The organism is Kitasatospora mediocidica KCTC 9733 (genome assembly GCF_000744225.1).
GTDB lineage: Bacteria > Actinomycetota > Actinomycetes > Streptomycetales > Streptomycetaceae > Kitasatospora > Kitasatospora mediocidica.
The window spans coordinates 1,916,688-2,146,842 of sequence record NZ_JQLN01000005.1 but is presented as its reverse complement, the minus strand read 5'-3'; the positions used below and the strand labels follow the sequence as shown (position 1 = coordinate 2,146,842).

General features: G+C 71.4%; 216 protein-coding genes, 1 tRNA gene, 1 rRNA gene and 4 pseudogenes (1 of these 222 running past the window's edge). 131 read left to right on the top strand and 91 right to left on the bottom strand.

The genetic code is table 11. The features are described 5' to 3' along the window. Positions 1-141 precede the first annotated feature (141 nt). The 4 genes from BS80_RS39620 to BS80_RS23550 form a co-directional block, all read right to left on the bottom strand. Entirely contained in the window at positions 142-1,185 is a 1,044-nt protein-coding gene (locus BS80_RS39620; protein ID WP_083975104.1) for a DNA cytosine methyltransferase, read from the bottom strand. A gap of 8 nt (positions 1,186-1,193) precedes the next feature. Next, the gene (locus BS80_RS23560; RefSeq protein WP_269676122.1) at positions 1,194-1,946 is read right to left on the bottom strand and encodes a DnaB-like helicase C-terminal domain-containing protein; all 753 of its coding nucleotides are present in this window, start codon (positions 1,944-1,946) and stop codon (positions 1,194-1,196) included. 127 nt (positions 1,947-2,073) lie between these two features. Next, on the bottom strand, positions 2,074-2,505 hold the full coding sequence (locus BS80_RS44270) for a hypothetical protein (RefSeq protein WP_456298580.1): 432 nt from the start codon (positions 2,503-2,505) through the stop codon (positions 2,074-2,076). 86 nt (positions 2,506-2,591) lie between these two features. After that, complete coding sequence (locus BS80_RS23550) at positions 2,592-3,413, bottom strand: RecB family exonuclease (RefSeq protein ID WP_198045591.1); 822 nt, start codon at positions 3,411-3,413, stop codon at positions 2,592-2,594. A gap of 1,370 nt (positions 3,414-4,783) precedes the next feature. Here BS80_RS23550 and BS80_RS23545 point away from each other — a divergent pair. From BS80_RS23545 to BS80_RS23535, 3 genes are all read left to right on the top strand, one after another. After that, positions 4,784-5,539 carry an MFS transporter gene (locus BS80_RS23545; protein ID WP_051966965.1) on the top strand — a complete coding sequence of 252 codons (756 nt, stop codon included), beginning with the start codon at positions 4,784-4,786 and terminating at the stop codon, positions 5,537-5,539. Between the two features lie 245 nt (positions 5,540-5,784). Continuing rightward, on the top strand, positions 5,785-6,066 hold the full coding sequence (tatA, locus tag BS80_RS23540) for a Sec-independent protein translocase subunit TatA (RefSeq protein ID WP_035800344.1): 282 nt from the start codon (positions 5,785-5,787) through the stop codon (positions 6,064-6,066). A gap of 219 nt (positions 6,067-6,285) precedes the next feature. Then, on the top strand, positions 6,286-7,647 hold the full coding sequence (locus BS80_RS23535; RefSeq protein WP_051966964.1) for a hypothetical protein: 1,362 nt from the start codon (positions 6,286-6,288) through the stop codon (positions 7,645-7,647). On the opposite strand, the gene BS80_RS23530 is transcribed toward BS80_RS23535, so the two are convergent. Further along, positions 7,611-8,306 carry a response regulator transcription factor gene (locus tag BS80_RS23530; protein ID WP_035802618.1) on the bottom strand — a complete coding sequence of 232 codons (696 nt, stop codon included), beginning with the start codon at positions 8,304-8,306 and terminating at the stop codon, positions 7,611-7,613. The two genes, BS80_RS23535 and BS80_RS23530, sit on opposite strands and share 37 nt — an antisense overlap. A gap of 59 nt (positions 8,307-8,365) precedes the next feature. Then, positions 8,366-9,721 (bottom strand): sensor histidine kinase, encoded by a 1,356-nt coding sequence (locus BS80_RS23525; RefSeq protein ID WP_198045590.1) that lies wholly within the window; start codon positions 9,719-9,721, stop codon positions 8,366-8,368. Between the two features lie 340 nt (positions 9,722-10,061). Here BS80_RS23525 and BS80_RS23520 point away from each other — a divergent pair, with 340 nt between their 5' ends. After that, a complete protein-coding gene (locus BS80_RS23520) occupies positions 10,062-10,721 on the top strand; it encodes a zinc ribbon domain-containing protein (RefSeq protein WP_035800342.1) in 660 nt (219 codons plus the stop codon). A gap of 45 nt (positions 10,722-10,766) precedes the next feature. Here BS80_RS23520 and BS80_RS23515 read toward each other — a convergent pair whose 3' ends face one another. Then, positions 10,767-11,768: an MmcQ/YjbR family DNA-binding protein gene (locus BS80_RS23515; protein ID WP_035800340.1), complete on the bottom strand. Its 1,002-nt coding sequence runs from the start codon at positions 11,766-11,768 to the stop codon at positions 10,767-10,769. 145 nt (positions 11,769-11,913) lie between these two features. On the opposite strand from BS80_RS23515, the gene BS80_RS23510 reads away from it, so the two are divergent. Further along, entirely contained in the window at positions 11,914-12,570 is a 657-nt protein-coding gene (locus BS80_RS23510; protein WP_051966962.1) for a MerR family transcriptional regulator, read from the top strand. A 7-nt stretch (positions 12,571-12,577) separates the two neighbouring features. Here the strand turns inward: BS80_RS23510 and BS80_RS38010 are convergent, their stop codons facing one another. Continuing rightward, positions 12,578-14,239: a protein kinase domain-containing protein gene (locus BS80_RS38010; RefSeq protein WP_051966961.1), complete on the bottom strand. Its 1,662-nt coding sequence runs from the start codon at positions 14,237-14,239 to the stop codon at positions 12,578-12,580. 278 nt (positions 14,240-14,517) lie between these two features. On the opposite strand from BS80_RS38010, the gene BS80_RS23500 reads away from it, so the two are divergent. The 3 genes from BS80_RS23500 (at position 14,518) to BS80_RS23490 (ending at position 16,738) form a co-directional block, all read left to right on the top strand. Then, positions 14,518-15,345: an ABC transporter ATP-binding protein gene (locus tag BS80_RS23500; protein WP_035800338.1), complete on the top strand. Its 828-nt coding sequence runs from the start codon at positions 14,518-14,520 to the stop codon at positions 15,343-15,345. A gap of 138 nt (positions 15,346-15,483) precedes the next feature. After that, on the top strand, positions 15,484-16,122 hold the full coding sequence (locus tag BS80_RS23495) for a histidine phosphatase family protein (RefSeq protein WP_051966960.1): 639 nt from the start codon (positions 15,484-15,486) through the stop codon (positions 16,120-16,122). A gap of 79 nt (positions 16,123-16,201) precedes the next feature. After that, positions 16,202-16,738: a GNAT family N-acetyltransferase gene (locus BS80_RS23490; protein ID WP_035800336.1), complete on the top strand. Its 537-nt coding sequence runs from the start codon at positions 16,202-16,204 to the stop codon at positions 16,736-16,738. Between the two features lie 187 nt (positions 16,739-16,925). On the opposite strand, the gene BS80_RS23485 is transcribed toward BS80_RS23490, so the two are convergent. From BS80_RS23485 to BS80_RS23475, 3 genes are all read right to left on the bottom strand, one after another. Then, entirely contained in the window at positions 16,926-17,936 is a 1,011-nt protein-coding gene (locus BS80_RS23485; RefSeq protein WP_035800332.1) for a CU044_5270 family protein, read from the bottom strand. Further along, positions 17,933-18,556, bottom strand: coding sequence for an RNA polymerase sigma factor (locus BS80_RS23480; RefSeq protein ID WP_035800329.1), 624 nt, complete (start codon positions 18,554-18,556; stop codon positions 17,933-17,935). The genes BS80_RS23485 and BS80_RS23480 overlap by 4 nt, the downstream gene beginning before the upstream one ends. 202 nt (positions 18,557-18,758) lie before the next feature. Further along, positions 18,759-19,211: an ATP-binding protein gene (locus BS80_RS23475; protein WP_232246586.1), complete on the bottom strand. Its 453-nt coding sequence runs from the start codon at positions 19,209-19,211 to the stop codon at positions 18,759-18,761. A gap of 155 nt (positions 19,212-19,366) precedes the next feature. Between BS80_RS23475 and BS80_RS23470 the strand changes: the two genes are divergently transcribed. From BS80_RS23470 to BS80_RS23450, 5 genes are all read left to right on the top strand, one after another. Next, positions 19,367-20,182, top strand: coding sequence for a helix-turn-helix domain-containing protein (locus tag BS80_RS23470; RefSeq protein ID WP_051966959.1), 816 nt, complete (start codon positions 19,367-19,369; stop codon positions 20,180-20,182). Beyond that, positions 20,179-20,430, top strand: a complete 252-nt coding sequence (locus BS80_RS23465) for a DUF397 domain-containing protein (protein ID WP_035800326.1) — start codon at positions 20,179-20,181, stop codon at positions 20,428-20,430. Before BS80_RS23470 ends, BS80_RS23465 begins: the two co-directional genes overlap by 4 nt. 137 nt (positions 20,431-20,567) lie before the next feature. Continuing rightward, positions 20,568-21,083: a hypothetical protein gene (locus BS80_RS23460; protein WP_157536529.1), complete on the top strand. Its 516-nt coding sequence runs from the start codon at positions 20,568-20,570 to the stop codon at positions 21,081-21,083. Positions 21,084-21,331: 248 nt separating this feature from the next. After that, positions 21,332-22,285 carry a hypothetical protein gene (locus BS80_RS23455; RefSeq protein WP_051966958.1) on the top strand — a complete coding sequence of 318 codons (954 nt, stop codon included), beginning with the start codon at positions 21,332-21,334 and terminating at the stop codon, positions 22,283-22,285. A gap of 158 nt (positions 22,286-22,443) precedes the next feature. Beyond that, positions 22,444-23,403, top strand: coding sequence for an esterase/lipase family protein (locus BS80_RS23450; protein ID WP_083975096.1), 960 nt, complete (start codon positions 22,444-22,446; stop codon positions 23,401-23,403). A gap of 47 nt (positions 23,404-23,450) precedes the next feature. On the opposite strand, the gene BS80_RS23445 is transcribed toward BS80_RS23450, so the two are convergent. From BS80_RS23445 to BS80_RS23435, 3 genes are all read right to left on the bottom strand, one after another. Beyond that, positions 23,451-25,166: a proline--tRNA ligase gene (locus tag BS80_RS23445; protein WP_035800321.1), complete on the bottom strand. Its 1,716-nt coding sequence runs from the start codon at positions 25,164-25,166 to the stop codon at positions 23,451-23,453. A 134-nt stretch (positions 25,167-25,300) separates the two neighbouring features. Beyond that, complete coding sequence (locus BS80_RS23440; RefSeq protein WP_051966957.1) at positions 25,301-25,696, bottom strand: DUF427 domain-containing protein; 396 nt, start codon at positions 25,694-25,696, stop codon at positions 25,301-25,303. Positions 25,697-25,753: 57 nt separating this feature from the next. Next, complete coding sequence (locus tag BS80_RS23435) at positions 25,754-27,226, bottom strand: MFS transporter (protein ID WP_051966956.1); 1,473 nt, start codon at positions 27,224-27,226, stop codon at positions 25,754-25,756. A gap of 103 nt (positions 27,227-27,329) precedes the next feature. On the opposite strand from BS80_RS23435, the gene BS80_RS23430 reads away from it, so the two are divergent. After that, on the top strand, positions 27,330-27,884 hold the full coding sequence (locus BS80_RS23430) for a winged helix-turn-helix transcriptional regulator (RefSeq protein WP_035800319.1): 555 nt from the start codon (positions 27,330-27,332) through the stop codon (positions 27,882-27,884). 11 nt (positions 27,885-27,895) lie between these two features. On the opposite strand, the gene BS80_RS23425 is transcribed toward BS80_RS23430, so the two are convergent. After that, positions 27,896-28,870: a quinone oxidoreductase family protein gene (locus BS80_RS23425; RefSeq protein ID WP_035800317.1), complete on the bottom strand. Its 975-nt coding sequence runs from the start codon at positions 28,868-28,870 to the stop codon at positions 27,896-27,898. 124 nt (positions 28,871-28,994) lie between these two features. Next, positions 28,995-30,386: an MFS transporter gene (locus tag BS80_RS23420; protein ID WP_051966955.1), complete on the bottom strand. Its 1,392-nt coding sequence runs from the start codon at positions 30,384-30,386 to the stop codon at positions 28,995-28,997. A 711-nt stretch (positions 30,387-31,097) separates the two neighbouring features. Between BS80_RS23420 and BS80_RS23415 the strand changes: the two genes are divergently transcribed. The 9 genes from BS80_RS23415 (at position 31,098) to BS80_RS23375 (ending at position 42,087) form a co-directional block, all read left to right on the top strand. Beyond that, complete coding sequence (locus tag BS80_RS23415) at positions 31,098-32,360, top strand: helix-turn-helix domain-containing protein (protein ID WP_035800314.1); 1,263 nt, start codon at positions 31,098-31,100, stop codon at positions 32,358-32,360. Between the two features lie 745 nt (positions 32,361-33,105). Beyond that, positions 33,106-34,251 carry a fatty acid desaturase gene (locus BS80_RS23410; protein WP_035800306.1) on the top strand — a complete coding sequence of 382 codons (1,146 nt, stop codon included), beginning with the start codon at positions 33,106-33,108 and terminating at the stop codon, positions 34,249-34,251. An 85-nt stretch (positions 34,252-34,336) separates the two neighbouring features. Beyond that, complete coding sequence (locus tag BS80_RS23405; protein ID WP_198045589.1) at positions 34,337-34,837, top strand: cobalamin-dependent protein; 501 nt, start codon at positions 34,337-34,339, stop codon at positions 34,835-34,837. After that, the gene (locus tag BS80_RS23400) at positions 34,834-36,240 is read left to right on the top strand and encodes a methylaspartate mutase (RefSeq protein WP_051966954.1); all 1,407 of its coding nucleotides are present in this window, start codon (positions 34,834-34,836) and stop codon (positions 36,238-36,240) included. Before BS80_RS23405 ends, BS80_RS23400 begins: the two co-directional genes overlap by 4 nt. Before the next feature lie 59 nt (positions 36,241-36,299). Continuing rightward, the gene (locus tag BS80_RS23395; protein ID WP_198045588.1) at positions 36,300-38,240 is read left to right on the top strand and encodes an FAD/NAD(P)-binding protein; all 1,941 of its coding nucleotides are present in this window, start codon (positions 36,300-36,302) and stop codon (positions 38,238-38,240) included. 50 nt (positions 38,241-38,290) lie between these two features. Continuing rightward, positions 38,291-39,310 carry a methyltransferase gene (locus tag BS80_RS23390; RefSeq protein WP_035800304.1) on the top strand — a complete coding sequence of 340 codons (1,020 nt, stop codon included), beginning with the start codon at positions 38,291-38,293 and terminating at the stop codon, positions 39,308-39,310. 37 nt (positions 39,311-39,347) lie between these two features. Next, positions 39,348-40,541: a methionine adenosyltransferase gene (metK, locus tag BS80_RS23385; RefSeq protein WP_035800302.1), complete on the top strand. Its 1,194-nt coding sequence runs from the start codon at positions 39,348-39,350 to the stop codon at positions 40,539-40,541. A 53-nt stretch (positions 40,542-40,594) separates the two neighbouring features. After that, complete coding sequence (locus BS80_RS23380; protein WP_035800300.1) at positions 40,595-41,578, top strand: carbohydrate kinase family protein; 984 nt, start codon at positions 40,595-40,597, stop codon at positions 41,576-41,578. Positions 41,579-41,832: 254 nt separating this feature from the next. Next, positions 41,833-42,087 carry a hypothetical protein gene (locus BS80_RS23375; RefSeq protein ID WP_035800299.1) on the top strand — a complete coding sequence of 85 codons (255 nt, stop codon included), beginning with the start codon at positions 41,833-41,835 and terminating at the stop codon, positions 42,085-42,087. Here the strand turns inward: BS80_RS23375 and BS80_RS38005 are convergent. Next, the gene (locus BS80_RS38005) at positions 42,048-42,524 is read right to left on the bottom strand and encodes a hypothetical protein (protein ID WP_051966953.1); all 477 of its coding nucleotides are present in this window, start codon (positions 42,522-42,524) and stop codon (positions 42,048-42,050) included. The genes BS80_RS23375 and BS80_RS38005 overlap by 40 nt on opposite strands. Before the next feature lie 152 nt (positions 42,525-42,676). After that, positions 42,677-43,705 carry a helix-turn-helix domain-containing protein gene (locus BS80_RS23360; protein ID WP_051966952.1) on the bottom strand — a complete coding sequence of 343 codons (1,029 nt, stop codon included), beginning with the start codon at positions 43,703-43,705 and terminating at the stop codon, positions 42,677-42,679. 262 nt (positions 43,706-43,967) lie between these two features. Between BS80_RS23360 and BS80_RS41020 the strand changes: the two genes are divergently transcribed. From BS80_RS41020 to BS80_RS23325, 10 genes are all read left to right on the top strand, one after another. After that, a complete protein-coding gene (locus BS80_RS41020) occupies positions 43,968-44,114 on the top strand; it encodes a hypothetical protein (RefSeq protein ID WP_157536527.1) in 147 nt (48 codons plus the stop codon). 53 nt (positions 44,115-44,167) lie between these two features. Next, positions 44,168-44,314: a hypothetical protein gene (locus BS80_RS41015; protein WP_157536527.1), complete on the top strand. Its 147-nt coding sequence runs from the start codon at positions 44,168-44,170 to the stop codon at positions 44,312-44,314. Between the two features lie 111 nt (positions 44,315-44,425). Further along, a complete protein-coding gene (locus BS80_RS23355) occupies positions 44,426-45,160 on the top strand; it encodes a hypothetical protein (RefSeq protein WP_157536526.1) in 735 nt (244 codons plus the stop codon). A gap of 43 nt (positions 45,161-45,203) precedes the next feature. After that, positions 45,204-45,953, top strand: coding sequence for a hypothetical protein (locus tag BS80_RS23350; RefSeq protein WP_035800293.1), 750 nt, complete (start codon positions 45,204-45,206; stop codon positions 45,951-45,953). After that, positions 45,950-47,224, top strand: coding sequence for an MFS transporter (locus BS80_RS38000; RefSeq protein ID WP_051966950.1), 1,275 nt, complete (start codon positions 45,950-45,952; stop codon positions 47,222-47,224). Before BS80_RS23350 ends, BS80_RS38000 begins: the two co-directional genes overlap by 4 nt. Then, on the top strand, positions 47,221-48,348 hold the full coding sequence (locus BS80_RS23340) for an insulinase family protein (RefSeq protein WP_157536524.1): 1,128 nt from the start codon (positions 47,221-47,223) through the stop codon (positions 48,346-48,348). Before BS80_RS38000 ends, BS80_RS23340 begins: the two co-directional genes overlap by 4 nt. Next, a complete protein-coding gene (locus BS80_RS23335) occupies positions 48,345-49,451 on the top strand; it encodes a peptidase M16 family protein (protein ID WP_035800291.1) in 1,107 nt (368 codons plus the stop codon). The genes BS80_RS23340 and BS80_RS23335 overlap by 4 nt, the downstream gene beginning before the upstream one ends. Before the next feature lie 109 nt (positions 49,452-49,560). After that, complete coding sequence (locus tag BS80_RS41010; protein ID WP_157536522.1) at positions 49,561-49,719, top strand: hypothetical protein; 159 nt, start codon at positions 49,561-49,563, stop codon at positions 49,717-49,719. A 44-nt stretch (positions 49,720-49,763) separates the two neighbouring features. Then, positions 49,764-50,954, top strand: a complete 1,191-nt coding sequence (locus BS80_RS23330; protein WP_035800290.1) for a JmjC domain-containing protein — start codon at positions 49,764-49,766, stop codon at positions 50,952-50,954. Positions 50,955-51,107: 153 nt separating this feature from the next. Next, positions 51,108-51,326, top strand: a complete 219-nt coding sequence (locus BS80_RS23325) for a response regulator transcription factor (RefSeq protein WP_035800288.1) — start codon at positions 51,108-51,110, stop codon at positions 51,324-51,326. Positions 51,327-51,353: 27 nt separating this feature from the next. Here the strand turns inward: BS80_RS23325 and BS80_RS23320 are convergent, their stop codons facing one another. The 4 genes from BS80_RS23320 to BS80_RS23305 all read right to left on the bottom strand — a co-directional run bounded on the left by BS80_RS23320 (position 51,354) and on the right by BS80_RS23305 (position 58,071). Beyond that, the gene (locus BS80_RS23320) at positions 51,354-52,061 is read right to left on the bottom strand and encodes a heavy metal-binding domain-containing protein (RefSeq protein ID WP_198045587.1); all 708 of its coding nucleotides are present in this window, start codon (positions 52,059-52,061) and stop codon (positions 51,354-51,356) included. A gap of 229 nt (positions 52,062-52,290) precedes the next feature. Further along, positions 52,291-54,012, bottom strand: a complete 1,722-nt coding sequence (locus tag BS80_RS37995; protein ID WP_232246585.1) for an RICIN domain-containing protein — start codon at positions 54,010-54,012, stop codon at positions 52,291-52,293. A 793-nt stretch (positions 54,013-54,805) separates the two neighbouring features. Then, positions 54,806-56,440, bottom strand: coding sequence for a UvrD-helicase domain-containing protein (locus tag BS80_RS23310; protein WP_035800284.1), 1,635 nt, complete (start codon positions 56,438-56,440; stop codon positions 54,806-54,808). Beyond that, complete coding sequence (locus BS80_RS23305) at positions 56,437-58,071, bottom strand: ATP-dependent nuclease (protein WP_035800282.1); 1,635 nt, start codon at positions 58,069-58,071, stop codon at positions 56,437-56,439. The genes BS80_RS23310 and BS80_RS23305 overlap by 4 nt, the downstream gene beginning before the upstream one ends. A gap of 177 nt (positions 58,072-58,248) precedes the next feature. Here BS80_RS23305 and BS80_RS23300 point away from each other — a divergent pair, with 177 nt between their 5' ends. After that, a complete protein-coding gene (locus BS80_RS23300; RefSeq protein WP_035800280.1) occupies positions 58,249-59,184 on the top strand; it encodes a DUF5655 domain-containing protein in 936 nt (311 codons plus the stop codon). 90 nt (positions 59,185-59,274) lie between these two features. On the opposite strand, the gene BS80_RS23295 is transcribed toward BS80_RS23300, so the two are convergent. Next, positions 59,275-60,024, bottom strand: coding sequence for a DNA-methyltransferase (locus BS80_RS23295; protein WP_035800279.1), 750 nt, complete (start codon positions 60,022-60,024; stop codon positions 59,275-59,277). A 565-nt stretch (positions 60,025-60,589) separates the two neighbouring features. Between BS80_RS23295 and BS80_RS23290 the strand changes: the two genes are divergently transcribed. The 35 genes and pseudogenes from BS80_RS23290 to BS80_RS39600 all read left to right on the top strand — a co-directional run bounded on the left by BS80_RS23290 (position 60,590) and on the right by BS80_RS39600 (position 90,491). Continuing rightward, positions 60,590-61,756: a C40 family peptidase gene (locus BS80_RS23290; RefSeq protein WP_035800276.1), complete on the top strand. Its 1,167-nt coding sequence runs from the start codon at positions 60,590-60,592 to the stop codon at positions 61,754-61,756. A gap of 72 nt (positions 61,757-61,828) precedes the next feature. Beyond that, positions 61,829-62,140 carry a DUF6112 family protein gene (locus tag BS80_RS23285; protein WP_035800273.1) on the top strand — a complete coding sequence of 104 codons (312 nt, stop codon included), beginning with the start codon at positions 61,829-61,831 and terminating at the stop codon, positions 62,138-62,140. Positions 62,141-62,142: 2 nt separating this feature from the next. Continuing rightward, a complete protein-coding gene (locus BS80_RS23280; protein ID WP_051966948.1) occupies positions 62,143-62,844 on the top strand; it encodes a hypothetical protein in 702 nt (233 codons plus the stop codon). A gap of 22 nt (positions 62,845-62,866) precedes the next feature. Beyond that, positions 62,867-64,345 carry an SCO6881 family protein gene (locus tag BS80_RS23275; RefSeq protein ID WP_035800267.1) on the top strand — a complete coding sequence of 493 codons (1,479 nt, stop codon included), beginning with the start codon at positions 62,867-62,869 and terminating at the stop codon, positions 64,343-64,345. Between the two features lie 147 nt (positions 64,346-64,492). After that, positions 64,493-65,962, top strand: coding sequence for a PrgI family protein (locus BS80_RS23270; RefSeq protein WP_035800265.1), 1,470 nt, complete (start codon positions 64,493-64,495; stop codon positions 65,960-65,962). 33 nt (positions 65,963-65,995) lie between these two features. Next, the gene (locus tag BS80_RS23265) at positions 65,996-66,445 is read left to right on the top strand and encodes a DUF6238 family protein (protein ID WP_035800262.1); all 450 of its coding nucleotides are present in this window, start codon (positions 65,996-65,998) and stop codon (positions 66,443-66,445) included. 17 nt (positions 66,446-66,462) lie between these two features. After that, complete coding sequence (locus BS80_RS23260; protein WP_035800259.1) at positions 66,463-67,968, top strand: ATP-binding protein; 1,506 nt, start codon at positions 66,463-66,465, stop codon at positions 67,966-67,968. A gap of 36 nt (positions 67,969-68,004) precedes the next feature. After that, complete coding sequence (locus tag BS80_RS23255) at positions 68,005-68,421, top strand: hypothetical protein (RefSeq protein WP_035800257.1); 417 nt, start codon at positions 68,005-68,007, stop codon at positions 68,419-68,421. Between the two features lie 79 nt (positions 68,422-68,500). Beyond that, positions 68,501-69,073: a hypothetical protein gene (locus tag BS80_RS41005; RefSeq protein WP_157536520.1), complete on the top strand. Its 573-nt coding sequence runs from the start codon at positions 68,501-68,503 to the stop codon at positions 69,071-69,073. 120 nt (positions 69,074-69,193) lie between these two features. Continuing rightward, on the top strand, positions 69,194-70,315 hold the full coding sequence (locus tag BS80_RS37990; protein ID WP_157536518.1) for a hypothetical protein: 1,122 nt from the start codon (positions 69,194-69,196) through the stop codon (positions 70,313-70,315). Between the two features lie 94 nt (positions 70,316-70,409). Then, a complete protein-coding gene (locus tag BS80_RS23235; protein WP_035800253.1) occupies positions 70,410-71,168 on the top strand; it encodes a hypothetical protein in 759 nt (252 codons plus the stop codon). A gap of 36 nt (positions 71,169-71,204) precedes the next feature. Beyond that, the gene (locus BS80_RS23230) at positions 71,205-71,702 is read left to right on the top strand and encodes a hypothetical protein (RefSeq protein ID WP_035800251.1); all 498 of its coding nucleotides are present in this window, start codon (positions 71,205-71,207) and stop codon (positions 71,700-71,702) included. 184 nt (positions 71,703-71,886) lie between these two features. After that, complete coding sequence (locus BS80_RS43010) at positions 71,887-73,128, top strand: hypothetical protein (RefSeq protein WP_232246583.1); 1,242 nt, start codon at positions 71,887-71,889, stop codon at positions 73,126-73,128. A 33-nt stretch (positions 73,129-73,161) separates the two neighbouring features. Beyond that, positions 73,162-73,809 (top strand): hypothetical protein, encoded by a 648-nt coding sequence (locus BS80_RS23220; RefSeq protein ID WP_051966946.1) that lies wholly within the window; start codon positions 73,162-73,164, stop codon positions 73,807-73,809. A gap of 42 nt (positions 73,810-73,851) precedes the next feature. Beyond that, positions 73,852-74,496: a hypothetical protein gene (locus BS80_RS23215; RefSeq protein ID WP_035800249.1), complete on the top strand. Its 645-nt coding sequence runs from the start codon at positions 73,852-73,854 to the stop codon at positions 74,494-74,496. Between the two features lie 95 nt (positions 74,497-74,591). After that, positions 74,592-76,383 (top strand): annotated as a pseudogene (locus BS80_RS23205) (type IV secretory system conjugative DNA transfer family protein). An 89-nt stretch (positions 76,384-76,472) separates the two neighbouring features. Continuing rightward, positions 76,473-76,871, top strand: a complete 399-nt coding sequence (locus tag BS80_RS41000; RefSeq protein ID WP_198045585.1) for a hypothetical protein — start codon at positions 76,473-76,475, stop codon at positions 76,869-76,871. Positions 76,872-77,008: 137 nt separating this feature from the next. Further along, a complete protein-coding gene (locus tag BS80_RS23200; protein WP_035802562.1) occupies positions 77,009-77,875 on the top strand; it encodes an adenine nucleotide alpha hydrolase family protein in 867 nt (288 codons plus the stop codon). A 28-nt stretch (positions 77,876-77,903) separates the two neighbouring features. Next, positions 77,904-78,137 (top strand): hypothetical protein, encoded by a 234-nt coding sequence (locus BS80_RS39610; RefSeq protein ID WP_035800240.1) that lies wholly within the window; start codon positions 77,904-77,906, stop codon positions 78,135-78,137. Further along, positions 78,137-79,333: a DnaB-like helicase N-terminal domain-containing protein gene (locus BS80_RS23190; protein ID WP_051966945.1), complete on the top strand. Its 1,197-nt coding sequence runs from the start codon at positions 78,137-78,139 to the stop codon at positions 79,331-79,333. Before BS80_RS39610 ends, BS80_RS23190 begins: the two co-directional genes overlap by 1 nt. After that, a complete protein-coding gene (locus BS80_RS23185; protein ID WP_157536515.1) occupies positions 79,330-79,944 on the top strand; it encodes a hypothetical protein in 615 nt (204 codons plus the stop codon). The genes BS80_RS23190 and BS80_RS23185 overlap by 4 nt, the downstream gene beginning before the upstream one ends. Then, a pseudogene (locus BS80_RS43005) lies at positions 79,941-80,132 on the top strand (DNA cytosine methyltransferase); the annotation flags it as partial. The gene BS80_RS23185 and the pseudogene BS80_RS43005, both read left to right, overlap by 4 nt. Beyond that, the gene (locus tag BS80_RS39605) at positions 80,125-81,138 is read left to right on the top strand and encodes a DNA cytosine methyltransferase (protein WP_232246582.1); all 1,014 of its coding nucleotides are present in this window, start codon (positions 80,125-80,127) and stop codon (positions 81,136-81,138) included. The pseudogene BS80_RS43005 and the gene BS80_RS39605, both read left to right, overlap by 8 nt. A 158-nt stretch (positions 81,139-81,296) precedes the next feature. After that, positions 81,297-82,508, top strand: a complete 1,212-nt coding sequence (locus BS80_RS23170; RefSeq protein WP_051966944.1) for an MFS transporter — start codon at positions 81,297-81,299, stop codon at positions 82,506-82,508. Positions 82,509-82,536: 28 nt separating this feature from the next. Continuing rightward, positions 82,537-83,241, top strand: a complete 705-nt coding sequence (locus BS80_RS23165) for an HAD family hydrolase (RefSeq protein ID WP_063772037.1) — start codon at positions 82,537-82,539, stop codon at positions 83,239-83,241. A 143-nt stretch (positions 83,242-83,384) separates the two neighbouring features. Further along, positions 83,385-83,975, top strand: a complete 591-nt coding sequence (locus tag BS80_RS23160; protein ID WP_035800234.1) for a DUF4913 domain-containing protein — start codon at positions 83,385-83,387, stop codon at positions 83,973-83,975. Further along, on the top strand, positions 83,972-84,712 hold the full coding sequence (locus BS80_RS23155; RefSeq protein WP_051966943.1) for a hypothetical protein: 741 nt from the start codon (positions 83,972-83,974) through the stop codon (positions 84,710-84,712). Before BS80_RS23160 ends, BS80_RS23155 begins: the two co-directional genes overlap by 4 nt. Continuing rightward, complete coding sequence (locus BS80_RS23150) at positions 84,709-85,227, top strand: hypothetical protein (protein ID WP_063772036.1); 519 nt, start codon at positions 84,709-84,711, stop codon at positions 85,225-85,227. Before BS80_RS23155 ends, BS80_RS23150 begins: the two co-directional genes overlap by 4 nt. Then, complete coding sequence (locus BS80_RS23145) at positions 85,227-85,886, top strand: hypothetical protein (RefSeq protein WP_035800233.1); 660 nt, start codon at positions 85,227-85,229, stop codon at positions 85,884-85,886. The genes BS80_RS23150 and BS80_RS23145 overlap by 1 nt, the downstream gene beginning before the upstream one ends. Then, positions 85,883-86,281: a hypothetical protein gene (locus tag BS80_RS23140; protein ID WP_051966942.1), complete on the top strand. Its 399-nt coding sequence runs from the start codon at positions 85,883-85,885 to the stop codon at positions 86,279-86,281. Before BS80_RS23145 ends, BS80_RS23140 begins: the two co-directional genes overlap by 4 nt. Positions 86,282-86,295: 14 nt before the next feature. Beyond that, positions 86,296-87,111 carry a winged helix-turn-helix transcriptional regulator gene (locus BS80_RS23135; RefSeq protein ID WP_035800232.1) on the top strand — a complete coding sequence of 272 codons (816 nt, stop codon included), beginning with the start codon at positions 86,296-86,298 and terminating at the stop codon, positions 87,109-87,111. Between the two features lie 114 nt (positions 87,112-87,225). Then, positions 87,226-88,017, top strand: coding sequence for a DUF317 domain-containing protein (locus BS80_RS23130; protein ID WP_035800231.1), 792 nt, complete (start codon positions 87,226-87,228; stop codon positions 88,015-88,017). Positions 88,018-88,034: 17 nt separating this feature from the next. Beyond that, positions 88,035-88,883 (top strand): DUF317 domain-containing protein, encoded by an 849-nt coding sequence (locus BS80_RS23125; RefSeq protein ID WP_051966941.1) that lies wholly within the window; start codon positions 88,035-88,037, stop codon positions 88,881-88,883. 19 nt (positions 88,884-88,902) lie between these two features. Continuing rightward, positions 88,903-89,751, top strand: a complete 849-nt coding sequence (locus BS80_RS23120; RefSeq protein ID WP_035800229.1) for a DUF317 domain-containing protein — start codon at positions 88,903-88,905, stop codon at positions 89,749-89,751. After that, complete coding sequence (locus BS80_RS39600) at positions 89,748-90,491, top strand: helix-turn-helix domain-containing protein (RefSeq protein WP_157536512.1); 744 nt, start codon at positions 89,748-89,750, stop codon at positions 90,489-90,491. The genes BS80_RS23120 and BS80_RS39600 overlap by 4 nt, the downstream gene beginning before the upstream one ends. Positions 90,492-90,500: 9 nt before the next feature. Here BS80_RS39600 and BS80_RS23110 read toward each other — a convergent pair whose 3' ends face one another. After that, the gene (locus BS80_RS23110) at positions 90,501-90,764 is read right to left on the bottom strand and encodes a hypothetical protein (RefSeq protein ID WP_232246581.1); all 264 of its coding nucleotides are present in this window, start codon (positions 90,762-90,764) and stop codon (positions 90,501-90,503) included. A 196-nt stretch (positions 90,765-90,960) separates the two neighbouring features. Here BS80_RS23110 and BS80_RS23105 point away from each other — a divergent pair, with 196 nt between their 5' ends. From BS80_RS23105 to BS80_RS23060, 10 genes are all read left to right on the top strand, one after another. Beyond that, the gene (locus BS80_RS23105) at positions 90,961-91,308 is read left to right on the top strand and encodes a DUF317 domain-containing protein (protein WP_035800225.1); all 348 of its coding nucleotides are present in this window, start codon (positions 90,961-90,963) and stop codon (positions 91,306-91,308) included. A gap of 44 nt (positions 91,309-91,352) precedes the next feature. Beyond that, a complete protein-coding gene (locus tag BS80_RS23100) occupies positions 91,353-91,820 on the top strand; it encodes a hypothetical protein (protein ID WP_035800223.1) in 468 nt (155 codons plus the stop codon). 138 nt (positions 91,821-91,958) lie between these two features. Next, positions 91,959-92,321 carry a helix-turn-helix domain-containing protein gene (locus BS80_RS23095; RefSeq protein ID WP_035800221.1) on the top strand — a complete coding sequence of 121 codons (363 nt, stop codon included), beginning with the start codon at positions 91,959-91,961 and terminating at the stop codon, positions 92,319-92,321. A gap of 97 nt (positions 92,322-92,418) precedes the next feature. Continuing rightward, the gene (locus BS80_RS23090) at positions 92,419-92,802 is read left to right on the top strand and encodes a hypothetical protein (RefSeq protein WP_051966940.1); all 384 of its coding nucleotides are present in this window, start codon (positions 92,419-92,421) and stop codon (positions 92,800-92,802) included. Further along, the gene (locus BS80_RS23085; protein WP_035800219.1) at positions 92,802-93,077 is read left to right on the top strand and encodes a hypothetical protein; all 276 of its coding nucleotides are present in this window, start codon (positions 92,802-92,804) and stop codon (positions 93,075-93,077) included. The genes BS80_RS23090 and BS80_RS23085 overlap by 1 nt, the downstream gene beginning before the upstream one ends. Positions 93,078-93,136: 59 nt before the next feature. Next, positions 93,137-93,349, top strand: a complete 213-nt coding sequence (locus BS80_RS23080; RefSeq protein ID WP_035800215.1) for a hypothetical protein — start codon at positions 93,137-93,139, stop codon at positions 93,347-93,349. Positions 93,350-93,443: 94 nt separating this feature from the next. Beyond that, positions 93,444-93,773 (top strand): hypothetical protein, encoded by a 330-nt coding sequence (locus tag BS80_RS23075; protein ID WP_035800213.1) that lies wholly within the window; start codon positions 93,444-93,446, stop codon positions 93,771-93,773. 101 nt (positions 93,774-93,874) lie between these two features. Then, positions 93,875-94,105 carry a MarR family transcriptional regulator gene (locus BS80_RS23070; protein WP_035800210.1) on the top strand — a complete coding sequence of 77 codons (231 nt, stop codon included), beginning with the start codon at positions 93,875-93,877 and terminating at the stop codon, positions 94,103-94,105. Between the two features lie 26 nt (positions 94,106-94,131). Further along, positions 94,132-94,362 carry a hypothetical protein gene (locus tag BS80_RS23065; protein ID WP_035800208.1) on the top strand — a complete coding sequence of 77 codons (231 nt, stop codon included), beginning with the start codon at positions 94,132-94,134 and terminating at the stop codon, positions 94,360-94,362. A 39-nt stretch (positions 94,363-94,401) separates the two neighbouring features. Further along, positions 94,402-94,758, top strand: a complete 357-nt coding sequence (locus BS80_RS23060; protein ID WP_035800207.1) for a hypothetical protein — start codon at positions 94,402-94,404, stop codon at positions 94,756-94,758. Between the two features lie 59 nt (positions 94,759-94,817). On the opposite strand, the gene BS80_RS23055 is transcribed toward BS80_RS23060, so the two are convergent. From BS80_RS23055 to BS80_RS23015, 9 genes are all read right to left on the bottom strand, one after another. Next, positions 94,818-95,216 carry a hypothetical protein gene (locus BS80_RS23055; protein ID WP_035800205.1) on the bottom strand — a complete coding sequence of 133 codons (399 nt, stop codon included), beginning with the start codon at positions 95,214-95,216 and terminating at the stop codon, positions 94,818-94,820. Between the two features lie 114 nt (positions 95,217-95,330). After that, complete coding sequence (locus tag BS80_RS23050; protein WP_035800203.1) at positions 95,331-97,079, bottom strand: relaxase/mobilization nuclease domain-containing protein; 1,749 nt, start codon at positions 97,077-97,079, stop codon at positions 95,331-95,333. After that, complete coding sequence (locus BS80_RS23045; RefSeq protein ID WP_063772035.1) at positions 97,076-97,501, bottom strand: MobC family plasmid mobilization relaxosome protein; 426 nt, start codon at positions 97,499-97,501, stop codon at positions 97,076-97,078. Before BS80_RS23045 ends, BS80_RS23050 begins: the two co-directional genes overlap by 4 nt. Before the next feature lie 179 nt (positions 97,502-97,680). Then, on the bottom strand, positions 97,681-97,905 hold the full coding sequence (locus tag BS80_RS23040; RefSeq protein WP_035800201.1) for a hypothetical protein: 225 nt from the start codon (positions 97,903-97,905) through the stop codon (positions 97,681-97,683). A gap of 93 nt (positions 97,906-97,998) precedes the next feature. After that, the gene (locus BS80_RS23035) at positions 97,999-99,309 is read right to left on the bottom strand and encodes a DUF2637 domain-containing protein (RefSeq protein WP_035800199.1); all 1,311 of its coding nucleotides are present in this window, start codon (positions 99,307-99,309) and stop codon (positions 97,999-98,001) included. Then, a complete protein-coding gene (locus tag BS80_RS23030) occupies positions 99,306-99,866 on the bottom strand; it encodes a WhiB family transcriptional regulator (RefSeq protein ID WP_035800198.1) in 561 nt (186 codons plus the stop codon). Before BS80_RS23030 ends, BS80_RS23035 begins: the two co-directional genes overlap by 4 nt. A 110-nt stretch (positions 99,867-99,976) precedes the next feature. After that, positions 99,977-100,684 (bottom strand): ATP-binding protein, encoded by a 708-nt coding sequence (locus BS80_RS23025; protein WP_035800196.1) that lies wholly within the window; start codon positions 100,682-100,684, stop codon positions 99,977-99,979. Then, complete coding sequence (locus BS80_RS23020; RefSeq protein WP_035800195.1) at positions 100,684-101,733, bottom strand: RodZ family helix-turn-helix domain-containing protein; 1,050 nt, start codon at positions 101,731-101,733, stop codon at positions 100,684-100,686. Before BS80_RS23020 ends, BS80_RS23025 begins: the two co-directional genes overlap by 1 nt. A 1-nt stretch (position 101,734) precedes the next feature. Then, on the bottom strand, positions 101,735-102,064 hold the full coding sequence (locus tag BS80_RS23015) for a hypothetical protein (protein ID WP_035800192.1): 330 nt from the start codon (positions 102,062-102,064) through the stop codon (positions 101,735-101,737). Positions 102,065-102,605: 541 nt separating this feature from the next. Between BS80_RS23015 and BS80_RS23010 the strand changes: the two genes are divergently transcribed. After that, positions 102,606-103,481 carry a helix-turn-helix domain-containing protein gene (locus tag BS80_RS23010; RefSeq protein ID WP_035800190.1) on the top strand — a complete coding sequence of 292 codons (876 nt, stop codon included), beginning with the start codon at positions 102,606-102,608 and terminating at the stop codon, positions 103,479-103,481. 260 nt (positions 103,482-103,741) lie between these two features. Here BS80_RS23010 and BS80_RS23005 read toward each other — a convergent pair whose 3' ends face one another. From BS80_RS23005 to BS80_RS39595, 3 genes are all read right to left on the bottom strand, one after another. Further along, positions 103,742-104,365 (bottom strand): HAD-IA family hydrolase, encoded by a 624-nt coding sequence (locus tag BS80_RS23005; RefSeq protein WP_035800189.1) that lies wholly within the window; start codon positions 104,363-104,365, stop codon positions 103,742-103,744. 271 nt (positions 104,366-104,636) lie between these two features. Further along, positions 104,637-105,878: an MAB_1171c family putative transporter gene (locus tag BS80_RS23000; protein ID WP_035800188.1), complete on the bottom strand. Its 1,242-nt coding sequence runs from the start codon at positions 105,876-105,878 to the stop codon at positions 104,637-104,639. A 142-nt stretch (positions 105,879-106,020) separates the two neighbouring features. Next, positions 106,021-106,464 carry a hypothetical protein gene (locus tag BS80_RS39595; protein ID WP_232246579.1) on the bottom strand — a complete coding sequence of 148 codons (444 nt, stop codon included), beginning with the start codon at positions 106,462-106,464 and terminating at the stop codon, positions 106,021-106,023. Between the two features lie 588 nt (positions 106,465-107,052). On the opposite strand from BS80_RS39595, the gene BS80_RS22995 reads away from it, so the two are divergent. Further along, complete coding sequence (locus BS80_RS22995) at positions 107,053-107,889, top strand: RNA methyltransferase (protein ID WP_035800186.1); 837 nt, start codon at positions 107,053-107,055, stop codon at positions 107,887-107,889. Between the two features lie 7 nt (positions 107,890-107,896). Here BS80_RS22995 and BS80_RS22990 read toward each other — a convergent pair whose 3' ends face one another. Genes BS80_RS22990 through BS80_RS22950 form a run of 9 tightly spaced genes read right to left on the bottom strand, consistent with a single transcriptional unit; the run spans position 107,897 to position 116,458 of the window. Beyond that, positions 107,897-108,895, bottom strand: coding sequence for a glycosyltransferase family protein (locus BS80_RS22990; protein WP_035800185.1), 999 nt, complete (start codon positions 108,893-108,895; stop codon positions 107,897-107,899). Beyond that, on the bottom strand, positions 108,892-109,746 hold the full coding sequence (locus BS80_RS22985; RefSeq protein WP_051966939.1) for a glycosyltransferase family 2 protein: 855 nt from the start codon (positions 109,744-109,746) through the stop codon (positions 108,892-108,894). The genes BS80_RS22990 and BS80_RS22985 overlap by 4 nt, the downstream gene beginning before the upstream one ends. Further along, positions 109,743-110,540, bottom strand: coding sequence for an HAD family hydrolase (locus tag BS80_RS22980; RefSeq protein WP_157536510.1), 798 nt, complete (start codon positions 110,538-110,540; stop codon positions 109,743-109,745). Before BS80_RS22980 ends, BS80_RS22985 begins: the two co-directional genes overlap by 4 nt. Beyond that, positions 110,537-111,559, bottom strand: a complete 1,023-nt coding sequence (locus tag BS80_RS22975) for an NAD-dependent epimerase/dehydratase family protein (protein WP_035800182.1) — start codon at positions 111,557-111,559, stop codon at positions 110,537-110,539. The genes BS80_RS22980 and BS80_RS22975 overlap by 4 nt, the downstream gene beginning before the upstream one ends. 26 nt (positions 111,560-111,585) lie before the next feature. Continuing rightward, the gene (locus tag BS80_RS22970; RefSeq protein ID WP_035800179.1) at positions 111,586-112,788 is read right to left on the bottom strand and encodes a polysaccharide pyruvyl transferase family protein; all 1,203 of its coding nucleotides are present in this window, start codon (positions 112,786-112,788) and stop codon (positions 111,586-111,588) included. Between the two features lie 16 nt (positions 112,789-112,804). Further along, positions 112,805-113,839: a glycosyltransferase family protein gene (locus BS80_RS22965; RefSeq protein WP_198045584.1), complete on the bottom strand. Its 1,035-nt coding sequence runs from the start codon at positions 113,837-113,839 to the stop codon at positions 112,805-112,807. Next, positions 113,836-114,849 carry a glycosyltransferase gene (locus BS80_RS22960; RefSeq protein WP_035800177.1) on the bottom strand — a complete coding sequence of 338 codons (1,014 nt, stop codon included), beginning with the start codon at positions 114,847-114,849 and terminating at the stop codon, positions 113,836-113,838. Before BS80_RS22960 ends, BS80_RS22965 begins: the two co-directional genes overlap by 4 nt. Then, entirely contained in the window at positions 114,846-115,505 is a 660-nt protein-coding gene (locus BS80_RS22955; RefSeq protein WP_051966938.1) for a phytanoyl-CoA dioxygenase family protein, read from the bottom strand. The genes BS80_RS22960 and BS80_RS22955 overlap by 4 nt, the downstream gene beginning before the upstream one ends. Continuing rightward, complete coding sequence (locus BS80_RS22950) at positions 115,502-116,458, bottom strand: NAD-dependent epimerase/dehydratase family protein (RefSeq protein ID WP_035800175.1); 957 nt, start codon at positions 116,456-116,458, stop codon at positions 115,502-115,504. The genes BS80_RS22955 and BS80_RS22950 overlap by 4 nt, the downstream gene beginning before the upstream one ends. Before the next feature lie 395 nt (positions 116,459-116,853). Here BS80_RS22950 and BS80_RS22945 point away from each other — a divergent pair, with 395 nt between their 5' ends. Further along, entirely contained in the window at positions 116,854-118,206 is a 1,353-nt protein-coding gene (locus tag BS80_RS22945; protein WP_051966937.1) for a hypothetical protein, read from the top strand. Further along, complete coding sequence (locus tag BS80_RS22940) at positions 118,203-118,916, top strand: SDR family NAD(P)-dependent oxidoreductase (protein ID WP_035800171.1); 714 nt, start codon at positions 118,203-118,205, stop codon at positions 118,914-118,916. Before BS80_RS22945 ends, BS80_RS22940 begins: the two co-directional genes overlap by 4 nt. A 46-nt stretch (positions 118,917-118,962) precedes the next feature. On the opposite strand, the gene BS80_RS22935 is transcribed toward BS80_RS22940, so the two are convergent. The 7 genes from BS80_RS22935 to BS80_RS43600 form a co-directional block, all read right to left on the bottom strand. Next, positions 118,963-119,412, bottom strand: coding sequence for a hypothetical protein (locus BS80_RS22935; protein ID WP_157536506.1), 450 nt, complete (start codon positions 119,410-119,412; stop codon positions 118,963-118,965). A gap of 57 nt (positions 119,413-119,469) precedes the next feature. Then, entirely contained in the window at positions 119,470-119,814 is a 345-nt protein-coding gene (locus tag BS80_RS22930) for an HIT domain-containing protein (RefSeq protein WP_232246578.1), read from the bottom strand. 136 nt (positions 119,815-119,950) lie between these two features. Then, positions 119,951-120,568 carry an aminoglycoside phosphotransferase family protein gene (locus BS80_RS22925; protein WP_232246577.1) on the bottom strand — a complete coding sequence of 206 codons (618 nt, stop codon included), beginning with the start codon at positions 120,566-120,568 and terminating at the stop codon, positions 119,951-119,953. 214 nt (positions 120,569-120,782) lie between these two features. Continuing rightward, complete coding sequence (locus tag BS80_RS22920; RefSeq protein WP_035800163.1) at positions 120,783-121,634, bottom strand: phosphotransferase family protein; 852 nt, start codon at positions 121,632-121,634, stop codon at positions 120,783-120,785. Beyond that, positions 121,618-122,514, bottom strand: a complete 897-nt coding sequence (locus BS80_RS22915) for an aldo/keto reductase (RefSeq protein WP_035800160.1) — start codon at positions 122,512-122,514, stop codon at positions 121,618-121,620. Before BS80_RS22915 ends, BS80_RS22920 begins: the two co-directional genes overlap by 17 nt. After that, positions 122,511-123,698, bottom strand: a complete 1,188-nt coding sequence (locus tag BS80_RS22910; RefSeq protein WP_035800157.1) for a cupin domain-containing protein — start codon at positions 123,696-123,698, stop codon at positions 122,511-122,513. The genes BS80_RS22915 and BS80_RS22910 overlap by 4 nt, the downstream gene beginning before the upstream one ends. A gap of 9 nt (positions 123,699-123,707) precedes the next feature. Further along, positions 123,708-123,839, bottom strand: coding sequence for a hypothetical protein (locus BS80_RS43600; protein ID WP_269676112.1), 132 nt, complete (start codon positions 123,837-123,839; stop codon positions 123,708-123,710). 143 nt (positions 123,840-123,982) lie between these two features. Between BS80_RS43600 and BS80_RS44135 the strand changes: the two are divergent. The 3 genes and pseudogenes from BS80_RS44135 to BS80_RS22900 all read left to right on the top strand — a co-directional run. Then, positions 123,983-124,186 (top strand): annotated as a pseudogene (locus BS80_RS44135) (helix-turn-helix transcriptional regulator); the annotation flags it as partial. A 162-nt stretch (positions 124,187-124,348) separates the two neighbouring features. Beyond that, positions 124,349-125,404: a DNA-binding protein gene (locus BS80_RS39590; RefSeq protein ID WP_232246576.1), complete on the top strand. Its 1,056-nt coding sequence runs from the start codon at positions 124,349-124,351 to the stop codon at positions 125,402-125,404. A 39-nt stretch (positions 125,405-125,443) separates the two neighbouring features. Continuing rightward, the gene (locus BS80_RS22900; RefSeq protein ID WP_035800156.1) at positions 125,444-126,127 is read left to right on the top strand and encodes a RibD family protein; all 684 of its coding nucleotides are present in this window, start codon (positions 125,444-125,446) and stop codon (positions 126,125-126,127) included. A 92-nt stretch (positions 126,128-126,219) separates the two neighbouring features. On the opposite strand, the gene BS80_RS22895 is transcribed toward BS80_RS22900, so the two are convergent. Continuing rightward, on the bottom strand, positions 126,220-126,945 hold the full coding sequence (locus BS80_RS22895; RefSeq protein ID WP_232246575.1) for a 5-formyltetrahydrofolate cyclo-ligase: 726 nt from the start codon (positions 126,943-126,945) through the stop codon (positions 126,220-126,222). Between the two features lie 20 nt (positions 126,946-126,965). Further along, positions 126,966-128,102: a helix-turn-helix domain-containing protein gene (locus tag BS80_RS22890; protein WP_035800153.1), complete on the bottom strand. Its 1,137-nt coding sequence runs from the start codon at positions 128,100-128,102 to the stop codon at positions 126,966-126,968. Positions 128,103-128,672: 570 nt separating this feature from the next. On the opposite strand from BS80_RS22890, the gene BS80_RS22885 reads away from it, so the two are divergent. From BS80_RS22885 to BS80_RS37975, 19 genes are all read left to right on the top strand, one after another. After that, entirely contained in the window at positions 128,673-129,470 is a 798-nt protein-coding gene (locus BS80_RS22885) for a hypothetical protein (RefSeq protein ID WP_051966936.1), read from the top strand. A gap of 70 nt (positions 129,471-129,540) precedes the next feature. Beyond that, positions 129,541-131,034 (top strand): amino acid permease, encoded by a 1,494-nt coding sequence (locus BS80_RS22880; protein WP_035800151.1) that lies wholly within the window; start codon positions 129,541-129,543, stop codon positions 131,032-131,034. 8 nt (positions 131,035-131,042) lie between these two features. Continuing rightward, positions 131,043-132,443 (top strand): glutamine synthetase family protein, encoded by a 1,401-nt coding sequence (locus tag BS80_RS22875; protein ID WP_051966935.1) that lies wholly within the window; start codon positions 131,043-131,045, stop codon positions 132,441-132,443. Positions 132,444-132,530: 87 nt separating this feature from the next. After that, positions 132,531-134,060, top strand: a complete 1,530-nt coding sequence (locus BS80_RS22870) for a Mur ligase domain-containing protein (RefSeq protein WP_035800149.1) — start codon at positions 132,531-132,533, stop codon at positions 134,058-134,060. Between the two features lie 29 nt (positions 134,061-134,089). Then, positions 134,090-134,608 (top strand): LuxR C-terminal-related transcriptional regulator, encoded by a 519-nt coding sequence (locus BS80_RS22865; protein WP_157536502.1) that lies wholly within the window; start codon positions 134,090-134,092, stop codon positions 134,606-134,608. Next, entirely contained in the window at positions 134,605-134,847 is a 243-nt protein-coding gene (locus tag BS80_RS22860) for a hypothetical protein (RefSeq protein ID WP_035800145.1), read from the top strand. The genes BS80_RS22865 and BS80_RS22860 overlap by 4 nt, the downstream gene beginning before the upstream one ends. Positions 134,848-134,917: 70 nt before the next feature. Further along, positions 134,918-135,466 carry a TIR domain-containing protein gene (locus BS80_RS22855; RefSeq protein ID WP_035800143.1) on the top strand — a complete coding sequence of 183 codons (549 nt, stop codon included), beginning with the start codon at positions 134,918-134,920 and terminating at the stop codon, positions 135,464-135,466. A 32-nt stretch (positions 135,467-135,498) separates the two neighbouring features. After that, positions 135,499-137,394: a glycoside hydrolase family 15 protein gene (locus BS80_RS22850; protein ID WP_063772034.1), complete on the top strand. Its 1,896-nt coding sequence runs from the start codon at positions 135,499-135,501 to the stop codon at positions 137,392-137,394. A 14-nt stretch (positions 137,395-137,408) separates the two neighbouring features. After that, positions 137,409-139,520: an NB-ARC domain-containing protein gene (locus BS80_RS22845; protein WP_198045582.1), complete on the top strand. Its 2,112-nt coding sequence runs from the start codon at positions 137,409-137,411 to the stop codon at positions 139,518-139,520. Positions 139,521-139,647: 127 nt separating this feature from the next. Next, positions 139,648-139,971, top strand: a complete 324-nt coding sequence (locus tag BS80_RS22840) for a MazG-like family protein (protein ID WP_035800138.1) — start codon at positions 139,648-139,650, stop codon at positions 139,969-139,971. Next, a complete protein-coding gene (locus tag BS80_RS37980; RefSeq protein WP_051966934.1) occupies positions 139,968-141,341 on the top strand; it encodes an NUDIX hydrolase in 1,374 nt (457 codons plus the stop codon). The genes BS80_RS22840 and BS80_RS37980 overlap by 4 nt, the downstream gene beginning before the upstream one ends. Further along, a complete protein-coding gene (locus tag BS80_RS22830) occupies positions 141,338-141,838 on the top strand; it encodes an NUDIX hydrolase (protein WP_051966933.1) in 501 nt (166 codons plus the stop codon). The genes BS80_RS37980 and BS80_RS22830 overlap by 4 nt, the downstream gene beginning before the upstream one ends. Continuing rightward, on the top strand, positions 141,835-142,722 hold the full coding sequence (locus tag BS80_RS22825) for an aminoglycoside phosphotransferase family protein (protein ID WP_051966932.1): 888 nt from the start codon (positions 141,835-141,837) through the stop codon (positions 142,720-142,722). Before BS80_RS22830 ends, BS80_RS22825 begins: the two co-directional genes overlap by 4 nt. Positions 142,723-142,755: 33 nt before the next feature. Continuing rightward, entirely contained in the window at positions 142,756-143,241 is a 486-nt protein-coding gene (locus tag BS80_RS22820; RefSeq protein ID WP_035800137.1) for an NUDIX domain-containing protein, read from the top strand. A 1-nt stretch (position 143,242) separates the two neighbouring features. Continuing rightward, on the top strand, positions 143,243-143,479 hold the full coding sequence (locus tag BS80_RS22815) for a hypothetical protein (protein WP_035800135.1): 237 nt from the start codon (positions 143,243-143,245) through the stop codon (positions 143,477-143,479). 41 nt (positions 143,480-143,520) lie between these two features. Further along, entirely contained in the window at positions 143,521-145,530 is a 2,010-nt protein-coding gene (locus tag BS80_RS22810; RefSeq protein ID WP_035800133.1) for an ABC transporter ATP-binding protein, read from the top strand. A gap of 88 nt (positions 145,531-145,618) precedes the next feature. Continuing rightward, positions 145,619-146,569, top strand: coding sequence for an endonuclease/exonuclease/phosphatase family protein (locus BS80_RS22805; protein ID WP_051966931.1), 951 nt, complete (start codon positions 145,619-145,621; stop codon positions 146,567-146,569). Positions 146,570-146,751: 182 nt separating this feature from the next. Further along, positions 146,752-147,222 (top strand): hypothetical protein, encoded by a 471-nt coding sequence (locus BS80_RS22800; protein WP_035800130.1) that lies wholly within the window; start codon positions 146,752-146,754, stop codon positions 147,220-147,222. Between the two features lie 510 nt (positions 147,223-147,732). Next, a complete protein-coding gene (locus BS80_RS37975; RefSeq protein WP_157536498.1) occupies positions 147,733-148,077 on the top strand; it encodes a hypothetical protein in 345 nt (114 codons plus the stop codon). 49 nt (positions 148,078-148,126) lie between these two features. On the opposite strand, the gene BS80_RS22790 is transcribed toward BS80_RS37975, so the two are convergent. Continuing rightward, positions 148,127-148,402, bottom strand: coding sequence for a hypothetical protein (locus BS80_RS22790; protein ID WP_035800128.1), 276 nt, complete (start codon positions 148,400-148,402; stop codon positions 148,127-148,129). A 92-nt stretch (positions 148,403-148,494) separates the two neighbouring features. Here BS80_RS22790 and BS80_RS22785 point away from each other — a divergent pair, with 92 nt between their 5' ends. From BS80_RS22785 to BS80_RS22770, 4 genes are all read left to right on the top strand, one after another. Continuing rightward, positions 148,495-149,154: a helix-turn-helix domain-containing protein gene (locus BS80_RS22785; protein WP_035800125.1), complete on the top strand. Its 660-nt coding sequence runs from the start codon at positions 148,495-148,497 to the stop codon at positions 149,152-149,154. Then, positions 149,151-150,758: a site-specific integrase gene (locus BS80_RS22780; RefSeq protein WP_035800122.1), complete on the top strand. Its 1,608-nt coding sequence runs from the start codon at positions 149,151-149,153 to the stop codon at positions 150,756-150,758. Before BS80_RS22785 ends, BS80_RS22780 begins: the two co-directional genes overlap by 4 nt. A 268-nt stretch (positions 150,759-151,026) precedes the next feature. Continuing rightward, the gene (locus BS80_RS22775) at positions 151,027-152,766 is read left to right on the top strand and encodes an Eco57I restriction-modification methylase domain-containing protein (protein ID WP_198045581.1); all 1,740 of its coding nucleotides are present in this window, start codon (positions 151,027-151,029) and stop codon (positions 152,764-152,766) included. Further along, complete coding sequence (locus BS80_RS22770; protein ID WP_332262189.1) at positions 152,700-153,875, top strand: BsuBI/PstI family type II restriction endonuclease; 1,176 nt, start codon at positions 152,700-152,702, stop codon at positions 153,873-153,875. The genes BS80_RS22775 and BS80_RS22770 overlap by 67 nt, the downstream gene beginning before the upstream one ends. A gap of 60 nt (positions 153,876-153,935) precedes the next feature. Here the strand turns inward: BS80_RS22770 and rrf are convergent. Beyond that, positions 153,936-154,052, bottom strand: a 5S ribosomal RNA gene (rrf, locus tag BS80_RS22765). A 169-nt stretch (positions 154,053-154,221) separates the two neighbouring features. Between rrf and BS80_RS22760 the strand changes: the two genes are divergently transcribed. After that, a complete protein-coding gene (locus BS80_RS22760; protein WP_157536492.1) occupies positions 154,222-154,479 on the top strand; it encodes a hypothetical protein in 258 nt (85 codons plus the stop codon). Positions 154,480-154,635: 156 nt separating this feature from the next. Continuing rightward, complete coding sequence (locus BS80_RS37970) at positions 154,636-155,262, top strand: hypothetical protein (RefSeq protein ID WP_051966928.1); 627 nt, start codon at positions 154,636-154,638, stop codon at positions 155,260-155,262. Positions 155,263-155,269: 7 nt separating this feature from the next. Here the strand turns inward: BS80_RS37970 and BS80_RS22750 are convergent, their stop codons facing one another. The 4 genes from BS80_RS22750 to BS80_RS22735 form a co-directional block, all read right to left on the bottom strand. Then, entirely contained in the window at positions 155,270-156,559 is a 1,290-nt protein-coding gene (locus BS80_RS22750) for a DUF6236 family protein (protein WP_157536490.1), read from the bottom strand. A gap of 215 nt (positions 156,560-156,774) precedes the next feature. Next, a tRNA-Thr gene (locus tag BS80_RS22745) sits at positions 156,775-156,848 on the bottom strand. 128 nt (positions 156,849-156,976) lie between these two features. Beyond that, positions 156,977-157,627: a leucine efflux protein LeuE gene (leuE, locus tag BS80_RS22740; protein WP_035800116.1), complete on the bottom strand. Its 651-nt coding sequence runs from the start codon at positions 157,625-157,627 to the stop codon at positions 156,977-156,979. A gap of 69 nt (positions 157,628-157,696) precedes the next feature. Then, positions 157,697-158,266, bottom strand: coding sequence for a GNAT family N-acetyltransferase (locus BS80_RS22735; protein WP_035800112.1), 570 nt, complete (start codon positions 158,264-158,266; stop codon positions 157,697-157,699). 103 nt (positions 158,267-158,369) lie between these two features. On the opposite strand from BS80_RS22735, the gene BS80_RS22730 reads away from it, so the two are divergent. Next, positions 158,370-159,002: a TetR/AcrR family transcriptional regulator gene (locus BS80_RS22730; protein WP_035800110.1), complete on the top strand. Its 633-nt coding sequence runs from the start codon at positions 158,370-158,372 to the stop codon at positions 159,000-159,002. On the opposite strand, the gene BS80_RS22725 is transcribed toward BS80_RS22730, so the two are convergent. The 6 genes from BS80_RS22725 to BS80_RS22700 form a co-directional block, all read right to left on the bottom strand. Then, complete coding sequence (locus BS80_RS22725) at positions 158,944-160,581, bottom strand: alpha/beta hydrolase (protein ID WP_035800107.1); 1,638 nt, start codon at positions 160,579-160,581, stop codon at positions 158,944-158,946. The genes BS80_RS22730 and BS80_RS22725 overlap by 59 nt on opposite strands. A 136-nt stretch (positions 160,582-160,717) precedes the next feature. Beyond that, positions 160,718-161,914 (bottom strand): hypothetical protein, encoded by a 1,197-nt coding sequence (locus BS80_RS37965; RefSeq protein WP_051966927.1) that lies wholly within the window; start codon positions 161,912-161,914, stop codon positions 160,718-160,720. Positions 161,915-162,104: 190 nt separating this feature from the next. Next, entirely contained in the window at positions 162,105-163,331 is a 1,227-nt protein-coding gene (locus BS80_RS22715; RefSeq protein ID WP_035800103.1) for a DNA polymerase III subunit delta', read from the bottom strand. Between the two features lie 98 nt (positions 163,332-163,429). Further along, positions 163,430-166,786 carry a dTMP kinase gene (tmk, locus tag BS80_RS22710; RefSeq protein WP_035800101.1) on the bottom strand — a complete coding sequence of 1,119 codons (3,357 nt, stop codon included), beginning with the start codon at positions 166,784-166,786 and terminating at the stop codon, positions 163,430-163,432. A 203-nt stretch (positions 166,787-166,989) separates the two neighbouring features. Beyond that, on the bottom strand, positions 166,990-169,878 hold the full coding sequence (gene topA, locus BS80_RS22705) for a type I DNA topoisomerase (RefSeq protein WP_035800099.1): 2,889 nt from the start codon (positions 169,876-169,878) through the stop codon (positions 166,990-166,992). A gap of 388 nt (positions 169,879-170,266) precedes the next feature. After that, positions 170,267-170,740 carry a DUF3592 domain-containing protein gene (locus tag BS80_RS22700; protein WP_035800095.1) on the bottom strand — a complete coding sequence of 158 codons (474 nt, stop codon included), beginning with the start codon at positions 170,738-170,740 and terminating at the stop codon, positions 170,267-170,269. Between the two features lie 268 nt (positions 170,741-171,008). Between BS80_RS22700 and BS80_RS22695 the strand changes: the two genes are divergently transcribed. Beyond that, positions 171,009-171,569 (top strand): hypothetical protein, encoded by a 561-nt coding sequence (locus BS80_RS22695; RefSeq protein WP_035800094.1) that lies wholly within the window; start codon positions 171,009-171,011, stop codon positions 171,567-171,569. Positions 171,570-171,602: 33 nt separating this feature from the next. Here the strand turns inward: BS80_RS22695 and BS80_RS22690 are convergent, their stop codons facing one another. The 6 genes from BS80_RS22690 to bldG form a co-directional block, all read right to left on the bottom strand. Continuing rightward, positions 171,603-173,138: a DUF7059 domain-containing protein gene (locus BS80_RS22690; protein WP_035800093.1), complete on the bottom strand. Its 1,536-nt coding sequence runs from the start codon at positions 173,136-173,138 to the stop codon at positions 171,603-171,605. Between the two features lie 124 nt (positions 173,139-173,262). Next, positions 173,263-174,069 carry a hypothetical protein gene (locus BS80_RS37960; RefSeq protein ID WP_051966926.1) on the bottom strand — a complete coding sequence of 269 codons (807 nt, stop codon included), beginning with the start codon at positions 174,067-174,069 and terminating at the stop codon, positions 173,263-173,265. A gap of 96 nt (positions 174,070-174,165) precedes the next feature. After that, the gene (locus BS80_RS22675; protein WP_035800082.1) at positions 174,166-174,534 is read right to left on the bottom strand and encodes a cyclophilin-like fold protein; all 369 of its coding nucleotides are present in this window, start codon (positions 174,532-174,534) and stop codon (positions 174,166-174,168) included. 153 nt (positions 174,535-174,687) lie between these two features. Next, positions 174,688-177,063: a sodium-translocating pyrophosphatase gene (locus BS80_RS22670; protein WP_051966925.1), complete on the bottom strand. Its 2,376-nt coding sequence runs from the start codon at positions 177,061-177,063 to the stop codon at positions 174,688-174,690. Between the two features lie 344 nt (positions 177,064-177,407). Next, complete coding sequence (locus BS80_RS22665; RefSeq protein WP_035800080.1) at positions 177,408-177,818, bottom strand: ATP-binding protein; 411 nt, start codon at positions 177,816-177,818, stop codon at positions 177,408-177,410. 397 nt (positions 177,819-178,215) lie between these two features. Then, entirely contained in the window at positions 178,216-178,557 is a 342-nt protein-coding gene (gene bldG / locus BS80_RS22660) for an anti-sigma factor antagonist BldG (protein WP_035800078.1), read from the bottom strand. 240 nt (positions 178,558-178,797) lie between these two features. Here bldG and BS80_RS22655 point away from each other — a divergent pair, with 240 nt between their 5' ends. Beyond that, positions 178,798-181,200 carry a DEAD/DEAH box helicase gene (locus BS80_RS22655; RefSeq protein WP_083975075.1) on the top strand — a complete coding sequence of 801 codons (2,403 nt, stop codon included), beginning with the start codon at positions 178,798-178,800 and terminating at the stop codon, positions 181,198-181,200. Between the two features lie 135 nt (positions 181,201-181,335). Here the strand turns inward: BS80_RS22655 and BS80_RS40995 are convergent. The 7 genes and pseudogenes from BS80_RS40995 to ssd form a co-directional block, all read right to left on the bottom strand. Then, positions 181,336-181,734 (bottom strand): annotated as a pseudogene (locus tag BS80_RS40995) (Rv3654c family TadE-like protein); the annotation flags it as partial. Then, positions 181,731-182,069: a TadE family type IV pilus minor pilin gene (locus BS80_RS41995; RefSeq protein WP_035800076.1), complete on the bottom strand. Its 339-nt coding sequence runs from the start codon at positions 182,067-182,069 to the stop codon at positions 181,731-181,733. The pseudogene BS80_RS40995 and the gene BS80_RS41995, both read right to left, overlap by 4 nt. 193 nt (positions 182,070-182,262) lie before the next feature. Beyond that, on the bottom strand, positions 182,263-182,433 hold the full coding sequence (locus tag BS80_RS43000; RefSeq protein WP_035802473.1) for a DUF4244 domain-containing protein: 171 nt from the start codon (positions 182,431-182,433) through the stop codon (positions 182,263-182,265). 212 nt (positions 182,434-182,645) lie between these two features. Beyond that, on the bottom strand, positions 182,646-183,569 hold the full coding sequence (locus tag BS80_RS39575) for a type II secretion system F family protein (RefSeq protein ID WP_157536486.1): 924 nt from the start codon (positions 183,567-183,569) through the stop codon (positions 182,646-182,648). Then, complete coding sequence (locus tag BS80_RS22635; protein WP_063772033.1) at positions 183,566-184,375, bottom strand: type II secretion system F family protein; 810 nt, start codon at positions 184,373-184,375, stop codon at positions 183,566-183,568. Before BS80_RS22635 ends, BS80_RS39575 begins: the two co-directional genes overlap by 4 nt. 230 nt (positions 184,376-184,605) lie before the next feature. Then, positions 184,606-185,943: a TadA family conjugal transfer-associated ATPase gene (locus BS80_RS22630; protein WP_232246574.1), complete on the bottom strand. Its 1,338-nt coding sequence runs from the start codon at positions 185,941-185,943 to the stop codon at positions 184,606-184,608. Then, positions 185,940-187,061, bottom strand: a complete 1,122-nt coding sequence (gene ssd / locus BS80_RS22625; RefSeq protein ID WP_035800073.1) for a septum site-determining protein Ssd — start codon at positions 187,059-187,061, stop codon at positions 185,940-185,942. Before ssd ends, BS80_RS22630 begins: the two co-directional genes overlap by 4 nt. A gap of 846 nt (positions 187,062-187,907) precedes the next feature. Here ssd and BS80_RS22620 point away from each other — a divergent pair. Further along, positions 187,908-188,726: an HAD family hydrolase gene (locus tag BS80_RS22620; RefSeq protein ID WP_035802465.1), complete on the top strand. Its 819-nt coding sequence runs from the start codon at positions 187,908-187,910 to the stop codon at positions 188,724-188,726. Positions 188,727-189,150: 424 nt separating this feature from the next. On the opposite strand, the gene BS80_RS22615 is transcribed toward BS80_RS22620, so the two are convergent. Beyond that, positions 189,151-190,074 (bottom strand): Fic family protein, encoded by a 924-nt coding sequence (locus BS80_RS22615; protein ID WP_035800070.1) that lies wholly within the window; start codon positions 190,072-190,074, stop codon positions 189,151-189,153. Positions 190,075-190,272: 198 nt separating this feature from the next. On the opposite strand from BS80_RS22615, the gene BS80_RS22610 reads away from it, so the two are divergent. Both BS80_RS22610 and BS80_RS22605 read left to right on the top strand, forming a co-directional pair. Further along, a complete protein-coding gene (locus BS80_RS22610; protein WP_035800068.1) occupies positions 190,273-191,277 on the top strand; it encodes an ATP-binding protein in 1,005 nt (334 codons plus the stop codon). A 500-nt stretch (positions 191,278-191,777) separates the two neighbouring features. Further along, positions 191,778-194,096: a SulP family inorganic anion transporter gene (locus tag BS80_RS22605; protein WP_035800067.1), complete on the top strand. Its 2,319-nt coding sequence runs from the start codon at positions 191,778-191,780 to the stop codon at positions 194,094-194,096. Positions 194,097-194,323: 227 nt separating this feature from the next. On the opposite strand, the gene BS80_RS22600 is transcribed toward BS80_RS22605, so the two are convergent. Both BS80_RS22600 and BS80_RS22595 read right to left on the bottom strand, forming a co-directional pair. Next, positions 194,324-195,262 (bottom strand): chitinase, encoded by a 939-nt coding sequence (locus BS80_RS22600; protein ID WP_051966922.1) that lies wholly within the window; start codon positions 195,260-195,262, stop codon positions 194,324-194,326. Between the two features lie 283 nt (positions 195,263-195,545). Next, a complete protein-coding gene (locus tag BS80_RS22595; RefSeq protein WP_157536484.1) occupies positions 195,546-196,007 on the bottom strand; it encodes a hypothetical protein in 462 nt (153 codons plus the stop codon). 621 nt (positions 196,008-196,628) lie between these two features. Between BS80_RS22595 and acs the strand changes: the two genes are divergently transcribed. Beyond that, entirely contained in the window at positions 196,629-198,584 is a 1,956-nt protein-coding gene (gene acs / locus BS80_RS22590) for an acetate--CoA ligase (RefSeq protein ID WP_035800061.1), read from the top strand. Positions 198,585-198,727: 143 nt separating this feature from the next. On the opposite strand, the gene BS80_RS22585 is transcribed toward acs, so the two are convergent. Continuing rightward, positions 198,728-200,050 (bottom strand): serine hydrolase domain-containing protein, encoded by a 1,323-nt coding sequence (locus BS80_RS22585; RefSeq protein WP_051966921.1) that lies wholly within the window; start codon positions 200,048-200,050, stop codon positions 198,728-198,730. A gap of 629 nt (positions 200,051-200,679) precedes the next feature. Here BS80_RS22585 and nhaA point away from each other — a divergent pair. The 3 genes from nhaA (at position 200,680) to BS80_RS22570 (ending at position 203,790) form a co-directional block, all read left to right on the top strand. Beyond that, complete coding sequence (gene nhaA, locus BS80_RS22580; protein WP_083975067.1) at positions 200,680-202,068, top strand: Na+/H+ antiporter NhaA; 1,389 nt, start codon at positions 200,680-200,682, stop codon at positions 202,066-202,068. 95 nt (positions 202,069-202,163) lie between these two features. Continuing rightward, the gene (locus BS80_RS22575) at positions 202,164-202,634 is read left to right on the top strand and encodes a phage holin family protein (protein ID WP_051966920.1); all 471 of its coding nucleotides are present in this window, start codon (positions 202,164-202,166) and stop codon (positions 202,632-202,634) included. A gap of 115 nt (positions 202,635-202,749) precedes the next feature. After that, entirely contained in the window at positions 202,750-203,790 is a 1,041-nt protein-coding gene (locus BS80_RS22570) for an alpha/beta fold hydrolase (RefSeq protein ID WP_083975065.1), read from the top strand. A gap of 386 nt (positions 203,791-204,176) precedes the next feature. On the opposite strand, the gene BS80_RS22565 is transcribed toward BS80_RS22570, so the two are convergent. The 5 genes from BS80_RS22565 to BS80_RS22545 form a co-directional block, all read right to left on the bottom strand. Further along, entirely contained in the window at positions 204,177-204,878 is a 702-nt protein-coding gene (locus BS80_RS22565; RefSeq protein ID WP_035800058.1) for a metal-dependent hydrolase, read from the bottom strand. 146 nt (positions 204,879-205,024) lie between these two features. Next, a complete protein-coding gene (locus BS80_RS22560) occupies positions 205,025-206,209 on the bottom strand; it encodes a MarP family serine protease (protein WP_035800055.1) in 1,185 nt (394 codons plus the stop codon). Positions 206,210-206,382: 173 nt separating this feature from the next. Continuing rightward, positions 206,383-207,057, bottom strand: coding sequence for an NUDIX hydrolase (locus BS80_RS22555; RefSeq protein ID WP_035800054.1), 675 nt, complete (start codon positions 207,055-207,057; stop codon positions 206,383-206,385). Between the two features lie 35 nt (positions 207,058-207,092). Continuing rightward, the gene (nth, locus tag BS80_RS22550; protein ID WP_035800050.1) at positions 207,093-207,959 is read right to left on the bottom strand and encodes an endonuclease III; all 867 of its coding nucleotides are present in this window, start codon (positions 207,957-207,959) and stop codon (positions 207,093-207,095) included. 9 nt (positions 207,960-207,968) lie between these two features. Next, a complete protein-coding gene (locus tag BS80_RS22545; protein WP_035800047.1) occupies positions 207,969-208,166 on the bottom strand; it encodes a DUF2399 domain-containing protein in 198 nt (65 codons plus the stop codon). A 143-nt stretch (positions 208,167-208,309) separates the two neighbouring features. Here BS80_RS22545 and BS80_RS22540 point away from each other — a divergent pair, with 143 nt between their 5' ends. From BS80_RS22540 to BS80_RS22525, 4 genes are all read left to right on the top strand, one after another. Continuing rightward, the gene (locus tag BS80_RS22540; protein ID WP_035800044.1) at positions 208,310-208,543 is read left to right on the top strand and encodes a type II toxin-antitoxin system VapB family antitoxin; all 234 of its coding nucleotides are present in this window, start codon (positions 208,310-208,312) and stop codon (positions 208,541-208,543) included. Further along, positions 208,540-208,947, top strand: coding sequence for a PIN domain nuclease (locus BS80_RS22535; RefSeq protein WP_035800042.1), 408 nt, complete (start codon positions 208,540-208,542; stop codon positions 208,945-208,947). The genes BS80_RS22540 and BS80_RS22535 overlap by 4 nt, the downstream gene beginning before the upstream one ends. 103 nt (positions 208,948-209,050) lie before the next feature. Then, complete coding sequence (locus tag BS80_RS22530) at positions 209,051-211,798, top strand: helix-turn-helix transcriptional regulator (RefSeq protein WP_035800039.1); 2,748 nt, start codon at positions 209,051-209,053, stop codon at positions 211,796-211,798. 287 nt (positions 211,799-212,085) lie between these two features. Then, on the top strand, positions 212,086-214,041 hold the full coding sequence (locus BS80_RS22525; RefSeq protein WP_083975355.1) for a putative Ig domain-containing protein: 1,956 nt from the start codon (positions 212,086-212,088) through the stop codon (positions 214,039-214,041). A 141-nt stretch (positions 214,042-214,182) separates the two neighbouring features. On the opposite strand, the gene sbnB is transcribed toward BS80_RS22525, so the two are convergent. Both sbnB and BS80_RS22515 read right to left on the bottom strand, forming a co-directional pair. Continuing rightward, the gene (sbnB, locus tag BS80_RS22520; RefSeq protein WP_035800036.1) at positions 214,183-215,190 is read right to left on the bottom strand and encodes a 2,3-diaminopropionate biosynthesis protein SbnB; all 1,008 of its coding nucleotides are present in this window, start codon (positions 215,188-215,190) and stop codon (positions 214,183-214,185) included. 85 nt (positions 215,191-215,275) lie between these two features. After that, positions 215,276-217,504 carry an MMPL family transporter gene (locus BS80_RS22515; protein WP_051966919.1) on the bottom strand — a complete coding sequence of 743 codons (2,229 nt, stop codon included), beginning with the start codon at positions 217,502-217,504 and terminating at the stop codon, positions 215,276-215,278. 330 nt (positions 217,505-217,834) lie between these two features. On the opposite strand from BS80_RS22515, the gene BS80_RS22510 reads away from it, so the two are divergent. After that, positions 217,835-218,848, top strand: coding sequence for an ATP-binding cassette domain-containing protein (locus BS80_RS22510; RefSeq protein ID WP_051966918.1), 1,014 nt, complete (start codon positions 217,835-217,837; stop codon positions 218,846-218,848). Next, positions 218,845-219,675, top strand: coding sequence for an ABC transporter permease (locus tag BS80_RS22505; RefSeq protein WP_051966917.1), 831 nt, complete (start codon positions 218,845-218,847; stop codon positions 219,673-219,675). Before BS80_RS22510 ends, BS80_RS22505 begins: the two co-directional genes overlap by 4 nt. Positions 219,676-219,780: 105 nt before the next feature. On the opposite strand, the gene BS80_RS22500 is transcribed toward BS80_RS22505, so the two are convergent. Further along, entirely contained in the window at positions 219,781-220,731 is a 951-nt protein-coding gene (locus tag BS80_RS22500; RefSeq protein WP_083975062.1) for a helix-turn-helix domain-containing protein, read from the bottom strand. A 238-nt stretch (positions 220,732-220,969) separates the two neighbouring features. Here BS80_RS22500 and BS80_RS22495 point away from each other — a divergent pair, with 238 nt between their 5' ends. The 4 genes from BS80_RS22495 to BS80_RS22480 form a co-directional block, all read left to right on the top strand. Beyond that, positions 220,970-221,263, top strand: a complete 294-nt coding sequence (locus tag BS80_RS22495) for a hypothetical protein (protein ID WP_157536482.1) — start codon at positions 220,970-220,972, stop codon at positions 221,261-221,263. A 211-nt stretch (positions 221,264-221,474) separates the two neighbouring features. Beyond that, a complete protein-coding gene (locus tag BS80_RS22490) occupies positions 221,475-221,657 on the top strand; it encodes a hypothetical protein (protein WP_035800032.1) in 183 nt (60 codons plus the stop codon). 34 nt (positions 221,658-221,691) lie between these two features. Then, complete coding sequence (gene sbnA / locus BS80_RS22485; protein ID WP_035800030.1) at positions 221,692-222,687, top strand: 2,3-diaminopropionate biosynthesis protein SbnA; 996 nt, start codon at positions 221,692-221,694, stop codon at positions 222,685-222,687. Beyond that, a protein-coding gene (locus tag BS80_RS22480; RefSeq protein WP_035800025.1) for a non-ribosomal peptide synthetase crosses the window boundary here: on the top strand, positions 222,687-230,155 show its 5' portion. 418 nt of this gene lie beyond the right edge of the window; the window shows 7,469 of its 7,887 coding nt (coding positions 1-7,469); the start codon lies at positions 222,687-222,689; its stop codon lies off the right edge, out of view. The genes sbnA and BS80_RS22480 overlap by 1 nt, the downstream gene beginning before the upstream one ends.

Below are 230,155 nucleotides of genomic sequence, written 5' to 3'. Positions count from 1 at the left end.
TCGTGAAGTGCTTTCCACGCTTCCGGAGAGAGTGAGCCTTCGCGCGCCTGCCGGCGCGGTTCTCCGGAAACTTCGTCTTCGTTGGCTCCATGAGCTTTGCCATGACGTCGGTCATCCACGTCTGATAGTCCATGCTGCTCCCTAGTTGAGATCGAGAAGGATTCGAAGCGCGGCCTCAGCCTGCTGAGGCACTACACCATTGCCAATGGCCTTGAGCTGACGAGATCGATTCAGGCCCTCAACGCCTGTCACGTGTCCTACTGGAAGCCCCATCATCCATTCGGCAAAGGTCGCCCTGAGCCGCTTGCCGCCCTTTGGGCCGACTTCAGTAGGTGCCGGGGCTACGCCGTTCACGCGCTCCCATCGGCGGATGGCCGGCAAGTAGTCTCCCCACCATTCGGGAGGCGAGTAACGGCCGTTCTCAGGTTCTCTCCGCCCGTCCGTTTGGGGCTCGTCCCAGCTCCGCCCGTTCCGTCCGACGCTGTCGGAGTAGGGAAGAAGGTAGGACGCTTCGTCGTCAAGGGTCGGTCCGTGCCCCCCCTCTTTCGCTTGTCCGGCGGCTGTGCCGCGCCGTTCGTTCCAAGATTCGCGGTAGGCGTCTTGAGTAGATGCACGACCGCACTCGGCAGTGCCGAGTAGTTTCCTGCCCGATCCCTCATGTTCGGCCCGCCATTCGGCCCGTCGGAGGCCCGAGGAGTCGGAAGGGTAGGCAATGCAGAACCAACGGCTTCGCTGGTGAGGTGCTCCGACTTCGGAAGCTCGAAGAGTGATCCATCTTGCGTCATACCCGATTTCGGAAAGATCTCCAGCGACTCTAGAGAGTCCTCTTCGCGTGATGACCGATACGTTTTCCAAGAAAACGAGCTTTGGTCGAAGCGTGCCAACAGCCTTGGCAACGTCATTCCAGATGCGCGAGCGGTCACCTGTAATCCCCTCTCGCCTGCCGGCGTTGCTGATGTTTTGACAGGGAAAGCCTGCCGCTAGAATGTCGATGCTCTCCAGAGCGGACCAGTCGGCCGATGTGATATCGCCGTAGTTCGGAACATCTGGATTGTGCGCCTTGAGAATCAGAGATGCGTGCGGGTCGTTTTCGAAGACCCATGCGAGACGTGAGTTCGGGAAGACAGCTGAAACCGCCATCTCAAGTCCGCCGTAACCGGCGCAAAGGCCGCCGATTGTCAGCAAGACACCTCCTATCCCCTGATCAGCATTCGGTCAGGGATGAATTCGAGTCGGATGGTGTTCTTTGCGGAAGGGTCAGACTGACCTCCGCGGTTCTTCACGGCATTCAGGCCCAGGATCTGCCTGCCGGCATCAATGTCGAACTGGTCGGACGCGTTGTGCAGCGTCAGGACCCTTTCGGGGACTCGTCCAATCTGGCCTCGGAGACCGGATAGGGGAACTGGCACGTTTCCGTCGTTGAATGGTCCTTGAACGTGATGCAGGGCGATGACTGCTGCGCTGGTTTCACGGGCGAGATCGTGAAGGAAATTGGACGCCTCTTCGAGGGCGGCTGTGTCAGTGGCTCCGCCACCCATGTCCAGATTCGAGATGTTGTCCATCACGACCAGACGAGGCCACATGCCGTAGGTCATCGCATAGGCCTTGAGTTCGTCTTCGATATCGTCCGGAGTCGGGGACGACTTGAAGTCGTACCGAATGAAGGCTGATTCCGAGAGTTTCGCGTCGATGGTCTCAGTCTTGCCGTGAAGGACGGCATTTCCAATGTCCTCGGTTCGCCAGCCGGTCAGCATTGCTGCCGCTCTGGTGTACATCTCGAATCGATCAGAGTCGGCCGAAAAGTAGTAGGTCGGGACTCTGGCTCTCGTTGCGATTGTCTGACTGACGGCAGATTTGCCAATCCCTGGCGCTGCGGAGATCAGAGTGAATTGTCCTTGACGGATATGGACTCCGGCCTCTTCGAGACCTCGAAAGACTGTTGGGATCGGCTCTCCCGCGTCACCGCGGCCGGCTCTTGCTTGGACGAGGGTTTCTATCTCTTCTCCCCTCTTGGGTAAGCCTGCCCCCGAAGGGGCAGGCTGTCAAGCGTTAAGCTTCAGGTCAAAAAAGAGACTACTTGACCCATTCCGGCTTGCACTGACCAGGCCCCTGGGGGGCCGAGCATGCCCACATCTTGTAGGGCTTGCCCTGAGCACTAACACCGCTCTTGTAAACGCGCTGACCGTGAGGGCAGGAAGGTGCCTGTCCCTGACCGCCCGTCTGAGGCGGCATAGAGTACTGCTGCTGATCGGGCGCGGGAGCGCTCCACTGAGGCGCCTGAGGAGCACCATATCCAGCAGTCGGATTCTGGGGCTGGTAGGCCGTCGGAACCGGCTGAGCCGGAGGGGCAGAGGGCGCCTGAGGCGCTTCGCTCGGAAGTCCAGCGCCAGCGAGGAAGCCGGCTCGGAAGTCGGTCAGCGCGCGGCCCACATCAACACCGACGCGAGCAACGTCGCCAGTCAGGCCGGCAAGCTCCTGACCGTTGCTGGCTCGCACGGTCAGCATGGGTGCGCCCGGAACCTCCGGGATCTTGAAGTTGACCGAGATGGGAGCTTCGGAGTGGGAGGGGACGGGAGAGCCATAAGGCGTCGTCAAGATGCAATCTCCTTTTGAGAGTTGGGGATGTACTCGACACCGCCGATAGCGGTGCACCACTGAGCCACACCGCAGACGCGGCAATGGTCTCCAGGCGACGGGACATAGATTCCGGCCCGTTGGCCGGCGTCCATTGCGGCGTACCATGCGCCTACCCGCTCCGCGGTGTAGGGATGGAGATCGACGGGAGGCGATGGCTTCGCTTTCTTAGCTAGCCAGAAGTCGCCCCAGAATGCTCGGATGCCGTACTCGGCTTCTAGAGCCAGATCGTAAGTTGCCAGCTGCAAGGGTGAGTTGTAAGAGCTTCCGGTCTTCAGGTCTCGGACGACAAGCCGCCCGTCCTGAGTGATGATGACCTGATCAATGAAGACGATAACAGGGACGTCTGACAGGGTGAACTCAATTTCGAGCTCTACAGCCATGCGCCCGTCTGGCGCTATCCAGATCGACTCTCCGGATGCCGCGACGTAGTCGCGGTAGGCCAGGACTTGAGCCTTGCCCTCTTCGAACCGTAGCTCGATGTCAGTTTCCGGCTTACGCCAGCCTCCGGTCATCCATACGGAGAGGTCGGGCTCACGATCGAAGTCCTTCATGATGGACTCGGACCATGCGGTCTCGAAGACCTCGATTGACTGATCTGGCGTCAGGGTCCTTCCGGACCGTTCATACGCCTCGATGGCGGCATGTACGGCGATGCCGTGCGTGAACCATGCGGCTGGCAGTCGTGGGGCTCTGACGATCCGTTCGAGGCGATACGCCTCACTGCAACCGGCCCAGGATTTGAGCTGCGAAAAGCTCCTTCGTCTGTATTCTGGCAATCGGCTCTCCTTCTCGATGGGAGATCATATAGTGCACCCTCGTGCTATTCGCCACGTGTTTGAACTCTGGCGCGAAAGCGCATGACTCAGATCCACTGAAGTAGGCATCGTGCGGGAGCAGAAGCCACAGGTCGTCAACAGTGCTTGCGTCAGTGTGCTCGGAGGTGTATAGCCACCAGACGTCACCGCGCTCGTATATGAAGTGGGTGACGAGTCCATAGGGCGGGTCATCGTAGGGGGTTTCTGCCCGGATTTGTGCTCCCAGCTCTGCCGCATCCTCAGCCCCGGTCACTCGGCATCCCCCTCTGTCCAGACGCCACCCCAGCCCGCCCAAGGCCGGAGTGATCCGATCCGTTTTGGTGTGATGACGATCATATCTCGCCATGACTACCTGTCAAGCGTTAAACAACACAAGGCGACCACAATCACAAGGGGCTGGTCACGATGTCGTGGCCAGCCCCTCACCTGGGAAAACTCTGATGTTGTCTAGTCCAAAGCAGACGGCCCACTCGTGGGCAAGCTGAGGATATCCGACTGAGTCTGCGTTGGCGGGGACATGCCTTTCGGCCATCTCACGATCAGTCGGCCGTCGGATGCCTCCCGCGGCACATAGTGCCATGGAGATCCGGCCAGCGAAGGCTGATAGTCAAGCACCGTTTCGGTTTCGCGCATGCGCTTCCACCAATTCTGAAGGCGGCGCAAAGCCGCATCGGGCACTGGGATGCCCGATTGATACCTGACGTGCGAGCGTAGCCGAATTGCAGCATCAAGAGACAGATGAGATCGCTCCGGCTGCCAGGGGATGATTTCCTGATAGTCCATTGCGGAATTGCCCCCCACGGGGCGACCCATCTTAGTAAAGCGCATAGATACGGCCGGCTTGGAAACTCCGTAGCGAGCTGCGATTTCGGCAAGGTCGAGACCTTCGAAATCACGTGCCCTTAGAAGCGTTGCATCGTCAGGCAGTTTGCTTGGATACGGCATTTTGGTTACTCGACCCTTCAACCTAGTTCCGTCCATGCGTGCCTAGGGACAGGGTAGGTAAGGGTCAGAGCACTGTCAAGCGTTAAGCATGATGCGCGTAGCGTGACCACCTTAAATAGGCCGTAAGAGGCCCTTGGAGTTTAGAACACGCGTTCGATGATGACAATGAACCCCATCGTGACTTCTAGTGAGACTCCAGCCTCTTGCGTAACCGAGTGTTACTTGAACCCTGTAGTGATGTCCGGCTGCGGCAGGACTCAAACCTTGACTGTGCTGGATCGTTAGCCCAGCTCAGAGCTTGAAGGAGAAGCCTCCGCTAGGGCGCCAAGCTGGCTGAGCAAGCGCACCTTCAAGGGTGCCAACGGACGATCGCCAACACCATCGCGATGTTCGCCATGATGGGATTCACCCTCTTCACCTCGCAGTACCTCCAGCTGGTCAAGGGCATGAGCCCGCTCGCCGCCGCGCTCTGGGCGCTGCTGCCGAGCGCCGGGGTCGGCGCGGCCGTCGGGCTCTCCGGGGTGCTGGCCGGCCGGGTGCGGCCGGCCCGGCTGATGGCGGGCGGGTTCCTGACCGGCGCGGCCGGCTTCGCGCTGATGACGCTGGTCGCCCCGGGCTCGCCCCTCGCGCTGGTGCTCGTCGCGGCCGGCATCCTCGCCGCCGGGACGGTCGGCACGATGATGCTCACCGCCGACCTGGTCGTCTCGGCCGCCCCGCCCGAGCGGGCCGGCGCGGCCGCCGCCACCTCGGAGACCGCCACCGAACTGGGCAGCTCGCTGGGCATCGCCGTGCTCGGCGCGGCCGGCGCGGCGGTCTACCGGACCCGCCTGGACGGCTCGCTGCCCGCCGGACTCCCGGACGGCACGGCGCGCACCGCCCACGACACGCTGGGCGGCGCGGTCACCGTCGCCGCGCAGCTGCCGGCCCGGGCCGGCGGCGAGCTGCTGGCCGTGACGCGCGTCGCGTTCACGGACGGCATGCACGTGGCGGCGGTGGTCGGGGTGCTCTTCATGGTCGGCGCGGCCTTCGCGGCCAACCGGCTGATGGGTCATCTGCCGACGACGGCCCGGACCCCGGACGCCGGCCCGGCAGCGAACCCGGCGGCGCCCCCGGCTGAGGCCCGGAGCAGCGCCGAGGTGTGAGCGGAGCGTGAGCGTGGCAGGGTCCAAGGACCCCCGGGGTGCGGGCGCTATGACACGTACGAGTGATAGTGGTTTAGACCACATGGCGCTGCAACCCGCAGAATCCGCGTGCTTCACCGGGTCTTTGACCACCGTTTCCCGGCGGGTGTATACGTTCGCCCGCCGGGCCAGGCATACTGACGGGGTCGGGCGGTCCCGTCCGGCTATTGCAACGGCGAGTAAACCGAAGGGACCGGTGGTCAGGGATGTTCCGCAACGGTCTGGAGCCCTGGCACCTCCTGGTGGTCCTGGCTGTCATCATCCTGCTTTTCGGCTCGAAGAAGCTGCCCGAGATGGCACGCGGCCTGGGCAAGTCCATGCGCATCCTGAAGGCCGAGACGAAGGCCATGCGCGAGGACGACTCGCCGGCCGGCGGCGCGGCCGCGACGACCGCCGAGTCCACCGCGACCGAGCAGCCGCGTCCGGCTGTGGCCCCCGTCAACGTCACCAAGGTCGACGAGGTCCCCAAGCCGCACACCACCGACTGAGTCCTCTCAGGCGGCACAGTCTCGACCGGAACCCCCGGACTGTCAGCTGACGGTCCGGGGGTTCCGTCGTGCGCGGCCACCGCCAGCAGGCAGCGCTGAGCCGCACGCCGCGTCGAGTGGCCGCCCGGTTTGCCCTGGTATCTCCTGATCGGAAACGCATCCGTGCCGACCGGCGCCCACCGGCCCCGCGCACGGGTCGACCCGTGACCGGAGGTACGGATGGGCAGCGCCAGTCCCGCACCGGACGACGCGGTGGCGGCGTCCGAGCTCGGCGAACTGCGGGAGCGGATGGCGCGCCTGGAGCAGTCGCAGCCCCGGATCACGCCCGGGCGCCTGCTGGCGTCGCTGCTGTCCGCCCTGCTGATCCTGCTGGCCTGCGTGCTCACCCCGCTCGGCGTGCTCTCCGTCTGGGCCAACTCGCAGGTCACCGACACCGACCGCTACCTCGCCACGGTGGCCCCGCTGGCCCGGAACCCGGCCGTCCAGGCGGCCGTCACCGACCGGGCGACCGACGCGATCATGGGCTACCTCCCCGTCAACGCGATCCTCGGCCAGGTGGCCCCGGCCGACCGGCCGTTGCTGAACACGCTGCTCGGCACGGTCGGCGGCGCCATCACCGACGGCCTCACCGGCTTCGTCCGCAGCCAGGTGGCCTCGGTGGTGGGCAGCGACGCGTTCGCGAACATCTGGACGCAGGCCAACCGGTCGGCGCACGCCTCCCTCGACAAGGCGCTGACCGGTGAGGACGGCGGCGCGGTGCAGATCCAGGGCAACACCGTCACCCTCGACCTGGCGCCGCTGATCGACCAGGCGAAGAGCCGCCTGGTGGCGGGCGGAGTCTCCCTCGCCGGGAAGATCCCGGAGATCCACACCAGCTTCGTGCTGGCCGACTCCGAGAACGTCGGCAGGATCCGGACCTCCCTGCGGCTGCTGCAACTGGCCGGGTTCTGGGTGCCGGTGCTGGCGGTGCTGAGCGCGGCGGCCGGGGTGCTGCTGGCCGTCCGGCGGCGGCGGGCGCTGGTCACCGCCGCGCTCGGCATGGCAGTCGGCGCGGGGCTGCTGAGCATCGGGCTCACCGTCTTCCGCGCGCTCTACCTCGACAGGCTGCCGGTCACGGTGGACCAGGCCGCCGCCGGGGCGATCTACGACACGCTGGTGCACTTCCTGCGCGGGACGGTCCGGGCGGTGATCACGCTGGGCGTGCTGGTGGCGCTCGGCGCCTGGGTGACCGGCTCCGGGCGGCACGCCGGGTCGGTGCGCAGCCTGTGGCGGGAGGGCTTCGGTGCGGTCCGCCGAAGGGCGCAGCAGCTGGGCCTGCGGCTGGGCGCGGTCGGCCGGTTCGTCCACCGGTTCAAGGCCTGGCTGTGCCGGCTGGCGGTGGCCGTGGCGGTGGTGCTCTTCGTCACCTGGAGCTACCCGACCGACCTGGTGGTGCTCTGGCTCGGGGTCGGACTGCTGGCGGCGCTCGGGGTGCTGGAGTTCCTGGACGAACAACCGGTCGGCCTCGGCCGGCCGCCCGGGCGCCCGCCGGGTCAGCCGCCCGGTCAGCCGCCGTCGGTGGGCACGATCCCGGCGCGGTAGGCGTAGCGCACCGCCTGGGCGCGGTCGCGGGCGCCGGTCTTGGCGAAGATCCGGTTGATGTGGGTCTTGACGGTCGCCTGGCCGAGGAAGAGGCGCTGGGCGATCTCGCCGTTGGACAGGCCCTCGGCGATCAGCACCAGCACCTCGCGCTCACGATCCGTCAGACCGTCGTCCGAGGAGGAGACGGGGCCTGCCACAGGGGCGGGCGCGGGTGCGGCGGGCGGCGGCCCGCCTGCGACGGCGGCCACCAGGCGCTGCTGGACCACCGGGTCCATCCAGGTCTGCCCCGCGTGCACGGCGCGGATGCCGTCCTCGATCCGCTCCGACCCGACGTCCTTGGTCAGGTAGCCCTTGGCGCCCGCGCGCAGGGCGGGGAAGATCGAGGCGTCGTCCGCGTAGGTGCTCAGCACCAGCACCGGCGTGCCCGGCAGCTGCTCGGCCAGGGCGGCGGTGGCGGCGATGCCGTCCATCACGGGCATCGACAGGTCCATCAGGACGACGTCCGGACGGTGCTCCAGCGCGGCGGCGACCGCCTCCTCGCCGTTCGCGGCCAGCGCGACCACCTGCATGCCCTCGTTGAGGCCGACCAGCAGGGCCAGCCCGTCCCGGGTCACCCGCTGGTCGTCGGCGATCACCACTCGGATCATGTCCCCGCCCATCTCGCTGCCGCCCTCCTCGTCCTGCCGTTCCCCGATCATGCCCGGGCGGCCCGCCGAACTCACGCCGGAACCACCATCGTGACCTGCCAGCCGCCGCCCGGGCCACCGGCCTCGACCGGGCCGGCCTCGGCGCTGCCGCCCACCCGTTCGATCCGCTCGCGCATCCCGCGCAGCCCGTTGCCCCCGCCACGGGACGGACCGGCCGGCGGCGCGCTGCCCGGACCGTTCGCGACGGTGACCCGCACGCTGTCCGCGCCGTACTCGAGGACGATCTCGACCTCAGCGCCGCGCGCGTAGCGGGCCACGTTGGTCAGCGCCTCCTGCACGCCCCGGTAGAGCGCGAAGCCCGCGTCCGGGTCCTCGCAGTGCCGCGCGGTGCCGAGCACGGCGAACCCGACGGTCAGCTCCAGGTCCCGCCGGCAGCGCTCGACCAGCGGCTCCAGGTCCGCCAGGGCCGGGAGTCGGTCGCCGCGCAGCGCGCCGACGGCCTGGCGGGCCTCGTTGAGGCCCTCCCGGGTCAGCTCGACGGACCGGTCGATGACCCCCTGCAGCAGCGGGGAGACCTGCTCGCGCTCGCCGAGCCGGCGGGCGCCCTCCAGCTGGATCGACAGCGCCGACAGCGACTGCGCCAGCACGTCGTGCAGCTCGCGGGCGATCCGCGCCCGTTCGGCGCCGGCGGCGGCCATGGTCTCCGCCTCGCGGGCGTCCTCCAGTTCGGCCAGCAGCAGTTCGGTGCGGGCCGAGCTGTCCCGGCTGCGGCGCATCAGCTCGGCCAGGACCGCCAGCACCACGCAGAGCAGCACGGCCGAGGTGGCGGCCTCCACCGGGCTGTGGGTGGTCACCGTGAGCAGCACCGCGAGCAGGACCGTCGTCGCGCCGCCGATCACCACGGCCTGGCGCAGCTCCAGCCAGAGGAAGGTCAGCATCACCGCGGCGGAGACCGGGATGTCGGCGAGAGCGCCGCTCGGCGCCACCGCGGAGACGCCGAGCCCCGCCGCCGAGATCAGCAGGGCGAACGCCTGCCGCCAGGCCGTCACGTCGGAGGGCCAGTAGCCGGAGCCCGCCACGACCAGCGGAGCGGTGTAGCAGGCCAGCATGATGCTGAGGGCGAGTCCGGCGCCGGAGAGACCGGGTCTGGGGTCGCCGGTCCACGCGCAGAGCGCCGTCACCGTGAGCATCAGCCAGGTGAGCGGGCGCAGCCGGTGCACCTGGCGCTCGTAGCGCTGCTGGATGCGGAGTTTGGCCCCGGCCATCCGGATGCTGTCGTCGTCGGCCGCCCGAGCGGCCGGCGAGAGCGGTGCGGAACGGAAGCGCCGGAACGGCCCGGTGGCCTGCGGGGCGGCCGGCCCGGCCGGTTCCCCGGACCGGCCGCCGTGGCCCCGGCCCTGGTCCTGGTCCTGCGCTGTGCTCGCCATGCCGTGCAGCATAGGGAGGCGCGAGCGGCGGCGGCCAGCCGGACGGGCGGCGTCCCGCAGCGGGGGGAGGATCACGCCGCGCCGACGGTGACCGGCGCGGGCGCGCTGCTGAGGTGCGTGCTGGTGTTCATGTCCCCGAGGATTCCCCGAACCCTGCGTGACGGCGTCGGCACAGGGGTTGAACTGCGGGTTGACCCGCGAAGTCAACCCGTGGGTGGAGCCCGGCCGGCGCTTCCCATCCGACGCCCTTTCATGTCACCCTTCCCAAGCCCAGAACCACTCGCCCCGGACCGGCGTCGCACGGCTGGGCAGAACCTAAAGGACGTGTGGGGGTACACCCGTGAGCACCGAGATCTACTTCACCAACAACCACCGGGACCTGTGCGAGCAGTACGGGACCGGCGCAGGATTCCAGTTCGAGTTCAACTGCACGCGCTGCCAGGACACCTGGCGCTCGCCCTTCGAGCGGTTCACCACCGGTCGGGCGGCCAGCTGGGTCAGCAAGGGGGTGGGTGCGGCCTGGAACATGCTGGGGGGCAACGGCAGCACCATCAGCAACGCCGCCGACGGACTGGCCGGGGCGACCTGGGGAAGCGCGCGCGACGCCGCCTTCGAGCGGGCGATAGCCAACGCCCAGGGGCACTTCCACCGGTGCGCCCGCTGCACCCACCACGTCTGCGCCAAGTGCTGGAACGCCGCCCAGGGCCTCTGCCTCGGCTGCGCGCCCGACACCGCCGCCGAGGCGGAGGCGGCCCGCCAGCGCGGCCTCAACGAGGCGGTCAGCGAGCGGGCGTACGCCGCCGGGCAGAGCACCGCGCAGTCCTACGACGTGCAGACCCCGCGGCAGCTGGTCTGCCCGCAGTGCAACCACGAGACGCACGGCTCGGCGTTCTGCCCCGGCTGCGGGTTCCGGCTCGCCGACCCGGCCAAGTGCACGGGCTGTCAGGCGGTGGTGCCGGCCGGCGCCGCGTTCTGCCCGGGCTGCGGCACCCGGCAGTGAGGTGGCGGGGATGAGCCTGCGGGAGGGCCGGGTTGACCGGCCGGCTCAGAGGCTCATCCCCGCGGTGATGGTGACGTAGAGGTAGTCGTCGAGCACCTTCGCCAGCGGGACGCCCGGGCGGCCGACCGCCGCCGGGATCTCCCGCGCGCCGAGCCCGGACTCCGCCAGCACCGCCCGGGCCCACGCCCGGCCGCTGCGCAGGTGCCGCGCGAAGGCCGCGCCGTCCCGCGCGCCGTAGAGGTGGACGGCGATCGCCGCGTCCCAGGGCATCACGGCGGCCGGGCGCAGCGCGTACAGGGCCTTGGCCGCCGCCGTCGGCCCGAGCGTGCGGGCGGTCCGTCCGGCGGAGACCGGCAGCGCCGCCAACTCGGCGTATCCGTCGGCCAGAGCCTTGATCTGACGGTCGGTCAGCTGGGAGATTCCGGCCGCCGGGAGACCCGCACGGTGGCGCTCCCACCAGGACGCGAGGCCCGCCGAGAGCAGGTCCGGCTCCCCCTCGCGCGGGTAACGGATGCGGCAGCCCCAGGAGTTGAGCCAGCGGTGCAGGGCCTCGCGGTGCTCCGGACGGGACAGGTCCGGCGTCGCGGCGGTGGCCGCGAGCCAGCGCTCCCAGCCCGCGTCCACGGCGCCGTAGCCGTTGAAGGTCTCGGCCGCGGCGCGGAGTTGGGCGAAGGACGGCCCGGCCGGGAGCGGCTCGTCCGGCCGCTGCGTCGCCTCATGGGCGGCGGCGACCTTCTTCGGCACCACCATCCGCCAGGCGTCCGTGACGATCTCGCGCAGCTCGGCGGCGTCCACCGCCGCCATCCGCAGCTGGACCCAGTTGTAGCGCTCGTCGGAGGGCCGCGGCGGCAGGAACTTGTCCGGTTCGGCCGCCAGCAGGGCGGCCCGTTCCTCCTTGGGGAAGGCGAAGCCGAGGACGGTCTCGTCGCGGGAGAACCCCAGATAGACGATCCGGCCGACCCGGAACCGCACATGGTCCCGGATCAGGTGCTCCTCGGTCCGCGGCAGCGCAAGCGCCACCGCTCGGACGTCCGCGACCGTTCCCACGCCGGCTCCCCCGCTCTCCGCGCCCGGCAACCCTGCGGCGCCGGAAACCCACGACGGTCATGCTTCCACACTGGAGGCGGCGGCCCGGGCGCCCTAGGCTGTCGGCCACCACCGATCACGGGTGGGAGAGGAGCGCCGGAGAACCATGCGCATCGGGGAACTGAGCAACCGGGCCGGCATCCCGGTGCCCACCATCAAGTACTACCTCCGCGAGGGCCTGCTCCCGGCCGGCGAGCTGACCAGCCCCAACCAGGCGCAGTACGGCGAACGGCACGTCCACCGGCTGAAGCTGGTCCGCGCGCTGCTCGACACCGGCGGGCTCTCGATCGCCTCGGCCCGGTCCGTCCTGGCCTCGATCGACGCACCGGACGTCTCGCTGCACGAGACCCTCGGCGTCGCCCAGCAGGCCGTCAGCCCGCCGCCCACCGGCTGCGCCGGCCCGCAGTGGCAACTGGCCCTCGCCGAGGCCGACGCGTGGGTACGGCGGCGCGGCTGGCAGGTGCGGCCCGGCAGCCCGGCCGGCTCGTCACTGGCCCACCTGCTGCTCACCCTGCGCGACCTGGGCCAGGACGGGCTCCTGGGCCTCCTGGACGAGTACGCGGCGGCCGCGGAGCGCCTGGCGGCGGCCGAGGTGGACGTGCTGGGCCGCCGGACCGGAGACCCCGACCACCTGGTCGAGGGCGTGGTCCTGGGCACCGTGCTGGGCGACGCGCTCCTCGCCGCGATGCACCGGCTGGCGTGCGAGGACGCCTCGCAGCGGGCGTTCGGGGCCGCTGCGGCGGAGCGGGCCGCGCTGGGCTGACGGGCCGTCAGTACCAGCCGTAGCCGGAGTTGTCGTAGCCGGAGTTGTCGCCGTTACCGGTGTCGATGGTGGGGTTGGTGTTGGTGTTGGGGTTGGTGTTGTCGGCCGGGGCGCCGCCACCGCCGAGGGTGGCGATGATCGAGCTGAGCCGGTGCTGCCAGTCGGCGGCCGTCGCGCCGTCCACGGCGTGCTTCTTCGACAGGTCGCGGACCTGGCGCTGGGCCGACTTGAGCTGCGTGACGGCCTCCGGCTGATGACCGGCCGCACTCGCCGCCGAGGCCGCGTCCAGGGTCTTGAGCAGCGCTGCCTGCTGGTTGGGCGGCAGCGGCTCCTGCGCGACCTCGGCCCGCAGCGCGGTGAGCGCGGCCGGCGGCGCCTGCCGTCCGGAGGAGGCGGAGGCGGAGGCGGACGGTGCGGGCGGGGTCGTCGGCTGCGCCGAGTGCGCGGACTGGACGGGCTGCGCGGTGGGACCGGCGGCCTGCGCCGACGCGCCGGTGACGCCGCCCTTGGTCGCCGACGGGGTGCTGTCGGCCGGTCCGGAGAAGGCGAGCGCGGCCAGCAGCCCGGTACCGGCCAGCGCCGCCGCGCCGAGCGCCAGGGCGAGGCCGCGGCGCGATCTGCGCGGTTCGGGCTCGTCGCCGAAGTCGGCGGCGGGCAGCGGCGCCATCACCGAGGTGGGCGCGCCGGCAGGGCGGTACGGGGGCTGCTGCGGGGCCTGCCACTGCTGGTCGTACGGCTGCTGCTGCTCGTAGCCGGGGAACGGTGTGGCCGGCAGGACGGTCGTCCGGGCGCCGCCCGGGTCGGCGATGGCGCCGGTCAGCAACTCCGACGTACGGTCCTGTGCCGCGGCGACGGGTATCGCGGCCAGCAGCTCGGCCCGGGCCATCGCCGCGTTCGCCGGGCGGTCCGCGGGCCGCTTGGCCAGCATCCGCAGCACCACCGCGTCCAGCGCGGGCGGCACCTCGGGCCGCCGCAGGGCGGTCGGCGCGGCCTCCTCGGTCACCTGCTTGAAGGCGATCCCGACCGGGGTCTCCGCGCTGAACGGCGGCGCGCCGGTGAGCATTTCCACCAGCACGCAGCCCAGCGCGTACAGGTCGGTCCGCCCGTCCACGTCGGCCGCCGTCGCCTGCTCGGGCGAGAGGTATGCGGCGGTGCCGAGCACGCTGGCGGTCTGGGTCAGCTGCTGGCCGGACGCGCTCGCCCGGGCGATGCCGAAGTCGACGACCTTCACGCCGCCGTCGTCCGTGATCATGATGTTCCCGGGCTTGATGTCCCGGTGCACCAGCCCCGCCGTGTGCGCCACCTCCAGCGCCTCGCAGACCGCCGAGGCGATGCCCACCGCGCGCTCCACCGGCAGCCGTCCGCCCTCGGCCAGCAGCGCGCTGAGCGAGCGGCCGCGGATCAGCTCCATGACGATGTACGCCGAGCCCGCGTCCATGCCCGAGTCGAAGACCATGGCGATCCGCGGGTGCGAGAGCATCGCGGCGTGCTGCGCCTCACGGCCGAACCGCTCGGCGAACCGCGGGTCCTCCGCCAGGCCGCCGTTGAGCACCTTGACCGCCACCGGGCGGCCGAGCACCCGGTCGATGCCGTGGTAGACGGTGGCCATGCCGCCGACGCCCAGCGTGCCGACGAGTTCGTAGCGGCCGTTCAGCGCCCGTCCGATCACGTGGTCCCGCTCCTCGTATTGCGTCGGCGTGTTCCGTCGGCCGGGACTGGTCCCCCGACACCCGCGCCATGATCCGGCATGGCGCGTGGCGGCCCGTCAGCGGGGCGCCGCCGACGGCGTCGGAGGCATGGATCCCACTGGCCGGACAGGCCCCCGGCACGGCGGCGGCCCCGACTATCCTGCCGGACACCCCCGCGCCACGCCCAACCGCAAGCGATCCGCCGTCCACTCGCATCCACGCGCGCCCATGCGCGCCCACTCGCGTCCGGGAGAACCCGATGAACTCCGCCGCTCCGCTGCCCACCGGCCCGCTGCTCCAGACCAAGGACGTCGACGTGGTGCGCGACGGCCGCTACCTGCTCCGCGCGGTCTCGCTGACCATCGAGCCCGGCGAGCACTGGGCCGTCCTCGGCGCCAACGGCGCGGGCAAGAGCACCCTGCTCAGCCTGCTCGGCGCGGTCTCGCACCCGACCCGGGGCGAGGTCCACGTGCTCGGCCGCCGGCTCGGCAGCGTCGACCTGCGCGAACTGCGGTCGTACCTGGGCCATGTGAACCCCCGGCACCCGTTGCAGTCGCCGCTGACCGTGCGCGAGATCGTGCTCACCGGGCTGACCAACAGCATCGAACCGCCCATGCGGTGGCTGCCCACCGATGCCCAACTCGCGCACGCGCAGCGGCTGATCGACACCCTCGGCATCACCGCCCGGGCCGACGACCCGTGGACCACCCTCTCCCAGGGCGAACGCGGCCGGGCGCTGATCGCCCGCGCCCTGATGCCGGAACCCCGGCTGCTCCTGCTGGACGAGCCCGCCACCGGCCTCGACCTCACCGCCCGCGAGCAACTCCTCGCCAGCCTCGACGACTTGCGCCGACACCACCCCGACCTCGCCAGCGTCCTGGTCACCCACCACCTGGAAGAACTCCCCGCCAGCACCACCCACGCCCTGCTGCTGCGCGACGGCGAGTGCGTCGGCATCGGCCCGGTCGACGAGATCGTGACGACGGACCTGGTCAGCGCCTGCTTCGACCACCCGATCCGGATCACCCGCGAGGACGGCCGCTGGTCCGCGCGCGCCGCCACGAGGACCCCGGCGACGGCCGGGTAGCCACCCCGGCGCGACACCCGGCGGGATACCCGGCGGGATACCCGGCGCGACAGCCCGGTGGTCGCGGGAACCGTCACGGCGGCCGTTCCGTTCCCCGCAGAGATCGACCTCAGCCTGAACCGACCTCCAGGAGACCCCGTGGATTCCGGCACCCGCCTGCTGCTGGTCCGGCACGGACAGGCCCGTGTCAACGTGGAGCGGATCATCGGCGGCCCGCTCGGCTGCACCGGCCTCACCGAGCGGGGTCGGGCGGACGCGCGGCGGCTCGGAGCCCGGATAGCGGCCGAGAAGACCGGCGTGGACACCCTGCTCTGCAGCCCGCTGCCGCGCGCCCGGGAGACGGCCGAGTTGATCAGCGAGCGGATCGGCCTGCCGGTGCACCGGGAGGACGAGGGCCTGATCGAGCTCAAGCCCGGCGCGGCCGACGGCCTGACCAGCGACGCCTTCGACGAGCGCTACGGCCGCTTCGACATGACCCTTGAGCCCGACCGCCCGGTCGCCCCGGGCGGCGAGAGCTGGTCCGCCCTGCGCACCCGCGCCCTGGACACCCTGCACCGGCTGGAGCGGGACTTCCGCGGTCAGCGGGTCCTGTGCGTCAGCCACGGCGTCTTCATCGCCGCCGCCGTGGTCTCCCTGCTGGGCATCCCCCGTACCGGAAACGACACCCGCCTCTCCCCCGACTGGACCTCCGTCACCGAGTTCACCCACGACGGCACCCGCTGGCACCTGAACCGCTACAACGACCACGCACATGTGCCGACGGGCGCCGACTACTGAGGAGTTCGAGGAGCTGTCCGGTCTCCATGACCCTGCCGCACCGAGCCCCTGAAGGCCTGGGTGCGCCGAGAATGGACGTATGACCGAGACCGAGTTGCAGATCGCCCACACCGCTGACCTGGACGCCGCCGTACTCAGCGCCGGGCGAGCCCTGCTCTACGACGTCTTCGACGACATGACCGACCAGGACTGGGACAACGCGCTGGGCGGCGTGCACGCCCTGGTGTGGGAGGGGAGCGAGCTGATCGGGCACGCCTCGGTGATCCAGCGGCGGCTGGTGCACGGCGGGCGGTCGCTGCGCGCGGGGTACGTGGAGGGCGTCGGCGTACGGGCGGACCGGCGCGGGCGCGGGCACGGCGCGGCCATGATGCGGCCGCTGGAGCAGGTGATCCGGCGCGCGTACGACCTCGGCGCGCTCGGCGCCGCCGACGAGGCCGGCGACTTCTACGCGGCGCGCGGCTGGCAGCTCTGGCAGGGCCCGACCTCGGCGCTCAGCCCCACGGGGACCGTGCGCACGCCGGACGAGGACGGCTGCATCTACGTCCTCCCGGTCACCGCGCCGCTGGACCTCACCGGCGAGCTCACCTGCGGCTGGCGCGACGGCGACGCCTGGTAGGCGGCGCCCGCCGACGCGTGCGCTGCCAGGTGCACCAGCTGCGAGGTCGCGGCGAACAGCTCGCGGCCGGTGGCCTCCGCGTAGTTGCCGTTCAATCACACGGCGACGTCGTCGGTGGGGCCGGAGCACGCGAGAAGGGGGGCGGGTGCGGCCCCCCGGCCGCACCCGCCCCCCTTGTGTGTGGGGCTCAGCCGCGTGGCTGGTCCCCGGCGTGGTCGGCGATGCCCTCTTGCAGGATCGCCGAACTGTAGTCGTCGCCGGCGCCGTTGCCGCCGGCGGCAAGGTTCTTGGTCAGCACCTCGTGCACGCCGAGGAACGCGCCACTCCTCGGGTCGAAGATCAGCGACACCCGCAGCCCGCCGCCGTCGTGGGCCAGCGCGACGCCGTGGCGCCCGTCGGCGTCCACGTCGTCGGCCAGCAGGACGGTGCCCGGGATCCGCGCGGCCGCCTGCATCAGCGCCGCCGCCACAGGTGGCGGCGCCATGATGTTCTGGAAGATCATCTGGACGTGCGAGAACGCCGCCTGGGGGCGCAGCGCGTCCGTCATGGCCGGCACCGCGTACTGGGTGTCGTCGTAGAGCAGCCGGTGCTCCAGCGCCTGCGGATCAGTGGGCAGCGCGGCGACGAACGCGTACGTCGGCGTGTCGAAGCTCGCCACCGTCGGCGCGCCCTGCCCGGCCCCCAGCGTGGGCGGCCACGGGTTGCGCCCGTCGGGATTCCCGGCCCCGGTCATCGTCGGGTCCACGATCAGGCCCTCCAGTCGCCCGTCCACGGAGAGCCAGCTGGTGCGCTCGTGCCGCGTCTCGGACGCCCCCTCCTGGATCTCCCGGCGGTAGGTGAACTGCCCGGGCGCGGCCTGCGGGGCGGGGCGGGTGCGCAGGGCGTCCACGGCCCGGCCCAGCAGCCCGGCGGCATCGGTCGGCTCCGGCGACGGCGTGGGTAGGGGCGATGCCACCGACGCCGATGCCGACGGCGGCGGCAGCGCCGGCGGGGTGCCGGTGCCGGGTCGGGACGCGTGCGGTGCGGGCACGACCAGGGTCACGGCTGCCACCGCCGCCACCGCCAGCGGGGCGGCCAGCAGCCACCCGGCCCTGCGCCGCGGACGCGGCGCCCGCTCCTGCCGGGCGATCTCACTCATCAGATGGTCCTTCAGTAGCCGGTGGCGCTCGGCGGTGAGCATCGGGGACGCGTCGTTCATCGGATCTCCCCCTGCACTGGACGGGCCGCCGCCAGGCGGCCCCGCTTCGCCTCACCAGCCGCGCCCGGCCGGCCGGCCGCCAGCTCCTTGTCGGTCAGCGAACGCAGCCGCGCACGGGCCCGCGAGAGCCGCGAGCGCACGGTGCCGACGGGGACGCCCAGGGCCTCGGCGGCGGACGCGTAGTCGAGGCCGCCCCACACGCACAGCCCGAACACCTCCCGCTCCGCGCGCCGCAGCCCCGCCAGCGCGCGCTGCGCCGCAGCCAGGTGGGCGCCGTCGTCCAGGCGGTTCACCACCTCCTCGGCGAAGTCCGCCACCGCCTCGCGCTCGAGCAGTCGCGCCATCGCCGCGCGGTGGCGCCGCGATGCCCGCGCGGTGTTGCGCAGGACGTTGGTCGCGATCCCGAACAGCCAGGGCCGCAGCCCCTCGCCCTCCTCATGGAGGGTGGCGCGCAACCGCCACGCCTCCAGGAAGGTCAGCGAGACCGCGTCCTCCGCCGCCGCCCAGTTCCCCAGCGTGCGCAGCGCGTAGCGGTGCACGTCCTGTGCGTGCGCGTCGAAGAGCTCCCCGAGCGCTGTCTGGTCTCCGGCGCGTAGTCGCGCCCGTTGAGATTGCTCCACACCCCTGCCTGTCCGCTCTCCCCGACCGGTTCCCGTGAGCCACATCACAGCAGGTGGCCCCACCCCGCCGCCCCGGGGGGCCCGGTGTCCCCGTGCGGGTCAGGGGGCCAGGGGGTCAGGGGGCCAGCAGGTGCCAGGAGTCGACGACGTTGCGGCCGCCGACGTGGTCGCCGGGCAGGGCTTGCCCGGTGGTTATCTGGCCTCAGGGGCAGGCCAGTTCGAACCAGACGGTCTTGCCGATCCCAGACGGACGGGGGTGGGCGCCCCAGTCCTTCGCCAGGGCCTCGACGAGGGCGAGGCCCCGGCCGCACTCGTCGTCGGTGGACGCGAGGCGCTGCCTCGGGAGCTCGGGGTCCGCGTCGGAGACCTCGACCCGGATGCTCCCGCCGCGCAGGAGACAGCGGACTGCGGTGTAGCGGTCGGCCGGGACCCGGGTATGGCGGCAGGCGTTGGTCACCAGTTCGCTGACCAGCAGGACGGCGGTCTCGGTGACGTCGTCGGCAAGCAGCCACCGGCCGGCCTGATCGCGGAGGAGTCGGCGGGCACGGCCGACGTTGCGCGGGTGGCGGGTGAGGCGCCATTCGACGTCGGCGGGCGGGGTGGAGCAGGGGGAGGTGGGGTGGGTGGCCATGGGCAGCGCGTCCTTGAAGTGCATGGCGGATGTTTGGGCGTCAGGCTGTCGCCCTGGAGGGGGGATTCCGCCGATCGTGACTCCTACGGTGCTGGTCGGGACGTAGCCTCGGAAGGATCGACACGGGTACCGAATTCTGCGGCGATCCGTGTACCCGGACAGGACGCGGGGTGAGAGCGATGACCGACGAGGCATCCCAGCCGCCGATGGCGTGGCGGTACTGCGGCAACCAGGTCAAGTTGTGGCGCGGCCTCGCGGGTGTCACCCGCGAGGAGCTGGCCAAGGAGGCCAAGTACGAGTACGAGAGCGTCAAGTCGATGGAGCAGGGGCGGCGGCGCCCGAGCTTGCAACTGCTCCGGGCGGCAGACGAGTTGTGCGGGGCGCGGGGGATGCTGCTCGCGGCTCAGGACTACCTGAAGCCGGAGCGGTTTCAGTCCTACGCCCAGGACTTCGTCGCTTCCGAGAGCGAGGCGATCGCCCTGCACTCCTACGGCGCTCTGCTCATCCCAGGACTGCTACAAACCGAGGAATACGCGCGAACGCTGATCAGCAACAGCTGCCCCCCGCTGGACGATGAGACCGTCGCGGAACGTGTGGCCGGTCGCATGGAGCGTCGCGAGATGTTGAGACGGAAGCCGACTGTGATGTTCGGCTTCGTCATCTACGAGGCGGCACTCCGCGCCCTGGTCGGCGGCACTGAGGCAATGAAGCGCCAGCTCTACCATCTGCTGGAGGAAGGCGAGTTGCGCAACGTCGCTATTCAGGTTCTACCGGTGGGTCGCAAGGCTTACCCCGGGCTCATCGGTTCGCTGGTTCTGCTGGAGAACGCCGAGCACGAGCAGTTTGCCTACGTCGAAGGCCAGGAGACCGGGGTTCTGTACTCGGACCCGGCCAAGGTGAGTGCCCTCACGCAGCGCCATGGCATGATCCGCATGCAGGCTCTAGGCGTTGAGGCATCGGCGCGGTTCATCAGGAAGGTGGCGGAGGAACTATGAGCACCGGGCTCAGGTGGCGAAAGTCCAGCTATAGCAACTCGGAAGGCGGCGCCTGCATCGAAGTGGCCCTCTCCTGGCACAAGTCCAGTTACAGCGACGATCGAGGAGGCGACTGCATCGAGGTCGCCCCCACCCCCCACACCGTCCACGTCCGCGACTCCAAGAACCAGAGCGGCCCCCAACTCGCCTTCTCCCCCTCCGCCTGGACCGACTTCGTCACCTTCGCCGCCGCCCACACCCCGGCCTAGCGCTGCCCCTGGTCGACGATGAAGATCCGAGACTCGGGCTTCGTCTCCGCTCGCGGCATAGCCAGCGGATCCGACGCCGTGTCAGTCTGGCTTCGGCGAGCCCGGCCGACCCGCCGGGACCGGCGATCGGGGGGCCGATGAGCTCGGAGCGCGTGTCGCGGACGGCGAGATCCCACCACCTGGGCGCCTACCGGGAGAAGTACCGGTTCAACGGGGCCGGCTGGCTGCTGATCGCCGTGGACTTCCTGGCGCTCGGCGTCCTCTGGTTCCGCCAGTCGGGGCCGGACCGTTCCGACGTGCTGGCGGTCTGCGCGTTCCTGGCGCTGGCCGCTGTCGCCGCCGGTGGCGCCACCCGGACCAACAAGGCCGTCCACGTCTTCGACGAGGGATTCGTGCTCACTGGGATGTGGGGGCAGGTGAAGCAGGTCGGCCGCTGGCACGAGGTGAGCGTGCGGATCAAGCGGGAGGTGCCCCGGCGCAGCGGCGGCCCACCGCTGCGCACCCACGGCGTCGCCGTCGCCGGTACCGAGCGCTTCGGCTTCTCCGCGCGGCAGATCGTGGGCGGCGGCCAGGCACTCGCCGAGGTACTGGTCGCGGCGGGGGCGGTCGTGGAGCCCCCGGGACCGGACCCAGATCCGAGACGCGAAACCTGAGCCCTGCTTTAGACGAACGGGAGGTTACTTAACCCACCCACCCTCCCAAGACCCGCGCGCACCACCGGATATGACTATTCGTGACCGACTGGACACGCTCCGGGTTTTCTGCGTACGGTTCGCCACAAGAAACAACCCCCGCCGGTGCTGGAACACCAAGACGGGGGTCTGACCTACTAGATCGAAAGCACTCGATCCAAATGGCTACTGCCAACTCTAGCGCCGCGCCCGCCCCGAAGCACCCCCCGATGGCCTCTCCGGGGTACGGAAAACGCTCCGCGCCGGGCCAACGGCGCCGTCGCAAGCGCGACTTCGCACACCTGCCCGAGCGCGAGGCGTTCCTCGCCAGGTTCATCGACGAGCTGCCGGACGGCGCCGCGATGGACACCAAGACTCTCGCCAAATCGCAACCCCGGTACGGCCAGCAGGGCGTGGGGACGGCGCTGCGGACGCTCTCGGAGGCCGGCCACCTGCGCCGGATCCGGGAGAACCTCGGCAACGGACGCACCCGCTGGGTCCACCGGACGTACTTCTCGCGGACCCCGCGCGACGACGCCTGGTGGGCACGCTTTCTCAAGAAACCCCCGGGCGCGTCGCCCGCCGAGCCCGTCGGGGACGTACCCGACGACCCGGTGGCACCGCAGCCCACAGCGCCACCGGAAACGGTGACGCGTCCATTCGAGGTGCTTCGCTCGAAAGGGTACGGTCCAAGGCGCGCGCCGGTTCCAGCCAGCGCACCCCCCTCGGACGCCTACCGGGCGCTCTCCTCGCTCGCGCTCGTCGACTCCCGACTCACCCTCTCCGCCCGGGAGTGCGCCGAGTTGGAGCCACTGGCCGCCGTCTGGCTGGAACTCGGCTCCACCGTGCACCAGTTGCACGCCGCCCTCAGTGCGGGTCTGCCACCGGAGATCCACAGTCCGGGCGGCTTCACCCGCAGACGCCTCGTCGACAAGGTCCCACCAACCCCCACCCCGCAACCGACCCCCGCCCCACAGGCTGTGGACAACGCCGCGCCACCCCCGCCCCGCCGCATGATGGAGTGCACCGAATGCCGCGTCCCCGGGCGCCCCGAGTCGCTGCCCGGCGGACTCTGCCGGGCCTGCAAGGGTGAACCGCTCATCCCCGCCACGTTCACCCGCGACCCGCTCGTCGACGTCCGGGCCCGGGTCGCCCAGCTGCGAGATCTGATGCGCCGTCAATAGAGGCAGGCACGGTTCGCCCGAAGGGGTGTCACTTCGCGCGCGGTGTCTGGCCAAGGTGTGGACCCAGCAGTAACTTACCCGCGAGTACCACGGTGTGGCCCCCATCACACCGCCACTGACACCCCTTCGCACACCTCCCCCCACCCTGGAGGACTGCCATGACCGGATCCGCCCTGCCCGCAAGAGCCCCCTACCGCCGCCGTCTCACCGCACTCGCCGCAGGCTGCACGCTGCTCGGCGCGGCCCTGGCCGGCATCGCCGTCCCTGCCCAGGCCGCCTCTGCCCAGGCCGTCACGCACCACGCGGCGGCCCGCCAGGCGGACCCGGTGGCCGCCGCCCAGGCGCTGGCCGCGCCGGGCGTTCCGGGCGCCAACGACTGGTCGTGCAAGCCGAGTTCCGCCCACCCCCGGCCGGTCGTGCTGGTCCACGGCACCTTCGCCAACGGTTCGGTCAACTGGCTGACCGTCGCCCCCGCGCTGGCCGCCGACGGGTACTGCGTCTTCGCGCTCACCTACGGCGCGGAGGCCGACGTGCCGGTGCTGCGGGCGATCGCGCCGGTCGCGGACTCGGCGCAGCAGCTCTCCACCTTCGTGGACGGGGTGCTGGCGGCGACCGGCACCGGCCAGGTCGACATGGTCGGCCACAGTCAGGGCGGCATGATGCCGCGCTACTACATGAAGTTCGACGGCGGCGCGGCCAAGGTGCACACCCTGGTCGCGCTGGCGCCCAGCAACCACGGGACGACGCTGGACGGCCTGACCACGCTCGCCCAGTCGTTCCCGGGCGCGGTGGACGTGGTCGGCTCGCTCTGCCCGGCCTGCACCGACCAGATCGTCGGATCGGACGCCCTCACCAGGCTCAACGCGGGCGGGGACACCCTGCCCGGCGTCACCTACTGGGTAATCGCCACCCGCTACGACGAGGTCGTCACGCCGTACCAGTCGCAGTTCCTCAGCGGCCCGAACGTCCACAACGTCCTCGTCCAGGACCTCTGCCCGGCCAACATCCCCGACCACGTGCTGATGGCGACCGACCTGGTGGTGCTGCACGAGGTCCGGCACGCCCTGGACCCGGCGGACGTCGGCTCCGCCACCTGCCTGGCCAACCTCACCGGCTGACCGGCCTGTCCGGGGGCCCGGGAGCAGGTCCCGGGCCCCGAGCACGCTCAGCCCGTCGTGCGGCTGCCGGTGATCAGCGACGTCACGGCGGCCGCCGCGTCGGCGACCGGGACCTGGACGGTCTCGCCGGTGGCGCGGGTGACCAGTTCGACCACGCCCTCCTTGAGGCCGCGCGGGCCCACCGTGATCCGGTACGGGATGCCGATCAGCTCGATGTCGGCGAACTTCACGCCGGGGCGCTCGTCGCGGTCGTCCAGGATCACGTCCACCCGGGCGGCGCGCAGCTGCTCGTAGAGGCCGTCGACGACCTTGGCGGTCTCCTCGTCGTTCTTGCCGATCGGCACGATGACGACCTCGAACGGCGCGACCGAGACCGGCCAGAGGATGCCCTTCTCGTCGTTGTGCGACTCGACGACCGCGGCGATCGAGCGCTCGATGCCGATCCCGTAGCTGCCCATGATCGGCTTGACCCGGGTGCCGTCGGGGCCGAGCACGCTGACGTCCAGCGACTCGGTGTACTTGTAGCCCAGCTTGAAGATGTGGCCGACCTCGACCGTGCGGACCACCGTGAGCGGCTCGGCGCAGGCCGGGCAGGCCTCGCCCGCGACGACCTCGCGGAAGTCCGCCCAGCGGGTGACGGTGATGTCCCGCTCGACGTCGACGCCGCGCAGGTGCACGCCGTCCTCGTTGGCGCCGGTGCTCATCGCGCGGCGCCCGCGCAGCGCCTCGTCGGCCAGCACGGTCAGACCCGTCACGCCGACGGCGCCCAGGCTGCCCGGGGAGGCGTGCAGCGCCGCCTTGATCTCCTCCGGCTGGGCCGGACGGACGGCACGGGCGCCGGTGGCGTCGATCAGCTTCTGCTCGACCAGGCTGTGGTCGCCGCGGATCAGGACCAGGGTGAGCCGGTCGTCCACCATGAAGACCAGGGTCTTGATCTGGCGCTCGGCCGGCATGCCGTGCTGGGTGGCGAGCTGCTCGATGGTGCGGGCGTCGGGGGTGTCGAAGCGCTCCGGCGCCGCGAGGCCCTCCGGGTCCTCGATCGCGGGCAGCGCGGAGGTGGCCTTCTCGACGTTGGCCGCGTAGCCGCAGGCGGGGCAGTGCGCGACCAGGTCCTCGCCCGCCTCGGTCGGCGACATGAACTCGACGGAGGCCGAGCCGCCCATCGCACCGCTGGAGGCCTGCACCGCGATGGCCGGGATGCCCAGGCGCTCGAAGATCCGCACGTAGGCGGCGCGGTGCAGGTCGAAGGAGCGGTCCAGGCCGGCCTGGTCGAGGTCGAAGCTGTACGAGTCCTTCATGGTGAACTCGCGCACCCGCAGCAGACCGCTCTTGGGGCGCGGCTCGTCCCGGAACTTGGTCTGGAACTGGTACCACATCTGCGGCAACTGCTTGTAGGAGGACAGCTCCTGAGCGAGCGTCGTGAAGATCTCCTCGTGCGTCATGCCCAGCGCGAGGTCGGCGCCCTTGCGGTCCTTGAGGCGGAACATCTCGTCGCCCATGACCTCCCAGCGGCCGGACTTCTGCCAGATCTCGGCCGGGTGCATCGCCGGCAGGATCCACTCCTGCGAACCGATCCGCGCCATCTCCTCGCGGACGATCTCGATGACCTTCGCGCGGACCCGGACGGCCAGCGGCAGCAGCGAGTAGTGCCCGGCCATCAACTGGCGGGCGAATCCGGCCCGGACGAGCAACCGGTGGCTCACCGCGTCCGCGTCCGCCGGGTCGTCGCGCAGGGTCGGGGCGTACATCTGGGACCAGCGCATCTGAGGTGTCTTTCTGTCGGGCGGCGGCAGGCACAAAGCGGTGACGAATCGTAGTACAGCGTGCTCCGCGCCCTCCCGGCCCACCCCGACGGCGCGCCCGGCTCAGGGCCGTGCGCGCCGTCGGGGACCCGCGGTCAGAAACCCTCCGCCACCAGCCTGGTCCGCTCCTGGTAGAAGGCGACGAGCTCGGCGAGCGGTTCCATCCCGGGCAGCGGCGTCGGGTACGACCAGGCGACGGCGTCGGCGTGGGCTCCGTCGGCCCGCAGCGCGAAGTGGACGGCGGTGCCCTTGTAGGGGCAGTAGCTCTCCGTCTCGGCGACGTCGAGCAGCTCGGTGCGGACGTCCTCCCGGGGGAGGTAATAGCGCACCGGGTGGCGGCCCTCATGGACGAGGACCACGCGCCGGCTGTCGGCGAGCAGGGTCTCGCCGGACCACACGGTCACCCGGCCCCCGCCGATCTCCAACCGGACGGGGGAGCCGGCCTGCTGGGCGGGTGCGACGTGGTGCGGGGAGAGGGAATCGCTCGACATCGGTGGCCTCCTGAGCGGGGTGGCGACCCGCGGTGCGCGGGCCGGGGAGAGCGGGGGTCAGCTCGCGGAGCGGAGCGGGGCCGCGGTCTGCGTGGCCTCGGTCTGCAGGACGGGCTCGCTCGCGGCGGCGACGCGCGCCGCGCGGGCCTCCGCGGTACGGGCCCAGAGCGCGATGGCCGCGCCGAGGACGCAGATGGCCGCGGCGACCAGGACCGCGTTGTTGGCGCCGTCCGCCATCGCGTGGGCCGGGCCGGCGTCGGACTTCGCCTGGCTCACCACGGTCGCGGTGACGGCCACACCCAGGGCCGAACCGAGGTAGCGCGCACTGTTGTTGGCGCCGGATCCCATCGCGGCACGGTGCGGGGGCACGCTGCTGACCGCGAGACGGGCGAGCGCCGCGTTCAGGACGCCGCTGCCGATGCCGGCGACGATCAGGCCGGGGGCCAGGTGGTCCCAGGAGCCGCCCGCGTGCAGCCCGTAGAGGGCGGCCTCGCCGAGACCGCAGATCAGCAGCGAGGCGGAGACCTGCGTGGTGGCCGCCATCCGGTTGACCAGTCGGCGGGCTTGCAGGGCCGAGACCACGGAGAGGCCCGACCAGATGGCGAGGACACCGGAGGCGGCCAGCGGGGTCTCACCGAGCGACTTCTGCAGCACGGTGGGCAGGTAGCTCATCAGACCGACGATCGAGAGGCCGGTGAACAGCGCGCCACTGCTGGAGGCGATGAAGCCGGGGTTGCGGAAGAGCGCGAGGTCCAGCATCGGCTCCGAGACCCGGGACTCGACGAGCGCGAAGGCGATCAGCAGCACCACGCCGACGGCGAGCAGGCCGATCACGATCCCGCGGCCCCAGCCGTGACGGCCCTCGGAGAGGCCCGCGATCAGGCAGGAGGAGCCGCTGGCGAGGGCCAGCACGCCGAGCGGGTCGAGCTTGCGGGGCCGTTCGTTCTTCGACTCGTCCAGGCCGAGCGCGGTGAGCAGCACCAGGCCCGCCGACAGCAGGGCCAGCACCCAGTAGACCGAGCGCCAGCCGCCGGCCCGCTCCATGAGCGCCGCGTACACCGGGCCCAGCGCGATGCCGAGGCCGACCGAGGCGCCCCACATGCCCAGCGCCCGGATGCGGGTGGGACCGACGGGGTAGACGTTGCTGATCAGTCCGAGGGTGGGCGCCAGGATCGCCGCCGCCGCGCAGCCCTGCAGGACTCGGCCGGTGAGGAAGAGCCCGGTGTTCGGGGCGGCCGCCGAGAGCACGGTCGAGACCAGCAGGAGGACGGCGCCGCCGCCGAAGACGCGCTTGCGGCCGTAGTCGTCGGCGGCGCTGCCCGCGGTGAGCAACAGGGCGGCCAGGCCGACCAGGGTGCCGGTGAGCACCCAGGTCTGGGCCGACACGCCGATGTGCAGGGCCGCGGCGGTGGGCGAGAGCGTGGTCAGCGGGGACGTGTAGTCGATCAGTACCAGTAGCGTGCCGCAACTCGCGGTGAGCAGCGTGAGGCCGGGGCTGCGCAACTGGCCGCCGGGCGGGGTGGTGGTCATGGCAGGCAGTCCTGTCGTAGGCATGTTGAACGAAGGTCTGTTGAACGAACCTACTCAACGTATCATGTCAGGTCTGTTCACTGAACTGAACTAAGCTGGCGCCATGGCGCTGGGAATGGACTACGCACAGCAGGACTGCTCGCTCGCACGTGCCCTGGAGGTGGTCGGCGAACGATGGAGCATGCTGATCGTGCGCGACGCCTTCTACGGCGTGCGGAGATTCAACGACTTCCTGGCCCACCTGAACATCCCGCGCGCCGTGCTGACCGGCCGGCTGCGCTCGCTGGTAGCGGCCGGCGTGCTCGACAAGGAGCCCTACCAGCAGTCGCCGGTGCGCTACGGCTACAACCTGACCAGCGCCGGGCGTGAGCTGTGGCTGCCGATCTACGCGCTGGCGCGGTGGGGTGAGCGGCACGCGTCGGAGGGCGGGGCACGGACGGTCTTCAGCCATGCCACCTGCGGCACCCGGCTGGACATCGTGGGCAGCTGCCCGACGTGCGGCGTGCTGGTGGCGCCGCAGGACGTGATGATGCGACCGGGCCCCGGCGCGGTCAGTGAGATGCGCCAGGACCCGGTGTCACGCGCGCTCGGCCGGCCGCACCGGCTGCTGGAGCCGATCGAGCAGCTGATCGAGCCCACGACGGAGCCGGTGGGTTAAGGCCGGCACAACTACGCCGGGGTGAGCAGGAGCTTGCCGGTGGTCCGCCGGGACTGCAGGTCCGCGTGGGCCTGGTGGGCCTGCTCGAAGGTGTAGCGTCCGCCGATCGAGACCCGGATCGCCCCGCTCCGCATCCACTCGAACAACTCGGCTGCCCGGGAGCGGAGTTCGGCCGGGTCGGTGGCGTGGTCGACCAGCGTCGGCCGGGTCAGGTAGAGCGAGCCGAGCGCGGCCAGCGACTGCGGGTCGAGGGCCGGCGCCGGACCGGACGCGGCGCCGGCCAGCACGAACGTGCCGCGCGGGCGCAACGAGTCCAGCCCGGCCTTGAAGGTGTCCAGGCCCACCCCGTCGTAGACCACGTCGACGCCCCGGCCGCCGGTCGACTTGCGGACCAGGCCCGCCAGATCGGCCGGATCCGCCCCGACGATCACCTCGTGCGCGCCCGCGGCCCGCGCCACCTCGGCCTTCGCCTCGGTGGAGACGGTCGCCAGCACCTGCACTCCGCGCCCGGCGAGCAGCCGGGTGAGGTGCTGCCCGAGGCCGCCGGCCGCCGCGTGGACGAGCGCGCTCTCGCCCTCGACCGCGCGGTAGGTCGAGGTGGTGAGGTAGTGCGCGGTCAGGCCCTGGAGCATCATCGCCGCCGCGTCGGCCTCGGTGATGTCCGCGGGGAGCGGCACGGCGGCGTCGGCCGCGACGACCACCCGCTCCGCGTAGCTGCCCGGGGCGGACCACCAGGCCACCCGGTCGCCGACCGCGAGGCCGGACACCTCGGGCCCGAGCTCCAGGACGGTGCCCGCGCCCTCGCAGCCCGGGACGAACGGCGGGGTCAGCCGGGTGCGCCCCTCGCGCTCGTAGACGTCCTTGAAGTTGACCCCGGCGACGGCGAGTTGCACCACCACCTGACCGGGCCCGGGCGTCGGGTCCGGCCGTTCGCCCACGGTCAGGGCCTGCGGTCCACCGGGCTGCTCGACCACCACTGCGCGCATCGCGCTCCTCCTTCTGCTCCGCGCCGCAGCGCCACCCGCCGCGGCTCCGGTCCTTGCCGACCGCGCACCCGGGGGCGCGCGGAACCTTCCGTACGGGCTGCGCCGGGCCGGCGCAGCCCCATCACTACTGGGCGCCCGGCCGGCCCGGCATGGTGCGCCGGACCACCAGGACGATGACCAGGAACCCGAGGGCCACCAGGCCGAGGCAGACCCGCAGTCCCCCGGCGCCGGTCGAGCGGTCCAGCAGGGGCCCGAACAGCGCGAGCCCGACCGCCCCACCGACCTGCCGCAGCGCGTTCAACGCCCCTGAGGCCAGACCGGACTGATGGACCGGCAGCGAGCGCAGGACGACGGTCGGCAGGCTCGGCCCCATCAGGCCGGCGCCGAGGCCGAGCAGGCAGCTGCCGAGGAGCAGCACCCACCAGTCGCGGCCGGTCCCGACCGGCAGCAGCGCGAGCGCACCGGCGCCCGCCATCGCGGCCCCGCCGATCAGCAGCAGCCGGGGGCCGGTCCGGGTCACGGCGCGGGCCAGCACGAACGAGGCGAACGTCCAGAAGGTGGCGAACGGGATGAAGGCCAGTCCGGCCCCCAGCGCGTCCAGGCCCCAACTCTTCTGGAGGAAGGCCGAGATGGCGTACTGGCTACCGTAGGCGCCGAACTGGAACAGCGCGCCGACCGTCAGCCCGGCCAGGAACCCGGGCCGGGTCAGCAGGGACGGCGGCAGCATCGGGTGAACGACCGTGCGTTCAACGCCCACCAGAGCCGCCGCGGCCACCGCCGTGCCGACCAGCAGGGCGATCGTCACCGGGGCGGACCAGCCGCGGGTCCCGCCCTCGACCAACGCGCCGATCCCGCAACCGACCAGAGCGATCGCGGCGAGCTGACCGGCGAGGTCGAACGGCACCCGGCGCGCCGGGGAGGCCGCCACGGCCCGGCCGCAGACGACCACGACGGCCAGCCCGATCGGCACGTTGATCAGGAAGATCGACCGCCAGCCCACCGCGGCCGTCAGCGCCCCGCCGAGCACCGGCCCGATCACCAGCGCGAGCGAGCTGACCCCGCCCCAGACGGTGAACGCCCGCGCGCGCCTGGCCGGTTCCGTGTACATGTGGGCCATCAGGGCCAGTGAGGCGGGCAGCAGTCCGCCGGCCGAAACCCCCTGCACCGCGCGGGCGGCGATCAGCGTCCCGACGTTCGGACTCGCCGCACAGGCCGCCGAGGAGAACACGAACAGCAGGAGCGATACCCGGAACAGCCTGCGGGCCCCCAATCGGTCCGCTAAAGTCCCTCCACCGAGTAAGCAGGCGGCCATGGCGATGGTGTAGGCGTTCACCGTCCACTCCAACTGCGCCAGGCCGCCCGCGAAGTCGCTCCGGATCCGGGGCAGCGCGACGTTCAGTGCACTGCTGTCCATCAGCACCATGAAGAAGCCGAGGCATACCGCCCCGAGCGCCAGCGGACCGGCCGCCGGCGGTGCCTGCGACGCCTCCCCGGAGACATCGCGGCCCCCTGCCACGGATGCGTCGGCGGCCTTAGCTGTATCTGTGGCTTCATTCATCTGACAGCTCGCATCCAACCGGGAGAAACCAACGGGAGACTATCGGGCCCCGACCGCCTATACTGTTCGACGGAGGTCGATCACTATGCATGAAAGTCTCCGACCTGGTGCTACGTCAAGTGCTGCTCACCCCAAGGCCCCGGAGCGGGTCTCGCGCCGCGTGCACAACTCCCCTCATGCCGATCCGTCGGGCACTCGCGTCCATGGCAGGCCGAACGCGACCGCACACCGGGAAGGTGACGCGTCGGCGGCGAGAGGACAAACTCGCCTGAATGGAGGCCGGCTTGCACTCCATGTCAGCTCGCCATTGGGAAGACGTCACTCCGCCTGTAGCAGTAACACCCCAGGGGCCACCCCGAATTGGGCGCCCCTGGGCGGCGAACTCTGGGCCGCCAATTGGTGGCGTTCCAATTGCCAGCTGACTGGTCGTGTCATAGATTTGTCAGAGTAGGTTTATCGTGAGTCTGCTTCCTACGGCCACTCGAGGTCGGAGGAGTGCGTGCGGAACGGCAGCGGTCTGGATGCGGACCGGGCCGGTCGTGCCCAGTTCGCTTCACCGCGGGCCGGGATCGGCCCGGCCACGCCGAGCACGGACGTCGGGGCTATGAGCAGTGCGCCAAGAAGTGGAAACACGGGGTGGGTCCCTCCGTGGGAAATGGTGGGTTTGCCATGGCACATGTCAGCCAGCCCGAGTTCGGCCAGCGGCTCAGAGAACTCAGACTGGATCGAGGGATCAAACAGACCGAACTGGCCGGTGGCCCGGTCTCGGCCAGCTACATCTCACGTCTTGAGATGGGCAACCGCCTTCCCTCGCCCAACGCCCTGAGCTACCTGGCCACCACCCTGGGCGTCACCGTGGACGAGCTGACCACCCAGCACGAGCCCGAGGGCCGCGGCGGCGCCGCCGAACCGGAACGGGCGACAACGAGCAACCCCACCCGCAGCACACTGCTGGCCCGGGCGACGACCGCGCTGCGCGGCGGGGACACCCGCTACGCCGTCGAGCTGCTCGAGTCCGAGATCGCCTCCCCCGACCTGGAGCCGTTCGGCTGGGGCTGGCACCTGCTCGGAACGCTGGCGGAGGCCTACCGCAAGGCCCAGGAACTCCCGGCCCGGGTCGACGTCCTGCGCCTGATGCTCGACATCAGCGCGGAGTGGGAGGACGCCGGAGCGGTCCGCGGCGGCATCCTCGCCGAACTGTCCAACGACGAACGGGCGCTGGGCAGGATCGAGTGCGCGCTGGAGGCGGGCAAGCAGGCGGTGGCGACCACCCGGGAGTGCCGGGCCCCCGAACGGGCGCTGGCCCTGATGGCCCTGGCAGCCGCGGAGACCGAGGCGGGGGGCGTCTCCCGGGCCGCCGAGCGCGTGCCCGAACTCCTCGCCCTGGTCGACTCCGTACCCTCCCTGACGGCCGCCCAGATCTACTGGAGCTGCGCCGGCGTCCGGGGCCGCCAGGGAGACAGTGACGCGTGCGACAAGCTGATGGGCCATGCCCTGGAGACCCTGGACAGCCGTGACGACCTGCTCGCCTGGGTCCGCCTGCGGATGGCCGCCGGCGCACTGCGACTGCGGGCCGGCCGGGTGGACGATGTCGGCCGCTGGATCGAGGAGGCCGGCCGCGCGGTCGAGCTGGTCGGCAGGCCGGCCCAGGCCGCCGCGCTGCTCTTCCTCAAGGCCTGGCTGGCCTGGGTCGAAGACCGCTACGAGGAGGCCTTCGTGACGGCTCGTCAGGCGGATGACACGGGGCTGCTCGCTTTTCATGACCGGCTGCGCGCCCGACTGCTGCAGAGCCGCTGCCTGCTGCACATGGACCGGCAGGCCGACGCGCTGCGGGCGATGCGGGCCGTCGCGGTGGAGGCCGAGGAGGCCGGGTATCTGGATCTGGCGACCGAGGCCTGGAAGGCGCTCGCCTCCACCCTCGATCCGGTCTGAGCCGGGAGCGATCGGGTCCGACCCGCGAGGCCGGTGACCGTACCCGGCCTACCGCCGGTCGCCCGCCACGCCGGCGACGGCCCGGGTCGACGCGCGTCCGCGCAGGCCGAGAACGCCACACCCTGCGGTAACGATGCCATCCCCACCATCTCCCCCCACAAGGAACTTGGCGCCACGAGCAGGCAACCGCGCGGTTCCGCCCGCGGCTCGTGGTGTGGCCGAGCCTAGCAAGTCAGTTCGGTCAACAGCCTTACCAAGATTAACTTATTCGCATGAGAATTGACTAGGCATGACATCACTCGATCATCACTTGACTGACTCTGACAGTCCTGGGTAGCGTGACGGAGGCCTCAGCTCGACCGAGTCCCGTGTCATCTGCACCGATCGCCATGGCACCACGTCACTCGCCGCACCCAGCTCAGCCCTTGCTCCGCCCGACCTATGGTCGGTTGCACCTGACGGCGAGCCTCATCCCATCCGCCCGTGGATACGGGCTGCCCTGAGGCCCGTCGTCGTTCCCTGCTCCCATCGCGATGCCGCATGCCCGCCCGCGTCCGCCCACGGCGACGGGCGGCAGCGAGCTGGTCAACCGCATTACAGAGAGGGCCTGTCCACCGTGAGTACGAGTAACTCGACTGCGCAGGGCCCCGCGACACCACCCTGCGCTCCTGAAACGTCAACCGGCCTTTTAGCAAACGAAGCCCCCTTACTCGCCGACCCCGAAGCCGACCCGGTCCGCGAGTCCATGCGGTCCTTGCCCAAGTTCACCCAGCTGGCGCTCACCTTCCTCACCGGCAGGCCCCTGCGGGACCAGCGCCCGGTCAACCTCTCCCCGGGCTTCCACCTGGCCACCGCCTGGCTGAGCATGCTGGCCGGCGTCGCCCTCTCCTGCGCCGGATTCAGCCTCGGCGGACCGTTCCTGCTTCTGCTGCTGCCCGGTTGGGCGATGACCCTGCACGGTCAGCGCAACCTGCGGATGATGGTCTACCACCAGTGCTCGCACCGGAACATGTACGGCCGCCGCCGGCTGGACGCCACCATCGGCTACTCCATCTCCGGCCTGCTGGTCATCCAGAACTTCGAGCGGTACAGCAAGGAACACGTGGCCGACCACCACGCGGTCCACCACATGACCCTGCGCGACCCCACCGTCCAGGCCTTTCTGATCAGCCTGGACCTGCACCCCGGGATGACGCGCCGTCAAATGTGGACCAGGGTCCTCATGAAGCTCGTCTCACCGCGCTTCCACCTGGCTTTCGCCATCTCGCGCATCCGGTCCTTCGCGCACAACTCGGCGCCCACCGAGAAGGCGATCGCCGCGGTGCTCTACGGCGGTGGCGCGATCGCCGCCGTGTGGTCGGGCCTGTACCCGGTGGTCCTGGTCGCCTGGTTCCTGCCCCTCGTGTACTTCTACCAGGTCAGCAACACCCTGCGGCTCTGCGTCAAGCACACCTTCCCCGCGCCCGACACCACCGTGCGGCGCGGCAAGGAGTACTTCGCGAGCCTGACCAACGCCATCTTCATCGGCGAAGCGGCACCCGCCCCCGGCCTTCCGCCGCTGCGCGCGGCCGCCGCCTGGGTGCGCTGGGGCCTGCGGATGGCACTGATCCACTTCCCCACCCGCTACCTGGTGCTCACCGGGGACACCGTGGTCCACGACTACCACCACCGCTACCCCGCCAGCCGGCAGTGGCACAACTACATCTTCGCCCGGCAGGAGGACCTGGTCGACGGTCACCGCGGCTGGCCCGAGTACACCGCGGAGTGGGGCCTGAAGGCCGCCGTCGACCGCGTCTTCGACTCCCTCTCGATCGCGGACGCCGCGGAGTTCGACGTCTCCCGGATCACCTCGGTCAGCCGCCGCGAGCTCTTCGCCGCCTTCGACGACTAGACGACCAGACGACCAGCGCCACCCGCGGCACCCACGCCGCACCGTCCGTCCGGCCCTTCAGCGCCTCCCAGAAAGGCACCCTGCGGTGACGTCCAAGACCTCGCTCCAGAACGAGACCTCCTCCCCTTCGGCCGTCGTCGGCCCCGCGGACCGGACCGGCCGCACGGTGATCCTGGGAGTCGCGGCCAGCGACAGCCACGCCGTCGCCAACCACCTGATCGCCCACGCGCTGCGGGCGCAGGGCCTGACCGTCGTCAACCTCGGTACCTGCACGCCGGTTTCGGAGTTCGCCGACGCCTGCGAGCGGCACCCCGAGGCCGAGGCCGTCATCGTGGGCAGCCTCAACGGCCACATCCACGAGGACCTGCACGACCTGGCGCAGGCCAAGCAGGACGGGCGGATCCACTGCCCGGTCATCGTCGGCGGCAACCTCTCGGTCGGCAGCACCAAGGACGAGTCCGCGATCACCCGGCTCTACGAGCTCGGCGTGGACCACGTGATGAACCGGCCCGCCGATCTGGCCCCGCTGCTCGACAGCCTGCTGCCCGCGGTCACCCGCCCGCTCGCCGCCGCGGCGGCCCGATGACGGCCGACCTCGACGCCCTCGGCCTGCGGGCCGAGGCGGTGACCGTGCCCGGGCTGCCGTCCCTGGAGGAATCGGCCCGCTACATCACGCAGTTGGGCAAGCCCACGGCGGCCGAGGTGCTGCAGAACGCCCGGCTCGCCGGGCGGGTCGCCCTGCAGCCGCGCTGCGGGGTCGGCGGCCACCAGGAGATGGCGGCCCTGCTCGCCCACCTCGAACGCGAGGGCCGGCCGGACATCCTGACCCTGACCATCGACTCGCACACCCGGCTCTGCCGGTTCGACAACGCCGCGCGGGCCCTGAAGACCGACCCGCGCACCCTCAACGGGTATCCGCTGGTCACCCACGGCTTCGAACGTGGACGGGAGTTGAACGAGTCGGTGGCGGCACCGATGGAGATCAGGCACGGCTCGCCCGACCCGCGCGCGCTGTTCCAGGTCTCGGTCGCCTCCGGCATCACCTCCTTCGAGGGCGGCGGCATCTCCTACAACCTGCCGTACTCCAAGGACGTGCCGCTGGCCCACTCGCTCGCGGCCTGGTCCGAAGTCGACGCGGTGTGCGGCGAGTTGGCCAGGCTGGGCACCGTGGTGGACCGGGAGCTGTTCGGCACCCTCACCGCCGTCCTGGTGCCGCCGTCGATCAGCCTGGCGGTGAGCGTGCTGGAGGCCGTCGCGGCGGCCGCCGAGGGCGTGCGCTGCATCTCCGTCTCGTACCCGCAGAGCGGTCATCTCACCCAGGACGTCGCCGCGTTGCGCGCCGTCCACGAGCTGGCCGCCCGCTACCTGCCGGCCGAGGTGCAGACGCACGCCGTGCTGCACGAGTTCATGGGGGTCTTCCCCCGTGAACGCCGCCACGCCGAACAGTTGATCTTCTTCGGGGCGCTGACCGCACGCCTCGGCGGCGCCTCGAAGATGATCACCAAGACCTACCAGGAGGCCTTCGGCATCCCCGACGCCGAGGCCAACGCCGCCGGGCTGCGGCTGGCCGACATCGCCAACTCCTCGCTGCTGTCGTTCATCCCGGTGGACGAGGAGGCGGTGGCCGAGGAGCAGCGGTGGATCTGCCGCGAGGTCGCCGAGATCGTGGAGCCGGTGCTGGCCGCCCGCAACCTGCACAACGGCATCGTGACGGCGTTCGCCGCCGGGCGGCTGGACATCCCGTTCAGCGCCAGCCGACACGCCCACTCCGCGATCATCCCGCGCCGCGACTTCGAGGGCGCGATCCGCTACCAGTCGCACGGCAACCTGCCGTTGTCGCCGGAGAGCGTGGCGCGCAACGAGCGCCTGCTCGCCGTCGGACGGCCGGGCGGGACCAGCGCGGAGGACCTCTTCGAGGCCCTCCAGCTGGACATCGACTACTTCCCCCAGCTCTTCGGCGAAGCCGGCGCGAACGGGCTTCTGCAGTGACGCGGCCCGGTGCGGCGCACGCGTCGGCGGAACAGACCCCAGAAGGAAAGGACGCACCAGTGGCAGTCGGTCAGCCGGTCATCCGTGTCGGCATCGTGGGCGCGGGGCCGCGCGGCGTCGTGGCGCTCGAACGCCTCTGCGTCAACGCCCCGCTCCTCGCACCGGGGGTCCCGGTCGAGGTCCACCTGATCGACCCCTTCCCGGCCGGCGGCGGCCGGGTCTGGAAGGAGGAGCAGAACCGCTCGCTCCTGATGAACACCGTGGCCTCCGACGTCACGGTCTTCACCGACGAGTCGGTCCCCTGCGAGGGCCCGATCGTCACCGGGCCGACCCAGTACCAGTGGGCCCGGATGGTGACCGAGGGCCACGTCGAGGGCGTCAGCGACGCGGCCCGTGCGGAGGCCGCCGGAATGCTGCCGTGGTCCTACGGCAGCCGGGCGTTCAACGGCGCCTACCTCGGCTGGGCGCTGGACCACATCATTGCCAACGCGCCGTCCGAGATCACCGTCCGGTTCCACCGCACCCGCGCGGTGGCCCTGGAGGACCTGGAGGACGGCACCCAGCGGCTGCGGCTGGAGAACGGCGACGAGCCGCTGACGGTCGACTCCGTGGTCCTGGCCCAGGGGCACTTCGACGTCGCTCCCACCAAGGGGCAGCAGGAGTTCGAGCGGTTCGCCGCCGAGCACGGGCTGACCTACCAGGCACCCGCCAGTCCGGCCGAGACCGACCTCTCCGCGTTCCGCGCGGGCGAGCCGGTGGCCGTCCGCGGCCTGGGCCTGAGCTTCTTCGACTACGTGACGCTGCTGACCCAGGAGCGCGGCGGCCGCTTCGAGCGGGACGAGGACGGCGCGCTGCGCTACCTCCCCTCGGGCCGGGAGCCGATCCTGTACGCGGGGTCGGGACGCGGACTGCCGTACACCGCGCGCGCCGAGGTGCACCTGGAGATCGTCCCGCGCTACGTGCCGCGCTTCCTGACCGCCGACGTGATCGCCGTGCTGCGGCGCGACGCCGGGCGCGGCGAGACCGACTTCAAGCGTGACCTGTGGCCGTACGTCGCCAAGGAGGTCGGCTTCGTCTACTACCGCAGCCTGCTGAGCGGGGCGACGGAGGCCGAGCGCGAGGAGTTCCTGACGGCGTACTGCGCCCTGGAGTGGGACAGCCCGGAGATGACCGCCCTGATAGCCGGGCGGTTCCCCGACAGCTCGACGCACTGGAGCTGGGAGAAGATCGACCGGCCCAACCTCGACCGGCGGTTCGCCGACCGCGCCGAGTACCAGGAGTGGGTGGCCGACCGGCTGCGCTGGGACATGGAGCAGTCCCAGGTCGGCCCCGCCGGGAGCCCGTTCAAGGCGACCGCGGCGATCATGCGCGACCTGCGCGACGAGATCCGGCAGGTGGTCTCCCACCAGGGGATCCGGGGCACCTCCTACCGCGACCACGTCGACCGCTGGTTCAGCGGCCTCAACAACTTCCTCGCCAGCGGCCCGCCGGCCTCCCGGGTCGAGGAGCTCGAAGCCCTCGTCACCGCCGGGGTGGTCCGGATGGTCGGCCCGCGGATGCGGGTCGAGGCGGACGCGGCGACCGGCCGGTTCCTGGTCTCCTCCGGCGACGTCGACGAAGCACCGCTGGTGGTCGACTCGCTGATCGAGGCGCACCTCGCGCTCACCGACATCCGGCGGGCCACCGACCCCCTGCTGAGCGGGCTGCTGGCGGCCGGCGGCTGCCGTCCGCACACCATCCCGAACGCCGACGGCCCCGGCTACGAGACCGGCGGCATCGACGTCGCCGAGACCAGCTTCCGGCTGCTGGACGCCTCCGGCACCGCCCACCGCGGCCGCTTCTCCTACGGCCCGCCGGTGGAGTCAGTCCAGTGGGTCACCGCCATCGGCGCCCGCCCGCACGTGGGCTCCCGCACGCTGATCCAGGGCGACGCCATCGCCCGCGGCTGCCTGCGCACCGGCGTGGAGAACCTGCACCGGCGCACTCTCGCGCTGGCCTGAAGTCCTACCCCTTCCCCGACACCCGGCCCTTCTCCAAGGAGACAGCAGTAATGAGCGAGACCGCCCCCGCACGCCGGGTTCTGGACCTGATGACCGGCTACTGGGCCTCTCAGGCCGTCTACGTCGCCGCCAAGCTCGAGCTCGCCGACCACCTGGCGACCGGCCCGCTGACCTCCACCGACCTGGCCGGCCGCACCGGCACCGACGAGCCGTCGCTGGCCCGCCTGCTGCGCTTCCTCTCCGAGCTCGGCATCGTCACCGCCGACGCCGACGGCGCCTACCGCACCACCGAGGCCGGCGCCGAGCTGCGCACCCAGGAGCACGGCTCGATGCGCGACCTCGCCCTGCTCTACGGCGAGGAGTTCTACGCGGGCTGGGGCAACCTGCTGCACACCGTGCGGACCGGGCAGAACGGCTTCGAGGCCCTGCACGGCGCGGCCATGTACCCGTACTTCGCCCAGTCCCCCGAGCTGACCGCCAAGTTCGACCGCGCGATGGCCGCCAGCTCCGCCTTCTTCGAGCCGATCCCCTCGCTGCACGACTTCAGCCGGGCCCGCACCGTGGTGGACATCGCGGGCGGCAACGGCGCCCTGCTCGCCACCGTGCTGCGCGCCCAGCCCGACGCCCGCGGCATCCTCTTCGACGCCCAGCACGTGGTGGAGGCGGCCCGCACCGAGCTCGCGACCACGAGCGTCGGCGACCGCGTCGACTACGCCTGGGGCGACTACTACGACAAGGTCCCGGCGGGCGGCGACGTCTACCTGCTGTCCCGGGTGCTGCACGGCCGCGACGACGACAAGTGCGTGGACGTGCTGGCGCGCATCCGCGAGGCCATGCCGGAGGACGGCGCGCTGCTGATCGTCGAGCGGGTCATCCCCGACGACGGCTCGGCCTCGCTGGCCGCCTGGTTCGACGTCCACATGCTGACCATCGCCGGCGGCACCGAGCGCACCACCTCGCAGTACCGCGACCTGCTGGAGCGGGCCGGCTTCGACCTCACCGCCGTGCACGGGCTCCCGCTGGACACCCAGCTCCTCGTCGCGCAGCCGCAGTCGCGCAAGGCCAACTGACCACCGTCCCGTCGCAGCCAAGTCGCCAGGAGAACCGATGTCCCGCCGCCTGTTCACCTCGGAGTCCGTCACCGAGGGTCACCCCGACAAGATCGCCGACCAGATCAGCGACACCATCCTCGACGCCCTGCTGAGCGAGGACCCCACCTCGCGGGTCGCCGTGGAGACGCTGATCACCACCGGCCTCGTGCACATCGCCGGCGAGGTGACGACGAAGGCCTACGCGCCGATCGCACAGCTCGTCCGGCAGAAGATCCTGGAGATCGGCTACGACAGCTCCAAGAAGGGCTTCGACGGCGCCTCCTGCGGCGTCTCGGTGTCCATCGGCGCGCAGTCGCCCGACATCGCGCAGGGCGTCGACACCGCGTACGAGTCGCGTGTCGAGGGTGACGACGACCTGCTGGACCGTCAGGGCGCCGGCGACCAGGGCCTGATGTTCGGCTACGCCAGCGACGAGACCCCCGAGCTGATGCCGCTGCCGATCACGCTGGCGCACCGGCTCTCCCGCCGGCTCTCCGAGGTGCGCAAGAACGGGACCATCCCCTACCTGCGGCCCGACGGCAAGACCCAGGTCACCATCGAGTACGACGGCGACAAGGCGGTCCGGCTGGACACCGTCGTGGTCTCCTCGCAGCACGCCAGCGACATCGACCTCGACTCCCTGCTGACCCCCGACATCCGCCAGTTCGTCGTGGAGCCGGAGCTCGCGGACCTGGCGATCGACACCTCCGACTACCGGCTGCTGGTCAACCCGACCGGACGTTTCGAGGTCGGCGGCCCGATGGGCGACGCCGGTCTGACCGGTCGCAAGATCATCATCGACACCTACGGCGGCATGGCCCGGCACGGCGGCGGCGCCTTCTCCGGCAAGGACCCGTCCAAGGTCGACCGCTCGGCCGCCTACGCGATGCGCTGGGTCGCCAAGAACATCGTCGCCGCGGGCCTCGCCCACCGCGCCGAGGTCCAGGTCGCGTACGCGATCGGCAAGGCCGAGCCGGTGGGCCTGTTCGTGGAGACCTTCGGCACCGAGAGCGTCCCCGTCCTGGACATCCAGAAGGCCGTCACCGAGGTCTTCGACCTTCGCCCGGCCGCGATCATCCGCGACCTGGACCTGCTGCGGCCGATCTATGCCAAGACCGCCGCCTACGGCCACTTCGGGCGTGAGGACGCGGACTTCACCTGGGAGCGCACCGACCGCGCCGAGCAGCTGAAGAAGGCCGCCGGTCTCTGATCCGCCCCCTGCCCCGCCCCCGCCCCGCCCCGCAGCCGAACAGGAGCGAACGCGTGCGCATCGCGGTCACCGGATCCATCGCCACCGATCATCTGATGAACTTCCCCGGGCGCTTCACCGACCAGCTGCTCACGGACCAGCTGGACAAGGTCTCGCTCTCCTTCCTGGTCGACGACCTGGAGGTCCGCCGCGGCGGCGTGGCGGCCAACATCGCCTTCGGCCTCGGCAGCCTCGGCCTGAACCCGCTGCTCGTCGGAGCCGTGGGCAACGACTTCGCCGAGTACCGGAGTTGGCTCGACGCGCACGGCGTCAACACCGACGAGGTGCACGTCTCCGCGCTGCGGCAGACCGCCCGGTTCATGTGCACCACCGACGAGGACATGAACCAGATCGCCTCCTTCTACACCGGGGCGATGTCGGAGGCGCGCGAGATCAGCCTCCACCAGGTGGTCGAGCACGCGGGAGCACTCGACCTGGTCCTCGTCTCACCGAACGACCCCGCCGCGATGCTGCGGCACACCGCGGACTGCCGCGAGCTGGGCGTCCCGTTCGCCGCCGACCCGTCCCAGCAACTCGCCCGCCTCGACAAGGCGGAGGTGCGCGACCTGGTGGAGGGGGCCGACTGGCTGTTCACCAACGCGTACGAGTCGGCCCTGCTGCTGGAGCGGGCCGACTGGGAACGCGCCGACGTGCTGGCCCGGGTCGGGGCCTGGGTCACCACCCTCGGTGCGGACGGCGTCCGCATCGAACTCCGCGACCAGGACCCGTTGCGGATCCCGGCCGTCCCCACCGAGGCCGTCGCCGAACCCACCGGCGTCGGCGACGCCTTCCGGGCCGGCTTCCTCGCCGGCATCAGCCACCGGCTCCCCGCACAGGACGCCGCCCGGCTCGGCTGCGTCCTGGCCACCGAGGCCCTGGAGACCGTGGGCCCCCAGGAGTACACCCTCACCCCGGCCGGCCTGCTCGCGCGCCTCGAAGCCGGCTACGGCGCCGAGGCCGCCCGCGGCATCGCGCCGGTCCTGCAGCCGCTGAGCTGACACCCCGCTCCGGTCCCGCACCGCGCCGGCGGTGCGGGACCGGAGCCATGTCCGGGTCCGGGTGGACTCGCCGGATGCGTTGGTCTATACCGGGACGTCCGGATTGTCACCCCTTCATTTTGCGGTCACGCACCATGGTGAGGGGCTTTCTCCCAGCGGATCACGCCGGACTGGGCCATGGTTGGCCGTAACACCACACACCGGTGCACGGCCTGCCGGCAACACAGGCCGAGCCACTACTTCGCGGGGGAACCATGCTGAAGCGCCTTGCCCTGACCGTCCTCGTCGCCGCCGCGGCCACGCTGACCGTCCAGCCGCTCGCCTACGCCGCGACCGGCGGCACCGGCACCGGCACCGGTACCGGCGCCGTCGTCGACTGCACGCCGGGGGGCGGCAGCAAGCTCATGGCCGTCCGCCAGGACGTCACCGACTCGGTGGCCGGCCTGACGACCAACGGTCCGAGCGGCGGTCAGGCCGGCGTCTGCGGCGACACCTCGTGGGGCGGCTGATCCGCGCTGTCGAGCAGCGTGGCGATAAACCGCGCGTCCGGCGTCAGCTCGGCCCGGTAGGCCCAGCGAGGCGGTATGTAGAGCACTTCACCGGACCTGAGCCGGTACCGGAAGGACTCGGCGGCCTCGCCGTGGCCGCGACGCAGGTGCCACACTCCGGCGCCCGACGTCTGGTGGATCACCAGATGTGCGGGCGCCGCCTGCTGTCCGTCGCCGGTGAGCCCGATGCCGGTTCGGGCCGGCAGGCCCGTCCACCGGCCGAGATCGGCGGCCAGCCGGGCCGCACCGTCCGGCGGGGACGCGGCGGCCAGTGCGGGGTGGTCGTGTTCGGGCCAGAGCACGCCCGGCCCCCGGTCGAGGTGGACCGAGAGGAAGAGCGCCAGCTCCTGGAGGTGGAGCGAGTCCGGGTCGTCCATCGAGAACGCCGCGCGCCACATGTCCGTCCCCCTCTCCTCGCCACCGGGTCAGGGCAAGCATGCCGGTGGCCCGCGCACCCCACCAGTCACGCGAGTCCGCTCCCGTACTCGCGGGACGCGGACGCAGCGGCAGCGGGCGGACGGGCGGCGGGCGGGCGGGCGGGCTGGGAGCCCTACGGCGCGATCGGCACATCCGGGTCGAGCAACCCGCGCACGGCCGCCTGGGCGCCCGCCTGGAAGCGGCTCGCGGCCCCCAACTCCTCCATGATGTCGGCGATATGGCGCCGGGCGGTGCGCAGCGACATGCCCAGCCGCCGGGCGATGGCCTCGTCCTTGTGGCCCGCCGCGAGCAGCCGCAGGATCGTCTCGTGGATCTCCCGGGAGACCTCCTCAAGACCCTGGGTGGCCGCGTCCACGAACGGGGTGGCCCGGTCCCAGGTCTGCTCGAAGATCTCGCACAGATAGCCGACCGTGGACGGCTCGCGGATCACGATGGCCCCCCAACTCCCGTCCTGCACAGGGATGAAGGCGAGCTCCCGGTCGAAGACGATGAGCCGCCCGAACAGCTCGTGCGCGGTGCGGTACTGGCCGCCCAGCGCCGAGGCCGCGGCGACGTAGACCTGGCTCGGCCCGTTGAACCGGGCCGTGTGGTGGTAGAGCGTGCGGAGCTGGATCCCCCGCTCCAGCATGGCCTGATCCCGGATCAGCGCCTCCTGCATCGCCTCCGGGACGCGCGACCCACCACCGGGCTGGCTGCTGAGCACCTCGCGTCGGCAGCGGTCGGAGGCCTGGTTGAGCGTGCCGCGCACGTCCTGCACGTTCTCCAGCAGCTCCATCGTGCCGGCCGGCGAGTGGCTGCGGTGGTAGCTGGCGGAGAAGCGGTCGAGCTCGCGGCGGATCTCCGCGAGCCTGCCCTGCTGCTCGCGGATCTCGGCCTCCACCGGCGCGGCGAGCTGCGCGGTCGCGGTCTCGGGTGCCACTGCGAAGACCACCCGGGGGTCGTCCGGGACCGCGTGCAGCAGGCGGGCCGCCAGCAGCCGCTCCACGCTGCGCGCGGCCTCCTCCTGGTCCACCCCGGTGGCGGCGGCGATGGCGGCGGCGTCGGCGGTGCGATGTTCGAGCACCCAGCTGTAGACGGTCAGGTCGGCGTCGACCAGCCCGCGCGCCGCCTCGAACCCGCCGCTGTTCCCTGGTGCTTCCACGCTGCCCTCCTTGTGCGGCGCCAGGCCTCTGGACCGCTGTTCCTGCAGGTGAGGCTACTTGACGGCCCTCGAAATCAGCCGCCACTCAGGGGAAGTCCGGCGCCCGTTGCGGCGGGTCCCGCATTCGCGGTACCGCACACGCTGTCCCGAAATGACGGGGCTACTCACCGATTCGAGCGCAGGCGAAGCTAGTTGATGTCAGAAGCGGTCACCGCAGGAAATGCGGAGACCGCAACCCCGTTATCCGGAAAGGGACACCGCCATGAGCGACATCACCACCAACGAGCTGCTGCGCGTCGAGACCATCGTCGAGAACCTCCGCGCCATCGACGCCACCGAGACCGGCCAGGAGGCCCTGGCCATGACCCAGGCCATGTCCAGCGCCGGCGAGCACGGCGAGCTCGGCTGATCACGCACCACCCGCACCGCCCCGCACCCACCATCACAGGTAAGGACACCACCATGAGCGACATCACCACCAACGAGCTGCTGCGCGTCGAGACCATCGTCGAGAACCTCCGCGCCATCGACGCCACCGAGACCGGCCAGGAGGCCCTGGCCATGACCCAGGCCATGTCCAGCGCCGGCGAGCACGGCGAGCTCGGCTGACACCGACTCGTCGGCGAGCGCGGCGAGTATTCCCAGCCGTGTACGTGCCGGGACCAGCATCGTGATGCCGGTCCCGGCACGGCCGTCTTTCTGCCAGTGAAGGGTTATTCCATGGGGCTCACCGATATGGACCATCCGCTGCTCGCGCGCTATGCGGAAATCCGTGCCGAAGCCGCCGAACAGTACGGCCCTGATTCACAGGCGGTGGTCTTCCTGCTCTATGAGGAACTGCTGTCGGTGCGCGCGGTGCTCGTCCAGGACCGCTCCGCGAACACCCTCGGCCGACGGGTGCGGGAGCTGGCCACCGGCATCCAGCAGCGCTACGAGACCAGCGGCATGGTCGACTCGGGCCGCGACCACTGGCTGCTCAGCCAGAATCCGGTCCTCATCGAGTACGACCGCGAGGTCTTCGAACGCCGGTACCGCGCCGCACTCGACGCCTGCGGCGTCTCCGCCCTGCACCTCACCACCGCCACCGACGCCTTCACCCACCTGCGGCCCGGGTGCACCCACATCTACGTGGTGGACGACGAATCCCGGCTGCTGGTCTGGCCGGAGCCCTTCTCGCTGGCCGAGATGGTGTTCGGGCGCGCCCCCGACCAACGCCTCCAGGGCACCCGGGTGGTGCACCCGATGCTGGTGCCCGACCGCCTACGGGTACGCGCCGCCGGTGAGTTGGTCGTGCTGGGCGGGCCGGCCGACTGCATGGTCGTGGCCAACATGAAGTCCGGGCACTTCAGGCCCCCGCCCGCCTGCGCCGACGTGCTGCGCGAGGTGCTGCGCGAGGTGTTCGCGGTGAGCGACGAGGACATCGACATCTTCACCGTCCCGCAGCCGCAGCTCTGAACCCCCGCCCTGACGCGGCCCCACCATGCTTGGAGAAGCGACCATGACCAACACGATCCCACCGACCGGGCCCGCCCCGGGCGGTCTCTCGACCGTCGGGGTCGAGCACGAGTGCAAGTGGGAACTCGCCGGCGACGAACTCCACGAGGCCGACGGCCTGGACCGCTTCTTCGAGGGCAGCGTCCTCTCCACCGCGCTGACCCCGCTACGGCGCCCCCTCACCTTCGTCTCCTCGACCGTCTACATCGACGACGCGGCGCGTTCGCTGACCCGGGCCGGCCACACCCTCGGCGTGGTCGTCAACGTCGCCAGCGCCTCGCACGTCTGCTGGCTGACACTGAAGCAGGCCGTCCGCCGGCACGCCTGGCGCGACGGGCTGGAACTCGCCGAGCGGCTCACACCGGCCGAGGTCCCGCAGGCGATCAACGACGAGGCCCGGCTCCCGGTGGGCCACGCCCGCCGCTGCCGGCTCGTGGACGGACCGCTGGCGCCGGTCGCGGTCGCCACCCAGCGGCGGGTCAAGAGCCTGGCCCGCAGCGCGGACGGGGTGGAGGTCGCGTACAGCCTGGACCTCGTCACCTTCCGATCGCCGGACGCGCACTGCCCGCCGATCGGCACCTACAGCTGCGTCGAGGTGGAGGTCAACTCCTCGGCGCCGCACGCGTTGCGCCTGCTGGGCGAGCTGGCCGACAGCATGGACCAGTGGCTGGGCCGCCCCCGGGCCCGCCTCACCAAGGCGCAGCACGCGCTGGCGGCGGTCGAGCGGCACACCCTCATGGAGACGGCCGCATGAGCACCCTCACCACCGCCACCACGACCGCCCCCGGCCCGTCCGCACCGGACCCCGCCGCTCTTCCGCCGCTCGGCCGGATCTTCTGGATGTTCTGGTCCGGCCGGAGCCTGTCGACGCTCGGCGGCTACCTGCAGTTCCTCGCCCTGCCGCTGTGGGTGCAGCAGACCACCGGGTCGGCGCTCGCCGGCGTCCTGGCGTTCGTCGTGTTCCACCTGCCCAAGATGCTGCTGTCGCCGTTCGCCGGGCTGATCGCGGACCGGTACGACCGGCGCCGGGTGGCCATCATCACCGACCTGGCCGCCGCGCTGGTCACCGTGGGCATGGCCGTGGCCGCCGGCGCGCACGACGTGCCGCTGCTGCTCGTCCTGCTCGGCCTGCTGCAGGTGCTGGCCGTCGTCCGGGTGCCGGCGCTCTCGTGCATCCTGCCGGACGCGATTCCGGCCGGCCGCCTGACGACCGCCAACTCGCTGCTGGACGCGACCAGCGGCGCCGCCATGACGCTCGGTCCGCTCCTGGGCACCGCGCTCCTCGCCTCCGTCGGCATCGGGTGGGTGCTGTTGCTCAACGGTGCGACGTTCGTCGTCGCGGCGCTGTGCATGCTGCCGCTCGCTCCCTCCCCCGCCGGGGCGCTCACCACGCAGACCGGGATCGCCGCGCTGGCCTCCGGCGTGCGGGCCCTGGTCGGCGACCCGGTGCTGCGCTACGCGGTCGCGGCGGAGAGCACCATCTACCTCTTCGTCGGCGCCGTCACCGAGCAACTCGCCATCTGCCTGGGGCAGACCGGCTCGGACGGGGCCGTCGGCGCGTTCGGCGTCGGCACCGGAATCGGCTGGATCGCGGTGACCCTGGCGCTGGCCCGCTCCCGGAGCTTCACCTCGATGCCCCGACTGCTGCTGTGGGGGACGCTGGCCGCCGCGCCCGTCAGCATCTGCGCCGTCCTGCTCGTCCAGGTCGGGGCCTGGCTGCCCGCGGCCGCCGCGGCCGGACTGATCGTCAGCGTGCACCAGTTCCTCTACAGCATCGGCCCGGTGCAACTGTGCCAGCAGCGTGCCGAGAACAGCTTCCGGGGCCGGGTGATGGCGATGCGCCGCATGGCGACCTCGACCAGCCAGCTGGTGTCGCTGGCCGGCGGAGCCCTGTTCGCCGAAGTCTTCGGCATGGCCTCGGTGGTGCTGGTCTCCGGCATCCTCGCCACAGCCCTGGCGGTGCCCCTGGCCCGGATGGCACAGCGCGCCGAATCCGCCTCCGCCACGCCCGGGGTCGCCCAGTGAGCGCCGCGCCACGACGACCCGGACAGGCCGTCGTGATCGACCTGCTGCGCGGCTCCGACGACGACCCCGCCGGCCGGCAGGGCCTGGCCGCGCTGGTCGCCCGGATGCTCGCGAGCCCCGCCCGCGACGGCGCCGCCCGGACCGCCGCCGACAACGGCTGGCGCACGCGCCACCAACTGGAGTCGCACCGCTCGTCGTTCGCCTTCTGGTCGGCCGACGAGGACATCCGGGAGGCCGTCACCGCGCTGGCCGCCGGCGGCAGCGTCTGGACCCGCGCGGACGAAGCGCTGCTGGCGCAGGCCCGCGCCGGGCAACTCGCCCTCGCGGCCCAGCGCGCCGGGAACATCTTCGTCCAACTCGGCCAGGCCTCGCAGCAGGCCGCCTGGGGCTGGTCGGAACCCGCGGCGCTGGGCGATCGCGCGAGCATCGAGGGCATCCCGGCCGACGAGGTCTTCGAGGAGATGGCCCGGGTGACGCACGAGCTGGAGGTGCACGGCCCGGAGCCGACCGAGTCCGCGCAGAGCGCCCGGTCGACCGGGCCGGGCCACGACCGCCCCTGGCAGGGCGGCTTCGCCCATGTCCGCACCGAGACGGACGCCACCCGGGTGTCCGTCCGGGTCCCGTGCGCGGACCCGCCGACCGGGGCGCTGGAGGTGCTCGTCGAGGTCCTGGGCACCGGCCCGGAGGGTCGTCTGCACCGGGCGTTGCGCGGGGAACGAGGCCTGGCCTACGGCTTCTCCGCCGGGCTCTGGTCCCAGGACGGCCAAGCCAGCCTCGCCGCCACCGCCTCCGTCCGCCCCGAGGACGTCGCCACCGTCGCGCCGGTCCTCCTCGCGGCCCTGCGTGACGTGCTGGCCGGGCCGGTCGGCCGGGACGAGTTCGCGGCAGCGGCCCGACGCTGCCGAGCCCGGCTGCTCACCTCGCTCGACGACCCGTTCGCGGCCGTCGACGAACAGCGCCGGGCGACCCTGGGGAGGCCGCTGATCGGCGACCTCGCAGCGGCGCTGGAGCTCCTGGAGCCCCCGGACGGCCTCGACGCCGCGCCGGGACGCCCCGCGGTTGCCGTGGTCGGCCCCGACCGGGCCGGTCACGCACTCGCGGAGACGACGAGGAGTTGGACATGACGCCACCGGTCACCATCGTCGAGGAGCGGGTGGGCGGCCTGCTCGTCCGTCTCGTCGCACTGCCCTGGGCCCGGTCGGTGGGCGGCTGCCTCGCCGTGGACTGCGGCTCCCGGGACGACGGCACGGCCCCGGCCTCCACCGCCCACCTCGCCGAGCACGTCAGGGTCGCGGCCGGCGCGGCGGGCGGCCGCAGGGCCGGGCCCGTCTTCGCCCAGACCGACGTCGCCCGGACGTACTTCCGGGCCACCGCCGCTCCCGAGGACGCCACCGAGATGGCCCGCGGCCTGCTGGACATCCTCGGCGACGCCTCGGTGGACGAACGCGCGCTGGAGGCCGAGCGGGCCGCCGTCGAGCTGGAGACCGCGCGGATGGACGCCGGTCCCCTGCTGCGCGCCGGCGGCCTGTTCGCGGCGGCGGCCGCGGACGAACCCGGGATGGACGCGGTGGCCCGCACCACCCGCGCCGACATCCACGAGGTCACCCACCAGCAGGTCGCCGACCTGGTCGCCTGGGGCTACCGCGCGCCGAACAGCGTCCTCGCACTGGCCGGACCACCGCACGCCCTCGCCGCCGTCCCCCGGGCGTTGGCCGACCGCCTCACCGCCGGCCCACCCGCCGCCGCGCCGGCGGACCGGCCGCTGGTCTGCCACCCGCCGATGCGCCTGCCGGCCCTCGACGGCATCCTGGCCGTCACCCTCACCCGCCCGCGCGCGAACGAAGACCCGCTGCACCGCGCCCTGTTGAGCGACCGCGGGCCGTTGGTCGCGGCCGGAGCCGACTGCGGCGTCGGCCTGCTGGGCCGGACGACCGTCGACAACGCCACCCAGGCGGTGGACGTCCTGTGCTGGCGGCCCGCCGCGGCGCTGGAGCGGTTGAGCGACCGGCTGCGGGCCGTCTGCGCCGACCCGGTCCGGTTCAGCGGCCCCGAGTTGGTGGCCCGGGTGACGCGCGCGGCCCGCCAGCAGGAGGCGTTCGCCACCTTCACCCCGATGGCACGCGCCCTCTCGGCCGCCCTCGCCACCGCTCCCGACCCCTCCGCCTCCTCCCCCGGCAGGCTCGCCGTGTGGCACGTCGTGGACGGCGTCCCCGTCGCGGTGGGCTGAGGCGTCCCCGCGGTACCGCGGAGCCTGTCCCGAATTGACGTGTCTACCCGCCAACCCGCCTACGGGGGAACCTGGTTGACGTCAGCCGAAGAACCAGAGGAGACACCCCGTGAACGACGTCACCGTGACCGAGCTGCTGCGCCTGGAGAGCATCGTCGAGACCCTGCGCGAGCTCGACGCCAGCGCGGCCGGCCACACCGCCCTGGCGATGACCCAGGCCCTGACCAGCGTCGTCCCCACCGCACCCGCACCGGCCCCGGCGGCCTGATCCGTCGTTGCCCGGCATCGTCAACCCCGAGAGGTACAAAGTCAATGGATCTGCGGTTCGTTCGGGACCTGGAGCAGGCACTGCGCCGACCCGGTCAGCCGACCCTGGGTTCGGAGTTCACCCGGGCGAAGCTGCCCGGGTGGGGCGAACGGCTGCTGACCGCACCCCGGTTGCTGGACCTGCTCACCTACCGGTCGCTGTCCCGACCCGGCCAGGTGCTCTGCCTGCAGAAGGGCGTCTTCCTGCCGCCTCGCGACTACCTGACCTCACGCAACCTGCGGGGTGACGAACTGGAGCTGGTGGACACCCAGCGGCTCGGCCAACTCCTCAGCGAGGGCTGCCAGGTGGTCGTCGGCGGACTGGAGAAGATCGACCCCCGCTTCGACGTGGCCTGCCGGGCGCTGCAGTGGCTGACCGGCGCGAAGGTCTACGCCACCGCCTTCCTCACGACGGGCGACGCCGGCGGGTTCGACCTGCATGTGGACACCTCCGACTCGATCGTCATCCAGGCGGCCGGCACCAAGAGTTGGGAGGTGCGCGGCGAATCGCTCAAGGCCCCGCTGAACGAGGTCCGGCGCGGTGCCCGGCGCAGTGAGGAGGTCCTGTGGCGCGGCACGCTCGGGGTGGGCGAGCTGATGTGCATTCCGCGCGGCTACTGGCACACCGCGACCCGCAGCGACCAGGGCGGCGAGGGCTACTCGCTGCACGTCACCTTCGGCGTGGTCGAGCGCACCGGCATGGACTGGCTGCGCGACCTCACCGAACGGGCCTGCCGGCTGGAGCTGTTCCGCCACGACCTCGCCGCCGGCGTCGACCCGCAGGCGCTCGTCCAGGCCTTCACCGCCCTCGCCGAGCAGCACCCGCCGGCCGAGTTCGCCCGCTCCGGGGCGGGCTTCCTGGACCGCTCGGGCGTCGGCTTCCGGGAGAACCAGCGGGTGATCACCCGAGGCGCCTTCGGCCCGCCCGCCGCCGTGGTCTGCCTGACCGACTTCCCGCCCCGGATCGAGACCACCGACGACACCGTCACCGTGACCTCCGCCGACCTGCGGCTCACCCTCCCCGCCGTGGCGGCCCCGGCCCTGCGGCTGCTGCTCTCCGGCACCCCCGCCGACCTCGCCGAGGTCGCCGCACTGACCCGGATCGACACCTACGCCCTGGCCGGGACCCTGCTGGAGGCCGGGCTGTGCGCGGAGGTCACCGAGGCCCTGGCCGACGGCTACGCCGCCCTCGCCTGATCCCTCCCACTGTCCCTTTTCTCCCGATTTCACCCGCTCTGTTCCCGTGTCGCCTTACTGTCAGGCACGTTGGTGAGGCGTCCACCCCGTCGCGGCCGGGCCGGGACTGGACGAGGCTGTTCCTTGTCCGAACAGAGAGATCAGGAGCTGGACATGCTCGAAACCATCGTTTCCGCACCCGCACTGACCCCCCGGGAGAAGCAGGTCCTCACCCTCCTGGCCGGAGGCGAGACCTACTGGAACATCGGCCGCCAGCTGGGCATCAGCCGCCACACCGTCGACACCCACCTGCGCCGCCTGCGCGACAAGACCGGCACCGCCAACCGCACCCAGCTCGTCGTGCTGGCCCTGCAGCGCGGCTACCTGGCCTGACCCGCCCCGCCCCCGCCCTGCCGCTCGTCACCCACTGAGCGGCAGGGTGAGACCGGGCTTCACCGGCGACACGTCCGGACGGATACGGCTGACAGCCGTCCCCACCGCGACGAACTCGACCGCGTGCTCCCCCCAGTACCGGTGGTCGTCCACCACCGTCCCCACGATCCCGTCGGCACCCAGCTGCTGCCCCTCGTACTGCATCCGTGCCATCGCCAACTCCCGCGCGTCATACAGCGCCTGGGTGAACTGCGGCAGCTCGGCGTTCTGCCCGACCTGCGAGAGCGTCTGCCGCAGCGACTGGTGGGCGACATGGTAGACACAGTTGCCGAGCACCAGCCGGCGCGGCAGCCAGCCGTGCTGCCACAACGTCCAGAAGTCCTGCCCCGAGAGCGGCGTGGTGAACGGCTTGCCGTTCGGCGCCCGGTAGTTCTTCCCGTCGGTCGCCCGGACCGCGGTGCCGACGGCGATGAACTCGATGACATCGCTGAAGAAGTTGTAGTTCATCGGCCGCAGCGAAACCCCGACCACACCGTCCGCCCCGAGCTGCGCCGCCTCGGCCTCCATCCGCCCCATCGCCAACTCACGCACGCTGTACATCGCCTGCGTCTGGGTACCGAGCTCCTGGCTCACCTTCCACCCCGCGCTCTGCAACCCCACGTGATACACACTGCTGCCGAGCACCATCCCGAGCGGCTCGAACCCCGCGTCCCCCAGCAACACGAACTCGTTCACCGACAGATCCGACGTGAAACACGGCCGCCCCTGCCGCGAGGCGTCCAGCCGTCCACGGGCGATATCGGGCACGGCAAGCTGCGGCGGGGTGGTCATGGCGGGGCCTTTCGACGGACGAGTCCTCGGAGGCGGCCGATCCTAGTGGCGGCGCATGACACGCAGAAGGCCCAGGTCAGAGGAGATCTGACCTGGGCCCTGCCGCCGGGAGGGCGATCGACCGGCTACCCGCCTACTTGAGCGGCGTGCCACCCGAGTTGTGGTACGCGATCGTCTTGTTGATCAGGTTTCCGCCGTCGGTCTCGGCCGTCGTCTGTTCCTGCTGCCCCGGGCCGAACAGGAGGGCGGCGACGTGCGCGTTCGCCACCTGGTCCATGTGCGAGAGGAACCAGTCGACCTTGTCGTCCTTGTAGTGGTTGAGGGTGTTGTTCTGCGCCATGTTGCCCACAGGGATCTGCCACAGGACCACCGGCTTGCCCACCGACTCGGCCATCGTCTTGTACCACTCCAGCGCGGCAGCGGCCTTCTGGTCGTTCCAGAAGGTGTCACGGCCGCCGTTCGCCGGCTTCGCGTACCAACCCGCGTCGCGGTCCGACACGTCGGCGACCAGGAAGTCGGCGTTCTTCGCCCCGAGTGCCGCGTAGTCCTTGACGCACCCCTGCATGTTGGTCGACCAGTCCCAGCAGGTGAGATGGAGCCCCGCGCCGGTGTTCGGCGCGTACTTGTGCGCCATCGCGATCATGCACTGGGCCAGGCCGCCGGCGCTGTTCTCCTGCGATCCGCAGTCCGTCGGATTCGCGGCCCTGACCTGTGCGGCGACCTGGTGCGGATCGCCGAGCGAGCGGACGTAGCCCCAGAAGTCGGGCTCGATGTCGATCATGTCCTGCGAGGTGCCGATCTTCTGCAGGAAGAAGCGGTAGTCGTTCAGGTAACGGGTCAACAGGTCCGCCCTGTTGATGGCGACGACCTCGCCCGGACCGTCGCCCTGGCCCGCCATGTCCCCGAGGTCGCGCAACGAGTACCAGGTCCAGAAGTACTTCTGCGGGCGCGGCTTGCCCTGGTAGGTCGCCTGGGCCACATGGTCGTCGCCCCAGGTCACGTAGAAACCGGGCGCCGTGGTGGGACCGCTCCAGCAGCCCCACCAGCTCGACCAGCCGGCCTGGCAGAGCGATGCCGAGTAGTAGTCCGACGAGGGCGCGGGCTGGCTGTGCACGTAGTTGTACCGCACGTCGAACGGCGCGGCGCCCGCCGAGGCGTCGGACATCGAGCCGCCGATGAGCACCGTGCTACTGCCCATGAACCGCGTCGCCGAGGCGCCACCACCACCTCCACCTCCACCGCCACCGGCGGTCGGAGACGGCGCCGACGGCGGGCGGGTACCGCTCGTGGCCTGGCCCGTCGCACCGCTGCCGCCCGGCGTGGCAACCGTGGTGGGCACCGTGGGCGTGCTCGGGGTGGGGGTGGGCGTGCCGGGGGTGGGCGTGCTGCCGGAGCCCGGCGCGCCCCCGGTCCCGTCGGCGCTCCCGACCGGGACGAGCAGCCACTGCTGGTTGGCGCCATTCCAGTCGTGGTACTGGGCGACGCGGCCCCCGTCGGCCTTGGAGCCGCCCTCGACCTCGACGGCCATGCCACTGAAGCGGCTGATCAGACGCAGGTAGCCGTCCGGCGACTTCTTCAGGTGGAACTGCTGGTTGGCGCCGTTCAGGTCCCGCCACTGCACCAGGCCGGAGCCCTCCGACTTCGACCAGTTGTAGTCGTCCAGCACCTTGCCGGAGTTGCGGTTCTGCAGCCGGTAGTTCCCGTCACCCGCGTCGATGAACTTCCACTGCTGGTTGCTCCCGTCGTGACGGCCCCACTGCACCACCGCAGCACCGTCGTTCGTGGCGTAGTTGAGCCCGTCCAGCGCCTCACCACTGTTGCGGTTGACCAGCACGTACCAGGGCTTCGTGTCCACGTTCACGGTTCCCGCCGAGGCCGTGTTGACCACCACCACCGAGCCGCCCACGACAGCAAGGCCGACAGCCGCCCAGAAACCCCGACGCTGGTACAACCGCCGCCGACGATGCGTCTGCCGCTGACCCAGAAGCGCCGAGCCGAACGACGAACGACCCCGACGGGCGCGCCCCCCGGGGGGCGAAGCCTCCGACGACGTGGAGGGGCGAGGGGACATGTCAGTGCTCACTTTCAGCCGCATCCGCTGCCCGGACCGCCCGTCCGGACAACACCTGGTTGCCACCACCCCCAAAAAGGTTGCCCTGGCCCACACGAATTTTCTCCGGCCGCCACACCCCAGGCAGCGGCCCTCACCTCACCCGCGCTCACCCTTTCCCGTGGGTGACGAGAAAGGAAAAAGGCCCAGGTCAGAGAATCTCTGACCTGGGCCTTGCTTGAGCCGCTTTCGGGATTCGAACCCGAGACCTACGCATTACGAGACCATGAGGGTTCATGTTGCGTGGTGCCGCCCCGTGCCGTCTCGTGACGTTTTGCCTGATCAGAGCACGTGCGGCTGGTTGACCTGTGTTACCCCGTACTACACCGTCCAAAGGCGTCCGTCCACCGGCTGTCCACCGGGAGGGTCTCCTAGCGGCGATGAAGGTCGGCCCGCAGGGCTTGTCAGCTCCCTACAAGCACCCCCTGGATGATGCTGCCGCCGAACGGATCACTCCGGTCGCCGGCACGCCCAGCGTATCCGCATGCTTCGGCCGATCCCAGCGGCCGACGAAGCCGTGGCGCTGACAGCGAGCACCCTACGCGCACGTCAGTGGGCTGACCACGTTCGCCAGAAGGTCCCACCAACGGGATGGCGACTCTGCCGCGTACCAGTCCTCTGTGCGCCACCGGTTCTCGACCCGAGTGCAAACAAGTCGTGTCTTGGCCCGCGAGGCCATGACATGCAGGACCCGGAGTTCTTCGGCCAGCCGAGCGTCGTCGGAGGTCGAACGGAAGTCCGGGATATGCCCTTCTTCGAGGCCCACGATGTACACGACGTCGAACTCCTGGCCCTTGCCGGCGTGTCCCGTCAGGAGATGTAGCCCTGGGGTGACCGGTGCCTCCGAGTCCTGCACGGCCCTGCAGGTTGCGACAGCCTGCGCGACTGTCGCTCCCGCCTCGAGCTGTTCTCGCAGCGATGCGATTGCACCGCTCAGGTGGTCGCTTGCCTCGGCGGCGTCGATCGGCAGGTCTGCTTGGCAAAGCTCAGCCAACCGTTGAAGCTGGGCCTCGGGCTCGATCCGTCGCGCGGTGGCTTCGCCCACGTGGCGCTGGAGCAGGCCGACGATCTCCGGCTGGTGCGTGTCCAGCTGCCAGTTCTGGTAGGCGATCCCGTCGGCTTCGAGGGCGGTGATCAGCTCGTTCAACCGCGTGGTCCGGCGAGCGACGACCCCGATGGTCAGGTCCGGCTGAGCCTCAAGCTGCTGGCGGATCGCGGGGACCAGCGCGCTGGCCTCCTCCTCGGGATCCTCGCTGATCACCACCTCGACCTTGGCGTCGTCCCCCCACTTCTCGGGACTGGCGCATTGGAGGCGAGTGGTGCCGAGCTCGGCGGCGAGCGCGTTGACGGCGGCCAGGACGGCCGGGCTGGACCGGTAGGACACGTTGAGCTCCACAGCCTCCTGGACGACGGCGTGGATTGCCTCGAAGACGAGGTCCGGCTCGGCGCCAGCGAAGGCATAGATGCCCTGTGCCGGGTCGCCTGCGTAGGTCGTCCGCCCGGCGCCGATCGCTTGGACCATGCCGAACTGGAGGAGGCTCAGGTCTTGAACCTCGTCCACGAGCACCACGGCGAAGTGCTCGTGGTAGAGCTGGGCCACTCGGGGGTCGGCGAGGAGGCGGGCCCCGTAGCGAATGAGATCGTTGTAGTCGATAAGCCCTGCTTCGCGCAGCGCCGATTCGTATCGGAGTGCCTCGGCGTTGCCAGCTGCTGCAAGGCGGCGGAGGACCTCGTCGTCGTCCCAGAGCCCCACCTTGGCCTGGGATAGCGCGAGGTCGGCGGCTTCGCTGTTCCTGTAGGTGATCCCTGCTGCCTCGCGATGGCGGTTGACTCGCACCTTCTCGGGGAACGCCTGCTGGGGATCAAGGCCGAGGACCTTGCCGTGCGCCCGGAGAATCCGGCCGGCCAGTCCGTGGAAGTTGCTCACGGTGACCGAGGCACTCTCCCGCGCGGACATCACTTGCCGTAGGCGTGCGTTGAGATTGTCCCGGGCCTTGTTGGAGAAGGTAAGCGCGAGGATCTTGCGCGGGGAGGCGATGTGGCCAGCCCTGATGAGGCCGGCGGCACGGTCCGCGAGGGCATAGGTCTTCCCGCATCCTGCGGGAGCTACCACGAGAAGGTCGGCGGGCCCAAGCTCGCGCAGCTTCTGGCGCGGGTCAACAGACGGATTCACTCCGCCACCGCCCGAAGGTGGTCGCACAGCTCGGTCATGCGCTCTGCATCAGTAAGGGTGAGTCCTGCCGTAACCGCAGCAGCCGCCTGGACCTTCCTTCTCTTGTGGCCACAGAAGGCAATCAGGTCTGCCTCCGTGACGTCGTCCACGCTTTGGGCGTTGCTCGCCGCGACGATCGCGGCCTCGTAGAAGTCCGGGCTCTTGAGGAGCTGCTTGAGCAGCTTGTCCCGCCCGAGCGCCTTCGCGTACATGGCTTCGAGGTCGGGGCTGCAGACCAGAATGCCGCTGGCTTCCAACGCCGCCGGGTCAGCTCCGATGACCTTCGCCCATTCGTCCCGCTTGTCTTCGTCAGTGACCCCGTAGATAGGCAGGTCGAAGCCCGTGGGGCCGAGCACCTTGTACGCAGGACCGAAGGAGCTTCCGCCGCCAAGCTCGATGACGGCTACACCGACTCGGTCGAGCGATAGGCCGATGAGGTCCGCGACAGCCTCGCAGATGATCTTGTCGCTCGACCCTTCGACGAAGAGCAGCCGACGTGCTGTCAGGGCGTCGATGATGCTGGGGATCCAGTGCTTGGCAGACTGAGCGCCGCCCGTAGCAAACGCATCGACGGGAAGCTGCCGGGGACTCCGGTCGGCGCCGAACGCCACGATGTCCTTGGGGTCCATCTGGCCGACGAGGGCGGCTGAGTGGGAGACCACAAGCCGCTGCCCGGCGCCCTTGCGGAATGATCGCGCTACTGCCCTTTGGGCGCTGGTGTGCAGGTGTGTCTCGGGCTCATCGATCGCGACGATTCGGGCTGCCCGCTGGGACATGCCCAGAAGTGCGAGCACAGAGAGGGCTCGCACGCCGTCGGACTGCTCGGCCAGGGGAGCCAGGTGATCTCCGTCCTGGATCGCGACCGTCATCCCCGCGAGGGGGGAGCCGATCAGATCGCCGGCTGTCGAGATGTGGACCTGGTCGGCCTTCACGGGCTTCGGCAGCGCCTCGGAGAGCGTGGTTGCAAGCTCGGTGCCGAACGCACCTACTGCTGCTGCCCGTTGGACTGCCTCTCTCAGCTGCTTGGCGGCCTGCTCGATGGCTGCGGAGTCGCGGCCCAGATCGAGGTTGCCAAGCAGTTCCTGCATCGTTCCGCCGGCACCAGCCAGCTCTCGCGCCAGCGAGCGAGCGGCAGGAACGTAAGCCCACCCGATGGCGTCGAACTGTGCCCGCGAGGGCCCGCGCCCGTGTCCGGCGTCGACGAAGAATCGACGGACTTCCTTGGTCTCCTCGGCGTCATCGCCTTCGGAGTCAACGAGGTTGAGGTCCGCCTCGATCGCGATCTTGACCGTGTTCGAGGCGCCGACGATCACCTCGTCCGGAAACGCCGCGAGGTCGTCGGGTTCGAGGTTCGAGAGTTCGACCTCCAACCTCAGCTGCTTGGTTGCATCAGTGAAGTCGCGGACGTTGACCGCGGCCATCAGCTGGGCGCGGGTCATGCCGAGGCACATGTGTACGGCGCGGAGGACGCTCGACTTGCCGGAGTCGTTGGGGCCGACCAGCACCATGTGGTTGCGTACATGGATCTCACCGTCGGGCAGTCGACGGTAGTTCTCCCACGCGATCCTGACGATCCGCAACTTGTACCTCATTGTCCGAGAAAGCCGCCTAGGTAGCGATCTTCCCAGTTATCGCCACTTGATCACCACCTCATTCTGGAGACTCTCCGGGCTGCTCGGCCGCGGGCCGCCTGGTCTGCCAGCCGAGGGCGGAATATCCAGGTCAGCTCGTCGATTGGTCTCCTCGTACAGTCATGCGAAGGGGGCTGGGTGAGCGATCTGAAGGTGTTCCGGCTCGGGGCGGACGGCCGGGACGTGGAGCTGCGCAGCTCGACAGTGGCGCTGGAGGTGCAGTTGCAGCGCCGGGTGGAGGCGAGCATGGAGGCGATGCTCGGCATCCGGTTCCTGGCGTCGGAGTACCCGACCGGTCCGTGGCACCGGGGCCGGGTGGACTCACTGGGCCTGGACGAGAACGGCGTGCCGGTCGTGATCGAGTTCAAGAAGGGCAACGACAGCGGGGTCGTCTCGCAGGCCGTCTCCTATCTCACCTGGTTGAAGAGCAGCCACCACGAGTTCGAGGCCCTCGTCAGGGAGAAGCTGAGTCCGGAGGCGGCCGACTCCATCGACTGGCGTGCTCCCCGGGCGCTGTGCATCGCGGCCGGCTTTTCGCACCACGACCGGGTGGCCGTCGGCGACCTGGGGCGGCAGTGGCCGATCGAGCTGGTCCGCTACCGGATCTTCGACGGCGGGCTGCTGAGCCTTCAGCTGGTCGAGCCGGTCTCCGCCGCCGTCAGCCCGGCGGCCGGGCGCAGATCGACCACGCCTTCGGTGCCAGCGGCTGCCGCCGAGGCGGCCGAGCCGCCGGTCGTCGGCGACGTACCGGAGTGTCTCCGGGATCTGTACGGCGAGCTGGACGAGGTGCTCACCGCGTCGGGCGAGGTGGAGACCGTCGTCCTCAAGCACTACATCGCTTACCGGCGGCTGCAGAACGTGGCCAGCGTGATCTTCCGGCCGTCCGCCTCGCACCGGGTGATCCTGGCATACCTGCGCCTGGACCCGGACACGGTGGAGCTGGAGGAGGGCTTCACGCGCGACATGCGCGGGATCGGGCACCTGGGCACCGGGGACCTGGAGGTGCGGATCGCCTCGGCGGCCGACCTCAAGAAGGCGGGACCGCTGATCGAGCGGGCGGTTCAGGCGGCCTGACCAAACGACGAGGGCGGCTGGAGGTTCATGCTCCAGCCGCCCTCGTGCGTCTGCGGGCCGGTCGGTGCCGGCTGTTCGGGGCTCTCACGGTCACGCCTCCGGTCCGGCGAGGACGAAGTCGTCCTGCGTCAGTTCGGCGCGCAGGCGCTGCTCGGCCACGTCCGCGTAGTGCGGCGAGAGTTCGGCGCCGACGAATCGCCGGCCTTCGCGTAGGGCGGCGACGCCGGTCGAGCCGCTACCGGTGAACGGGTCGAGGACGACACCGTCCTCGGGGCAGATCTGGACGAGCTGCTGCATGATCTCCAGCGGCTTCTGGGTGATGTGGACCCGGTCCTTGCGGGGCTGGCTGGCGACGAAGTGGCCGGGCAGGTAGAGGTCCCGGCTGTTGTCGAGGGTGCCCTTGACGCCCCAGATGATGAACTCCGCGGACTGCTTGAAGCCGCCCTTGCGCGGACGGCTGGCGGGCTTGATCCACGGGATGGTGCCCTGCCACGTCCACCCGGCCATCTGCAGCGCGTCGCTGGTCGTCGGCTCCTGCCTCCAGTCCGAGAAGACCATCGCGACCGAGTGCTCGGTACTCGCCCGGTACGCCTCGGTCAGCAGCTCGGTCAGCCACGAGCGGTAGGAGCGCTGATCGCGGTTCTCGCCGGGGAAGGTCTTCAGGTCGTGCGCGGAGTTGGACGTCACGTACTTGGCGCGGGCGTCGCGGCTGGTGCGCTCGGAGGAGGTCCGCCCGCCCGAGTTGTACGGCGGGTCGGTGATGACGGCGTTCACCGACTCGTCGGGCAGGGACTTGAGGACGGTCAGCGCGTCGCCTCGGTGGAGGATGTAGTTGCTCATGGGGGCCTCTCTCAGGGCAGGGGTGGACCCGCTCCCGGCGGTGCCCGGCGGCTGCCGCCGGGAGCGGGGATGAGCGGGACGGTAGCCGCGATTCCCGGCCGGACCTAACGGCGGCGCGAGGGGAGTCGTGGCTGGTGAAGGCCCTGTTTGGTCCGGCCGGACTTCGGGTCTACTGTCTCGCCATGCCAACCGGGCAGGAGGCCAACTCGGCCCGGGACGGCTCGTGTTGATCCGTGTTGTCCCGTCCAGCGGGGCACCCTGCGGGTCTGCGCTCCCCTTCGCACTCTTCGAGGAGACCTCGTGTTCCGGCTGAGATTACGAGCGCGGCTGGCTGCCGCGCATGACCCGAGACCGGCGTCCCGGAGCTACCAACTCCCCTGACCCGGGCCCGCCCTGAGCGGCGGATTCACCACCGGCGCGGTGCCGGCGACTTCTTTGCACGAGAGGCCGGCACCGCGTCTCCTACGAACCCCCGAGGAGCCGCTGCGATGCAGCATGCCCTGGCACAGCCTTGCCTCGATCCACCACTTCCTGCCGTCGTCCGCTTCGCAGAACGGCGGCGACGATGAGGAAGACTGCGGGCAGCTTCCTCAGCCTCGTCGCGGTCGGCCCGCTGGTTCTGGCCCTGCCGATCGTGGTCGCCGCCGCCGGAAGCGCCTCCGCCACCTGCGTCCCTGGCAGTGATTCACAGCCTGTGGATACAGCCGCCGTCGCCGAACAGGTGAAGGCGATCCTGAACGGATCGAGCCCGCTCAGCGCTCCGGGCGTCGCGGGGCTGGACAAGCCGGCCGAGCAGATCCCCAACGCCCAGGCCATCCAAGCCACCGGCATCGCGATGCACATCCCCATCCGCGGGCAGGTCGTCGCGCTGGCGACCGCGCTCCAGGAGAGCGGTCTGCGGAACATCAACTACGGCGACCGCGACAGCCTGGGCCTCTTCCAGCAGCGACCGTCGCAGGGCTGGGGCACACCGGAGCAGGTCATGCAGCCGGTGTACGCCTCGACGAAGTTCTACGAGGGCCTCCAGCAGGTCTCCGGCTGGCAGTCGATGACGATCACCCAGGCCGCCCAGGCGGTACAGCGAAGCGGCTACCCGGACGCCTACGCCAAGTGGGAGCCGTTGGCGACGGCGTTGCAGCAGGCCATCGCACCGCTGCTGGCCAACCCCGGCAACGGCTCGAACCCGTCACCGTCGCCGACCGCGAGCCCGTCCCCGGCCACCCCGTCTCCCACCGCCCCTTCGGCGGGCGGCGGTTGCTCGACCGCGGGCGGCGACGGCAGCGGCTTCGGGACGATCCCGCCCGGCACCCTCCCCGAGGGCTACGCGATCCCGGCCGACGCACCGCCCCAGGTGCAGACCGCGATCCGTTGGGCGCTCGGCCAGCTCGGCACGCCCTACCAGTGGGGCGGCTCGTGCACCGACTCCCACGGCACCGACCCGATGGGCCGGTGCGACTGCTCCTCGCTCATGCAGATGGCCTACAAGGCCGCTGGGATCACCTTGACCCGGACGACCTACACGCAGGTCACCGAGGGCACCGCCGTCTCCGCCGGCGCCCTGAAGCCCGGCGACCTGCTGTTCACCCGGGGTACCGCCCTGCGGCCCGAGCACGTCGGGATGTTCATCGGCGGCGGGCTCGTCGTGCACGCCCCCAAGACCGGTGACGTGGTCAAGGTCTCGACCCTCGCCTCCTGGCAGCCGGACATCCTCGCTGCCCGCCGAGTCCTCTGACCGGCGCTTTCTCCCCTTCTTCCCCTTTCTCTTCGGTGCACCTTCGCGTGCCCGCATTCCCCTGGAGTTCTCATGTCCTACCTCGCCGATGCGGTCACCCAGCTCGCCTACGACCCGGGCATCCAGCCCAATGAGGGCGGCCTGCCCGGCCTCTCGGTACTCAAGCAGGTGATGGGCTCGCTGAACCTGTTCGGCATCATCGCGGTGGTCGGCGCGCTCGCGGTCAGCGCGGGTGTGTGGGCCTGGGGCCACCACTCGGGCGGCCACCAGGCCGAGGCCAACGGCAAGAAGGGCGTACTCGTCAGTGCGGGTGCCGCGCTGCTGCTGGGCGCGGCAAACGGTGTGGTGGCCTTCTTCTCCGCACTGGGCAGCCAGGTCAAGTGATCATGCAGAAACGTTCTCTCTCCTCTGCTTCCCGCAGCGGGAAGTCCGGCGGCGCCCTCGTGCGCCGCCGGGCGCTGCTGGGCACCGTGGTCCTGGTGGCGCTCGTCGCCCTGGCCGGCCTGTTCTCCTACCTCACCCGCGACAACCGGGAACCGTCCAACCACTCTTCCGCACAGCCGACTTCGCCCGCTACCACCTTCGCACCGGCTTCGCCGTCGGCCCTGCCGAGCGGCCGGTCGGCAGCTCTGCCCTCGCCGCCGGACACCCGTGACCCGATCGCATTCGGGAAGTCGGCGGCGGTGGCCCTGTGGTCGTACGACACCCGCGCGTACTCCCAGCCCGAGCTGGTAGCCGCGCTCCACCGGTGGCTGACGACCGAGGGACAGTACGTCGACGCCGACTCGGTCGAGCGCCAGGTGCCCTCGCCGATGCTGTGGGGACGGATGGCCGACTCCGGCCAGTTCGCCACCGCAACCGCGGCCGAGGCGCACTTCCCCGACAGCTTCACCCGCGCGCTGCAGGCCGATCCGGGGGCGATCACCCAGGCGTACGTCTACGCCGTCACCGTCTCCGGCAAGCAGTCGATCGCCTGGAACGGCTCGCCCCAGGGCGGCGCCGAGGACCGCTCGGCCACCCTCGCGGTGCAGTGCCGCCCCGACCGTCCCTGCGCTCTGGTCGGCGTAATGCCGTCCGTCGCGCCCTGACACCACGAAGGAGGTGCCCTTCGTGGGCGTCTGCGACATACCCCTGATGAGCCAAGTCTGCACCGTGGTCGACGCGGTCAGCTTCGTCTCCAACCCCGGCAAGTCCATCACCGACGGCATCGGCGCGTGGATCGCCAAGAGCATGGGCGAGCTGGCGGCCAGCGCCACCAACCTCGCCGCTCGCGCGGTCGACCAGACCACCGCCATCGACCTGAGCGCCCCGTGGTTCAGGGACAACTACCAGCTGATCCTGCCGATCGGGCTGATCCTCACGGTGGGCACGTTCTGCGCCCAGCTCATCCTCGCCGCCTGGCGCCGGGACGAACGCGCCCTCGCCCAGGCCGCCTGGGGCACCATGACCGGCGTCCTCTTCTCCTTCTGCGCGATCAGCTTCACCGCCGTGGCCGTCACCACGGTGGACGCCCTGTCCGCCGGCCTGTTCAAAGCCGCGAACACATCGGTGGACGACGCAGTCAGGCGCCTGGTCAAGGTGTCCGAGCTGGGAGCGATGTTCCCCCTCGGCTGGGCGATCCCAGCACTGGTCGCGGTCGGCTGCGCCATCGGGGCGTTCCTGTACTGGGGCGTCATGGTCGCCCGCAAGGTCGGCGTCCTGGTCCTGGTCGCGCTCGCCGCGTTCGCAGGGGCCGGCGGCGGCTGGGAGGTGGCCAAGCGCTGGCGGCGCGGCTGGATCGAGGCGACCGCCACCCTGGTGGTCAGCAAACTGCTGATGACCGTGGTCTTCCTGGTGGGCGTCTCGGCAATCGGCAAGACGGACGCCAAGGACGGCCTCGGCGCGTTGTCCGACGCCATGGCCGGAATCGTGATCATGGTGCTGGTGCTGCTCTGCCCCTACGCCGTCTACAAGTTCGTCCACTGGGCAACCGACGGCGGCGGCCACGACGACCTCCACCGCACCGGCGTCGCCGGGATGGCCGTCGCGGCAGGAGCTGCGAAGACCGCAGGCAGCCTCGCGATGCAGATGGGCACCGGCACCCCCATGCCGCAGGGGCCGAGCCAGGTCCCCGGCATGGACGGGGGCGGTGCCGGCGGCATCGACCCGACCGGGCGCATCAGCAAGGAAGGCATCGACGCCGGCCCCGCCCAGCAGCCGACAACCTTCCGCTTCGGCGAGGACCCGAGCGCGCCCGGCGACCGCGGACGGGCCCTGGTCACCCGGCCCGGCATCCCTGCCCTGGTCACCCGCCCGTCCTCCGAGGGCGGCGGCGGACAGCCGCAGGCCGAAGGCGGCGGAGAGCAGGCAGCCTCGGCCACTCCGGGCACCGGGGGCTTCTTCACCGCCGGCACTGTCGCCCCGCCGGGCACGGGTTCGCCTGCACCCTCGGCCTCAGCCACGCCTTCGCCGTCAGCCCCGGCTCCGGCTCCGGCTCCGGCTCCGGCTCCGGAAGGCCCGTCGGCGGCCGTACCGCCTTCCACCGGGACCTCCGCGCCGGACCCGGTCAGGTTCATCTACCCGAACCAGCCGCCCGCGTCCGGCTCCTGACCGGACCACCACCTGGGGTGGGCCGCGTCCTGCGGCCCACCCCGGCCCCACCGCCCTTTCCCTCTGCTGAAGGAGTCCGGCCATGAAGTCCAGAAGAGCGCCGCGCCCCCGCCCGCCGCCCGCACGCTCACCCCCTCTGGAACCTCGATGTCCTCAATCCCGAAGCCCGACGCTCCCGCGTCGGTCAAGTTCCCGCACCGCAGCCGCCGTGGAATCCTCCTCGGCCTCAGCGCCTCGCAGCTGATCACCGTCTCGGCCACCGGCCTGCTCCTGCTCGCCGTCCTCGTCACGCGCGGCGTCGTCGGCGCGCTCCAGCTCATACCCCTGTGGGCCGGTGTCGCCGCCTTCGTCCTCATCCGCTACCGGGGCCGCACCCTGGCCGACTGGGCACCGATCGCCGTCCGGTACGCGCTCCGCCGCTTCCGGGGCCAGCTGATCTGGCTCGCCCGCCCCTCCCGACGGCCGGTCCGCGAAGGACTGCTGCACCTGCCCGGCAGCGCGGCCAGCCTGCGCGTACTCACCGCCCCGGACCGCCGCTACGGAGCCGTCCACGACCCGCACGCCGGTACCCTCACCGCCGTCGTGAAGGTCAGCAGCCGTGCGTACGCCCTGCTCGACCCCGGCACCCAGAACGCCAACGTCAACGGCTGGGGCCGCTCTCTGGCCGCGTTGGCCCGCACCGGCCACGTCGCCCGAATCCAGGTGATCGAGCGGACCGTCCCCGACTCCGGCGACGCCCTGCGCCGGTACTGGGAGGAGCACGGCAAGCCCGACGCCCCGCTGGCCGGAGCCCTCTACGACGAACTGATCCGCGGCGCGGGCCCGGCCGCCGCCCCCCACGAGTCCTACGTCGCCATCGCGCTGGACTTCAAGGCCGCCCGGCGGCTGATCAACCAGGCCGGCGGCGGCCTGATGGGAGGCTTCAGCGTCCTCGCGCAGCTGACCTCGGCGTTCGAGCAGTCCGCCCGGACCGCCGGGCTCAACCCGAACGGCTGGCTGTCCGCCACCGAGATCGCCGCCGTCGCCCGCACCGCCTACGACCCCAAGGCCCTTGCGGCACTGGACCGCTGGTCCGAGGACGGCCGCCCGGCGGCCGACCCGGCAGCGGCCGGTCCGGTGGTCGTGGTGGAGAAGGCCGACCACATCTCGACTGACTCCGCCCACCACACCACCTACTGGGTGGAGAACTGGCCCCGTACCGAGACCAGCCCCGGGTTCCTGCACCAGGTGATGTTCGCCCCCGGCGTGCGCCGCACCGTCTCCCTCGCCTACGAGCCGAAGGACCTCGACGCCGCGATGCGCGACGTCCAGCGCAAGAAGGCCAGCGTGATCGCCGACTCGGCCGAGCGCGCCCGCAAGGGCCAGGTCGCCTCCGAGGCCGACTCGGTCGAGTACCAGGACATCCAGGCCCGCGAGCGGCAGCTGATCGCCGGCCACGCCGACGTCGCCCTGACCGGCCTGCTGACCGTCTCGGCCGACACCGAGGAGCAGTTGCGCTCCGCGTGCGCGGTGGTCGAGACGGCCGCCGTCGGTGCCCAGCTCGACCTGCGCCCGCTCACCTGGCAGCAGGCCGAGGCGTTCACCGCCTCCGCCCTGCCGTTCGCCCTCGCCGCCTGATGCCGGCCACCCCTTCGCCGAAAGAGCACCCCGATGCCGGCCACCACCGCCACCGCGCAGGACTTCGTCCCGTACGCGACCGCCGCGATCGACTTCCACCGCGCGCTGAACGTCCCCGCAGGTCCGCTCGTCGCCTCCCGCGCCGAGCTGGACTCCCTCCACGAGCACCTGGTCGCGCTGCACGGCCTCCTCGACGCGCATGCCCAGCGCGTTTCCCCGCTGCTGCCGGTCGAGGGCGACCACCTCAAGGCCACCCGCACCCGCCTGTGGCAGGCCGCCGAGCACCTCCACGCCGCCTACCACTCCGCTCCCCGGACGGGCAGCGGCGAGGTCCCCGACGCCGAAGCCTGCCGGGCCCGCCGCCCCGAAGGCGCCCCGGAGCTGAGCATCTGCCGCCGCCACCAGGAGGCCGCCCAGCTGGTCCGCCGCCGCACCACCCCCGCCGATCTGCACTCGCCCTTCACCGGCCTCGTCCGCCACTGACCCCGGAATCCGTGATCATGCCCAGGAACCGCGCCACCGCCAGCCCCCTGTTCGTCCCCCGCAAGACCTCCCGCGCCCAACAGCGCGCCGCACGGGCCGAGTTCGCCGAGGCCCGGACCAAGGCCCGCCGCGCCGAAGCCCCCTCGGAGCGAAAGGAGTTCGAGGGCGTCGACCCCGAACTGCAGGCCACCTATCCCGCCTCCGGCCGGCCCGGACGCGCCTCGGCACGCGGCGGAAAGCTCCGCCTGCCCAAGCACCGGATGACCACCGCCGTCGCGGGCGGCGCGTATCCGTTCCTCGCCGAGGCCGGACTCGGCTCCGAGGGGATCTTCATCGGCCGGGACCTCCACGCCGAGGGCAGCTTCTGCTACGACCCGTTCGCCCTGTACAACTCCGGCCGAATAGAGGGCTTCACCAACCCGAATGCGGTTTTGTGCGGGGTGATCGGCATGGGCAAGTCGGCGCTGGCCAAGTCGATCGCCACCCGGGCCATCGCCCACGGGTACAAGATCTACATCCCGTCCGACCCGAAGGGTGAGTGGTCCGCTCTCGCCGAGGCCCTCGGCGGCCAGACCATCGCGCTCGGCCCCGGCCTGCCCGGGAAGTTGAACCCGCTGGACGCACCGGCGCGGCCTGCCGGGGTGAGCGAGGAGGACTGGACCAGTGAGGTTCGTAAGCGGCGCCTCCTGCTGCTGGCGAGCCTCGCGGCCACCGTGCTCAAGCGCGATCTGCTGCCGATGGAGCACACCGGTCTCGATGTCGCGCTCGACCTGGTCGTCGCCGAAGCCGAGGCGGCGGGCACAGTGCCGCTGCTGGGTGATATCGCCCACGCCCTCGGCCGCCCCGAGCGCCTGGACGCCGCCCTCGGCGACGAGGCCGGCGGCCTCGGCCGGTCTGTCGACGACCTGGCGCACGCCCTGCGCCGCCTCGTCCACGGTGACCTCAGCGGCATGTTCGACGCGCCGTCGACCGTCAGCTTCGACCCGGACGCGCCGATGCTGTCGATCGACCTGTCGCGCCTGGGCTCCAGCGGCGACGACACGGCCTTGGTGTTGGCCATGACGTGCGCGAGCGCGTGGATGGAGTCCGCACTCGCCGACCCCGACGCCGGGAGGCGCTGGGTGATCTACGACGAGGCGTGGCGGATCATGCGGCATGTCGGCCTCTTGGAGCGCATGCAGCAGCAGTGGAAGCTGTCGCGCGGCCTCGGCATCGCCAACCTGCTGATCCTGCACCGGCTTTCCGACCTTCTGTCCGCAGGGGACGCCGGATCGCGCGGCCGGGTCCTGGCTGAGGGCCTCCTCGCGGACTGCAGCACCCGGATCATCTACCGGCAGGAGCCGGACCAGATCGCGGCGTCCATGGTCCTGCTCGGCCTCACCGGCGTCGAAGCCCAGGCCATCGCCGCCCTGCCCCGCGGGCGTGGCCTGTGGAAGGTGGCGGGCCTCAGCTTCATCGTGCAGCACCTCCTCCACCAGCGCGAGCGCCGTCTCTACGACACCGACTTCCGCATGACCGCCTAGGTCAACTATCCATCACATAAGCCGAGTTGAGGACCAGTGTCGCACACCGGACGCCCGCGCATCGTCTATACCGACCACTCCGAGCTGACGGAGGAGGACTTCACCGCCTTCGAGTCCCTGATGGCCGCCCAGCGCATCGCCAGGGGCAGCGGCCACGACGCCAACTGGGATCTGATCCTCACCGAGGAGGGCTCGGACAGGAACGGGTGGTTGCACACCACCGGTGTCTTCCGCCCGGCTCCGGAGGAACGGCTCACCCGCCCCGTGCCTCTGGGCTACGTCGAGATGGAGTTCAGCCGGGACGGGAAGGCCCTGCCTGACACCCCGGCCGGGGCCGACCGACAGCGGACCACCGTCGCCCTCGCCCGCAGCACCGGCGGACGCCATGGTGCCGGGGCCGAGACGGCCCCCGCTGCCCCGGCCACCGCACCGGCAGTGCGCCGCACCCGCTGACCGTTCGCGCCCTATGCGGCCACGGCGCCGCAGGCAACGATTCCAACCGCCAACCGACTTGGGCAGGGACTTCACCATCATGAGCAACCTGAGCTACTGGGTGTACGAGGGGAGCCGTCGCAGGCCCGGCGAGCTGGCGAGCGATCCGGCCCATCTCCCCGACAACGCTTCGCCGCTCTACCGCCCGTCCTCTTCCCGGGTGCAGGCGTCTTCGCCGGAGAGCCTCGACCGCGCCACCCGCCGTCTGGCTGCCGCCGACGAGGCGGAGTTCCCGAGCCTGTTCGGCCAACTCGTCAGCAGCAGCTTCGGCGCGGTCGACCAGCTCCACGAGCTGCTCAGCACCGCCGCGGATTGGTGCCGGAACCACGACGCGCGTCAGTACGGGGCCGAGTTGGAAACTCTGGCGGACCGAGTCGCTGACCTCGGCGAGGAGCTGCACCTCGTCAACGACAGCCTCGGCCGTGAACTTGCCTCCCGGAGCAACCGGCTGGCCGCCGCTGTCAGCCGGTCCCCCTCGCGTCCGCCTCGGCCCGCGCCCACCTCAGTGGCTCAGGCCGCCGCCGCCCGGGAGGGCGCGCGAGGGCCGGCCCCGATGCCCCGGAGCCAGCCGCCGATCGCTGCGGCCTCGCCCGGACGCCGCCGGTCGCCCTGACCGGCGCTACCACCGGATCACGGCCCCGCCAAACCGGCGGATCTCCGCATCCTCGTCGTCGTCCCCTCACCTCCCGCCGGCCCCGGCGCTCCGCCTGGCCGCCCTCTCGAAGGAGAGCCCGTGGATCCCGACTGCGTAACCGTGCTGTTCAGCGACACGGGCGGAGCCATCAACGCCCGCGTCTTCGGGCCCTTCACCCCGGACAAGCCCGGAGACACCGCCAACCGCCAGCGCTACGCCGACATCACCGTCCCGCTCGAACAGCGGGGACTCGACTGCACCGTGGACTTCGGCCTCGACGACTACATCGTCAACGCGGAACTTCCCGACGGCAGCCATCTGACGATCTCGCCGGAGCAGTCCGACTACCCGGACGACACTCCCCCGGGCTGGCTGGTGACGCGCTCGAACCCCGACGACCCCGACCTGTTCGAGATCGTCTACGACAGCCAGGCCGGCGGCCCGGCGCAGTTCAACGCGGGGAGCGTTCCGCACCTGCTGGCCGGGGTCGACGCCCGCCTCGACGAGTTGGGCGTCGCGACACGGGAGCAGGCGGCGGCGCTGCAGCAGCGCGCCGAGTCGCTACTGCACCGGGCTGGCTTCGTCCCCGTCGTCCGCTTCCGCGACAGCTACCACCGGCTGCCCGCTGGCATGGCTGATCCCGGCGAACGGCAGGCAGCGCTCGGCCGGGCTCTCGACCTCCTGCGCGACGAGGGGTACGGCTACGCCTTCCCCGCTGACCTGCGCCCTGTGGATCCGCGACCCACCGCAGCCCCGCGCAACCCGCCTGGGGTCTCGCTGCCCTCGGTCGGCCGGGCGATCGCCGAGGCTGGCCACACGCGGGAGGTCGTCGAGGCGCTCAGCGAGCTGACCGCCCCCGGCGACGGCGTCCTCGACCAGGTGATCGGTGTCCTCGACCAGACCGCCGAGTGGTGGGAGGGCCTCGGCGGCGCCGCTGATCCGCACTACGCCGCGCGCCTGCGCTACATCTCCGAGCACGTCGGGGGCTACGTGCGGGAGGTCCGAGCGATGCGCGGCGACCTCGCCGACCGGCACGCCCCCCATCCCGGCCGCTCCCGGTCAGCACCCCCGCCCGTCTGCGCGACGGCCTCCGACGAGGCCAGGGTTGCCGCCGCCCTCGCCGCCTCCCCTACGGCAACCCGCACCCTCACGGGCCACCCCGCCGAGCCCGCCCTGGCTGCGGCTGCCGCCGCTGTGCGCCCGGCCGGGCCCCGCCGCTGACCACGACCGCCCGGAAGGAGCACCACATGCCTCGTACCAGCAGACCGCGCCCCGTCAACCGACCACCGCCCGTGCCCCGAAGCGGAGTTCCCTCATGTCTGCCGATTCACCCGACCTCCTGCCCCACGTCGCCCTCGGCCGCCACCCCGATCACGGCATCGTCGCGGCCCTGCCCACGCAGTCGGCCGCCGCCCAGTGGTTCCTGGAGCGGCTCGAGTTCCAGCCCGTCCCCGGCCATCCGAGCCTGTACGCGCTGACCGACCAGCACCGCGAACCGACCGAACGCGCGGCCTGGGCCGCCAAGCTCCTCAACGGGGCCGGCTACCGCGTCGACACCGACCTGGCCCTCGCGCCCACGAACGCCACCGAAACAGCGCGGACGCGGATCGACGCGCCCCTCCAACCACCGGCCCACGAAGTGGACACGGGCCCTGACGTCGCCTTCGCAGAACACCCGCGGCTGGGCATCGTCGCCGCCGTCGGCGGCAACCAGCCGCTCAGTCCGGCCGTCTTCCTGGAGACCGACGGCTGGCGCCACCACCGCGAGCTGGACATCCACCTCGCCCCGCCGGCCGCCACCCGGGCGCAGTCCCTCGACGCGGTGGCCAGGACCACGGTGGCGTTGCAGCGGGGCGACTACCAGGTGGCGATGCATCCGCAGCTCGCCGACTCCGTCGCCGCCCGCAGGGCCCCGGCCAGCGAGGCGTTCACCACACGCAGGTTCCGCGTCGACGAGGCCGCGCTCGCCAAGAGCCCGGCGGCCCGCTCGGTGACCACCGCGAAGGCCGCTGTTCCGTCGGGCCCGCCACCTACTGCAGCAGATCCGCGAGTTGCCTTCGCCCGTGCCCGCTGACCCCAGACCGCCCCCTAACCAGACGAAGGACCCGAGATGGCAGTGAAGAAGGTATGGAAGATCTCGCACTCGTGCGGGCACGAGCGCGAGCGTGACCTCGGTGACCGCCCGGCCGACCGCCGCGCCGGGTTCGCCGACTGGCTCGCCAAGCAGGACTGCACCGACTGCTGGCGGGCAGCGAAGGACGGAGACGAAACCGACAAGGCCGCCTGGCTGGAGGCGAAGCGCGCCGCCGAGCAGGCGGAGTCGGACGCCTGGTCCGAGCAGTACCGGATGCCGCCGCTGGAGGGCACCGACAAGGGCCGGGCCTGGGGCGTGCGCTGCCGCCACCAGCTCCTTGCCGCCGCCTACACGGTCCTCGTCCTGGAGGACGGCCTGCCCGAGACCGACTGGGAGCAGATCGAGGAGCGGGCCCGTACGGTCACACGCGCCGGCTGGTGGATCGACCAGCGCGCGTCCGAGCCCCGCGACCTGGAGGAATTGCTGGACGCAGCAGTGGACGCAGACCGGCCGACCGAGAACCCCTTCGTGTGACGTGCCGGTGCCCTGCCCCGGCGCAGGGCACCGGCCACAGCACGGCATCGCCACGCCGACACCAGGCTGCTCCGGCCGCCAGCTCCTACCACCGATCTCCGGCCGGGCCAAACCGCCGGATCTGCGGATCCTCTCCTTGCCAGCCCGCCCGCCGGGCCCCGCCGCCCGTCCGAGAGGGGACGCCGTGATCGCCCACCTGCAGCGCGCCACCACCACGGCCGCGCTGATTCCCGCCCTCTACGGGCACGATGACCCGCGCTACCGCTTGCGGCCCCGGCTGATCGATGCCGACTACCGCGGAGCAGGCAAACAGCTCCCCCTCTTCGGCGACCCGCAGGAAGTCCTCGGCGGCGGCGTCCTGGATGCCCCGGCCACCAGGATCGGCTCCCGGGCACCCGAGCGCCCGGTGTGGATGTGCTCCGTGCGCTCCGACCCGCGCCACCCGGACCTGACCGACGCCCAGTGGGCCCACGTCGCCCGCCGTCTGGTCACCGCGACCGGACTCGCCCCCGCAGACGATCCGAACGGCTGCCGGTGGGCCGCGATCCGAACCCTCGACCGCTCGGTGCACATCGTCGCCACCGTCGTCCGCGAGGACGGCGGTGTCCACGGCACCTACCGGGACGCCTTCCACGCGCAGGCCGAATGCCACCGCATCGCCGCCGACCTCGGCCACCTCAACCGGTCGGCGCCCTCCTTCACCACTGCCAAGGACTACCGCATGCCCACACCCGTGATCGCCATCAGCCTCGAACCGAGCGGCAGCGTCGTCGCCAAGGGCTCCAGCGACGACCTGTCCGCCGCCCTGCTCAAGCACGCAGGGTTCAAGCAGATCGAGGACTGGCACGGCCGCCGCCACCGGCTTCCCAGCTCCACCGCCCGCCCCGACAGCGCCGCCATCGCCACCCACGCGGCAGAGATGCTGCGCGCCGCCCGGTACGACGTCGACCTCGACCCCCAGCTCGACATCGAGCCGCTCAACACCGCAGGGCAGCAGCTTCTCCACCTCACCGACCAGCTCCGCGCCGCCACCGAGTTCGACGAACTTGCCGGCGTGCTCGACAACCTGCTCGACCCGGACGACGGAGCGCTCGTCCGCCTTCAGGAAGCCATGGAGATCGCGTCCGAGCAGATCACTGACCTCGACCCCGAGCAGTACGCACTCTCGGACCGGTTCGGCGTCGCCTCCGACCACCTCGTCGCTGCCCAGGCCGAACTGGCCGGGGCTGTCGACGAGGTGCAGCGCGCCAAGTCCCACACGGCAGGTGCCGCCGACCGTCGGGCGTCCGCCTCCTACTCAGCCGCAGTCCGCGCGGCCCGCGCCACCTCACCGGCCGTCGCCGCCCGCGGTGTGAACGCCACCGCGGCGACCGCAACCGCACCGCCGTCCGTTGCGGGACCCCGGACGCCGGTCCGCACGCGGTGACCACCCCCCGTACCTCTCAGTGGAGTTGGCGCGATGCCTGAGCACTACCCGTCGATCGGTGAGGCGATCGGGGCCGCGATGCGGCACAACATCCGCCTCGCGCACGGACCGGATCCCGACCCGCCCCTCCAGGTCCGGTACTTCCCTCCGCCCGCCGCCGACCCCTACTCGATGCCGGGCATGATCTCCCGGCTCGAAGTGACGGCCGGCCCGCAGGACGTCGCCGGGATCGTCGAGGAGACGACCAGCGCCCTCGTCGGTCCGCTGCCGCAGCTCACCGAGCTGGTCGCCGCGTCCGCCGACTGGGCCAGGGCCCGGCTCGACTTCGACGCGCCGCACAGCAACCCCGCCTTCGAGGTGTGGACCCGACTGGCCTCCGCCCACCGGATGCTGTCCCAGGTCCAAGAGGATCTGGAGGCCGCTGTCGACGGCATCGCCTCGCTTCCCGAGGAAGTGAGCGCCTCCCGGAACCACGACTTCGTCCAGGTCCTGCGGACCCGGGAACTGCTGCACGACGTGATGGGGGCCGGCCGTCCCGCGAACGACCCCGAGGCGAAGCGGCGGCAGGCCGCCATCGCCGGATCGCCCAATTCCCCCGCCCCGTCCGGCGTCCGACCCACTGCACCGGCCGCAGCGCCTTCCCCCCACGTCGGCGGGCAGACTCCCGGCCGCACTCGCTGAGTCCTACCCGACTCCCGACCCCCTTCCGAACAGGAAAGCTCCATGTACTCCGCACTCACCCCCGCACCCGTGGTCACGTTCACGCGGGACTCCCAGGGCAACATCACTGCCGACGCCGACTTCAACCCCGGCCTGGTCGCCGAACTCCTCGCCCATGCCGGCTTCACCGGCGACGCCGACATCCCCTACGAATTCCCTTCCCTTCCCGCCGATCTGGGGCTCGAACCGACACGCCAGGCGCTCGCCTACGCCAACCACATGCTCAGCGCCGCCCGGTACGTGACGACGATGCCGCCCGAGCTGAAGACGATCCACGGCCACGCCGAGCGGTTCACCTACCGGCTCAGCCCTACCGAGTCCCTCGAAGCCGATATCGAGGAGCTCTCCGACTCCCTGTACCGCTGCGAGGACGTTGCCGACATTGCGCGCATCGCCGACACGATCTTCAACGAGGGCGAGGGCGTCCTGGTCGCCGTCGAGAACTTCGCGCGGACCGCCGCGCACAAGCTGGCCGCCTTCGACACCGAGGAGGCCGGAGCCATCGCCGACCAGTTCCTCAGCATCTCCCGGCGTCTGGACACCATCACCTCGGTCTACGGCTTCATCGGCGAGAACCTCCTCGACCTCCACGACAACGTGTCCGCCGACCAGCCGTCCGCTGTCCCGCCTCCGGCCGCCACCAGCTGAAACGTTCCCTCTAGATCCGCAAGGAGCAGGCCCGTGAACCGTACGAGAGCCGAGCGCGCCCCGCCCCTGCCCGCTCGCACACACCAGGAACTCCCTTGCCTGCCCCGCGTACCAGCGCGCCGTCGACCACGTCCGGGTCCGACGCGCTCCTCTACCTCCTCTTCGGCGTCCTCGGCGCCGCCCTGGCTTTCGGCTCCCTCGCCTGGGTGACCGGCAACCTCGCCAACTACTTCGTCGGCAGCGGCCCGTGGGCCCCGTTCCGGGCCACCGACGCCCTGCTCCACCCCGACGTGCTGTGGCCGCACCTGAGCGCCACCGCACTGCTGGTCGGCGCCCGCGTCATCCCCGGCCTGCTCACCATCGTCCTGACGATCACGGGCCTGGTGCTGTGGATGCGCTGGCGCGGCGGCGCGAAGACCGGACTCGCCCGCAAGGCCGACCTCGCCCCGCTGCTGGACAAGGAAGTCACCGCGAAGGCCCGCAGCCTGCGCCCGAGCCTGAACGACCGGGAGTGTAAAAGAGGTCGAGCCGAACGACCGGGGCATCCTGGTCGGCACGCTCTCCCCCGGCAAGGCCGAGGTCCGTGCTTCCTGGGAGGACGTCCTCGTCGCGATCATGGCGCCGCGCTCCGGTAAGACCTCCGGACTGGCGATCCCGGCGATTCTCGCCGCACCCGGTCCTGTCCTGCTCACCTCGAACAAGGCGGCGAACGACGCCTACACCACCACGGTGGACGCCCGGTCGAAGGTGGGCACCGTCTGGACGCTCGATCCGCAGCAGATCGCCCATCACCCCCGCGAGATGTGGTGGGACATCTTGGCGGACGCCCGCGACCTCGCCGGCGCGAAGCGACTCGCTGGGCATTTCGTCACCGCGTCCGTGGACGAGTCCAGCGGCTCGGACTTCTGGTCGACCGCGGCGAGCAACACGCTCGGCGCCCTCTTCCTCGCCGCCTCCAGCCACCGCCGCCCGATCACTGACGTCCTTGCCTGGTTGGCCTCTCCGGCCGACCGCACCCCGGTCGACCTCCTCGCCGATGCCGGCCACCACGCCGTCTCCGCCCAGCTCCAGGGCACTGTCTCCGGCGCGACGGAGACCAGGGACGGCATCTACGAAACGGCCAGGCAGTACGCCAGCTGCCTGCTGGACCCGGAGATCGCCGCGTGGGTCACCCCGACGCCTGGCCTGCCGGAGTTCAAGCCGTTCGACTTCGCCACCTCCCGCGACACCTTGTACCTGCTGAGCAAGGACGGCGGGGGCAGCGCCAGCGCGATCATCGCGGCGGCAGCCGACGCGGTGATGCGGGCGGCCGTGATCGTCGCAGAGCGCTCCGGCGGACGCCTCGACCCGCCCGCGCTGTGCGTCCTCGACGAGGCCGCCAACGTCTGCCGCATCAGCGACCTCCCGGACCTCTACTCCCACCTTGGCAGCCGGGGCGTCATCCCGATGACCATCCTGCAGAGCTACCGGCAGGGCCAGCGCTGCTGGGGAGAGGCCGGCATGGACGCCCTCTGGTCCGCCGCCACCGTCAAGGTGATCGGCAGCGGCATCGACGACGCCGACTTCGCGGACAAGCTGTCCCGACAGATCGGCGAGCACGACGTCCAGACCACCTCGGTGTCGACGAGCGACGGCGGCAAGTCCACCTCCGTGTCGATGCGCACCGAGCGCATCCTGCCGCCGGACGCCATCCGCGCGCTGCCCAAGGGCAAGATCCTTCTGTTCGCCACCGGCATGCGGGTGGCGATGCTCGACCTCAAGCCCTGGTACAAGGAGCGCTCCGCCAAGGAGATCGGCCCGGCTTCATCGCGCGCCACCAAGGCCATCACCGAGCGCGCCCTCGCCAAGGCCACCGCTGACCGCGACAACTTCGGGCTGGCGTCGTGAGCACCCGGCGCACCACCAGCCGGTGGCCCGACCGCCTGTCCAAGGACACGGAGCCCGATCCTGCGTTCGCCGGGCCGAGTTGGCGCCACGTGCGACGCGGCACATGGGTCTACCAGAACGCCCCCGGGGCTGCCCGTGTGCAAGCGGGCCTGCTGGACGACGGGAGCTGGTCCCTGGACCTGTGGTCAGCACAGAACAGGCTGCTCGCCCGCGGCTCGGCCACCGCCAACGAGGTCGGCGCACTCGCACCAGCACTCGCCGCCAACGCCGCCCGCTGGGCACCGCCGTCGGGCCGTGAAGCCTCGCAGCGTCGCTTCGCCGAAACCGCCGAAGCACTGCGCAACGGCAGCCGGTCCGCACCGGACGAGGCCAGGGTCCACGCGGCCACCGCCGCCTCGCCCAGCGGCGCCCTCCCCGGACGATCTCCCGCCCCGACCGTTCCACGGCCGCCCGCACGCCCGGCGCCACCATCCGCCGCCCGCCGCTGACCCTCCCCTCCCTCACCGAAGGTCCTCCCCCGATGCCCGTCACCACCCCGCCTCCCGCCAACGGCCTCCGGGTGTCCGCACCCGACGAGCCCGCGCTTCGAGTGCTCTCGCTCGGGGCCGGAGTCCAGAGTTCTGTCCTGCTGCTCCTGGCCGCCGAGGGCCACCTGCCCGGTCTCGACCTGGCGGTCTTCGCCGACACCGGCTGGGAGCCCCGAGCCGTCTACAAGCACCTCGACCGGCTTGAGCGGGAGATCGCCGGACCGGCCGGGATCCCGATCCTGCGGGTCTCCTCCGGCAACATCCGCGACGACGCCCTCGACCCGGCCAAGCGCTTCGCCTCGATGCCGCTGCACATCCTCAACCCCGATGGCGGCGAGGGCATGTCACGTAGGCAGTGCACGGGTCAGTACAAGATCCGGCCGATCAAGGAGAAGGTCCGGGAGCTGCTCGGCTACCCGCACCCGCAGCGGATCCCGCCCGGGGTGTTCGTCGAGCAGTGGATCGGCATCAGCGTCGACGAGTTCCACCGGGCGAAGGACGCCGACGTCGCCTACATGAAGAACCGTTTCCCCCTGATCGAGCAGGGCTTCTCCCGCTCGGACTGCCTGCGGCTGCTGCGCTCGCGGGGCTTCGGATCGACCCCGAAGAGCAGCTGCCTGGGGTGCCCGTACCACGGCAATGCCCAGTGGCGGGCACTGCGGGACGGTTCGCCCGAGGAGTGGAAGGACGTCGTCGCTTTCGACCACGCGATCCGGGCGGGCAACGCCAGGGCGACCGCCGAGGGCTCCCCACTGCTCGGCCAGGCATACCTGCACCGCAGCCGCCGCCCGCTCGACGAGGCACCGGTCGACCGAGTCACCGCGCATGAGTGGTCGGGCCGCCAGGGCGACATCTTCGACGCCATCGCCGACGCCGAGCTGGAGAACGGCGAGGCCGACGGCTGCTCCCCGTGGTCCTGCCGGTCTGGTGCTCCCGCAGTAGGCGACCTCGCGCTCGCTGCTTAAACCCCCCTGTCGAGTCCTGGAGTTGACCATGTTCGAAAGCACTTCTTCGTCTCGTGTCCCCCGCTCCGAGCGGCTGGCCGGCTCTCCGGTCGTCCGTAGGGGCGGCCAGTGGTGGCTCGTCACCAGTACCGGGTCGATCCTGGCAACCGACCCGAGTTTCACCGGTGAACTGGACCGCTTCGCCGCCGCCATGGCCGCCGCCGACCGCGAGGTCGCCCGGATCCAAGACGAGCGGGCAGCGGCCCGGAAGGAGGGCCCGTGATGGACGCCCTGCTCAAGGGCGAGCAGGCCGTCCTCGGCGCGGTCCTGCTCGACCCGGCCCAGCTCGACAGGCTGTCCTGGCTGACGCCGGCCGACTTCTACCGACCGGCCCACCAGGCCCTCTTCGCCGCGATGCGGACGATCAACGCCAAGGAGCGGCCTACCCGGGAGGCGGACGGCACGGTGCCGATGTCCTGGCTGACGGGAACCGTCACCGAGGCCGGCCACCACGTGCGCGGGCTGAGCGCCTCGTACGCGCACACCCTGATCGCCGCGTGCCCGCGTCCGAAGAACGCGCCGGTCTACGGCCGGATGGTGCTCGAAGGCGCCATCCACCGGACGGTGACGGAGCACGCTGTTCGCCTCGAACACGTCGCCCGGGTCGATGCCGAGCAGCAGCAGGTCGACGGCGTGTTGCACCACGCCGACGTCCTGGCGGGTGTGCTCGGCGATCTCGCCCGCCGCTGGGGCACCGAGCCCCGGCCACTCGCTCCGGCACCCACCGCTGCGGGACTCGCGCAGGCGACGCCGTCGCCCGTCACACCCGCGCAGGCCGAGGACGAGCAGTTCCTGCTGGCCGTCCTCGTCAGCCAGCCCGCGGCGATGGCCGAGGTCTACGACTGGCTGCGGCCTGGCGACTTCGCCGAGCCCGGCAACGGCCAGGTCTACCGGTGTCTGGGGGCCCTCCACCACCGGGGCGAGCCGATCGACGAGGTCACCGCCCTGTGGGAGATCCAGCGGCGCGGCCTGCTGACCAACGGCACCCTCTCGCACGAGCAGCTCGACAGCGTCTTCGGCGGGCCGGGAGCAGGCTCGGCCGAGTGGCTGGGCGACCGGGTCATCCGCTCCTCGGTCGTCCGCACCGCCGCCGGGGCCGCCAGCACGATCAGGTCCTTGGCCGAGAACGAGGCCATGGCACCCGGCCGTCTCATCGGCCAGGCCCTGCATGCCCTCGGCCCGCTCGACGAGGTGCGCGCCCGCTGGCGCACGACCAGCGCGCACCCTTCTCCAGGCACCGATAAGGCCGGCCCGGCGGAACCCTCCGATCCTGCGGCCCGGGTGCACGCGGCGCTGGCCCGCAGCTCCCCACGGCCAGCGACCGCGAAGGCCGCCCCGTCGACAGCTCCCCTTGCCTGGTCGGGCACCGCACCACACCGCCGCACTTCTCCCTCCTTCCACCCGCGGAGCACCCCGTGAACAGCCCTATGTCGGCGACCCTGCTGCTACACGCCACAGCAACGGCACTCGACGCCCAGCGTGACAAGTTGCCCAAGGTGCACGCCCCGTTCCGCCTGCCCGACCCCATCGCTGTGGGCCGCCAGATCACCGAACTCGGCGGCTCCATCGTCGAGATGGGCGACGAGTACCTGTTCCGCGCAGAGGTGTCCGCACCACAGGAGCACACCGTGCTCGCGGCCGAGGCGTTCGCCAACGCGATCGGCAGCGTCGCCCAGGCGGCCTCCGCCCTCGGCACGGTCGCCCAGCAGCTCGCCTTCGTCGCCCACACGGCCAGCAAGCGCGGTGAGCCTGCGTACGAGAACGCCCACACGATCGCCGGCGAGACCGTCGAGTTCGCCGTCGAGACGGCACGCGACGACCTCGCCGAGGCGGCCAAGACTCTTCGAACGGCGGCCTCTGCCATCTCCCCGCCGTCGGTCCAGCTCAGGCAGGCCGCCCTCGCCCGCTCTCCGGCTCCCTCGCCCTCCGGGGCGCCGCCGACCGCGACCACCGCAGCCCCGGTCTCCGCCCCGGCCGTCCACCAGGCAGCCCCCGTCGCGGCCTCGGCCACCATACGAGGCCGGCGATGACGGTCTCGATACCGCAGTTCCCGCCCGGACCGCTGATCGGGAGTCTGTGCAGCGGGTACGGCGGGCTCGACCTCGGCGTCCAGAGCGTGCTCGGCGGCCAGCTCGCCTGGCACGCCGAGATCGAGCCCGGCCCGTCCGCGATCCTGGCCAGGCACTGGCCCGGCGTGCCGAACCTCGGTGATGTCACGGCGGTGGACTGGGCGAACGTTCCGCGGGTCGGGGTCCTCACAGCCGGTTTCCCCTGTCAAAGACGTCTCGGTCGCGGGCCGTCGAGTCGGCCTCAACTCGCAGACCCGATCAGGGCTTTGGCTGCACGTTGCCCGCGCGGTCGAAGTCCTCCGCCCCTGCCTCCTGGTGGTCGAGAATGTACGAGGACTCCTCACCTCCCCAGGTTCCGCTGGCGACCTGGAACCCTGCCCGTGGTGTTTGGGAGACGACGCAACCCTCCCTCCTCTGCGGGCACTTGGCGCCGTACTCGGCACCCTGGCCCAGCTCCGGTACGACGCGCGGTGGATCGTTCTTCGCGCCTCCGACGTCGGAGCCCCCCACCACCGGGCCCGGGTCTTCCTCACTGCCTGGCCCGCCGACCACGGTGCTGAAGACGCCGACCAGCAACATCGCCAAGAACGGCGGCAGCCAGCACCCGGCCAAGCGCAAGAGCGGCGGCCACGGCCCGAACTTGGCCGACGAGGTGGAGTGGCTTTTGCCGACGCCGAAGGCCAGCGACGGGATCAAGGGGTCGCCGAACCAGCGGCACGGGAACGGGGACCTGACCCTTCCTTCGGCAGCCGCCTCTTTGCTGCCGACACCGAGGGCCTCCGACACGGGCACCCCAGGGCGGCGGCCTGGGAAGGGCTGGCGACCGCCGCTGTCGGCGGTGGTCCTGCCGCTCTGGGCGAACCCGCCGTCGGAGCAGACCATGGACGGTGGGGACAGTACGCCTCCGCCATCGCCCGATGGGAGACCCTCACCCGCCCCGCGCCGCCGGCCACCGACGAAGGCGGACGGCTGCGGGCCGAGTTCGTGGAATGGATGCAAGGGCTTCCGGCCGGCTGGGTGACCGCCACCCCCGGGCTCGGCCGACCCGCGCAGCTCACCGCTCTCGGCAATGGCGTTGTCCCGCAACAGGCTGCCAGGGCTCTGGAGTTGCTGGGGCCACCGATGTCCCACTGCCCGATGTGCCGGGTTCGGTAGGGGCTTCTACCTGCTTTTCCCGGCCGTACCAAATCGCGGATTCTCCGGACTCTTCTCCCGGCAGCCGCACGAACCGAGAGGGCTGCCATGCCTGCGCATGCCCCGGCCCGCCGGGCACCCGCCCGCGCGCCGCCGACCGCACGACCGAAGGACTCCCCTTGAGCACCACCCCCGCCGTCTCCGGCCGGGCCCAGGACAGCAGCTACCGGGCTGTCCTGGGCGCCCCGCACGTCGCCCGCCTCCTCGCAGGCACCCTGATCGGACGCCTGCCCACCGGCATGGCCCCGGTCGCGATCCTGCTGCTGGTGCGAGCCGAGCACGGCTCGCTCGCCCTGGCCGGACTACTCGGTGCGCTGTACGGCTTGGCCGCCGCGATCGGCCAGCCGATGCTCGGCCGCCTGGTCGACCGCTACGGCCAGACCGTGGTCCTCTACACCGCAGCCCCGGCCGCGAGCGCGGCCTTCCTGCTGTTTCCGTGCACCGGCCCGACCCGGCACCCGGTGCTCGGCGCGCTGACCGTCCTGGTGGCCGGCCTCGCGACTCCGCCGCTGGAGGCCGGCCTTAGGGCGCTGTGGCCGCACGTCCTTCCCGACCCTGACCGCCAGCGTGCCGCGCTTGCGCTCGACAGCAGCACGCAGGGCCTGGTGTTCGTGGTCGGCCCACTGCTGGCAACCGGCTTCGCTGCCGGCGCCGGAGCCCCTACTGCACTGGCGGCGACCGCGGCGCTCGGCCTGCTCGGCACCGGCCTGGTGATCACGAGTAAGCCCTCCGCAAGGTGGAGGCCGGACACCACGGCCGAGCGGGCAGACCGTTTGGGGCCGCTTCGTGTGCCGGGTCTGCGGGTCCTGTTCGCCGCTCTCACCGGGACCGGCGTCGCCCTGGGCGCAGTGAACGTGCTCGCCCTCGCCTCTGCCGAGCGCCACCACGCCGGATGGCTGTCCGGAGTGATGCCCGCCGCGATGTCCGTCGGCAGCATGCTCGGCGGCCTGGCCTACGGCCGCCGAGCATGGCCCGGCGCCCCGGCCCGGCACCTGGTGGCCGCCTCGATCGGCTTCGCCGCCGGGTGGATGGTGCTGCTGCCCGACCCGGTGCCCGCCATCGCCGCGCTCGGCGCCGTCCTGCCCGGCACCTTCCTCGCCCCGCTGCTGACCGCGAGCTTCCTGACCGTCGACCGCCTCGCTCCCGACGCCGAATCGACCGAGGCGTTCGCCTGGCTCATCGCCTGCATCGGCGTCGGCCAGGCCGCCGGCACCGGCCTCGCCTCCCTCGCCAGCACTGGCGGCCCGCTGCTCGTCGCCCTCGTCCCGCTCGCCGGGGCCAGCGCCGCGCTCTGGCTGCTCCGCCGCTTCAACCACCTGCTCTCCGCCTGACCATCCCGCTCCAGCCGAAAGAACCACCATGAACACCACTACCCCCACAACTCCCTTCCCCACCACGCACGTTGTGTGGGACTGGAACGGCACGGTCAAGGACGACCTCGACGACCACGTCAACGCCCTGAACGCAACGCTGCCCGCCCTCGGCGGCGACCTCGTCGACCGCGAGACCTACCGGGCCAAGCACACCGTGCCGATCCCGAACTTCTACGCTCGGCTGCTCGGGCGCGAGATCACCGAGCAGGAGTGGCTGGACAGCGACGGCGCATTCCTGGAGCACCTCCGCACCCAGCCCGTCCGGGTCCGCGACGGCGCCGTCGAGCTGATGACAGCGCTGCACGAGGCCGGCCACACGCAGTCGCTGCTGTCCCTCTGCCCGCACGACACCCTGCTGGCCGAGGTGAACGAGGCCGGGATCGGGCACCTCTTCGACCGCATCGACGGACGTACCGGTGCGTCCGGGGGCACGAAGGCGGCCCCGCTGGCCGCCCACCTCGACGCTCTCGGCCTCGCCGACCAGGGCCACCGCGTGCTGCTGGTCGGCGACGCCCTCGACGACGCCGACGCCGCCCACGCCAACGGCGCGCACGCGGTCCTCCACACCGGCGGCCTCCACCACCCCGCCAAGCTCGCCGCCGCCGGCCACCCCCTGGCGGACACCCTCGCTGACGCCGTCGCCCTCGGGTCGCAGCTCGTCGCCCGGACCGCCCAACCGGTCTGCTCCTAGCACGAATTGGCAGCCGTACCAAACCGCCGAATCCGCGGATCCTCTTCCCACCCGCACCCCTGGAGCACGCCCTTGACCCGCCGCAGAAGACCGTCTTCGGCTTCCCCCGCGTCCCCTGCCCGCCCGAACCACCTGGATGTGCCATGTCCGACGCCACGACCACGGGCTCCCCCGAGCCCGAGCCGATCCGCATTCCCGACGAGGACCTCGACGACCTCGCCAGCACCCTCGCACGGACCATCGCCGAGGTCCGCCAGCACGGCGTCCTCCTCGACCGCCTCGGTGCTGAGCCCGACCTGAGCACCGCCCTCGGCGACGATGAGCCGGAGGCGGGCTCCGCCGAGGCCGAAGCCGACGGACCGGCGTCGGTGTTCATCCTGGCCATGGGCGGCGCGGAGTACGCCGCCGAGCTGGCCGCCCTCGGCAACTGGGTCACCCACGTGCTCCTGCCGACCTATGGACGGGAGATCGGCTCGACCCGGCCCTGGTGCGCGCGCTGGTACGAGCACCAGGAGGCCGTCGCCCGCCTCCACGGGCTCTGGCTCGCGTGGCAACAGCTGACCGACACCGAGGCCGGCCTCACGGGCCCGTCGACCTGGCACCGTGACCATCTCGACCACACGCTCCTCCAGCTCCGTGCCCCGGACGGACCGTTCGCCGCGTGCACCACCAGCCCGGCCCGGCCCAACCACCGCGTGCTGACCACGCCCGATCAGCTGGGGCTCGCCGCATGAAGGCCGTCGACTTCCGGCTCGACGGCCTGGAGCCCGCCGACGAGCACACCGGCGAACTGTACGACTCCACCTGGGTCGGCGACTTCAAGACGATCTCCCAGCACGACGTGGGAGAGCGCAGCTTCATCGTCGCCTTCGACGCCTCGGCCACCTGGGGCTACCCCAACATGCCCAGCATCGTCTCCTTCGATGTCGTTCGCGACAGCGGCCAGGCCACGTTCAGCATGCACCGCTCGGAGCACGCAACGTTCGCGTTCGCGCAGCGCTGGCTCGTCAACCGCGGCTGCCCTCCGGACGCGCTCGCCCCGATCATCGACGTCCCCAGGGCCGCCGACGAGCTGACTATCCAGGTCGAGGACCGCATCCGGCGCTCGGGCGAGCGACTTGAGGTCGTCGACTACCAGGTCATCGACGGATCCGATGTTGAGGGCTGGAGCATCGCCGTCGACCGCCAGGACAAGGACCTGCCCGTCCGGCTGTTCCTGGAGACGCTCCAGCCCGACCAGTACACCTACACGGTGCACGAAGGGGCGTTCGCCGACCACGCCGCCGCCGACAACTGGCTGGAGCAGCGCTCCAGCCCGCTGCCCAAGGCGCCCGAGTACCGCATAGACGCGGAGGCCCTGCGGACCAGCGCAGCGCTCTCCCGCTCCGCTCCGCTCTGCCCGACAGGCCCCGCCCCGGCCGCGCCTGCTACCCCCGTCAACCCCCCGCAGTCCCTCGGAAGGTCACTGTGAGCCGCGCCAAGTTCGCCTTCGCCGCGCACCCCGACGCCATCGCCGACCTGCGCCAACTGCCCGAGCCCATCAGGGACCAGGCACTGCTGCACCTCCAGGACCTGGTGCACGGCGAGCGTGTCGCCAGCCGCCTCGACGGACGCCTGGAGGGCTGCCACAAGGTCGTCCTCGGGGCTGGCGGCGACTGGGCCACCCACCGCCTGGTCGTGCAGTTCCGTGAGGCACCGCCCACGTCGAAGCACTCCCGCGAGGTCTACCTCGTCGCCGCCGGCCCGCGTCTCGACTACGCGGTCTACCGCTCCGCCCAGAACCGGCTGGGTCGCACCGGGCTCACCGTCAACCCGGGCATGGCCCCGGCCCAGGAGGCCAGCGTCCGGGCGGCTCAGGAGGCGCGGGTCCGGGCAGCCCGTGCGCGCTCCGCGCGTCCCCCGCAGACCCGCGGCCCCGCTGGCACCGCGTACACGACCGCCTCGCCCGGCTTCGCCCCCACCACCACTGCCCGAAAGGCCCGATGATGACCACCGACACCACGCCCACCCGCTCCGCCCTCGCCGGTTGGCTCACCGCCGCCGCCCAGGACGTCGCCGGAATCCTCACCGCCGAATACCCCACCCCGGCCACCCGCTCTTACCTCCACCCGGTCCTGGGGCCGCTCGCCGCCGGGCCCCGCGTCGTCGAGGAGCTGAACTTCCGGCTGGAGGACCTGCTCGACGAACCGCTGCCGGCCACCCCCGTCGGCCTGTTCGCCCTTGCCTCCTACGCCTCCGCGCTGGGCTGGCTGACCGAGTCTCTCGCAGAGCTCACCACCGCCGTGGACGCGATCTGCACCCGCGCAGGCATCCCCGCGCTGGTGCCCGGAACGGAGGCCGTCCCCGACCTGAAGGAGGACGAGGAGGGCTTCGACTACTCCTTCAGCGCCCTGGAACTGGCCGCCATCCGCACCGCCGCCGACGCCGCCGGAATGACGCCCAGCGCCTACGTCGAGGTTCTCGCCGACGCCCTGCGGGCCGCAGCCGCGATCACCGACGCCTGCATGGAGATCAGCAGCGGCCTGATCGAGGACGCCCAGTACATCGTCGACGAGGCCGCCAGCGATGTCCGGATCGGCGACGGTCCCGGCAGCCTCCCCACCCTGGTCCGCTCCCTGCTGACCCGCATGGAGGCCACCGAGTGAACCCCCACGACCCGTTCGCCAGTGAGCCGAACAAGCTCCTGGCCTCAGAGGCACTTGAGGCTGTCGACCGCGGTGGCCTGCGGATCTGCCGAGACATTCTGTACCACTTCAACTACCTGGCCAACGCCAGCGGCAAGGGCACGGCGGTCCGGGCGGAGACCATCGAGGAGCTGATCGCAGACGGCCTCCTCGTCGCCGACACCAGTGTGCCCCTGGACCGTTCGGGGCGTCTGCTCTCGCTCACGCCGACTGGCGAGGCAGCCCTGGAAGCCTCGCGCACCGGCGACCAGAGGGCAGCCGCCGCACTCTCCCGCAGCACCACGCCCGACCCATCCGACGCGCCCGTGCTGCCCCCTGCGGCACCTCGCGCCACCCGTGCGTCCCGCATCCACTGACCCGGAGTATCGACATGCCCACCAACACCGCCACCGTGACTGCCCGGTATGACGCGCAGCGCGTCGAAGACGCCCTGCGTCAGCTCGCTCCGAAGTGGACCACCGGAATCGTCCACACCATCGCCAAGTACGGCCCGGAGATGCGGGTTCGCGACCTCGCGCCGTACCTCCCGTCAGTCGGTGCGCCCTTCATGAGCAAGCGGCTGGCCACCATGCACGAGGCCGGCCTTCTCCGGCGGGACGCCGAGTTCGACCGGACCGCGCCCTACCGCCTCAGCCAGCGGGCACTCACCCTCGGCCCCGTGTACCGGTCCTTGGTGCAGTGGTCGTCGGAGCACGTCGACCGGAGCCCCCAGGGGAGGTCCGAGCGGATCGAGGACGCGCTGAGTCGCCTGCAGCCGCGCCACACCACCACGGTCGTCCAACTGCTGGCCGAGCACGGGAGCCTGCGCTTCACCCATCTCGCCGAGGCCGCCGACGTCTACGAGGCGCTGCTCGTTCCCCGGCTCGCCCGGCTCCAGGAGGACGGCCTAGTCACGCGGACCGGCACCCGACACGGCGACCCGTACACCCTCACCGAGGCCGGACAGGCACTCGGGCCGGTCTACACCTCCGTCCAGCGCTGGGAGGAGCGCCACACGGTGGCACCGACTGGTCCGGTGCCGACCGCTGTTCGCACCCTCGCCGGTCCGGCTCTCGGCAGCGACGGCTTCCGCACCGCAGCGGCGCTCCGCCGAAGCGCGGTGCCGGCCGCGCTGTTCAGCCACTCCGCCCAGCCCCAGCCCCGCACCGCTACCCCGTCCGCCGCCAGCCCGTCCCGCAGCCGGTGATCGCCGTGATCCACCGGCGCAGACATGCCCGCCACGTCTGCCATGGGCCCGGCCGCCGTAGGGCCGACTCGTTCGGCGGCTGGGCCCGCTCCCCGCCAGTGCAAGGAACCACCGGTGCGCTCCACAGTCCCTCTACTTGTCCAGCCGCTTCGACTTGCCGGTCCCGGCGACCCTCTGCTGGCCGTAACCCCGCTGGCAGATGTCCACGGTTGGTCCCGCGACCACGCGCCTGACGGGGCCGCCCGTCTCACCAGCCCGTGCCGAACCGCCGTCCTCACCGGCGAAGGGCCCACCGGCCAGCCCGGGGCCTGGACCGTACGCGGGTACGCCAGTCCCGGCTCCGAACCCCTGTGGCGGGCCAGCTTCGGCCCCGGCACCCCCGCCGAGATCACCGCCGCGTTCGTCACCGTCCTCGCCGACGGCCTGCGAACCCAGCACCGCGACTACCTGCGCGGAGGCCGGCAGTACCACCCCGACACCCCTGCCTCCGTCCTGGCCGACCGCGGCTGGCGGCCTGACCAAGCTCCCAAGGGGTTCCACGACCAGGTCGCGCCGGACCACACCGCCGTCTACCGGCACCGCGTCGGATACCAGTCCCACGACGTCGAGGTCGCCGGCCTTGCCCCGCCGTCGTGGAGCATGCTCGCCGGCGATCCGATACACCCGTCGTGGCGCGCGGACTTCACGATCGGCGTGCCGTTCTATCCGCTCGTGCACGCGGCCCGCGCCTTCAGCGACACGGCGCCCGTGCAGCGGCTCGTCGGCGACATACCGACCCGCCACCTGGCCCTCGTGACCGTACGGCGCCCTTCCCGGAGCACCCTCACCCGCCCGATGCCGCCGGCCTGGCCCGGTCCTTCCACACCGCCCGCTTCCCGGCCCGCGCCCGCAGCGCGGCGCCGCTGACCCCAGGGGCCTCTTCCATGCCGAACATCACCGCCCCGGCGCGCGAGTACCAGATCGCGCCCCGCTTCCTCGCCGACTCCACCCACACCGGCGACCCCGGCCTGGTCCCCCTGCTCGACGCGGGCTGGGCCCTGAGCCGCGACGACCTGGGCAACGTCTTCGTCGCCTCGCCCGACCACACCATCCGCACCGGGTTCCTCCCCGAAAGCGAGCGCGGCGACCTGTGGATGATCAACGCCCACCCCGACGCCTTTGCACCGCCCGACTGGCAGGTCACTCTCGACCTGTCCGCCCCACCCGAGATCGTCGGCGAATTCACCACTGCCCTGGCCTCTGCCTACTCTGCGGCGCCGAACTCCGTGCGGGAAGGTGCCGGCGGCGGCTTCGACGTGACGGACCGTCTCCTCGGCGAGAACGGCTGGCGTCTGGAGGCCGAGCGGGCGACGGCCGTCTTCCGCTCGCCCGACGGGCTCGTGGCACTCCACCGGCGGCTCGGCTACCTGGACCCCGAGGCCGAGATGGCCGGCGACACAGAGCGCTGGCTGTTCGAAGTCGGTCCGCCCAGCCACCGCTGGTACGCCACCGCCACCACCAACCTCCCCGACCACCTCCTGGACACCCTCACCACCGCTGTCACCAACCCGGCCCCGGTCCAGCGGTACCTGCGCAAGCAGGAACTGGCGAGCCTGCCCTCGCAGGCAACCGCTACGCCGACCGCGCCGAGCCCGCTGGAGGTCGCGCGCATCCGAGCGGCCACCGCCCGCTCCGCCCCCGCACCGAGCGCGAACGCCTCGGTGCTCGCCTACTCCACCACGACCCGGCCCGCGGCACTCCCGGTGCCCGCGCTCGCCGGCCGTGCCCGCTGACCCGGCGCGAGGACCCGACATGCCCAACACGCCCGAGCAGCCGCGCCACTACCGGATTGCCCCGCGCTACCTCGCGAACTCGGACTCCGACGGCTCCGAAGCCGTCCAGCCGCTGCTCGACGCCGGGTGGGCTCGCAGCCGTGATCAGGAGGGGAACACCTTCGTCGCCTCACCGGACCTGCGCGCCCGCCTGGCACACCTTCCAGAGGCCGACGGCCCGGTGTTGTGGAAGATCAGTGCGGGCCCGGACGCCTTCGCGCCGCCGGAGTGGCTGGTCACCTTCGACTACCAGGCCCCGCCCGAGGTCGTCGCGGACTTCACCACCGCATTCGCCGACGCCTACGCCAGCGGCCCCAGCGCCTACCTCGACCACGGCGGACGAACCGTCGGCGTCGAGACGTGCCTGGGGCTCCTCGCCGACGAGTGGAGCTTGGACCCGACCACCCCGTTCCTCACCTACCGGTCGCCGGACCGCTTCGTCCGGCTCCACGTCCGGGACAAGCCCCTGGAACACGAAGCCGAGATGACCGGCGCCACCGAACGGTGGCTGTTCGAGGCCGGGGCGCCCGGCCAGGTCTGGTACGCCACGGCCTCCTCCCGCCTGCCCGAGCACCTCCTCCAGGCGCTGACCACCGCCGTCAGCGACCCGGCGCCGGTCCACCGGTCCATGCGGCGCATCGACCTGGAGCACCTCGCCGCCGGGGCCACCGCAACACCGGCCACACCGACCCCGCTGGAGTTCGCGCGCATCAGCGCCGCCACCTCCCGCTCGACCTCCGCCTCCTCCACCAGCCGGACCCCACCGACCCCGCCTCCCGCTCCAGTCGGTGCGGGCACCGCCGCAACTCCCCGAAGGAGCCGACCTTGAGCAAGCCCCTGCACGACCAACCCCTCAGCCCCGCCGAGGCCACCCTCCTGCGCTACCTCACGCAGGGCTACACCATCGCCGAAGTCGCTCGGCGCCAGGGAACCCACGCCGCGACCCTTCACAGCCGCGCCGCCAGAGCCCGCCGGAAGCTGGGCGCCCGTACCAACGACCACGCCGTCCAGCTCTACGCCGCACAGCAGGCCGCCCATGCCGCCACCTCACTCGCTCCCACCGCGCAAGCCCCACTGGAGAACACCGTGTCCGACCCGACCGCCCTCGACCATGCCGATGCCCTGATCGAGAAAGCCTGGGCCCGGCCGATCGCCGAACTGGAGAAGGCATCGGTCCGCCAGCCCGTCGAGGACCCCCTGCTCCGAGCCGTCATGCACACCAGGAGCCACCTTGCCGTGGTCTCCAACTCCGCCGCCGTGCACCAGGACCGCCTCCACGCGCTCACGCGGCCCGGCCACGTGCCGGCCTTCTACGACCTCGACCGGATCACCTCTGCGGCCAGCTCGCTGCGGACCGCGTACGCCGAGAGCAACACCGCCCTGAGTGCGATCATCCACCTCGTCGAAGCCCGCGAGTACGCGCTCAAGGCCGACGGTGGCCCGGACGCCGAGCGGGTCCGGGCCGCGACCGCCCGCACCGCGCCCTCCCGGCCGCTGGGACTGCCCGCCGACCGGCCCGCCCCGCAGGCACCCGCCGCTCGTGCGCCGGCTCCCGCGGCTCACCGTTAGGACCCGAGGTCAGTCCTCGGCCCGGTCGCGGTGGGTGCTGGGGTCGGCGGCACCCACCGCGCGAGCCAGCTCCTCCACAGTCAGCTCGACCCGCTGGCCGTCCCGCAGCCGGGCTCGGACCGTCTGGTCGTTCGACCGCCCGGCTCGGTCCGCCGTGGGCACAGCCCACTGGCCGTCAGCGATCATCACGAGGTCGCCCATCGTCCACGGCCGTCCCGCGCTGCGGATCTTGTTCTCCAGTGCCGCCATGTCGCGGCCTCTGCTCGGCTCCACTGCCGTTCTCCCCCTCTGGGCCCGTGTACGGCCGCGCGCCGTAACTCTCCTTCAGCACCCGGCACCGGCGATCCATTCCCGCCGCTTCGCCCACGGCAGACCGAACTGATCCCGGAAATGACTACGAACTTCGGCATGGCGCATGTCAAAGTTCTCATGTCGCCGAAACCGCAGGTCAACGAAGGGACCAGCCCCCGTGAACGCGCCCAGCAGCCTCCTGCCCGCCACCGTCCGCCCCGCCGTCGAGGACCGTTCCTGGCTCGCCTCCGACCACTGCGCGGAGCCCGTGCTCGCGCTTCTCGTCGGGCTCGGCTGGCCGACCGTCGACACCCCGGAGGCGAACGTGCACTGCACCAGCCCGGACGGGCGCGTCTACGTCGGCTGGCTGCCCGAAGACCCGGGTGCCTGGCAGCGGGGCATCGTCTGGCGCGTCCAGGTCCGCCCGGCCGACGCCGAGCCGTGGACCCAGGAGTTCGGCATCGATACCCCGGCCGAGGCCGTCGCCGGGTTCCTCACCGCACTCATCGCCACCCACGCCCGCTGACCTCCCCCACTCGTAGCATCCAACCAGCCCCAGGAGAAGCCGCGTTGACCTTCGTTCGAAGCATCGAGTCCGCTCTCACCGACAAACTGCCCGTCAGCGAGAGCCCGGTCGCCGGACGCGCGATCTACCAGACTCTCCGGCAGCGCGGCCTCGCCTTCGAGCCTGTCCACACTGGTGGGGGCTACTTCGCCCTGTCCCTGCTCGTACCCGGCGGCGAACTCCTGATCACCGACGACGACGGCCAGATCGCGCGCCCCGCCGAGGACCACCACGCCTGGCTCGCCTGCTTCTACCCAGCGGCGACATCGCCCTTCGACCCCGACGAGGACGACGTCGTGGACGTCTACGTCGGCGATGGCAGCCTCTCCTTCGAGGACGACTGCAGTGCCTGCGCCGACTCGGTCGCCCGCTGGCTCGCCGACCACCAGGCCAGCGCCACGTCCGGGCCGCTCGCCGTCGGTCTCGACACCACGGCCGACGTCACCAGCGCCTCCCTCGTCCTGGCCAGCTGAGCCACACCACCAGCAAGACACTGCACCGCCCGGATGCCCGGCCCCCGCCGGGCATCCGCCCAGCCGCCGGATCCTCCCTCGGCCGTCACCAGCAGCTCCCGTCTTCGGGCATACCGCAACCACCGAAAGGGCCTCCGCGTGAAGCTCAGCATCGACGTCACCCGAATCCCCGGACCGGCCATCGCCGCGCTCGGCACGCTCAATGCCTTCTCTGTCCAGCCGGACTCCACCGCGTTCATCCTCAGCCTTGCCCTGACCACGAGCGGTCTGCTGCTGACCTTCGACGACGTCCACGAGCTGGGCCTGCGGCGCGACCGGAAGGTCGTCGTGCACCTCGCCAAGGCGTCCGACGGTGCCCGCGTCCGCCAGATCGGCAACGCGCTGAACCTGCCCGACCGCACGGTCGCCAGATCGCTCGACCGCCTGACCGCCGACGGCCTCGTGGTCCAGGAGGCCGAGGGCGAGTCCCTGCCGATGCGCTCCTACCGTCTCGCCGACTGAATCACTGACCAGGACCGCCCCGGTCCCACGGCCCAGGGGGAGACCACCAACTGCCAAGGAGCGAGCAACGCACACCCACCACGCCGACTTCCACCCGGTGGTGGTCACCGCGACCACCGAGCACCGCGCGAGCCGCCTCATCATCCCCAGCGACAGCCTGCGGATCGTCCGGGCCGACCAGGTTCGCGCCGGAGACCTGATCGTCTCCGCCTTCGACCCTGCCGAGCCCGCACGGCTTCCACGGAGCAGCTACTTCGCCTCCGGCCCCTACCGTGCCCGGCCAAGCCCGTACGACCCGACGTGCGGCTGCGGCGTCTGCGGTCTCCCCGAGGTCCACGGCCCCGACGGCACCGTCGTCCTCACCACCGGCCACCCGTGGGACACCTGCGACCCGTGGCCCGCCGCCGACCTCGTCCTGATCCAGCCCCGCCGCCGTCTGGCTGCTGCCCGCCGAACCGCACCACCGACCGAGAGGACCTGATGGCCGCCCACCGCGCACCGCTGACCAACCACCACCCCGACAACTCCGTCTGCCCGCCGGAGCACAGGCACACCAGCTCGGGCAAGCCGCTGCATCCCGACTGCCCCGGCCGCAGCTACTCCCAGGCCATCTGCACGTGCGGCGCCTGGGAGTTCAAGGGCTCCGCCAAGGGCTACGTCAACGAATCCCGCAAGCGGCACCTCGCCACCCACACCCCGCCCGCCCCGACCGGACCGGCCGTCCTGCGCAGCCTGCTCCGACTCGACCTCCCGTGACCGCCACCAGCTCACCCCCCACGCCCACCGTCGCCCCTCGATCTGCCTGGAGACCCGCCATGCCCCAGTACTTCACCGTCCGCGACCTGCTCGCCCAGCTCCAGAACCTCGACCCGAACCTGCGGATCCGCCTCGCCGTGAACCCCGACTTCCCGTTCGCCCACTACGTCGGCACCGACGTCGTCGTCCACGACGGCATCGCCTACATCGGCGAGGACGGCCAGGACGGCTACCTCCCGCACGCCGTCAGCAACCACCTCGCCTGGGCCTGACCACCCCCGACCAGCACCGAGCCAGGAGGACCGCATCACCTCTCGCAACGTCCCCAGAACCGCCCACCCGCTCGACAGCCTCGCCCTCCGGCCGATGCCGGCCGGAGTCCGCGGCGCCCTCGTCCGCAGCGCACCCACCAACCCCATCCACCCGATCGGCGTCCTGTGGCTGCCCGCCGATGCTCCCCGTCTTCCCCTCGGCCGGATCAGCCTGCGGTGGGAGGAGGCCAGCTGCGCGGGCTGGGACGTCACCGCCCGCCTCGGCCTGGCCACCACCGAGGTCCACCTCGGCTCCTGGCACGCCGCCCCCGACGACTGGCCGCACCTCGTTCGCCCCACCGTCCGCGAGGTCACCGGCCTGTGCTCGGCCCTCGCCGTCGCCACCGCCGCTCTCAACCTCTCCAACCGGCTCGCCGAACTCTGACCGGCCCCCGTAGCAGGCCGCCCCGCCACCGGCAGGGCGGCCTTGCCGTACGCCCGCCCATCCCGCGTACCCTCGTCACCGGGACACCGAGGAGGAACACCATGGCCGACGACCAGCAGCTCTGGGGCTACGCCGAGGTCGCCGCGCACCTCGGGATCAGTGTCGGCGCCGCCCGCAGCCGCAAGAGCCGAGGGGCCCTACCCTCACCCGACGACGAGAGCATCACGGACCGCCCGCGCTGGAAGCCCGCGACCTTCGCCGCCTGGAAACCGCGGGGCCAGGGCTACCGCAGCGACCTGGCCACCGAGACCGCCGACCCGGCTGCCAGCTAACCCGTCAAGCTCTACGCTCTCCACCCATGAGCGCCTCTTCGATGCCCTCCCCGCCGTTCCCGTCTCCGGACTCCGCCGTGCTCCAGCTGGTCGTCGCCAACGCGGTCGCCTCGGTGCGGACGGGCGAGGCCACCATCGAGGAGGCGATCCTGCACGCCGCCGTGCATGGCTGGTACGAAGGTCACATCCAGGGGGAGGACGAGTGCCCTGGCTGCGACTTCCGGGGAGAACTGCCCAAGTCGACCCACCGCAGCTGACAACGGCTGCGGCCCGGTCTGAAAGGACCACTCAACCTCATGACCGACCGCCCGTCCCGACCTCGGCCGTACGCCCTTGTGGCGTACGGCCTCCTCGCCGTTCTCGGTTCAGCCACCGCGATCGTCGCGGCGCTCTCCGCCTCCTACGCGATGTGCGCCCTCGGCCTGGCCGTCCTGGGCGGAGCCGCCCTCGCCGCGTACTGGACTGCGCGAGCAGGTGACGCCAGGACCGACCAGCTCGTCCTCGAGCGGCTCCGACGGGAGCCCGCCCTCGATGCCGACGCTCTGGCCGTCGAGCTTGCCCTGCGCCCGGCCGCCGTCCGGCTCAGCTTCCACCGGCTGAGCCGAAACGGCAGCCTGCCAATGTCCGGCAGCACGCCCGACATCGAGCGCTGATCGCCTCCGCTGCAAAAGGGGACCGCCACCGGCCTGGTGGCGGTCCCCTTCGCTCTGCCCTACTCGACGTAGAGCCCTGCAAACGTGCCGTCGAACCCGAGGGCGATCTGGCCCTGGGCGAGGGCGGGGTAGTACGTCCAGCTCGGGTCCGTGAGCATCGCGTCGAAGTCCTTGCGGGTGATCTCGGGTTCCAGCCACTGGTGGCCGCAGCGGCAGCGGACCCAGACGTTGCGGCGGTGGTTGATGAGCAGCCAGTCGCGCCGAGCCCGGCAGCCGGAGCAGACCACCGGCATGCCGCGCAGGGCCAGCTCGTGGGGGCACTGCGCTCCGCGGATCGCGTCTGGCCCGCTGGGCGGCGCTGTCTCGTACTCCAGTTGACGCAGGGGGTCGCCGGCCGCCGGCTGAGCGACGGTCGCGGTCGGGACGGTGGTGGCGGGCTGTTCGGCGGTTCTGGGCACGGGTTGGCTCTCCGTTCGCAGTACAGGTTCTTCCCTAACACCCGGTGGAAGTGGGTGTCGAGGGGTTTCTGGGCGCCGGCCCGGCGGACGGAGGGTGTCCGCCGGGCCGACTGGTCAGCGCCGGGGGGCCGGACGTCGGGGGTCGGCGGCCGGGTGGGCGGGTGCAGGCTTGGCCGCGCGGGTGTTCGAGCGGCCGGCTACCGGCCTTTCCTGGCTGGCACCGGTCTTCGGCTTGTCGGAGGAGCTGGGGATCGAGGGCAGGTCGGCGATGCGTCGGATTCGCCAGACCAGCACGTCGTCGGTGTTGCGAGCGGTGTCGAGTTCCCGCCAGGAGGTGGCTTCCTCCAGCAGGGCCTTCGGATCGTGGCCGGCCTTCTCGGCTTCGGCGAGGGTCGCGGCAAGAGCGTCGTACCGGCGGTCTGTGCCATTGCGACTCTCCGGTTCGCCAAGGGCGGCTCGGATGGTGGCTTCGTGACGACGCCGTTCGGGCTCGGGCAATGCCTGGCCCTTCTCTCGCATCGCCCGCATGGGGGTGGTGGCGGTCTGCTGGTAGGCGGCGCGGAGGTGGTCGGCGGCCTGACGGGAGGCTGCTGCCTGCTGGGCGTGCCCTCGGGCGGAGTGCCAGCGGGCAGCGGCCAGCGTGAGCAGGACGAGGGTGGAGAGCACCATGGCGGTGGCACCGCCGTCCTCTCCACGACCCAGCGCCCCGCCGGCGTTGACTATTCCGCGGGCGGCCGATCGCAGGGCCCTGATGTCGGCGTTCTCCGCTCGGACGTGGGAGCGGGTGGCTCGCTCGAACGTCCGGGCGGCGTCCCGCAGTGCGGCCCGGCTGGCGGCCGGGGAGGTCTGGGCGAGCGCGTCGAGGAGTTCTCCGGCGCCGACGAGCTGGGCAGCGGCCTCGTCGTCGTCTTCGTTGAGGACGGCCGTGGCGCGCTCGGCGATTCCGGCGGCATCCCGCCTGCTCCGGGCGGGTGCTGACGGGCCGTTGCGGCTGGTGCGGGAACGCGGCGGCTCGCCGTGGGTGGGGCCGTCGGTCAGGCGGCGGCGGATCCGGGGCAGCGAGAGGTCGGGGCCGAGCTTGGACCCGGAGAACCAGATCGGCTCCGCGCTGGCGTTCCGGTCGCCGGGGAGGGCGACGTTGTAGCCGAGGACGTCGCCGGACGGCGCGTGCCGGAGCTTCACGCGAAGGCCCGCCTCGCGCAGGCGGGTGAAGAACTCGTCCTCGGTGGCGGCTCCGGCGACGGCCTGGCGTACGGCTTCGCGGAGGGTTTCGCGAGGGATCTCGGTGCGGCCGGTGCGCTCGGCCTTCCACCGTTCCTGGCTGGTGGGGGTCTGGGCGGCGGTGCCGTCGCCGGGGGTGAGCTGACGCAGGCCGTAGTCCTTCTCTATAAGGCGGGCCTCGGCCTGAGCTTTGGGCCGGTCGAAGCTGAGGTTCGCGAGGCGGCCGTCCTGGCGCACCAGGGTGGCGGCGATGTGGATGTGGTCGGGTGCGTGGCGGACGGCGACCCAGCGGCACGCGGCGGTGTCGCCTTCTGGGGCGATGCCGGTGGCGTGGACGATGCGGCGGGCGATGGCGGCCCACTCGGCGTCGTCGAGGTGGCGGTCCTCGGGGGCGGTGCGGAGGGAGCAGTGCCAGATCTTCTTGGCTGGTGCGCGGTCGCCGAGGGCCTTCACCGGCTGGTCGAGCTGATCGGCGAGTTTGGCGACCTGGTGTCGTTCGGGGTTGGGGCCCGGGTCAGGTGCGAAGTCGTTCCAGGAGGCGACGAGGTGCTGATCGGTGTGCTCGTTGGCCTTGCCGGGGCCGAAGAGGTAGTTGACGAGGGGGAAGCTGCGGTCGGTGCCGATGCGGATCTTGGGGATCACCGGCGGACCATCCAGGCCACCGCCTCGTCGACTGCGTCGATGGAGGCTCCGACGCGGGCCAGCAGTTGCTGAAGGCCGGCACCCGGCTGGCCGCCGGCGTTGACGTAGTGGGCGAGTTGGTTCAGGTTGTTGCCGACCGCGCCGAGCTGGCGGTTGGACTCCATGAGTTCCTGGATGCCGCGCCGGTAGTCGGCGACGGCGGCGGTCGGGTCGTTGCTGGTGGCGGCGGCGATGACGGCGGCGGCCGTGTAGCCGCCGGGGGCGAGTTCGGCTTGTTGGGCTGCTTGCTGAAGGAGCGCCCACTCGGCGTCGCTGAATCGGGGGCAGACACGGTTGGTGCGCGGCACGCTCTGGCGGGAGCGTCGGCGGGCGGTCTCGGAGCTCGCTACGTGCAGCGGTTCCTCCTCTTCTGTGGTCGGCACCCCTGGGCCGACTCCCCGCTCGGTGGCAGGCCCCCCTGGGTCTGCCACCGAGCGGGGAGCCTCCGCCCCGTTCGGGGCGGAGGCGGGGTAAGGACTCCTTACCCCATAACTTGCTCCGCCAGGAGCCTGATCACGGTCACTGACCGGTGCCAGGGTGGTGCCGTCCTGGTCGGGGGCGGTCACCGGCTCGCCTCCGTGTCTCGCTGCTGGACGTCGCGGACGAGGTCCTCGATCCAGTCGATGGCCAAGACGGGATGGTGGAGGGTCCAGGGGCGGGAGTGCCGGCGACGTTGGACAGTCCGGGTGCCGTCCGTGCCGGTTTCTACGCGGTGGAGGTGACCGCGCTGGTGCAGGACGGTCAGCCAGGAGTCCACCTCGGTCCAGGTGGTGGGGGTGGTGCGCATGGCTGGGGCTCCGGTTCGGTGGACGGTTCTGTGTCGGGGTGGGGGGTGACCGGCCGGGGTGATTCGTCGGTCACCCCGGCCGGTCAGTCGCGGTCAGTCCCGGTTGGCGGCGGCGAGCTGGTTCTGGCGCTGCTGCTCGCGGAGCTGGGCCATCAGCTGGGTCAGCGTGTCGCTGGACAGCGTGCGGTTGGAGCCGCGTATCGCCTGGGCGACTATCTGGCGGGTCAGCCGGTTGTTCGCCTCTTGCACAGCCTTGTTCGCGATCTCCAGCAGCTCCTCGGTGTCCCGGTCGTCCGAGCGGTCAGCGACCGTCCGGTCTGTGACCGGTGTCGTGGTGACCGGGCTGACCTCCGGGTTGGTGGCGTCGGTCACCGTGACCGGCCCGGCCACGGTCAGCTCCGACCGGACCGCCCGGTCAGTGACCGGCGAGCCGGTGACCGCGCTGACCGACCGGCCGCCGTCCGGCTGACCGCCCAGGTCAACCGCCTCGGTCACCGTGACCGGCCCGGCCACGGTCAGCTCCGACCGGACCGCCCGGTCAGTGACCGGCGAGCCGGTGACCGCGCTGACCGACCGGCCGCCGTCCGGCTGACCGCCCAGGTCAACCGCCTCGGTCACCGTGACCGGCCCGGCCACGGTCAGCTCCGACCGGACCGCCCGGTCAGTGACCGGCGAGCCGGTGACCGCGCTGACCGACCGGCCGCCGTCCGGCTGACCGCCCAGGTCAACCGCCTCGGTCACCGTGACCGGCCCGGCCACGGTCAGCTCCGACCGGACCGCCCGGTCAGTGACCGGCGAGCCGGTGACCGCGCTGACCGACCGGCCGAGGTGGCCGGTGGCCGCCAGGGCGTTGTCCGCGATTCCGGTCAGTTCGGTCACCGGCTCGGTCGGTGCGGCGACGGCATCGGTCTGACCGAGGTCACCCTCGGCATTTCGGTGGGTTCGGCCCGGTCGGCCGGACGGGCTGACCGGTCCGCGGGCGAGGAGGATGTAGAGGTGGACGGCCCCGGCCAGGGCGAGCGGCGCGATGGTGGACAGCACGGCGACCACCGAGTCGCCCAGCCGCAGGCCGGTAGCGGTGCTCTGCTGGTTCAGCCTGACCGCGTGCAGCGCGTTCGCCCACAGGCTCGTCCCGGTGGCTGCTCCGAAGAGCAGCCACACGTAGGCGCGGGCACGCAGCGGAGCGTCGCGCATGACCAGCAGCGCCCGGATGCTGTAGGCGATGAAACCGTCGACGATGATCGGGAAGACGTAGGTCAGGAAGCCTCGGACGTGGACGGCCGACGCCATCTGTTGCAGCGCGTCGTAGGACAGCGCGCACCCGGCGGCGCCCAGGGCGATGACGACGGTCCGGTCCCAGCCCGTGACGTGCGCGGTGGTGGGGGTGGCGGCGGCGGTGCTCATGCCGCCGTCCCGAAGTCGTCGGCCCGCAGGCTGGTGCCGGCCGCTGCCGCGCTGCCGCCACGTGCCTCCTGCTGGAGTTCCCGGTTGCGGATCTTGCGGCTGGTCTCGCGGTACAACTTCAGAGCGTGGTCCTCGCTGATCTTCAGCAGCATCGCCAGGCGCTCGACGCTGACGCCCTGCCGGTATCCGGCGAGGACGACTGCCCGGCGCTCGGCCGAGGTGAGGTGGATGTCCCGACCGGCGATGGTGGCGTTGACCCTGCCGTAGTCGAGGCGCTTGGCGATCTTCTCGTGCAGGGTCTCGCGCTCTTCCTCGGTCAGTCCGCCCCGGATCCCGTGGGTTTCTCCGCCTTCGAGGGCGGCGTCGAGGCAGGCGAGGCGGACCGGGCACTGGCCGCACAGCGACAGCGCGGTGGCGATCTTGGCGGTCTCGTCCGGCCCGGGGAAGAACACGTCGGGGTCGACGGGGTTGTACTCGCTCGGGTGGCAGACGGCCTGGTCCTGCCAGGTGTGGTCGCCGAGCGAGCGGTAGCGCTCGGGAGTGGTCGTGGTGGTCATGCGGGGTTGCTCCGATCGCTCTCCGCGCGCAGGTCGGCGTCGGCGGAGAGGTGCACTGGGTCGGTGAAGGGCGAGGCGGCGCGCTCGGGGGCGCGGCCGGGGTGGCGGGCTCAGGCGGCGCGCTGGAGGCGTCTGCGGTCGACCGGCTCGAACTCGACCCGGGTGGTCATCTCGGCGAGCCGGGAGGTGACCCGGTCGCCGAGGTACGCCTTGAGGTCCCTGATCCGCAGGTTCGTCGTGATCAGGGTCGGGAGCATCGCGTTGTACCGGCGGTTGACCAGCCGGTACGTCTGCTCTTCGACGAACTCGCTCGTCTTGGCTGCCCCGAGGTCGTCGAGGATCAGCAGCGGCACTCGGCTGTAGGCGGCGAGCACCCGCTCGGCGTCGGTGTCGGAGCTGGGCCGCAGCCCGGCGTACAGGTCGGCGGCGGTGGTGGCGCGCCAGCGCACGCCGATGCCGGCTTCGACCAGCACCCGGACCGCGCCGTACGCCTGGTGCGTCTTGCCCGCGCCGGTCACCCCGGCCAGCAGGAGGCTGGGGCCGGTGGTGACCTGGCGGCGTGCACCGGCGCTGGGCGCGACGGCCTGGGTGGCCACCTGCCGGGTCCAGGCCAGGACAAGCGGGTGGTCGGCCACCGCGTCGCGGTACCGCAGCGGCATCCCGGCGGACAGTGCCTGCTCAGGCGAGAACGGCTCCGGCTCGTCCGGGACGGCGTCGACCGTGGCGCGGTCGATGCCCCGGGCGGCGAGGATCCGGGCCATCCGGTCGAGGACCGACGGGCCGTCGGCGAGGGTCTGCGGGTCGCGGTAGGTGCGCATCACAGCTCCTCGGCGTAGGCGGCGTGGGCGTCGACCGGGTTGGTCCACGCCTGGTGAGCGGGCAGGTTAGGCCGGGATCCCGGCCGGGCCAAACCGGCGTTTCGTGCGTTCATGGCGTCGTTCACCAGGCTCGGCAGCCGGGACGGGTGGCCCTGGATCTCGGCAAACCGCCGCAGCCCGGCCCGCACGTGATCGGGGTCGATGCCCTCGTCCAGCAGGGTCTTGACGACCTTGCCGAGGTGGCCGAGCACGCTGCCCGGCGGACGCTGGGGGCAGGAGGCCACGTACTCGCCGACGAGCTGGTTGGCCGAGACGGTGTCGGCCCCGGGCGCTGGCCGCCCCGTAGGTGAAGACGATCCAGGATCCAAGATCCTGGATCCAGGCGCCGAGGGCTCCGGGAGGTTTCGGGGAGACTTCGGCGAATTCTTGACCGCAGCGCCCTGACCTGCAGATTTTCTGGCGGGCCGAGTGTGATCCGGCTCGTTGCCGAGCAGGGTGTCGGGAAGGGCGTCAGGGACGGACTGCGCGGGCACGGGAGCTGCCGGGAGGTGCTCTGCGGGCTGCGCGAGGGCTCCCCGGGTGTTCGCCGAGTTATCGGCGAGGTCTCGGGGAGGATTCAGCACGGCCGACGCGAGGACGAGCTGACCGTCGGTCGAGGAGGTGCGCTTGGTGCAGGGGCCCTTGCACGGGCCGCACCGCTCCGGCGCGCAGTGCGGGCAGGCGGGGAGACGGCTGAGGGACGGCTTGTCGATCTTCTGGTGGCGGTCCCACGTGATGTAGTGGAGGTACCGCTTGCCGTCGCAGCCGGTGTACCGGTGGATCAGGCCCGACCGCTCCATCTGCATGAGGTGGTCCTCGACATCGACGGGGGCCTGGTCGGCGCGCACGACCCAGAGCTTGCCGTAGATGATGGCGGCGTGGTCCTTGTGGCGACCACGGTCGTCGCACTCGGTGGCCAGGCCGAAGAAGGTGCGCTCGGCGTAGATGGTCAGCTCGGCGAGCGTCTCGGAGGTGTAAGCCTCCGGCTTGACCGGTCGGATCCGCGACATATCAGCGGCTCCGGCGGGTGGCGTCGAGGTCGCCGACGACGAGTTGCCCGGTGGCGAGGTCCAGGGTGTGCGGCCGGGTCCAGTCGGCGTCCGGCCAGGTGCGCAGGACCCACCTGGCGGCGATGTTGGCCTTGGTGCGGGTCAGCGTGATCCGCGTCCCGGCCGAGTCTGCGGCCCGAGCGTGGGGGTGCGGCCACTGCCGCTCGGGGTGGGCGAGACTGACCTGCAGGATGGTGGCCCCGGGGATCAGGTCTGCGAGCTGGACGGCGAGGCGGCGGTGGCGGTCAGCGGCGTCTGGGCAGGCGAGGGTTCCGCTCGGCATGGCAAGCATGCGATACTCCGTTGTTCGTAGGAGCGCGCGGCGGTATCTCGTGCAAAGAAGTCCCGCCGCTGCGTGGTAGTGAATCGGCCCCTTCGGGGTGCCGGCCCGGCGCTTGGGAGTTGGTAGCTCCCGGGCGCCGGTTCTCGTTGGCGAGACGTGTCAGGGACCGTGCGCTCGCATTGGCCCCACCCCCTCGTTGGTCTGTCTCTTCCCCGGGTCGCTGCCCGGCGGCGGACGACGAACATACGTAGACACCTGTGGCAAGTCCACCCGGTAACCCGCTACGGGGCACACAGGGTTCGCGACGGCTGGTAGCGGGGGCTGATGCCCCCACGGCCAGTCGACACCGACTGGGTACCGGACCCCGCGGCACGTTGCGCAAATGGCCACGACGCCGCACGATAGGGGTCTTCCAGGGACTGGCACCACGGAGAGTCGGGCTCCGACCACCAGGTGCGATACAGGAACGTACGTTACTTGCGCGGATGTATCAAGCCTGGATTAGAGTGGTCTCACACACCGCCCCGGTCGCCGCCCAGCAGGAGTTCATGTGCCCCCACGTCAGTTCGACGGCAGTCGCATCCGCACTGTCCGGCGGGGCATGGAGCTCGGCCAGAAGGAGCTGGGAGACGCGGTGGGCGTCAGTGCCCCCACTGTCGCGCGGTGGGAGACCGGCCAGGACTTCCCCAAGGGGGAGAAGCTCCCCGGGATTGCGGCGGCCCTGGGGCAGCCGCTCGATGTCCTCTTCCCCCACGACGGTCCACCGGACCTGCAGCTACTGAGATGCGACGCCGGCCTCAGCGTGACGCAGGCCGCCGAAGCCATCAACGCGAGCCGGGCACCGGTGAGTAACGCCGAGGCTGGTCGGCGCAGGCTCAGCGATGCCTACGTGCAGCCGCTCGCAGCGGCGTACGGGGTGACCGAGGAGGAGCTGCTGGAGGCGCAGGACTGCTCGTTCGGCGTGCCGCCGAAGACTTCTCGCGGCAGCCAGGAGTCCGCACCCCGCACGGTCGGGGAAAAGATCAACTACCTTTTGCAATACGGGTATGCGGGCCAGCAGGCACCTTCCGACGAGGAGATCGCGCGGGCCGTCAATGATCACGCGGGCGTGACGGTCGTCACGACCAACGACATCGCGGGCCTTCGCGCGGGTGCCACCACCGATGCCTCCGACGTAGTGCGCTCGGGCCTTGCCGAGGCGCTCCAGGTCGACTCCGCCGTCTTCCAGGACGACGCCGTCCTCGTCCCGGCGGCACGCGAGTTCCTGGAATCGCTCCGCTTCCTCGGCACGATCCACGAAGGGCAGATCCTCGGGCTGGCTGCCCGCGGCAACAGCGAGGGCCTGTCAGCCGAGATGATGGCCGCCATCAACGCCCTCGTTGGGGAACTGAGACACAAGCTGCCAGAGGCGCCGGACGGGGAGTGACGGCGTCGCCAATTCGTCTTCGCCGGCCTACTCCCGGAGTGGGTTCCGCTCCACAGGCGTCGGTGCATGGCTGCTGCCGACGGGCGACCGCGCTTCAAGCGGGCCGGAACGAACTGTCACCGCCAGGCCATGCTGGCAACAGCAAAAGGGGCTGAGTCCCCGCCCCTTATCGGGGGCGGGGACTCAGCCCCTTTCGGTGTTCATGTCCTCGGGGCTCCAAGGTCGCGCCCTTGCTACACCGAGGTATCGACTCCGGCCTGTTACGCGGCGAGGTCCACACCGAGCAGCTCGGAGAGAGTGGCCACCGTCTGCTTCGGGTCCTGGTTGTGAACCCCCGCGAGCCCAAGCTGCTCTGCTGCCCCAACATACGCCTCGGTGTCATCGACGAAGATGCACTGATCGGCCGGCAGATCCATGAGCTTGAGCGTGGCCTCGAAGAGCGCCGGGTCGGGCTTGCGCATCAGGTGGTTCTCGGAGATCACCACGACGTCGTACAGGCGCTCAAGGTCGTAACCGTCGTACAGGTCCCACGGAGCGAGACCCACGCTGTTGGACAGGATGCCCACCTTGATGCCGGCTCGCCGCGCTGCGGCAGCCGCGTTGATCAGCAGGGGCTCAGGGCGAAGGTCACCGAAGATCCTGCCCATCAAGTTGTCGGGGGACACGCCCAGCATCTTGCCGGCGAACTCGTTCCACTCAGTCTGGCTCACCGCGCCGCGCTCCAGGTCGCTGGTGATCCGGACGCCAGTCTCGTCCTTGTACAGAGCCGTGAGACAGGCACCCTGCGGGAGCCCCTCGCGCTGCTCGAACGCCAGCACTGCGGGCAGGAGCGGGGTGGTGAGCACGCCTCCAAAGTCGAGGATGAGGCCGGTGCGGTTGGACATGCGGAAACTCCATTGCTGAGATTTCGTACGCGCATCCAGATCGGACGGCGTCACGCACCCAGCCGCACAGAGAGCGGCAACAGTGGCTGTGCGTCACAGCCCCGGGTGCGCTTACGGGACAGGCAAGACCTATGAGTCCACATCACCCACGGTACCAGCCCAGTCCATAAAACGGATGGTGCTGAATCTCACTTGCCAAATGACCATTCAAGATCGCCATTGCGATTGTTCCACACGGACCGGGCGTCCGAGAATTGGCACACGAGGCCGATTACAGGCTATCTACCGGTTCGCCTTCCATCGCCGCGGAGTGCACAAGAAGATCTCGCGCCTGCTCTGCGGTGGTTCCCGAGTAGACCGCACTGACTCGCGCTAGCCACGCCGCCTCACTGTCGGTATCGACGAACGGCTTCTCTCTCAGAGGGGCGGTGGCCCTCTGGCTGGGCGGGGCGGTCTCAGCAGCGAGGAGCGCGGCCTTAACCCAGTACGCCTCTGCTGCTGGCTCGGGGTCGGGGCGCGAAGCGGTGAAATCCTCCGCCGCGAACATCAGATCTCGCGGCGCATAATAGCGCAGCTTTTCGCAGGCGTCAGCAATATCCTGGGTCCATCTGTCGAGCCGGACATCATTGGGGACGCGAATTTGCACGAGCTCCGAAAGGCGCCGCCCGGGTGGGTACAGACTCGTCCCCGGAAAAGCCTCCACCAGGTCGAACCAGATGGGATAAATCCTGTAGAGGGTGCGCCAATTGTTCCACTGGGCCGCCGCCGCACGAGTTGTGGGAATACTCGCGCCTACAGCAACGATCAGGAACAGCAGGTCCATCCACAGCGACGTGGCGTCTACGAGCAGCTGCACCATGGAGGGGCCTATAGGGAAGGCCACCGCAGACCAAAGGATGGCGATACGGGCCAACGTATGAGCCAGCCCCATCCACATCGAGATGCCCATCAAGCTCAGCCCGATACGCATACTCGCGCACTCGGCCTGGCGCGCTGCCCGCGTCCACTGATATCCGCAGATAGCAGTCGTGACAAGCGGGAAGAAATAGAAAACGGTCATGTAGACCGCGACACCCCACTGTCCGGCGTGGTCGATGAGGAAATTCTCACTCGGCCTGCGACGGTCCACCACGGTGAAAAAGAGAACCGTGAGCAGAATGACGCCTACCGCGCCGGCCTTGTAGGACGCGCGGGCGATCCAGCGGGAGACGGCCACGTGACGGGGCACGACCGCCGCCGAGCTCTTCCCGTAGCTGGTGGCGACGTAGGTCAGGGCCGCGATGATCGCTGCCGTGCTGGCGAAGTGTCTGAGTAGGGCGCTCAGATCCACCACGGGAACATGATCCATCGCATTCATTACTGCTGGCGTATAGAGCCACAGGGCTACGGCGAATCCGGCATACCCGCCCCAGAGCGCCCTGCGGTGGGAGTCACCGTAGCGAACAGCGGGAAATCTCCACACTACGATGACAGTCATCACTGCCGCAGTCAGGTATTGAAAGTAATGGAACATCTAACCAATGACTATCTGCGCAGGCCGCGCGCTTTGTCACCCTAAAAGGCGACCACTACGACCTTAATTACCGGTAGGGAGAATGTTTGCTCGACGGAAGTCGTCGGGAAATTTCACGTCTATAAGAGCCATCCAACTACGATTAGCGTCGGCGCCTTGGCGGAGCCACCGGGTGCACAAGCGAGGACTCCAGCAGGCTGACCATGTCGTCCCCGGTGAAAGCTTGGCGCCGCGCCAGACGCTTTATCAACGATGCCGAAATCTCGGCCTGCTTTTCCTCGAGGCTGCCAAAGTCCACACGCCCCTGAACCAGAGCCAATGGAAAACGCTTCAGGACCTCTTGGCGAACTCGCTTGGGGACGTACCGCTCGATCTCGGCAGGTGTCAGCGAGGTCCCATGATCCAGCCATTCATGCGCAAGCTCATGGAGAATTACATGCTCGGTGTTATTTCGACTTGAACGACGGCGATAGAGAATGACCGTGAACTCTGGCGTTTTTACCCTAAGACCGCAAGCTGTACCCAAGCCTCCGTCAGGGTCATCCAGCGGCAATAGCCGAATCTGGCGACCCAACGCGGTCTCCATGTTCCGCACCAATGCCTCGGCACTGAAAGGAGTAGGAATAGGAAGATCGGCGAGCAGCCTCTCACACTGCTTGACAAGGGCACGCTGCGACGGATCCCCACGCCAATGCATACTCGCTCCAGTTCACTGCCAGCCCCACCCTGATGCTCCTACGCAAGGCGCTAGCAGCCGGGAGCCATTACTTTCCGTGTGCGACAGCCTCCCGCACATCTCATCCACAAACGATCGTACAAGGCGGAATATGTGGTACGCGCGGGCAGGCATGTAGCGAATGTCACCCACAGGCGATAGCACCACTACCCATATACCAAGATCGAATCTTGACCCTTCGGCGCCTTAATTGATCTTTGTACTGCACATAGCACGGTCCGGGCCGGCCCCAACCGCTGGCGGCACGCAGACCACGGCCCCGGCCCTGACGGCCAGGTCCTCGCCAGCGCCAGGAGGACGCGCTCGATCCGGTGATCAGGACCGCCAGTCAGCCCTCCCGGCTGGGGCCCGCTGCCGGTGTAGGGTTTCAGACTGCGCTGGTGCGGACTCCGCCGTGGTCGGAACGCATCGAGGTAGTCGGCTCATCTTGGAGGACAGGTGCCAGCGATCCAGCGAATCACCTCCCGCAACGCCCGGTTCCAGCTGTGGGAGGCGCTGCTCACCAACCGGAAGAAGCGCAACCAGCTCGGCGAGTTCCTGGTCCAGGGTGTTCGGCCGATCTCGCTGGCCGTGGAGTACGGCTGGCCGATCCACGCGCTGCTCTACGACGAGCGGCGGAAGTTGTCGAGCTGGGCGCAGGAGTTGCTGCGGACGACCCGGGCTGAGCGGATCGTGATGGCGCCCGAACTGCTGGCGGAGCTGGGCGAGAAGACCGAGGGCGTGCCCGAGGTGATCGCGGTGGTCGGATTGCCGGCGGACGACCTCGGCCGGATCGAGGTCGGAGGTGACTTCCTCGGGGTCCTCTTCGACCGGCCGACCACGCCGGGCAACATCGGGAGCATCATTCGGTCGGCTGACGCCTTCGGCGCGCACGGGATGATCGTTTCAGGTCACGCAGCCGACGTCTACGATCCGAAGGCCGTGCGGGCAACCACGGGCAGCCTGTTCTCGCTGCCGTCCGTCCGCGTGCCGGGGCCGAACGAGGTGATGGCCTGGGTGGAGCAGCAGCGAGCCGCCGGTCGCCCCCTGGTCCTGGTGGGCACGGACGAGAAGGGCGACGCCGATGTCTTCGACTTCGACCTGACTCAGCCGGTGCTGCTGCTGGTGGGCAACGAGACGACCGGGCTGTCCAGCGCGTGGCGGGAGCTGTGCGACTTCACGGTGAGCATCCCGATGACGGGGGCGGCCAGTTCACTGAACGCCTCGAACGCTACGACCGCGGTCCTGTACGAGGCTGCCCGGCAGCGGATCGCGGCCGGGCAGCGTTCGCGCTGATCTCAGCTCAGGTCCAGGTGCCGCCCGCGATGGCGCGGCGGTAGACCTCCTGGTACTTCGCGGCGACCACGTGGTGGCCCCAGCGGTCGACCGCGGTGGCGCGGAGGTACTCCGGGGCCGGAAGGCCGGCCAGAATCTTGGCGGCCTCCTCCGCAGTCGGTGTCTGCTCAACCGGTAGGGCGATGCCGACGTGCGGAGCGATCTCGCCCAAGCAGCCGTTGTCGGTGGCGATGACCGGGGTGCCACTGACGGCGGCCTCGGCGACGACGGTGGCCCCGGGCTCGATCCACTCGCCTCCGAAGGGGCCGCCGAACGGCTGCGAGAGGGCAAGCAGGGCCGCCGCACCGGCGAGCAGGCTGGTGCGGCGGCTACCTCCGACCTCTCCGATGTACTCCGTGCCGGGGTAGTCGGCGAGGATGCCGTGAAGGTAATCCGGCTCCCATGCCGGTCCGGCGAGTTTCAGCGGGAGGCCGGCGGCTTGGGCGAAGGCGGCGGCATCCCGCGCGCCCTTGTGGACGGAGACCCGGCCGAGGAACAGCAGGAAGTCGTCCTTCTTCTCCCGGTAGGTGTAGCGGTCGGGGTTGACCGGCAGCCGGATGATCGGCGCGTCCGCAGACCCGGCGGCTCGGCGCTGGGCGTGGGAGAGGTAGACGCCGTTTACCCGGTGCTCGGGCACACCGTTGAGGTGGTGGGTGCGGACTGCGGGCCAGTCGGGTTCGGCGGGCAGCAGTTGGCCGTTGGTGTGGTCGTGCACCACGTCCGGGTCGAACGCGCGCAGCGCTTCCAGGGTGGTGTCGTAGGTGGTGGCGTTCGATACGGTCACACCCGACCGGGGGGCGGTGCCGGGGGCGCCGACGAGGAGGATCTCGCACCCGTCGGCCAGGAGTCCGTCGATGAGGGTGGCGACCACCCACTGGATGCCGCCGTAGCCCTGTGGCGGGACGGAGATCCACTGGGTGGTGTCCTGCCCGTACCGGTGGGGCGGGTTGAGCATGGCGATCTTCACGAGTGACTCCGGGCCGGTTCGAGGAGTTCGCGGCCGATGCCGGTCAGCACGGCGGCGGTGTACAGGAGGGCGAGCACGGCGGGTCGCGTACCGGGGCCGCCGGAGCGGTTGCGTCTCCACTCCTTGTGCAGGCCGGCGCGCGCGGTGCGGCGGCGGACTTCGCTGCGGCCCTGCCAGTAGGCGCGGCGCAGGAGGTAGCCGGGGCGGAGACGGTGGGCGGGGATCAGGTGGCGGACCTGGGTGTCGTGGAGGACTGCGGTGGTCGCGCCAAGGGCGGTGAGCCGGCGTACGAGCGTGGTGTCTTCGGCGGAGGCCAGGTTGTTGCCTACGCGGCCCAGGCGGCTGTCGAAGTCCAGCCCGAGCAGGCGGGCGTGGTCGCGGTCGAGGGCGAAGTAGCCGCCCCAGATGCTGGCGGGCAGGTCGGGGTGGTGGGAGCCGAGGTAGTGCAGCTGCCCGGCGGTGAGCCACCACGGGGTTCGGCGTCCCTGGAGGTCGGCGGTGATCCGGGTGCCGGCCACGTGCGCTCCGTCGGCGAGCGTGGATCGCAGGTGCTCGATGGCGGCGGTGGTGGGGACGATGTCGTCGTCCACGAATACGACGTGCCGGGTGGGGGCCTCTTTCAGGGCGAGGTTGCGGCTGTAGGACAGGCCGATGGTGGCCCCGTTGAAGAAGACGGTGCGTCGCGGGTCGGCAGCCTGGGCGAGTCGCCGTTGGGTGGTGGCGTCCGCAGCGGTGTCCACGACGACCACGAGGTGGTCGTCCGGGCCGAGGAGACCGGTCAGCCGGTCGAGGGCGGCCGGGAGCAGGCCCAGCCGGTTGCTGCACACCGCCACGGTGAGGGGGACAGTCACCGGGCCACCGCCTGGCGGTGCCGGGCCGGGGCGCTGTCGGTGAGCAGGGTGGCCAGGTCGGCGAGGTCACGGGCGTGCAGGCTGTGGTCTGCGGCGGGGTGCCGGCGGACCTCCAGGCGTTCGGCCCGCACCTCCCGGTAGGCGGCGACCAGCGTCGGGTCGGTGCCGGGCGGGGCGCTCCAGCCGGTGGGCGGGGTGACGAGAGCGGCGTGGGCGCCGAGGCGCTGGGCGGGGGCGGCGTCGTGGTCGGGCCGGTCGCCGACCATGAGGGTGGTGGCCGGGTTCCAGCCGAGCTGTTCGATGGCCCAGCCGAGGAGGCCGGGGTCGGGCTTGGCGATGCCCACGGTGGTGTCGAGGGCGACGAGTGCCAGGTGCTCGGTGGTGCCGCTGGCGCGTAGGACCTCCTCGCACTCGGGGGGCTGGTTGGCGACCACGCACACCGGCCAGTGTTCGGCGAGGGCGGCGAGGGCGGCGACGGCTCCGGGGACCAGCTGCGCGAGGTCGGCCCAGCGGCGGCGGACGCTGGTCCAGGCGTGCGTGCCGGCCGGGCTGTAGAGGCCGGGGTTGGCGGTGGCGCTGGCCCGCTGGAGGTAGAAGCGGCGCATCTCGGCGGTGAAGTGCTCGATGGTCAGGGTCGGGTCGGCTTCTCCGGCCAGCTCCAGGACGCCTTGGAGCCAGGCGAGTTCGAAGGGCTCGTCGTAGTAGAGGACGCCGCCGACGTCGGTAGCGATGGTCTCGACGGCCGGGGCGGCGGTGGCCTTGGCGGGCTTGGCGGGCTTGGCGGGCTTGGTCACGGGGCGTCCGTCCGGGAGGTGGCGGTGGCGTACCACTCGGGCTGGGTGTCGGGGCCGGTTTCGAGGGTGAGCGTGCTGCGCGGGGTGACGGGGCCGTGGCCCTTGGCCCAGGCGGCGGTGGCGTCGAGGCCGGCGGCCAGCGGGGTGTCCTCCCAGCCGCCGAGCAGCATCCGGGCGAGTTCGCTGCTGGTGTAGGCGGCGTGGACCTCCTCGCGGGTGTCCAGGTGGCGGATCGGGTGGTCGGGGACGCCCATCGCCTCGCGGACCGCGTGGGCCATCTCCAGGACGGTGCAGGGCTGCTGGCTGCCGACGTTGATCACCCGGTTCCAGTGCCGGGGGGTCTCGGCGGCGTCGAGGAAGCAGCCGACGATGTCGTGCACGTAGGTGAAGGAGCGCCGCTGGCTGCCGTCGCCGTACACGGTGATCGGCTCGCCGCGCATGATCTGGTTGAGGAAGATCGCCACCGCGTTGCGCAGGGGGTCGCCCATGTTCTGCCGCTCGCCGTAGACGTTGTGCATCCGCAGCGCCGTGAACGGCAGGCCCTGCATCTGTGCGGTGATGGCGAGTTCGCGCTCGATGGTGAGCTTGGCGTTGCCGTAGCTGTCGACGGGCTGCGGGTGGTCGTCCTCGCACATCGGGACGCGGCCGGTGCCGTAGACGGCGACGGAGGAGGCGTAGGAGAAGTACCGGACCTTGGTGCGCAGGGCGGCGTTGATCAGGTGGGTGCTGCCGAGGACGTTGACCTCGTAGTTGTGGGCCTTGACTGCGTGGCTGATGCCCTCGGCGGCGAACGCGGCCAGGTGGAAGACGCTGTCGAAGGCGTGGTCGGCGAAGAGGTCGTCCACCACGGCGCGGTCGGCGATCGACCCGGTGACGAGGGTCGCACCGGCGGGGACGTTCTCCTTCTTGCCGCCTTCGAGGTTGTCCAGGACGACGACCTCGTGTCCGGCGGCCAGGAGCCGGTCGGCGAGGTGGGAACCGATGAATCCGGCTCCGCCGGTGACCAGGTGCAGGGCCATGCTGTTCTCCGATCGGGTTGGGAGGGTCAGGAGTTGAGGAGTGCGTGTACCCGGGCGATGTCCGCCGTGGCGAGCGCTACCGCGGCGGGGAGCCGGGTGGCGAGGTGGTCGCGGAGCTTCTCGGTGTCCAGGCGGGCGAGGTGCTCGGCGGCGGCAGGGTCGGCGGTGAACTCGGCGATGTCACGGTGGACGTCGCCGGCCGGGACGGCGGGACCGTACGTGTCGGCGAGGACGCCGTGGAACTTCGGGCTGTGGCCGAGGGCGACGGCGGGGGTGCCGCTGGACAGGGCACCGATCGAGGCGTGCAGGCGCTCGGAGATCACCAGTTCCGCCCCGCCGAGGACGGCCTTGTAGTCGCTGGCTCCGGTGCCGTCGGCGTCCAGGACGTGCACCGGCACACCGGGTAGGCGGGCTGCGATCTGCCGGGCCAGGAGGCGGTCGTCGTTGTGCTCGCGGGAGTCGTGGCAGTGCGGGACGAGGACCAGGGGCCGGCAGCGTACGCGCCACAGGGTGTCGGCGAGGCGGGTCAGCGCGTCGAGGTGCTCGGTGTCGGTGATCGGGCTGTAGCGGGTGACGCCCCGGCTCGGCGCCAGGCACACGTACTCCTGCCCGGTGTCGAGGCCGGCGTCAGTGAGTAACTGCTGGGCGCGGTCCGGCGCGGAGGGCTGGAGGAGGAAAGCGGGGTCGGCGGAGAGCTGGACCTTGTCGGCGGGCAGGCCGAGCTGCTCGGTGAGGTAGGACAGGGTGGTGCTCTCGCGGACGGTCAGCAGGTCGAGCCGCTGGGCGGTGGCGGTGAACGCGGCCTGTTCGGCGGGGTCGGTGAGCGGGCCGACGGACTGGCCGACCATCGCGGTGGGGATGCCGAGCTGCTGGGCCCGGTCGAGCACGGCGAGGTAGGAGGTGGAGACGCCGTAGTCGGAGGTGTGCAGGTCGCCGCCGGTAGCGAGGACCAGGTCCGCGTGCTGGAGCAGGCGCGAGGCGCGCTCACGTCGGTGCGGCTCGGTTTCGACCGGTCGCAGGGTTGCCCAGGAGCGGGAGAGGACGAACGGGTCTGCGGTGCAGTCGGCTCCGCTGCCGGCCAGGGCCTCGGCGTCCAGGTCGGGGGTCTGGGTGAGGACGGTGACCGTGGTGTCCGGCGTGGGGGCCAGCGCGGTGGCCAGGGAACGGGCGAGGGCCTCGACTCCTCGGCTCTCGCAGCTGGTGATGCCGGTGAGCAGGATGTTGGGCACGGAGGTCCTTCCTGGGCTATTGGGTGAAGGCGAGGAGCTGGCCGAGGACGCGCCGGTAGTTGAAGCCGCGGCGGAGTTCGTCCTGGATGCGGCCCAGCCGCCGGCGGTTGGCGGGGGCGTCGCGCAGCAGCCGCGCGAGGCACCCGGCAGGGTCCTCGCCGAGGAGGAATGGGGCGATGTCCTCGCCGTAGAGGCTGGTGGTGTAGGCGAGTTCGGGCGACAGGGCGGGCATGGTGCCGGCCGCGACGGTCTCGAACATGCGGGGAGTGAGCAGGTGCTGGTGGGCGAGCAGGGGGCGGGCCAGGACAGGGGTGATCTCGGCCTTCGCCATCTGGGTGAGGACCTGGCCGAACGGGACTGGGCCGGTGACCTTGACGCCGCGCTCGGCCAGCCAGCCGGGCCGGTTGGCGGTGGCAGTGAGGTGCTCGGGGTGGGGGTCGCCGGACCACCAGCGGCCGGCCACCCGCAGGCGGGTCAGCGGCGGCCTCGCCGACCGGGCGGCCTCCACGAGCTGGGCGAGGGCGTCCCAGCGCCACCAGTTCGCGCCGACGTACTGGAGGTCGTAGGTCGCGGCCGGTGCCCGCTCAGGCCGGTGCGTCGGCTTGGGCATCCCGAAGTAGGGGAAGAATTGCGCGCCGTCCGGGAGTTCGCCGAGGCGCGGCTGGAGGATCAGGTCGCTCAGTTGGTGGTAGAGCTGCTGCCACTGCTGGTGGCCGTAGGCTCCGGCGGAGTCGTCGGCGCCGAGGACGGTGTGCTCGCCCCAGTGCGCGTCCGGGTCCAGGACGATCCGGCGTTCGCGCGGGAAGCGCTCGCACAGCTCCAGCCGCTTCTCGTCCAGGAACTGGCGGCCCTCGAAGACCAGGACCAGGTGGGTGCCCCAGGCGAGGTCGTCGACGATCGGCAGGAGGCCGGGGACCTGGTCGTCCAGGCGGCACAGCGGCCCGGCCAGGGCGACTTCGCAGTCCAGCGCTGGGGCGGCGCGCACGTACTCGGCGACCATGTGCGCCGATCCGGCCTGCCAGTGGAAGTCTCCGGCGAACAGCACCCTCACCGCGCGACCCCGGCAGCGCGCAGGCGGCGGTGGGCGCGGCGGCGGCGCGCGATGGTCGGGGCGAGCCCCAGCAGCCACCACGCGGCGGCGGCTGTCTCCGCCCACCCGCGGACCGGGGTGGTGTTGCCACCGACCGAGCGGCCGGCCAGGTCCTGGCGCAACCACCGCCCGGCCAGGGAGAGGATCGCGGGCCATGTCCAGGTGATGTCGGTGAGCAGGAAGTAGTAGCGGTTGCGGCGCATCTGCACCCGCCGGTAGGTGCTCGCTCCAGTGCTTCCGCCGCCGTAGTGCTGGATGCCCAGGTCCAGGTTGAGGGCGACTCGCCAGTTCGCCCAGCGGGCCCGGCGGCACAGGTCGGTCTCGTCGTAGTAGGTGTGGAAGACCCGGTCGAACAGGCCGAGGGTGCGCAGGACCGTGGCGCGGACGAAGAAGGCCGAGCCCTGGACGTATGCGTGCTCCAGGGTGGCGGGGGCACGGCCGTGCGCGGGGCCGGCCGGGGAGGGTCGGTTCGGGCGGTCGCCCACGAAGCCGTCAACCTCGCCCAGCTTCAGCGCGTGGGTCGACCACTCGTTGTGCTCGTCCAGGGCGACGGTGTCGCCGTCGGCGGCGGTGTAGGTGTACTGCATGGGGCCGCAGATGCCGTAGGTGGGCCATTGCTCCATGAAGGCGGTCAGCTGCTGGACGAGGTCTGCCGGGGTGCGGGTGTCGGGGTTGACGAGGAACACGTAGTCGGCGCCGGCGGTCAGGGCGGCACGCATGCCGACGTTGTTGGCGCGGGCGAAGCCCAGGTTGGCGTCGTTCTCGATGATCCGCACCGTGGGGAAGTCGTCGCGGACCAGCGCGGTGCTGCCGTCGGTGGAGGCGTTGTCGACGTACCAGACGGTGAGGTCGAGGTCGGAGGTGTCGCTGGCGAGGAGGGTGGACAGGCAAGCGGGCAGCCAGCGGGCCTCGTTGGTGCCGACCGTGATGGTGGCGACCTTCGGGCGGCGGGTGGGTGCGGGGCTGGTCACGGTGCCTCCGTGGTGTCGGGGACGAACTCGATGACGAGGCTGCGGCGGGGCCGCGCGGTGGGGTTGGGACGCGAGGCGTGGACGGCCCGTACGTCGTGCACGGCCACGTCGCCGGCCAGTGCGCCGACCGTCTGGACGGGCCCGGCCTCGCGGGCCCGGTCGACGTCGGCGTCGTCGGCCAGCAGGTGGCTGCCGGGAACGAACTCCAGCGCTCCGTTGGAGGCGTCCGAATCGTCCAGGAACAGGCTCAGGTTGATGGCGTGGCCGGGTTCGGCGTCGGTGCGGTCGCGGTGCCAGGGGACGGCGGCGGCCACGTGCGGCATCTTGACGATCATGGCGATGACCCGGGCCCGCGCTGGACAGCCCAGGATGCTCTCGGCGAGGTGGTGCAGCGGGCCGGTGGCGAACAGCCCGGCCGCGAGTGGGGCGCCCGGCTGCTGCTCAAGGTTGTGGACGCGGTAGAGCACCGGCTTGCACTCGCCATCGCGGGTGAAGGACCAGAAGTCCTCGCCGCGGTGGCCACCCTCGAACGCGGCCACCAGGGTGTCGGCCTCGGTTCGCAGCCGCTCCAGCAGCGGGCCGGTGACAACGGCCGGGACGACGGTGTACCCGTCTGCCCAGAGCTCGCCAAGGTCGGCGGCGGTCGGGGCGTTCACCGGGTGGCCCCGGCGGCGAGCTGCTGGGTGAACCAGGCGACGGTGGCGGCCAGGCCGTCCTCGATCGCCGTGCGCGGCGCCCACCCGAACACCTCACGGGCCACGGTGGTGTCCGGCCTGCGGCGGACCGGGTCGTCCTCGGGCAGGTCGGTGAACTCGACCTCCGCGGCGGAGCCGGTGAGGTCGAGGACCAGGTGGGCGAGGGCCAGGACCGTGCGCTCGTCCTCGGTGCCGAGGTTGACCGGGCCGGGGTGGTCACTCGCGGCGACCGCGAGCAGCCCGGCGACAGTGTCCTCGACGTAGCACAGGGAGCGGCTCTGGCCGCCGTCCCCGGCGACCTGGAGGGGCTGCCCGGCGAGTGCCCGGGTGACGAAGGCCGGCACCGCGCGGCCGTCGTCGGCCCGCATCCGGGGGCCGAAGGTGTTGAAGATCCGCACGATCGCGGTGTTGGTGCCGAACTCGCGGCGGTACGCCGCGGTGGCGGCCTCCGCGAAGCGCTTGGCTTCGTCGTAGACGCTGCGCGGGCCGATCGGGTTGACGTTGCCCCAGTACCCCTCGGTCTGCGGGTGCTGGTGCGGGTCGCCGTACACCTCCGACGTCGAGGCCAGGACGAACCGGGCGCCGCGTTCCTTCGCCAGCTCCAGCGCGTTCAACGTGCCGACGGAGCCGACCGAAAGGGTCGGGATGGGGTGGCGCAGGTAGTCCGCCGGGGACGCCGGCGAGGCGAGGTGGAACACCACGTCCACCGGGACCGCGACGGCGAGCTTGTCGTTGACGTCCTGCTCGACCAGCTCGAAGTACGGGGAGGTGACCAGGTGCGCGATGTTGGCGCGCCTGCCGGTCAGGAAGTTGTCCACGCAGACCACGGCGAAGTCGTCGCGGATCAGCGCGTCACACAGGTGCGAGCCGATGAATCCGGCTCCGCCGGTCACGACAGCGGTCCTTCGGGGCATGGGGCTCCTCCAGGGGCGAGCACGCCGGACCCGCCCGGCGGCACGAGGGCACGGCGGACTGAGCGGCGTACAAGGTGAGCGGATGCGGGCGCGACCGGCTTGCCGCGCCCAATGCGATCGGTGCGAGTGGTCCGTCGGCGTGACGTCGTCTCGCTGCGCGGCCGGGTCAGCAACAGGTTTCTGAGGTGGTCCCCGGCCGCCCCCGGGCGCCCGGCCGTTGTCTTTCCAGCCGGACACCCTTCGGGGGGAGCACTAGCTAACCCCCGATCAACTCCCTCTGAACAGAAGGGGCTTGTCGTCTTCCTGTCGTCTTCTGACCCCAGCCGCCCCAGATGTAGCATCAGCACACAGTGGCGAACCGGCTACAATCCGGTGAACACATCGAAGGGTTGGGGATGGGCCGAGTTGCCGGCTTACGCACACCAATACGGCTGGTTCACCCGCTGAGCGTCGTCCGCGACGAGCGCGGCTGGACCTACCAGGACGTCGTGGACATCGTCGCCAAGCCCACCCGCCGGTCGGCGGACCGGCGCAAGGCGTGGAAGTGGGAGCACTGGGGCGTCGAGCCGGATGCCGAGAGCCAGGCCGCCCTCGCCGAGGCGGTCGGCATACCGCTGAGTGAGGTGCACCGGCTCGGCTGGCCCGGCTGGCTGCCGGACGGCGGCCCGGTCCAGACCGGTTTCCCCTGGACGAGGGCGGGGACGCTCCAGGCGTTGGACGACACCCTGGAGCACGCCATGCCCGACCGACGCGGGTTTATGAAGCTCGGCGGCCAGGCCCTGATCGTGCTGGCCGGCCAGTGGCTCACCCGAGACCCCGAACCGGTGGCGGCAGCGCTCGCCGGAGGCCGCGTAGACAAGCAGCTCGTCGCAGACCTGGAGAGCGGCCTTCCCCGGCTCCGACGCCTGGAGGCCCGCCTCGGCGGCCCTCGGGCCCGCCACCTCCTGGACGCCGAACTCGACACCGTCACCGGCATCCTCAAGGAAGCTTCCTACACCGACCGGGTCGGCCAGCGGCTGCTTCGCCTCAGCGCCGAACTCGCCCGCCTCGCCGGTTGGTCCTCCTTCGACGCCGGGCTCCACACCGCGGCCCAGCGGTACTGGACCAGCGGCCTACGAGCCGCCCACACCGCCAACGACCGCGCACTGGGCGCCAACATCGTCAAGTCGCTCAGCCTCCAGTGCTACGACCACGGCCTGTTCGCCGACTCCCTCACGCTCGCGGAAGCCGCCGTCGAAGGTGCGGGCGCCGTCACCCCCCGCACCCTGGCCATGCTGCTGCTGCGGCAGGCCCGCGCGGCGGCGGCCTGCGGAGACAGCGCCGAGTGCGACCGCCTGCTGTCCGCCGCCGAGACCCAGATGGACCGCGCCGCAGCCGGTGACGAGGACCCCGCCTGGACCAGCTACTTCGACACGGCGGAGTTCCACGCCCAGACCGCCACCTGTCACGCCGACCTGGGCCGCCCGACCCTCGCCCAGAACAACTACGCCACCGCGCTGGCCCTCATGCCGGCCGCCAAGCGACGCGACCTGGCCACCTACACCATCCAGAACGCCCGGACACACACCGCCCTCGGCGACGCCGACCACGCGGTCCACCTTCTGGAAACGGCCATCCCGATGATCACCGCCGCACCGTCCCAGCGGAACGCGGCCCGCGCAGCAGCGGCCCGTGCCGAACTCCCACTCACCGCAAAGGACCCGAAAGTCCAGCGACTCGACCAACTGCTCGCCACACTGGTCGCATGACCGACTTCTCGGACCAGCGCGTAGCACTCGTCTCCGGCGGCAACCGCGGCCTCGGCTTCGCCGTCGCCGCCCAACTCGCCGCACAGGGCATCCACGTCGTCATGGGCGTGCGCGATCGCCTGGCCGGCCGCGACGCCGAGACGGCCCTGGGCCGCAAGGGCCTGATGGTGCACTCCCACGTCCTCGACGTCACCGACCCCGCGAGTGTTGCCCGGGCCGTCGCCGATGTCGCCGCCCCGTTCGGCCGCCTGGACATCTTGGTCAACAACGCCGCCGTCGCCATCGACCGCCAACAGCCAGCCGCATCGCCCGACTTCGAGAAGATCCGCGCCACCCTCGACACCAACCTGCTCGGCGCCTGGCGCCTCAGCGCCGCCGCCATCGGCGAGATGCGGAAGAACAACTTCGGCCGGATCGTCAACATCACCAGCCACCTCGGCTCCCAGAACAACATGGGCACCGGCAACGTGAGTTACCGCGTCTCCAAGGCCGGCCTCAACGCCCTCACCCAGATCCTCGCCGCCGAACTCGACGGCACCGGCATCCTCGTCAACGCCGCAGCCCCCGGCCGGATGAACACCCGCATGGCCTACGAGGAGACGGACCGCACCCCCGAGGAAGCCGCAGACACGCCCGTCTGGCTCGCCACCCTGCCCGACGACGGCCCCACCGGCGGCCTCTTCTACGAACGCCAGCCCCTGTCGTGGTGAATCTCGGGCCCGAGCGCACCGGCCCTGCTCACCCGTACCCGGCAGATCACCAAGTGCGCCGGTGCACTCCCAGCGACCGTCGCATCACGGCCACCAGGTGCTTCTGCGCCCGATCAAGCCCGTCCGCATATTCCTGGAACTCCGATTGGCCAAGCTGCGGGCCGGCCGGTCCGGCGTCCCGCCGGACACGCTCCAGGAACGACGCAAAGGACCGGCCGAAACGGTCCGCCTCGACCGCCACCGGCGCAGGGGCAAGCAGGCCCACTCGCACCAGAGCCACGTCCCACCCGGCAAGATCGTCACTCCACGCAGAGCCCTGATCGGGGGCCTGCCTGATCGCCCCCATCAACCGGGCATATCTGCTCAGGAGTTCCTGGTAGGCAGCCAGCTGCAGGTCGGCCGCACTGCGATGCCCGCGACGCCCTCGATCGAGCCAACTGTGGGCGAGTACTCCGAGGATCACCGCTCCCGCTCCGGCGAGAGTCGTGATCACCACGTCCGATAACCCCACTGCGCTCCTCCCGTATAAGCGGTTGCCCGCAGGACCTGACGGTCACGCCAGCCCCTCGGGCAGCTCGCCCCTGTAGAGAACGTGCCAGTGCAGGTGCTTCGACTCTTGGTACCCGCCTTCGTTGGTCACCACGCACGCCGCCCCGTGCTCCTCACGGACACTCGCCGCGACCCTGCGAACCACTCGCAGGACGTCCAACAGCAGTTCTTCGCCACCCGCGCCGAGGTCCACGAGGGATGGGGTGTGCAGTTTCGGGACCACCACGATGTGGACCGGGTAGCTGGGCCGAGTGTGTTTGAAGGCCAGCACCGTTTCTGTCTCGTGGACTCTCTCGACTGGCGTGTTGCCAGACAGCGCCTCGTCGCAGTAGAAGTCCAAGCGAACCACCTCCGTGCCTACGGTAACTATCGGACAAGTTCCATGGTTTCGTCCTGGGGTAGCCATCTACCGGGCCTGCGCCGTACAGGTGCTGGGACTGGGGCTGGTCAAGCGCATGCTCGATGGGCTCCTGGAGGACCGAAACTCAGCCACCGAGTTCGGGTGCAGCGCCTTGGGGTGGAGCGACCCCGGTCAGTTCGCGGGCGCGGTCGGCGAGCGGACCAGCGAGGTTTTGATACCAGCCTCTGGCGACGGCCTGGAGCATCTCAGCGAGAGCGGTTAGCTCGCCGATACGTCCGGCCGGGGTGGCGAGGACTGCGGCGAAGTCCTGCCGGATTCGGGCGGCAACGGCTGGGACCCGGAGGCTGTTGGCGTGGAGCATTCCGGCGTCGAAGCCGATCGGAACCAGACCCCAGCGCTCCCAGTCGAGGATGGTCAAGGCGGGGCCGTTGAGGTTGGCCCAGTGGAAGTCGCCGTGGCCGGTGACCCGCTCGACTGTCCGAGGAGCCGGGACACCGAGGTACTGGGGGAAGGCGCGCTCGATCCATGCGTCACGGACAGTGGTCCGCATGCCCTGAGCGGTGGCCAGGCTCTCGACTGCGCTCCGGAGGCTGCGCCACCAGGAGTCGGGCAGGCCGGGATCGGTGGCCAGGTCGGGCTGGTCGGAGACCACCGGGTCAGTGACGTAGTCGAGGAGGTCTGCCTGGTACCCGTGCCCGCCTCCCGTCCAGTCGAGTACACCGCGGAGCCGGGGTCGGGGCACGTCCTCGGGAACGAGGGCATCAGCGCCAGCAATTCCGTGGCCTTGCTGGCGAGTGCTGCTCAGGGAGGTGGAGGCGACACGAAGCCAGAACGTGCCGGCGCGGCGTCCGATGGTGCTGCCTGCGAAGCCCCAGGCGGGGCGTCCGGTGCAGATCACTCCCAGGTGTGCGGCTGCAGTGGCGTGCGCGTCTTCCATGCGAGCGCGCGTGGGTCCGTCAGGTAGCTGCATGGATTGTGCTCCTGAGCGTTGCCAGATGCTCGCGGAGGGGAGTCTCCAGGTCGAGGTGGTCTCCGCGGGTGGTGGACTGTAGCAATTCGGTGATCACCACGAGTTGAGCGAAGCGGCCACTTTCCGAGTCCAGTGTGCGGCTGAAACGGTGGCGGATCTCGGCGGCCGTTCCGGGGACCAGCAGACTGTAAGCGTGGAGGAGGGCGACGTCGTAGCCGGCGGGCGCGATACCCCAGCCTTCCCAGTCGAGGATCGCGAGCTTGGGGGAGGTGAGGTTGGCCCAGTGCAGATCGCCGTGGACGGTACTCCAGACCGGGACTCTGGTGTCGACCGGGAATCCGAGGAACTGCGGCATCGCCCGGTCCAGGTACTGCTGGCGAACCGCGACGCGGTTGGTCGGGACCTCGGAGATGGAGTCGAGCGCTGCACCGAGCTCCTCCCACCATGCGTCGCCCAGGTCGGGTGCCTTCCGCAGCACCGGCTCGGACGGCGCGATGACCGGGGCGTCGACACGTTCGTACAGCTCGGCGAGGTAGCCGTGGCCGGTGTCCGTCCAGGTCCGCCGCTCGCGCAGCCGAGGGCGAGGAACCGCTGAAGGCATGCTCCGCTCTGCCTCCAGCGGCCCCTCCCAGAGCTTGCCTCCAGCCTTGGCCTCCGGGGCCGCCACCAGCCGCAGCCAAGCGTCGCCGGCGGCGGAGGTCACCGGACCGCTGAGGGTGCGGCCTTGCCAGCCCCACGTCTCGCGGCCCTCAGCCGGTGCCACGTTCAGCATCGCGGCAGCGGCCGCATGCATCTCGCGCATCCGGTCGGCGACGGCGGGCTCAGGTTCCGAGTACATCGACGACCCTTCGCAGAACGTCCGGCGGCAGCGGCAGCCTGCCGACGGCGGCGGCGGCCTGTGCCCAGTGTTCCGTGTTGTTGGTCGACAGCAGTACTCGGTTCACTCCTGGGGCGGACGCGGCGACTGCCAGCGCGGCCTGGGCCGTGCCAGCTCCGGGCCAGATCAGGGCGGCCAGGTCTGGGTGGATCATGTCCGGGACCTCGCCACCGTGGAGCGGAGCTGAGGCGAACACCTGGATTCCCGCCTCCTCGGCGTCGACCAGGACCCCGTACCCGTCGAGTGCTTGCGCGATAGGCGCGAGGTGGACCACCGACACGGGCAGTTGCACCGCTCGAAAGCGGTGCTGCCGGCCGCCGGCCCTGGTGGCGGTTTCGAGCAGCGCCGGCAGGTCAAAGGTCTTCCTGGCGAACCCCGTCCACGTGGAGATCCCGTAGCCGGGGATGCCGTGCTGATCGCATGCCGCTTCGAGGGTGGCGAACGCCTGGTAGAGCCGATCACCGAGGTCCGTATCCGCGAGGCCGTGCTCGGGATTGTGGAGGAAGACCAGGTCGGGAGCGCGCCCGAGCGCGTGCCGGCTACGGGCGACCTGCCAAGCAATGTAGGCCGAAGAGAGGGAGTGCCCGCGCTCGGCTTCTTCGGCGGACAGGGCTCCCGCGCGGACGCCGTCGTGCATGGCGCCCGCCGGGATGTAGCCGACCTTCGTGGAGACCTTGAGGGCCGGCCACTCCGAGAGGGCGGTGGAGAGCAACGTCTCCGCACGGCCACCCGCGTAGTTCGGGGCGGTGTCCACCCAGGCTGCACCCTGTGCCGCAGCCATCCGTACGGCAGCGGCAACGTCGCGGCACCGATAGGTTCCGAGCGCCAGTTCGACAGTCATGCCCTCCCGCCGATCACTACGGCCTGGCCGTCGACGAGCTCGGCCACGACGCCGGCGGCCTGCTCGATGCTGATTCCTGCGGCCTGGGCGAGATCGCCGAGCCTGTGCCGAGAACGGTCGGCGAGCAGCGCGAGCATCGGCTGGGCTCGCGACGAGAAGGTCCATTCCTCGCCGCCTGCGGTCAGCCGCGTTCCTCCGTCGGGCGCGGTGGACAGTACGTGGCGCGTGGTCACCAGGTGCACGAGGAGTTCGGGGTCCGCGGGCGCAGCAGCGACGTGCGGCAGCGACGGTGCGAGCCTCGCACGCTCGTTGGCGTCTCGCGCCTCGGTGAACCGCGCGAGCAGATCGTCGCTCGCCAGCTCCGCCGCGATGAGCTTGCCGATGCTGCCGAGGAACGCACGCTGCTCGTCGGGCGTGCCGAAGCGCGGCACGTCCGCCCGGACGGCTTCGTCGGCCCGAAGGATCTCCGACAGCCAGGAGATCAGGTCGGCGCCCGTGGTGCTCTGAAGTCCGCAGGTGACGTGGAGTGAGTGCTGGCCCTCCGAGGCTGCGACTGCATGCCACCAGCCTCGGGGCAGGTACAGCACGTCGCCGGCGGTGAGCACCAGGTCCGCAATCGGCTCCTCTTCCGGTGGTTGCGGGACGTCGACATCCCGGTGCATCGGTGCGGCCCTGGTCGGCCCATAGATGCGCCAGCGCTTGGCACCATCGAGCTGGACGACCACGACGTCGTGGTCGTCCCAGTGGACTCCGAACCCCTCGGTACCGGTCCAGGACGCATACAGGTTGGCCTGAACGCCCGTGCGCAACCACTCCTCGAGCTGGCCTGCCAGGGCACCTACACCCGGGTGCAACTCATCGACGGCGTCGAGAACGAGCGTGGCCCCCTCGGCGAGTCGCTTGTGCAGGTCGGTCGGCTGGAGCTGATGCCAGACGGTGCTGCGGCGGGTGACGATGGGGCGGGAGTAGGTGTGGACGGGCAGTTGCTCACCGTTCGCTGCGAGGCGGAAGCGCGGAGCTTCCAGGCGGTGGTGGGTCAGGATGCCGTTGAGGTCGTCCCAGCTCATCAGCCCTGCGAATGACGCGGCGTCGCCGCGTACGACCTTGAAGCTGCGGCCGAGCGTCTGGGCGAGGAAGTGTTCCCCGCCCAGACGCTCCGCCACCGAGAAGAGGTCGGTGGCCATGGTCAGCCGTCAGTCGTTGGTGTCGGTACGGCCGGTGGAGCCGCCGTCGGAGGGCTGCTCGTCGCGCGAGCGCGCCGCGGCGACCTTCGTCCGGGAGACGAGCAGGCCGTCGTCCTCGACGGCCATCGTGGTGTTCTCCATGCGTTTGGCCTCTCATCCTCGCTACGCCGGGCTTTCCGGCAAGCACCAGAGAACCGCTGCGCGCCGCGCACGAACAGAGCAGAATTGGTGCACTGATGGGGCATCCGTGCGGCAGACCAGCCGCTGACAAGGCAACTTGACGGATGAGAATTCCGCGCATCGAGGGGTGGGTGAGGGTGGTGCGGCGTGAGCGGTTCATCGCGCTTCGCGTGAAGTCGGGCTTCACCCAAGAGTCCTTGGCTGAGGCCATGGGCGTCGATCGCTCGACTGTTGGCCGATGGGAGCGAGGTGGAACCTCGCCACAGCCGTGGCAAATGGCGAAACTGGGCCGGCTGCTGGGCGTCGGCCGGGACGAACTCTCCACTGCCATAGGGTCCTCGTCAGCCACTCCGTCAACTGACGTGGCTACGGGCGGGAGCAGCCGAGCCGACCGGAATCAGCGCCCCAAAGGCGACTTGTTGCCCCCAGGATCCGCCGGCGCGACGGTCGGGGACGCCACGATGCCGCGTATGGACGGAGGCGTTCGGGTCGGCTGCCGGACAGCCGACGGGAAGATCATCTTCGTCACCATGCCGCGCCAGGCCCTGGCTCAGGGCGTATCCGCCATCTCCGGAGTGACGCGCCTGTCAGGGCTCGCGGTCCCCGAGGTCCGGGCGCAGCCGTCGACGCCCACGCTTGAGCTTCACCCCGTCGAGAGTCTGCGCTCGCTCCGTAGGTCTCTGGTCGAGTGCGACAACGTCCTCGGGCCGCGTGAGGTCGTCGCCACGGCGCAGGAGCACATCCAGCTCATTCAGCAGCTCCGACGGGACGCCGTCGGCCACGACAGGAAGGCTCTGCTGCAGGTACTCGCGGAGTACGCGGAGTTCTGCAGTTGGCTGCACCACGATGGGGGCGACCACCGCGCCGCCCAGTACTGGGCCGACCGCGCAACGGACTGGGCGAGCGCCTGCGGCGACCACGACCTGACCGCCTACATCACCGCCAGGAAGGCTCAACTGGCGGGCGACATGAAGGAGTCGGTCGACGCCGTCGACCTCGCCGACTACGCCCAGCGCCTGGCCCGCCCCGGCAGTCGGCTGAGCGCCATGGGCGCGGTCTACGGCGCACACGGGCACGCGCTCCTCGGCGACGAGCTGGCCGCCCAGCACACCTTCGACCGCGCTCTCGCGCTGCTCGCCGAACCTTCCGAGGCACCGATCGGTCGCGGCAGATGGCTCGATGCCGCGTACGTGGAAGCCCAGCGCGCCCGGTCGCTGTCGCTGCTCGGCCGCCATCACGAGGCAGTTGCGGGCTTCGAGCAAGCGATCCGCTCCCTGCCACCCAACTTCCGCCGCGACCGCGGCGTCTACCTCGCCCGCTCGGCCATCTCCCAGGTCGTCGCCAGCGGCCCCGAACAGGCAGCTGCGACCGGCGAGGCCGCGCTCGCCGTTGCTGTCACCACCGGCTCCGCCAGGATCTTCACCGAACTGGCCACACTCGACGGCCTGCTGCAACGATGCCGGGGCGCCACCGAGGTCGACCGGTTCCGCGATGCCCTCGACAGGCATCTCCTCCATGAAGTCTGATCACCAATGCGCCCAGCACCACCTAGAGATTGGACCACGATGTCCACCCGCCCCTTCGTCCTGCTTAGCGTCGCCACCTCCGTCGACGGCCACATCGACGACACCACGCCCGACCGTCTCCTGCTGTCGAACCCGGCCGACTTCGACCGAGTCGACCAGGTCCGGGCCGACTCCGACGCCATCCTCATCGGAGGCAACACCCTACGCAGCGACAACCCCCGGCTGCTCGTGAACAGCGAGGAGCGCCGCGCCGCCCGCGTCGCCGCCGGCAAGCCCGAGTACCCGCTCAAGGTGACGATCAGCGCCAGCGGCGACCTGAGCCGTGACCTCAAGTTCTGGCACTTCGGTGGCGAGAAGGTCGTCTACACCACCGACTCCGCCGCTGCCAAGCTCCGCGAAGAACTCGACGGCCTGGCCGATGTCGTCAGCACCGGTGACAGCGTCGACTTCGGACTGCTGCTCGACGACCTCGCTGCCCGCGGCGTCGAACGCCTCATGGTCGAGGGTGGCGGCCAGATTCACACCCAGTTCCTCTCCCAGGGCCTGGCCGACGAGATTCAGCTCGCCATCGCGCCGCTCGTCGTCGGCGATGCTGCCGCACCCCGCTTCCTCCACCCCGCGACCTACCCCGGTGGAAGCACCCGCCGAATGCGCCTGCTCGGCACGGAGGCGGTCGGCGATGTGGTCCTCCTGCGCTACGCCCCCAAGGCGGAGTCGGCCTGAGCAGGCCGGGTCGGCGGTCAGCAGAGTCATTTGCTGGCCACCGGCCCGCCGGCTCCGATCACCTTGGCGCTCGCGCAGTCACTGCGCGCAGTTCAGCTGCGTGCTGCTCGGCGCTTGGCGAGAGCCGGAATCGCAGCGATCTTCTCCTCCGAGAGGTCGTCCCACCGGATCCGGGCGGCCGTGCGCGGCCCGGGGCATGCGATCACCTCTTCAGGTGTCACGATCAGGTCCACTCTGACGTCGTGAGCCAGCGTCGGCACCGCGTCCACCACCTGGAGGCGGTGCACGGTGGTGACGATCACCGTCCTCTCACTGATCAGCCCTGCCTCGGTCAGGAGAGCGGCCTCGATGTCCGAGTATCCGGCGCCTTTGCCGATCCGCGCTCCAGTCGGGTCGACAGCCACGCTCCCCAGAACCACGATGTCGACCGGTGCCAGCTCGTCGACGTCCACGGCGTTGGTGAGCGTCGGCACCTTCCCGCGGTTCGCCGCCACTGCGGGGGGAACACTGAGGCGCGCGGGGTCCAGGACATAGAACGGCGCCTCTGCCGCCAGCCGGGGAACGGCCATGTAGACCACCTTCCCCTGCTCCAGGGCGAGGGCTCGGACAGGCTCCTGCGCGGTGTCCGGCACCACCTTGACGATCTTGGCTGAGCGCCAGGCAGGCAGGTCGGCGAGGCGACGGGCCGCCGCGTCGGCACCGTGAAAGGCCGGGATCCTGCCATGCGCCGTATCGTCCTCGACCGCCGACGCGGCGTCCAGTGCCGCCCAGACGCGCTCGCGCAGTTCGGCCTTGTCTTGCTCCCGGCTCAACGTCACGGGTGCATCGTCTCCTTCGGTCAGGGCGCCGCCATCAAGGACAGCAGCCGGTCCTGGAGGTCCAGGACCTGGACCTCCCGTCGCCAGGGTTTCAGCTCCCTGGCAGCTGCGAACACCAGGTTCATCCCCCCGCCGCCCCGGGTCTGTTCGAGTTCGTCAACGGCTTGGTCCAGAACTTCGAGAGCGCCGTCGACCTGCCGCTGCCGGATGAGGGAGAGGGCCAGGTTTCCCAGCACGATCGTCCGTGACTTCTGCCTGCGACCCAGGCTCCTGGCGACGGCCTCCAGCTCGTCCTGTGCGCGGCGGAGCTGGCCGAGTTCGAGGTAGCACGAACCGGCGAGGCGACCTACCTGGTCCGGCGAGACGAGGTCAGTGGCGGGATCAGCGTCGAGGTAAGCCAGTTGGTCTTGGGCGAGGCCGATGCTCCGCTCGCATTCAGCGCGGTCACCCAGCATCGCGTGCGCCTCGCCGGCATGCAGGAGTGCCAGGCTCGCCAGTGCCGGGCTGACCGGTGCTGCTCGTCTCGCTGCCGCCTCGGCGAGCGCGAGACCGGTCGAGGCGTCCTTGGTGCCGTACAGGTCGACAAAGCTCGACCGAAGGAGAGCATGGCTCTCCAAGGCGGGGTCCTGCAGGCGTCGGGCAATCGCGGCGGCCTGGGAGTAGTACTTCCGGGCGCCGCCGTGGTCGCGTCGCTGGGAGGCATCCCACACCAGCTTCCCCATCAGGGTGCTCGTCTCGGCCTGGAGCGTCAGCACGTCCCGTTGCTGGGGGCCGGCTCGGAACTGACGGGCCAGGTGATCAAGACGGGCGAAGTGCTGACCGGCCTCGGCGAGCAGGGTGGATGAGGGGACTCGGTCGTACCGTCGTTCAAGGTCCAGGTACACGATGCGCAGTTCATCGGCCGACGATCCAGTGGGGCTGCTGGCCAGGGTCTCCGGCTGGCGGTCGTCCAGTCGCCCGTCGAAGAGGGCTTCGAGTTCCGCAGCAGTTCGTCTGACCGTCCTGGCGAGCAGCGGAATCTGCCACGGTTGCGGGGTCGACTTGCCGGCTTCCCACCGGTGCACCGTTGAGCGGTCGACGTTGAGCCGCTCAGCGAGCTTGTCCTGGGTGAAGCCCGCTGCCCGGCGCCACTGGCCAAGCAGCCCGACCCGCTTCATCGTGCTCTCCCGAACTTTGAGTTCCAGAAAGGCCGCAGCTCACGGCCAGAGTTTCCGCATGGATGCCACCCGGTGCAACAAATCTGCCCTGTTGCACCGCCGTTGTCTGCTGTTCCGTATGACCTGCACGCAACATTGTCATCCCGTCTCGCCCCCGGCCGACGCGCAGGGGGCGAACGTACACTCCCGCAGCTCCCTCTCCTCCGACGGCACTGACAACCGCACAGTGTCCGGCCTAGGGGGCAGCCAAGCCACCCAACCTGCGTTTTCGCACACCTTTGAGGCATGTCCGTGCCTGTAGAGGCGGACGCGGAGCTGGCCATCAGGTCAGCATCCATGGTCCGCAGTGGGGGAACCGTCGCTCGATAGACCACGAAGGGGGAACAGGTCATGCCATCAGCGCCTACAGCTGCCGATCAGCTCGTGCAACACCCCGCCGGTCACGACGGTGAACTGCGCGCGGCGGTAGAGGAGCTGAGACAAGGGCAGTGGTGGTCGACACGCACGCTCCTGGCTCACTCTTGGGGCAATCCCGGTTTGTGGGCGTCGCGCACCCAGGTCCTTGGGGCGGTGGCCGGCCACAACGATGTCCTGCGTCACTGGGGCTCCGAGGAGCCCGCCGCGTTCGGCCTGACCACGCTGCACGCCCGTGTTGCCGTCGACCAGGCGCTGCTAGCCGGCCAGCGGCAGCCGGACTCACGGGACGCCATGGCGCTCGAAGGTGGTGCTCGGCAGTGGTGCTGGCTGGCAGCTTCGGTACTCGGGGGCGATCCCGTGCCGTGGCTCGGACTGCTCACCCTCGCGCAACTGGACCTCCGGCAGGCGCGGCCCGAACACAAGGTTCCGGCTCCGGACCAGATGCTCCCGCCCGGTCCGTGGGGGCTGTTCGACCAGGCCCGCCGGACCGACCCGTGGGGTCGGGAAGCGTTCCACCGGATGCTCCGCTTCTGGCTGGCCCGTAATGAGGTTGGCCCGGCGACCGAGTTCCTGGCCACCTACCTGCCCAGCGCCCCGGGCGGCTCCGCCCTCCACGCGCTGCCGCTGTACCTGTACGTCGACCGCTTCCGCCGCGCCGAGCGCAAGGAGGCGATCCAGCTGCAGTGGACGGACGACGAGACGGTCCGCGACACGGTGCTGCGTGCCTTCGGGCACTGGCGGGCCGCGCTCGCGCAGGGAGTGCGATGGCCGGTGGTGGACGAGAGTCACCTCGCGCACGCGCTCTGGGCGAGTCGCCAACGCCCGCAGGCGGCCGAGGTCTTCTCCGAGATGGACCCGTTCATCTCCTTGCAGCCCTGGCAGAGCCTGGCGGACCGACCGGGCGACCTGCTGCGGCAGGCGATGAACCAGTCCTACGCCGTCGCCGGCTGACCGCCACCGACGAGCCTTCCGCCCGGCCCCGCACCGGGCCCGATCCCCCTCTTCCTCTGGAGGTTTCGCCATGTCCTGGCACCCGCGCACCGCGTCCGGACCCGAGGACCAACATCTTCGCTCTCTCGGCTACGAGCCCGAACTCGTCCGCAGGATGGGCGGGTTCGGCAACTTCGCGGTCAGCTTCTCCGTGATCAGCGTGCTCAGCGGCTGCATGACCCTGTTCGGGTTCGGGCTGGTGACGGGCGGCCCGGCCGTGATGATGTGGGGCTGGGTCGCCGTCGGCCTGGCCGTCCTGCTGGTCGGCGCGGCGCTCGCCGAGGTCACCAGCGCTTACCCCACCTCCGGTGGTCTCTACTACATGGCCCAGCGGCTCGGCGGTCCGCGGTGGGGCTGGACGACCGGCTGGTTGAACCTGCTTGGGCTGTTGGGCGGGATCGCCGGCATCGACTACGGCGCGGCGTCGTTCATCGCCGCGTTCGCCGGGCTGCAGTGGGGGGTCGTCCCGACGCCGAGCTTGATCCTGACGATCTTCGCGGGTGTCCTGGTGCTGCACGCCCTGCTGAACGTCGTCGGGGTCCGCGTCGTGAGCCTGCTCAACGCCGTCTCGGTGTGGTGGCACTTGCTGGGCGTCGCGCTGATCGTCGGCGTGCTCACCGTCGTCCCCTCCCACCACCAGTCCGTGGGCTGGGTGTTCACACACTTCGAGAACGGTACCGGCTGGACGAGCCCCATCTACGTCTCGGCGATCGGCCTGCTGCTGGGCGGCTACACGTTCTGCGGATACGACGCGAGCGCGCACCTGTCGGAGGAGACCAAGGACGCCAGGATCGCCGCGCCGCGCGGCATAGTCCGCTCGATCTGGGTCTCCCTGCTGGCGGGCACGGTGTTGTTGGCCGGTTTGTTGTTCGCCGTCCAGGACTACGCCGGCGCGTCTGCCGCCGCCGTGCCGCCCGCACAGATCTTCCAGGACGCGGTCGGGGCGACCGGAGCGAAGCTGCTGCTGCTCGTCGTGATCGGGGCCCAGCTGTTCTGCGGCAGTGCGGAGACCACCGCCGCGTCGCGCATGATCTATGCCTTCTCGCGGGACGGTGCGCTGCCCGGCTCGGCGACGTGGCGTCGGGTCTCGGCGGGCGGTGTGCCGGTGCCCGCGGTGTGGCTGGCGGTGTCGGTCGCCTTCGTCCTGGCTGTCCCGTCGCTCTGGTCTCCGGTCGCCTACGGCGCGGTGACGGCCGTGAACGTCATCGGGATGAGCCCCTCCTACATCATCCCCGTCTACCTGCGGCTGCGGCAGGGCGACAGGTTCGCCCCCGGGCCGTGGAACCTGGGCCGGTGGAGCAGGCCGATCGGGATCGCCGCCGTGGTGTGGGTGGTGATCCTGACGGTGCTGGTGTGCCTGCCGCAGCGCGCCCCCGTGACCGTCGAGACGTTCAACTACGCGCCCATCACCCTGGCCGTGGTCCTCGTGCTGGCGTGGGTGTGGTGGAAGCTGGCCGGCCAAAAGTTCTCTGTTCCGGTGGTAGCCGACCCGCACCTGGCCCGGGTCGAGGCGCAGATCGTATGAGGGCGACGATGCGGGCCGCTCGCTCCCGCGCGACCAAGCCCCCGGCCACGGCAGTGTCGCCGACCGGGCCGCTGGAGCAGTTGGTGTCCGCCTGCGGCCTGGAGACGGTGCTGCTGGCGACGGTCGACGCGCAGGGCCGGCTGAAGGGCAAGGAGTACGACGCTGCCCAGCTGGTGGAGCGGCTGCGGTCGGGGGCGCTGTCCCCGGAGATGTGCGCGTACGTGCTCGGCACCGACCTGGGCATGACCCCGGCGCAGACTGGTCCGTTCTCCTGGCAGTCCGGGTTCGGCGACGTCGCTGTGCTGCCGGACACCCGGCGGGCCCGGGTGGTGCCGTGGCTGCCGGGCACCGCGCTGGTGCTCGCCGAGCCGATCAGCGGCGGGTGGCCTCACCCGCTGGCTCCGGGCACGGTGCTGGCCGAGCAGCTGCACCGGCTCGCCGGGCTCGGCGTGGTGCCGGCGGTGGGGATCGAGACGGAGTTCGTGCTCTACGAGGGCACCGCCCGGGACGCGGCGGCCTCCGGCTGGAGGGGCCTTCGCCCCGCGGTGCGGGCCAACGGCGACTACGGTCTCGACAATCCGCCCGCGGTGCGGAAGTTCGGCCGCAGGCTCCGCCAGGTCCTGGCCACCGCTGGTATGCCGGTCGAGGCCGTCAAGGGCGAAGGTGCGCCCGGTCAGGTCGAGGTGACCTTCCCGTATGGGGAGGCGGTGCTGGCGTGCGAGCAGCACGTGCTGTTCAAGCACGCCGCCCGGACGGTCGCGGACGAAGCCGGTCTGACGGCGTCGTTCATGGCGGCCCCGTCCACCGGGGTCGGCAGCGGCCTGCACCTGCACGTGTCGCTGGCCGACTTCGACGACCGGCCGGTGCTGGCTGCCGACCCGGTGGACGGGACCGAGCTGTCGGAGCGGGGCGGGCAGGCGGTGGCCGGCCTGCTGGCCGTGCTGCCCGAGGTCGCCCCGCTCTGGGCGCCGTACGTGAACAGCTACAAGCGCCTGCATCCGCACTCCTTCGCGCCGGCCCGCCTCACGTGGGGCCGGGACAACCGGACGTGCGCGGTGCGGGTGGTCGGCCACGGCCGCAACCTGCGGCTGGAGGTGCGCCTGCCGGGTGCGGACGCCAATCCGCTGCTCGCCCTGGCGGCGGTGTTCGCCGGAATCCGGCACGGCATCGAGGCCGGCCTCAAGCCCCCGCCCGCCGTCAGCGGCGACGCCTACGAGCAGCGCGATGCGCCGCTGGTGCCGCAGTCGCTGGAGGAGGCCGTCGGCAGCTTCGAGGCCAGCTCCCTGGCCGGTGAGCTACTGGAGGAACCGGTGGTCGCGCACCTGGCCCGGATCGCCCGCATGGACCTGGACCACCACGCCCGTCAGGTCACCGACGCCGAGGTCGAGCGCGGTCTCGTCCAGGCATGAGCCCCGGGCCGGTCGCGGGTCGAATCCCCCTCCCCGCGCCCGGTCCGGACCCAACCCCCACACCACGCTTCCCCGTTGGAGAACACCATGGACACCACCACCCGACCCGAGACCGTGGTCGGAACCAATCCGCGGCCGTCCGTTCCCGGCCTGCTGACGGCCGTGCACCTGGTCGACGTCCTCGCCCCCGGCATGGAGGGCCTGGCCCGGTGGCTGGCCGAGGCCGGCGCCGACGTCACCGGCAGCATCCCCGAAGCCGCCAGGAACAGCCCCGTCGTCGCCGCGCTCGAAGCAGCGGGCGTGCGGGTCCACGTCGGCTTCGACGCCGGCCACGTGCGCACCGACCGCACAGCGGTGGTCTGGTCGGGTGTCGTCGCCGGGCCGCACCCCGAGCTGGACCGTGCCCAGGTGCTGCGGCTGCCGGTCATCGGACGTGCTGTCGCGCTCAAGGCCCTCTCGGTCCAGGCCGGTGCCGGGGCGGTGGCCGTGGCGGGCAGCCACAGCACCGCGACCGCGGCAGCGGCCCTGGCGCACGTCCTCGACGACGGGCGAACGGGCTGGATACTGACCGCCCCGGCTCGCGATGGTGCCGCCGGGCACGCGGGGGACGGCGGCCGGGTCGTCGTGGACCTGTGCCCGGACGCCGGCACCCACGAGGCCGCTCCGCCCGGTGCCTGGCAGCACCGCCCCGCCCCGCACTTCCTGCACAGCGAGCCGAGGTTCGCCGCCGCGCTGATCCTCGCCACCAGTGCCACCGCCCCGCACTTCGAGGACAACATCGCCGGCCTCAACGCCGCCGAAAGGCTCGGCCGCAGTGCAACCGTCGTCGTCCTGCCGACCTGGGACACCAGCACGGCGAACCTGCGCGAACGCCTCGGCGACCGTCCCGTGCCCGGCCAGCAGGTGGTCACCGTCGGCACCGACCCCGACTCCACCGTCTGGATCATGACACCGCGCTGGACCGGCCAGGACTTCCGCGTCGTCATGCGCTACCAAAACACGGACCACGCCTTCGTCCTCCCGGTGGCCGGACGCCACCACGCGCTCGCGGTGTGCGCGGCCATCGCCACCGCCCTGGTGCTCGGCGAGGACCCGCAGGCCGTCGCCGAGCGCGCCGCCTCCTTCCGCGGGGTGGAGCGCTCGCTCGCCACCCTCGGCTCGCACCGCGGCATCACGGTGGTCGACTCCCGGGCTCGGCACCCGCGCGAGGTCGCCCAGGACGTGGAGGCCGCCCGGATGCTCACCGAGGGCTCCCTGCTTGTGGTCCTGGAGCCGGACGGCATCGCCCGCACCAGCGCGCACGCGGCCGAACTCGGTGCCGCGCTCGAGGGTGTGGACCACGCGCTGCTGCTGCCGGTCAGCACTCCGCTGGTTCACCACGCCGTGCCCGACCCGCTGGACGCCGTCGAGCAGGCCGCCCGCAACGAGCTCGGCGACGGCAAGGTCCAGCAGGCCCGCACCGGCCCGTCCGAGCCCAGCCCCGAACAGCGCATCGGCGAGCTGGCCTCCGACGGCGACCTGGTCCTGGTCGTCGGCACCGGGCAGGCCGAGCGGCTCGGGGCCCGGCTGCTGTTCCACCTGGCAGCGCCGGGTGCGCCGATCCCGCAGCACCTGTGAACCGCCCGAACGGCCCTGTTGGAGACGCCGTGCCTACCGCCTCTTTGCCCGTCCTCGCCGCAGCCGAGCGTCGGCTGATCGTCCTGACCGCCGCCGGAGCCAGCTTCGAGCAGATCGCCGCCGACCCCGAGACACGGCTGGCCCCGGATGGGGTCCGCAGCGCGATCGAGGCTGTCCTCGTCACGACCGGCACCCGCACCGTGCTCCAGCTCGCGGGCTGGGCCACCGCTCACCGGATCGTCACCCAGCCCGTGCACCCCAGCGGGGCACTGACCATCAAGCCCTCCCTCGCCCCTCGGCTGTCGCAGGTCCTGTGCGGTTGGGCGGGCGGTCGCAGCACTCCGGAGCTGACCGCGGATTTCGGCATCTCCTCGACGACGATGCGCAGCTACACCAAGACCCTCCTCACCGCGTTGAACGTCGACTCCCAGCCCCAGGCTGTCGTCGTCGGGGTGCTCGCCGAGCTGGTGCTGCTGAGCGATATCGACCCCGCGTGGCCGGCCGAACCGCTCGCCTGCACCGCCGGGACGAGGAGCGCGGCGCCGTGAGCGCCCGGCCGAGACCCGGGCGGATCGCGCTCGCGGTGCTGTGCTTCCTGCTCGGCGTGATCGTCGGCGGCTGCGCCGTCTACCTGCTGGAGCACTTCGCTGAGATCGGCCGACCGGTCTACCTCGGCATTTTCGCCGCAGCCGCCCTGACCACCCTCGGCGTCGCCGACCGCCTGGTCAACCACCGCACGCCGCCCCCGAACGACCCCGGCCGCACCGGCACCCGCCGCCCCGGCTGAGCAGCACGACCCGCACCACCCATGGCGGCCGTTCGGGCCAGGGCCGCACCCCTTCGACCACAGAGACCAGATGAGCACACCACCCACCCACCACACCGTCGCCCTCGGGCGTGCCCCCGGCGTACGCGACGGCGGACCGGAGCGACTGCGCTACATCGAGGCGCCGGAGCCGTTCGAGCCGGACGGCCTGCAATCCGTGTTCCTCGCCGGGGCGACCATCGGCTGCCCGGAATGGCAGTTGGAGGCGGTCGACCTGCTGGCGGGCGCCGGCTTCGAGGGCACCGTCCTCAACCCGCGCCCCTCCCGCAACCCGGCCACCGACCCCTACGCCGCGTGGGCCCCGTTCGGCTGGCAGGACACCAACATCCGCCGCACCAGCGTCGTCCTGTTCTGGAACCCGCTCGGCCACGTGCGCGTGCACGACTGCTACGAGGCCGGCCTCTTCTCCCCGTACGCCGGGACGGTGGTCGTCGGGTGCGACCCGACCGACCCGGTCCAGAAGGCCAACCGCGTCCTGCTGGCGAACCTCATGCCGTGGCTGCCCGTCGCCGACTCCCTCGCCGGCACCGTCACCGCCGCCCTCGCCGCGCTCGCCACCCCGGCCGCCGTCCGCGGCTGACCACCAACTCTCCCGCCCACGTCAGGACGACCATGCTCCGCGCCCCTGCTCCGTTCCGGATCGAGGACCTCGCCCTCCTCGGCAACACGCGCTCCGCCGCCCTGGTCCGCCCGGACGGCGCCATCAACTGGGCCTGTATGCCCGACTTCGACTCCCCGGCGGTGTTCGCCGCGATGCTCGGAGGGGAGGAGTACGGCTTCTGGCGCGTCGGCCCGGCCGTCTACGACGGCTCCCCGCCGCCGCCGGCCGACCGCCGCCAGTACCTGGGCGACACCATGGTCCTGCGCCAGGAGTGGGACACCGACACGGGCGTCCTCGCGGTCACCGACTTCATGCCCGGCCCCGACGTCACCGACAATGCCGAACCGCAGATCATCCGGATCATCGAGTGCGTCAGCGGCGTGGTGCGCGTCGCCTCCGTCTTCCGGCCCCGTACCGACTACGGCGCCACGCTGCCGACCATCCAGCGCTTCAACCACGGCACCCCGCGCCTGTCGGCGACCACCTACCCGCACTCGTACTGGCTCGACGGCCCCTCCCACACCGTCAACCGCGACGGGGTGTGCCGGGCCGACATCACCCTCCACGCCCACCAGAGCATCGCGCTCTCGCTCACCTGGAAGCCCTCCAACAAGCCCGCGCCCATCCCGCCGGACGCCTTCGCCGAGCTGGACGCGACCGTGGAGTCGTGGGAGCAGTGGGCACGGGGGTGCACCTACCGCGGCCCCTACCGCGAGGCCGTGGTGCGCTCCACCCTCGCCATCAAGGCTATGTGCCACCCGGGCGGTGGCGTGATCGCAGCGCCCACCACTTCCCTGCCCGAGCAGCTCGGCGGCGAACGCCAGTGGGACTACCGGTTCGTGTGGCTGCGCGACAGCGCGCTGGCCATCGCCGCCCTGATCCGGCTCGGACAGCTGGAGGAGGCCCGTCGCTGGCGGCAGTGGCTCCTCACCACGATCAACCCCGAACGCCTACAGCCGATTTACCGCATCAACGGCGACACCGACCTGGACGAGGAGGTCTTGGACCACCTGCCCGGGTACGAGGAGTCCCAGCCCGTGCGCATCGGCAACGGCGCCGTCGGCCAGCTCCAGCTCGACGTGTTCGGTGAGCTCGCGGACACACTGCTGCTCGCCGAGGACGCTGGCCTGCCGTCCTCGCCGCAGGTCGACGCCCTGCTCCTGGCGCTCGTCTCCCAGGTGGAGCTGCGCTGGCGGGAGCCGGACGAGGGGATCTGGGAAATCCGGGGTGAGGCACGCCACTTCACGCATTCGAAGGTCATGTGCTGGGTCGCCGTGGACCGGACCCTGCGGCTGCTGGAGCGCCGCCCCGGCACCGAAGCCGGTGTCCTGGTCCGCCTGGCCGCGCTGCGCGAGGAGATCCACCACGACGTCTGCACCCGCGGCATCGACATCGAACACGGGGTGTTCACCCAGTACTACGCCGGCCAGGCCCTCGACGCCTCCCTGCTGCTGATCCCCCAGGCCGGCTTCCTCCCCGCCGACGACAAGCGGGTCATCGCCACCACCGAGGCCATCCAGCGCGACCTCACCGAACACGGCCTGGTAGTGCGCTACGCCACCCACGAGAAGCCCGGCTGCAACGTGGACGGCCTCGCCGGCCACGAGGGCGCCTTCCTCGCCTGCTCGTTCTGGCTCGCCGAGAACCTCGCCGCCATCGGCCGCACCGACGAGGCCCACGAGCTGTTCGACCGTCTCCTCGCCCTACGCAGCGACCTCGGCCTGCTCGCCGAGGAGTACGACCCCTTCGCCCAGCGTCAACTCGGGAACTACCCGCAGGCGTTCTCGCACTGGAGCATGGTCGACGCCGCCGACCGCCTCGCCCCCAGGTCCCGGACCCGGCGGGCCGCACCGCCCCGCCCCAGGGCAGCTGTCGAGCAGGCGGCACCCACCGCCGTGGTCGCGTAGTGCGCGGGGGCGACGTGCGCAACACCATCGACAGCTCCTCGGTCGCCACCGCCGTCCAGGCCGGCACCATCACCGGCGGCGTGCACCTCCACCCGGGCCCGCCCTCGCTGCCGACACCGGTGCCGCGCCAACTCGCCCCGGTCCCTGCCGTGTTCACCGACCGGGAGGACGCGCTGCTGTCCCTGGACGCCCTCCTCGGCCGGGCCCCCGCGGACGAAACTGCACCCGTCGTGGTGATCACCGGCCCGGACGGCGTCGGCAAGCGGGCCCTCGCGACGAAGCTGGGCCACCAGCTGGCCAGCCGGTACCCGGACGGCCAGCTGGTGGTCCGGCTGCGCGCGCACTCACCGGGCGGCCCCGCCACGGCGGCCGAGGTCGCGCGGTCACTGCTGCGCTCGCTCGGCCTCGGCGACCATGCCCCGCTGCCCTGGGCCGAACAGGACCTGCTCGGCCTGTGGCGCAGTGAGACCGCCCGCCGGCGCGTGCTGGTGGTGCTGGAGGACGCGGCCGACGCCGGTCAGGTGCTGCCGCTGATTCCGGCGGCGCCGGGCTGCCTGGTCGTGGTCACCAGCCGCGACCCGCTGCCCGCGCTGCTGGCCCACGGCGCCGTCCACCACCGCCTCGAACCGCTGGCGGCCGAGCACGGCCTGCGGCTGCTGTCGCGGATCGTCGGCGAGGAACGCACCGGGCGCGACCCGGACGGGGCGGCGGCCCTCGTCGGATTCCACGGCGGGATGCCGCTGGCCATCGCGCTCGCCGCAGCCGACCTCGTCCTCCAGCCCGACCTGCCGCTGCGCGCCGGCCTACCCGCGCCCTCCCCATCAGGGGCAACCCGATCGGACAACCCCGTGCGCCACGCAGTCGACACCGCCCTCGCCCACCTGTCACCACAGGAGGCCGGGTTCCTGCGACGGCTCGCCCTGGTCCCGGCCCCGGACCTCGACCTCGCCTCCGGTGCCGCCGCGACCGGCACCACCCGCGACCAAGCCAGGCTGCTCCTCACCGAGCTGGCCGCCCGGGGCCTGCTCGACACCGCCCACCGCGCCGCCGTCCGCGGCAACCTCTACACGCTCCGCCCCGCCGTCCGCAGCGCCGCCATCGGCGTCGGAGCACCCGCCAGGCTGGCCGCCGACGACGCCTGCACCGGCTACCTCGCCCACCTGCTCCAAGCCGCCCGCGCCTGCGCCCAGCTCCTCACCCCGCACCACCGCGTCCTGCCCCGCCCATCCCTGGGCCGCCCCGTCGAGCCGGTCCGCTTCACCAACCGGCACGAGGCCCTCGCCTGGCTGGAGGCCATCGCCCCCGCCGTCGGCCCGGCCATGATCACCGCCATCGACCGCTGCGACCCGGCGATCGCCTGCGCCCTCGCCTCCGACCTCTGGCCCCACTTCCACTACCACCGCGACGTCCCGATGTGGATCATCGTCTACGAGGCCGGACTGCGCGCCGCGCTCCGCTGGGGCGACCCGATGGCCATCCGCGAGATGTCCTCCACCCTCGCCCTCGGCCTCGTCGCCGCCGAACGCCACTCCGACGCGGCCACCCACTACTCACGGGCTGCCGCGCTGGCCCAAGCAGCCGGTGACAGGTCTGGCGTGGCCCAATACACCTCCGGCATCGGAGCGGCACTCCACGACGCCGGGCTCAACGACGAGGCCCAGGTCTTCCTCGGGGAAGCCCTCGGCCTCTACGCCGACCTCGACGACCGCAGGGGCGCGGGGCTCGCCGGGATTCTCCTGGGCTCCGCCGCCGCCCGTCAGGGGAACACCGACTTCGCCCTCCCCGTCCTGCGCACGGCCCATGCCGATCTCGCCGACCTCCAGCCGCCCGACCCGCTCAACTCCGCCCGCGCGCTGGCCTACCTCGGCGAGGGCTACTCCCTCTCGGGCCAGCACGATCTCGCCGTCGCCGCACTCGTTCAGGCCCGGCGCGAGTTCGCCGACGTCGGCCACCGCCACTGGACCGCCCGCACCACCGAGTTCCTCGGGCAGGCCGCAGAGCGCGCCGGACAGCCGGACGTCGCCCTCGGCTGGTACACGGCCAGCCTCAACCAGTACACGGCCCTCACCAGCACCAGGGACGTCAAGCGTCTCGACGACCACATTGCCGCGGTGCCCGTCTCATGACCACTAACAGCCTGCCGCGCGCCGGCACCGGCCCACCGGGGAATCGAAATGCCCCGGGCTCGCCGGGAACCGCCATATCGGCGGAGTACTTGATCGGCCCACTCGAACACGGACAGGATCCTCACCCATGAAACAGGTCTGGGACACAGTCAACTCCCTTGCGGCAAGGCTCGATGCGCATGATGACCGCAGCGACGAGCAGCGGTGGACGGTGCAGGCCCTCAAGCTGCAGGAGGAGGCCGGGGAGGTCGCGGAAGCGGTCATCGGGGCGCTCGGCGTCAACCCGCGCAAGGGCTTCTCGCATGACTGGGACGACGTGCGCCGGGAGACCTGTGACGTGGCGCTGTCCGCCCTGGTGATGCTCGCCCGGATGGGCGGCGATGCCCGCAGCTTCTTCGAAGACCACCTGCGCTCGGTGGCCGCACGCGACATCGAGGAGTCCGCTCAGTGATTGACTTCGACGTACTCACCGAACTCGCCTTCCGTGAGGGCATCGAGCGGATCGGCGTCGGCGTCGTGGTGCGCGACGCCTCGGGCCGGGTCCTGATGATCCGCAGGTCCCCGCACGACGTCCTGCCGGGCCTGTGGGAGTACCCGGGCGGCGGCCGGGAGGACGGCGAGGCGGTGCCCGCCGGCGCGGCCCGCGAACTCGCCGAGGAGACCGGGCTCACTGGCCTGGCCCTGGAGTATGTGCGGCATCTCGACTTCACCAACCAGCGCAGGCGGCGCGTGCGGCAGTTCGTCTTCACCGCCGTCGTTCCGGACGGCACCGAGGTCGCCCTCTCCAGGGACCACGACAGCCACCAGTGGGCGCACCCGGACTCGCTGCCGCCGACCAGCGATCGGCAGCGCGCGGTGATCGAGTGGCTCAACCGCCGCCTGGACATCCCGGGCTGGCGGCCGGTCGGCGGCTACGTCACCACCATCGCCCGTCCCAGCACCTACGGCTGCCTCTTGGTCACCGACCCGCAGGGCCGCGTCCTGGGGATGCGCTCGACCATCAACCCGGACGTGTGGAACTTCCCCGGCGGCAACGTCGAGCACGGCGAGACACCCTTCACCACCGCCCTGCGCGAGGCCGAGGAGGAGCTGGGCCTCGACCTCGCCGCCGAGAACCCCGAGGTGATCGCCCGGCGGCACCTGGTCGCCGTCATCCACGAGCAGGCTGGCACCGAGTACCCCGTACCGGTCTGCGGCTACGTCTTCGAGGGCGGTGTCCTCACCCCCGAGCAGCAGGCCCAGATCCGCCTCGATCCGGCCGAGCACACCGAATGGCGGTTCGAGAGTGCCCACGACTGGGGCGCTCTGATGGAACCGGCCCGCTACCAGCGGCTCCTGCAGATCATGCGAGCCCACCGCTGCGGCCAGACGCTCTACCTGGAACGCCCCGGACCGCCCGACGACTTCGAGGGGATCATGGCGTTCGTCACCGACCGGCAGGGGCGGCTGCTGATGCACCACCGCGATCACAACCCGGGCATCGCCTGGCCGGGCCACTGGACGCCGATCGGTGGCTGGCGCGAGGGCGAGGAGAGCCCGGAGGAGGCAGCTGCCCGCGAAGTCCTGGAAGAGGCCGGGATCGAGGTCACCGGGCTGCGGCCGGTCCCCGGACCGCACCACGAACTCGTCCACCCGCTCACCCGCGTCCTGCACACCGTCTGGGACGGAGACGAGAGCGACCTACGGCTCGGCGACGAGGGCCTGGCCGTGCGCATGGTCCCCCTCGACGAGGTCCCCACTCTCACCGTTCCACCCTATATGCGGCACTACCTGACGTTCCTCACCACGGCGGCCGACCAGCCCGCCGGGAGCAGCTCGTGACCCGGCTCGGTGGCACCGGCCACCCGGACCGCCCGGCAACCCACGTGCCCGATGCGGAGCCGCCGACCCTGATCGTCGGCGTCCACCTCGTCCTGATCGACGAGAACGTGGTGCTGCTCGGTCGGCGCCGCAACACCAGCTACGCGAATGGCCTGTGGCACGTTCCGGCCGGACACATGCAGCCCGGCGAGACGGTCACCCGCTCGATGACGCGCGAGGCCGAGGAGGAACTCGGCATCCTCATCGCCGAGGACGACCTCACCCTCGTCCACACCCTGCACCACCTCGACGCCGACGACGGCCGCAGCCGCCTCCAGCTCTTCTTCCGTCCCGCCCGCTACGGTGGCCTGGTCCGCAACGCCGAACCGCACAAGTGCGCGGAACTGCGCTGGTGGCCGCTCGACCGGCTGCCGGACGACATCGTTCCCTACACCGCGCACGCACTCGGCGAGCTCACCCGCGGCAAGGCCCTGTCCACCGTCGGCTGGCCGGCATGACCACGCCCCGCCTGCCCCGGGCCGCCGACCGGCTGCTGCGCGAGGTGGCAGGTCCGTACGAGCTGCTGGGCGTGCGCTCCCAAGACCGCGCCGGGCAACCGAGCGTCTGGGAGGTTGTCGACGGACGCGGGCGCCGCCTGTTCGCCAAGCGCCACAAGAACACGCTCATGCACGAACGGGAGACCGCCGCCTACCGTCTGCTCGCCCCGGCCCTCGGCGAAGGTCGGGCCCCGTCCCTGCTGGCCGCCGACGCGCCCGCGCTGCTCGTCGTCACCACCGCGCTACCCGGCACCCCCGTCATCAGTACCGCCCTTTCCACCGCCGAGGAGCAGGAGGTGTACCGGCAGGCCGGGCAGCTCCTGGCCACGATCCACGCGCAGCCGACGGCCGGCGCGCCCGTCGGCGAGTACCTGCCCTGGGCCCAGGAACGCGAACGGGCGCTCGCCCGTGCCCGCGACGCCCGTCTGTCGAATGAGGACGTCGAGGTTCTGGCCGAGGCCACCCGTGCCGACCCCCCGCTCAGCGCGCTCGCCTACTGCCACGGCGACTTCGGCCCCCGGAACTGGATCGTGCGCCGCGACGGCGACTGGCTGGCGCTCGGAGTGATCGACTTCGAACGCGGCCACGTCGAGGCCCCGGCCCGCCGCGACCTGATGCGGGTCACGCTCCAGCTCACACCCCACCGGCCCGACCTGCGTTCCGCGTTCACCGCAGGCTATGGCCGCGACCTCACGCCGAAGGAGCGGGCGGCGTGCCGGGCGTGGGCCGCGATCGACTGCCCTGCCGCCCTGCGCTGGGCCCTGGACCATCACCGCGACGAGGAGGTCCTCGGCTACGCCCGAACCGTCCTGGACCTGCTGCGCGACCCGAACCCCGTTGCGTGAACACCCCTTCTCTCCCTATCGGTTGGAGCATCCGTGCAGTCACTGCGTCAGGCCGTGTGCGTCATCGTCCATGACGAGAAGGTGGGCAAGGTCGCCTGCGTCCACTACGCCAACGACTCCTGGTCCAAGGTGCCCGCCTGGACCGTCCCCGGTGGCAAGGTCGAGGAGGGCGAGCGCCTCGACGAGGCCGCGGCCCGCGAGCTGCGCGAGGAGGCGGGCCTGGTCGTCGCCCCCGCGGAGCTGCGGCTGGTCCACACCATCCAGGTCAAGGCCGGTTGGGATGGTAAGGGCCCGTTCCTGCTCTCGGTCTTCGCCGCGACGTCCTGGAGCGGCGAGTTGACGAACACCGAGCCGGACAAGCACCTCGCAGTCGTCTGGGTGGACGCTGACACGCTGCCCACGCCGATGTTCCCGACCTCGCACGCCGCGCTCACCGCCTACCTCTCCGGCGACGGGCGGGGGTTCTCCACCTACGGCTGGGACGCCTCGGAGGACCTGCGCGCCCTGGTCGGGGCCTGAGATGGTCGGCCGTCACCGCCGCCCGCTCACGGGTGAGCAGACGGTTCTGCGGGCGGACGTCGACCTGCGGCTGCTCGCCATCACCGAGGGCCGCACCGTCACCGAGGAGGGCGTTGCCGCGCTGCCCGGCGGGCGGCACCCGTACGCCTACCGCACGCTCTACCGGCCCGACGGCAGCGTGGACCGGCTGCTGGAGCGCCTGGCCCCCGGCCCGCTCTCTCCGCCCGGGAACGAGTAACACCCACCCCGCAGCAGTGTCCGCACAGTTGAGGAGAACGCTTGAAGAACCGACCGACCGATCCGACCGAGCCCGTGACCGATGAAGGTGTCTCCGCCAGCGAGCAGCTGCTGTTCGGCGGGCCGATGCGCTACGACTATGGCTGGGCCAAGCACGAGATGGCCAGCGGGGAGGTGACGTTCTGGGCGGTGGCGCGTCAGATGCCCCGCTTCCTGCGCCTGGCCGGGCGGATGGCGTGGCAGGCCGACCGTCGGGCCTTGATCGCGCTGGTCGGTGCCGAGGTGCTGCGCGGGCTTGCGGCGGCTGCCGCGCTGATCGCCACCAACCGTGCCCTGTCGGCGATCCTGGCGCCCGGGGAGGTCGGGCAGGTTCTGCGCGCCGCGCTCCCGGCGGTCGTCACCGTCGGCGTGCTGGCCGCGCTCTCCTCGGTCCTGTCGGCGCTCTCCACCTGGGCTGGCGGTCGGTTGGAGCCGGCGGTCTTCCGCCGGGCCACCGTGGAGTTCCTGGGCATCGTCAGCCGCTCCGAGCTGGAGGCCATCGAGGACCCCGAGTTCCTCGCGGAGGTCGACAGCGCCCGGTGGGGCGCGATGTCACTGCAGAACATCATCGGCCAGGCCACCTCCGTCCTCACCGCCGGCCTCTCCCTCGTCTCCGCCGCCGGCGTGCTGTCCGTCCTCTACCCGGCGCTGCTGCCGATGCTGGTGCTGATCACCGCGCCGCGTGGCTGGGGAGCGGTGCTCACCGCCCGCCGCCAGTACGCCTCCACCCGGGCCTGGCTCCAGCACTCCCGCGCCAGCAGTGCGCTGGCGGACATGATGATCCGGCCCTACTCGGCGGCCGAGCAGCGTGTCCACGCCAGCGGCCCCTTCCTGCTGCACCACTACGAGCAGATGGCCGCCTCCGCCGAACAGGAGCAAGCCCGCCTCGCCGGCGCCCGCGCCCGCACGGACCTGGTCACCGCCGCCCTCGCCGGTCTCGCCACCACCGGCGCCTTCGCCCTGCTCGGCTGGCTCGTCGTGGACGGCTCCATCCCGCTCGCCGCCGCCGGCACCGCCGTCGTCGCCCTCCGCACCGGCTCCGCGAGCATCGGCGGCCTCGTCTCCCAGGTCAACCGCCTCTACGAGGAGAGCCTGTTCGTCCGCGACCTCGACCAGCTGCGCCGTGACGGCCACCGTCGGGCGATCCCCACCGGCGGGACGCCTCTGCCGAAGCGCCCGGAGACGATCACGGTCGAAGAGGTGACTTTCAGCTACCCCGGCCGCGACGTCCCTGCGCTGGACAAGGTCAGCCTGACCATCCCGCAGGGGAAGGTCATCGCGTTGGTCGGCTCGAACGGCTCGGGCAAGTCCACGCTGGCCAACATCCTGTGCGGCGTTTACCAGCCCCACCAGGGCCGGGTGCTGTGGGACGGTGTCGACACCGCGACCGCCGACCGTCACCAGCAGTTCCGCAGCGTCGCCCTGCTCGCGCAGAACTTCCAGCGGTGGATCTTCACCCTGCGGGCCAACCTGATGCTGGGTCGCCCCGAGGTCACCCTCGGCCAGGAGCACCTGGACGCCGCCGCCGACTACGCCGACCTCCAGCCGGTGATCGAAGAGCTGCCCCGCGGGTGGAAGACCCTGCTGGCCAAGGGCTTCGAGGGCGGCGTCCAGCTCTCCGGCGGCCAGTGGCAGAAGGTCGCCCTGGCCCGTACCCGCCTGCGCCTGACCACCCCCGACCAGGACAACCGGCTGCCGGCGCTGGTCGTCGTCGACGAGCCCACCTCGGCCCTCGACCCGCAGGCCGAAGTCGCCGCGTTCGAGCAGATCCGCCACCTCACCGACCTCGGCGTCACCGTCGTCCTGATCACCCACCGGCTCGGCGCCACCGCCAAGGCCGACCACATCTTCGTCCTGGACCACGGCCGGCTCGTGGAAGAGGGCAGCCACTCAGACCTCATGGCCCGCCGACCCGCCACCCACTACCGCGAGGCGTATCTGCTCCAGGCCCGCCAGTACGACATCACCGTCCCCGGCCAGACGCGCGGCCGGGACGGCGCCGACACCCACTGATCCCGACCCGGGTGCCGGCCAAGCCGGCCGGCACCCGACGGGCCGGCCGACACCCGGCCTGCCTCCGCCGCGCCCCGGAAGGAAGAACGTGCGTCTGGCAAATCTGAACGTCTACAAGGTCCGCCCTGGAGAGGAGGACTCCGTCAGGAGCCGAGCCCGCGCGACCGCGATCCGGGAGATGGCGCCCGACGTCCTGACCATCCAGGAGGTCCTTGTCGACACCGCCGACCGCCAGGGCTGGGACGACGCAGCCGCAGAGATCCTGCGCCGGCTGGCGGCCGACTGCGGCCTGGCCTGCTCGGTCCCCGAAGGCCCCGCCGAAGTCGCGATGGCCCACAACGTCCACCAGCCCTGGTACACCGCCATCCTGTGGAACCCGGACACCGTCGCCCCCATACGCGGCAGCTTTCGTGCCATCGGCGCGCCGGACTTCTGGCACGGCGTCACCACCCTGGGCCTGGACGTCGGCGCGAGGGAGCCCCTGACGGTGGCGAGCTACCACGGCGACCCGTTCCGACCCGATGCCCGCTACAACGAGGCGCTGCGGCTCAAGGGCTTCTACCGGCGCACCGGCCGGGTGAAGTCCGGGGTACTCCTTGGCGACTTCAACAGCGTCTCCGCCGCCCCCTCACCCACCGGCGGCTACTACGACACCGAGCCGTACACCGGGCAGGACCATGACGACCTGGAGTACCAGTGCGTCCCGGAGACGATCGGCGGGAGCAACCTCGCCGACCGCAGGCCGAGCGCCGCCCTGCTCCGGCGCGGCTTCATGGCCGACGCAGCCGCGTATCTCGGCGCGCCGTGGCAGCCTACGGTGAGCTACTGGCGGGACGGCGAAGGCGACCCCGACCCGTGGGGTGAGCGCAGGATCGACCTCATCCTCCCCACCCAACCCGTCGCCCCGGCTTTGACCGGCTACGGCGTCCACGTGAGCGAGGCCAGCACTGCGGCTTCCGACCACCGCCCTGTCTGGATCGACCTCGACCCCTCGAACATTTCCCGCAGCACAGCGGTCAGGCAGTTAGGGGGTTCATGACCGCGCTCCGACGCTGAGGCCGGCTGGGCGGGTCGGAGGACATCTGGGTCCGCCCCTACCGGCTCTGGCTGACGCAGGATCAGTCAGCGAACGAACGAGATCACCGAGCAGTTCACTCGAAGTGGCATGGCGGGAGTGCAAATTCCGCACAATGGGTAGCGATGTCCACAGGAAGGGACGGGATGATCGAGAAGCTGGGCCTACGCGGCCGCGCGGAGATGCTCACAGATTTGAGCAGTACCCCGGGGTGGGTCGAAGCGGTGCGGCGAGCGACCCGGCTCGTGGAGCCGAAATGGCAGCCGGACGGCGAGCTTCCGCGCGATATGCACGCCGTCCACGCCCTTGATGCGCTCGCGCTCCTGCTGCTCGCCGCCGCAATGGAGTACCGCTCCGTGGCCAGGGTTACCGTCGACACCGTCCGGGAGCTGGTGACCGCCCCGGACCGCGCCACGGCCCTGATTGAGGAGCGCATCCCGGCAATCGGCGACGCCAAACTCACCAGCCTTGCAGAATCGCTGCTACGCGAACACGTTCCCCTGCCCAGCCGGATCGAGGTCCCCGCCTACCTGGAGGACACGCGGGGCGTGCCGCTGCGATGGGGCCTGGCCTGGCTGCCCGTGCTGAACGGTCCGGAGGACGTCACAGCCGCGTAGCCCGTCCGGGACGCGACGCCCGCGGGACAGCTCCGGACTTGTTGGGCCGGGCAGACTGTAGAACACGCGAACTGACGCTGCGCCACGAGGCTCAAGACGAGGCGAGCCCGGAGACCCGCGGCTGACGCATTGTCATAGGCAGTCGGTACGGTCCGGCTCGTGCCCCCATATACGCGTTGCGCGTCCACTCGATGCTTCAACGCCGCGACGTCATACCCGTTCGACATCCCGGTGTGCGGCGAGCATGCGGCCAGGATCTCAGGTGCACCAGCACCCGAGCATCCCGTTCCGGATGTCCCCGCGCGCACCACGCCTTTCCCACATGCAACGTGCGCGTCCCTGAGCTGCCTGAACGAAGCCGAGGAGCACCCACAAGGCGTGGCACTGTGCGGACGACACCTGGCGGAACTCGCAGCCGACCTGATCATGGAGCACGTGAAGTCGACTTCAAGACGGCCACAGCGGGACAGGCCGAAGCCGAAGTCCAAGCGGGACAGGCTGCCCGCCTCCATGCTCGGCTACGACCTGGATTCTGCGCACCTGCACAGCGATGGCGTTGTCTACTACGCCTTCTGGCGCTCCCGACCCGACCTCATCAAGATCGGTACATCCCAGAACGTGCGGAGCAGGTTCAATGCAGGCGACCTTCGGCCGTTCGGAGAGGCTCCCCGGCTACTGGTCGTAGAGCCGGGCGGGACGTACGAGGAAGCACAACGGCACCACGAGTTCGCCCACCTGCGCCAGACTGGCGAATACTTCGAGTACACCGACGAGTTGGTCGAGCACATAGGTTCGCTACGCAACCGATACCCGAACTACCGGGACCTGGCGGGGGCCGGGCGCGACTTCGGCTAACGGGTTGCTGCTGAATTGCGGCCTGCCTGCCCCGTCCGCCGCTGCACACCTACGCGCAGAGCCCGTGGCCCTCGCCAGTGCTGGCCGCCGGCAGGGCGGAGTCGGCGCGGCGTTCCATCCCGAGCAGCTTCAGCAGGTCGGACGTCACAACCCGGTAGGCGCTGCCCAGCCGGAGAACTGTGACCGGGTACTGCCCTGCCTTCGCCAGCCCGTAGCCGGTGGAGCGGCCGATCCGGAGTGCCCGGTTCGCAGTGTCGAGGTCGATGGCCACCGGGAGGGCGAGCAGCTCGTCGACGGTCATGCCATCAGAGGATGGTGCAGCCATGGTGCTCTCCTGATCGTGATTCGTGCCGCTGTGACGCGAATCGTTGTATCACGGAGTTGCGGCAGCACTTTTCTCGGTCGTAAAGTGCACTCATGACCTCAGACCTTTGGTCGACGACGTTCACCGCCCAGGTCGCGCACTCCATGCGCGAGGCGCGCAAGGCGGCCGGCCTCACGATGCCGGCCGTAGCCGAGCGCTGCGCCGAACGCGGCCTACCGGAGATCACCGACCAGACGATCAAGAACCTGGAATCGGGCCGCCGAACAAGCATCACGCTCACCGACTTCTTCGCCCTTGCGGACTCGCTCGGCGTACCGCCAGTAGCTCTCCTCTTCCCCCTCGGTACCACCGAGACCGTGGAGGTACTCCCTGGCAGGGAGGTCTCGACGTGGGACGCCCTCGCGTGGTTCACCGGGGAGACGCCGATCACGGAACCGGCCCCGCCTGGCAGTCCTCGGGACGTGCTGGACACCTTCCGGGAGCACGGCGACCTCGTGGCGGCGGCCAGAGCATCTGCCGTCTTGGCCACAGACCGCCGCCGGGCCGCCAACACCACCCCGGCCCCGGCCCGTAGAGCCGCCCTGCTGGAGCTGGCCGCCGGTTATGAGGAGTACGCGGAAGCCGACCGCAAGGAGCTTTCCTCCTTCCGGACGCGGATGCGTGAGCGGGGTCTCGTCCCGCCCGCCCTCCCCGACGGCCTTACCGGCGTCGACCAGACCGCGGACGAAGGACGTATAGAGGACAGAGAGTGAAGAACGGCACGATCTCCCGCCGGTGCCGCTGCACCAACCCCGGCACCGGCAAGGAGTACGGGGCGTCGTGCCCCAAGCTCAAGTCGAACCGCCGCCACGGCGTCTGGACGGTCTTCCAGGAGCTGGAGCCCGACCAGGAAGGCCGGCGCCGCCGCTTCCGGCGCGGAGGCTTCGAGACCTCGACCAAGGCCCAGGAGGAACTGGACAAGGTCCGCGCTCTCCTCGCCATCCCGGACGAGGACGATGCCTGGGGCCAACTCCAGATGAGCGACCTCCTCGAGAGCTGCCTCAAGGAGAAGGCGCCGCTCCCGGACTACGACGAGGTCCGCCGTCGGGTCGCCACCGGCCAGCCGCTCAATACCAAGATCACCGTCGGTGAATGGCTCGCTATATGGCTGGACGGCCGCAAGCGGCTCAGCCGGGGCGGCTGGAAGCGCTACGACTGCGATATCCGCAACCACCTCGACCCCCACCTTGGCCGCCACCGGCTCGACAAGCTCCGCGTTCAGCACGTCAGCAAGATGTTCGACGACATCAACGAGGCGAACATCGAGATCCAGGAGCAGAACGAGCAACGGCGCGCGGTCAAGGCCGAGTTGGACGCGACCCCGTGGAAGGGTGCGGAGAACCGGGCACGCCGTAAGTGGCTAAAGGCCCAGCTGGACCAGATGCCGCCGTTCCGCCGCATCACCGGGTTGAACACCCAGCCTCACATCCGGGACACCCTGCGCGCCGCCCTCAACGTCGCCATCGCCCAGCAGCAGATGCCGCCCTTCAACCCGGCCGCACACGTCGAGCTGCTGCCTGGCACCAAGCCCAAGGCTCTCGTCTGGACCGCCGAACGAATCGTCCGGTGGAAGGAGACCGGCGAGAAGCCGAGCCCCGTCATGGTCTGGACCCCGGACCAGACCGCGATCTTCCTCGACTTCATCGCCGAGCACCGCTTCTACCTCTACTACCGCACCATCGCCTTCCGCGGCACTCGTCGCGGCGAGACCTGCGGCCTTCGCTGGGAAGACCGCAACAAGGCCGTGAAGGCCATCGCCATCGCCACCCAGCTCATCCAGGATGGCTGGGACGTCTACGAAGGCGCCCCGAAGACCGCCTCCGGCGTTCGCTGGCTCGCACTCGACGACGAAACCGACCAGCACCTCGACCTCCAGTGGGAGCGCCAGCAGCAGGAGAAACTCGAATGGGGTGACGCCTGGCAGGACACCGGTCGGGTCTTCACCAACGAGGACGGCTCGATCATTCACCCGGGCAAAATGTCCGACCTGTTCGAGCGCCTGGTTGCCGCCGCCGGCCTGCCCCCGATCCGTCTCCACGACCTTCGCCACGTCGCGGCCACGCTCATGCTCGCCGCCGGGGTCGACATCAAGGTCGTCTCCGAGACCCTCGGCCACTCGGACACCCGGATCACCCGAGACACCTACCAGACCGTCCTCGACGACCTGGCGAAGGATGCGGCCGAGAAGGTCGCCCAGCTTGTCCCCCACAGTCGCCGCCCAACGCTGTCAGTAGTCACCGATCATGGTGCTTTGCGTCTCCCGAGGCTCGCACCTCCGCGAAAGACGACTGAACCGGGCACGGCAGAGTCGGCATAGGAGCGCCTGGCCATGTCGAAGCAGCGTCCGTCCGCCCCAGGGCGGGCGCTGCCCCCTTCTCCCTTCCAACCCGCTGGCCCCGCGACGCAGACATGCGAAAGGCAGACCAGCTCATCCCAAAGAGGCGGATGTGGCATCCTCGCAAGGTACCGAAACGGGCCGCCCCGGAGAATCGCCAGGTGGGCAGCCTGCAGCTGGACACCTGAGCAGCTCGGCAGGCCGAGCCGAGAAGCAACGATCAAGTAACGAAAACGGGAGGACCTCTCAGGTGACTGACGTCGAGGCAGCACCGATTCCGACGGCCCGGACGAATCGCGCCCAACGCGCAGTGATGGAAGCGAACGGCACCAAGGATTTGTCTCCGAAAGCGCTAGCGGTGCTCGCTACCGTGCCCGAGTGGTGGGCGCGACGCGCATCGGCTGTACGGCTCAGAGCGGCCAGCGCTCTCCGGCTGGACGAGGCAGTCGCGCAGTCTGGCTTCGACCAGAGTCTCTTGATCGGCATCGCCCCGCGGGAAGACCTCGTCGACGCTTCGCCCGAGGCCCTCGCTAACGCCTACGTCACGGCTCTGGACAGTTCTGTCCGGACCGCCGACGGGCGGCACTACACCCCGCCTGCCCTGGCCACTGCGCTCTACGACCAAGCCGTCACGACCTTGGGTGAGACGCCCGCTGGCCTCGTTTGGGATCCTGCGAGCGGAGCCGGGATGCTGCTGCTACCAGCTCTCCGCGGTTGGCTGACCGCGCAGGCAGACCGCTCCCCTGCCGAAGTCCTCCGCGAGGTCACGTCTGCCATCGGCGGTCGTGACCTGGACGCCGCTGCCGTCTGGCTTGGCAATGCCATCCTGGCAGCTGAGCTCCTTCCGACCTGGGCACAAATCACAGCGGCCCGGCGGAGCATCCTGCCCGCGCTAATCGGAGTCGGGGACGGGCTGACGCCTCCCCCGCGCCCCGTACAGGTCTGCATCCTCAACCCCCCTTATGGCCGTGTCCGCCTCACTGACGAGGACCGCAAGAGGTGGAGTCATGTCCTTTATGGGCATGCGAACCGCTATGGCCTCTTTATGGCTGCCGCCGCAGAGTGCCTAGCGCCGGGCGGTGTCATGTCCGCTCTGGTCCCTGCCGGCTGGCTCGGCGGCTCGTACTTCCAGCGTCTTCGCGCCTACCTGTCCACCACGGCCCCTCTGACGCATCTGACATACGTCACGGATCGAACCGGCGTGTTCTCCACGGGCGTCCTCCAGGAGACCGTACTCGCCACGTTCCAGCACAACAGCGTGAAGAACGAAGCCACATGCGAGCGCCTGACCGTCAACGGCTCCATTACACGGGAGAGCGTTGGGAAGGGGCGGCTGCCGGACCAGGGCGACGGCCCGTGGCTTCTGCCGCGCGATCCTAAGGACCACTCCCTCATCAAGGCAGCGCAGACAATGTCGCACCGCCTAGCGGACTATCACTGGACTGTGTCAACTGGCCCGCTGGTCTGGAATCGGCACAAGGATCAGCTGTCGAGCAAGCCCAAGGCCACATCAATCAAGATCGTCTGGGCTGGTGACCTGGACGGCGGTGAACTGCACCAGGACCCCAATCGCGATGATCTCCGTTACGTGGCCCTCCGGCCGAAGGACGAGGCCGTCCTCGTGCTAGACCGCCCCGCCGTTCTAGTCCAGCGAACGACTGCCCCTGAACAGCCACGTCGGCTGCTAGCTGCTGCCTTGGACCAGGAGGCCCTCGGCCGGTGGGGCGGGCGTGTGGTCGTAGAGAACCACGTCAACGTCCTGACGGCGAGTCAGGACGACAGCCCGTTGACCCCGGCCTTGCTGACCGCGCTCCTCGACTCCGAAGCTGTTGATCGCCTATACCGGTGCCTCACTGGCTCTGTCGCGGTCTCGGCCTACGAACTGTCTGCTCTGCCACTTCCAAGCACCGCCGTGCTACAGGAGTGGTCAGCGCTCTCTCCGGAAGACCTGCAGGCAGCGATCGAAGGCGTATATGGTCAGTCCTCGTGACCAGTCCGGATAGCACTCCGCCACCCCTGCCTGCCCTCCTGCCGTCGCGAACGGAGTACGAGGAACGCCTTCAGAGGATCCTGCCGGCAGCTCTGACAGGTAGCACGCACACCGCCAATCCGGCGGCAGGAGCTACTGCGTTCACCATGATGTACGTGGGCGCGATTGCCAATGTCAACCCGATCCGCCCCTCCACCGTGCTTTGGATGAGCGACACAATTGCCGCTCGCACGGAGTCGGCTGAGCGCCTTGGCTACTACAAAGCAGCCATGAAGTCTCACGGCGCGGTCGAAAAATATTGCGCTGCGGAGAACTTTCAGCGCGGTGAGCGCTGGTATGCGTCTGACTCTCGCGAGCAGGTCAGGGATGACACTCTCAAGAAGTGGGCAAAGTACAACGTCCTCCAGATAACTTCCGGCATTGACACCACCGCTTCCTACGCGCGCTATACATTCAACCCGGAGTTCGCAGCGCTTTTCGACCCGTCACTTGAGGGCGAGGAACTTCAGGCAGAGATTGAGAAGTGGCAGGACAAGAATCTAGACAAGGCCGGCAAGACAAGGGCCCACGCCCAGCGCAAGCGGGCGAAGAACACGGCTACAGGCATCCAGGTTGAGCGGCCCAACGCCTCGCCCCGCGTTCTGAAGAAGGGGAAGAGCAACGAGATCATTAAGGGTGTAGTCGAGGAGTTTGCAACCAAGTTCCTCGCGGACCCTCACGTTCTCTTCATCTCAGAATCCGATGACAAGATCAACCCGGACGACCAGGAATCCCTCGAAGAGCTCGGGATGCCCGTCGACCCCAAGGTGCTTCTTGTTGACTGCATTATCGCGGACGTTGACCCAACTCACGGAACCTTCTGGTTCATCGAGGTCGTGGCCACGGACGGCCCCGTCCACGATCAACGCAAGGAAGCAATCCTCAAATGGGCGGCGGATTCTGAGATTGCCGAAGACAAGTGCCGCTTCCTGACCGCTTTCGCCTCGCGCAATGCGTCCACGGCAAAGACATGCCTTCCCCAGCTCGCATACGGCTCTTTTGCCTGGTTCCTCGACGAGCCCAGCGGCCTCTTGGAATGGCGCGATAGCTCGACCTCGAACGCCGAGTAGCATGCGCAGGAATGGATTCGCCCCAGCAGATGAGATCTACTGGGGCGAATCGTAACAAATATTCGGCGGCGTCCTACTCTCCCACAGAGTCCCCTCTGCAGTACCATCGGCGCTGAAAGGCTTAGCTTCCGGGTTCGAAATGTGACCGGGCGTTTCCCTCTCGCTATGACCACCGAAAGATTGACGCAGATTCTAGACCGGCGCCAAGCTCTGAAGTCTGGGCGTCAGCATACACGATCACACGCCGGCCGTTTCAACGGCTATGGCCGGGCTGCTGGAACCGGCGGTCCGCATTCTCCCCCGATGCGGCCCGCACGTTGTCGCTCCCGTGCGGGATCATCAGCCCATGAGAATGCCCCGGATCGACTGCCCCTCCTGCGGCAGGTCCGTCGCCGTCGTGCCGGTGGACGCTATCGGCCTTGGCGCGATCGCTGACCACAAGCAGCAGCGCCGCCAGCTCGTTCTGTGTCCAGCCTCAGAAACTCGCGTCCCGTTGCCCGGACACCTGGCGCAGCAGCAGTCCTTCGCCGGTGAAGAGAACGACCAAAGTGGACAGCTCACCCAGTCAGGCGGCGGTTACCAGGACATGCTGTTCGGCGTGTGACTGGCGCGCTGGCAGGCCTCGTACGGTGACCACAACCGTGCGACCGTACGAGGCAGGCGCTGCCACGCGGGCAGCGCCGGGAAGGCTCGACTAAACCCGTTGTGCCGGTGTGGAGTTCGAGGCGGCATTGTCAGTGCGAGCGCCGAGAATCAGCGGGTGGCCATCGAACCAGCGGTAGTCGGCGAGTCCGAGACCCTCGCCGCCACCCTGCACACGTATCTGTCCCAGACCCATTTCACCTTCGCCGGCTTGACCGGTGCGCGGGCAACCCAGTGCATCAGCGTTGCGGTCGCGCAGTGGGCAAGGGCGTCCGGGTGGAGAACCAGATGGGAGGCCCCGATCCGGTACATCGACCCGCCTCGCGAGCAGAGAGGGGGCTGCCGCATCTACTGGTCACCACCATGGTCGGCTTACCTGGACCTGCGTCTGATCCGGGGCAGCGATCCGCCGGTCGCGGTGGAGATCGATCGCACGGATGACAGCACCGCGGTGGACAAGCTCCGCGACGAAGCCCTTCGCGGGCACCCGGCGCTATGGATCCGCTGGCACGGGACGCTTCGTGCCGAACTGCCGGCTGGCGTCGCCCGCCTGCACCTTCCTGCTCGGTCCACCCGGCCGCCCGCCAGATACTTCCTCGATCCGGTCGACTCGGCACCTGCAGTCACCTTCGGCGGTCCTGTCACGGCGGAGGCGCAGGCGGACGCCCAGCAGCGGGATCAAGCCCGGATCGCGCAGGAGAAGCGTGCCGCCGCCCTGCCCCGTCCACGGGGTCCAATCCGGTAGCAGGGACTCACCGGGCGCCCGCGCGGGGGGCGAGGCTCGCGAGGCGGCGGACCAGGCTCCCGGGGCGGAGGCCAGCCTCGACCCTCAGGAGGAAGGACACCGGGGAACCGCCGAGGGCGTCCTCGCGCTGCTTGCTGATCTGCCGGGTGTAGCCGAAGAGGCCGAACGCGACGCCGACCGCAGAGGCGTACGGCAGTCCGCCGCCGAGGTACCCGCCGACCGCGCCCAGCGCGGCAGGTGTCTGCGTCTGTACGTTGAGCACACCGGTCGTAGCCTCGAGCTTCAGGCTCCTCATGGCCGCCTTCAGCTCTCGGAGCGGCGCCTCGAACTCCTGCTTGTTGACCTGCCGGAGGTACGCCGCGAGGACCTCACGGTTCTCGATCCCGACGATCTCCTCCTGGATCTTGCCGGCGACTGTGTCCACCGTGGTCATGAAGGCGTCAAACTCCGTCGCGTAATTCTGCCGAAGCTCGATGACCTTCTCGACGGGAACGGTCGCCATATCGGTTGGCAGCACCATCTGAACGGCCAGCTCCCCGAGGACGGCCGTCACCGGGTGGTCGGCCTGCGGCTGTCGGCCGCGCAGGAGCACTCGGACGATCCGCTCGGTGGTCCACTCCTCGTTCGCCGCGTGAGCCGCGACCTGGTCAGTCGTGGGCAGGAGACGGTTCCGGCGAGCCAGCTCGTCAGTGAGGGCGCACTTGTAGACCCAAGCGAGCATGGGGTCCATCGAGATCCAGGTGCCCAGCGGGTTGCTGCCTTCGTACGTCGGCCGATCCGTATTGATCGCCAGCCCCTCCTGGATCAGTGCCTCGCGCAGGTTGGGGGATACCTCCTTCCAGTACAGGTGGGCGACGTGTCCCGGCGGCCGGTCGTCGTGGTGGGTGCGCGCCACCGTCTGGGGAACGTAGGCGTTGGTACGACGTAGTGCCGGCGGGACCGCGAGGCTACGGCCCCACTCGTCGACCTGGTAGTACCGCCGAAGCACGCCGGCGTGCTCCTGGATCACCTCTAGGAAGGGCGCTTCGACGGCCGCCGGTGCGGTGCCGGGCGACACCGGGACGAAAAAGTCGAGCTGATCCGCGAGCGCTCGCGCCGAATCGGTGTCGCGCACCGGATAACCGTCCGGGACCACCCGGGCCATCTGAGGCCAGTACAGAGCTGCCGTCTTCATCCAGACGTCGTCCTGGACGTGCACGTACGGGTAGTACAACCCGATCTGCCGCATGGCCTCGCGCCTCCCCAAGGCGATCCCGTTCAGCCGTCTACACCGCACATCATCCCTGAGTCCGGCCACAGCCCGCTTGTCGGGTTGTTACATGCCGCCGAGCGGACCCGTTGCCACCGGGATCAAGTCCGTGCCCACCGGCGTGCACGCTCGCTGCACGAATGTCCACCGAATGTCCACCGGGAGTGATCATGAAGCGATTTCCGCTCACGCCCGCCCGACACCAAAGGTCACGGGAAGGCAAAAGGCCCAGGTCAGAGGCTATCTGACCTGGGCCTTTACGGAGCCGCCTATGGGATTCGAACCCATGACCTACGCATTACGAGTGCGTTGCTCTGGCCAACTGAGCTAAAGCGGCACCGCCACCAAGGCTGACCTGCGAAGGCAGGTTGGCATCGGCAACGCGGGCTAGTCTACACAGGTTCCGGGGGTGATCCGTAACGGGTTCCCCGGGGCGTGCCTGGTGGGGGCGGCGGCCGGGGGTGGTCAGGCGGAGGAGACGAGGAGTTTGGCGGCGAAGGCGGCGAAGAGGACGGCCACGCCGCCGGTGAGGCCGGCGGAGAGGCGCTTGCGGCGGTGGAAGGCGTTGGCGAGGCCGGTGCCGGTGAAGATCACCACGGAGAGGTAGATCGCCGAGAGGGTCTGCAGGATGCCGCCGAGCAGGGCGAAGGAGAGGGCGGGGCGTCCGTAGGAGGGGTCGACGAACTGGGTGAAGAACGAGAGCAGGAAGAGGATCGCCTTCGGGTTGAGCAGGCTGATCACCAGTGCCCGGCGGAACGGGCGCTCCGTCCCGCTGACGACCTCGGCGGGCGCGGCCGTCGCGGGGGTGCGGTGTTCGCGCCAGAGCTGGCGGGCGGCGCGGACCATGCCGTAGCCGATCCAGAGCAGGTAGGCCGCGCCGCCGAACCGTACGACGGCGAACACGTCGGGGTTGGCCTTGAGGAGCGAGGCCGCGCCCAGGGAGGTGAGGCTGATCAGGGTGAAGTCGCCGAGGAAGACCCCGGCCGCCGCCCGGTAGGCGGTGCGGACGCCCTTGCGGGCGGCGACCGAGAGCACGTACAGGGAGTTCGGCCCGGGTAGCAGGATGATCACCACCGCGCCGAGCGTGTAGGTGGCGAGGTGGTTGACTCCCAGCATCGGGGGCTCCTCAGGCAGTCGTGGGCACATCATCGTACCGACGCTGGGGAGCCGACAGACCGGGGTCGTTCAGCGCCCGGGACGCTGCTCGGAGTCCGCCCACTCGCTCGCGAGCATCGACCAGACCTCCTTGTCGTGCCGGATCCCGTTGTGCGGGAAGTACGAGCGCAGCACGCCGTCCAGGCTCATCCCGAGGCGCTTGGCGACCGCGCCGCTGCGGGCGTTGAGCGTGCTGCTGAGCCACTCGGCGCGCTGCAGCCCGCGCTCGACCAGGGCGTACTCCAGCAGGTGCCGGACGGCTGCGGTGACCAGGCCGTGGCCCTGGCCGGCCGCCTCGGTCCAGACGCCGATCTCGCAGTTGCCGAGGCGGGTGTCGAAGCTCACGAACATCACGCCGCCGACCAGCGTCCCGTCCAGCCAGATGCCGAAGATCCGCCTGGTGTCGGCCGCCTGCTTGTCGGCGTAGCCCTGGAGGGTGGCGCGGGCCGAGTCGAGGTCGGTGGAGCCGGAGGCCCAGGGGATCCACGGGTCGGTGTTGGCGCGGGCGCGGTCGATGTGGGCGAGGAACTCGGGCGCCTGCCAGGGCTCCAGCGGGCGGAGTTCGGCGTCGAGCGTGGCGGAGAGCGGTATGGCGTACACGGGGTCCCCCAAGGAATCCGGGCTGCGGAGTGCGACGCGCACAACAGGCGCCGTACACAGCAGACGTCGTACATAACAAACGTTTGGCAGGTACTATAGCGCCATGCCGCCTGCCCGTGGAGACCATGAAGCCCGCCGCCGCGATGTTTCCGAGGCGGTCTGGCGGGTGCTCGTCACGCGCGGCTTCGGCGCTCTGACGCTGCGCGCGGTGGCAGCCGAGATGGACGCCTCGACCGGACTGCTCACGCACTACTTCCCCAACAAGCGCGCCCTGCTCCGCACCGCGCTGGAGATCCTGGCGCAGCGTTCCGAGGAGCGCCCGCGCCGCACCGCGCCGACCGAGGGACTCGCCGCGCTGCGGACGGCGCTGCTGGACGTCCTGCCGCTCACCCCCGAGAGCGCGGCCGCCAACCGGATCTGGGTCAGCTCCTGGGACGTCGCGCTGGCCGACCCCGAGCTCGCCGCCGACCACGCCGGGCGCTACCGCCGCTCGCGCGAGCGACTCGCCGTCCACGTCGCCGCCGCCCAGCGCCGCGGCGAGCTGCCGACGACCACCGCGACCGAGGATCTGGCCGCTGCCGCCCAGGGGTTCGCGCTCGGCCTGGTGGTCCAGGCGCTCTTCGCTCCCGCCGAGTTCCCGGCGGAGCGTCAGATCAAGCTGCTGGACGACTGGTTGGCTACTTGGCGCAGCGCAGCCCCTGGGCCGGCGAATCCCCCTGCAGCAGATAGCGGTTGATCGCGGAGTCCACGCAGTCGTTGTGCCGGCCGTAGGCGGTGTGCCCGTCGCCGTCGTAGGTCAGCAGCCGGCCGGACTCCAACTGGCCTGCCAGCGCCTGCGCCCAGGCGTACGGGGTGGCCGGGTCGCGGGTGGTGCCGACCACCACGATGGGGGCCGCGCCGGCCGCCCGGACGGTGTGCGGGGCGCCGGTCGGCTTGACCGGCCAGTACGTGCACGACAGTGCCATCCACGCCATGTCGCGCCCAAAATGTGGTGAGGCCTTCTCGAAGTCCGGTACCGCGCGGGCGACTTCGTCCGGGCTGCGGAAGGGCGCCGGCGAATCGAGGCAGTTGACGGCCATGTTGGCGAACATCAGGTTGGGGTACGAGCCGTCGCTGCCGCGCTCGTAGTAGTCGTCGGACAGCTTGAGCAGCGGGCCACCGTCGCCGGCCTGCGCCGCCTTCAGCCCGGCGCGCAGCTGCGGCCAGAGGAACTCCGCGTACATCGCCTCGATGACGCCCGTGACGCCCTGCGCCTCGGTCAGCTTCCGCCCGCCGTCGGCGCTGAGCGGGCTGGCGTCGAGCTTGGCGAAGAGCGCGTCGAGCTGCCGACCGGCCTCCTGCTCGGTTCGCCCGATCGGACAGTCGTCGCGCTTGACGCAGTCCTGGGCGAAGGAGCTCCAGGCCGTCTCGAAGCCGCCCGCCTGGGTGCGGTTGCTGGTCAGCGCGTCCTGGGAGGGGTCGACCGCACCGTCCAGCACCATCCGGCCGACCCGGGACGGGAAGAGCCCGGCGTACGTCGCACCCAGCATCGTGCCGTACGACTTGCCGACGTAGGCGAGCTTCGGGTCGCCGAGCAGCGCGCGCAGTACGTCCATGTCGCGGGCCGCCTCGACGGTGCTGACGTGGCCCAGCAGCGGGCCCGAGTGCTGTTCGCAGGCTGCCGCGAACTCCTTGTCCGCCGCTACCAGTTGATCGACCTCGGCCGGGGTGTCCGGGGTGCTGTCGACGGCCGTGTAGGCGTCCATCCGGTCACCGCTCAGGCAGCTGACCGGGCTGCTCCGGCCGACCCCGCGCGGGTCGAGGCCGACCAGGTCGTACGCCGCGAGGACCGCCGGGTTGTAACCGGCCGCGGCCGACTCGACGTACTCGATCGCCGAGCCGCCCGGGCCTCCGGGGTTCAGCAGCAACGAGCCCAGGTGCTGGGCGGAGCCGTCCCCGGAGGCCTTCTGGCGGACCGCGCTCAGGCTCAGGTCACCGGCAGCGGGGTGGTCGTAGTCCAGCGGCACCTTGAAGCTGGTGCACTCGAACTTCTGGTCGCACGGCTGCCAGGCCAACTGCTGTGCATAGAAGGAAGCCAGGTCGGCCGGGATCGCCGCGGGCAGCGGCTGCAACGGCGTGGCAGCGCCCGCAACGGCGGCGGCGGAAGCGGTCGCGGCGGGGGTGCCGTCGGCGGAGATCGGGCCGCCGTTGTCCATCCCGGGCGGCTTCGCGGCGCCGGAGTGGCCGGTGCAGCCCGCGAGCGTCAGCCCGGTCGCGACCAGTGCTGACGCCATCCGCAGCGCAGCGGTGGTTCGGTGCCGCCGGGCAGGTCGCATGCGGGCTCCCCTTAAGGATCTCGGGATCTCGGGACACTCGGGTGCGGTCCGTCCTCGACCGGCGGTCCGAGCGTAGCGGGAAGCGGGCCGCCCACCGCCCGGCCCGCCACGCCCGCCGGGCGCGTTGCCCGCCCGTTCAGCCGCCCGGGTGAGCGAGCGTCTCCGCGAGGTACTGCGCCGCGATCCGGACCAGCCGCAGGCGCTCCCGGTCCGGCGCGTAGTCCTCGACGATGTCGGAGGTGCTGACGAGCGCGCGGGCCGCCTGGCCCTTGCCCGCGTGCAGCGCGTTCCTCACCTGCCGCGCCGAGGCGAGGCCGTCGGCGTCGCCCTTGGCGGCGGCCAGCAGCAGCTGCGGCGCGGCACCGGACGGCGCGTCTGCGCCGGCCTGTGCCAGCGCGGCGGCGTCGTACCGGCCCGACACGGCGGCCGCGGCGCCGTACAGGTCCCCGCGGGTCAGCCCGGCCGCGGCCGCGCACGGGGCACCGGCGTCCACGCCGAGGGCGGCCCAGCCCTGCGGTCCGGGCGGCAGGGTACGGAACGTGGCGGCGATGGCGGTACGCAGTGCGGCGTCGTCGGCGAGTGCCTGCGGGGCGGCGGCGACCAGGTCGCAGGGGCGCCCGGTCCCCTTGGGCCCCTCGGGCGCGACCACCACGAACGGCTGGGAGCGGCCCAGCTTGATCGCCGACGCGATGCCGTCGAAGACGTCGGGGATCTCGCTGTCCGCCGTGCGGCCGGGGGTGCCTGCCTGCAGCACGAGCACCGGGAAGCGCGCCGACGGGTCGTCACCGTAGTGCGCGGGCAGCCAGACCCGCACGGTGCGCGACTTGCCTCCGGCGGTGGGCACGGCGCCCTGCACCAACTCGCCCTCGGCCGGGTGCGAGACCGTCTCGAACCGCACCGGCCCCGCAGCCGCCGAGGCCGAGCCGGACGCAGCCGCCGAGGCGGACGCGGACGCGGACGGGTGAGCGGACGGCGCAGCGGACCCGGACGCCACCGCGGCGACCGCGTTGGCGAGACCCGGCGTCGGCGGCGCCTCCGGACGCTGGACGCCCCCAGCGCCGGGGGCCTTCGCCCCGGCGCTGCCCGGGCCCCCGGCACCGACACCGCCCAGCACACCCCGGCCACCCAGCACCGCGGCCACCGCGAGCGCGGTCGCGCACATCCCGCAGAGCACCGCCCCGCCGGCCCGCAGCATGGCCGGGCGAAGGTCGGCGGACATTTCGTAGGTCACGGCGGCGCGCTGGTCCCGCCAGCGGTTCAGCGCGCCACGGGCCAGCCAGAAGCCGAGCAACAGGATCGGGAGAAGTAGCAGAAGGAGGGACGAGCGGGGCATGGGGCACCACCTCGGAAGGTCCAGTACACCGGGGGCCGGACCGGCCCAGCCCACAGCGTGCAAGACGACACCGGGGATCCATGCGACCGTTCTGGGCGATTGCCCACGTTCACTCGAACGAGCGAGCGCAGCGGGTCCAACACCCGCCAGCCCGGCCACCCGCGCGGCCACCCGGCCGGGCGCCGCGGCGTCAGCCGGCCCGCAGCGCCAGCGTCATGGCCTCGACCGCGAGCAGCGGGTCGACGTTGCGGTCCAGCGCGCGACGGCAGGCCAGCACGGCTTCGATCCGCCGCAGGGTGCCCTCCGGCGGTCCGCCCGCGGCGACCTTGCCCAGGGCGGTGCGCTGGTCCTCGTTCGCCAGCGAGCCGGGCGCGCCGAGCTGGATCGCCAGCACGTCCCGGTAGAAGCCCAGCAGATCGAGCAGCGCGACGCCCAGCGACTCCCGCCGGGTCCGGGTGGCCCGGCTCTTCTGCCGCTTCTCCAGCTCCTTCACCGCGCCGGCCATCCCGCGCGGGGCCTTGCCGCCCAGCCCCTCGGCGGCGCCGTAGGCGGCCTTGAGGTCACCGGTCTCCTTGGCGTCGCGGGTCTCGGCCAGCGCCTCGGCGTCGGTCTTGGCGGTGTCCACCAGCTGCTGCGCCGCGGCCAGGCAGCCGCCCACGTCGGCGACCACCAGCGGGATCCGCAGGACCTCCAGGCGCCGGGCGCGGGCCTGTTCGTCCACCGCGAGCCGCCGGGCGCGCTCGACGTCGCCCTGCCCGGCCAGCGCCGCGATCCGGGCGACACCCGGCTCGACGCCGTCCCGGCGCACCAGCATGTCGGCGACCGCGTCGGCGGACGGCGTGCGCAGCACGAGGTGGCGGCAGCGCGAACGGATGGTCGGCAGGGTGTCCTGGACCGACGGCGCGCAGAGTAGCCAGACGGTCCGCGGCGACGGCTCCTCGACGCCCTTGAGCAGCGCGTTGGCGGCCGACTCGGTGAGCCGGTGGGCGGCGTCGATCAGGATCACCGACCAGCGCCCGCCGGTGGGATAGCTGGAGGCGCGCAGCACCAGACTGCGCATGTCGCCGACGCCGATCGACAAGCCGTCGCTCCGGACGAACTTCACGTCCGCGTGGCTCTCCGCCATCACGGTGTGGCAGCCGTCGCAGAACCCGCAGCCGGGCGTGCCGCCGAGCTCCAGATCGGGGCTGGTGCACTGCAGGGCGGCGGCGAAGGCCCGGGCTGCGGTGACCTGGCCCGCCCCCGGCGGACCGGTGAGCAGCCAGGCGTGCGTCATCAACGAGGCGTTACCCCCGGGCTCGATGGCGGACGAGGCTGCGCCGCGCCCGGCAAGCACCGTCGCGCGGGCCGCCCGGGCGGCGGCGGTCAGCTGCTCGACCACGCGTTCCTGGCCCACCAGGTCGTCCCAGACGGCCACTGCTGCTCCCACCGTGTCGCCCGCTGCTCAAGCCCACTGCTCAAACCCCGAGCATACGGGGCCGGTCCGACAGGATCGGACCGGCGCCCGACCGCCGCTCACTTGCGGCGCTTGCGCCCCTTGTCGTCCGTCCCGCCCTCGGACTGCTCGCCCTCCGGCTCGGCCTGCTGCCAGCGGGCCCAGTCCTCGCGCGAGCCGAGCAGCGTGTCGGTCAGGCTGGGCAGGTCGTCCATCGGCGTCTCCTCGGCCCAGGCCGGACGGACCGGACGCTCCGGCTCCTCCTCGGCCTCCGGCGCGGCCCCGACGGCCCCGGCGGGCGCGGCCCAGGAGGGACGGGCCGGACGCAGCGGCGGCGCGTCCTCCTCCGACACCGACGGGAACGCCCGGGTCTGCTCCACCGGCCGCTCGGCCGCCGGCTCGGGGCGCCAGAGCCCCGGCGGCACCCGCTCCTCGACCGGCAGCACCGGAAGGACCGAACCGCCCGAACCCGCCGGGGCGGCCTTGGCTCCCTTGGCACCGTCCTTGGCGCTGTCCTTGGCACCGTCCTTGGCGCTGTCCGCCGAGCCGACCCGCGGCAGCACCGCGGTCTCGTCCGCCGCCGGGACCGTCGGCAGCACCGCCGTCTCGTCGGCGGCGGCCGGGGCCGGTGCCGGGGCCGCCTTCGACCGCGCGAGAGCGTCCGCCGCGGCCACCGCGGCGCGCCGGTCCCGCTCGGAGATCTCCTGCGTCAGGTCGTCCGGTCCCACCTGCGGCAGCTCCGCCGTGGTGGCCGCCGACGTGGCGGCGGCAGCGGCCGCGACGGCCGCAGCCTCGGCCAGGCGCGCCGCCTCCGCCCGCTGCAGGGCCTCCTCGGCGCGCCGCCGCTGCTCCTCGCGCTGCACATCGCGCCGGCGCTGGAGCTCGGCCTGCTGCGCGGCCTCCGCCGCGCGCCGCTCCTGCTCGGCGGCCTCCGCCTTGAGCCGGACCTGCTCGGCGGCCCGCCGCTCGGCCTCCTGGACGGCCCGCAGTTCCGCCTGCTCCTCGGCCTTCCGCCGGGCCTCCTCGGCCGCCTGGCGAGCGGCCTCCGCGGCCACCCGCTCAGCCTCCTCCTTGGCCAGCCGGTCCTTCTCCGCCTGCTCGGCGCGCAGCTCCTCCAGCAGTTCGAGCCGCTTGCGCTCGGCGGCCTCGGCCTCGGCCTTGAGCCGGGCCTGCTCGGCGGCCCGCCGCTCGGCCTCCTCCTTGGCGCGCCGGTCCTGCTCGATCCGCGCGGTCTTCTCCTGCTCGGAGAGCGGCAGCTCGCGGTCCAGCCGGTGGCGGACCGCGGTGGTCACGAAGGCGGGCTGCTGGCTGCCGTCGACGACCAGGTAGCGCACCGGATCGGCGGCCGCCAGGGCGAGGAAGCCGGCCCGGACCCGGGCGTGGAACTCGGTCGGCTCGGACTCCAGCCGGTCCAGCGCCTCGGTGAACCGCTCCCGCGCCTTCGTCGGGTCGACGTCCAGCACCACGGTCAGATCCGGCACCAGGCCGCCGGTGGCCCAGCGGGAGATCCGCGCGACCTCAGTGGCGGCCAGGTCACGGCCGGCACCCTGGTAGGCGATCGACGAGTCCATGTAGCGGTCGGTGATCACCACCGCGCCGCGCGCGAGCGCCGGGCGGATCACGTTCTCGACGTGCTCGGCCCGGTCGGCCGCGTAGATCAGCGCCTCGGCGCGGTGCGACAGGCCGGTGTTGCCGACGTCCAGCACCAGGCCGCGCAGCCGCTGCCCGACCGGGCTGCCGCCGGGCTCGCGGGTGAGCACCACCTCGTGGCCCTTGCTGCGGATCCACTCGGCCAGCGCCTGCGCCTGGGTGGACTTGCCGGCGCCGTCGCCGCCCTCCAGGGCGATGAAGAAACCGCTTCCGGTGGTCCGGTGCGGCGAGTCCGAGCGGCCGCCGCCGAGCGCCTCCAGCAGCTCGCGGCCGAACGGCACCGTCCCGCGCTGGTCGTCCGTCTTGAGCAGCACGACGGCGGCCAGCACCAGGGTCAGCACCCCGGCGGTGGCGATCGCCAGCGCGGCGCCCGCGTGGATGAAGGTGAAGCTGCCGGGGGCGCGGTTGCCGTAGTCGACCTCGCCGTAGGCGGCGGCGATCAGCGGGACGACGACCAGCGCGGCCGCCACCACCGCCCGCAGCACGGCGTACAGGTGGTCGGTGACCCGCGCCAGCCTGGCCTCCTCGACCTCCTGCTCCAGCAGCGCCCGGCCGACCCCGACCACTATCCCCGCGGCCACCCCGGCCAGCGTGGTGAGCATCAGGATCAGCACGTAGTCGAAGACCAGCCCGGCCAGGATCAGCGCGGTGCCCATGACGAGCAGCGAGACCGCCAGCAGCCGGCGGCGGGAGAGCGCGGGCAGCGTGACCTTGGTCAGCCGCAGCCCCAGCCACGGCGCGCCGGTCGCGGCGAGGACCAGCAGGCCGTAGCCGACCGGGCCGGCGCCGTGCTCGGCGGCGGTCAGCAGCGCGAGCGCGGCGGTGCCGGCCATCGCGGCATAGGCAGCGGCCACCGAGAAGGTGAAGTACGGGGCGGAGCCGGTCCGGCCCTTGCTGAGCGCCGGGCCGGGCGTGGCGTCGGTCGGCGCGCGCAGGCCCTGGAGCGGGGAGCGCGGACCGCTCGTCACCCGGCCACGCGGCAGCTCCTGCAGGTAGAGGAGCACCCCGGAGGCGATCAGCAGGCCCGCCGCGCCGAGCGCGGCGACCGTCACCTGATGGTCCCTCAACCACTGCGAGCCGAGCGCGGCGAAGAGGTTGTTGAGCAGCGTGAAGGCGACCAGCCCGACCGCCGCGAGCGGGACGGTGGCCCAGCCGGTGCGCAGGTCGAGGGTGCGGACGGTGTCCAGGTTGGCGGCCGAGGGCCGCTGTTCGGCCTGCGGCGCGTACGGGTCGGAGGGCGGCAGCAGGCTCGGCGTGGTGGCGTCCTTGGCCACCGCCCAGACCCGCTCGGCCGCGCCCGCGACGAAGACCGTCGCCAGCAGTGCCCAGGTGGCCGCCGAACCGCTCAGCCAGCCGAGCCACCACGGCGCCACACCGATCAGCACGGCGCGCAGACCGTCGGCGCCGATCAGCGTCCAGCGGCGGTCCAGCCTGGTGCTGACCAGCGCGTACAGCGGGCCGAGCAGGGCCGCGCCGAAGAGCAGCGTCGCGGCCAGCCGGACGGCGAAGACCAGGGCCACCGCCAGGACGGCCCCCCGATACCCCCCGCCGAACTGACCGGCCGCGTTCGCGGCGATCACCGTGAGCGGCAGCAGGACCAGGAAGGCCAGCCGGTCGGCGGTCCCGCCGATCAGCTGGGTGACCCACAACCGGCGGTACGGGCGCAGCCGCAGCATCGCCCGCGCTCGCTCACCGGGAGTGCCGGCCGGCGCGACCTCGGGGAGGTCGGGGGCCCCGGCTGGTGCCGCGGCCGCTGCAGTGGGGGTGGGCTGCTCCTCGCTCGTCATACCGTCAGCGTAGCGGGCAGCGCTTGGCCAAAATGGGTTCACGGCTTTCCGGATCCCACCCATTGCAGGGTTGTGACGGACCGGAGTGTGACGCAGCCCGCAGTGGGCCCCCGGGCGCGCCGCCGAGCGCCGGTCGCCACGCCGGGCGCCGGACACGCCGCGGGCCCCGCACCACGCAGGTGCGGGGCCCGGCTTCGGACGCGTCAGCCCTGGTCGGCGGCGGCCTTGGTGGCCGCGGTCTTCTTCGCCGCGGTCGCCTTCTTGGCCGGAGCCTTCTTGGCGGCCGTCTTCTTGGCAGCCGTCTTCTTCGCGGCCGTCGCGGAGGCGGTCGCCTTGGTCGCGGTGGTCTTGGCAGCCGTCTTCTTCACGGTCGCCTTCTTGGCCGGAGCCTTCTTGGCGACCTTCTTCACCGGCCCGCGGGCCCGCTTCTCGGCGAGCAGCTCGTAGCCGCGCTCGGGCGTGATGGTCTCGACGTCGTCGTCCTTGCGAAGCGTCGCGTTGGTCTCGCCGTCCGTCACGTACGCCCCGAAGCGGCCGTCCTTGACGACCACCGGGCGCTCACTCACCGGGTCGGTGCCCAGCTCCTTGAGCGGCGGCGCGGCGGCGGCCCGGCCGCGCTGCTTGGGCTGCGCGTAGATGGCCAGCGCCTCCTCCAGCGTGACCGTGAACATCTGCTCCTCGTCGGTCAGCGACCGCGAGTCGGTGCCGCGCTTGAGGTACGGGCCGTAGCGGCCGTTCTGCGCGGTGATCTCCACGCCCTCGGCGTCGGCGCCGACCACCCGGGGCAGCGAGAGCAGCCGCAGCGCGTCGTCCAGCGTGACGGTGTCCAGCGACATCGTCTTCAGCAGCGACGCGGTGCGCGGCTTGACGGCGTTCTTGCCGGTCTTGGGCGTGCCCTCGGGCAGGATCTCGGTGACGTACGGGCCGTAGCGGCCGTCCTTGGCCACCAGCGGGTTGCCGCTGACCGGGTCGGTGCCCAGCTCGAAGTCGCCACTCGGCTTGGCCAGCAGCTCCTCGGCCAGCTCGACCGTCAGCTCGTCCGGCGGCATCTCGTCGGGGACGTCGGCGCGCTGGCCGGGCTCGCCCTCGACCTGCGAGGCCTTCTCCACGTACGGGCCGTAGCGGCCGACCCGCAGGGTGATCTCACTGTTGAGCGGGAACGAGCTGATCTCCCGGGCGTCGATCGCGCCGAGGTCGGTCACCAGCTCCTTCAGGCCGCCCAGGTGGTCGCCGTCGCCGTTGCCGGCCTCGGCGGCGCCGCCCACCGCGTGGCCCTCGCCCTCACCGAAGTAGAAGCGCTTGAGCCACGGCACGGACTGCGCCTCGCCGTTGGCGATCCGGTCGAGGTCGTCCTCCATGCGGGCGGTGAAGTCGTAGTCGACCAGTCGGCCGAAGTGCTTCTCCAGCAGGTTCACGACCGCGAAGGAGAGGAACGACGGCACCAGCGCCGTCCCCTTCTTGAAGACGTACTTGCGGTTGATGATGGTGTCGATGATCGACGCGTAGGTCGACGGCCGGCCGATCTCGCGGTCTTCCAGCTCCTTGACCAGCGAGGCCTCGGTGAACCGGGCCGGCGGCTTGGTGGCGTGGCCCTCGGGTGTCAGCTGCTCGGCGGAGAGCGGGTCGCCCTCGGTCACCTGGGGCAGCCGGCGCTCGCGGTCGTCCAGCTCGGCGTTCGGGTCGTCCGCGCCCTCGACGTAGGCCTTGAGGAAGCCGTGGAAGGTGATGATCTTGCCGGAGGCGGAGAACTCGACGTCCTGCCGGGCCGCCGACACGCCGCCGACCTTGACGGTGACGGACTGGCCGACGGCGTCCTTCATCTGCGAGGCGACCGTGCGCATCCAGATCAGCTCGTAGAGCCGGAACTCGTCGCCGCCGAGCGCCGTCTCGGCCGGGGTGCGGAAGCGGTCGCCGGAGGGGCGGATCGCCTCGTGCGCCTCCTGCGCGTTCTTGACCTTGCTGGCGTAGGTGCGCGGCGCGTCCGGCAGGTAGGAGGCGCCGTACAGCTGGGTGACCTGCGCCCGGGCCGCGTTGATCGCGGTCTCGGAGAGCGTGGTGGAGTCGGTACGCATATAGGTGATGAAGCCGTTCTCGTACAGCTTCTGGGCCACCTGCATGGTCCGCTTCGCGCCGAAGCCCAGCTTGCGGCTGGCCTCCTGCTGGAGCGTGGTGGTGCGGAACGGCGCGTACGGCGAGCGGCGGTACGGCTTGGACTCGACGCCGCGGACGCTGAACGCGGTCTGCTCCAGGGCGGCGACCAGCGCACGCGCGCTCTGCTCGTCGAGGTGCAGGGTGTTGGCGCCCTTGATCTCCGAAACCTTCAGCCGGCCGTCCGGGCCGAAGTCACGGCCGCTGGCGATCCGCTTGCCGTCCACCGAGGACAGCCGGGCGCCGAAGGTCTCCGGGTTCGCGGCGTCGGCCGGGGTGCGGCCGGTCGCGAAGGTGGCGGTCAGGTCCCAGTACGAGGCGGAGGTGAAGGCGATCCGCTCGCGCTCGCGCTCGACCACCAGGCGGGTCGCCACCGACTGGACACGGCCGGCCGAGAGCTTCGGCATGACCTTCTTCCAGAGCACCGGCGAGACCTCGTAGCCGTACAGGCGGTCGAGGATGCGGCGGGTCTCCTGGGCGTCGACCAGACGCTGGTTCAGCTCGCGCGGGTTGGCCACGGCCGCCTGAATGGCGTCCTTGGTGATCTCGTGGAAGACCATCCGCTTGACCGGGACCTTGGGCTTGAGCACTTCCTGCAGGTGCCAGGCGATGGCCTCGCCCTCGCGGTCCTCATCGGTGGCGAGGAAGAGTTCGTCGGACTCCTTGAGCAGCGCCTTGAGCTTGGAGACCTGCGACTTCTTGTCGGCGTTCACCACATAGATGGGGGCGAAGTCGTGGTCGACGTCGACGCCGAGGCGGCGCACCTCACCGGTGTACTGGTCCGGTACCTCGGCCGCAGTCCCCGGAAGGTCACGGATGTGCCCGACGCTCGCCTCGACGATGTATCCGGGGCCGAGATAGCCCTTGATCGTCTTCGCCTTGGCGGGCGACTCGACAATGACGAGTCGCTTGCCGTTGCGCGCGGTCTCGCTGCTCGGGGACACCTTCGCTCTTCTCTCCCGGTCGTTTACCTGTCCTGGCCGGCGTGCCCCACGGGATACCGACCGGCCATGGGACCGGTCACCGCAGGCAACCCGGGCTCTCCGCAGCCCGGCACACACCGTCGTGCGGTGTCGCATCGCGACGACCCCACCAGCGGAGTGTGACCGTACCCCGGCCACCCTTGTCAAACGGACGGATCCCGGTTTTTCTCCGGCAAGCCCGTCCGACGCCACTCGAACGGTAACCCGATGATGGACGTTCGTGTCGCGCAGTTCTCCCCAGCGGGGTGTCGGCGAGGGCTCGGCGGGGCCGCATTTCGGCCGGTAGCGGGCGGTAGTGGGCAGCGCCGGCCGGTGTCGGCGGGACGGGCCGCGCCTGACGCGGGCTCCGTCAGCGGGTCAGTACGGAGGCGAGGAGGCTCAGACCGGCGGCGAGACTGCTGGTGCCCAGAATCGTCCAGAACACGTCGAGCGGCAGCGAGGCCATAGTCCCGCTGCCGGTGAGGACGACCCGGGCGGGGCGCCGGGGGTCATAGGAGACCCGGACGACACTGCCCGGGGCGCACCCGGCGGGGCGGCGCAGCGGGGTGCGCCCGCGCGGACGGGCCAGCACCGCGACCGATTCGACGCCGCCGCACGCTCCCCCCGCGGCGGGGAAGACCGCCGGGAGCGTGGCGTAGGAGAGCAGCGGAGCCGGGTCCAGCGCGTCGGCCGTCCGCTCGTCGGCGACCACCAGCGCGGTGGCCGGAATTCCGTGTCGCCGCAGGTGGTGGCGCAGCCGCAACTCTGCGGCGCACCAGAACAACAAGGCGCTGCCGAAGAGCGCGAGCACACTCCCGGCCAGCACCGCCGTCGGCGTCTCCACGTCCCCAGCCCTCCTCGGCGATCTCCTGCGGCGGGAGCCTGGCAGCCCGCAGACAACCCGGACGCGACATTGGTCATACGGAGGGGAAAGTCTCGGCCACGGAACGGTGAACACCCAGGCGTCCCGGCCGACTCCCGGACCGAAGGTCACAGCCGGGCCGTCGAACGTCACAGCCGGGCAACGGTGGCAACCCGGCGATCCGCCCGCGACGTCTGCAAGTCGACCGGCCCGCAGGCCGGCGCACCGTCAGACCTTGGGGGTCCCCACCGTGTCAGCCCGCCGCCTGCTCGCCACCGCCGCCGCCCTCGCCTGCGCCGCGCTCTCGCTGACCGCCTGCGGGCCGGACGACCCGACGCCGGCGGGTGCCGCTCCGACCGCACCCGCCAGAACCTCCGCGCCCGGCACCGCACCGAGCACTCCGGCCACCGCTCCCACCGCCTCCGCCAAGCCGGCGGCCGACTGCACCGCCAACGCCGTGGAGCCGGGCCACCGCGTCATCGTGGCGACCGCCGTCGGCCATGCCACCTCGGTCTGGATGAAGGCCCTGGACACCAAGTTCGTCTGCGGTCCCGACATCCCGAACGACGGCTACTTCCAGGGCTACGGCACCCCGCAGCTCTACTCCTTCAGCAACGACGTCAAGACCGGCATGCTGGCCGACATGAAGACCAAATCGCTGGAGCTGAACACCTTCATGAAGCTCGCGGGCGAATGCCTCGCCACCCCGAACAGCATGCCGCAGCCCTACCAGTGCTACGGCAACAGCTACGACGTCACGGTCAACTCCAAGAACGTGATCACCAGCATCAACGAGCTGTACCACCCCTGAACCCGGGGACCCAGGAGTAGTCCTGACGCATCGTCAGCCGACAGCTTCGATGAAGCCCTGCTCGACCAGCATCCGCAGCGACTCCGGGACCCGGTCACGCAGCAACACCCGGTCCTCGCCGAGCAACTGGGCGATCGCGTCGACGATCTCCCCGGCCGCCAGGGTGCCGTCGCAGACGCCCGCGAAGCCGGCGCCCACGGTGTCCACCTTGGTCGCCCGGCGCATGCCCCGGTTGTGCCGCAGGACCACGTGCTCCGGGTCCTCGGCGCCCGGGGCGCCGACCTGTTCCTGGACGACCTCGTCGGCCAGCGTGTAGCGGGCGGCGAGCAGCGCGGCGTCGTCGTGCGTGCGCAGGAAGTCCTGCCGGGCGAACCACTGCTCGATGTGCGGGCCGAGCGGCTGCTCGATCGGGTGCGGCCACTCCTCGATCCGGACCGTCGGACGGTCCGCCCCGGCGGCGCGCAGGGTGATCCAGCCGAAGCCGATGCCCTCGACCCGCGCCGCCTCGAAGGCGTCCAGCCATTCGTTGTAGCGGGCCTGGTAGTCGGCGGCGGCGGTGAGGTGGTCACCGCCGTCGCGCAGCCAGAGCTCCGCGTACTGGGCGACGTCCTGCACCTCGCGCTGGACCACCCAGGCGTCCAGGCCGGTGCCCGCCACCCAGCCGGCCAGCCGGTCGTGCCAGTCCTCGCCCTTGACGTGCTGCCAGTTGGCGAGCAACTGGCAGTAGCCGCCGGGCTCCAGATGCTCGGCGGCGCCGCGGACCAGGCTCCGGCACAGCTCGTCGCCCGCCATGCCGCCGTCGCGGTAGACGAACCGGCTGCCGGGTGAGATCACGAACGGCGGGTTGGAGACGATCAGGTCGAACTTCCGTGTCCCCACCGGCTCGAAGAGGCTGCCCTCAGCGGTCTCGGTGTTGTCGAAGCCGGAGAGAGCCAGGGTGAGCCGGGCGAAGGCCAGCGCGCGCGGGTTGAGGTCGGTCGCGGTGACCTGCTGGGCGTGCCGCGCGGCGTGCAGGGCCTGCACGCCGGAGCCCGTGCCCAGGTCGAGCGCCGCGCGGACCGGACGGCGTACGGCGAGGTTCGCCAGCGTGGTGGACGCGCCGCCCACGCCCAGCACCAACTCCCGGCGGGCCACACCGGCGTCACCGGTCGCGCCGGCACCGATCCCGCCCGCGCCGCCGACGGCGCAGCCGAGGTCGGAGACCACCCAGGCGTCGGCGCTGTCCAGGCCGGCGACCTCGTTGGCGTACGGGCGCACGTCGACGGTGGCCCGGACCTCGGCGCCGTCCCGCAGCAGCCAGCCGTCCGCCAGCGCCTCGTCGACCGGCAGCGCGGCGGCGGCCGCGGTGTAGGGCACCGGCTGCTGGAGCAGGAAGAGCCGGACCAGCGTCTCCAGCGGCGTGCCGCCGCGGGTCGCCCGCAGGGCGGGGACCGCCTCGCTGCGGGCGAGGGCGGCGTAGCCCGTGGGGCCGAGCAGATCGAGGCAGCCGTCGGCGGTGTAGGAGGCGGCGAGGAGCGCCTCACGCAGGCGGGCGAGGCGGGCGGGGTCGGGAACGGGGAGCTTGGTCACCCCGCCATTGTCCCGCCTGTCGCGCCCGGCGCGGCGCACACCTCGCGGCGGCACCGGCTTGGTGCGCCGGTGCCACTGGGTGCCACGCGTCACGGGTCACGGGTCACGGGTCACGCGCCACGGGTCAGCTCGGCGAGGCGGCGGCGGCCGGGCTCCCGGAGGACGAGGGATTGGCGGCGGGCGTGCCGGAGCCCGCAGCCGACGACGCGGGCGCCGCGGGTGAACCAGGCGCGGCGGGCGCTGCGGGCGACCCCTGCGCGGCGGGTGCTCCGGGCGAACCCGGTGCCGCCGGTGCGGAGGCGGCGGGCGAACCGGAGGCCGCGGGCGAACCCGCCGCGCCACTCGCGCCGCCGGTGCCGCTCGCGCCGGCCGTCGCGGAGCTCTTGCAGCCCGGCTGCTTGGCGATCGCCGTCCCCAGGTCACCGCTCTGCAGCTTCGCCAACGCCCCCGTGGAGAGCCGGGCCAGCTGCTGCACCTGGTCGCCTATGCCCTTCAGCCCGTCGGCGAACTTGCCCTGGTCGCTCGTCGACAGGGCCTGCAGTTTGGTCTGGATGCCCTGATAGCCCTGGGCGGCCTGGCCGAGCTCGGCGGCGGCGTCCTTCTGCAGCCCGGCGCCGTTGGCCGTCTTGGGCACGCCGGCCTTGGTGATCGCGTCCGCGATCTGCTGGTTGGCGGTGCTCAGCGTCCCCAGGTCGGTGGAGAGGCGCTTCTGCAGATCGGCCGGCGCCTCACCCGCCACCACCCGACTGGTGTCGTTCAGCGAGGTCTGCGCCTGGCCGACCGGGTCGCGCATCGAGCCGCAGACACTGCTCGCCCAGGCGTTCAACTGACCGCTGTTGTCACTGCTGCAGGCGACCGCGCCCGACGCCAGCAGCGCGCCCAGCACCGGTACCGCCAGCAGCCGTCGGCCCGCCCGCTTTCGCTCGTCCACCAGGAGAGCCCTTTCCGTCCAGTCCCGAACCGTCCCCGGTGAAACTACCGGACGGGGGATCCGTGACGGTCGGCCGTCCCGCCGGTGCGGTGCCGCTCAGGCGCGCTCGACCCGGATCGGGTCGCCGTCGCGCACGGTGCGCAGCACCTGCGGGTCACCGTCGAGCGTTCCGAGCAGGTTGCACGGGCTGGCCAGCCGGCACTCGCCGCCGCGCGAGACCGGCGTCGGCCCGTACGGCAGCGCCAGGCTGTCCCCGTCCGTCCAGAAGGCGACCGTCCCGGGCTCCACCACCTGCTGCGCGTCGTCCTCGCGCGGGACGCTGACGGGCGTGCCGAAGTAGACCTCCTCACCCCAGGTGTTCGCGGAGGCGCTGACCGGCAGCGCCTCCCAGAGTGCCTCGCTGGTCGGGGTGGACCGCAGGGTCGCGGTGGCCTGGCCGGCCGGCCAGAGGATGCGGATCCGCATGGGGCTTCCCTCTCGTGGACTGAGCGCTGATCGGGATTTCTCCGATCATCCGATCAGCAGAGAAGCCGCCGCTTCAACAGTTTGTCAATCCTGTCTCACCCTGTGCCCACCCATCCCACCTCAGCCCTCAGCCCTCTGCCTCAGCCCTCAGCCTCAGCCCTCTGCCGGGACCACCCCTCCCGTCCCCGGCAGCGCCTGCCTGTCCGCGTCGGCGTCCGCCACGGTCACCGGCCGACGTTTCGAGAGGTAGACCGCGCCGACCACCAGCAGCGCGGCCAACCCCGCCACCAGCCCCCGCACGCCGACACTGGCGTGCACGCCGAAGCTGAACCGCACCACGGCCGGGGCGATCAGCAGCGAGACCAGGTTCATCACCTTGAGCAGCGGGTTGATGGCCGGCCCGGCGGTGTCCTTGAACGGGTCGCCGACCGTGTCGCCGATCACCGTGGCCGCGTGCGCGACGCTGCCCTTCCCGCCGTGCGCGCCGTCCTCGACCAGCTTCTTCGCGTTGTCCCACGCACCACCCGAGTTGGCCAGGAAGACCGCCATCAGTGTTCCGGTGCCGATCGCACCGGCGAGATACGCCCCCAGCGCGCCGACCCCGAGCGCGAAGCCCACCGCGATCGGCGCCAGCACCGCGAGCAGGCCCGGGGTGACCAACTCCCGCAGTGCGTCGCGGGTGCAGATGTCCACCACCTTGCCGTACTCGGGCGTCTCACTGCCGTCCATGATCCCGGGGTGGTCGCGGAACTGCCTGCGAACCTCGAAGACCACCGAACCGGCCGACCGGGAGACCGCGTTGATGGCCAGTCCGGAGAACAGGAAGACCACGGCGGCGCCGAGCAGCAGGCCCACCAGGTTGTTGGGCTGGGCGATGTCCAGGCTCAGGCTCGCCGCCCCCGAGGTGTTGCCGCCGGCGCTGGAGACCGCCTCGCCGATCGCGTCGTTGAACGAGCCGAACAGCGCGGTCGCCGCCAGCACCGCCGTCGCGATCGCGATGCCCTTGGTGATCGCCTTGGTGGTGTTGCCCACCGCGTCCAGCTCGGTGAGCACCCGCGCGCCGGCGCCGTGCACCTCGCCGGACATCTCGGCGATGCCCTGCGCGTTGTCGGAGACCGGGCCGAAGGTGTCCATGGCCACGATCACCCCCACGGTGGTCAGCAGCCCGGTCCCGGCCAGCGCGACCGCGAAGAGCGCGAGCACGATGGACCCGCCGCCCAGCAGGTACGCCCCGTAGACCGCGGCGCCGATCAGCACGGCCGAGTAGACCGCCGACTCCAGTCCCAACGAGATGCCGGACAGCACCACGGTCGCCGGGCCGGTCAGCGAGCTCTTGCCGACGTCCTGCACCGGTCGGCGGCTGGTCTCGGTGAAGTAGCCGGTCAACTGCTGGATGAGCACCGCCAGCACGATGCCGATCGCCACCGCGGCCAGCGCGAAGAGCCTCGGGTCGCCGCGGTGCCCGCTGATCGCGGCCGGGACGTGGTGCAGCCCGCTGAAACTCCCCGGCAGGAACGCGAAGACCGCACCGAGGACGAGCAGCACCGAGACCGCCGCGGAGAGGAAGAAGCCGCGGTTGATCGCGGTCATCCCGCTGCGGTCCGACACCCGCGGCGCCACCGCGACGATGCCCAGCACCGCCGTGGCCACCCCGATCGCCGGGACGATCAGCGGGAAGACCAGCCCGACGTCCCCGAACACCGCCCGCCCCAGGATCAGCGCGGCGACCAGGGTCACCGCGTAGGACTCGAAGAGGTCGGCCGCCATCCCGGCGCAGTCCCCCACGTTGTCGCCGACGTTGTCCGCGATGGTGGCGGCGTTGCGCGGGTCGTCCTCCGGGATGCCCTGCTCGACCTTGCCGACCAGGTCCGCGCCGACGTCCGCCGCCTTGGTGAAGATGCCGCCGCCGACCCGCATGAACATCGCGAGCAGCGCGGCGCCGAACCCGAAACCCTCCAACACCCTTGGCGCGTTGGTCTGGTAGACCAGCATGACGACCGCCGCACCGAGCAGTCCGAGGCCGACCGTGCACATCCCGACCACGCCGCCGGTACGGAAGGCGATCCGCATCGCCCGGTGCTGCGCGGGCTGCTCCTCGCCGGCCACCACGTCGCGGGCGACCGCCGCCACCCGGACGTTGGCCCGGACCGCCAGCCACATGCCCAGATAGCCGGTGGCCGCCGAGAAGAGCGCGCCCACCAGGAAGAAGGCCGAACGGCCGAGCCGCTGCGACCAACTGTCCGCCGGCAGCAGCATGAGCAGGAAGAACACCCCGACGGCGAAGGCCCCGAGGGTCCTGAACTGCCGGGCCAGGTAGGCGTTCGCGCCCTCCTGGATGGCCTCGGCGATCCGCCGCATCGCCGGGGTCCCCGCCTCGTACGCGAGCACTTGACGCACCATCATCACCGCGACCCCGAGCGCGGCGAGGGCGACCAGCCCGACGATCAGCACGACGAGCCGATTCCCGTCGGTGAGGACGGCTGTGCCCGACGATCCGTCGGCCAGTCCGGTCCAGGTATGCGAGTGCACGAATGCGTCTGCCGAATCAGCTGTGATGAGAGTGATTCCCGCCATGCGTCCTCCCCGACGACTGGCGCGCCGCCCCTGTCCGGACGACGCGCGAGTGGCTCTGGTGGCACAGGCGACCGGGCACGATCCACCGGCCCGACCGGATATTCAGGAGTGTAGGAATCAACCCACGATCGAAATAGACTGCGCGCAGCAGAAAGCAGAAAGAATCATGGGCTGTTGCCGGAAATTTGCGCTTCCCGGCAACAGCCCATGATTCTTTTCGGCAAACCTCGCTCAGCTGATGGTGCGCTCAGCTGGTGAGCACAGGTGGCGCGCTCAGCTGGTGCGATCAGGGGGCGCGCTCAGGTGGTGACCGGCCAGCTCATCCTGATCAGCCCGCCGTCGTCGTCGCGGCCAACCTCCAGGTCCTCCACCAGGCCCGTGATCACCGCGAGTCCGAGGGTGTCGTCGACGCCCTCCCCGGAGTCACCGTCCGTGCCGGGCTCCGCGAGGTCGCTCAGCGAGCCCGCGCCGTCGCCGACCTCGATGAGGAAACGCTTCTCCTGGTCGATCAGGGCCACCCGGACCGCGCCGCTCAGGCCACCACGCTGTTGCAGGCCGACGGCCCGCGAGCAGGCCTCGCCCACAGCCAGCCTGACCTCGTCGAGTACCGATTCGTCCACGCCGGCGCGTCTGGCCACCGCCGCGGCCACCAGGCGGGCTGTCCGCACGTGCTCAGGCAGGGCGCTGAATCGCAGTTCGACGGTTGCCATTTCTCCCCCTCGGGGTTACTTCCGGTGAGCGTCCGGCAGACACCGCCGACGCTTGCTGCCGACCCTACGGCCCACATCACGGCGGACCGAACCCAGGCATCGCATCGATCCGCAGTCCGACTGCAGTACGACAACCGAGAGCCCAACGGCCCGACGAAGGCCAGGCCGCCGACCCGCACGGAGCCAGCCAGACTGCCGACGCCGAACAGCCGACGGTCGGCCGCCCAGGAAGGATCTCCACCGGACGGGCCGTCGGATCCACCGGCCACGCATGGCCGAGGGACCCGACGGCTCGTCGAGCGGACGAGCCCTTGGAATCAGCCGGCCGACGGATCGGCAGACCGGTCAGTGGCCCGGGTTGATCGGTCGTTCAGGCCGCTAGGGCCGTTCAGCCCGTTCAGTCGGTCGCCTCGACGGCCTCGTCGACCGAGGAGTGGATCGGGAACACCTTGGTGAGACCGGTGATCCGGAAGATCTTCAGGATCCGCTCCTGGGTGCAGACGAGGCGAAGCGAGCCCTCGTGTGCGCGAACCCGCTTCAGGCCGCCCACGAGGACACCCAGGCCGGTCGAGTCGAGGAAGTCCACGCCCTCCATGTCGACGACCAGGTGATAGCTGCCATCGTTGACGAGCTCGACCAGCTGCTCCCGCAGCTTAGGGGCGGTGTACACATCAATCTCGCCGCCAACTTCGACGACCGTGCGGTCGCCGACTGTACGGGTCGACAGGGACAGGTCCACGGAACCTCCAGCACCTTGCCTTGCTACGTCACATTGCGTTGTACCGCGAGTCGGGCGGCCTCGGCCGCTCTCGGCTGCCGATCCCGGCCATACGATCTCCACCGCATGGTCGAGTGACCGGCCCAGGTGCCGCCGGCCCCGGCCAACTGGCCCGCCACCGCATCATTCAACCACCTGGCACCATGCCCGCACGATGGCTTGCCGCGATTGTCCGTCACTCCAGTGACACACTGGGTCCTCATGCCGCCCCGCCATCGCCCGCCCGAGGCCCTGCTCGCGACCCTGGTCGCCAGTCGGGGACGTTCGGAGCGGCTCACCCATACGGAGCATCTGCCCGCGCGCCTGGCGCGCCATGCCCCGTGGCCGGACACGATCCGGCCGGAGATTCGCGCCGCCGCCCTGGAACTCGGAATCGAGCGGCCCTGGGCGCACCAGGCCGAGGCAATGCTTCTGGCCGCATCCGGTCAAACTGTGGTGCTCGCCACAGGAACCGCCTCGGGCAAGTCGCTCGGATACCTCGCTCCCGTGCTCAGCGACCTACTGGCCGGCACCGAGGCCGCCAACGGCCGCGGCGCGACCGCCCTCTACCTCGCGCCGACCAAGGCCCTGGCGGCCGACCAACGCCGCCGGGCCACCGAACTCGCGCCCACCCGGGTACGTGCGGCCCTGTACGACGGCGACACCCCGCCGCAGGAACGCGAGTGGGTCCGCCAGTACGCGTCGTACGTGCTGACCAACCCGGACATGCTGCACCGCGGCATCCTGCCGGCCCACCCGCGCTGGGCCTCCTTCCTCAAGGCGCTGCGGTATGTGGTGATCGACGAGTGCCACAGCTACCGGGGCGTCTTCGGGTCGCACGTCTCCCAGGTACTGCGCCGGCTACGGCGGCTGTGCCACCGCTACGGCTCCGACCCGACCTTCCTGCTGGCCTCGGCCACCACCTCCGAACCGGCCGCGGCGGCCGAACGCCTGACCGGGCTGCCCGCCGTGGCCGTCACCGACGATGCCTCGCCCCGCGGACCGATGGTCTTCGCGCTGTGGGAACCGCCGCTGACCGAACACGTCGGAGAGCACGGCGCACCGGTGCGCCGAACGGCCACCAGCGAGGCCGCCTACCTGCTCACGGACCTGGTGGCGGGCAGCACCCGCACGGTGGCCTTCGTCCGCTCCCGACGCGCCGCCGAACTGGTCGCACTGCAGGCGCAGGACAACCTCGACGACTCGCTCGCCGGGCGGGTCGCGGCCTACCGCGGCGGATACCTCCCGGAGGAACGCCGGGCGCTGGAGCATGACCTGCAGTCCGGCCGACTGCTCGGTCTGGCCTCCACCTCCGCCTTGGAGCTGGGCGTCGACGTCTCCGGCCTCGACGCGGTGCTGCTGGCCGGCTACCCGGGGACCCGGGCATCGCTGTGGCAGCAGGCCGGCCGGGCAGGCCGGGAGGCCCAGGGGGCACTCGCGATCCTGATCGCCCGCGACGACCCGCTGGACACCTACCTGGTGCACCACCCCGAGGCACTCTTCGCCCGGCCGGTAGAGGCCACCGTGCTGGACCCGGACAACCCGCACGTCCTCGCCCCGCACCTGTGCGCGGCGGCCGCCGAGTTGCCCCTCGGCGAGGCGGACCTGAAGCTCTTCGGGCCGTCGACCGCGCAGCTGCTGCCGGTCCTGGAACAGCGCGGGCTGCTGCGGCGCCGCTCGGACGGCGCCTGGTACTGGACCCGGCGGGAACGGGCAGCCGACGCCGTCGACCTCCGCGGCAGCGGCGGAAACCCGGTCCAGATCGTCGAGGTCTCCACCGGACGCCTGCTGGGCACGGTGGACGCGGCCGCCTCCCACACCACCGTGCACACCGGGGCCGTCCATCTCCACCGGGGGCGGACCTACCTGGTCCAGCACCTGGACCTGGAGACCTCGGTGGCGCTGGTCGAGGCCGCCAACCCCTCGTACACCACCTCCGCCCGCGACACCACCAGCATCTCGGTGCTGTCGACCGACCGGACCGTCGAGTGGGGCGAGGGCAGGCTGAGTTTCGGCTCGGTCGAGGTGGTCAACCAGGTCGTGGGCTTCCTGCGGAAGCGGATCTCGACCGGCGAGATCCTCGGCGAGAGCAAACTCGACCTGCCGCCGAGGACTCTGCGCACCCGGGCCGTCTGGTGGACCGTCACCGAGGACCAGCTGCTCGACGCGACCATCCCGTTCGACCTGCTGCCGGGCGCCGCACACGCGGCCGAACACGCGTCGATCGGTCTGCTGCCGCTCTTCGCGACCTGCGACCGCTGGGACATCGGCGGTGTCTCGGTACCGCTGCACACCGACACCCAGCGGCCCACCGTCTTCGTCTACGACGGCCACCCGGGCGGGGCCGGCTTCGCCGAGCACGGATTCCATCGCGCGGTCGAGTGGCTGACCGCGACCCGCGACGCCATCTCGGCCTGCGAGTGCGACCGCGGCTGTCCCTCGTGCGTCCAGTCGCCCAAGTGCGGCAACGGGAACGACCCGCTGGACAAGGCCGGCGCCGTGCGGCTGCTGACCGTCCTGCTCGCCGGCGCCCCCAAGCCGCCAGGGGAGCCCGCAGGCTCCGACAGCGCCAGCGACGGGACGGGCGGGGGAACCGAGGGTCAGGTCGGCGCGACTGCCGGATAGGGCGCAGCGGCTGCCGCGGCTGGCCGAGCAGGAACTCCGCTGGACGCCGTCGCTCGCGCCGCCGAACGACCGGACCGGCCCGGCCCTCGCCCGCGCGGTGGCCGGGCCCACCGGGACACGCACCCCTCGCACGGGGACCTGGACCAGCACCTCCACGCTGTCCGCCCCGGGGTCCACCGTGCACGAGACCAGCGCGGCCTGTTGAGCCGCGGCGACTGCCGCCGCCCGCGCACAGCCTCCGTCCGCGTCGAGCAGCAGGTGATCGGCGGCCGCGAGGGCGGCCAGGTCGGCCGCGGCCTCGGCACGGTGTCGGGCGGCGAGCACCGAGCCCAGGGCGAGAACGAAGCCGAAGACGGCGCACCCGAGCAACGTCAACACCGTCAACCAGAGCGTCGCCGAGCCCTGGTCGGGCGCTGCGGAAGGCCGCGTCGACGCGGCCGCAGGGGACGCTGCGGAGGCCGGGGGCGCCGGGGACGCCGGGGACGCCGGGGACGCCAGCCTCGTGCCTCGACGGGGGCTTCTCAACCTGGTCATTCCAACCCCTCCACCATCACGTCCTCCCGGGCGGCCACCGCGTCCGCCGTCAGCCGCACGGAGAGCACGGCTGCCAACCTGCCCGGCCCCAGACACTCGGCCTCCACCGCCACCCGGACCATCTCCTTCTCCGTCGTCAGCCGCACCGACGCGCCGCGCGGCGCCACCGCCTGCGCGACCGCAATCGCGTCGCTGTCTCCCCTGGCAGCCGCGCGGGCCCCGACCCGCGCGGCATCGATGCAGCGCAGCTGTACCGCCGTGGACAGCACGCCCCAGAGCAGCACGGCCGCCAACAGCACCAGCACGGGCATCAGGACGGCTGTCTCGGCGGTCACGTAGCCAGCGTCCGCCCCACCCCGGCCGGGCGTGGCGAGCCGAGCGGACCGGGCGCGGTGGCCACGGCGGGTGCGGCCGCCACGGCCACGGCCACGAGCGCGAACAACGACGACAGCGACGGCAGTGACGGCAGTGACGGCAGCGACTGAAGGGGCTGCTCGGGCCCGATCCGAGCACCGGGCCGGCAGCCGTTCAGACCGCATGGAGGGCCCGGTTAAGCAGCTCGGTCATGGCGTCCGTGACCGCTCCACCCGTCAGCACCTTGTACAGCAGCGCGGCGAAGCCGCACGCCGCCACCGTCCCGACCGCGTACTCCGCTGTGGACATCCCGCTGTCCACACCGCCGGCGACCCTCCGCCGGATCCATGCGCCGAGCCACCGCCCACGCCCGCGCTCACTCGATCCGCTGGAAGGCGTAAGCGCGACTCGGTCATACGGCTGGGAGGTAACGAGGGCCGAAGCGGAGGCCGGGCCGACAGAGAATTCATTCATGGACGAACCTTCCTTTCTGTCTTTCTGACGATTTCCGTTTTCAGCACGATGATCAATTGCGCATCCGGCACGCGACCCAGCGCTCAGATTCGATGCGCAAAGGACGCCGCCAATCCCATGACCACCGGGACGATGCCGATCAGGACGAAGGCCGGCAGAAAACACAGGCCCAACGGTGCCGTGGCCAACACACCCGCGCGGCGGACCCGTTCATGGGCTGCTCGGGACGCCGTCGCTCGCTGGGCAACGGCAAGCCCGGAGAGCGGAGCTGCCGGCGGCGCGCCGCTCACGCTCGTCCGGACGAGGCAGCGCGCCAGGGGCGCGAGAGCCGGACAATCGTCGCCAAGGCGCCCCCAACAGAGCACCGGCGGCGCACCGAGCGAAAGCTCGGACGCGATGGCCGACAAACGCGCTCCCAGCGGACCGCCGACCGTCTGCGCGACTGCCGCAGCAGCCTGGGCCGGCGTGGCGGACGAACTCAGACAGGCAGCCAGCAGCTCCGACGCCAAAGGAAGTTGGGCGACCAGCTGAGCGTCCTCATGCTCCCTGCGACGGTCCGCTGCCGAACGCTCTGCGGGCAGCCACCGCTGCAACGCCACCGCCAGCAGCACGCCGACCAACAGCCCGACCGGACCACCGACGGCCACCGCCACCGCCAGCCCCGCCAGCCCGGGGCGCGCCGACTCCTTCCACAGACGTCGCCACGACCAGGGCCACCGCCGACCCCGCGCGGCCCGTCCCCCAACTCCCAAGCCCGTGGCGCTCATCGACACGCCAGCCGGACCGAACCCGTCCAACCCAGCGGACCGTTGATCGAGGGGTTGCGGTGCCGTGTCCTGCCACGGTTCTTCCAGCCGTGCCGCACGCCGTCGTGCCCGACGCCTACGCAGCAACCAGCTGCCCAGCGAGAACGCACCGCCGCCCGCTCCCAGCACTCCCGCCAGCCCGAGCAGGTCCACCACCGCCGACAACGGCACCGCGCAGGAATCGAGGATCGTCCCGCTCACCACGCCACCCCCACGGGTGCTGCGGTGAACCGCAATCCGCGCCGACTGCCAGCTCGCTCCGAGCCCTTACCGGTACCGACTCCAGTAGCAGCCCCGGCTCCAACTCCACTGCCCAGTAGTCTTCCCGCACCCGCGAGATGCTGGGCGCCTCGGACGATCCTTCCGGTCCAGACGAGGCCGGCCACCTCCAGTGCGGCTCCGGCGCCCAGACACCCCAGGCCCAGCGGGGTATGCAGCAGAACCGTCACCGGATGCGCACCGAGTGCACCGCCGAGCAGCAACCCGAAGACCGGCAGGGCCGCCAGCAGCACTGCGGTCGTCCGAGGCCCCGCCAGTTCGCTCCTGATCTCGTCCTCCAGCGCGCGTTCCGCACGCAGCGCCTCTGCCACCCGGTCGAGTCCGGTCGCCAGGCCGGTACCACCGTCCGAAGTGACCTGCCAGCAGGCCGCGATCGCCGCTGCACCGCCGCCCCCGGGGAGTTCCGCCAGCCAGCGGAAGGCCGCGGGCACGTCTGCTCCGTACCGCCCGGCGGCCAGCCGGACGATGGCCTCCTGTCCCAGGCGAACATCCAGGCCCCCGGACGACCGGCCACGGCCCGCAATCGACTCCAGGGCCTGTTCCGGGGTGGCGCCGCTGCGCAGCTCCCCTGCCAGTGCCGCACAAAACTCGGTGATCGCCGCTGCCCTGCCCCGCGCCTCCCGCGCGACTCGCCGCCGCAGCCGGCACCGGCGCAGCGGAAGCACCAGGAGGGTTGCGACCAGCGCTGGAACCGGCGATCCCGTCACCCACCACAGGGCCAAGCCCACAGGAACCCAGGCGAGTTCAACGATCAGCCAACGGGAGCGCCCACGTGCACGGAAGTGCCTGGGCACTCCCGAGTCGACCTCCGTCGCAGACTTAGCCGCAGCCGCAGCCGGACCGACCAGCACGGCCCGCCCCCGACGCCGCCCTCGCGCACGGCCGTTCAGACCGGCCCACGCGGAGAGCGTTGCCAGACAGAGCAGCAGGGCCAGGACCGCCTGCACGGCGCGCCCGCTCATCCGATCCCCCAACCCACCGGAACCCCCCTCGCGGCACAGAGCCGCTCCAGACGCCTCCAGCCGGCTCCACGGGAGACCGTGCCGTCCAGGGCGAAGACCACGGCGGGTACGGTGACCGCCAGCCCGGACTCGTCGCCTACCAACGTGTGCAGCTCGGCGACCCGGCGCAGACCGGTCCTCGGCTCACGGACCAGGTGGATCACCAGATCGATCGCCGCTCGGACCTGGCTGTGGACGGCGAGCCGTTCGAGGCCCGCCATGGATCCCAACGCCTCCAGCCTGACCGGCACATCGGCCGCCGTGTTGGCGTGCACCGTGCCGCAGCCACCCTCGTGGCCGGTGTTGAGGGCCGCGAGCAAATCCAGCACCTCGACTCCCCTGACCTCCCCGACGACCAGCCGGTCCGGCCGCATCCGCAGGGCCTGCCGGACCAGGTCCCGCAAGGTGATTTCCCCCAGACCCTCCTGGTTGGGGGGACGGCTCTGCAGTCGGACCACATGCGGATGCGCGGGCTGCAGCTCCGCCGAGTCCTCGGCGATGACGATCCGCTCCCCTGGGCCGACCAGCCCCAGCAGCGCGGCCAACAACGTGGTCTTGCCGCTCCCGGTGCCACCACTGATCAGCAACGAGAGCCGGGCTCGCAGGATTGCGTGCAGGAGCTCCGCACCCGCCTCCGACAGGGCGTCGGCAGCCACCAGCTCGTCCAGGGTGAACGGCCGCGGCCGACAGATCCGCAGCGAGATGTGGGTGCACCCGGTCGCGATCGGCGGCAGTACGGCGTGCAGGCGTGTCCCGTCGGGGAGCCGGGCATCGACCCAGGGTCTGGCGTCGTCGAGCCGGCGGCCCGCGGCGGTGGCCAGGCGGTGAGCGAGGTGGCGCACGGCCTCGGCGTCCGGGAAGCTGACTCCCGGCTCCCGGCTCAGCCCACCCCCACGGTCCACCCAGACCTCGTCCGGACCGTTGACCAGCACATCCGTCACGTCGGGCGCCGAGAGCAGCTGGTCGAGCGGGCCCGCTCCGACCAGCTCGGAGCGCAGGGTGCGGACGGTGTTCAGCACGTCGTCGTCGCCCAACGGGGGCTGTGCGGCCCGCAGCGCGGCGGCGACCGAGCTGCTCGTCGGCGCGACGCCGGCCTCGGCCAGGCGCAGCCGCACCGCGTCGATCAGCGCCGCCCTCCCCTCCGGGTCCGAACCCCGGCCGGGGCCCACGCCGGCGCGTCCGGACCGGCGCCGCGGCGGCGCCGGGCTCGGGCGCTGCCGGACGCGGTTGGGTCTGGCCTGCCAAGGGATGTGACGCTCCGAAGGATGCCGGGTGAAGTGCATGCGGTTGCTCATGAGGTGGTTCCTCCTTCGATGACGGTGGGCGGCATGACTTCGTCGAGGTACGCGGCGCAGAACCGGGCGAGGGGTCCGTGCGTGCGCAACCCGGGCGGCGTACCCCGCTCGGCGTCGACCGTCAGACCCGGCTCGTGCGAGACCTCGCCGGCCAGTCGCAGCCCCACCCCGCGGGCGATCTCCTCGCTGCGGAGCCCCAGCGGCCCCGGCAGGCGGATCACGGCGCGCAGATCGGCCAGCCGCATCCGGGCTGCAGCCGTGACCCGGCCTGCCGCGGCCATCGCCCGTAGCTCCGCCGGGATCACCAACAGCCCGGTGTCGGCCTGTTCCAGGGCCTGCGAGGCGGCAGGCTCGAGATGTCTGGGCAGGTCGAGCACCACGAGCCCGCCCCGCCGTCGAGCAGCCGCCAGCACACTGCGCATGGCCTCCGGCGGGATCACCAGTGAGTCGCTTCGATCCCAGGAGAGCGCGGTGAGGCTGTGCAGCAACGGGAGAGCCTTGGCCAGCTCGTGGCCGCTCACCCGGCCGCGGGATCCGGCGAGATCCGGCCAGCGCAGGCCCGCTGTCGCCTCGCCGCCCAGCATGACGTCCAGCCCTCCGCCCAGCGGATCCGCGTCGATCAGCATGGTCCGATGGCCGGCCCGAGCTCCGGTGACGGCCAGCGCGCAGGCGAGTGTCGAGGCTCCGGCGCCGCCCCGCCCGCCCAGCACCGCCACGGTCACCGCCGGGGGGCCGACCCCCTCCATCGCGTCGGCGATCCGGTCGAGCAGCCAGGCCTGCGCATCGGGCAGGAACAGCACCTGTTCGGCGCCGAGTTGGATCCCTCTGACCCAGACCTCACAGTCGTCGAGATCCAGGCCGAGGAGCAGCACACCCGCTCGCCGGGCGAGCCCACTGCACCGCTCCGACAGGTCGTCGCCGACGAGGACGAGCGGGGCGGCCTCCCAGAGGTGGCGCGGCGGCGGAGCGCCGGAGAGGAGCTGTGGCTCCGCACCGGCGGCCGCGCAGAGACGGAGCAGGTGTTCGGCGAGCGCGTCGTCCTCGGTGAGGATGAGCGGCCCGCTCGGCTCGAAGTCGTCGGGCGCGGGACCGTACTGGTTGACGATCGTCGTCGGCATGGCTGCCTCCCCGGAGCGGGATGATCGCCGACCTGCCGTCGACCGCGCCAGGGCTCCGCCGAGGGCGGCGGGGCGAGGGCGGGTCGAGGGCGGCGGCGACGAGGGTCGGATCTCAGCCGTGCGCACCGGCGCCGACGGGCGAAGCGCTCCCCGTCGGACCGGGCTCACGGCCTCGGCTTGGCCCTCACAGTGCCGCGATGCCTGGAGCCCGTCAGCCCCCCTTGAAAAACCTGTGGATAACCGCGGCGATGTGGACAACCAACGTCACCCGTAGGCACCCGTTTCACCCCTCCGGCGACGCCCCGGGCAGCGATGTGACAACCGTCCGGGCATGTCGGCGACGATGCGCAGTCAGCTACTCAGCGTAGTCATCGAAGGGGGCAGTCAGGCCCGACACCTTCGTGCGAAATGTCGCCCCTCGAATCCCGGCTCATCGCCAGTCTGCCCTGAAGACCCTTGCAAAATGGGCCCGGACATGCGACGACCCCCGCCGGGGGGGAGAGCGGGGGTCGTCTATCCACGGTCCGACTCGGGGGGGAGGAGCCGGACCGGGTTAGCACGGTCGCGAACGATCCGTGACTTCCATGGTGTACCCGAGCGGCCAGAAACACAAACCCAGACACCCCCTAGTCCACCGAATGGCGGCCCCTCCGAGGCTGCCATCTATCCTCGGTTCCTGTGGACACCAGCGAGAACGCCGACATCGCCGACGATGGCGACAGCTCCGGACCGGACGCCGCACAGCAGGGCGCAGCGACCCTCGACAGGAGCACCCCGCACCCTCCCGAGCAAAGCACCACCACAGCCGCCGGCAGCTACCCCGAACCGGCCGAGCGACCGACCGGCGTGCGCCCGTTCGCCGCGCCGGCCCGGACGGCGGCCTTCTTCGACCTCGACAAGACGATCATCGCGAAGTCGAGCGCCCTCGCCTTCAGCCGCCCCTTCTACCAGGGCGGTCTGATCAACCGTCGGGCCGTGCTCAAGAGCGCCTACGCCCAGTTCGTCTTCCTGGTCGGCGGCGCGGACCACGACCAGATGGAGAAGATGCGGCAGTATCTCTCCACCCTGACCCGTGGTTGGAACGTCCAGCAGGTCCGCGAGATCGTCGCCGAGACCCTGCACGGCCTGATCGATCCGCTGATCTACGAGGAGGCCGCCTCGCTGATCGAGCAGCACCACGCCGCAGGGCGCGACGTGGTGATCGTCAGCAGCTCCGGGTCGGAGGTCGTCGAGCCCATCGGCGCGATGCTCGGCGCCGATCGGGTGATCGCCACGCGACTGCAGATCGAGGACGGTCGCTACACCGGTGAGATCGAGTACTACGCCTACGCCGAGAACAAGGCGGCCGCGATCCGCGAGCTGGCCCTGCGCGAGGGCTACGACCTCGCCGAGTGCTACGCGTACAGCGACTCCATCACCGACCTGCCGCTGCTGGAAGCCGTCGGCAGGCCGTCGGCGGTCAACCCCGACCGGAGCCTGCGCAAGGAGGCGGTGGCCCGCGAGTGGCCCGTCCTGGTCTTCGACCGGCCGATCGAACTGCACCGCAGGCTTCCCGAGTTCAGGGCGCCGAGTCGAACGGTGGTCGCGGCGGTCGCAATCGGGACGGCGGTCATGACAGCCGGCCTGGTCTGGCAGCTGGCCAAGCGTCGGCAGCCGGTCGCCTGAGGACAACCTCGACCACGAATCGGACAAAAGGTAAAGAATTCGCCCTTCGAGTTCCTTTTCACCCTAATCCGAGATACAAAGGACTCACGGCCCGCGAGACCCGGAAGGACCCGAAGAGGTCAGACCGACACCGCAGTTCAGGCCCACGGACCGCGTACAGCTTCCGAGCACCCACGTGCAGCCGACCCGCGATTCGGGCCGCCGCACCAGGCGAACGGGCAGGATCCCCGCCTGATGGGCACTTCCGGTGCACGCATGGTCACCCGGACGCTGTACCAGCGGCGACACCAGCAGTCAGGGTGTCGCCGCAACTCTGTTCCCGGACGCCCGTGGTACGACGCTCGCCATACGAACGCCCCCACTCCCGGGGCTCTCCAGCCGGGCGGCTCGAACGCCAAGTCCGCCCGGCCGACGGCCCGATGACTCAGACCATGCCGCGCTGCATGGCCTCGCAGACCGCGGTGCTCTCCCGGACCCCGAGCCTCAGCGCCAGTCCGCAGTGGGCGATCCAACGGGCCAGGCCCTCCGGAGTGCCGGTCAGATAACCAGCCAGCGCCTGGCGGTACGCGGCCGTTCCGAGCTCGACGAGCCCGACCTCGGCCGGGCAGATCGCCTTCGGGTCCAGACCCTCGGCGATCAGCACGATCCGCTGCGCGGCCCGGGCGACCAGACCGTTGTGCGTCGCGAAGGGGCGAAGCGCGAGCAGTTCGCCGTGCACCACCGCGGCGACCACCAGCGCCGGGGCGCCACCGAGCGCGGACGAGGTCCGCGCCGCCAGCAGCTGCGCGAGCTGGTCGAGCCGGGCCGCCGCCTCATCGGAGGACGGGGGCGCCGGCAGGGTCGCGGTCGACGCGCCGGACGTCGGCACCGCGTTGAGCGACTCCGGCGCGGACGGGGCCGCGGCCACTCCCTCGACTGCCTGCAGTTCCAACGGGAAGAGGTCCTCGACGGGCTCGTCGGCCTGGCGCGGACGCCCCGCCGAAGCGCTCCCGTCACCGGCCGCCAGCAGGTGCAGCCGCGCCAGCACCTGGAGCGGGGACGTCCGCCAGACGCTCAACAGCTGTCCGGCCTCGGCCGAAATCCGCAGCGCGCCACCGACCGACCGGTCCTCCCGGCCCGCACTGAAGTCGCTGCGCCGGCGTACCTCCTCCAACGGCCAGTCCGCGCCGTCCAGGGCGGCCGACGCCCGCGCGCCGCGCAGGGCGGCCTCGGACGTGACCTCGGGGGCGCGACGGCGCATCACGCGGTGTCCGTACAGCCGATCGATGGCCTTGCGGACCTCGGCGACGGACTCGGGCACCCCGGGGAGCTCAGCCAGCGGGGCAAGCGGATCTGTTCCAGTGCTCACCTACCCGAGAGTAACGACTCTCCCGTCCCGCCCTGCACAGCGACCTCGCTGTCACTCATTCGAGCCAATCGTCATTTCCCCCGGGCGTGGCGCCCTAAACCACGGTTACCATGGCCGCTATCGGTGACGATAACGGTTACCAACAACTTGTGGTCGACGCCCAGGGGGGCGATCGGCGGAGCGAAAGCCGGGAATCAGATGAAGATCGCCTTCGTCGGCAAGGGCGGCAGCGGCAAGACCACGCTGTCGGCACTGTTCATCCGCCACCTCGCCGCCGAAGGCCGCCCGGTCATCGCGGTGGACGCCGACATCAATCAACACCTCGGCCCCGCACTCGGACTGACCGATGATCAGGCCGCCGCTCTCCCCTCACTCGGCGCCCGACTGCCCGAGATCAAGGAATACCTGCGCGGCAGCAACCCCCTGATCGAGTCCCCCGAGGCGATGATCAAGACCACGCCACCCGGCCGGGGTTCACGCCTGCTGCGCATCGTCGAGGAGAACCCGGTCTACGCCTCCTGCGCGCGGCCGGTCGCCCTGGACGAGGGATCCGTGCGGCTCCTGGTCACCGGCACGTTCACCGAGGAGGACCTCGGAGTTGCCTGCTACCACTCCAAGGTCGGCGCCGTCGAGCTACTGCTCAACCATCTGATCGACGGTCAGGACGAATACGTGGTGACCGACATGACCGCCGGGTCCGACTCCTTCGCCTCCGGCCTCTTCACCCGCTTCGACCTCACCTTCCTGGTCGCCGAACCGACCCGGAAGGGCATCTCGGTCTACCGCCAGTACAAGGAGTACGCCCGGGACTTCGGCGTCGCGCTGCGCGTCATCGGCAACAAGGTGCAGAGCCCCGAGGACCTGGCGTTCCTGCGTGCCGAGGTCGGCGACGACCTGCTGACCACCTTCGGCCAGTCGGAGTGGGTTCGCCGCCTCGAACAGGGTGCCGAACCGCCGCTGAGTTCCCTGGAGCCCGCCAACCGCGCGGTGCTGGCGGAGCTCAAGAGCCAGGCCGACGCCGCGTACGCCACCCGGGACGCCCAGCGGTACACCAGCCAGGCCGTCCACTTCCACCTGCGCAACGCCGAGAGTTGGGGCAACGCGAAGGTCGGCGTGGATTTGGCCAGGCAGGTGGACCCGGAGTTCGTCCTCGGCGAGGAGAACGGCGCGCAGGCCTGCGCCGCCGCCGAGGCCCACGCCTGAGCGCCCCCTCACGGCTGACCGCACTGCCCGGCCGCCGGCGTAGCACCCCCGTCCGGGTGCGACGCCGGCCGTTCGGCATGCGCCCGGCGTCGACCGCCCTCGGCGCGCGTCCGTGCCACGCGCGAGTCGCCCCCTTGTGCCGCGTCAGGCAGCCTTCACCCCCGTCGCGACGCCCGGCACGCACTCTCGCCGCACCGGCCGAAGGCTGGGGGAGCCGCTCCTTGACGGGCAAAAGTTGCCTGACGCGGCACTAGCAATCACCCGGTGGGGTGAATCTGGGCCCGATGGCTCCCGCACATACTTACGCTATGCGAAGCTTCCATTACCCACCGTTTACCAAGTCTTGATCAACCAGAGTTCCGATGGCTCACGGGCCGCCCCACCCGTCGGCACCGTGCCCGCGCCATCCCGCCCCACCGTCGCGACCCACGACAGCCGATCCGATCCCTGGTACCGCACCGGACTTGACTGCGTTCGTTCCTCCGGAAAGACGGGACGCCATGACCCACGACAGCACTCTCCGCCCCGCCGACACCACACCTGACAGCCACTCCCCGCCCACTCGGCCCGACTCCCAGATCGGCCTGCGCGCCAAGCTGCCCACGGCCCAGGACCTGCCGGCCTCCCTGGTCGTCTTCCTGATCGCCGTTCCCTTCTCGCTCGGAATCGCGCTGGCGACCGGAGCACCGTTGACCGCCGGGCTGGTGGCCGCAGCGGTCGGCGGCATCACCGCCGGTCTGCTGGGCGGCACGCCGCTCCAGGTCAGCGGGCCCTCCGCAGCGTTGACCGTGATCACCGCCGGGCTCATCACCCAGTACGGCTGGCGTGCCACCTGCGCCATCACGGTGGCCGCCGGCCTGCTCCAACTGCTGCTCGGGGCGGTACGCGTGGCGCGCTCCGCGCTCGCGGTCTCGCCCGCCGTGGTGCACGGCATGCTGGCCGGGGTGGGGATCACCATCGCGGTCGCGCAGCTCCACGTGGTGCTCGGCGGCTCCCCACAGAGCTCCGCGCTCGCCAATCTGATCGCGCTGCCCGCCCAGCTCAGCGGTCCTCACCCGCCCGCACTGGCCGTCGGCCTGCTGGCGATCGCGACCCTGTACGGGTGGCCGCGGCTGCACCAACTGCCCGGCGCGGCCGGACGGATCGGCTCCTGGCTGAACCGCGTGCCCGCGGCGCTGGCCGCAGTCGCCGGCGGCACCGCCCTGGCCATCGCCGGCAACTTCCAGCTGGCCCGGGTCGAGCTGCCCAGCTGGCGCGATCACGACTTCGCCGCCCTGCCGCACGGCTCACTGCTCGGCATCCTCGGCGCCATCCTCACCGTCACCGCGGTGGCCAGCGTGGAGTCCCTGCTCTGCGCGGTCGCGGTGGACCGGCTCAGCGGCGGCGCCGGGGACCTCGACCGAGAACTGCGCGGGCAGGGCATCGCCAACATGCTCACCGGCGTGCTCGGCGGTCTGCCGGTGGCCGGGGGCGCCGTCCGCAGCTCGGCCAACGTCCGGGCCGGCGCCCGCACCCGGTGGTCGGCCGTCCTGCACGGGGTCTGGGTCCTGCTCGCCGCGCTCGCGCTGACCGGGGGCCTGCGCCGGATCCCGCTGGCCGCACTGGCGGCGCTGGTGATGGTGGTGGGCATCCAGATGGTGAGCTTCGCGCACATCCGCAAGGTGCACCGGCACCGGGAGTTCCCGGTCTATCTGGTCACCGTGCTGGGCGTCGTGCTGCTCGACGTCCCGCTCGGCGTCGCACTCGGCGGCGCGACCGCGATACTGCTCGCTCTCTACCGCCTCACCCGGGCGCACGTGGACGTCGTCGCCAGGCCGGACGGCTCGTACGAGGTGGAGATGCACGGTCCGCTGACCTTTGTCACGGTGCCGCGGCTGACCAGGACGCTCGGCGCGATCCCGGTCGGATCACGCGTCACGATCTGCCATGACGGCTCCTTCCTCGACCACGCCGCGTACGAGGCGCTGCACGCCTGGCGAGGCGGGCACATCGCCCGCGGCGGCCAGGTGGCGATGCTGACCAAGCGACAGGAGGACGAGGCCCTCGACCCCGACGGCACGGTGCGCTCCGGCAGTTCACCCGGTCCGCACCGCTGCCGTGCCTGGACTCCGTGGATGGGCCATCACTGCATCGACCAGCAGGAGGACCCGCACGGGCGACTGCTCGACGGAGTGCGCGGCTTCCAGACGCACACCGCACCGCTGGTCCGTCCGGAACTCGCGCGGCTTGCCCGGGAGGGTCAGACACCGTCGCAGCTCTTCCTCACCTGTGCCGACTCGCGCATGGTTACCAGCATGATCACCAGCAGCGGCCCGGGCGACCTCTTCACAGTCCGCAATGTCGGCAACCTGGTCCCCGCACCCTACGAGCCCGGCGCCGCCGACGACTCCGTGGCAGCCGCGGTGCAGTACGCCGTCGAGGTCCTGGAGGTGCGCAGCATCACCGTGTGCGGGCACTCCGGCTGCGGAGCAATGAAGGCCCTGCTCAACGGCGTTCACGAGCAGCCCGGCAAGCCCACCCCGCTGGCCCGGTGGCTGCGCAACGGACGTGGCGCGCTGGCCAGGCTCGCCCGGGTTCCCGCGGAGTTCGAGGACCGCCCGGTCGCGGACGAGGTCGAGCAGCTCTGCATCACCAACGTGGTCCAGCAGCTCGACCAGTTGCTGGCCAATCCGGCGGTGGAGCGCGGCGTCCTGGCCGGCACGCTGCGCCTGGTCGGGATGTACTTCGACTTCGCCACGGCGCAGGCCTACGTCCTGGACCCGGCCACCGGGCGCTTCGCCGCCGTCGCGGGAGCGCGCGAGATCGCCAGCGCGGCCTGAGGTCGAGACGGGTGGGTGCCGTGCCGTGCGGTGCCGGCCGTGCGGGGTTCGTGCCGTGTCCTGTCGTCAGGAGTCCCGTGGTCCGGACTTCTGACGACACGGAACGCCCCTGCCAGGCCGGAGGCATCGGCCTGGCAGGGGCGGCACAGTCGGGGCGGCGCGTTGAGGTGCCGCCCGTTCAGGGTCCGCGCGTTCAGGGGTGGCGCGGAGTCGGCCGACCGCAGCTGTCAGCTGGTGATCTTGTTGAAGATCTTCGAGTAGGCGTACCCGGCGGCCTTGTCGTAGCCGTCGACCTCCCAGAAGGACAGCTCCTGCACGCCCTTCGAGGCCGCGAAGCTCTCCAGGGTGCCGGCGTTGGACTGGGTGAAGTTCTCGTTGTCGTCATTGCGACCGGCGATCGGGGTCAGCCCGATCTTGGCCCAGACCTGGGCCGAACTCCCGCCGTAGATAGCGGCGAGCTGCCCGTGGGTGGCGTTGGCCGCGGACTCGGCGTCCTTCAGGGCGTTCTGCCCGTCGCCGAAGTCCATGGTCATGATGTTCACCAGGTTCACCGCGACGCCCTTGCTCTTGGCGTCCTTGAGCAGGTTGAGAGCGTTCGACTCCAGACCGGTCGGGTCGACCGGCACCGTGAAGTCGACCTGGACCGAGGGGTTGGACTTCTGCAGCGCCGCGAGCGCCTGGTCCCGGCGGGCGTTGGACGCGGTGTCGTCCAGCACGCTGCCCTCGATGTCGAAGTCGAGCCTGGTCACACCGTAGGTCTTGACCACGTTGGCGTACGCGGCGGTCAGGCTGGAGACCGAGGTGCAGGTTTGGGCGAGCTCGCCGCCGGCCTCTCCGCCGAAGGAGATGATGACGTTGCCGCCGGCCGACCTGAAGGCGTTGACCTGGGAGGTGAAGGCGCCGAGCGAGTCGTTGCCGTCCTCCCACATCGGGGTGCAGCCGGACTTCGGCGTCAGAAAGGCGAGCGTGTAGTACTGCAGGCCGCTGGCCTTGCGGTCGGCGGCCAGGTCGCCGGTGTCCGACCCGCCGATCTGCAGGTAGGGCGCGGCGTAGTGCGCGGGGAACGCGGTCGCTGCCTGGGCGGGGGCGGCGGTGACTGCGGTCAAGCCGAGCGGGAGGGCGGTCGCGGCGAGGGCGAGGGCTCCGAATCGAAGTTGCTTGTTCATGACAACCTTTCAGATCCATGGACGGCCGGGGACTGGTGCCATGGGGGCCGGGACGAACAGGACCGCGCCGCGCATGCCGTGACGTGCGGGTCGCGGCATGCGCGGCAGTCGATGCCGACATGGGCGCGGCGCGACATGCAGTTAGTAAAGTTTCCTAACCACAAGTGGATGGTGGCGTCCCACTCCCTCCGCGTCAAGAGCTCGCGCAAAACGCCGACCGCCGCGTCATGCGGCAGCCGGCGTCTGCGACATCCGGTCAATCCGTCGGATCCGGGCGATCCCGCTACCCCAGCAGGTTGTCGAGGTCGGCCGGGGTCACATAGCCGGGCCACCGACCGTCGCGGAACAGATGGACTCCGGCGTCCTGATAGCACTGGTCGACCAGTTGGGAGCAGATCTGGTGCCGAGTGTCGCCCACATAGTCCTTGAGGGAACCGCTGCCCGGAAGCCGGAAGCGGTGCGCTGCCAGCGCCGCGTAGTCGAGGAAGCTGTAGGGGACGCCGAGGTAGCCGCGTGCCGCCGCGACGATCGCCGCGCGCTGATCGCTGGTCAGCTGGATGTGGCCGCTCGACCAACGCACCTGACGCCCGTCGTAGGCCGAGACCGGCGTCAGCCGGGCACCGCCCGGCTCGGCCTCCACCAACTCGTCGTCACCGACCAGAACGAAGGCGTGCTCGACGTCGGCGAAGCCGTCCCCGTTGAGCCACTGCCCGACATGGATGAGGGCACCCGCGGTGCCGTGCATGCGGACGACCGCGAAGTCGCCCGGTCTCGGAAGGGGTGCAGGACTGGCAGGCGTTCCCGACATGGCTGGCCTTCCCCGAAGCACCGCACCGGCGCCGCGCGTTCGCTCCCCCTGGGCGACCGCGCGGCCGGACAGCGGCAGCACGTCGCGCGGTTGGGGCACCGCGATGCGAGTACGGCGAACTGACAAAATGACAGACAGACTGACGAGCAGAAACCGTGTGTAGTGGGCCCGCGCCGGCTTCAGCGGACTGGTTACTCCAGGGGACTACCGCACTCACTGAGCGTCAAGACTCGGTGCGGCGACGATCGGGAGACGATCCGGGCGTCACCCCCGACAGACCCACCCGGATCCGTTCGGCGAGGCTCCCCGAACCGTAAGAACCGGCCCCGAGTGTCGTACCTCTGCTCGAAAATCGCCGCCCTGTACGAAAATCCGACCTTCCCTCGAGAAGAGGTCTACACCAATTTTCCGGGTGGCCCTTGTCAACCGACCCTTCGCCTGGTGAGCTGTCCGCTGGGACACACGGGACAATCCCACCAGAGGGAAAAAACCCGCAGCACTGGCGCTTCTCTCCCCGGGGGGGAAAGCACCACGAAGAGACTCGATGAGGAGTTCGCGTTGAGCAACGAGAGCCTGGCCAACCTGCTCAAGGAGGAACGGCGCTTCGCTCCGCCCGCGGAGCTCGCCGCCACCGCCAACGTCACGGCAGCCGCCTACACGCAGGCATCCGAGGACCGCCTCGGCTTCTGGGCCGAGCAGGCCCGCCGGCTGGACTGGGCCGTCGAACCCACCCAGACCCTGGACTGGTCGAACCCGCCCTTCGCGAAGTGGTTCGCCGACGGCAAGCTCAACGTGGCCTACAACTGCGTCGACCGCCACGTCGAAGCCGGCAACGGCGACCGCGTCGCCATCCACTTCGAGGGCGAGCCCGGCGACAGCCGCTCCATCACCTACGCCCAGCTCAAGGACGAGGTCTCCCGAGCCGCCAACGCCCTCACCGAGCTCGGCGTCGCCAAGGGCGACCGGGTCGCGATCTACCTCCCCATGATCGCCGAAGCCGTCATCGCCATGCTCGCCTGCGCCCGCATCGGCGCGGCCCACTCCGTCGTCTTCGGCGGGTTCTCCGCCGACGCCGTGGCCTCCCGGATCCAGGACGCCGACGCCAAGCTGGTGATCACCGCCGACGGCGGCTACCGCCGCGGCAAGCCCTCCGCCCTCAAGCCCGCCATCGACGAGGCACTCGCCAAGTGCCCGCAGGTCGAGCACGTCCTGGTGGTGCGCCGCACCGGCCAGGACGTGACGTGGACCGAGGGCCGTGACGTGTGGTGGCACGAGATCACCGAGCGCCAGTCCGTCGAGCACACGCCCGAGGCGCACGACGCCGAGCACCCGCTCTTCATCCTCTACACCTCCGGCACGACGGGTAAGCCCAAGGGCATCCTGCACACCTCCGGCGGCTACCTCACCCAGGCCTCCTACACCCACCACGCCGTCTTCGACCTCAAGCCGGAGACCGACGTCTACTGGTGCACCGCCGACATCGGCTGGGTGACCGGGCACTCGTACATCGTCTACGGCCCGCTGGCCAACGGCGCCACCCAGGTCATCTACGAGGGCACCCCCGACACCCCCCACCAGGGCCGCTTCTGGGAGATCATCCAGAAGTACAAGGTGAGCATCCTCTACACCGCGCCCACCGCGATCCGCACGTTCATGAAGTGGGGCGACGACATCCCCGCGAAGTTCGACCTCAGCTCGCTGCGGGTCCTGGGATCGGTCGGCGAGCCGATCAACCCCGAGGCGTGGATCTGGTACCGCGAGCACATCGGCGCCGGCAAGACCCCGATCGTCGACACCTGGTGGCAGACCGAGACCGGCGCCATGATGATCAGCCCGCTGCCCGGCGTCACCCACACCAAGCCCGGCTCCGCCCAGCGCGCGCTGCCCGGCATCGCCGCCACCGTCGTCGACGACGAGGCCAACGAGGTCCCCAACGGCTCCGGCGGCTACCTCGTCCTCACCGAGCCGTGGCCCTCCATGCTGCGCACCATCTGGGGCGACGACCAGCGCTACATCGACACCTACTGGTCCCGCTTCCCCGGCCGCTACTTCGCCGGCGACGGCGCCAAGAAGGACGACGACGGCGACATCTGGCTGCTCGGCCGGGTGGACGACGTCATGCTCGTCTCCGGCCACAACATCTCCACCACCGAGGTCGAGTCCGCCCTCGTCTCCCACCCCAAGGTCGCCGAGTCCGCCGTCGTCGGTGCCACCGACGCCACCACCGGACAGGCCATCGTCGCCTTCGTCATCCTGCGCGGCACCGCCACCGACGACGCCGGCCTGGTCGACGAGCTGCGCAACCACGTCGCCAAGACGCTGGGCCCGATCGCCAAGCCCAAGCGGATCCTGGTCGTCAACGAGCTCCCCAAGACCCGGTCCGGCAAGATCATGCGTCGCCTGCTGCGCGACGTCGCCGAGAACCGCGAGATCGGCGACGTCACCACCCTCGCCGACAGCTCCGTCATGAACCTCATCCAGTCCCAGCTGCCCACCGCGGGCAGCGAGGACTGATCCCTCCAGGATCGCGACGGAACACGTCGGAACATGACGGCGGCCGCCCCCGCAGCGCAAGCGGGGGCGGCCGCCGTCGTATCCGGCTGACATCCGCGGCCTCGGCCCGTCCCGCGCCGGTCACGGGGCGGGCCGCCGCCGCGTCAGTGCGGCTCCTGGTCGGACGCCAGTCCGCGCAGGGTGTCGTACGCCGTCTGCAGGAACCGCCTGCGCCGGGTGGGCGGGGAGCTGATCAGCGCGACCAGGCCTGTCCTGGCGACGGGGTCGAATCCCGCGAAGGCGGCGAAGCCACGGGTGCTGCCCTCGTGGAAGACCACCTGCTCCAGCATGCGGTCACCCGTCGCCGGCCTCCCGCCCTCGGCGTCCGCGGCACCGGCCGCGGGTTCGCCGTCGACGGGGACGCCCGAGCGCTGCTTCCAGCTGAGGCAGACCCGCGTCCCGGTCAGCCGCCGGGCCACCCGCGGACGCCGTACGTCCCCGAGCGCGGTCCGCAGTGCCGGGCCGGCGACGAAGGGGTCCAGGTCGCCGCCGCGCGACTCACCGCGCCGCACGCCCGGCGCGGCGTCCAGCGCCAGATGTGCCTGGAGGTAGCGCAGCATGTCGTCCGCGCTGGAGCGCAGGGCCGCCGCGCCCGGCAGCGCGGGGATCCGGAAGGACGGCACCCGTCGTCCGCGACGGTAGCCGCCGCCGAACTCCTGGCCGGGGCCACAGGACGTGTCGACCAGTCCGAGCGGATCGCAGACCCGGTCGGCCAGCAGATCCTGGTACCGGGTGCCCGCCGCGTTCTCCAGCAGCAGCCCGAGCAGCCCGCAGCCGAGACTGGAGTAGCGGACCTGGACGCCGGGGGTGCCGCGCACCGGCGTCCGGGCCAGGGATCGCAGCAGGTGGGCGACGTTGAAGGTGGCGCAGGGCCGGGTGAACCACTGCGGCATCGCGTTGGGCAGCAGGCCGACCGGCAGCCGCGGAAGACCCGAGGTGTGGGTGGCGAGGTGCAGCAGGGTGATCGGCCGTTCCCTCGGGTAGCCGGGGACCGCGCCGGCGGGCAGATACTTGTCGATCGGATCGTCGTACCGGACCTCGCCCCTGGCCACCATCTCGGCCAGCAGCAGTGCGGTGAAGGTCTTGGTGACGGATCCGAGTTCGAAGCGGGTGTCCGCCCTGACGGGACGCTCGGTGGCCGGGTCGGTGAAGCCACGACAGGCCACCGTCCGCTCCGCGCCCTGGATCACGGCGACGGCGACACCGCTGTCCGGTGGGAGGCCCTGGAAGAGCGGGCGCAGGCGGCGTTCGAGGCGGAGCGGGTCCGGTGCGCTCTGACCGCTGGTGAGGGCGGTCCGCGAGCGGGCGACGACGGCGCCGGGGACGAAGAGGGCGGGGGCGGCAGCCGGGGCGGCGGGCACGGCGTCCGGATACGGGGGACGATCCAGGTACGCGGTGCGGCCGGTCAACGCGGGGCGGTCGGTCACGACGGCACGACTCGCGAGTGCGGCGGGAAGGACCGGAAGGGCGGGAGCGACAGGACGAGCGGGGCCGGCGGACGGTGCCGGTAACAGGGGCGGTGCGCCCTGCGCTCCGTCCCCACCTCCCGCTGCCGGGAAGGGCGCTGCGGACCGGTCGGCCGGTTCCGCCGCTGCGGGCCCGGCCGAATCGGCCGGTTCCTGAACGGGCATGGGGTTCCTCCACGTCACGTCGAGAGGCCGCCCTGAGCGGGCGGCGCACTGGCTCGACGATATGGTCGGCGCATCGGGGTCGCATGTGCTCAACGCCGTTAGGGGAAAGGGCAGTCAGACCCAGAAGTCGGATCGGTTCGGACCCGGCGTCACCGCGTCCGCAGTCAACCGTCGGCGCTGACAGCCCAGTTGACCGCCGTCCCGCTCGGGGCCCGGAGCCGTCCTCTCAGCAGGTGAGGTCCGCGCGGCAAACCAGGGCCAGTGGCCATAAAATGCGACAAACCGGATTTTCGGCTCCCGGCACCCCGTAGACTGTCAACGTCGCGACAAGATCCGCGACAGTCTCCGAGGCGCGCCGGGAAGTCTGGTCGGCACTGCACCACAGGTGTATCCACACGTCGTCCCGTGCCCAGGAGGCCTCCCGCGTGGTCAGCCCGCCGCCCACCGAACCGCCCACCCAGCGCCGCCAGTTCCTCGGCAGGCTCTCGCTGCCCGAACGCCGCTACCTGACGGATGCCCTGCGCACCGAGACCGTCGGAGGCATCCTGCTGCTGCTCGCCGCGGTCGTCGCACTCATCTGGGCCAACGTCTGGCCGGCTGCCTACGCGAGCGTCCTCGACTACACCGTGGGGCCCTCCACTCCGCTGCACCTGGACCTCTCGCTGGAGAACTGGGCCAAGGACGGCCTGCTCAGCGTCTTCTTCTTCGTCGCGGGCATCGAGCTGAAGCGCGAGTTCGTGGCCGGGGAACTGCGCTCTCCCAGTGCCGCCGCGCTGCCGGTGGTCGCCGCGGTCAGCGGGGTGGCACTCCCCGCGATCGTCTTCACCGCGGTCAACAGCGGCGGCGGAGGCCACCCGGGCGGCTGGGCGATCCCGACCGCCACCGACATCGCGTTCGCCCTGGGCGTGCTGGCCGTGGTCGGCACTCACTTGCCGTCCGCCCTGCGGGCCTTCCTGCTGACCCTCGCGGTCGTGGACGACCTGATCGCGATCCTGATCATCGCGGTCTTCTACAGCTCGGGGATCAAGTTCTGGGCGCTCGGTCTCTCGCTGGCGGGTCTGGTGCTCTTCTGGTTCCTGCACCGGCGCGGGGTGCACGGCTGGTACCTCTTCGTCCCGCTGGCGTTCGTCATCTGGGCACTGATGCACGAGAGCGGCGTGCACGCCACCGTGGCCGGTGTCGCCATGGGGCTGCTGCTGCGCTGTCACCGGGAGGAGGGCGAGGAGCACTCCCCCGGCGAGCACATCGAGCACCTGGTCCGGCCGCTCTCCGCCGGGGTGGCCGTGCCGCTCTTCGCGCTCTTCGCGGCCGGGGTGACGATCTCACCGTCGGCGGTCCGGGCCGTGTTCACCCAGGCCATGCCGCTGGGCATCGTGCTCGGGCTGCTGCTCGGGAAGACCTTCGGCATCTTCGGCGGGACCTGGCTGGCCGCGCGGTTCACCCGTGCGGAGCTCAATCCGCAGCTCAAGTGGGCCGACCTGTTCGCGGTCTCGACCCTGGCGGGTATCGGTTTCACGGTGTCCCTGCTGATCAGCGAGCTGGCGTTCCCGCACGACGAGGCGCTGGCCGACCGTGCGAAGGCCGCCGTCCTGATCGGGTCGCTGCTCTGCGCACTGGTGGCGACGGCGCTGCTGAAGCTGCGCAACCGGCACTACCGTCAGCTCTGCGAGGAGGAGGACCGCGACAGCGACGGCGACGGGATCCCCGACGTCTACCAGCAGGACGTCCTCGGCCTGCCGCAACGGGCGCAGGACGCACGGACGGACGCGCGGACGGACCGGTGGCAGGAGGGGCCGGCAGGTGCCGCCGGGTGACACGTCGTCGGTTGCGGGCGGGCCGAAGTGGTGCCCGACTGGCCGGTAGGGGCATGATCTGAGCTGTCCGAAATCTCAGCAGAGGAGAAGACCAGATGTCCGCAGGAACCGCAGGCCCGACCGGAAGCTCCCGCCTGCCCTACGAAGGCGAGCGGTCGGTCGGGCAGCTGTTCGCCGCGGCCACCGCCGATCTCTCGGCCCTGGTGCACGACGAGATCGCCCTGGCGAAGGCCGAGATCCGACAGGACGTCAAGCGCGGCATCTTCGGAAGCGTCAAGGGCATCGTGGCCGGCGTCTTCCTGCTGGCCTCGCTGCCGATGTTCAGCTTCGCGCTGGTCTACGTGCTGCAGCGGCTCGGCTGGCTGCCGTTCTGGGGCGCGTTCCTCACCGTGGCGGGCGCCTATGTGGTGATCGGCCTGCTCCTCGCGTACCTGGCGGTCCGGACGCTCAAGAAGATCGAGCCGCCGCGTCGCACCATCGAGGGCGCGCAGGCGACGGCCGACGTCCTGAAGAACGCCAGGCCGCGGCCGGCCACCGCGGCCGAGCTCGCCGCGCTGGAGCGCTGACCGACCGTCTGCGGCACCTGCGGGCGCAGTGATCCTGCCCACAGGAGCCGCATTCGCTGTAGCCCGAACGAGTGCCGGGGCCGTGTTCCCGGCTCGAATGTGAAACGCTCTCGCTATGCCGCTTGACCAGAACCCCGACCTGCCCGTGCCGGGCGCGCCTGCGGGCCCCGCCCGGGAAGCCGAGCAGGTGGGCTCCGCAGGCGCGCCCGGCACGGGCGGCGGCGCCCGGACGGAGCCGCACGCCCTCCGTTCGACCCGCTGGAACGTCCGGATGCCCGGACCGTGGACCCACCGCGACCTGGCGGCCAACGGTGCGCGGTTCCACATCGCGGAGCAGGGCAGCGGGCCGCTGGTGCTGCTGGTACACGGATGGCCGCAGTACTGGTGGACCTGGCGGCACCAGATGGCCGCGCTGGCCGCGGCCGGCTACCGCGCGGTCGCCCTGGACCTGCGCGGCATGGGCGGCAGCGACCGCACCCCGCGCGGTTACGACCCGACCAACCTCGCCCTGGACATCACCGGCGTGATCCGTTCGCTGGGTGAGCACAGCGCTCACCTGGTCGGGCACGACACCGGCGGCTCGCTGGCCTGGGTGGCCGCGGTGATGCGTCCCTCGGTGATCCAGAGCCTGACGGTGGTCTCCGCCGCGCACCCCCGCCGGCTGCGCCGCGGCCTGCTGCAGGACCGTCGGCAGATGGCGGCCTTCGACCACGTGTTGGGCTTCCAGCGTCCCTGGATACCGGAACGACGCCTGGTCGCCGACGACGCCGCCCAGATCGGCGACTACCTCACCGCCTGGACGGGATCGAACGGGCCGGACGACGAGGCGCTCCTGAACTACCGCAACGCGATGCGGATCCCCAGCACCGCGCACTGCTCGATCGAGCCGTACCGCTGGCTGGTGCGCTCGCTGGCCCGTCCGGACGGCATCCAGTTCGTCCGCCGGATGAAGAAGCCGGTCACCGCACCGACGCTGCACATCCAGGGCGCGGCGGACCCGGTGCTGCTCTCGCACACCGCGCTCGGCTCGGGCGGCTACGTCGAGGCTCCCTACCGTTGGCGGCTGCTGCCGGGCGTCGGGCACTTCCCGCACGAGGAGGCTCCGGAGGAGCTGAGCAGCGAGCTGGTCAGCTGGGTGCGCGAGCACAAGCGGTAGCGGCGAGAGCGCCCGACTGTCCCTCAGGTGGGCGCCCCATACCCCCATTTGACTTATATGACTAGATGTTCCTATGACTGCGGCATAGGCCATTTCGCCCGGAACAGGGTGGTTACCTCAGCGGGCTCAGGGGCATCCATCCACCATGACCTGGACGCCCGATCGCACCGCCGCGCCCCGCGGACGGCGCCTCACCCGCACCCCACAGAATCCCTCGTACCAATCCGAACGACCGCAGGCCACACCACAGTCGCTCGCCGAACCGCATCCGCTGGGCATTCCCCGCATCCTCGGCCGCCGCGCCCGCTGGGTCGGCGCACGACTGCGGCGCGAGGCCTGAGCCCCGCGCCGCCTGTCGCGCTCCGTCCACCACTGTGGACGACGTTTCAGCCGATGAGGCCCGGCTGGAACGTCGTGACGCAGAGCAGGGCCACCGTCGCCACCGACATGATCGGCACGAGGATCTTGGTCTCCACCTTGTTGCCGGTGTGCTTGATCAGCACGATCTCGTAGCGCTGCTTGTGCGGCCAGAGCAGCGGCGCACCCATCTTCGTGAGGCAGTCGCCGATCAGGTGGGCGAGGGTGCCGAGCGCGACCGCGTACGGCAGCCAGCCCGGCGCGTTCGGCATCCACTTGTCCATGATGACCGTGCCCAGCGTCGCGAGACCGATGACGGTCAGCCAGGTGTGGTGGCCATGGCCCGGCACGTGCAGGCGCAGCGCCTTCACCGCCATGGCCAGCAGGAAGAACGTCATGCCCAGCGTGAAGTACCGCCCGCCGTACGTCACGCCGGCCCAGGTGCCGCCACCCATCAGCGCCACGAAGAGGAACGAGTGGGTGGCGTGCCGGTGGCCGCCGGAGGCCCAGGCGACGAAGCGGCAGAGGGCCTTGGAGACCGGGCCGAGGAAGTTGGCGATGGTGCCGTCGTGGTGGTCCAGGTCGGGCAGCAGGGCCGCTCCGGCGCAGAGCACGGTCCCCAACAGGATGTCGGCCGGCTTCAGGTGGGTGTGCAGCAGCAGCGGCGGCAGAAAGGGCGCGGAGCCCGCGTAAAGCAACGCGCCGCTGACCGCGTGCGAGTGACCCATCATGGCGTTCGGTGACCTCCAGTTCGGCGCCCGCTGCGGTCGGATTGAGCCGAACGGGTGAGCGCCGCCGACGCTATCAGGAGGAACTGACGGTTCGCCGGATGGCGTTCCGACACACCGTCACCAGGCGCGATGCCAGGAGACACGGCCTAGAGCGCGCAGCCCTGGGTGTCCACCTGGCCGGTGGCCGTCGCCCCGGCCGTCGCGTCCGCCTTCACCTCGGCCGCCGTCAGGGCGTATCCGGTGTCCGCGCTGTCCAGCGACTTGGCGAAGACCACGCCGTACACCTCGCCCTCCGGGGTCAGCAGCGGACCGCCGCTGTTGCCCTGGCGGACCTCGGATCGGACCGAGTACACGTCCCGGACCACCTGGCCGCGGTGGTAGATGTCCGGGCCGTTGGCCTGGATCTCGCCGCGGATCCGGGCGGGCTGCACGTTGAACGGGCCGTTCTCGGGGAACCCGGCCACGATCGCGCTGTCGTTCGTCCGGGCCGTCCCCGCGAAGACCAGCGGGGGCGCGTTCAGCTTCGGGACGTCCAGGATCGCGATGTCGCGCTGCCAGTCGTAGCGCACCACGGTCGCGTCGTAGAGCGGGCCGGTGCCGCCGATCTGGACCGTCGGCTCGTCCACCCCGCCCACCACGTGGGCGTTGGTCATCACCCGGTGCGGGGCGAAGACGAAGCCGCTGCCCTCCAGCGTCTTGCCGCAGGAGGTCGCGGTGCCGACCACCTTCACCAGGCTCTGCCGGGCCCTGGCCAGCGCCGGGCTGCCGGCCAGCGCCGGGTCCGGGGCCTCCACCTCGGTGATCGGCTCGTGCTCGAAGGGGTTGAAGACCTGCGGGAAGCCGTTGCTCGACAGCACCTTGCTGAAGTCGGCGAACCAGTTGGGCGCGTCCCCCGGCAGCGCGTCCTGCACCCCGCTGAGCACCTTGGAGGTCCGGACCTGCTTGGAGACCGTCGGCATGGACGTCCCCGCGAGCGCAGAGCCGATCAGCCAGGCGACCAGCAGCATCGACAGCACGTTCACCACCGAACCGCCGAACGCGTCCAGCGCCTTGGCCGGACTGCCCCCGATCCGTCCGCGCAGCTTCCAGCCGAGCTGGGTGGTGGCAGCCTGCCCGATCGCCGCGAAGACGATCACCACGACCACCGCCACCACCGACGCGGTGGTGCCGGGACTGAGGTGGCTGAGCAGCAGCGGCAGCAGCTCGACAGCGATGAGCCCCCCGCCGAGGAACCCCAGGACGGAGAGAATGCCCACCACGAAGCCCTGCCGGTAGCCCGACACGGCGAAGCCGATCGCGGCGGCGAGCAGAAGCAGATCCAGCACGTTCACGCTGCCACCCTCCCATGGACCCGGAGCCGCTCGGCACCGGACCTGCCAACCCCGTCCTGCCCCCGTCCGGGCCCGGGCATGCGCGTGGCAGCCCGGCGGACGGGGGACCGACCCGGTGACCGGCACGCTCGGTCGGGCGCGGTCCAGGGGTGGGGCTGCCAAGGGTAGGGCAGCTACACCAGTTCGACCGCACGGGAGCTGTCCCAGGGGAGCTCCAGCCCGCTGTGGTGCAGCATCCGGTCGATGACGCCGGCCGTGAATCCCCAGACCACCCGGTCCGCCACCTCGAAGGCCGGCCCGGAGAAGCCCGACGGATGCCGGTAGCGCCCTCGGCGGGCCGGGTCGGTCAACTCGGCCAGCGGGACCCGGAAGACCGCGCCCGTCTCCCCCGGATCCACCGGCGCGACCGGGCTCTCCCGCCGCCACCAGCCGAGCACCGGAGTGACCACGAAGTCACTGACCGGAATGTAGAGAGCGGGCAGCGTCGCGAAGACCTGGACCCCCTCCGGGTCGAGCCCGGTCTCCTCCGCCGCCTCGCGCAGCGCAGCGGCCACCGGGCCCTCGCCCTGCGGATCGCCGTCCACCGGGTCCAGCGCCCCGCCCGGGAACGAGACCTGGCCGGCGTGCGAGCGCAGCGAGCTGGACCGCTCGATCAGCAGCAGGTCCGGCCCGTCGGCGCCCTCGCCGAAGAGCAGCAGGACGGCCGAGTGCCGCCCGCCCTCGGCCGGCGGCAGGAACCGGCTCATCTGCTCGGGACGGACCGTCTCGGCCGCCGCCCGCACCGGCAGCAGCCAGCCCGGCAGACCGTCACGGACCAGCAGGGCCGACTCGCTGCTGCTTCTCTTCACTCGGCTGTTCCCTTCCGAAGCGCCGACTGCGCGCACTACGCCTGCGGTGCCGCGGCTGCGGCGGGGGCGGGGGCGGGGGCGGCGGCCTGCCCCGGATAGTCCGCGGGCGGCTTGAGCCGCTGCCCGGGCTGGCCGCCCATCTCGTACTTCAGCAGCTTGCGGGCCTTCTCGGGATCGGTTTCGCCCTCTCCGTACGACGGGCAGAGCGGCGCGATCGGGCAGGCCCCGCAGGCGGGCTTGCGGGAGTGGCAGATCCGGCGCCCGTGGAAGACCACCCGGTGCGACAGCATCGTCCACTCCGACTTGGGGAAGATCTCCGCGACCACGGCCTCGACCACCACCGGGTCCTCCTCGGTCGTCCACCCGAACCGCCGGGCGAGCCGGCCGAAGTGGGTGTCCACCGTGATGCCCGGGACCCCGAAGACGTTGCCGAGGACGACGTTGGCCGTCTTGCGGCCGACGCCGGGAAGGGTGACCAGGTCCTCCAGCCGGCCGGGGACCTCGCCGCCGAAGTTGTCGCGCAGGCTGATCGAGAGCCCGATCAGCGACTTCGCCTTCATCCGGAAGAACCCGGTGGGCCGGATGACCTCCTCCAGTTCCTCCGGGACGGCCGCCGCCATGGCCTCGGGGGTGGGGTACTTCGCGAACAGCGCGGGCGTCGTCTGGTTCACCCGGAGGTCGGTGGTCTGCGCCGACAGCACGGTGGCCACCAGCAACTCGAACGAATTCTCGAAGTCCAACTCGGGGTGGGCGTACGGATACACCTCCGCCAGCTCGCGGTTGATCTTCCGCGCCCGCCGCACCATCGCGAGGTGCGACTCGGGCTTGCGCGGCTTCGCGGCCGGCTTGGCGGTGGCCGCCTTCGCCGCCGGCGCAGCCTTCTTGACCTTGCTCTCTGCCATGCACGAAGGCTACGCCGAACGGCCGCCCCCGCACGCGAGATCAGCGATCAGGCCTGGTCCTGGCGCCTCGGAGCCGAGGTGGTCCGCGGCGGCGAGCAGGACGGCCGCGTTCTCGCAGACGTACGCCGTGCCGCCGCCCGGCGGCCGAGGCGCGTCCCGGAACAGCTGGCGGAGCGTCAGCACGGCGAGCTGCCCGGCTGCGGCCATGGCGCTCAGCACTCGTCCGGTGGCGATGTGACCGTCACCGGGATCGGCGTCAGCCAGCCGCAGCGAAGGATCCTCACCTTTTGGGCAGCAGATGTGGATGGCATACTGGACTTACATACATCAACAACATGAGGAGGGTCGGCATGTCCATCACTCAGATCGACCTTGATGACCAGGCACTCGCTGACGCAATGCGGCTCATGGGCACCACCACCAAGAAGGAAACCGTCAACGCCGCTCTCCGTGACTACATCAACCGGGTCAAGCGTCTCGAGGCCGCCGAGAGGCTCGCTGCGCGCGGGGCCGCCGGCGAGTTCGAGCAGGCCGCCGCCGGCCGGGCAGCCGCCAAGGCCGCCCACCGGGCGGCGTTCGAGTGATCACGTACCTGCTCGACACCTCTGCCCTGTGGCACCTGTTCCGCACCCCGGCGGCGCTGGCGCCCTGGGAGGGGCACATCGCCGCCGGGGTTTTCCACATCTGCGAGCCCACCCGGACCGAATTCCTCTACTCCGCCACCGGGCCGGCCCACCGGGACGAACTGGCAGAAGAGATCGACGCGCTGTGCCATCTGTCGCCGGTGCCGAAAACGGCCTGGCGCTGGGTCGACACCGCGCAGTACAAACTGACCCAACGCGGGCAACACCGCGCAGCCGGCGCGATCGACCTACTCGTGTGCGCCACAGCCGTCCACCATGGGCACACCGTCCTCCACGTGGACAACGACTTCCCCACCGTGGCGGCGGTCCTCAAGGAGGTTCAGGAACGAGACGCCCGAACCTGACGAACGACCCACCAGCAGGCGGCAGATCGCCCGGCGCGGGGGAATGAAGCAGCGGGGGATAAGGACTAGACCACTTCGGATGTCCGGGTGGAGACTCTTCGCCATGAGCGACGCGACAGCCCTGCTGGGTCGCGACGGGCTGCTCGTCCGGTGCCGGGCGGGCCTGGCGGACGGCGGCGGGGTGCTGCTGACCGGGCCGGTCGGGATCGGAAAGTCCGCAGTCCTGGACGCCCTGGAGGCCGAGGCGACCGAGGCCGGTGTGCTGGTGCTGCGCTGCGACGCGTCGGCGGCTGAGGCTTCACTGCCGTACCTGGCGCTGTACGACCTGTTCGCGCGGCCGATCGCCGAGCAGGAGGGGCTGCTCGCGCCGCATCTGCGCGCGGCGCTGGATGTCGTGCTGCTGCGCGCGCCCGCGAGTGACGGGCCGCCGGGTGGCCAACTGGCCGTCCGGGTCGCGGTGCTGGAGCTGCTGCGGGCGCTGGCCGGGCAGCGTCCGGTGCTGCTGGTACTGGACGACGCGCACTGGCTGGATCCGGCCAGCGCGCAGGTGCTCGGCTTCGCCGCCCGTCGGCTGCACGGACAGCGGGTCCGGGTGGCCGCCACCGAGCGGGTGGCGGTGGGGCGCGAGCCGGGCTGCCTCGACCTGTTGCCCGGGCCACGGACCGAACTCGCCGTCGAGGCCCTGCCGCAGGCCCAGGTCGGCGAACTGCTGCGGGTCCGGCTCGGGTTGGCGCCGGCCGGCCGGCTCTCCGGGCGGATCCGCTCGGTCAGCGCCGGCAACCCGTTCTACGCCCTCCAACTCGGGGAGGCCGCCCTGCGGTTGGCACAGCCGCCGAGCCCCGACCAGCCGCTGCCGGTACCGCAACGGCTGCGCGAGCTGTTCGCGGACCGGCTGGCGGCCCTGTCGCCGGAGGCCACCGAGGCCCTGTTGCTCGCCGCGGCGGCCGCCCGGCCGTACCGCATGCTGCCAGAGGCGACCGAACGAGCCTCGGAGGATGCCGAGTTGACGGTGGGCTCACGGTCCGAGCCGCACGCGGCCCATCCGCTGCTGCGCGAGATCGTCTACGCCGACGCGACGCCGGCGCATCGGCAGGCGTGCCACGCCGCGCTCGCCGAGCGGCTGCACGATCCGCTGGAGCGGGCCCGGCAGCACGCACTGGCCACCACCGGCGCCGGCCGCGAACTCGCCGAGGAGCTGGCGGCCGCGGCGCGGATCGCGGTCGGCCGGGGCGCGCCCGCGCTCGCCGCCGAGCTGTCCCGGCTGGCGTCCGAACGCACCCCCGGCGACCCGGACCTGGCCGCCGAGCGGCTGCTCGACTGCGCCCGGCACGCCCACGACGCCGGCCTGATCGACCAGGCGAAGGAGGCCTGTGAGGCGGTCCTGCGCGGGACGAACGGCGGCGCCCGGGTCGGCGCCCGGCTGCTGCTGGCCGCCCTCGCCGGAGGCGACCGCGCCGCGGTGCCCGCGCTGCTGGACGCAGCACAGATGGACGCCGCGCAGGCCGAGGCCGGCGACGCGCCGCGGCTGCGCGCCGCCGTGCAGCTCTACCGGGCCGAGCACGCGATCAGCACCGGGCAGACCGACCTCGGCCTCGCCGCGCTGGCCGAGGCCGAGCGCCACGCCGAGCACAGCGGGGACGCGGACCAGCAGATCGGGGTGATCGCGTTACGCGCGCCGATCGAGATGCAGTTCCGCCCCGCCCGGGTGCTGCCCTCGCTACGCCGGGCGGCGGCGCTGGCGGCCGGACGGGCGGGCGGGCCCGCGCAGGGCGCCCCGGCGCTGACGGCGGCCTCGGTCCAGGTGCGCTGCTGCCTGGTGGTCCGGCTGCTGCGCGGCGGCGAGGTCGCCGAGGCGATCGACGCGGTGAACCTGTTGCGCAGTGACGTCGAGAGCGCGGGCCGGGTCAAGGACCTGGGCGACGTGCTGCACATGGTCGCCTCGGTCCACGAGCGGGCCGGGCTCTGCTCGCAGGCGTACCGGGCGGCGCTGCTCGGCGGGCGGATGCGGGTGGAGCTCGGGCCGACGCCCGCGCCGGGGCTGGTGCTGCGCGCGGCCGCCGAGCTCAACGGCGGCACCGCCGAGCGGGCCGGGGAGCTGGCCGCCGCCGCGCTGCGGGCCGGGGAGCTGGCCGGGGACGTCGAGTGGTCGGCCTACGCGCTGGGGCTGCGCGGCCGGGCGGACCTGCTCGGCGGACGGATGCCGCAGGCGGCCGAACACCTGGGCCGCTGCCGCTCTTTGCTGCGCGGCCTGGGCCTGGTGGATCCCGCGCTCTTCCTCGTCGACGCGGATCTGATCGAGGCGCTGGCCCGGTCGGGGGCGACCGGGGAGGCCTGGCGGGTGCTGGACGAGGCGACCCGCGAGGCGACCCGGCTGGACCGGCAGGTGGTGCGGCTCGGGCTCGCCCGCGCCCGTGCGGTGCTGGTCGCGCTGGGCGGCGATCCGCGCGGCGCGGCGGACCGGCTGCGCGCGGAGCTGCCGCCCGCCCACCCCTATCCGCTGGAGAGTGCCCGGGCGCTGCTCACCCTCGGCGATCTCGAACGCCGGGCCCGGCGCCGGGCGGCCGCCCGCGCGGACCTGCGCGGCGCGGCCCGGGCCTTCGCCGCCGCGCACTGCCTCCCCTGGCTCGACCACACCCGACAGAGGCTCGCCCAGCTGGACGGCCCGGCGGCCGCGCTGAGCGAACTGGAGCGCCAGATCGTCGAGTTGGTGCAGCGCGGCTCGACCAACCGGCAGATCGCCGCCACCCTGCACATCTCGGTCAAGTCGGTGGAGGGCAGCCTCACCCGGCTGTTCCGCCGGTTCGGGGTGCATGACCGGACCGAACTCGCCGTCCGACGACTGGCCGGCTGAGCCACCGTCAGCCCGTACGGACGGCCACGCCCGGGGCGGTGCAAGGGGTCGGCCGCCGTCCGGACGAGGGGCGCAAGGGTACCCCCTCGGGTTTGCAAGTAAAGGTCAAGGGCGGCAGTTCACCTTTGATTCATTGACCGTACCTGAGGTGAAGACTACGTTTCCGCTCGGCACGGGTCGGAGTCGGCACTCCGGTCCGTGCGGGATGAGCTCGTGGGCGACCCGCCCTACGAGCCTGGTCCGCCCCTCCCCACCGGGGCGATGTCAGAAAAGGAGTCCGAGTGGACATGCACCATTCGGCACGCCGTGGACGGCCCGCACTCCTGGCCCGGTTCTCCGTGCTGGGCCTCCTGGTAGCGATGGTCCCCACCGCCTTCGCCGCCGGCACCGCCAACGCAGCCGCCAGCGCGAGCACCCCCGCCGGACCGGCCGGGATCACCGTGGCCCGCTCCTGCGCCGAGCCGACGCATCCGGGCGAGATGGCCTGCCTGGCGCTCAAGCGCACCGACGTCCACGAGAGCGCCCTGGCCGCTCCCGCCGTGCCCTCCGGCTACGGGCCCGGCGACCTGACCAGCGCCTACAACCTGCCGTCCGGCGGCTCGGGCCAGACCGTCGCGATCGTCGACGCGCAGGACGACCCGAACGCCGAGTCGGACCTCGCGTCCTACCGCTCGAACTACGGCCTGCCCGCCTGCACCACCGCGAACGGCTGCTTCCGCAAGATCGACGAGAACGGCGGCACCAACTACCCGTCGCCGGACACCGGTTGGGCCGGTGAGATCTCGCTCGACGTCGACATGGTCAGCGCGGTCTGCCCGAACTGTCACATCCTGCTGGTGGAGGCCACCTCGGCCAGCGACGCCGACCTCGGCACCGCGGTGAACCAGGCCGTGGCGCAGGGCGCGAAGTTCATCTCCAACAGCTACGGCGGCTCCGAGGACTCCTCGGTCACCTCCTCGGACGCGGCGTACTTCAACCACCCGGGCGTGGCGATCACGGTGAGCGCCGGTGACTCCAACTACGGCGCGGAGTACCCCGCGACCTCGCAGTACGTCACCGCGGTCGGCGGCACGGCGCTCACCCGGGCATCGAACGCCCGCGGCTGGAGCGAGAGCGTGTGGAACACCAACTCCACCGAGGGCACCGGCTCGGGCTGCTCGGCGTACCTCGCCAAGCCGTCCTGGCAGCACGACACCGGCTGCTCGCACCGGATGGAGACGGACGTCTCCGCGGTGGCCGACCCGGCGACCGGCGTCGCGGTCTACCAGACCTACGGCGGCAGCGGCTGGGCCGTCTACGGCGGGACCAGCGCGGCCTCCCCGATCATCGCCTCGGTGTGGGCGCTGGCCGGCGCCCCGGCCGCGGGTGACCGGGCAGCCCAGTACCCGTACAACCACACCAGCAGCTTCAACGACGTGACCACCGGCAACAACGGCTCGTGCTCGGTGGCGTACTACTGCAAGGCCGGTGCCGGCTACGACGGCCCGACCGGCTGGGGCACCCCGAACGGCACCAGCGGCTTCAGCTCCGGCTCGCCCGCACCCGGCGAGACGGTGACCGTCGCCAACCCCGGCAACCAGAGCGGCACCGTCGGCACCTCGGCCTCGGTGCAGGTCAGCGCGACCGACTCGGCGGGCAACGCGCTGACCTACAGCGCCACCGGCCTCCCCGCCGGCCTGACGATCAGCTCCACCGGCCTGATCAGCGGCACCCCCACCACCGCGACGACGGCCAACGTCACCGTCACCGCCTCCTCGGGCACCGCCTCGGGCAGCACCACCTTCAGCTGGACCGTCAAGGGCGGCAGCACCGGTGAGACGGTGACCTTCCGCAGCCCGGGCAACCAGAGCGGCGTCACCGGCACCGCGGTCTCCCTCCAGGTCGCCGCCAGCGACTCGGCGGGCAACGCCCTGACCTACAGCGCCACCGGCCTCCCCGCCGGCCTGACGATCAGCTCCACCGGCCTGATCAGCGGCACCCCCACCACCGCGACGACGGCCAACGTCACCGTCACCGCCAGCTCGGGCACCGCCTCGGGCAGCACCACCTTCACCTGGACCGTCACCTCCGGGGGTGGCGGCGGCTGCGGCGGGCTGACGGCCTGGAGCGCCGCCACCTCGTACGTGCCGGGCGCGCAGGTGTCCTACAACGGCCACAAGTGGCTCTCCACCTGGTACTCCACCGGCTCCGCACCCGGCGCGCCGGCCTCCTGGGCCGTCTGGTCGGACCAAGGGGCCTGCTGATGACCCCGGCGGGTACCGAGACGGACCGGTAGCCCGCCGGAGACCGGGGCCGCGATGGCAGGGGAGCCGTCGCGGCCCCACCCTCATGCCCGGAGCCGGGGCCCGGTCAGGGGGCGGCCTCGTGAGGACCGTCGGTGGTGACTACCAGCGGGTGGTCTCGGTGAAGAAGTCCGGGATATCGATGGCCTCGCCGGCCGCCACGGCGCTGCGGTAGACCAGCGCGCCGACCGCGAGGTCGAGCACCCCGAGGCCGAACGGCGAGAAGACGACCGGGCGGTCGGTGCCCACGGCGGCCCGTCCCTCGATCACGTCGGCCAGCGTGCCGGTGACGAAGTCCCGGTTGCCGTAGAGCTGTTCGGCCAGGTGCGGCGAGGTGTTGGCCTTCATGCAGTGCTCGACGTCGTCCACCACGTTGTACGAGCCGCCGATGATCTCGGGGCCGATGTCGCGCAGCGAGATGTTCAGCACCAGCTGCCCGGGGGCGAAGGCGTCCGGCGCCACGATGTACGGCTCGCCCACCGTGGTGGCCAGCACCACCACGTCGGCGCCGGCCAGCGCGGCCGAGAGGTCCTGCTCGGTGGCCGCCTGGTAGCCGAGCTCCTTGCTCGCGTGGTCCGCCAGCGCCTGGCCGTACTCGGGGTTGGTGTCGTGCACGACGACCGTGCCCACCGACCACTCCTGCGCGGCGAAGAACTCCAGGATGTTGCGCGCGATGATGCCGGCGCCGACCACGGTCAGCTTGCCGGCGCTACGGCCGCCGCTCAGCACCTCGGCCGCCAGGACGGCCGAGGCCGCCGTACGTGCCGCGCTGATCTGGGAGGCCTCCAGGAGCGCGAAGGGGTATCCCGTCTCGTAGTTGTTGAGCAGCAGCGCGGCCGAGGCCCGCGGGAATCCGAAGTCGATGTTGCCCGGGAAGCTGCTGATCCACTTGATCCCCGCCACCCCGACCTTGCCCCCGAGGTACGCCGGCAGGGCGATGATCCGGCTCTCCGGCTTCTCGGGGAACCGCAGGAAGTAGCTGTCCGGGTTGACGGACTCGCCTGCCGCGTGGGTCAGGTAGGTCTCCCGGACCTCCTGGACGATCTGCTTCCTGCCGCGCTCGATGATGCTCCGCGCGGTGCTGCCGGCGATGACGCTGAAATCGAACACCTGTGATCCACTCCATCGGGGGCCGCAGCGGATGCTGCGGCCCCGGTCTTGTCGGGCGCTGCGGCCCCGGGTCTGTCGGGGACGGTCAGCCGGCCGAACGTACGGTCTCGTGTCGAACGAACGTATCGGCTCCCAGCACCTCCTGATGGACCGCCTGCTGCGGGCGGCGGCCGCCCAGCCAGGACGGCAGGTACCAGTTGCGCTCGCCGAGCAGGGTCATCACCGAGGGCAGCAGCACCGCCCGGACGACGGTGGCGTCCAGGAAGACCGCGACCGCCAGGCCGATGCCGAGCTCCTTGAAGTCCTGCATGCCCAGGGTCCCGAAGACCGCGAACACCGCCACCATGATCAGACCGGCGCTGGTGACCACCCCGGCGGTGTTGCGGATGCCGCTCGCGACGGCGTCGCGGTTGGACGCACCGTTCTCGTGCGCCTCACGGATCCGTGAGACCACGAAGACGTGGTAGTCCATCGACAGGCCGAACAGCACCACGAAGACGAACAGCGGCATCCAGGACTCGATGGCGCCCGGCGCCTTGGTGCCCACCAGCGAAGCACCCCAACCGTGCTGGAAGACGGCGGTCATGACGCCGTAGGCGGCGGCCACCGAGAGCAGGTTGAGCAGGATCGAGGTCACCGAGATGACCAGCGAGCGGAACGAGAAGAGCATCAGCAGGAAGGTCACGCCCATCACGAAGGCGAAGACCGGGACGATGCTGGAGCTGAGCTGGGCGTTGTAGTCCACCGAGAACGCCAGGTCACCGCTGACCAGCGCGGTGGTCCCGGAGGCGGCGCCCAGGGTCTGCGGGATGATCTGGGTGCGCAGGGCCTTGAGGGCACCCTTGGAGGTCGCGTCGGTGCCGTTGCCGATCAACGGCACGTTGATCTCCGCGATGTTCTCCTTGGCGTGGACCTGCACGTCGATCGCGCTGCCGGTCTGGCCGGACGCGAGGGCTGCCTTCTTGAAGTCGGCGATGGCCTGGGTGGTCTGCGCGGAGGTGATGTCCGCGGACTTGACGATGACCTGGGCCGGAGCGGGGGCGCCGGGAAACTCCTTGTTGATCTGCTGCGAGACCGACACCAGCGGGTTGCCGGAGGGCAGCAGCTTGTCCATGCCGAGCTTCTCGGTCTTCATGCCGATCGCCGGGGCGGCCAGCACCAGCAGGCCGGCCACGGCCAGCGAGGCGAAGACGCCGGGACGCGACAGCACTCCGCGCAGCAGCGCGTTGTTCTGCTTGGGCTTCAGGGCGGCGGCCTTGCGGCGCTTGGTGATGAACGGGACCTTTCCGTAGTCGACCCGGTCGCCCAGCATCGTCATCAGGGCGGGCAGCACGGTCATCGAGCCGACCACCGCGACCAGCACGACCTCGATGGTCGCGATCGCGAAGCCCTCGAAGACGGTCAGACCGGAGAGGAACATCCCGGCCATCGCGACCATCACGGTGAGGCCGGAGATCAGCACCGAGTGCCCGGAGGTCGCCGCGGCGATCCGCAGCGCGCTGGCCGGGTCACGTCCGGCGGCGCGCTCCTCACGCTCGCGGCGCAGGTAGAAGAGGCAGTAGTCGACGCCGACGGCCAACCCCATCAGGAACATCACGGAGTTGGTCATCCCGTCGACCGGGACCAGGTGGCTGGTCAGCGCGAGCAGCCCGAGCGAGCCGACGCAGGCGGTGACCGCGAGCCCGACCGGCAGGACGGCGGCGACGAAGGCGCCGAAGACCACCAGCAGGATCGCCAACGCGACCGGCAGCGCGGTGAATTCGGCGCGGGCGAAGTCGGATCCGAGGCTGTCGTCGATCCCCTTCAGCGCGGTGGCCGCGCCGAACTCGCCGAGGGTGAAGCCCGGTTGGGTCCTGGCGGTGGCGCTCACCGCGTCGATCACCGGACCGACCCGGTCCGCCGCGGTGTCCGGGTCACCGGAGACGTCGAACTGGATGAGCGCGGAGTGCCGGTCCGCGGAGAACAGTTGGGCGGCGTAGGGGTCGGTGACGTTCTGGGTCAGCCCGGTGTGGCTGATCGCGTCGATGGTGGCCTGCACCGCGTTCTGGAAGTCCGACGCGTCCGTGGTGAGCGTGTCGCTGTGGACCAGGATCAGCTCGTTGGCCGGGTCCTTGAGGCCGGCGTCGTTGAGGATCCGCTCGGCCTGGCCGGACTGTCCGGTTCCGTAATCGGCGTTGGTGAGATTGACCTGACCGGCGGCGCCACCGATCACGGTGACGAGGATGACCAGGATCAGCCACCCGAAAACGGCGGTCTTCCGGTGCTGGGAGCTCCATTCGCCCAGCACGGCGGCGATGTTGCGTCGACTTGCCATTACCTCTCCTGCGGTCAGCGGCAAAGATCAAAAGCCGCGGTACGTGGGGTTGACGGTGCGTACCGGCATGGGGGGAACCGGAAGAATGAGGTAGACGCTATGCCGTCCCGGGCCCGCTGTGAGCCCTCTCGCGAGGCAGCATCCTGCGGTGGCAATGTGCTGCCAGCCGACGGGCTCCGGAGCCTCTTACTGCCGTCTTTCACCGGTGCTACTGTCGGCACCGATGGGGGATTTCCATTCGATGCACACCGGGCTCTGCATTCTTCGACGGAGTTCGTGAATTCGCGTCCGCTTTCTTCTGAAACATATCCGAGGGAGGGAAGGAAAGTCATGGACATCGCCATACAGGCATCCGGGTTGGGAAAGCGCTACGGGGACCACCAGGCACTCGCCGGGGTCGACCTGGAGGTCGCGGCCGGCACCGTGCTCGGGCTGCTGGGCCCCAACGGCGCCGGCAAGACCACCACGGTCCGGATGCTGGCCACACTGCTGGAACCGGACTCCGGCCGGGCCACGGTGGCCGGCTTCGACATCGTCCGCCAGCAGCGCGAGGTACGGCGGCGGATCGGCCTGGCCGGCCAGTACGCGGCGGTCGACGGCCTGCTGACCGGGCGGGAGAATCTCGAACTGCTCGGCACTCTCCTGCATTTGGGACGCAAGGGGGCTCGTTCGCGGGCGTCCGAGCTGCTGGCCAGGTTCGAGCTGGAGGGCGCGGCCGAAAAGCCGGTGCAGACCTACTCGGGCGGCATGCGCCGTCGGCTGGACCTGGCGAGCGCCCTGATCGCCGCACCCAGCGTGCTGTTCCTGGACGAACCCACCACCGGTCTCGACCCGGCCAGTCGCCAGGTGCTCTGGCAGATGGTCCGCGAGCAGGTCGGGCAGGGCGTCACCGTCCTGCTGACCACCCAGTACCTGGAGGAGGCCGACTTCCTGGCCGACCGGATCCTGGTCATCGACAAGGGCCAGGTGCTGGCCGAGGGCACCCCGGACGAGCTCAAGCGCAAGGTCGGCGAGGAGTGGCTGGAGGTCGGCCTTGCCGACGCGGACGGCCTGGAGGCGGCGCTGGCCGCCCTGGCCAAGGTCGCCGTCGCCAGTCCCACCGTGGACCGGGCCAGCCGGCGCATCTCCGTCCAACTGGCCGACGGCATGGGCGCGATCACCGCGGCCGCCGCCGCCCTGGAGGGCACCGGCGTGGAGGTCGTCGACTTCGCACTGCGCCGTCCCTCGCTCGACGACGTCTTCTTCCACCTGACGGGACGGGAGACCGACCAGGGCCAGGACGCCTCGGACGCCTCGGACGCCTCGGCCACCACCCACGACAAGCGCGCCAAGGAGAACCAGTGAGCGCCACCAGCTTCGGCACGGTCGCCCCCGGCGGCTTCGGCACCGGCGTCAGCGACACCGTCGCGTTGATCGGCCGGCACCTGCGCCATCTGCGCCGGACGCCGGAGAAGATCATCGCGGTCACCCTGACCCCGGTGGCGATGGTCGGCATCCTCGGCTACCTGTTCGCCAGTGTGGTGAGCGTCCAGGGCACCGCGCAGTACCACGACTACGTGATGGGCGGCGTCTTCGCGCAGGTCGCGCTCTCCTGCGTGGGCGTCGCCGCACTCGGCGTCTCGGCCGACCTGCGGACCGGTCTGATCGACCGCTTCCGCTCGCTCCCGATGGCCAGATCCACCGTGCTGGTCAGCCACACCGCGGCCGACCTGGTGACCAGCGCGGTGGCCGTCGTGGGGGTCTCACTGGCCGGGCTCGCGGTGGGCTGGCGGATCCACAAGGGTTTCCTGCCGGCCGCGCTGGGTTTCGTGCTGATCCTCGCGTTCGCCTACGCGATGCTCTGGCTCGGCGCGCTGCTCGGCATGGTGATGCGCAACGCGGAGGCCATCAACGGTGTCTCGGCGCTGGTGCTGGTGATCTTCTCGTTCCTGTCCAGTTCGTTCATGCCGCTGACCGGACTGCCGACCTGGCTGCGGACGGTGGCCGAGTGGAACCCGGTGAGCGTGGTCTCCGCGGCCTGCCGGCAACTGTGGGGAAACGCCCCCGCGGCGGCGCACGGCAGCCTGGCGGTACAGCATCCGGTGCTCCTGGCGCCGATCCTGCTGGCCGCGATGATCGGCGTCCTGATGCCGGTCAGCATGCGCGTCTACCGCACGGCGGTCGTGCGCTGACGGATCGACCAGGTGATCCGGGCCCCCTCAGGGCGGGCCCGGATCACGTCCGTACCGGCCTGCGGCCCGTACGGTACGAGCCCCAGGAGGAGTCATGCCCCCGCCCTACTCCGCCTCGACCCCCGCGCCGTTCCTCGGCGGCAGCGACATCCCCTGCAGCAGCCCGCGCTCACCGGCGATGACGCCGGCCTGGAAGCGGCTGCGGCCGCCCAGTTCGGCCATCAGCTCGGCGGTGATCCGGCGCGAGGTGCGCACCGAGACGCCGAGCTTGCGCGCCACCACCTCGTCCGTGTGGCCCTGTGCCAGCAGGCTCAGGACCGCTCTGGCCTGCGGGCTGAGGCTGCTGTTGCCCGGATGCGGCATCCGCGACCCGTACGGCGCGGCGGCCTCCCAGACGTGCTCGAACAGCGCGCACAGCGCGGAGACCAGACCCGAACCGTGCAGCACCAGCGCGCCGACCCCGGTGTCGTCCGGGTTGGTCGGGACGACCGCGACCTCGCGGTCGAATATCACCATGCGCATCGGCAGCGACGGCGCCACCCGCACCCGGCCGCCCATCGAGGTGAGCCAGTCCAGATGCGCGGTCGTGCCGGAGTCGTTGGCCGAGCTCTCCAGATAGACGCTGCGCATCTGGACCCCGCGGTCGAAGACCTCCTTGTCGGCCGCCTGACTGGCCGCCCGGGCCGCGGCCGACTGTCCGCCGCCGGTGGCGAAACCCATGATCTCCGAGGTGCAGGAGTGTGAGAGCTCCTCCAGCCGGAGACGGATCTCGTCGACGCCCGACAGCTGTTCCACCCCGAGGTTGCGCTGCACCCGGTGGCTGTCGGCGTACTGGGCGATGAGCTTCGCCGCCTCGAGTCTGCTGCCGGCGATCTGCCGCTGGCGCTCCGCGAGATCGGTTTCCTGGCGGCTGATCAACGACGCCAGACTGACCTCGGGATTGACCAGGAGGAGATAGCCGGGCTGTTGCTCCGAGTGCCGCACGAGGGCGAGTCGGGCCAGGACGTCCAGACTGCAGCGGACCCGGTCCTCGCTCCAACCCAGGTGTGCGGCCAATCCGGCAACTCCGACCTGGGGAAACATCAGAACCGCTCGGTAGACGCCTTCAGCGTCCGGATCGAGTCCCAGCACCCCGAACATGCCCGCCGCCCCCTGTATCCAACTCACCATGACGCCATGACCATTGGTGGATCATGACGCATGGTACGGCACCCGATCGGCAGTCGCCGGAGTTCCGCCGAAGGCCCAGGTGAGGGAGAACGCGACGGGCTTCATCCACAGGAAAGGACCTGACATGTTCATTCTCACCGGACGAATGATCAGGGGAGACGAGTCCCTGGAACCCGCCGATCTCGCCCGACTGATCCGTGCGGCCGCCGAACCGGAGGACGGCCTGGAACACGTCTACGTCGAAACCGATCCGCTCGGCGCGGACGTGGTGCTCTTCCTCTCGCCGCCGACCACCGGAGGACACCATTCCTCTGCCATCCGGATCACCCGCCGATGCCTGGCGACCAGCGACGTTCTGCGCGGCTGGCAGCTGGGCGCCGGATTCAGCCGGGATCTCCTGCCCTTGATCAGCGAGTAGGCCCACTCGAATTACCCCTTGCAGGGTGTTGTCACCGCAGGACCCTGACAGTCCCGGGCAATGACACGGAACGCGTGTGCGAGACAGACTTACGTGTGTCGGGAGGGACAGTGATTTCCTTCCGAAAGTGGTCGCCAGTCGACTCGGACATGAACACCGGCTAATTCGCCGCCAATTCCGTAGCATTCGCCAGCCACAAGGGGATCTTCACATGACCGGCTTCAGCACTCTCGCCGTCCGCGTCAGCACCGTTCTCGCTTTCTGCCTCGGCAGCGCCATTCTCGCCGCCCCGCTCGCCCTGGCCGGGCCCGCGCTGTCCGACGGCCCCGCCGTCGTGACCGGTTCCACCAGCGGCGGTGGCTCCTCCCCCGCCGGCGACATCATCTGGGACTGATTCCGCCACACGACGCCGAAGGGGGGATGGGCACGTGCCCATCATCAGAACCCCGCAGGAGTTCAACGAGGAGGACCTCTTCGTCGACCTGCGGGAGATGTACGGATACCCGATCTACCTGAAGTGCGAAGGCTTCAACTTCGCAGGCTCCGTGAAGCTCAAGGCCGCCGCCAGCATGGTCGAGGCGGCCGAGCGCAGCGGACTCCTGCACCGGGACTCGATCCTGATCGAGTCGTCCTCGGGGAACCTCGGCATGGCCCTGAGCGTGATCGCCGCGGTCAAGGGGTACCGGTTCGTCTGCGTGGTCGATCCGCGGACCAACCTCTCCACCCGCCAGCTGATCGAGTCGCTCGGCGGCGAGGTGCACATGATCACCGAGCCGACCGGCGGCGGAGGCTTCCTCGGGGCGCGACTGGACCACGTCCGCAGCCTCTGTGACGCCGACCCGCGCTACCTCTGGCTCAACCAGCACGCCAACCCGAACAACTGGCGGGCCCACTACCGCACCACCGCGCCGGCCATCGACCACCGCTTCCCGCAGCTGGAGCTGCTCTTCGTCGGCGCCGGCACCACCGGCACGCTGATGGGGTGCGCCCGCTACTTCAAGGAGCACAACCCCGGCGTCACGGTCGTCGCCGTCGACAGCGTCGGTTCGGTGACCTTCGGCGGCGAGCCGGGCCTGCGGATGCTCCCCGGCCTCGGCGCCGGCGTGCGGCCCGCGCTGCTCGACGAGGACTACGTCGACGACGTCGTGCACGTGCCCGAGATCGACACGATCCGTACCTGCCACACGCTGGCCCGCGGCGGCTTCCTGTTCGGCGGCTCCACCGGCACGGTGGTCAGCGGCGCGCTCAAGTGGCTGGCCCGCAACCGCCCCGGCCAGGACGTCACCGCGGTGGCCATCTCGCCCGACCAGGGCGACCGCTATCTCGACACCATCTACCAGACCAATTGGGTCCGTGACATCTACGGCCTGGACGCACTCGAGCTGCCAGCCGAGCCGGACGCGGTCGCCTCGGGAGTGCACTGATGACGCGTGAGACTCATGCCTACGAGCTACCGCTCTCCGCTGCCCAGCGGGAGATGTGGTACGCGCAGCAACAGGACCCGGGCAACCCGGAGTTCACCATGGGCGACTACCTCGACCTGACGGGTCCACTGGACCACGCCCGGCTCGAGGACGCCTGGAGCCGGGCGCTGTCCGAGACCGACTGCCTGCGGGCCCGGTTCGACGAGCGCTCCGGCGAGCCGGTCCAGATCATCGAGGCACCCGGCCCGCGCACCCTGCCCGTCGTGGACCTCACCGGCGAGGACGACCCGGAGCAGGCCGCCGCACGGCTCCTTCACGACCTGATGGCCCGCCCCTCCCAGCTGGGGAGCGGTGCGTTCGACGCCGTCCTGCTGCGGCTCGGCCCCGAGCGTGCCCTGCTGCACGTCCAGGCCAACCACATCGTGGTGGACGGCTTCAGCCGCGCGCTGTTCTACGGCCGGCTGGCCGAGCTCTACACCGATCCGACCGACGCGTCCCCGTCGATCGGCCAACTGCCGCCGCTGCGCGCACTGGTGGAGGACGAGCAGGCCTATCTCGACTCCCCCGCGCACACCGCCGACCGGCGTTTCTGGTCCGAGCACTTCGACGGCACCCTGGAGCCGACCAGCCTCTCCACCCGGCTCCCCGGGGCCCCCGGCGCCACCCTGCGCAGCACCGGACTGATCCCGGCCGCGCTGGTGACCCGGCTGCGCGAACTCGCCTGGGCGGACCGGGTCACCTGGCCGACCCTGCTGGTCGGCGCCACCGCCGGCTACCTCGCCCAACTGAGCGGGACGGACCGGCTGACCCTCACCCTGCCGGTTCCCGCCCGGGTCGGCGCGGTGGCCCACACCGTCCCGGGGATGCGGGCCAACTTCCTGCCGCTGTCGCTGACGGTCCACCCCACGCTGCGCCGCGCCGACCTGTTGAAGCAGGTGGCCGGCGAGATCCGCGGCACGCTGCGCCACCAGCGCTACCGGGGTGGCCGGATCAGCCACGAGCTCGGCCTCACCGGGGACGCCGGCCGCAGCTTCGGCCCGACCGTCAACGTGCTGGAGAGCGGCGCCGACTTCACCTTCGGCGCCTGCGCCGCCCGGCTGCACAACCTGTCCACCGGTCCGGTCCCGGACCTGCAGATCGTCTACCTGGACACCGCCGACGAGGGCTGCACGGTCCGGCTCGACGCCAACGGCGCCCGCTACACCGCCGACGAACTGGCCGGCTACCAGCAGATGTTGCTGGACTACCTGGCGGCCTTCGCCGCCGCGGACGGACAGCTCCCGGTCAGCCGGATCGCCGCGCTGCCCGCCGCCGAGCGCGAACGGCTGCTGGTGGAGTGGAACGCCACCGCCGTCGACGGCGGCTTCACCGATGTGGTGCGGCAGGTACGGGAGTTCGCCGCGCTGTGGCCCACCCGCACCGCCGTCGAGGACGACCACGGCCGGCTGACCTACGCGGAGCTGGCCGCCCGGGCCGGCGCGCTCTCGCGCAAACTGACCGAGGCGGGCGCCGGTCCCGACACGCTGGTCGCCGTCGCGGCCGCGCCGGGCACCGGCTTCGTCGTCGCGATCCTGGCTGTGCTCAGCGCGGGCGCGGCCTGGGTGCCGCTGGACGTCCGGGCACCGGTGGCCCGCAGCGGCGCGCTGCTGTCGGACAGCGGCGCGGCCGTGCTGCTCTTCGGCGACGACCAGGAGGAGTACGCCCACCAGCTGCTCGCGCTCTGCGACGGCGCGCCCCGGGTGGTCGCGCTCGACGACGCCGCGGACGCCGGGGTGCTTCCGGTGCCGGCCCGGCCCGCCGACCTGGCGTACGTGATCTTCACCTCGGGCTCCACCGGCAAGCCCAAGGGCGCCATGGTGCACCGCGGCGGCCTGGTCAACCACCTGCTGGCCAAGGTCGCCGAACTGGGCCTGACCGAGGCCGACACCGTGGTGCACAACGCGCCGGTCACCTTCGACATCTCGGTCTGGCAGATGCTCTGCCCGCTGGTGGTCGGCGGCCGGCTCCGGGTGGTCTCCCGCGAGCTGGCCGGCGACCCGCACGGCCTCTTCGGCCTGACCGACGCGGAGCGGGTGGCGATCCTGGAGGTCGTCCCCTCGCTGCTGCGGGCGGCCCTGGACGACTGGGAGTCCGGCGCCCGGACGCCGGCCCTGGAGCAGCTGCGGCTGCTGGTGGTCACCGGCGAGGCGCTCCCGGCGGACCTGTGCCGCCGCTGGTTCGAGCACTACCCCGCGATACCACTGGTCAACGCCTTCGGCCCGACCGAGTGCTCCGACGACGTCACCCACGCGGTGATCCGCTCGGTGGCCGACCTCGGCGCGGTCCGGGCACCGATCGGACGGGCCACCCGCAACACCAGCCTCTACGTGCTGGGCGACGGACTCCAGCCGGTCCCGGTCGGGGTCCCCGGCGAGCTGTACGTCGGCGGCATCGGCGTCGGGCGCGGCTACCTGGACGACCCGCGCCGCACGGCGGCGGTCTTCCTGGCCGACCCCTTCCGTCCCGAGCCCGGCGCCCGGATGTACCGCACCGGCGACCGGGTGGTCCACCGGCCGGACGGGCAACTGGAGTTCCTGGAGCGGGTCGACCAGCAGGTGAAGATCCGCGGACACCGGATCGAGCCGGGAGAGATCGAGGCCGCGCTGCGCTCGCTGCCCGGCGTCACCGACGCCGTGGTCGACGTGGCCCAGGACGCCCAGGGCAGCAGCCGGCTGGTCGGCTTCGTCTGCGGCGACGCCGAACTGCACACCGTGCGCGGCGCGTTGGCTCGCACCCTGCCGGACTACATGGTGCCGTCCGCCTTCGTCCAGCTGGACGTCCTGCCGCTCACCCCGAACGGCAAGGTGGACCGCAAGTCCCTTCCCGCACCGGACTTCTCCGCCCTCGCGGCGGGCCGCGCGCCGCGTACCGAAGGGGAGGAGCTGCTCTGCCAGGTCTTCGCCGAGGTGCTCGGCCTCCAACGGGTCGGCATCGACGACGACTTCTTCGAGCTCGGCGGGCACTCGCTGCTCGCCACCCGGGTGATCAGCCGGCTGCGCACCCGGATCGGCGTCGAACTGCCGATCCGTACGCTCTTCGAGGCACCCACCGCGGCCGCCCTGGCGGAACTGCTCGACGAGGCCGCGGCGGCCGGCCCCGAGCTGGTCGCGGGCGTCCGTCCGGATGTCCTCCCGCTCTCCTATGCTCAGCAACGGCTCTGGTTCCTCAGCCAGTTGGACGCCGGCGGGGCGACCTACCACCTGCCGCGCGCGGTGCGGCTGACCGGCGACCTGGACCGCGCCGCGCTGGAGGCGGCGCTGGCGGACGTGGTCGGCCGGCACGAGAGCCTGCGCACGGTCTTCCCGGTCACCGCCGGACGGCCGCGCCAGGTCGTGCTGCCCGCCGACGCGGTCCGCCCGCAGCTCCCGGTGGTCCCGTTCACGGCGCACGGCCCGGACGAGCTGGCCGCCGAACTGGCCGCGCGAGCCGCCCACCCGTTCGACCTGGCCACCGAACTACCCCTGCGGGCCGTGCTGTTCGAGATCTCCGAGCGCGAGCACATGCTCCTCCTCGTCCTGCACCACATAGCCGCCGACGGCTGGTCGGTGCTGCCGCTGGTGGAGGACCTGAGCCTGGCGTACACCGCCCGGCAGTCCGGCCGGAGCCCGCAGTTCGAGCAACTGCCGGTGCAGTACGCCGACTACAGCCTCTGGCAGCGCCGTCTGCTCGGCTCCGAGGAGGACCCGGACAGCCTGTTCGCCACCCAGCTGTCCTTCTGGACCAAGGAGTTGGCGAACCTCCCGGAGGAGCTGGCGCTGCCCGCCGACTTCGCCCGGCCCGCCGTGACCAGCTACCGGGGCGGCACGGTCGCCTTCCGGGTCGAGCCCGCGTTGCACGAGGCGCTGGGCGAACTGGCCCGGGCCGGCGGGGCGAGCGTCTTCATGGTCGTCCAGGCCGCCCTCGCCGCGCTGCTCTGCAAGCTGGGCGGCGGCGACGACATCCCGCTCGGCACCCCGATCGCCGGGCGCGGCGCCGAGGCGCTGGACCGGCTGGTCGGATTCTTCGTCAACACCCTGGTGCTGCGCACCGACGTCTCCGGCGACCCGACCTTCCGCCAGCTGATCGCCCGGGCGATGGACACCTCGCTGGCCGCCTTCACCCACCAGGACGTGCCGTTCGAGAAGCTGGTGGACGTGCTCAGCCCGAGCCGTTCGCTGGCCCGTCAGCCGCTCTTCCAGGTGATGCTGGCCTTCCAGAACAACGCGGAGCCCGCGATCGGCCTGCCCGGCCTCGACGTGGCGGTCACCCCGGTCGGTACCGGCACCGCCAAGTTCGACCTGGCCTTCGAGCTGGCCGAGCAGCGCACCGCGGCGGGCGCCGCGGCCGGGCTGAGCGGCACCCTGGAGTACAGCGCCGACCTGTTCACCGAACGCACCGCCGAGGGCATCGCGGACCGGCTGGTCCGGCTGCTCGGCGAGCTCTGCGCGGAGCCGGACCGCCCGCTCAGCCGGGTGGACGTGCTGCTGCCGCAGGAGCGCGAGCAGCTGCTCGGCAGCTGGAACGGCACGCGCGCCGCGCTGCCCACCGCCGTCCCGGCGCGGGTGCTGCCCGAGCTGTTCGAGGAGCGGGTCGGCGCCGCCGCCCCGGCGGACCGCGCGCTGCTCTGGTACCAGGGCGGCACGGTGGCCGACGGGCTCGGCTACCGGGAGCTCAACGAGCGGGCCAACCGGCTCGCCCACCACCTGATCTCGCTGGGCGTGGGCCCCGGCCGCACGGTCGCCCTGGTGCTGCCCCGCTCGATCGACGCGGTGGTCGCGCTGCTCGCGGTGCTCAAGGCCGGCGCCGCCTACCTGCCGGTCGACCCGTCCTACCCGCAGGAACGTATCGCCTACCTGCTCGGCGACGCCGATCCGGCGGTGGTACTCAGCACGGCGGACGAGGCCGCCGAACTGCCGCCCGCCGTCGGGCCGGTGCTGCTGCTGGACGACCGCCCGCTCGCGCGGATGCTGGCCGACGGCCCGGCGCACGACCCGACCGACGCCGACCGCACCACGCCGCTCACCGCGCTGCACCCGGCCTACGTCATCTACACCTCCGGCTCCACCGGGCGCCCCAAGGGCGTGCTGGTGCCGCACTCGGCGGTGGCCGCACTGGTCGGCCAGGGCACGCTGTTCGGCGTACGGGCCGGCACCCGGGTGCTGCAGTTCGCCTCGTTCAGCTTCGACGCCGCCGCCTGGGAGATCCTCACCGCGCTGACCTCCGGAGCCGTCCTGGTGCTCGCGGCGGACGAGGACCGGGCGCCCGGCGAGCCGCTGGCCCGCCTGGTGGCCGGGGCCGGTATCGAGGTGCTCTGCCTGCCGCCCACCGTGCTCTCCGCCTGGCCGGCCGACCAGCCGATGCCCGAGGAGCTGACCGTCATCGTGGCGGGCGAGGCCTGCCCGCCCGAGCTGGTGGAGCGCTGGTCCCGCGGGCGCCGGATGCTCAACGCGTACGGCCCCACCGAGACCACGGTCTGTGCCACCGTCAGCGACCCGCTGGCCGGCGCCGTCAGACCGCCGGTCGGCCGCCCGCTGGCGGGGACCAGGGTGTACGTCCTGGACTCCTTCCTGCGTCCGGTGCCGCCCGGGGTGGTCGGCGAGCTCTACGTCGGCGGCCTCGGGGTGGCGCTGGGCTACCTGCACCGGCCCGGGCTGACCGCGCAGCGGTTCACCGCGGACCCGTTCGGGGAGGCCGGCGCCCGGATGTACCGCACCGGCGACCTGGTGCGCTGGACGTCCGCCGGGCAGCTGGACTACGTCGGCCGGGCCGACGAGCAGGTCAAGATCCGCGGCTTCCGGATCGAACTCGGCGAGATCGAGACCGCGTTGCTGGCCCACCCGGGCATCGAGCAGGCGGCGGTCCTGGTCCGCGAGGACCGGCCCGGCGACCGGCGGCTGATCGGCTACCTGGTCCGCTCCGAGCCGGACGCCCAGGGCCCCACGCCGCACGAGATCCGCGCCCGGCTTTCGACCCTGCTGCCCGATTACATGGTCCCCGCGGCCTTCGTCGAACTCGCCGCGCTGCCGCTCACCGGCAACGGCAAGCTGGACCGCAGAGCACTGCCGGCACCCGACTTCGGCTCGGCCTCGACCGGCCGGGCCCCGGGCAACGCGCGCGAGGAGGCGTTCTGCCAGATCTTCGCCGAGGTGCTGGGCCTGGAGCACCTGGGCGCCGACGACAGCTTCTTCGACCTGGGCGGCGACAGCATCAGTTCGATCCAGCTGGTCAGCCGGGCCCGCGCGGCCGGGCTGGTGGTCACCGCACAGGAGGTCTTCACCCACCGCACCCCGGCCGGGCTGGCCGCGGTGGCGCAGGCCGGCGGGAGCACCGCCGCGGTCGGCACGGACGACGGGGTCGGCGCGCTCGCGGCCACGCCGATCGTCCACTGGCTGCGCGAACTCCAGGGCCCGGTGGACGGGTTCCACCAGGCCGTGGTGGTGCACACGCCGGCCGGGGCGAGTGCCGGATCGCTCACCGCCGCGTTGCAGGCGGTGCTCGACCACCATGACGTGCTGCGGATGCGGCTGGTCGACGGACCCGCTCCCGAGTCGGGCGCGGCCTCCTGGTGGACGCTGGAGATCGACCCGCCCGGCACGGTCGACGCGGCATCGATCCTGCGTACGGTCCGGGCACCGGACGAGGAGACGGACCAGGAGGCGGTCGGCGCACTGGTCGCCGCCGAAGCCGCCGCCGCCCGGGACCGACTGGCCCCGCGCGAGGGCGTGATGGCCCAGGCGGTCTGGTTCGACGCCGGTCCCGACCGCCCCGGACGGCTGCTGCTAACCCTGCACCACCTGGTGGTGGACGGGGTGTCCTGGCGGATCCTGCTGCCCGACCTCGGCGAGGCGCACGCGGCCGTGCAGGCCGGCACCGCCCCGGAGTTGGCCCCGGTCGGGACCTCGCTGCGGCACTGGTCCGGCCTGCTCGCCGAGGCCGCCGCCGGAGCCGCCCGGGAGGCCGAACTCGAACTCTGGAAGGCCGAGTTGTCCGGCGAGGACGCCTCGCTCGGCGTGCCCGGGATCGACCCCGACCGGGACACCGTGGCCACCGCCCGGACCCTGCGGACCACCCTGGACACGCTCACCACCGCTCCGCTGCTCACCCAGGTCCCGGCCGCCTTCCACGCCGAGGTCAACGACGTGCTGCTGACCGGGCTGGCCCTGGCGGTGGCCGACTGGCGCCAGCGCCGCGGCACGCCGGGCTCCGCCGTCCTGGTGGAGCTGGAGGGCCACGGACGCGAGGAGTTCGCGGACGGGGTGGACCTGTCCCGGACGGTCGGCTGGTTCACCACCGCCTTCCCGGTCCGGCTCGACCTCGGCGCGGTGGACCTGGCGGACGCCTGGGCCGGGGGACCCGCGGCCGGTCAGGCACTGAAGCTGGTCAAGGAGCACCTGCGGTCGCTGCCCGACCACGGCCTGGGCTACGGCCTGCTGCGGTACCTCAACCCGGT

What these genes read in the sequence shown, in the direction of transcription:
- BS80_RS44270 (WP_456298580.1), bottom strand. Translation starts at nt 2,505, where the DNA reads ATGCTGACCGTGCGAGCCAGCAACGGTCAGGAGCTTGCCGGCCTGACT.
- BS80_RS23545 (WP_051966965.1), top strand. Translation starts at nt 4,784, where the DNA reads ATGTTCGCCATGATGGGATTCACCCTCTTCACCTCGCAGTACCTCCAG.
- tatA (WP_035800344.1), top strand. Translation starts at nt 5,785, where the DNA reads ATGTTCCGCAACGGTCTGGAGCCCTGGCACCTCCTGGTGGTCCTGGCT.
- BS80_RS23535 (WP_051966964.1), top strand. Translation starts at nt 6,286, where the DNA reads ATGGGCAGCGCCAGTCCCGCACCGGACGACGCGGTGGCGGCGTCCGAG.
- BS80_RS23530 (WP_035802618.1), bottom strand. Translation starts at nt 8,306, where the DNA reads ATGGGCGGGGACATGATCCGAGTGGTGATCGCCGACGACCAGCGGGTG.
- BS80_RS23525 (WP_198045590.1), bottom strand. Translation starts at nt 9,721, where the DNA reads ATGGCGAGCACAGCGCAGGACCAGGACCAGGGCCGGGGCCACGGCGGC.
- BS80_RS23510 (WP_051966962.1), top strand. Translation starts at nt 11,914, where the DNA reads ATGCGCATCGGGGAACTGAGCAACCGGGCCGGCATCCCGGTGCCCACC.
- BS80_RS23500 (WP_035800338.1), top strand. Translation starts at nt 14,518, where the DNA reads ATGAACTCCGCCGCTCCGCTGCCCACCGGCCCGCTGCTCCAGACCAAG.
- BS80_RS23490 (WP_035800336.1), top strand. Translation starts at nt 16,202, where the DNA reads ATGACCGAGACCGAGTTGCAGATCGCCCACACCGCTGACCTGGACGCC.
- BS80_RS23485 (WP_035800332.1), bottom strand. Translation starts at nt 17,936, where the DNA reads ATGAACGACGCGTCCCCGATGCTCACCGCCGAGCGCCACCGGCTACTG.
- BS80_RS23475 (WP_232246586.1), bottom strand. Translation starts at nt 19,211, where the DNA reads ATGCACTTCAAGGACGCGCTGCCCATGGCCACCCACCCCACCTCCCCC.
- BS80_RS23470 (WP_051966959.1), top strand. Translation starts at nt 19,367, where the DNA reads ATGACCGACGAGGCATCCCAGCCGCCGATGGCGTGGCGGTACTGCGGC.
- BS80_RS23465 (WP_035800326.1), top strand. Translation starts at nt 20,179, where the DNA reads ATGAGCACCGGGCTCAGGTGGCGAAAGTCCAGCTATAGCAACTCGGAA.
- BS80_RS23460 (WP_157536529.1), top strand. Translation starts at nt 20,568, where the DNA reads ATGAGCTCGGAGCGCGTGTCGCGGACGGCGAGATCCCACCACCTGGGC.
- BS80_RS23455 (WP_051966958.1), top strand. Translation starts at nt 21,332, where the DNA reads ATGGCCTCTCCGGGGTACGGAAAACGCTCCGCGCCGGGCCAACGGCGC.
- BS80_RS23450 (WP_083975096.1), top strand. Translation starts at nt 22,444, where the DNA reads ATGACCGGATCCGCCCTGCCCGCAAGAGCCCCCTACCGCCGCCGTCTC.
- BS80_RS23445 (WP_035800321.1), bottom strand. Translation starts at nt 25,166, where the DNA reads ATGCGCTGGTCCCAGATGTACGCCCCGACCCTGCGCGACGACCCGGCG.
- BS80_RS23440 (WP_051966957.1), bottom strand. Translation starts at nt 25,696, where the DNA reads ATGTCGAGCGATTCCCTCTCCCCGCACCACGTCGCACCCGCCCAGCAG.
- BS80_RS23435 (WP_051966956.1), bottom strand. Translation starts at nt 27,226, where the DNA reads ATGACCACCACCCCGCCCGGCGGCCAGTTGCGCAGCCCCGGCCTCACG.
- BS80_RS23430 (WP_035800319.1), top strand. Translation starts at nt 27,330, where the DNA reads ATGGCGCTGGGAATGGACTACGCACAGCAGGACTGCTCGCTCGCACGT.
- BS80_RS23425 (WP_035800317.1), bottom strand. Translation starts at nt 28,870, where the DNA reads ATGCGCGCAGTGGTGGTCGAGCAGCCCGGTGGACCGCAGGCCCTGACC.
- BS80_RS23415 (WP_035800314.1), top strand. Translation starts at nt 31,098, where the DNA reads ATGGCACATGTCAGCCAGCCCGAGTTCGGCCAGCGGCTCAGAGAACTC.
- BS80_RS23410 (WP_035800306.1), top strand. Translation starts at nt 33,106, where the DNA reads ATGCGGTCCTTGCCCAAGTTCACCCAGCTGGCGCTCACCTTCCTCACC.
- BS80_RS23400 (WP_051966954.1), top strand. Translation starts at nt 34,834, where the DNA reads ATGACGGCCGACCTCGACGCCCTCGGCCTGCGGGCCGAGGCGGTGACC.
- BS80_RS23390 (WP_035800304.1), top strand. Translation starts at nt 38,291, where the DNA reads ATGAGCGAGACCGCCCCCGCACGCCGGGTTCTGGACCTGATGACCGGC.
- metK (WP_035800302.1), top strand. Translation starts at nt 39,348, where the DNA reads ATGTCCCGCCGCCTGTTCACCTCGGAGTCCGTCACCGAGGGTCACCCC.
- BS80_RS23375 (WP_035800299.1), top strand. Translation starts at nt 41,833, where the DNA reads ATGCTGAAGCGCCTTGCCCTGACCGTCCTCGTCGCCGCCGCGGCCACG.
- BS80_RS38005 (WP_051966953.1), bottom strand. Translation starts at nt 42,524, where the DNA reads ATGTGGCGCGCGGCGTTCTCGATGGACGACCCGGACTCGCTCCACCTC.
- BS80_RS41020 (WP_157536527.1), top strand. Translation starts at nt 43,968, where the DNA reads ATGAGCGACATCACCACCAACGAGCTGCTGCGCGTCGAGACCATCGTC.
- BS80_RS41015 (WP_157536527.1), top strand. Translation starts at nt 44,168, where the DNA reads ATGAGCGACATCACCACCAACGAGCTGCTGCGCGTCGAGACCATCGTC.
- BS80_RS23355 (WP_157536526.1), top strand. Translation starts at nt 44,426, where the DNA reads ATGGGGCTCACCGATATGGACCATCCGCTGCTCGCGCGCTATGCGGAA.
- BS80_RS23350 (WP_035800293.1), top strand. Translation starts at nt 45,204, where the DNA reads ATGACCAACACGATCCCACCGACCGGGCCCGCCCCGGGCGGTCTCTCG.
- BS80_RS38000 (WP_051966950.1), top strand. Translation starts at nt 45,950, where the DNA reads ATGAGCACCCTCACCACCGCCACCACGACCGCCCCCGGCCCGTCCGCA.
- BS80_RS23335 (WP_035800291.1), top strand. Translation starts at nt 48,345, where the DNA reads ATGACGCCACCGGTCACCATCGTCGAGGAGCGGGTGGGCGGCCTGCTC.
- BS80_RS23330 (WP_035800290.1), top strand. Translation starts at nt 49,764, where the DNA reads ATGGATCTGCGGTTCGTTCGGGACCTGGAGCAGGCACTGCGCCGACCC.
- BS80_RS23325 (WP_035800288.1), top strand. Translation starts at nt 51,108, where the DNA reads ATGCTCGAAACCATCGTTTCCGCACCCGCACTGACCCCCCGGGAGAAG.
- BS80_RS23305 (WP_035800282.1), bottom strand. Translation starts at nt 58,071, where the DNA reads ATGAGGTACAAGTTGCGGATCGTCAGGATCGCGTGGGAGAACTACCGT.
- BS80_RS23295 (WP_035800279.1), bottom strand. Translation starts at nt 60,024, where the DNA reads ATGAGCAACTACATCCTCCACCGAGGCGACGCGCTGACCGTCCTCAAG.
- BS80_RS23290 (WP_035800276.1), top strand. Translation starts at nt 60,590, where the DNA reads ATGAGGAAGACTGCGGGCAGCTTCCTCAGCCTCGTCGCGGTCGGCCCG.
- BS80_RS23285 (WP_035800273.1), top strand. Translation starts at nt 61,829, where the DNA reads ATGTCCTACCTCGCCGATGCGGTCACCCAGCTCGCCTACGACCCGGGC.
- BS80_RS23280 (WP_051966948.1), top strand. Translation starts at nt 62,143, where the DNA reads ATGCAGAAACGTTCTCTCTCCTCTGCTTCCCGCAGCGGGAAGTCCGGC.
- BS80_RS23270 (WP_035800265.1), top strand. Translation starts at nt 64,493, where the DNA reads ATGTCCTCAATCCCGAAGCCCGACGCTCCCGCGTCGGTCAAGTTCCCG.
- BS80_RS23265 (WP_035800262.1), top strand. Translation starts at nt 65,996, where the DNA reads ATGCCGGCCACCACCGCCACCGCGCAGGACTTCGTCCCGTACGCGACC.
- BS80_RS23260 (WP_035800259.1), top strand. Translation starts at nt 66,463, where the DNA reads ATGCCCAGGAACCGCGCCACCGCCAGCCCCCTGTTCGTCCCCCGCAAG.
- BS80_RS41005 (WP_157536520.1), top strand. Translation starts at nt 68,501, where the DNA reads ATGAGCAACCTGAGCTACTGGGTGTACGAGGGGAGCCGTCGCAGGCCC.
- BS80_RS23235 (WP_035800253.1), top strand. Translation starts at nt 70,410, where the DNA reads ATGTCTGCCGATTCACCCGACCTCCTGCCCCACGTCGCCCTCGGCCGC.
- BS80_RS23230 (WP_035800251.1), top strand. Translation starts at nt 71,205, where the DNA reads ATGGCAGTGAAGAAGGTATGGAAGATCTCGCACTCGTGCGGGCACGAG.
- BS80_RS23220 (WP_051966946.1), top strand. Translation starts at nt 73,162, where the DNA reads ATGCCTGAGCACTACCCGTCGATCGGTGAGGCGATCGGGGCCGCGATG.
- BS80_RS23215 (WP_035800249.1), top strand. Translation starts at nt 73,852, where the DNA reads ATGTACTCCGCACTCACCCCCGCACCCGTGGTCACGTTCACGCGGGAC.
- BS80_RS39610 (WP_035800240.1), top strand. Translation starts at nt 77,904, where the DNA reads ATGTTCGAAAGCACTTCTTCGTCTCGTGTCCCCCGCTCCGAGCGGCTG.
- BS80_RS23190 (WP_051966945.1), top strand. Translation starts at nt 78,137, where the DNA reads ATGGACGCCCTGCTCAAGGGCGAGCAGGCCGTCCTCGGCGCGGTCCTG.
- BS80_RS39605 (WP_232246582.1), top strand. Translation starts at nt 80,125, where the DNA reads ATGTCACGGCGGTGGACTGGGCGAACGTTCCGCGGGTCGGGGTCCTCA.
- BS80_RS23165 (WP_063772037.1), top strand. Translation starts at nt 82,537, where the DNA reads ATGAACACCACTACCCCCACAACTCCCTTCCCCACCACGCACGTTGTG.
- BS80_RS23160 (WP_035800234.1), top strand. Translation starts at nt 83,385, where the DNA reads ATGTCCGACGCCACGACCACGGGCTCCCCCGAGCCCGAGCCGATCCGC.
- BS80_RS23155 (WP_051966943.1), top strand. Translation starts at nt 83,972, where the DNA reads ATGAAGGCCGTCGACTTCCGGCTCGACGGCCTGGAGCCCGCCGACGAG.
- BS80_RS23145 (WP_035800233.1), top strand. Translation starts at nt 85,227, where the DNA reads ATGACCACCGACACCACGCCCACCCGCTCCGCCCTCGCCGGTTGGCTC.
- BS80_RS23135 (WP_035800232.1), top strand. Translation starts at nt 86,296, where the DNA reads ATGCCCACCAACACCGCCACCGTGACTGCCCGGTATGACGCGCAGCGC.
- BS80_RS23125 (WP_051966941.1), top strand. Translation starts at nt 88,035, where the DNA reads ATGCCGAACATCACCGCCCCGGCGCGCGAGTACCAGATCGCGCCCCGC.
- BS80_RS23120 (WP_035800229.1), top strand. Translation starts at nt 88,903, where the DNA reads ATGCCCAACACGCCCGAGCAGCCGCGCCACTACCGGATTGCCCCGCGC.
- BS80_RS23085 (WP_035800219.1), top strand. Translation starts at nt 92,802, where the DNA reads ATGGCCGCCCACCGCGCACCGCTGACCAACCACCACCCCGACAACTCC.
- BS80_RS23080 (WP_035800215.1), top strand. Translation starts at nt 93,137, where the DNA reads ATGCCCCAGTACTTCACCGTCCGCGACCTGCTCGCCCAGCTCCAGAAC.
- BS80_RS23075 (WP_035800213.1), top strand. Translation starts at nt 93,444, where the DNA reads ATGCCGGCCGGAGTCCGCGGCGCCCTCGTCCGCAGCGCACCCACCAAC.
- BS80_RS23070 (WP_035800210.1), top strand. Translation starts at nt 93,875, where the DNA reads ATGGCCGACGACCAGCAGCTCTGGGGCTACGCCGAGGTCGCCGCGCAC.
- BS80_RS23065 (WP_035800208.1), top strand. Translation starts at nt 94,132, where the DNA reads ATGAGCGCCTCTTCGATGCCCTCCCCGCCGTTCCCGTCTCCGGACTCC.
- BS80_RS23060 (WP_035800207.1), top strand. Translation starts at nt 94,402, where the DNA reads ATGACCGACCGCCCGTCCCGACCTCGGCCGTACGCCCTTGTGGCGTAC.
- BS80_RS23040 (WP_035800201.1), bottom strand. Translation starts at nt 97,905, where the DNA reads ATGCGCACCACCCCCACCACCTGGACCGAGGTGGACTCCTGGCTGACC.
- BS80_RS23035 (WP_035800199.1), bottom strand. Translation starts at nt 99,309, where the DNA reads ATGAGCACCGCCGCCGCCACCCCCACCACCGCGCACGTCACGGGCTGG.
- BS80_RS23030 (WP_035800198.1), bottom strand. Translation starts at nt 99,866, where the DNA reads ATGACCACCACGACCACTCCCGAGCGCTACCGCTCGCTCGGCGACCAC.
- BS80_RS23025 (WP_035800196.1), bottom strand. Translation starts at nt 100,684, where the DNA reads ATGCGCACCTACCGCGACCCGCAGACCCTCGCCGACGGCCCGTCGGTC.
- BS80_RS23020 (WP_035800195.1), bottom strand. Translation starts at nt 101,733, where the DNA reads ATGTCGCGGATCCGACCGGTCAAGCCGGAGGCTTACACCTCCGAGACG.
- BS80_RS23015 (WP_035800192.1), bottom strand. Translation starts at nt 102,064, where the DNA reads ATGCTTGCCATGCCGAGCGGAACCCTCGCCTGCCCAGACGCCGCTGAC.
- BS80_RS23005 (WP_035800189.1), bottom strand. Translation starts at nt 104,365, where the DNA reads ATGTCCAACCGCACCGGCCTCATCCTCGACTTTGGAGGCGTGCTCACC.
- BS80_RS23000 (WP_035800188.1), bottom strand. Translation starts at nt 105,878, where the DNA reads ATGTTCCATTACTTTCAATACCTGACTGCGGCAGTGATGACTGTCATC.
- BS80_RS39595 (WP_232246579.1), bottom strand. Translation starts at nt 106,464, where the DNA reads ATGGAGACCGCGTTGGGTCGCCAGATTCGGCTATTGCCGCTGGATGAC.
- BS80_RS22975 (WP_035800182.1), bottom strand. Translation starts at nt 111,559, where the DNA reads ATGGCCCTGCACCTGGTCACCGGCGGAGCCGGATTCATCGGTTCCCAC.
- BS80_RS22950 (WP_035800175.1), bottom strand. Translation starts at nt 116,458, where the DNA reads ATGCCCCGAAGGACCGCTGTCGTGACCGGCGGAGCCGGATTCATCGGC.
- BS80_RS22945 (WP_051966937.1), top strand. Translation starts at nt 116,854, where the DNA reads ATGGGCCGAGTTGCCGGCTTACGCACACCAATACGGCTGGTTCACCCG.
- BS80_RS22940 (WP_035800171.1), top strand. Translation starts at nt 118,203, where the DNA reads ATGACCGACTTCTCGGACCAGCGCGTAGCACTCGTCTCCGGCGGCAAC.
- BS80_RS22920 (WP_035800163.1), bottom strand. Translation starts at nt 121,634, where the DNA reads ATGTACTCGGAACCTGAGCCCGCCGTCGCCGACCGGATGCGCGAGATG.
- BS80_RS22915 (WP_035800160.1), bottom strand. Translation starts at nt 122,514, where the DNA reads ATGACTGTCGAACTGGCGCTCGGAACCTATCGGTGCCGCGACGTTGCC.
- BS80_RS22910 (WP_035800157.1), bottom strand. Translation starts at nt 123,698, where the DNA reads ATGGCCACCGACCTCTTCTCGGTGGCGGAGCGTCTGGGCGGGGAACAC.
- BS80_RS43600 (WP_269676112.1), bottom strand. Translation starts at nt 123,839, where the DNA reads ATGGAGAACACCACGATGGCCGTCGAGGACGACGGCCTGCTCGTCTCC.
- BS80_RS39590 (WP_232246576.1), top strand. Translation starts at nt 124,349, where the DNA reads ATGGACGGAGGCGTTCGGGTCGGCTGCCGGACAGCCGACGGGAAGATC.
- BS80_RS22900 (WP_035800156.1), top strand. Translation starts at nt 125,444, where the DNA reads ATGTCCACCCGCCCCTTCGTCCTGCTTAGCGTCGCCACCTCCGTCGAC.
- BS80_RS22890 (WP_035800153.1), bottom strand. Translation starts at nt 128,102, where the DNA reads ATGAAGCGGGTCGGGCTGCTTGGCCAGTGGCGCCGGGCAGCGGGCTTC.
- BS80_RS22880 (WP_035800151.1), top strand. Translation starts at nt 129,541, where the DNA reads ATGTCCTGGCACCCGCGCACCGCGTCCGGACCCGAGGACCAACATCTT.
- BS80_RS22875 (WP_051966935.1), top strand. Translation starts at nt 131,043, where the DNA reads ATGCGGGCCGCTCGCTCCCGCGCGACCAAGCCCCCGGCCACGGCAGTG.
- BS80_RS22870 (WP_035800149.1), top strand. Translation starts at nt 132,531, where the DNA reads ATGGACACCACCACCCGACCCGAGACCGTGGTCGGAACCAATCCGCGG.
- BS80_RS22855 (WP_035800143.1), top strand. Translation starts at nt 134,918, where the DNA reads ATGAGCACACCACCCACCCACCACACCGTCGCCCTCGGGCGTGCCCCC.
- BS80_RS22850 (WP_063772034.1), top strand. Translation starts at nt 135,499, where the DNA reads ATGCTCCGCGCCCCTGCTCCGTTCCGGATCGAGGACCTCGCCCTCCTC.
- BS80_RS22840 (WP_035800138.1), top strand. Translation starts at nt 139,648, where the DNA reads ATGAAACAGGTCTGGGACACAGTCAACTCCCTTGCGGCAAGGCTCGAT.
- BS80_RS22825 (WP_051966932.1), top strand. Translation starts at nt 141,835, where the DNA reads ATGACCACGCCCCGCCTGCCCCGGGCCGCCGACCGGCTGCTGCGCGAG.
- BS80_RS22815 (WP_035800135.1), top strand. Translation starts at nt 143,243, where the DNA reads ATGGTCGGCCGTCACCGCCGCCCGCTCACGGGTGAGCAGACGGTTCTG.
- BS80_RS22800 (WP_035800130.1), top strand. Translation starts at nt 146,752, where the DNA reads ATGATCGAGAAGCTGGGCCTACGCGGCCGCGCGGAGATGCTCACAGAT.
- BS80_RS37975 (WP_157536498.1), top strand. Translation starts at nt 147,733, where the DNA reads ATGCTCGGCTACGACCTGGATTCTGCGCACCTGCACAGCGATGGCGTT.
- BS80_RS22790 (WP_035800128.1), bottom strand. Translation starts at nt 148,402, where the DNA reads ATGGCTGCACCATCCTCTGATGGCATGACCGTCGACGAGCTGCTCGCC.
- BS80_RS22785 (WP_035800125.1), top strand. Translation starts at nt 148,495, where the DNA reads ATGACCTCAGACCTTTGGTCGACGACGTTCACCGCCCAGGTCGCGCAC.
- BS80_RS22760 (WP_157536492.1), top strand. Translation starts at nt 154,222, where the DNA reads ATGAGAATGCCCCGGATCGACTGCCCCTCCTGCGGCAGGTCCGTCGCC.
- leuE (WP_035800116.1), bottom strand. Translation starts at nt 157,627, where the DNA reads ATGCTGGGAGTCAACCACCTCGCCACCTACACGCTCGGCGCGGTGGTG.
- BS80_RS22730 (WP_035800110.1), top strand. Translation starts at nt 158,370, where the DNA reads ATGCCGCCTGCCCGTGGAGACCATGAAGCCCGCCGCCGCGATGTTTCC.
- BS80_RS22725 (WP_035800107.1), bottom strand. Translation starts at nt 160,581, where the DNA reads ATGCGACCTGCCCGGCGGCACCGAACCACCGCTGCGCTGCGGATGGCG.
- BS80_RS37965 (WP_051966927.1), bottom strand. Translation starts at nt 161,914, where the DNA reads ATGCCCCGCTCGTCCCTCCTTCTGCTACTTCTCCCGATCCTGTTGCTC.
- tmk (WP_035800101.1), bottom strand. Translation starts at nt 166,786, where the DNA reads ATGACGAGCGAGGAGCAGCCCACCCCCACTGCAGCGGCCGCGGCACCA.
- BS80_RS22675 (WP_035800082.1), bottom strand. Translation starts at nt 174,534, where the DNA reads ATGCGGATCCGCATCCTCTGGCCGGCCGGCCAGGCCACCGCGACCCTG.
- BS80_RS22665 (WP_035800080.1), bottom strand. Translation starts at nt 177,818, where the DNA reads ATGGCAACCGTCGAACTGCGATTCAGCGCCCTGCCTGAGCACGTGCGG.
- BS80_RS22655 (WP_083975075.1), top strand. Translation starts at nt 178,798, where the DNA reads ATGCCGCCCCGCCATCGCCCGCCCGAGGCCCTGCTCGCGACCCTGGTC.
- BS80_RS22630 (WP_232246574.1), bottom strand. Translation starts at nt 185,943, where the DNA reads ATGAGCAACCGCATGCACTTCACCCGGCATCCTTCGGAGCGTCACATC.
- ssd (WP_035800073.1), bottom strand. Translation starts at nt 187,061, where the DNA reads ATGCCGACGACGATCGTCAACCAGTACGGTCCCGCGCCCGACGACTTC.
- BS80_RS22610 (WP_035800068.1), top strand. Translation starts at nt 190,273, where the DNA reads ATGAAGATCGCCTTCGTCGGCAAGGGCGGCAGCGGCAAGACCACGCTG.
- BS80_RS22605 (WP_035800067.1), top strand. Translation starts at nt 191,778, where the DNA reads ATGACCCACGACAGCACTCTCCGCCCCGCCGACACCACACCTGACAGC.
- BS80_RS22600 (WP_051966922.1), bottom strand. Translation starts at nt 195,262, where the DNA reads ATGAACAAGCAACTTCGATTCGGAGCCCTCGCCCTCGCCGCGACCGCC.
- BS80_RS22595 (WP_157536484.1), bottom strand. Translation starts at nt 196,007, where the DNA reads ATGCACGGCACCGCGGGTGCCCTCATCCATGTCGGGCAGTGGCTCAAC.
- BS80_RS22575 (WP_051966920.1), top strand. Translation starts at nt 202,164, where the DNA reads ATGTCCGCAGGAACCGCAGGCCCGACCGGAAGCTCCCGCCTGCCCTAC.
- BS80_RS22570 (WP_083975065.1), top strand. Translation starts at nt 202,750, where the DNA reads ATGCCGCTTGACCAGAACCCCGACCTGCCCGTGCCGGGCGCGCCTGCG.
- BS80_RS22565 (WP_035800058.1), bottom strand. Translation starts at nt 204,878, where the DNA reads ATGATGGGTCACTCGCACGCGGTCAGCGGCGCGTTGCTTTACGCGGGC.
- nth (WP_035800050.1), bottom strand. Translation starts at nt 207,959, where the DNA reads ATGGCAGAGAGCAAGGTCAAGAAGGCTGCGCCGGCGGCGAAGGCGGCC.
- BS80_RS22545 (WP_035800047.1), bottom strand. Translation starts at nt 208,166, where the DNA reads ATGGCCGCAGCCGGGCAGCTCGCCGTGCTGACGCTCCGCCAGCTGTTC.
- BS80_RS22540 (WP_035800044.1), top strand. Translation starts at nt 208,310, where the DNA reads ATGTCCATCACTCAGATCGACCTTGATGACCAGGCACTCGCTGACGCA.
- BS80_RS22530 (WP_035800039.1), top strand. Translation starts at nt 209,051, where the DNA reads ATGAGCGACGCGACAGCCCTGCTGGGTCGCGACGGGCTGCTCGTCCGG.
- BS80_RS22525 (WP_083975355.1), top strand. Translation starts at nt 212,086, where the DNA reads ATGCACCATTCGGCACGCCGTGGACGGCCCGCACTCCTGGCCCGGTTC.
- BS80_RS22515 (WP_051966919.1), bottom strand. Translation starts at nt 217,504, where the DNA reads ATGGCAAGTCGACGCAACATCGCCGCCGTGCTGGGCGAATGGAGCTCC.
- BS80_RS22510 (WP_051966918.1), top strand. Translation starts at nt 217,835, where the DNA reads ATGGACATCGCCATACAGGCATCCGGGTTGGGAAAGCGCTACGGGGAC.
- BS80_RS22495 (WP_157536482.1), top strand. Translation starts at nt 220,970, where the DNA reads ATGTTCATTCTCACCGGACGAATGATCAGGGGAGACGAGTCCCTGGAA.
- BS80_RS22490 (WP_035800032.1), top strand. Translation starts at nt 221,475, where the DNA reads ATGACCGGCTTCAGCACTCTCGCCGTCCGCGTCAGCACCGTTCTCGCT.